The 229,683-nt window shown below is 67.2% G+C and carries 202 protein-coding genes; 103 read left to right on the forward strand and 99 right to left on the reverse strand.

Annotation, left to right across the window (positions count from 1 at the left end; all coding sequences use genetic code 11):
* Positions 1-129 precede the first annotated feature (129 nt).
* Complete coding sequence (locus tag PI990_RS16335) at positions 130-693, forward strand: GNAT family N-acetyltransferase (protein ID WP_271657750.1); 564 nt, start codon at positions 130-132, stop codon at positions 691-693.
* Between the two features lie 28 nt (positions 694-721).
* Here PI990_RS16335 and PI990_RS16340 read toward each other — a convergent pair whose 3' ends face one another.
* Positions 722-1,048: a hypothetical protein gene (locus PI990_RS16340; protein ID WP_271657751.1), complete on the reverse strand. Its 327-nt coding sequence runs from the start codon at positions 1,046-1,048 to the stop codon at positions 722-724.
* 222 nt (positions 1,049-1,270) lie between these two features.
* Between PI990_RS16340 and PI990_RS16345 the strand changes: the two genes are divergently transcribed.
* The 21 genes from PI990_RS16345 to PI990_RS16445 all read left to right on the forward strand — a co-directional run bounded on the left by PI990_RS16345 (position 1,271) and on the right by PI990_RS16445 (position 23,265).
* Positions 1,271-2,158 (forward strand): formate/nitrite transporter family protein, encoded by an 888-nt coding sequence (locus PI990_RS16345; RefSeq protein WP_271657752.1) that lies wholly within the window; start codon positions 1,271-1,273, stop codon positions 2,156-2,158.
* A gap of 80 nt (positions 2,159-2,238) precedes the next feature.
* On the forward strand, positions 2,239-2,739 hold the full coding sequence (locus PI990_RS16350) for a VOC family protein (protein WP_271657753.1): 501 nt from the start codon (positions 2,239-2,241) through the stop codon (positions 2,737-2,739).
* A gap of 175 nt (positions 2,740-2,914) precedes the next feature.
* On the forward strand, positions 2,915-3,394 hold the full coding sequence (locus PI990_RS16355; RefSeq protein ID WP_371877160.1) for an RNA polymerase sigma factor: 480 nt from the start codon (positions 2,915-2,917) through the stop codon (positions 3,392-3,394).
* Complete coding sequence (locus tag PI990_RS16360; RefSeq protein ID WP_271657754.1) at positions 3,391-4,413, forward strand: FecR family protein; 1,023 nt, start codon at positions 3,391-3,393, stop codon at positions 4,411-4,413. Before PI990_RS16355 ends, PI990_RS16360 begins: the two co-directional genes overlap by 4 nt.
* Before the next feature lie 534 nt (positions 4,414-4,947).
* Entirely contained in the window at positions 4,948-7,563 is a 2,616-nt protein-coding gene (locus tag PI990_RS16365; RefSeq protein WP_271657755.1) for a TonB-dependent receptor, read from the forward strand.
* Between the two features lie 138 nt (positions 7,564-7,701).
* A complete protein-coding gene (locus PI990_RS16370) occupies positions 7,702-8,289 on the forward strand; it encodes a biliverdin-producing heme oxygenase (protein WP_184490492.1) in 588 nt (195 codons plus the stop codon).
* Positions 8,270-8,701: a YbaN family protein gene (locus PI990_RS16375; RefSeq protein WP_442969281.1), complete on the forward strand. Its 432-nt coding sequence runs from the start codon at positions 8,270-8,272 to the stop codon at positions 8,699-8,701. Before PI990_RS16370 ends, PI990_RS16375 begins: the two co-directional genes overlap by 20 nt.
* A gap of 321 nt (positions 8,702-9,022) precedes the next feature.
* Positions 9,023-9,769 (forward strand): substrate-binding periplasmic protein, encoded by a 747-nt coding sequence (locus tag PI990_RS16380; RefSeq protein ID WP_271657756.1) that lies wholly within the window; start codon positions 9,023-9,025, stop codon positions 9,767-9,769.
* Positions 9,770-9,958: 189 nt separating this feature from the next.
* Positions 9,959-11,782, forward strand: a complete 1,824-nt coding sequence (locus PI990_RS16385) for a PAS domain-containing sensor histidine kinase (RefSeq protein ID WP_271657757.1) — start codon at positions 9,959-9,961, stop codon at positions 11,780-11,782.
* The gene (locus PI990_RS16390) at positions 11,779-12,408 is read left to right on the forward strand and encodes a response regulator (protein WP_021217481.1); all 630 of its coding nucleotides are present in this window, start codon (positions 11,779-11,781) and stop codon (positions 12,406-12,408) included. Before PI990_RS16385 ends, PI990_RS16390 begins: the two co-directional genes overlap by 4 nt.
* Before the next feature lie 596 nt (positions 12,409-13,004).
* Complete coding sequence (locus tag PI990_RS16395) at positions 13,005-13,778, forward strand: methyl-accepting chemotaxis protein (RefSeq protein WP_442969339.1); 774 nt, start codon at positions 13,005-13,007, stop codon at positions 13,776-13,778.
* Positions 13,779-13,787: 9 nt separating this feature from the next.
* Positions 13,788-14,156: a response regulator gene (locus PI990_RS16400; protein ID WP_021217483.1), complete on the forward strand. Its 369-nt coding sequence runs from the start codon at positions 13,788-13,790 to the stop codon at positions 14,154-14,156.
* Between the two features lie 13 nt (positions 14,157-14,169).
* Complete coding sequence (locus PI990_RS16405; RefSeq protein WP_111264209.1) at positions 14,170-14,475, forward strand: STAS domain-containing protein; 306 nt, start codon at positions 14,170-14,172, stop codon at positions 14,473-14,475.
* Positions 14,475-16,637: a chemotaxis protein CheA gene (locus PI990_RS16410; protein WP_271657759.1), complete on the forward strand. Its 2,163-nt coding sequence runs from the start codon at positions 14,475-14,477 to the stop codon at positions 16,635-16,637. Before PI990_RS16405 ends, PI990_RS16410 begins: the two co-directional genes overlap by 1 nt.
* Positions 16,634-17,161 carry a chemotaxis protein CheW gene (locus PI990_RS16415; RefSeq protein ID WP_021217486.1) on the forward strand — a complete coding sequence of 176 codons (528 nt, stop codon included), beginning with the start codon at positions 16,634-16,636 and terminating at the stop codon, positions 17,159-17,161. The genes PI990_RS16410 and PI990_RS16415 overlap by 4 nt, the downstream gene beginning before the upstream one ends.
* A gap of 29 nt (positions 17,162-17,190) precedes the next feature.
* On the forward strand, positions 17,191-18,825 hold the full coding sequence (locus tag PI990_RS16420) for a methyl-accepting chemotaxis protein (RefSeq protein WP_271657760.1): 1,635 nt from the start codon (positions 17,191-17,193) through the stop codon (positions 18,823-18,825).
* Positions 18,826-18,880: 55 nt separating this feature from the next.
* The gene (locus PI990_RS16425) at positions 18,881-19,414 is read left to right on the forward strand and encodes a chemotaxis protein CheW (protein WP_271657761.1); all 534 of its coding nucleotides are present in this window, start codon (positions 18,881-18,883) and stop codon (positions 19,412-19,414) included.
* A gap of 13 nt (positions 19,415-19,427) precedes the next feature.
* A complete protein-coding gene (locus tag PI990_RS16430) occupies positions 19,428-20,237 on the forward strand; it encodes a CheR family methyltransferase (RefSeq protein ID WP_021217489.1) in 810 nt (269 codons plus the stop codon).
* A complete protein-coding gene (locus PI990_RS16435; protein ID WP_271657762.1) occupies positions 20,230-20,739 on the forward strand; it encodes a chemotaxis protein CheD in 510 nt (169 codons plus the stop codon). The genes PI990_RS16430 and PI990_RS16435 overlap by 8 nt, the downstream gene beginning before the upstream one ends.
* Positions 20,736-21,815 (forward strand): protein-glutamate methylesterase/protein-glutamine glutaminase, encoded by a 1,080-nt coding sequence (locus tag PI990_RS16440; protein WP_271657763.1) that lies wholly within the window; start codon positions 20,736-20,738, stop codon positions 21,813-21,815. The genes PI990_RS16435 and PI990_RS16440 overlap by 4 nt, the downstream gene beginning before the upstream one ends.
* A 124-nt stretch (positions 21,816-21,939) precedes the next feature.
* A complete protein-coding gene (locus PI990_RS16445) occupies positions 21,940-23,265 on the forward strand; it encodes a methyl-accepting chemotaxis protein (protein ID WP_271657764.1) in 1,326 nt (441 codons plus the stop codon).
* A 160-nt stretch (positions 23,266-23,425) separates the two neighbouring features.
* Here the strand turns inward: PI990_RS16445 and tagQ are convergent, their stop codons facing one another.
* The 12 genes from tagQ to tagH all read right to left on the reverse strand — a co-directional run bounded on the left by tagQ (position 23,426) and on the right by tagH (position 41,289).
* Positions 23,426-24,403: a type VI secretion system-associated lipoprotein TagQ gene (gene tagQ / locus PI990_RS16450; RefSeq protein ID WP_021217493.1), complete on the reverse strand. Its 978-nt coding sequence runs from the start codon at positions 24,401-24,403 to the stop codon at positions 23,426-23,428.
* Between the two features lie 227 nt (positions 24,404-24,630).
* Entirely contained in the window at positions 24,631-26,328 is a 1,698-nt protein-coding gene (locus PI990_RS16455; RefSeq protein ID WP_021217494.1) for a formylglycine-generating enzyme family protein, read from the reverse strand.
* Positions 26,321-27,523 carry an FtsX-like permease family protein gene (locus PI990_RS16460; protein ID WP_271657765.1) on the reverse strand — a complete coding sequence of 401 codons (1,203 nt, stop codon included), beginning with the start codon at positions 27,521-27,523 and terminating at the stop codon, positions 26,321-26,323. The genes PI990_RS16455 and PI990_RS16460 overlap by 8 nt, the downstream gene beginning before the upstream one ends.
* Entirely contained in the window at positions 27,523-28,239 is a 717-nt protein-coding gene (locus PI990_RS16465; RefSeq protein WP_184490496.1) for an ABC transporter ATP-binding protein, read from the reverse strand. Before PI990_RS16465 ends, PI990_RS16460 begins: the two co-directional genes overlap by 1 nt.
* Positions 28,239-31,379: a serine/threonine-protein kinase gene (locus PI990_RS16470; RefSeq protein WP_271657766.1), complete on the reverse strand. Its 3,141-nt coding sequence runs from the start codon at positions 31,377-31,379 to the stop codon at positions 28,239-28,241. The genes PI990_RS16465 and PI990_RS16470 overlap by 1 nt, the downstream gene beginning before the upstream one ends.
* A 19-nt stretch (positions 31,380-31,398) precedes the next feature.
* Entirely contained in the window at positions 31,399-32,127 is a 729-nt protein-coding gene (locus tag PI990_RS16475; protein WP_021217498.1) for a PP2C family protein-serine/threonine phosphatase, read from the reverse strand.
* Positions 32,127-32,822, reverse strand: coding sequence for a type VI secretion system-associated protein TagF (gene tagF, locus PI990_RS16480; protein ID WP_043247245.1), 696 nt, complete (start codon positions 32,820-32,822; stop codon positions 32,127-32,129). The genes PI990_RS16475 and tagF overlap by 1 nt, the downstream gene beginning before the upstream one ends.
* Positions 32,819-36,334, reverse strand: coding sequence for a type VI secretion system membrane subunit TssM (tssM, locus tag PI990_RS16485; protein WP_271657767.1), 3,516 nt, complete (start codon positions 36,332-36,334; stop codon positions 32,819-32,821). Before tssM ends, tagF begins: the two co-directional genes overlap by 4 nt.
* The gene (locus PI990_RS16490) at positions 36,331-37,695 is read right to left on the reverse strand and encodes a DotU family type VI secretion system protein (protein WP_271657768.1); all 1,365 of its coding nucleotides are present in this window, start codon (positions 37,693-37,695) and stop codon (positions 36,331-36,333) included. Before PI990_RS16490 ends, tssM begins: the two co-directional genes overlap by 4 nt.
* Before the next feature lie 6 nt (positions 37,696-37,701).
* Positions 37,702-39,036, reverse strand: a complete 1,335-nt coding sequence (gene tssK, locus PI990_RS16495) for a type VI secretion system baseplate subunit TssK (protein WP_031287027.1) — start codon at positions 39,034-39,036, stop codon at positions 37,702-37,704.
* Positions 39,037-39,053: 17 nt separating this feature from the next.
* On the reverse strand, positions 39,054-39,533 hold the full coding sequence (gene tssJ / locus PI990_RS16500) for a type VI secretion system lipoprotein TssJ (RefSeq protein ID WP_031287028.1): 480 nt from the start codon (positions 39,531-39,533) through the stop codon (positions 39,054-39,056).
* A gap of 70 nt (positions 39,534-39,603) precedes the next feature.
* Entirely contained in the window at positions 39,604-41,289 is a 1,686-nt protein-coding gene (gene tagH, locus PI990_RS16505) for a type VI secretion system-associated FHA domain protein TagH (protein ID WP_271657769.1), read from the reverse strand.
* Positions 41,290-41,692: 403 nt separating this feature from the next.
* Between tagH and tssA the strand changes: the two genes are divergently transcribed.
* The 10 genes from tssA to PI990_RS16555 all read left to right on the forward strand — a co-directional run bounded on the left by tssA (position 41,693) and on the right by PI990_RS16555 (position 54,647).
* Positions 41,693-42,727 (forward strand): type VI secretion system protein TssA, encoded by a 1,035-nt coding sequence (tssA, locus tag PI990_RS16510; protein WP_031287030.1) that lies wholly within the window; start codon positions 41,693-41,695, stop codon positions 42,725-42,727.
* A gap of 93 nt (positions 42,728-42,820) precedes the next feature.
* Positions 42,821-43,336 (forward strand): type VI secretion system contractile sheath small subunit, encoded by a 516-nt coding sequence (tssB, locus tag PI990_RS16515; RefSeq protein WP_021217506.1) that lies wholly within the window; start codon positions 42,821-42,823, stop codon positions 43,334-43,336.
* A 12-nt stretch (positions 43,337-43,348) separates the two neighbouring features.
* Positions 43,349-44,845, forward strand: a complete 1,497-nt coding sequence (gene tssC, locus PI990_RS16520) for a type VI secretion system contractile sheath large subunit (protein ID WP_021217507.1) — start codon at positions 43,349-43,351, stop codon at positions 44,843-44,845.
* Positions 44,846-44,918: 73 nt separating this feature from the next.
* Positions 44,919-45,407, forward strand: a complete 489-nt coding sequence (locus PI990_RS16525; RefSeq protein ID WP_031287032.1) for an Hcp family type VI secretion system effector — start codon at positions 44,919-44,921, stop codon at positions 45,405-45,407.
* Positions 45,408-45,636: 229 nt separating this feature from the next.
* A complete protein-coding gene (locus tag PI990_RS16530) occupies positions 45,637-46,422 on the forward strand; it encodes a type VI secretion system accessory protein TagJ (protein WP_271657770.1) in 786 nt (261 codons plus the stop codon).
* A 2-nt stretch (positions 46,423-46,424) separates the two neighbouring features.
* Positions 46,425-46,943, forward strand: coding sequence for a type VI secretion system baseplate subunit TssE (gene tssE, locus PI990_RS16535; protein ID WP_021217510.1), 519 nt, complete (start codon positions 46,425-46,427; stop codon positions 46,941-46,943).
* Positions 46,940-48,799 carry a type VI secretion system baseplate subunit TssF gene (gene tssF, locus PI990_RS16540; protein ID WP_184490503.1) on the forward strand — a complete coding sequence of 620 codons (1,860 nt, stop codon included), beginning with the start codon at positions 46,940-46,942 and terminating at the stop codon, positions 48,797-48,799. Before tssE ends, tssF begins: the two co-directional genes overlap by 4 nt.
* Complete coding sequence (gene tssG / locus PI990_RS16545) at positions 48,763-49,791, forward strand: type VI secretion system baseplate subunit TssG (RefSeq protein ID WP_021217512.1); 1,029 nt, start codon at positions 48,763-48,765, stop codon at positions 49,789-49,791. Before tssF ends, tssG begins: the two co-directional genes overlap by 37 nt.
* Positions 49,792-49,906: 115 nt before the next feature.
* Positions 49,907-52,606 (forward strand): type VI secretion system ATPase TssH, encoded by a 2,700-nt coding sequence (tssH, locus tag PI990_RS16550; protein ID WP_271657771.1) that lies wholly within the window; start codon positions 49,907-49,909, stop codon positions 52,604-52,606.
* Between the two features lie 127 nt (positions 52,607-52,733).
* Entirely contained in the window at positions 52,734-54,647 is a 1,914-nt protein-coding gene (locus PI990_RS16555; protein ID WP_442969340.1) for a type VI secretion system Vgr family protein, read from the forward strand.
* Between the two features lie 454 nt (positions 54,648-55,101).
* On the opposite strand, the gene PI990_RS16560 is transcribed toward PI990_RS16555, so the two are convergent.
* The 5 genes from PI990_RS16560 to PI990_RS16580 all read right to left on the reverse strand — a co-directional run bounded on the left by PI990_RS16560 (position 55,102) and on the right by PI990_RS16580 (position 58,311).
* A complete protein-coding gene (locus tag PI990_RS16560; protein ID WP_021217445.1) occupies positions 55,102-55,635 on the reverse strand; it encodes a hypothetical protein in 534 nt (177 codons plus the stop codon).
* The gene (locus PI990_RS16565; RefSeq protein WP_265168698.1) at positions 55,632-56,930 is read right to left on the reverse strand and encodes a PAAR domain-containing protein; all 1,299 of its coding nucleotides are present in this window, start codon (positions 56,928-56,930) and stop codon (positions 55,632-55,634) included. Before PI990_RS16565 ends, PI990_RS16560 begins: the two co-directional genes overlap by 4 nt.
* A gap of 46 nt (positions 56,931-56,976) precedes the next feature.
* A complete protein-coding gene (locus PI990_RS16570) occupies positions 56,977-57,411 on the reverse strand; it encodes a DcrB-related protein (protein ID WP_184492199.1) in 435 nt (144 codons plus the stop codon).
* Positions 57,412-57,619: 208 nt separating this feature from the next.
* Positions 57,620-57,883 (reverse strand): hypothetical protein, encoded by a 264-nt coding sequence (locus tag PI990_RS16575; protein WP_021217448.1) that lies wholly within the window; start codon positions 57,881-57,883, stop codon positions 57,620-57,622.
* Complete coding sequence (locus PI990_RS16580) at positions 57,883-58,311, reverse strand: guanosine-3',5'-bis(diphosphate) 3'-pyrophosphohydrolase (RefSeq protein ID WP_021217449.1); 429 nt, start codon at positions 58,309-58,311, stop codon at positions 57,883-57,885. Before PI990_RS16580 ends, PI990_RS16575 begins: the two co-directional genes overlap by 1 nt.
* Positions 58,312-58,694: 383 nt before the next feature.
* On the opposite strand from PI990_RS16580, the gene PI990_RS16585 reads away from it, so the two are divergent.
* Genes PI990_RS16585 through PI990_RS16615 form a run of 7 tightly spaced genes read left to right on the forward strand, consistent with a single transcriptional unit; the run spans position 58,695 to position 66,838 of the window.
* A complete protein-coding gene (locus PI990_RS16585) occupies positions 58,695-60,920 on the forward strand; it encodes a type VI secretion system Vgr family protein (RefSeq protein ID WP_271657773.1) in 2,226 nt (741 codons plus the stop codon).
* A gap of 28 nt (positions 60,921-60,948) precedes the next feature.
* A complete protein-coding gene (locus PI990_RS16590; protein WP_021217654.1) occupies positions 60,949-61,395 on the forward strand; it encodes a DUF6484 domain-containing protein in 447 nt (148 codons plus the stop codon).
* Between the two features lie 13 nt (positions 61,396-61,408).
* Complete coding sequence (locus PI990_RS16595; protein WP_043245418.1) at positions 61,409-62,509, forward strand: DUF2169 family type VI secretion system accessory protein; 1,101 nt, start codon at positions 61,409-61,411, stop codon at positions 62,507-62,509.
* Entirely contained in the window at positions 62,509-63,546 is a 1,038-nt protein-coding gene (locus PI990_RS16600) for a hypothetical protein (RefSeq protein WP_184492196.1), read from the forward strand. The genes PI990_RS16595 and PI990_RS16600 overlap by 1 nt, the downstream gene beginning before the upstream one ends.
* The gene (locus PI990_RS16605; protein WP_184492195.1) at positions 63,546-64,637 is read left to right on the forward strand and encodes a PAAR-like domain-containing protein; all 1,092 of its coding nucleotides are present in this window, start codon (positions 63,546-63,548) and stop codon (positions 64,635-64,637) included. The genes PI990_RS16600 and PI990_RS16605 overlap by 1 nt, the downstream gene beginning before the upstream one ends.
* 17 nt (positions 64,638-64,654) lie before the next feature.
* On the forward strand, positions 64,655-65,548 hold the full coding sequence (locus PI990_RS16610; protein WP_184492194.1) for a hypothetical protein: 894 nt from the start codon (positions 64,655-64,657) through the stop codon (positions 65,546-65,548).
* Positions 65,549-65,593: 45 nt separating this feature from the next.
* A complete protein-coding gene (locus PI990_RS16615; protein WP_271657774.1) occupies positions 65,594-66,838 on the forward strand; it encodes a TIGR02270 family protein in 1,245 nt (414 codons plus the stop codon).
* A 12-nt stretch (positions 66,839-66,850) separates the two neighbouring features.
* Here PI990_RS16615 and PI990_RS16620 read toward each other — a convergent pair whose 3' ends face one another.
* Both PI990_RS16620 and quiC read right to left on the reverse strand, forming a co-directional pair.
* Positions 66,851-67,519, reverse strand: coding sequence for a TetR family transcriptional regulator (locus PI990_RS16620; protein WP_021217660.1), 669 nt, complete (start codon positions 67,517-67,519; stop codon positions 66,851-66,853).
* Positions 67,520-67,598: 79 nt separating this feature from the next.
* On the reverse strand, positions 67,599-69,509 hold the full coding sequence (quiC, locus tag PI990_RS16625; protein ID WP_271657775.1) for a 3-dehydroshikimate dehydratase QuiC: 1,911 nt from the start codon (positions 69,507-69,509) through the stop codon (positions 67,599-67,601).
* A 580-nt stretch (positions 69,510-70,089) separates the two neighbouring features.
* Here quiC and PI990_RS16630 point away from each other — a divergent pair.
* Positions 70,090-71,466, forward strand: a complete 1,377-nt coding sequence (locus PI990_RS16630) for an MFS transporter (protein WP_271657776.1) — start codon at positions 70,090-70,092, stop codon at positions 71,464-71,466.
* Between the two features lie 117 nt (positions 71,467-71,583).
* Positions 71,584-72,846 (forward strand): OprD family porin, encoded by a 1,263-nt coding sequence (locus PI990_RS16635; protein ID WP_271657777.1) that lies wholly within the window; start codon positions 71,584-71,586, stop codon positions 72,844-72,846.
* Between the two features lie 187 nt (positions 72,847-73,033).
* On the opposite strand, the gene PI990_RS16640 is transcribed toward PI990_RS16635, so the two are convergent.
* From PI990_RS16640 to PI990_RS16710, 15 genes are all read right to left on the reverse strand, one after another.
* Complete coding sequence (locus tag PI990_RS16640) at positions 73,034-73,978, reverse strand: transposase (RefSeq protein ID WP_271657778.1); 945 nt, start codon at positions 73,976-73,978, stop codon at positions 73,034-73,036.
* 584 nt (positions 73,979-74,562) lie between these two features.
* The gene (pcaC, locus tag PI990_RS16645; protein ID WP_271657779.1) at positions 74,563-74,958 is read right to left on the reverse strand and encodes a 4-carboxymuconolactone decarboxylase; all 396 of its coding nucleotides are present in this window, start codon (positions 74,956-74,958) and stop codon (positions 74,563-74,565) included.
* Between the two features lie 27 nt (positions 74,959-74,985).
* Positions 74,986-75,774 (reverse strand): 3-oxoadipate enol-lactonase, encoded by a 789-nt coding sequence (gene pcaD, locus PI990_RS16650; RefSeq protein ID WP_271657780.1) that lies wholly within the window; start codon positions 75,772-75,774, stop codon positions 74,986-74,988.
* A 10-nt stretch (positions 75,775-75,784) separates the two neighbouring features.
* Positions 75,785-77,095, reverse strand: a complete 1,311-nt coding sequence (locus PI990_RS16655; RefSeq protein ID WP_271661311.1) for a 3-carboxy-cis,cis-muconate cycloisomerase — start codon at positions 77,093-77,095, stop codon at positions 75,785-75,787.
* 325 nt (positions 77,096-77,420) lie between these two features.
* Positions 77,421-78,626 (reverse strand): 3-oxoadipyl-CoA thiolase, encoded by a 1,206-nt coding sequence (gene pcaF / locus PI990_RS16660; protein WP_271657781.1) that lies wholly within the window; start codon positions 78,624-78,626, stop codon positions 77,421-77,423.
* Positions 78,623-79,417 carry a CoA-transferase subunit beta gene (locus tag PI990_RS16665; RefSeq protein ID WP_271657782.1) on the reverse strand — a complete coding sequence of 265 codons (795 nt, stop codon included), beginning with the start codon at positions 79,415-79,417 and terminating at the stop codon, positions 78,623-78,625. Before PI990_RS16665 ends, pcaF begins: the two co-directional genes overlap by 4 nt.
* A complete protein-coding gene (locus PI990_RS16670; protein WP_271657783.1) occupies positions 79,414-80,265 on the reverse strand; it encodes a CoA transferase subunit A in 852 nt (283 codons plus the stop codon). Before PI990_RS16670 ends, PI990_RS16665 begins: the two co-directional genes overlap by 4 nt.
* A 186-nt stretch (positions 80,266-80,451) precedes the next feature.
* Complete coding sequence (locus PI990_RS16675; protein WP_271657784.1) at positions 80,452-81,696, reverse strand: OprD family porin; 1,245 nt, start codon at positions 81,694-81,696, stop codon at positions 80,452-80,454.
* Between the two features lie 104 nt (positions 81,697-81,800).
* A complete protein-coding gene (locus tag PI990_RS16680) occupies positions 81,801-83,021 on the reverse strand; it encodes a benzoate/H(+) symporter BenE family transporter (protein WP_271661312.1) in 1,221 nt (406 codons plus the stop codon).
* Positions 83,022-83,105: 84 nt separating this feature from the next.
* On the reverse strand, positions 83,106-84,434 hold the full coding sequence (locus PI990_RS16685) for an MFS transporter (protein ID WP_271657785.1): 1,329 nt from the start codon (positions 84,432-84,434) through the stop codon (positions 83,106-83,108).
* Between the two features lie 61 nt (positions 84,435-84,495).
* Positions 84,496-85,269: a 1,6-dihydroxycyclohexa-2,4-diene-1-carboxylate dehydrogenase gene (locus PI990_RS16690; RefSeq protein WP_271657786.1), complete on the reverse strand. Its 774-nt coding sequence runs from the start codon at positions 85,267-85,269 to the stop codon at positions 84,496-84,498.
* A gap of 53 nt (positions 85,270-85,322) precedes the next feature.
* Entirely contained in the window at positions 85,323-86,336 is a 1,014-nt protein-coding gene (benC, locus tag PI990_RS16695; RefSeq protein WP_271657787.1) for a benzoate 1,2-dioxygenase electron transfer component BenC, read from the reverse strand.
* A gap of 45 nt (positions 86,337-86,381) precedes the next feature.
* Entirely contained in the window at positions 86,382-86,870 is a 489-nt protein-coding gene (benB, locus tag PI990_RS16700; RefSeq protein ID WP_021217576.1) for a benzoate 1,2-dioxygenase small subunit, read from the reverse strand.
* Positions 86,867-88,225 carry a benzoate 1,2-dioxygenase large subunit gene (benA, locus tag PI990_RS16705; RefSeq protein WP_184492181.1) on the reverse strand — a complete coding sequence of 453 codons (1,359 nt, stop codon included), beginning with the start codon at positions 88,223-88,225 and terminating at the stop codon, positions 86,867-86,869. Before benA ends, benB begins: the two co-directional genes overlap by 4 nt.
* A 407-nt stretch (positions 88,226-88,632) precedes the next feature.
* A complete protein-coding gene (locus PI990_RS16710; RefSeq protein ID WP_271657788.1) occupies positions 88,633-89,592 on the reverse strand; it encodes an AraC family transcriptional regulator in 960 nt (319 codons plus the stop codon).
* 406 nt (positions 89,593-89,998) lie between these two features.
* Between PI990_RS16710 and PI990_RS16715 the strand changes: the two genes are divergently transcribed.
* Both PI990_RS16715 and PI990_RS16720 read left to right on the forward strand, forming a co-directional pair.
* Positions 89,999-101,107 (forward strand): LysM peptidoglycan-binding domain-containing protein, encoded by an 11,109-nt coding sequence (locus PI990_RS16715; protein WP_271657789.1) that lies wholly within the window; start codon positions 89,999-90,001, stop codon positions 101,105-101,107.
* Positions 101,094-101,372 (forward strand): hypothetical protein, encoded by a 279-nt coding sequence (locus tag PI990_RS16720; protein ID WP_271657790.1) that lies wholly within the window; start codon positions 101,094-101,096, stop codon positions 101,370-101,372. The genes PI990_RS16715 and PI990_RS16720 overlap by 14 nt, the downstream gene beginning before the upstream one ends.
* 414 nt (positions 101,373-101,786) lie before the next feature.
* On the opposite strand, the gene PI990_RS16725 is transcribed toward PI990_RS16720, so the two are convergent.
* The 11 genes from PI990_RS16725 to PI990_RS16775 all read right to left on the reverse strand — a co-directional run bounded on the left by PI990_RS16725 (position 101,787) and on the right by PI990_RS16775 (position 114,690).
* A complete protein-coding gene (locus tag PI990_RS16725; RefSeq protein WP_271657791.1) occupies positions 101,787-103,136 on the reverse strand; it encodes an MFS transporter in 1,350 nt (449 codons plus the stop codon).
* Between the two features lie 336 nt (positions 103,137-103,472).
* Positions 103,473-104,315: an IclR family transcriptional regulator domain-containing protein gene (locus PI990_RS16730; RefSeq protein ID WP_021220998.1), complete on the reverse strand. Its 843-nt coding sequence runs from the start codon at positions 104,313-104,315 to the stop codon at positions 103,473-103,475.
* A 94-nt stretch (positions 104,316-104,409) separates the two neighbouring features.
* Positions 104,410-105,507 (reverse strand): cell division protein ZapE, encoded by a 1,098-nt coding sequence (gene zapE, locus PI990_RS16735; protein ID WP_271657792.1) that lies wholly within the window; start codon positions 105,505-105,507, stop codon positions 104,410-104,412.
* Positions 105,497-106,102 (reverse strand): protocatechuate 3,4-dioxygenase subunit alpha, encoded by a 606-nt coding sequence (pcaG, locus tag PI990_RS16740; RefSeq protein WP_271657793.1) that lies wholly within the window; start codon positions 106,100-106,102, stop codon positions 105,497-105,499. The genes zapE and pcaG overlap by 11 nt, the downstream gene beginning before the upstream one ends.
* Positions 106,103-106,114: 12 nt before the next feature.
* Positions 106,115-106,834, reverse strand: a complete 720-nt coding sequence (gene pcaH / locus PI990_RS16745; protein ID WP_271657794.1) for a protocatechuate 3,4-dioxygenase subunit beta — start codon at positions 106,832-106,834, stop codon at positions 106,115-106,117.
* A 117-nt stretch (positions 106,835-106,951) separates the two neighbouring features.
* A complete protein-coding gene (gene pcaQ, locus PI990_RS16750) occupies positions 106,952-107,881 on the reverse strand; it encodes a pca operon transcription factor PcaQ (RefSeq protein WP_021221002.1) in 930 nt (309 codons plus the stop codon).
* Between the two features lie 244 nt (positions 107,882-108,125).
* Positions 108,126-109,616 (reverse strand): aldehyde dehydrogenase family protein, encoded by a 1,491-nt coding sequence (locus PI990_RS16755; protein WP_271657795.1) that lies wholly within the window; start codon positions 109,614-109,616, stop codon positions 108,126-108,128.
* Positions 109,617-109,650: 34 nt separating this feature from the next.
* Positions 109,651-110,052 (reverse strand): c-type cytochrome, encoded by a 402-nt coding sequence (locus PI990_RS16760; RefSeq protein ID WP_271657796.1) that lies wholly within the window; start codon positions 110,050-110,052, stop codon positions 109,651-109,653.
* 250 nt (positions 110,053-110,302) lie between these two features.
* The gene (locus PI990_RS16765) at positions 110,303-112,369 is read right to left on the reverse strand and encodes an LTA synthase family protein (protein ID WP_271657797.1); all 2,067 of its coding nucleotides are present in this window, start codon (positions 112,367-112,369) and stop codon (positions 110,303-110,305) included.
* A 129-nt stretch (positions 112,370-112,498) separates the two neighbouring features.
* Positions 112,499-113,074: a class I SAM-dependent methyltransferase gene (locus PI990_RS16770; protein WP_271657798.1), complete on the reverse strand. Its 576-nt coding sequence runs from the start codon at positions 113,072-113,074 to the stop codon at positions 112,499-112,501.
* Positions 113,074-114,690 (reverse strand): phosphoethanolamine transferase, encoded by a 1,617-nt coding sequence (locus tag PI990_RS16775; protein WP_271657799.1) that lies wholly within the window; start codon positions 114,688-114,690, stop codon positions 113,074-113,076. Before PI990_RS16775 ends, PI990_RS16770 begins: the two co-directional genes overlap by 1 nt.
* Before the next feature lie 224 nt (positions 114,691-114,914).
* On the opposite strand from PI990_RS16775, the gene PI990_RS16780 reads away from it, so the two are divergent.
* The 4 genes from PI990_RS16780 to PI990_RS16795 all read left to right on the forward strand — a co-directional run bounded on the left by PI990_RS16780 (position 114,915) and on the right by PI990_RS16795 (position 119,369).
* The gene (locus PI990_RS16780; protein ID WP_271657800.1) at positions 114,915-115,421 is read left to right on the forward strand and encodes a sigma-70 family RNA polymerase sigma factor; all 507 of its coding nucleotides are present in this window, start codon (positions 114,915-114,917) and stop codon (positions 115,419-115,421) included.
* The gene (locus tag PI990_RS16785) at positions 115,421-116,386 is read left to right on the forward strand and encodes a FecR domain-containing protein (RefSeq protein ID WP_442969282.1); all 966 of its coding nucleotides are present in this window, start codon (positions 115,421-115,423) and stop codon (positions 116,384-116,386) included. Before PI990_RS16780 ends, PI990_RS16785 begins: the two co-directional genes overlap by 1 nt.
* Before the next feature lie 203 nt (positions 116,387-116,589).
* Positions 116,590-119,055 carry a TonB-dependent receptor gene (locus tag PI990_RS16790; protein ID WP_271657801.1) on the forward strand — a complete coding sequence of 822 codons (2,466 nt, stop codon included), beginning with the start codon at positions 116,590-116,592 and terminating at the stop codon, positions 119,053-119,055.
* 80 nt (positions 119,056-119,135) lie between these two features.
* On the forward strand, positions 119,136-119,369 hold the full coding sequence (locus PI990_RS16795) for an integrase (RefSeq protein WP_043245068.1): 234 nt from the start codon (positions 119,136-119,138) through the stop codon (positions 119,367-119,369).
* Positions 119,370-119,874: 505 nt separating this feature from the next.
* Here the strand turns inward: PI990_RS16795 and PI990_RS16800 are convergent.
* The gene (locus tag PI990_RS16800) at positions 119,875-120,579 is read right to left on the reverse strand and encodes a lipoate--protein ligase family protein (RefSeq protein ID WP_271657802.1); all 705 of its coding nucleotides are present in this window, start codon (positions 120,577-120,579) and stop codon (positions 119,875-119,877) included.
* Positions 120,580-120,903: 324 nt separating this feature from the next.
* Between PI990_RS16800 and PI990_RS16805 the strand changes: the two genes are divergently transcribed.
* A complete protein-coding gene (locus PI990_RS16805; RefSeq protein ID WP_271657803.1) occupies positions 120,904-122,088 on the forward strand; it encodes an HPP family protein in 1,185 nt (394 codons plus the stop codon).
* A gap of 45 nt (positions 122,089-122,133) precedes the next feature.
* Here the strand turns inward: PI990_RS16805 and PI990_RS16810 are convergent, their stop codons facing one another.
* Entirely contained in the window at positions 122,134-122,997 is an 864-nt protein-coding gene (locus PI990_RS16810; protein WP_021221014.1) for a LysR family transcriptional regulator, read from the reverse strand.
* 310 nt (positions 122,998-123,307) lie between these two features.
* Here PI990_RS16810 and PI990_RS16815 point away from each other — a divergent pair, with 310 nt between their 5' ends.
* On the forward strand, positions 123,308-123,835 hold the full coding sequence (locus tag PI990_RS16815; RefSeq protein ID WP_271657804.1) for a fimbrial protein: 528 nt from the start codon (positions 123,308-123,310) through the stop codon (positions 123,833-123,835).
* Between the two features lie 110 nt (positions 123,836-123,945).
* Here the strand turns inward: PI990_RS16815 and PI990_RS16820 are convergent, their stop codons facing one another.
* A complete protein-coding gene (locus PI990_RS16820) occupies positions 123,946-124,257 on the reverse strand; it encodes a hypothetical protein (RefSeq protein ID WP_021221016.1) in 312 nt (103 codons plus the stop codon).
* An 84-nt stretch (positions 124,258-124,341) separates the two neighbouring features.
* On the opposite strand from PI990_RS16820, the gene soxR reads away from it, so the two are divergent.
* The 3 genes from soxR to PI990_RS16835 all read left to right on the forward strand — a co-directional run bounded on the left by soxR (position 124,342) and on the right by PI990_RS16835 (position 126,255).
* Positions 124,342-124,815, forward strand: a complete 474-nt coding sequence (gene soxR, locus PI990_RS16825; RefSeq protein WP_021221017.1) for a redox-sensitive transcriptional activator SoxR — start codon at positions 124,342-124,344, stop codon at positions 124,813-124,815.
* A gap of 140 nt (positions 124,816-124,955) precedes the next feature.
* On the forward strand, positions 124,956-125,396 hold the full coding sequence (aroQ, locus tag PI990_RS16830; protein WP_184489987.1) for a type II 3-dehydroquinate dehydratase: 441 nt from the start codon (positions 124,956-124,958) through the stop codon (positions 125,394-125,396).
* A 4-nt stretch (positions 125,397-125,400) separates the two neighbouring features.
* Complete coding sequence (locus tag PI990_RS16835; RefSeq protein WP_271657805.1) at positions 125,401-126,255, forward strand: shikimate dehydrogenase; 855 nt, start codon at positions 125,401-125,403, stop codon at positions 126,253-126,255.
* Here the strand turns inward: PI990_RS16835 and PI990_RS16840 are convergent, their stop codons facing one another.
* The 5 genes from PI990_RS16840 to PI990_RS16860 all read right to left on the reverse strand — a co-directional run bounded on the left by PI990_RS16840 (position 126,256) and on the right by PI990_RS16860 (position 130,320).
* On the reverse strand, positions 126,256-126,693 hold the full coding sequence (locus tag PI990_RS16840) for a YybH family protein (protein ID WP_271657806.1): 438 nt from the start codon (positions 126,691-126,693) through the stop codon (positions 126,256-126,258). It abuts the gene before it with no gap.
* A 66-nt stretch (positions 126,694-126,759) separates the two neighbouring features.
* Positions 126,760-127,992 carry an RNA polymerase sigma factor gene (locus PI990_RS16845; protein WP_271657807.1) on the reverse strand — a complete coding sequence of 411 codons (1,233 nt, stop codon included), beginning with the start codon at positions 127,990-127,992 and terminating at the stop codon, positions 126,760-126,762.
* A complete protein-coding gene (locus PI990_RS16850) occupies positions 127,992-128,741 on the reverse strand; it encodes a DUF899 domain-containing protein (protein WP_271657808.1) in 750 nt (249 codons plus the stop codon). Before PI990_RS16850 ends, PI990_RS16845 begins: the two co-directional genes overlap by 1 nt.
* A gap of 18 nt (positions 128,742-128,759) precedes the next feature.
* A complete protein-coding gene (locus PI990_RS16855; protein ID WP_021221023.1) occupies positions 128,760-129,116 on the reverse strand; it encodes a YciI family protein in 357 nt (118 codons plus the stop codon).
* A gap of 196 nt (positions 129,117-129,312) precedes the next feature.
* A complete protein-coding gene (locus PI990_RS16860) occupies positions 129,313-130,320 on the reverse strand; it encodes a methyltransferase (protein WP_271657809.1) in 1,008 nt (335 codons plus the stop codon).
* A gap of 148 nt (positions 130,321-130,468) precedes the next feature.
* Between PI990_RS16860 and PI990_RS16865 the strand changes: the two genes are divergently transcribed.
* The gene (locus PI990_RS16865; RefSeq protein ID WP_271657810.1) at positions 130,469-131,440 is read left to right on the forward strand and encodes a helix-turn-helix transcriptional regulator; all 972 of its coding nucleotides are present in this window, start codon (positions 130,469-130,471) and stop codon (positions 131,438-131,440) included.
* 263 nt (positions 131,441-131,703) lie between these two features.
* Here PI990_RS16865 and PI990_RS16870 read toward each other — a convergent pair whose 3' ends face one another.
* The 3 genes from PI990_RS16870 to PI990_RS16880 all read right to left on the reverse strand — a co-directional run bounded on the left by PI990_RS16870 (position 131,704) and on the right by PI990_RS16880 (position 133,172).
* Entirely contained in the window at positions 131,704-132,066 is a 363-nt protein-coding gene (locus PI990_RS16870; protein ID WP_271657811.1) for a hypothetical protein, read from the reverse strand.
* Positions 132,067-132,181: 115 nt separating this feature from the next.
* Entirely contained in the window at positions 132,182-132,517 is a 336-nt protein-coding gene (locus PI990_RS16875) for a DUF2388 domain-containing protein (protein ID WP_271657812.1), read from the reverse strand.
* Positions 132,518-132,593: 76 nt separating this feature from the next.
* A complete protein-coding gene (locus tag PI990_RS16880; protein WP_271657813.1) occupies positions 132,594-133,172 on the reverse strand; it encodes a cupin domain-containing protein in 579 nt (192 codons plus the stop codon).
* Positions 133,173-133,553: 381 nt separating this feature from the next.
* Here PI990_RS16880 and PI990_RS16885 point away from each other — a divergent pair, with 381 nt between their 5' ends.
* The 7 genes from PI990_RS16885 (at position 133,554) to PI990_RS16915 (ending at position 139,736) form a co-directional block, all read left to right on the forward strand.
* Complete coding sequence (locus tag PI990_RS16885; protein WP_271657814.1) at positions 133,554-134,387, forward strand: STAS domain-containing protein; 834 nt, start codon at positions 133,554-133,556, stop codon at positions 134,385-134,387.
* 12 nt (positions 134,388-134,399) lie between these two features.
* Complete coding sequence (locus tag PI990_RS16890; RefSeq protein ID WP_021221030.1) at positions 134,400-134,825, forward strand: STAS domain-containing protein; 426 nt, start codon at positions 134,400-134,402, stop codon at positions 134,823-134,825.
* Positions 134,785-135,183 (forward strand): anti-sigma regulatory factor, encoded by a 399-nt coding sequence (locus PI990_RS16895; RefSeq protein ID WP_021221031.1) that lies wholly within the window; start codon positions 134,785-134,787, stop codon positions 135,181-135,183. The genes PI990_RS16890 and PI990_RS16895 overlap by 41 nt, the downstream gene beginning before the upstream one ends.
* Positions 135,174-136,157 carry an ATP-binding protein gene (locus tag PI990_RS16900; RefSeq protein WP_031288319.1) on the forward strand — a complete coding sequence of 328 codons (984 nt, stop codon included), beginning with the start codon at positions 135,174-135,176 and terminating at the stop codon, positions 136,155-136,157. Before PI990_RS16895 ends, PI990_RS16900 begins: the two co-directional genes overlap by 10 nt.
* Positions 136,150-137,907 carry an ATP-binding protein gene (locus PI990_RS16905; protein ID WP_271657815.1) on the forward strand — a complete coding sequence of 586 codons (1,758 nt, stop codon included), beginning with the start codon at positions 136,150-136,152 and terminating at the stop codon, positions 137,905-137,907. Before PI990_RS16900 ends, PI990_RS16905 begins: the two co-directional genes overlap by 8 nt.
* Entirely contained in the window at positions 137,897-139,012 is a 1,116-nt protein-coding gene (locus PI990_RS16910; protein ID WP_271657816.1) for an ATP-binding response regulator, read from the forward strand. Before PI990_RS16905 ends, PI990_RS16910 begins: the two co-directional genes overlap by 11 nt.
* 262 nt (positions 139,013-139,274) lie before the next feature.
* Positions 139,275-139,736 (forward strand): hypothetical protein, encoded by a 462-nt coding sequence (locus PI990_RS16915; RefSeq protein WP_021221035.1) that lies wholly within the window; start codon positions 139,275-139,277, stop codon positions 139,734-139,736.
* Between the two features lie 204 nt (positions 139,737-139,940).
* Here PI990_RS16915 and PI990_RS16920 read toward each other — a convergent pair whose 3' ends face one another.
* The 6 genes from PI990_RS16920 to PI990_RS16945 form a co-directional block, all read right to left on the reverse strand.
* On the reverse strand, positions 139,941-141,068 hold the full coding sequence (locus PI990_RS16920; protein WP_271657817.1) for an acyl-CoA dehydrogenase family protein: 1,128 nt from the start codon (positions 141,066-141,068) through the stop codon (positions 139,941-139,943).
* A gap of 11 nt (positions 141,069-141,079) precedes the next feature.
* Positions 141,080-142,273 (reverse strand): acetyl-CoA C-acyltransferase, encoded by a 1,194-nt coding sequence (locus tag PI990_RS16925; RefSeq protein WP_271657818.1) that lies wholly within the window; start codon positions 142,271-142,273, stop codon positions 141,080-141,082.
* Between the two features lie 10 nt (positions 142,274-142,283).
* Positions 142,284-143,051: a 3-hydroxyacyl-CoA dehydrogenase gene (locus PI990_RS16930; protein WP_271657819.1), complete on the reverse strand. Its 768-nt coding sequence runs from the start codon at positions 143,049-143,051 to the stop codon at positions 142,284-142,286.
* 19 nt (positions 143,052-143,070) lie between these two features.
* Complete coding sequence (locus PI990_RS16935) at positions 143,071-144,708, reverse strand: acyl-CoA synthetase (protein ID WP_271657820.1); 1,638 nt, start codon at positions 144,706-144,708, stop codon at positions 143,071-143,073.
* A 118-nt stretch (positions 144,709-144,826) separates the two neighbouring features.
* Positions 144,827-145,861 carry an AraC family transcriptional regulator gene (locus PI990_RS16940; protein WP_271657821.1) on the reverse strand — a complete coding sequence of 345 codons (1,035 nt, stop codon included), beginning with the start codon at positions 145,859-145,861 and terminating at the stop codon, positions 144,827-144,829.
* A gap of 136 nt (positions 145,862-145,997) precedes the next feature.
* Positions 145,998-146,354 carry a VOC family protein gene (locus PI990_RS16945; RefSeq protein ID WP_271657822.1) on the reverse strand — a complete coding sequence of 119 codons (357 nt, stop codon included), beginning with the start codon at positions 146,352-146,354 and terminating at the stop codon, positions 145,998-146,000.
* 195 nt (positions 146,355-146,549) lie between these two features.
* On the opposite strand from PI990_RS16945, the gene PI990_RS16950 reads away from it, so the two are divergent.
* On the forward strand, positions 146,550-148,355 hold the full coding sequence (locus PI990_RS16950; RefSeq protein WP_021221044.1) for a monovalent cation:proton antiporter-2 (CPA2) family protein: 1,806 nt from the start codon (positions 146,550-146,552) through the stop codon (positions 148,353-148,355).
* 18 nt (positions 148,356-148,373) lie between these two features.
* Here PI990_RS16950 and PI990_RS16955 read toward each other — a convergent pair whose 3' ends face one another.
* Positions 148,374-149,294, reverse strand: coding sequence for a pyridoxal-phosphate dependent enzyme (locus PI990_RS16955; RefSeq protein ID WP_271657823.1), 921 nt, complete (start codon positions 149,292-149,294; stop codon positions 148,374-148,376).
* 152 nt (positions 149,295-149,446) lie between these two features.
* Here PI990_RS16955 and PI990_RS16960 point away from each other — a divergent pair, with 152 nt between their 5' ends.
* Together PI990_RS16960 and PI990_RS16965 are read left to right on the forward strand one after the other, a co-directional pair.
* Complete coding sequence (locus PI990_RS16960; protein ID WP_184489965.1) at positions 149,447-149,764, forward strand: hypothetical protein; 318 nt, start codon at positions 149,447-149,449, stop codon at positions 149,762-149,764.
* 123 nt (positions 149,765-149,887) lie between these two features.
* On the forward strand, positions 149,888-152,074 hold the full coding sequence (locus PI990_RS16965) for a putative bifunctional diguanylate cyclase/phosphodiesterase (RefSeq protein WP_271657824.1): 2,187 nt from the start codon (positions 149,888-149,890) through the stop codon (positions 152,072-152,074).
* Positions 152,075-152,149: 75 nt separating this feature from the next.
* Here PI990_RS16965 and PI990_RS16970 read toward each other — a convergent pair whose 3' ends face one another.
* The 4 genes from PI990_RS16970 to PI990_RS16985 all read right to left on the reverse strand — a co-directional run bounded on the left by PI990_RS16970 (position 152,150) and on the right by PI990_RS16985 (position 155,850).
* Positions 152,150-152,353, reverse strand: a complete 204-nt coding sequence (locus PI990_RS16970; protein WP_184489963.1) for a hypothetical protein — start codon at positions 152,351-152,353, stop codon at positions 152,150-152,152.
* Between the two features lie 323 nt (positions 152,354-152,676).
* Entirely contained in the window at positions 152,677-153,894 is a 1,218-nt protein-coding gene (locus PI990_RS16975) for an MFS transporter (RefSeq protein WP_271657825.1), read from the reverse strand.
* A 112-nt stretch (positions 153,895-154,006) separates the two neighbouring features.
* Positions 154,007-154,900 (reverse strand): LysR family transcriptional regulator, encoded by an 894-nt coding sequence (locus PI990_RS16980; protein WP_271657826.1) that lies wholly within the window; start codon positions 154,898-154,900, stop codon positions 154,007-154,009.
* An 86-nt stretch (positions 154,901-154,986) separates the two neighbouring features.
* Positions 154,987-155,850 carry a sterol desaturase family protein gene (locus PI990_RS16985; RefSeq protein ID WP_271657827.1) on the reverse strand — a complete coding sequence of 288 codons (864 nt, stop codon included), beginning with the start codon at positions 155,848-155,850 and terminating at the stop codon, positions 154,987-154,989.
* A 67-nt stretch (positions 155,851-155,917) separates the two neighbouring features.
* Between PI990_RS16985 and PI990_RS16990 the strand changes: the two genes are divergently transcribed.
* Positions 155,918-156,874, forward strand: coding sequence for an AraC family transcriptional regulator ligand-binding domain-containing protein (locus PI990_RS16990; RefSeq protein ID WP_271657828.1), 957 nt, complete (start codon positions 155,918-155,920; stop codon positions 156,872-156,874).
* Between the two features lie 54 nt (positions 156,875-156,928).
* On the opposite strand, the gene PI990_RS16995 is transcribed toward PI990_RS16990, so the two are convergent.
* Complete coding sequence (locus PI990_RS16995) at positions 156,929-157,579, reverse strand: helix-turn-helix transcriptional regulator (RefSeq protein WP_271657829.1); 651 nt, start codon at positions 157,577-157,579, stop codon at positions 156,929-156,931.
* A 231-nt stretch (positions 157,580-157,810) separates the two neighbouring features.
* On the opposite strand from PI990_RS16995, the gene PI990_RS17000 reads away from it, so the two are divergent.
* On the forward strand, positions 157,811-158,278 hold the full coding sequence (locus PI990_RS17000; protein WP_265168743.1) for a protein activator: 468 nt from the start codon (positions 157,811-157,813) through the stop codon (positions 158,276-158,278).
* A 113-nt stretch (positions 158,279-158,391) separates the two neighbouring features.
* Positions 158,392-159,021, forward strand: coding sequence for a LysE family translocator (locus PI990_RS17005; protein WP_271657830.1), 630 nt, complete (start codon positions 158,392-158,394; stop codon positions 159,019-159,021).
* A gap of 180 nt (positions 159,022-159,201) precedes the next feature.
* Here the strand turns inward: PI990_RS17005 and PI990_RS17010 are convergent, their stop codons facing one another.
* Positions 159,202-160,404: an NAD(P)/FAD-dependent oxidoreductase gene (locus PI990_RS17010; RefSeq protein ID WP_184489955.1), complete on the reverse strand. Its 1,203-nt coding sequence runs from the start codon at positions 160,402-160,404 to the stop codon at positions 159,202-159,204.
* 359 nt (positions 160,405-160,763) lie between these two features.
* On the opposite strand from PI990_RS17010, the gene PI990_RS17015 reads away from it, so the two are divergent.
* Positions 160,764-161,312 carry an RrF2 family transcriptional regulator gene (locus tag PI990_RS17015; protein ID WP_271657831.1) on the forward strand — a complete coding sequence of 183 codons (549 nt, stop codon included), beginning with the start codon at positions 160,764-160,766 and terminating at the stop codon, positions 161,310-161,312.
* A 12-nt stretch (positions 161,313-161,324) separates the two neighbouring features.
* Here PI990_RS17015 and PI990_RS17020 read toward each other — a convergent pair whose 3' ends face one another.
* The 5 genes from PI990_RS17020 to PI990_RS17040 all read right to left on the reverse strand — a co-directional run bounded on the left by PI990_RS17020 (position 161,325) and on the right by PI990_RS17040 (position 167,960).
* Entirely contained in the window at positions 161,325-163,688 is a 2,364-nt protein-coding gene (locus PI990_RS17020) for a DNA polymerase II (protein WP_271657832.1), read from the reverse strand.
* 71 nt (positions 163,689-163,759) lie between these two features.
* Positions 163,760-164,071, reverse strand: coding sequence for a DUF2845 domain-containing protein (locus PI990_RS17025; protein WP_271657833.1), 312 nt, complete (start codon positions 164,069-164,071; stop codon positions 163,760-163,762).
* Positions 164,072-164,091: 20 nt separating this feature from the next.
* Positions 164,092-164,913 carry a class I SAM-dependent methyltransferase gene (locus tag PI990_RS17030; protein ID WP_271657834.1) on the reverse strand — a complete coding sequence of 274 codons (822 nt, stop codon included), beginning with the start codon at positions 164,911-164,913 and terminating at the stop codon, positions 164,092-164,094.
* A 42-nt stretch (positions 164,914-164,955) separates the two neighbouring features.
* A complete protein-coding gene (gene mltA / locus PI990_RS17035; protein ID WP_271657835.1) occupies positions 164,956-166,113 on the reverse strand; it encodes a murein transglycosylase A in 1,158 nt (385 codons plus the stop codon).
* A gap of 311 nt (positions 166,114-166,424) precedes the next feature.
* Positions 166,425-167,960 (reverse strand): nucleobase:cation symporter-2 family protein, encoded by a 1,536-nt coding sequence (locus PI990_RS17040; RefSeq protein ID WP_021221062.1) that lies wholly within the window; start codon positions 167,958-167,960, stop codon positions 166,425-166,427.
* Between the two features lie 299 nt (positions 167,961-168,259).
* Between PI990_RS17040 and PI990_RS17045 the strand changes: the two genes are divergently transcribed.
* Entirely contained in the window at positions 168,260-168,526 is a 267-nt protein-coding gene (locus PI990_RS17045) for a hypothetical protein (RefSeq protein ID WP_021221063.1), read from the forward strand.
* A gap of 240 nt (positions 168,527-168,766) precedes the next feature.
* The gene (locus PI990_RS17050) at positions 168,767-168,997 is read left to right on the forward strand and encodes a hypothetical protein (protein WP_148304300.1); all 231 of its coding nucleotides are present in this window, start codon (positions 168,767-168,769) and stop codon (positions 168,995-168,997) included.
* 6 nt (positions 168,998-169,003) lie between these two features.
* On the opposite strand, the gene PI990_RS17055 is transcribed toward PI990_RS17050, so the two are convergent.
* Complete coding sequence (locus PI990_RS17055) at positions 169,004-169,237, reverse strand: hypothetical protein (RefSeq protein WP_021221065.1); 234 nt, start codon at positions 169,235-169,237, stop codon at positions 169,004-169,006.
* Between the two features lie 423 nt (positions 169,238-169,660).
* On the opposite strand from PI990_RS17055, the gene PI990_RS17060 reads away from it, so the two are divergent.
* The gene (locus PI990_RS17060; RefSeq protein WP_021221066.1) at positions 169,661-169,927 is read left to right on the forward strand and encodes a hypothetical protein; all 267 of its coding nucleotides are present in this window, start codon (positions 169,661-169,663) and stop codon (positions 169,925-169,927) included.
* 18 nt (positions 169,928-169,945) lie between these two features.
* On the opposite strand, the gene metC is transcribed toward PI990_RS17060, so the two are convergent.
* A complete protein-coding gene (gene metC / locus PI990_RS17065) occupies positions 169,946-171,127 on the reverse strand; it encodes a cystathionine beta-lyase (RefSeq protein ID WP_043244344.1) in 1,182 nt (393 codons plus the stop codon).
* Positions 171,128-171,724: 597 nt separating this feature from the next.
* Here metC and PI990_RS17070 point away from each other — a divergent pair.
* Entirely contained in the window at positions 171,725-171,916 is a 192-nt protein-coding gene (locus tag PI990_RS17070; protein ID WP_271657836.1) for a hypothetical protein, read from the forward strand.
* A 22-nt stretch (positions 171,917-171,938) separates the two neighbouring features.
* Here the strand turns inward: PI990_RS17070 and PI990_RS17075 are convergent, their stop codons facing one another.
* Both PI990_RS17075 and PI990_RS17080 read right to left on the reverse strand, forming a co-directional pair.
* Positions 171,939-172,883, reverse strand: coding sequence for a p-hydroxyphenylacetate 3-hydroxylase reductase component (locus PI990_RS17075; RefSeq protein ID WP_021221069.1), 945 nt, complete (start codon positions 172,881-172,883; stop codon positions 171,939-171,941).
* Between the two features lie 68 nt (positions 172,884-172,951).
* The gene (locus PI990_RS17080) at positions 172,952-174,124 is read right to left on the reverse strand and encodes a p-hydroxyphenylacetate 3-hydroxylase oxygenase component (protein WP_271657837.1); all 1,173 of its coding nucleotides are present in this window, start codon (positions 174,122-174,124) and stop codon (positions 172,952-172,954) included.
* A gap of 277 nt (positions 174,125-174,401) precedes the next feature.
* On the opposite strand from PI990_RS17080, the gene PI990_RS17085 reads away from it, so the two are divergent.
* Positions 174,402-175,610 (forward strand): MFS transporter, encoded by a 1,209-nt coding sequence (locus tag PI990_RS17085; protein WP_271657838.1) that lies wholly within the window; start codon positions 174,402-174,404, stop codon positions 175,608-175,610.
* A 15-nt stretch (positions 175,611-175,625) separates the two neighbouring features.
* Here PI990_RS17085 and PI990_RS17090 read toward each other — a convergent pair whose 3' ends face one another.
* The 4 genes from PI990_RS17090 to PI990_RS17105 form a co-directional block, all read right to left on the reverse strand.
* Positions 175,626-176,795 carry a Bcr/CflA family multidrug efflux MFS transporter gene (locus PI990_RS17090; protein ID WP_271657839.1) on the reverse strand — a complete coding sequence of 390 codons (1,170 nt, stop codon included), beginning with the start codon at positions 176,793-176,795 and terminating at the stop codon, positions 175,626-175,628.
* A gap of 91 nt (positions 176,796-176,886) precedes the next feature.
* Positions 176,887-178,209 (reverse strand): TRAP transporter large permease, encoded by a 1,323-nt coding sequence (locus PI990_RS17095; RefSeq protein ID WP_271657840.1) that lies wholly within the window; start codon positions 178,207-178,209, stop codon positions 176,887-176,889.
* Complete coding sequence (locus PI990_RS17100; RefSeq protein WP_265168754.1) at positions 178,206-178,739, reverse strand: TRAP transporter small permease; 534 nt, start codon at positions 178,737-178,739, stop codon at positions 178,206-178,208. Before PI990_RS17100 ends, PI990_RS17095 begins: the two co-directional genes overlap by 4 nt.
* Before the next feature lie 4 nt (positions 178,740-178,743).
* Positions 178,744-179,763, reverse strand: a complete 1,020-nt coding sequence (locus tag PI990_RS17105) for a TRAP transporter substrate-binding protein (protein ID WP_184489941.1) — start codon at positions 179,761-179,763, stop codon at positions 178,744-178,746.
* Between the two features lie 339 nt (positions 179,764-180,102).
* Here PI990_RS17105 and PI990_RS17110 point away from each other — a divergent pair, with 339 nt between their 5' ends.
* A complete protein-coding gene (locus tag PI990_RS17110; protein ID WP_271657841.1) occupies positions 180,103-181,359 on the forward strand; it encodes an OprD family porin in 1,257 nt (418 codons plus the stop codon).
* Positions 181,360-181,692: 333 nt separating this feature from the next.
* Here PI990_RS17110 and hpaA read toward each other — a convergent pair whose 3' ends face one another.
* The gene (gene hpaA, locus PI990_RS17115) at positions 181,693-182,586 is read right to left on the reverse strand and encodes a 4-hydroxyphenylacetate catabolism regulatory protein HpaA (protein ID WP_021221077.1); all 894 of its coding nucleotides are present in this window, start codon (positions 182,584-182,586) and stop codon (positions 181,693-181,695) included.
* Between the two features lie 25 nt (positions 182,587-182,611).
* A complete protein-coding gene (gene hpaR, locus PI990_RS17120; protein WP_021221078.1) occupies positions 182,612-183,034 on the reverse strand; it encodes a homoprotocatechuate degradation operon regulator HpaR in 423 nt (140 codons plus the stop codon).
* Between the two features lie 305 nt (positions 183,035-183,339).
* On the opposite strand from hpaR (PI990_RS17120), the gene PI990_RS17125 reads away from it, so the two are divergent.
* The 9 genes from PI990_RS17125 to PI990_RS17165 all read left to right on the forward strand — a co-directional run bounded on the left by PI990_RS17125 (position 183,340) and on the right by PI990_RS17165 (position 192,398).
* Complete coding sequence (locus PI990_RS17125; RefSeq protein WP_021221079.1) at positions 183,340-183,999, forward strand: fumarylacetoacetate hydrolase family protein; 660 nt, start codon at positions 183,340-183,342, stop codon at positions 183,997-183,999.
* A gap of 10 nt (positions 184,000-184,009) precedes the next feature.
* On the forward strand, positions 184,010-184,783 hold the full coding sequence (locus tag PI990_RS17130; RefSeq protein WP_021221080.1) for a fumarylacetoacetate hydrolase family protein: 774 nt from the start codon (positions 184,010-184,012) through the stop codon (positions 184,781-184,783).
* A gap of 2 nt (positions 184,784-184,785) precedes the next feature.
* Positions 184,786-186,246, forward strand: coding sequence for a 5-carboxymethyl-2-hydroxymuconate semialdehyde dehydrogenase (hpaE, locus tag PI990_RS17135; RefSeq protein WP_271657842.1), 1,461 nt, complete (start codon positions 184,786-184,788; stop codon positions 186,244-186,246).
* A 120-nt stretch (positions 186,247-186,366) separates the two neighbouring features.
* The gene (gene hpaD, locus PI990_RS17140; protein WP_021221082.1) at positions 186,367-187,290 is read left to right on the forward strand and encodes a 3,4-dihydroxyphenylacetate 2,3-dioxygenase; all 924 of its coding nucleotides are present in this window, start codon (positions 186,367-186,369) and stop codon (positions 187,288-187,290) included.
* A gap of 100 nt (positions 187,291-187,390) precedes the next feature.
* Positions 187,391-187,783, forward strand: a complete 393-nt coding sequence (locus PI990_RS17145) for a 5-carboxymethyl-2-hydroxymuconate Delta-isomerase (protein WP_184489934.1) — start codon at positions 187,391-187,393, stop codon at positions 187,781-187,783.
* Positions 187,784-187,834: 51 nt separating this feature from the next.
* Positions 187,835-189,139: an MFS transporter gene (locus PI990_RS17150; protein ID WP_271657843.1), complete on the forward strand. Its 1,305-nt coding sequence runs from the start codon at positions 187,835-187,837 to the stop codon at positions 189,137-189,139.
* A gap of 12 nt (positions 189,140-189,151) precedes the next feature.
* Complete coding sequence (gene hpaH, locus PI990_RS17155) at positions 189,152-189,955, forward strand: 2-oxo-hept-4-ene-1,7-dioate hydratase (RefSeq protein ID WP_271657844.1); 804 nt, start codon at positions 189,152-189,154, stop codon at positions 189,953-189,955.
* A 96-nt stretch (positions 189,956-190,051) separates the two neighbouring features.
* A complete protein-coding gene (hpaI, locus tag PI990_RS17160) occupies positions 190,052-190,855 on the forward strand; it encodes a 4-hydroxy-2-oxoheptanedioate aldolase (protein ID WP_271657845.1) in 804 nt (267 codons plus the stop codon).
* An 88-nt stretch (positions 190,856-190,943) separates the two neighbouring features.
* The gene (locus PI990_RS17165) at positions 190,944-192,398 is read left to right on the forward strand and encodes an NAD-dependent succinate-semialdehyde dehydrogenase (RefSeq protein ID WP_271657846.1); all 1,455 of its coding nucleotides are present in this window, start codon (positions 190,944-190,946) and stop codon (positions 192,396-192,398) included.
* Between the two features lie 295 nt (positions 192,399-192,693).
* Here the strand turns inward: PI990_RS17165 and hpaR (PI990_RS17170) are convergent, their stop codons facing one another.
* Together hpaR (PI990_RS17170) and PI990_RS17175 are read right to left on the reverse strand one after the other, a co-directional pair.
* The gene (gene hpaR / locus PI990_RS17170; RefSeq protein WP_271657847.1) at positions 192,694-193,116 is read right to left on the reverse strand and encodes a homoprotocatechuate degradation operon regulator HpaR; all 423 of its coding nucleotides are present in this window, start codon (positions 193,114-193,116) and stop codon (positions 192,694-192,696) included.
* Positions 193,117-193,170: 54 nt separating this feature from the next.
* Positions 193,171-194,232 (reverse strand): extracellular solute-binding protein, encoded by a 1,062-nt coding sequence (locus PI990_RS17175; RefSeq protein ID WP_271657848.1) that lies wholly within the window; start codon positions 194,230-194,232, stop codon positions 193,171-193,173.
* A gap of 232 nt (positions 194,233-194,464) precedes the next feature.
* Between PI990_RS17175 and PI990_RS17180 the strand changes: the two genes are divergently transcribed.
* The 4 genes from PI990_RS17180 (at position 194,465) to PI990_RS17195 (ending at position 197,643) form a co-directional block, all read left to right on the forward strand.
* Positions 194,465-194,908, forward strand: coding sequence for a GlcG/HbpS family heme-binding protein (locus tag PI990_RS17180; protein WP_271657849.1), 444 nt, complete (start codon positions 194,465-194,467; stop codon positions 194,906-194,908).
* A 120-nt stretch (positions 194,909-195,028) separates the two neighbouring features.
* Positions 195,029-196,327 (forward strand): NAD(P)/FAD-dependent oxidoreductase, encoded by a 1,299-nt coding sequence (locus PI990_RS17185; protein WP_184489926.1) that lies wholly within the window; start codon positions 195,029-195,031, stop codon positions 196,325-196,327.
* A gap of 192 nt (positions 196,328-196,519) precedes the next feature.
* Entirely contained in the window at positions 196,520-196,885 is a 366-nt protein-coding gene (locus PI990_RS17190; RefSeq protein WP_111264605.1) for a cupin domain-containing protein, read from the forward strand.
* A gap of 98 nt (positions 196,886-196,983) precedes the next feature.
* Entirely contained in the window at positions 196,984-197,643 is a 660-nt protein-coding gene (locus PI990_RS17195; protein ID WP_271657850.1) for a helix-turn-helix transcriptional regulator, read from the forward strand.
* A gap of 9 nt (positions 197,644-197,652) precedes the next feature.
* Here PI990_RS17195 and PI990_RS17200 read toward each other — a convergent pair whose 3' ends face one another.
* The 3 genes from PI990_RS17200 to PI990_RS17210 form a co-directional block, all read right to left on the reverse strand.
* Positions 197,653-198,561: a helix-turn-helix transcriptional regulator gene (locus tag PI990_RS17200; protein WP_184489923.1), complete on the reverse strand. Its 909-nt coding sequence runs from the start codon at positions 198,559-198,561 to the stop codon at positions 197,653-197,655.
* A gap of 998 nt (positions 198,562-199,559) precedes the next feature.
* On the reverse strand, positions 199,560-200,336 hold the full coding sequence (locus PI990_RS17205; protein ID WP_057387602.1) for an SDR family NAD(P)-dependent oxidoreductase: 777 nt from the start codon (positions 200,334-200,336) through the stop codon (positions 199,560-199,562).
* Between the two features lie 92 nt (positions 200,337-200,428).
* Complete coding sequence (locus PI990_RS17210; RefSeq protein WP_021221097.1) at positions 200,429-201,946, reverse strand: amino acid permease; 1,518 nt, start codon at positions 201,944-201,946, stop codon at positions 200,429-200,431.
* Between the two features lie 290 nt (positions 201,947-202,236).
* Between PI990_RS17210 and PI990_RS17215 the strand changes: the two genes are divergently transcribed.
* From PI990_RS17215 to PI990_RS17245, 7 genes are all read left to right on the forward strand, one after another.
* Positions 202,237-203,058, forward strand: coding sequence for a molybdenum cofactor biosynthesis F family protein (locus PI990_RS17215; protein WP_271657851.1), 822 nt, complete (start codon positions 202,237-202,239; stop codon positions 203,056-203,058).
* Complete coding sequence (locus tag PI990_RS17220; RefSeq protein WP_271657852.1) at positions 203,051-203,845, forward strand: SDR family NAD(P)-dependent oxidoreductase; 795 nt, start codon at positions 203,051-203,053, stop codon at positions 203,843-203,845. The genes PI990_RS17215 and PI990_RS17220 overlap by 8 nt, the downstream gene beginning before the upstream one ends.
* Positions 203,842-204,615: an SDR family oxidoreductase gene (locus tag PI990_RS17225; RefSeq protein WP_271657853.1), complete on the forward strand. Its 774-nt coding sequence runs from the start codon at positions 203,842-203,844 to the stop codon at positions 204,613-204,615. The genes PI990_RS17220 and PI990_RS17225 overlap by 4 nt, the downstream gene beginning before the upstream one ends.
* A 187-nt stretch (positions 204,616-204,802) precedes the next feature.
* Entirely contained in the window at positions 204,803-205,786 is a 984-nt protein-coding gene (locus PI990_RS17230) for a response regulator transcription factor (protein ID WP_271657854.1), read from the forward strand.
* Positions 205,787-205,869: 83 nt separating this feature from the next.
* Positions 205,870-206,739 carry a transporter gene (locus tag PI990_RS17235; RefSeq protein ID WP_271657855.1) on the forward strand — a complete coding sequence of 290 codons (870 nt, stop codon included), beginning with the start codon at positions 205,870-205,872 and terminating at the stop codon, positions 206,737-206,739.
* On the forward strand, positions 206,729-207,928 hold the full coding sequence (locus tag PI990_RS17240; protein ID WP_442969283.1) for an MFS transporter: 1,200 nt from the start codon (positions 206,729-206,731) through the stop codon (positions 207,926-207,928). The genes PI990_RS17235 and PI990_RS17240 overlap by 11 nt, the downstream gene beginning before the upstream one ends.
* Positions 207,925-209,034 (forward strand): class II histone deacetylase, encoded by a 1,110-nt coding sequence (locus tag PI990_RS17245; RefSeq protein ID WP_271657857.1) that lies wholly within the window; start codon positions 207,925-207,927, stop codon positions 209,032-209,034. The genes PI990_RS17240 and PI990_RS17245 overlap by 4 nt, the downstream gene beginning before the upstream one ends.
* Before the next feature lie 20 nt (positions 209,035-209,054).
* On the opposite strand, the gene feaR is transcribed toward PI990_RS17245, so the two are convergent.
* Entirely contained in the window at positions 209,055-210,008 is a 954-nt protein-coding gene (feaR, locus tag PI990_RS17250; RefSeq protein WP_043246592.1) for a transcriptional regulator FeaR, read from the reverse strand.
* A 339-nt stretch (positions 210,009-210,347) separates the two neighbouring features.
* Between feaR and PI990_RS17255 the strand changes: the two genes are divergently transcribed.
* Together PI990_RS17255 and PI990_RS17260 are read left to right on the forward strand one after the other, a co-directional pair.
* Complete coding sequence (locus PI990_RS17255) at positions 210,348-210,602, forward strand: type II toxin-antitoxin system RelE family toxin (RefSeq protein ID WP_271657858.1); 255 nt, start codon at positions 210,348-210,350, stop codon at positions 210,600-210,602.
* Complete coding sequence (locus PI990_RS17260; RefSeq protein ID WP_184489912.1) at positions 210,586-210,912, forward strand: helix-turn-helix domain-containing protein; 327 nt, start codon at positions 210,586-210,588, stop codon at positions 210,910-210,912. Before PI990_RS17255 ends, PI990_RS17260 begins: the two co-directional genes overlap by 17 nt.
* A 53-nt stretch (positions 210,913-210,965) precedes the next feature.
* On the opposite strand, the gene PI990_RS17265 is transcribed toward PI990_RS17260, so the two are convergent.
* Complete coding sequence (locus PI990_RS17265) at positions 210,966-211,139, reverse strand: hypothetical protein (protein WP_184489911.1); 174 nt, start codon at positions 211,137-211,139, stop codon at positions 210,966-210,968.
* Between the two features lie 133 nt (positions 211,140-211,272).
* Here PI990_RS17265 and PI990_RS17270 point away from each other — a divergent pair, with 133 nt between their 5' ends.
* The gene (locus tag PI990_RS17270) at positions 211,273-212,238 is read left to right on the forward strand and encodes an ATPase (protein WP_271657859.1); all 966 of its coding nucleotides are present in this window, start codon (positions 211,273-211,275) and stop codon (positions 212,236-212,238) included.
* 6 nt (positions 212,239-212,244) lie between these two features.
* Here PI990_RS17270 and PI990_RS17275 read toward each other — a convergent pair whose 3' ends face one another.
* On the reverse strand, positions 212,245-212,826 hold the full coding sequence (locus PI990_RS17275) for a DUF3156 family protein (RefSeq protein ID WP_184489909.1): 582 nt from the start codon (positions 212,824-212,826) through the stop codon (positions 212,245-212,247).
* Positions 212,807-214,306, reverse strand: coding sequence for an APC family permease (locus tag PI990_RS17280; protein WP_184489908.1), 1,500 nt, complete (start codon positions 214,304-214,306; stop codon positions 212,807-212,809). Before PI990_RS17280 ends, PI990_RS17275 begins: the two co-directional genes overlap by 20 nt.
* 344 nt (positions 214,307-214,650) lie before the next feature.
* Here PI990_RS17280 and PI990_RS17285 point away from each other — a divergent pair, with 344 nt between their 5' ends.
* Both PI990_RS17285 and PI990_RS17290 read left to right on the forward strand, forming a co-directional pair.
* Entirely contained in the window at positions 214,651-215,979 is a 1,329-nt protein-coding gene (locus tag PI990_RS17285) for an alginate export family protein (protein ID WP_265168771.1), read from the forward strand.
* Positions 215,980-216,480: 501 nt separating this feature from the next.
* Positions 216,481-217,977 (forward strand): aldehyde dehydrogenase family protein, encoded by a 1,497-nt coding sequence (locus tag PI990_RS17290; RefSeq protein ID WP_271657860.1) that lies wholly within the window; start codon positions 216,481-216,483, stop codon positions 217,975-217,977.
* Positions 217,978-218,026: 49 nt separating this feature from the next.
* On the opposite strand, the gene PI990_RS17295 is transcribed toward PI990_RS17290, so the two are convergent.
* The gene (locus PI990_RS17295) at positions 218,027-219,706 is read right to left on the reverse strand and encodes a hypothetical protein (protein ID WP_271657861.1); all 1,680 of its coding nucleotides are present in this window, start codon (positions 219,704-219,706) and stop codon (positions 218,027-218,029) included.
* Positions 219,707-219,982: 276 nt separating this feature from the next.
* Between PI990_RS17295 and PI990_RS17300 the strand changes: the two genes are divergently transcribed.
* A complete protein-coding gene (locus PI990_RS17300; RefSeq protein ID WP_271657862.1) occupies positions 219,983-222,046 on the forward strand; it encodes a TerD family protein in 2,064 nt (687 codons plus the stop codon).
* Positions 222,047-222,064: 18 nt separating this feature from the next.
* Here PI990_RS17300 and PI990_RS17305 read toward each other — a convergent pair whose 3' ends face one another.
* The 3 genes from PI990_RS17305 to PI990_RS17315 all read right to left on the reverse strand — a co-directional run bounded on the left by PI990_RS17305 (position 222,065) and on the right by PI990_RS17315 (position 224,766).
* Positions 222,065-222,760, reverse strand: coding sequence for a hypothetical protein (locus PI990_RS17305; RefSeq protein ID WP_271657863.1), 696 nt, complete (start codon positions 222,758-222,760; stop codon positions 222,065-222,067).
* Positions 222,757-223,671: a hypothetical protein gene (locus tag PI990_RS17310; RefSeq protein WP_271657864.1), complete on the reverse strand. Its 915-nt coding sequence runs from the start codon at positions 223,669-223,671 to the stop codon at positions 222,757-222,759. The genes PI990_RS17305 and PI990_RS17310 overlap by 4 nt, the downstream gene beginning before the upstream one ends.
* A gap of 90 nt (positions 223,672-223,761) precedes the next feature.
* Positions 223,762-224,766, reverse strand: a complete 1,005-nt coding sequence (locus tag PI990_RS17315) for a TerC family protein (protein ID WP_021221116.1) — start codon at positions 224,764-224,766, stop codon at positions 223,762-223,764.
* Between the two features lie 356 nt (positions 224,767-225,122).
* Here PI990_RS17315 and PI990_RS17320 point away from each other — a divergent pair, with 356 nt between their 5' ends.
* Both PI990_RS17320 and PI990_RS17325 read left to right on the forward strand, forming a co-directional pair.
* Positions 225,123-225,713 carry a YopT-type cysteine protease domain-containing protein gene (locus PI990_RS17320; protein ID WP_271657865.1) on the forward strand — a complete coding sequence of 197 codons (591 nt, stop codon included), beginning with the start codon at positions 225,123-225,125 and terminating at the stop codon, positions 225,711-225,713.
* A gap of 81 nt (positions 225,714-225,794) precedes the next feature.
* Positions 225,795-226,160, forward strand: a complete 366-nt coding sequence (locus PI990_RS17325) for a hypothetical protein (protein ID WP_271657866.1) — start codon at positions 225,795-225,797, stop codon at positions 226,158-226,160.
* A gap of 6 nt (positions 226,161-226,166) precedes the next feature.
* On the opposite strand, the gene PI990_RS17330 is transcribed toward PI990_RS17325, so the two are convergent.
* Complete coding sequence (locus tag PI990_RS17330; protein ID WP_271657867.1) at positions 226,167-227,069, reverse strand: hydrogen peroxide-inducible genes activator; 903 nt, start codon at positions 227,067-227,069, stop codon at positions 226,167-226,169.
* Between the two features lie 267 nt (positions 227,070-227,336).
* On the opposite strand from PI990_RS17330, the gene katB reads away from it, so the two are divergent.
* Complete coding sequence (gene katB / locus PI990_RS17335; protein WP_442969341.1) at positions 227,337-228,800, forward strand: catalase KatB; 1,464 nt, start codon at positions 227,337-227,339, stop codon at positions 228,798-228,800.
* Between the two features lie 49 nt (positions 228,801-228,849).
* Entirely contained in the window at positions 228,850-229,380 is a 531-nt protein-coding gene (locus tag PI990_RS17340; protein WP_271657869.1) for an ankyrin repeat domain-containing protein, read from the forward strand.
* Positions 229,381-229,683 lie beyond the last annotated feature (303 nt).

The raw sequence follows: 229,683 nt of genomic DNA on the forward strand, positions 1-229,683 counted from the left end.
CCTGCGACAACCCGGCGCAGGGCACCGTCCAATGCATGTTGACTTCGATCAATCAAAGGTCCCGCCAGAAGGGTAAACAGGAGCCATAGGCGCAATGCGCCGCCCCTTTTCCCTTACCTGGAGACAGCCATGTCCGCACTCAACTCCGCCCTCGCCGCCAAGCCGCTGCACCCGACGCCGCGAGGCGATTACTGGATCGAGCCCCTGGAAGACGGCACCTATGTGCTCATCCGGCCCTTGCGCGAAGAGGATCGCGAGCGCGAACGCGCCTTCATCAACCGCCTGTCACCGGAGGCCCGTCATAACCGCTTCCTCGGCGAGTTCCGCGAAGTGGCCCCGCCGCTGCTCAACCAGCTCATGGATGTCGACGACAAGGACCGCGTCGCCCTGGTGGCCCTGGCCCATGTGGACGGCGAACTGCTGGAAGTCGGCATCAGCCGCTACGCCAAGGTCGGCGAGCTCGGCCAGTGCGAGTTCGCCGTCACCGTGGCCGATGAATGGCTGCGCCGCGGCCTCGGCAGCATCCTCTTCGAACACCTGGCGGACAGCGCCCGGCGCAACGGCTTCCGCCAGCTCTACTCCATCGACTCGGCGAGTAACGCCGGCATGCGCGGCCTGGCCCGCAAGCTCGGCCTGCAGCGTCGCCGCGATGCCGAAGACCCGACCCAGGTGATCCACCGCCTGGACCTGTAACCCCGACCCACCCTCGCGAGCAGGCCCCTCAGCGGGCCTGCCGTCCCGGCGGCACACCGTGGCCCGCGCCTGCCAATGCAGCGAAGCGTGGTTCCGCCAGGCGCGCCGACCAACCCAGCCAGCTTGCCGATGATCCGGCGCCCGTGCGTGCCACCCTCAGCTGCACGTGGATATGCCCCACCATGCAGACGCTCATGCCATCCATGTTGAAATAGGTGCACGCCTGCTGGGTGTTCTCGCAGCCGGCCGATCTGTCCTGGTAAACGGGCTCGCCCTGCTCCGCCGCATGGAACGCCAGGTCGGTAATCAGCCCGGTGCGTTCGGTGCCGCTGCGCTTGCTCAGGTCCCATCCCATCTTCTTTCGTTGCCCTGAAAGCCGAAGGCCTGGTAGCGAACTGCCGACGTGACCGCAGCCCTCGCCAAGGGCGGCCGCGCCTCGCTGTGGTCGCCAGGCCTTCCGGCGTAGCGACTTGGTCATGAAAGAGTAGCCAGCCCTCGTGAGCTGACAAGCAGCAAGCGGCGAACTTCCCGGGCGTTCCGACGATCAACCGATACGCCAATCACCAGCGGAGTCGCCATGAACCAGGCCAAAGACGGCAAGACACCGGGGTTGTCCGCCCGGGAGAAACAGGACGTCAACGAAAACCAGCCACCCCGGGCCGCCGTCCTTCACGAGATCATCCGCACCCAGGGCGACCAGGAGCTGGAGCGCAACGCCGCTGCGCTCTGGTGGTCGGCCCTGGCCGCCGGGCTGACCATGGGCCTGTCGCTGATGGCCATGGGGCTGTTCAACGCGCGCCTGCCCGCTGGCGAGGCGAGCAAGGTGATCGCCAGTCTCGGCTACTCCGCGGGCTTCCTCGCGGTGATCCTGGCGCGCCAGCAACTGTTCACCGAGAACACCCTCACCGCCGTGCTGCCGGTGATGAGCAAACCCACCCTGAACAACGTCGGGCGCCTGCTGCGCCTGTGGAGCGTGGTGCTCGCCGGCAACCTGGCCGGCACCCTGCTGGTGGCCTGGGTGATGCTGCGCCTGCCGATCTTCGATGCCGCCACCGATGCCGCCTTCCTCGACATCGGCCGCAAGGTGATGGAGAACGACGTCAACCAGATGTTCGCCAAGGGCATCGTCTCCGGCTGGATGATCGCCACCATGGTCTGGATGATCCCCTCCCAGGAAAGCGCCAAGCTGTGGATCATCCTCCTCATCACCTACCTGATGGCCCTGGGCGACTTCACCCACATCGTGGTCGGCTCGGCCGAGGTCTCCTACCTGGTGTTCGCCGGCCATCTGGACTGGAGTGCGTTCTGGCTGACCTTCGCCGGCCCCACCCTGGCCGGCAACATCGTCGGTGGCAGCCTGATCTTCGCCCTGATCAGCCACGCCCAGGTGCGCAGCGACGGCGACAGCCCCCGGCCCACCCGGGATACCGAGCCCGCGCCCCGGCGCAAGGCCACCCGCCGCTGAACGGTTGTCGATCCGCCGCCACGCCAGACGACCATGAGCATGCCGGCTATCCTCGAACCGGCCCGCACTGGAGAACCGCCATGCCCATCCGCCCGCGCATCACCCCCTGCCTGTGGTTCGACGATCAGGCCGAAGCCGCCGTCGATTTCTACATCGGCATCTTCCCCGACTCGCGGATCACCGCCGTCACCCGCTACGGCGAGGCCGGCAAGGAAATCCACGGCCGCCCCGCCGGCAGCGTGCTGACCCTCGCCTTCGAGCTGGACGGCCAGGCCTTCACCGCCCTCAACGGCGGCCCGCTGTTCCAGTTCAACGAAGCCCTCTCGCTGCAGGTGGATTGCCGCGACCAGGCCGAGGTCGACCACTACTGGAACGCACTGGGTGCCTGCGGCCCGGTGGAAGCCCAGCAATGCGGCTGGCTCAAGGACAGGTTCGGGCTGTCCTGGCAGATCGTGCCCCAGGTACTGCCCGCCATGCTGCAGGCGCCGGACGCGGTGAAATCCCAACGCGCCTTCCAGGCCATGCTGGGCATGAAGAAGCTGGATATCGCCGCCCTGCAGCAGGCCTTCGACGGCCGCTGAGCGGAGCGAACGGCGCCTGGAGCCCCACGGGACGGGGCCTCCAGGCGATGGCGAGGGTGCGGGACGCGATCGCTAGCCGGCACCAATAAAACTGATTATCATTTGCGCCATTTTCCAGTGGCCGGATGCTGCAGTGACCTCCTCCAACCTCGACAGCGTATTCCTCGCCCAGCGCATGCCCCTGCTGCGTACCCTGGCCAGGATGGTGAAGAACCCCAGCGTCGCCGAGGACCTGGTGCAGGAGACCTACCTGCGCGTCGCCCGCACCCTGGCCGAACGCCCCATCGACCACCTCGAACCCTTCCTCTTCCAGACCGGCCGCAACCTGGCCCTCGACCACCTGCGGCACATGCGCATGCAATCGCGCACGCTGATGGACGATGTGCCCGACGACGTCATCCAGGCCGTTGCTGCACCCATCTCCTCGGCCGAGGACGGGCTCCACGCGGAGAAGCTCCTGCAGCGCCTGGGCAGCACCCTGTCCCAGCTGACCCAGCGCCAGCAGCGCATCTTCATCCTCAGCCGCCTGCACGGGCATGGCTACGCGGAGATCGCCGAAGAGCTGGATGTGTCGCCCAGCACGGTGCAAAAGGAACTCAAGCTGATCATGGCGATCTGCATGAACCTGCTCAGCCGCCTGGATCCGCCGACATGAAGGACTTCCGCTCGGCCTCGGGTTCGACAAGAATAGACGCCCCCGAATCCGAGGTAGGCGCCGTGCCCCAGCCCGATCCCGTTCCGCCCGCAGCCGGCCCCGGTGCCGACGACGCGCGCCTGGGCGAAGCGCTGGACTGGCTGATCCTCCTCGACAGCGCCGACGCCGAATGCCGGGCCCGCTTCGAGGCCTGGATGGCCGCCTCGCCGGACAATGCCCTGGCCTTCCGCCTGGCCCAGAGCCTCTGGCAATCGCCGCTGCTCACCGCCGCCGCCGCTCGCCTCGACCGTGAACACAAGCGCCCGGTCCGCCGCGCCCTGCTCAAGCCCCTGGCCGCAGCCGCCGTGCTGCTCCTGGCGGTGGGCGTGGGCCTGCAGAGCGACCTGCTGCTGCGCCTGCGCGCCGACCACCTCACCGAGGTCGGCCAGCGCCAGAACCTGGAGCTCGCCGACGGCTCGCGCATCCTGCTCAACACCGACACCGCCTTCTCCAGCCGCATCGATGACCAGCAGCGCAGTGCCCGCCTCTACCAGGGCGAGGCCTACTTCGACGTCGCCCACGACCGCAGCCGCCCCTTCGAGGTGGACGCCGGCCCGGTGCAGGTCTCGGTGCGCGGCACCGCCTTCGCCGTGCGCTACCTGGGTGACGAGGCCGAAGTCAGCGTCGAGCGCGGCGAAGTCGACCTGCGCTCGCGGGAAGACAACGCCCGCGTCAGCCTCAGCGCCGGCGACAGCATCCGCATCGGGCCTGCCGGCTTCGGTGACCGCCGCCACGGCCAGGCCGACCAGTTGGCCTGGGTCAAGGGCCGCCTGGTGTTCGAAGACTGCCCCATGCGTGAAGTGCTGGCCGAGCTGCGCCGCTACTACCCGGGCTGGATCATCAGCACCGACGAGCGCCTGGGCGAGCGCACCGTCACCGGCAACTACCGCCTGGACGATCCCCTGGGCGTGGTGCGCTCCCTCGCCCACATCACCTCGACCAAGCTCCACGAATTCCCTGCCCTGGTCATCCTCGACTGAATGGGTGGGCCGGTTCAGCCGCGCCCACCCCACTCGCTGCATGAGGGCGATTAACCGGGCGTAGGGTGGACCGCGCTTCATCGGTCCACCTTCCGGGCTCGCCGGTCACTCCGTTGGTTGATGAAAAGAGCGTCATCCACCCTACGCGCCATGAGTTCGAGTTCACCAGGGCGCAGCCCTGTACCGGTTCGGAGGCCTCCCGTTCGCGGGGGCGCAGGTGCATGAGGACGACTGACCGGGCGTAGGGTGGACCGCGCTTCACCGGTCCACCATTCGGGCTCGCCGGTCACTCCGCTGGTGGATGAAAAGAGCGTCATCCACCCTACGCAGCCATGAGTTCGAGTTCATCAGGGCGCAGCCCTGTTGCCGGTTCGGAGGCCTCGCCCGACACGCGCCGACGGGCCTTGTCACCCCCCGTCGGAATAACCCCGACATTATTTTTACGCGATTGCATTTTCTCGTTCGTCTCGTCAAAAGCCAATGACACTGATTCGCATTAGAAATGCGATTAACGGACAGAAGAGAGCCGCTCCCATGACCACCCGCTCAAACCGCCCCACCCTGCTGTCCGCCCCCACCGGCGTGTCGCTGCTGGCCCTGTCGATCGCCCTGGGCAGCCTGCCCTTCGGCATCACCCAGGCCGCCGAAACCGGTGTCGCGCCGATCCAGCTGGCCAGCCAGGGCGGTTACAGCTTCGCCATCGCCCGCCAGCCCCTGGTGGAAGCGCTCAACGCCTTCAGCGCCGTGAGCGGCTGGCAGGTCGGCCTCTCTTCCGATCTCGCCGCTGGCGTGCAGTCCCCCGGCGTCAATGGCCGCCTGCCGGCCGAACAGGCCCTGCAGCGCCTGCTGGCAGGCACCGGCCTGGAATACCGCGCCGTCGGCGAGCGCAGCGTGGTGCTGGTACGCACCCCGGCCAAGGGCCTGGCCATGGAGCTGAACCCCACCACCGTGACCGCAACCCGCCACGAGCAGAGCGCCAGCACCGTGCCGGTCACCGTCAGCGTGAAGAGCCGCGAACAGCTGGACCGCAAGAACGTCAACAACATCCGCGACCTGGTGCGTGACGAGCCGGGCGTCTCCGTCGGCGGTGCCGGCCAGCGCGCCGGCACCAGCGGCTACAACATCCGTGGCATCGACGGTGACCGCGTACTGACCCAGATCGACGGCGTCGAAGTGCCAGCCAGCTTCTTCTACGGCCCCTACGCCCAGACCCACCGCAACTACGTGGACCCGGAAATCGTCAAGCGCGTGGAAATCCTCCGCGGCCCGGCCTCGGCCCTCTACGGCAGCAACGCCATCGGCGGCGCGGTGAGCTACTTCACCCTGGATGCCGACGACATCATCAAGCCCGGCCGCGATGTCGGTGCCCGCCTGAAGACCGGCTACAGCTCCGCCGACGACAGCTGGCTCAACTCGGCCACCGTCGCCGGCCGCCACGAGCAGTTCGACGCCCTGCTGCACCTGTCCCAGCGCAACGGCCACGAGACCGAATCCTTCGGCGGCCACGGCGGCACCGGCCTGGACCGCACCGAAGCCAACCCGGAAGACGTGCGTTCAACCAACGTCCTGGCCAAGCTGGGCTGGAACTACAACGACACCGACCGCCTGCAACTGACCTACGAGAAGTACAAGGACGATCGCGACACCAACCAGCTCAGCGCCGTCGGCGGCCCCTTCAACGCCCCGACCATCGGCGTGGGCTCGGACTACTACAAGTCGCGCAGCGGCAACGACACCATCACCCGCGAGCGCTTCGGCCTGGAACACACCGTCGCCCTCGACAGCCTGCTGGCCGACAACCTGAAGTGGAGCCTGAACTACCAGATCGCCAAGACCGATCAGAGCACCCAGGAACGCTACGCTCCCAGCTTCGGTGGTTCGGTGTTCCGTGACGTGATGCGCTACCGCGACACCTACTACAAGGACCGTCTGTGGGTGATCGATGCGCAACTGGACAAGGCCTTCAGCCTGGGCGACACCGAGCACCTGCTGACCTACGGCCTCAACCTCAAGCACCAGGAAGTCACCGGCCTGCGCAGCGGCACCGCCTTCTGCTACGCCTCGGTCGGCAGCTGCACCAACCGCGTCGGCCAGGTCAGCCCCACCGCCAGTGACAGCCTGCCCCCGCAGAGCGATTTCCCCGATCCCACCGTCAAGACCTACGCCCTGTTCGCCCAGGATGAAATCCGCTGGAACCAGTGGACCTTTCTCCCCGGCCTGCGCTATGACCGCACCGACCTCGAGCCCGAGTTGACCCCGGACTACCTGCGCACCCTCGGTACCAGCAGCTTCCGCCCGAGTGACGAAACCAAGCACTGGCAGCGTGTATCGCCGAAGTTCGGCGTGACCTACGCCTTCGACGACACCTACACCTGGTTCGGCCAGTACGCCGAAGGCTTCCGTACCCCCAACGCCAAGGAAATGTACGGCCGCTTCGAGAACACCTCGCTGGGCTACATCGTCGAACCCAACCCGGACCTGGAGCCGGAGAAGAGCCGCAGCCTGGAAACCGGCCTGCGTGGCAACTTCGAAGGCGGCAGCTTCGACGTGGCGGTGTTCTACAACCGCTACCGCGACTTCCTCGACAACGATGCCGTCGGCCGCAGCGGCAGCCTGACCGTGTTCCAGAGCAAGAACATCGGCCGTGCCAGCATCCGCGGCATGGAGGTCAAGGGCCGCCTGGACCTGGAACATTTCGGTGCCTTCCCGGGCCTCTACACCCAGGGTTCCATCGCCTATGCCCGTGGCCGCAACGACGAAACCGGCCAGCCGCTGAACAGCATCAACCCGCTGACCGGCGTATTCGGCCTGGGCTACGAGCAGGACGCCTTCGGCACCCAACTGAGCTGGACCCTGGTCAAGCGCAAGACGCGCATCGACGAAGACAACTTCAACGCCCCGGATGGCAGCCCCAGCCAGTTCGCCACCCCGGGCTTCGGCATGCTCGACCTGACCGGCTACTACAAGCTGACCGACGACCTCACCGTCAACGCCGGCCTCTACAACCTGACCGACAAGAAGTACTGGCTGTGGGATGACGTGCGCGGCTACGACGGCGTCGGCGAAGCCGGCGTGACCGCCCCGGCCAACCTCGACCGCCTGACCCAACCGGGCCGCAACTTCTCCGTCAACCTCGTCTGGGACATCTGATCGCCGCCGGCAAGGCCTCCCTACCCGCTTCGGCGTGATGGGGAGGCCGCCAGGCGCGACACCCCCTTGCGGGCATTTTTTACGCGATGGACAGGCTCGTTCGTCTCGTCAACAGAAGCCAATTTTCAGGATGACTCCATGACCAGCACCCTCCGTTCCCAACGCATCAACCAGATCACCCACGCGCCCCACGCCGAGCTGGACCAGGCGGTGAAAGCCAACGACCCCTTCGCCAACCGCGAGAACTTCTCCCGCTTCGTGGTCGCCCAGTACCTGTTCCAGGCCGAGCTGCAGAGCCTGTACCAGGACGCCGCGCTGGTGGAAGTCTTCCCCGACCTGCCCGCCCGCTGCCGTGCCGAGCAGGCGCGCCTGGACCTGGCCGACCTGGACACCGACGTACCCGCCCCGGTCGCCGGCGCCGTGCAGAACCCCAGCTTCGCCGAAGCCCTGGGCTGGCTGTTCGTTTCCGAAGGCTCCAAGCTCGGCGCCGCCTTCCTGATCAAGCGCGTCGCCGCACTGGGCCTGACCGAAGAAGTCGGTGCCCGTCACCTGGGTGAGCCCGCTGGCGGCCGCGCCGAAGGCTGGAAGAGCTTCACCCGCACCCTCGACGGCCTGGAACTGAGCGCCGAACAGGAAGCCGATGTGGACAAGGGCGCCCTCGCCGCCTTCAACCGCTTCCGTGAGCTGCTGCAACACGCCTACGCCAGTGCCGACACCCCCGCCTGAGTCCCTGGCCGGCGACCTCCCGGTCGCCGCGCCCGCTCCATCGCGCTCGCGCATCAGCCGCCTGCTGTTCGCCCTGCTGGCCTACACCAGCCTGGGCGTCGGCATGGTCGGCCTGGTGCTGCCGGGCCTGCCCACCACCGAATTCGTCCTGCTCGCCGCCTGGGCCGCATCGAAGAGTTCGCCGCGCCTGGCCCACTGGCTGGACAACCACCGCCTGTTCGGCCCCATCCTCAAGAACTGGCGCAACGGCCGCGCCATCGCCCGCCGTGCCAAGCTCGCCGCCAGCGCCTCGATGCTCCTGGCCCTGGTCATCATGCTCATCAGTCTGCCCCACGGCGCCTGGCTCTACCTGGTCATGGCCGGCATGCTGCTCGGCAACCTGTGGATCTGGTCGCGCCCGGACCGACGCTGACCCCTCTCCGCGTGGTTCCATAGCCGTCATCGTCGATTCGCACACGGCCTCCCCCCTCAGCCACGGGGCTGAGCCAGCAGGCGCGGTTTAAGGTCGGGCGCCGATCATCCCTGCAGCCCGCCTGGCGACAGCAGCCGCCCCGGGGTACGACGCACCAGCACGGGCTCGGGTGAAACCCGCATGGCTTCGTGCCCACTCCCACCGCGTTGCCTGGCGAAGACGCCCCCTACGAGAGTCGAGTTGCGCCCCTGCGGTTTCGGCACCACAGTTCAGGCATGCGGGCCCCTCGACGGGCACGGACAATAAATAGAAGAACCTCCCATGCGATTGCTTTCTGCCTTCCTGATCCTGCTGCTCCCGGTGCTGGCACAGGCCGACACCCTGCGTGTGGACCTGCGCGACCGCCCGCCCGAGATGTGGAGCATCGACGGGCGCCCCACCGGCCCCCTGGTCAAGGTGCTGGAAGTGGCCGCCGAGCGTGCCGGGCTGCAACTGGAGTGGCGCTATGCGCCGTTCGCCCGCAGCCTGGCGGACCTGCGTGAAGGGCGCATCGACGTGGTGCCTCGGGTGCTGCCCGACCCGGAGCGCGACCACTACCTGCACTACCTGCCGAGCATCGGCACCCAGGACAAGCAGATACTCTTCACCATCCGCCCCACCCAACGGGTGGAGCGTTACGAGGACCTGGCGCCCCTGCGCATCGGCGTCAAGCGCAGCACCCTGTACTTCCCGCGTTTCGACGCCGACAAGGCTCTGCACAAGCAGCCGGCGGTGGACGACGACATCCTGGTGCGGATGTTCCGCGCCGGTCGCATCGACACCATCGCCGTCCTGGACAAGGCCGCCATCGACACGGCCTTTGAAAACATCCGTTTCAGCGACTACACCTACGCCGGGATGCGCGAACCGATCCGCGTCGAAAACCGTTTCGCCGTCTCGAAGAAGCTCTACGAAAGCGACCGCGCGGCGATCTACGATCGCCTCGGTCGCGAACTGGAGGCCATGCGCCGCAATGGCGAGGTGGTGTCCATCTACCGCGAGCAAGGCGTCGAGCCCCCCACCCCCTGACCCCCACCGCGCCCGATGCACGCCGCCCCCGGCCGCGAGGTGGGGCCCCGGGTGCGGCCATCTGCCCCCTGCATGCCCCGGAGCGCACCCCGTCACTGCAGCGTCAATGACGGGCCTGAGCAAAAATCTGCCGGCATTTCGCCACTGATCCATACTCCGTCAGTCGCATCGCACGTGATCGGGGGAGTCATGGGCCAAAGCGCTGGGGGAGAGATCTTTCGTCGGGCATTCGAGTCGTCGTCGGTGGGGCTGGCCCTGCTGGAACTGGACGGTACCGTCCGCCACGTCAACCGAGCCTCGGAGGAACTGCTCGGGCGCTCCCGGCAGACCCTGATCGGCACGCCCCTGGACAGCCTGCTGCACCCCAGGGATCGCCAGGCACTGGGCGAGGCCCTTGACCGGGCACGTCGCCAGCACGACGACCTGTCCTGCGGCGAGATGCGCTTCATCACCGCGTCCGGCGAGCATCGCTGGCTGCACCTGGGCTTGAGCATGGTCGAGGACGGTCGCAGCCAGCCCACCCATTACCTGGTGCGCCTGCAACCCCTTGCCGGGCACCGGGAGCGGGCCGAGCAGACGCACCTGCTGAGCTTCGCCCTGGACTACACCGCCGATGGCGTCCTGCTGCTCGATGGCGAGCAGAACATCCGCTACCTGAACGAAGCCGCCTGCCAACTGATCGGCCAGCCGCGCCAACACCTCGTCGGGCAGCCGCTGGCACCGGTGCTGGCCCTGCTGACGCAGCAGTTCGCCGAACTGTTCGCCCGGGAGGATGGCCTGCAGGAAGCGTTGGACACCCAGCGCGTGCTCAGTTGCGAGCTGCACGTCCCGGGGGAAGATTTCCCCCGCTATGTGACGATGCAGTTCAACCGCTTCCGCTACGACCAGCGCCCCTACAGCCTCGTGCTGATGCACGACTTCACCGAGCGGCGGCGCATCGCCAACGCCCTGTTGCGCAACGAGCGGCAATTCCGCGCGCTGATCGAGAACACGCCCGACGCCATAGGCCGGCTGACCCCCGACTTCCGCCTGCTCTACGCCAACCCGGCCCTGGAAGCCCTGTGCCGCCTGCCTCTGGTGGAGGCCCGTGGCCGACCGGCACGGGAAGTCTTCGGCGACAACTCCCAGGTCGACATCATGGGCGACCTGGTGCGCGAGGTCGCCGCCACCGGCGAGTCCATGGAAGAGGAACTGATCCACGGCATCGACGGCCCCAGCGACCAGCAGATCCACTACCTCATGCAACTGGTGCCGGAGCGCAACGCCGAGGGCGAAGTGACCAGCGTCATCTCGGTGGCCCGCGACATCAGCGGCATCCGCAAGGCGGAACGCCGCCTGGCCGCCAGCAACCGCCAGCTGCGCGAGCTGTCCAGCCGCCGGGAAAGCGCCCGCGAAGAGGAGCGCAAGCTGATCGCCCGGGAGATCCACGACGAACTGGGCCAGCACCTCACCGCCCTGCGCATGGGCATTTCCCTTCTGCGCCTGAAGTACGGCGAGCAGGCCGCGGGGCTCGGTGAGGACGTGGAGCGGCTCATGGCCCTGTGCGACCGCACCATCGGCGTGGTGCGCTTCATCGCCACCAGCCTGCGTCCGGCGGCGTTGAACATGGGGCTCTACCCGGCCCTGGAATGGCTGATCGACGAATTCCGCAGCCACCACACACAGATCACCCTCGAGCTGGTGGCCCACAGCGGCGCACCGGCCCTGGACGACAGCCAGGCCACCACCGCCTTCCGCATCGTCCAGGAAGCGCTGACCAACATCGCTCGCCATTCCGGTGCCAGCCGGGCGGTGGTCAGCCTGGAGCAGGTCGATGACCGCTACGTGCTGGACATCACCGACAACGGCCACGGCTTCGACCCGGCCAAGGTCGGCAAGCGTTCCCTGGGCCTGGCCGGCATGCGCGAGCGCGGCACCAGCCTGGGGGGCGAAGTGGTGATCTTCAGCCACCCCGGCCAGGGCACCACGGTGCAGGCCACCTTCCCCATCAACGAGCCTACGGAGACGGCATGACCCGCATCCTCATCGCCGACGACCACGCCATCATGCGCGGCGGCCTCAAGCAACTCATCGAGTTCGACACCCGCCTGCAGGTGGCGGCCGAAGCGGAGAACGGCGCCCAGGTGCTGGAGCAGTTGCGGTTGGGCGAGTTCGACCTGCTGCTGCTGGACATGAGCATGCCCGGCCTCAGCGGCGAGGACCTGATCAGCCGCGTGCACGGCCGCTACCCGCGCCTGCCGATCCTGGTGCTGAGCATGCACAACGAGGCGCAGATCGCCCAACGTGCCCTGCGCGCCGGCGCCAGCGGCTACCTGACCAAGGACCACAACCCGGAGACCCTGCTCGCTGCCATCCACCGGGTGGCCGATGGGGGGCGTTACCTGGACCCGCGCATCGCCGAACAGCTCGCCTTCGCCAGCAGCAGCCCCACGGACGATGCCGCCGCCCAGCTCTCCGACCGCGAGTTCCAGATCCTCCGCCTGCTGGCCCAGGGCCTCAGCGTCAACCAGATCGCCGACCAGCTGGTGATCAGCAACAAGACCGTCAGCACCCACAAGACCCGGCTGATGGAGAAGATGGGCTTCACCTGCAACGCCGACATCATCAAATACGCCATGACCCACGGCCTGACGGCCTGACGGCCTGAGCCACGGGTCGCCATTCGATAAGGGCCGCGGCGCGACGCAGCCCCTCGGGAAATCCCTACAAAAAAGCAGGATGTCCCGATGCCATCACCGGGATAGGACGATAGGGCCGCGCAGGCCCCGCGCTCATGCTGGACACACCCCCGCAACGTATCGCCGCTGCGGGCCCCGTGTCCTCAAGGAGCGCGACCGTGACCAGCCCGACCCACACTTCCAGCGTCCCCTGGCTGCCCATCGCCCTCTGCGGCGCCAGTTGCGCGCTGCTGTTCTGGACGGCCAGCCAGTTCCCCTCCCCGGCCTGGGCCCTGGCGGCCGTGGCGCCCACGCTGCTGCTCTGGGTCGTCCTTGCCCACCGTGGCGGCGCCCACGAACAGGCACTCAAGCAGGCCCGCGACGAGGCCCTGGCCGAAGGTACCCGGCTCGAGGCCGAGCGCCACGTGCAGGGCCTGCCGGAGCTGTGCGTCAGCATCGCGCCGATCTGGTCGGCGCAGATCGAATCCGCCCGCCACCAGACCCAGACCGCCATCGAAGCCCTCTCCGAGCGCTTCGCCCGCCTCGCCGGCCGCATCAGCGAGGCCGTCTCCAGCGGCATGCAGGCCGACAGCGATGCCCTGGTCACCCTGCTGGCCCAGAGCGAAGTGGAGCTCGAAGACATCGTCAGCCAGCTGCGCCTGGCGCTCTCCAGCAAGGAGAGCCTGCTGCAGGAGGTGGAGCGGCTGAACAGCTACACCGCCCAGCTGCGCACCATGGCCAAGGAAGTGGGCGACGTGGCCAAGCAGACCAACCTGCTGGCCCTCAACGCCGCCATCGAAGCCGCCCGCGCCGGTGAAGCCGGTCGCGGTTTCGCCGTGGTCGCCGACGAGGTGCGCAAGCTCTCCACCCTCTCCGAGGAAACCGGCAAGCGCATCGGCGACACCATCGAGACCGTCAGCGGCGCCATCGAGCGCACCCTGGAGGTCTCCAACGAACACGCCACCCGCGACGCCGGAACCCTGGAAAACGCCAGCCAGGTGATCCGCCAGGTGATCGCCCAGTTCCGCTCCGGCGCTACCCGACTGGTGGAGCACGGCAACGCCCTGCGCAACGACAACGCCGTAGTCGGCGAGGAAATCTCCGAGGTGCTGGTCGCCCTGCAGTTCCAGGACCGGGTCAGCCAGATGCTCGGCCACATGCGCGACGACATCGGCCGCCTGGCCCAGCACCTGGAGCAGGACGACGCCCGCCACGTGGACGCCCGCTCCTGGCTCGACGAACTCTCCAGCACCTACACCACCCCCGAACAGCATGCCATCCACCACGGCCGCCAGAGCGGCTCGGGCAGCGCGGGCGCCAGCCATTCCGCTTCCGACATCACCTTCTTCTGAGGACCCATCATGGCCAAGACCATTCTCATCGTCGACGACTCCGCCTCCATCCGCCAGGTGGTGGGCATGACCTTGAAAACCGCCGGCTACGACGTGCTCGAAGGCGTCGACGGCAAGGACGCGCTGACCCAGCTCGACGGGCGCAAGGTCCACCTGATCATCAGCGACGTGAACATGCCGAACATGGACGGCATCACCTTCCTGAAGAACGTCAAGCAGCTGGCGGCCTACAAGTTCACCCCCGTGATCATGCTCACCACCGAGGCCGGCGACGCCAAGAAAGCCGAAGGCCAGGCCGCCGGGGCCAAGGCCTGGGTGGTCAAGCCCTTCCAGCCGGCGCAGATGCTCACCGCCGTCTCCAAACTGATCCTGCCCTGACCGGGAGACCGCCATGAGCACCCTTGAATCCCTCGATGGCAGCCGCCGCCTGGCCCTGGACAGCGCGCTGACCATCTACACCGCCGCCGACACCAAGCTGCTGCTGGCCAACGCCCTGCAAGGGGCCGTGGACCTGCACCTGGACCTCAGTGCCATCGAGGAAGTGGATTGCGCCGGCCTGCAGCTGCTGCTGGCAGCCTGCCAGGAAGCCCGCCGCCAGCACGTCCACCTCAGCCTCGAAGGGGCCAGCCCGGCCATGACCGAGATCCTGCAACTGAGTGGCCTGCGTGACCTGCTCCCCATCGGAGGGCTGCACTGATGAACCTCGACAGCGTGATCGGCACCTTCATCGCCGAAAGCCGGGAGCTGCTGCAGCAGATGGAAGACGCCCTGCTGCAGATCGAGCAATCCCCGGAAGACCCCGAACTGATCAACGCCATCTTCCGCGCCGCCCACACCATCAAGGGGTCCTCCGGGCTGTTCGGCTTCGACTCCATCGTCGCCTTCACCCACGTGGCCGAAAGCGTGCTGGACCGCGTCCGTGCCGGCGAGCTGCCGTTCAGTGCCGACCTCAGCGCCCTGATGCTGCTGGTGGGCGACCACCTGGCCGGCCTGGTGGACCACCTCGCCGAGGGCCGCGACCTGGCCGAGCTGCCGGAGGTCATGGGCATCCACGAGGCCGAACTGGTGCAACGCCTCAGCCAGTACCTGAACGACACCCCGGCCGCCGCTACCGAAGCGCCCTCCGAATGTGCAGCCGCGCCCCGCGATGGCGTCGCCAGCCAGCACTGGCACCTGTCCCTGCGCTTCGGTGCCGACAGCCTGCGCGACGGCATGGACCCGGTCTCATTCCTGCGCTACCTGGCGACCTTCGGCGACCTGCTGCACACCGAGCCGGTGCTCGATCACCTGCCCAGCTTCGACGCCCTCGACCCCGAAGCCTGCTACCTGGGCCTGGAAGTGGCCTTCACCACCGAAGCCGACCCGGCGGTGATCGAAGGCGCCTTCGACTTCGTCCGCGAAGAGGGCCGCATCCGCATCCTGCCGCCCGGCGCCCCCTTCGCCCGCTACGCCGAGCTGCTGGCCGAACAGGCCGACGAAGGCGACGCCCAGCGCCAGCGCCTGCTGCGTTGCGGCACCCTGAGCGAGGCCGAACTGGCCAGCCTCGATACCCCGCAGGCCAACGAAGCCCAGGCCGATTCCAGCCCCGAGGCACCGGCCGCCGCCGAACCGGGCGAGACCGCCGCAGTCGGCAAGGCCCTCAAGGAAACCGCCCGCGCCAGCGGCGAGGCCAACCTGATCCGCGTCGACGCCGGCAAGTTGGACCAACTGATCAACCTGGTGGGCGAGCTGATCATCGCCGGCGCCAACACCCGCATGCTCGCCCAGGGCTGTGGCCTGGTGAACATGAGCGAGTCCGCCGAAAGCCTCTCGCGCCTGGTGGAGGAAGTCCGCGACTCCGCCCTGACCCTGCGCATGGTGCAAATCGGCGCCACCTTCAACCGCTTCCAGCGGGTGGTGCGCGACGTCTCCAAGGAGCTGGGCAAGGACATCGTCCTGCACATCAGCGGTGGCGACACCGAGCTGGACAAGACGGTGGTGGAGAAGATCGGCGATCCCCTCACCCACCTGGTGCGCAACGCCATGGACCACGGCATCGAGCCGGCCGAGCAGCGTCGTGCCAGCGGCAAGCCCCTGCAGGGCGTAGTGCGCCTGAACGCCTACCACGAAGCCGGCGGCATCGTCATCGAAGTGAGCGATGACGGCGGCGGCCTCAACCCCGAGAAGATCCTCGCCAAGGCCGTACAGCGCGGCCTGATCACCGAAGGCCAGCAGCTCTCGGACAAGGACACCTTCAACCTGATCTTCGAGCCCGGCTTCTCCACCGCCGAGCAGATCAGCAACCTCTCCGGCCGCGGTGTCGGCATGGACGTGGTCAAGCGCAACATCACCGCCCTGCGCGGCACGGTGGAGCTGGACAGCCGACTGGGCGCCGGCACCTGCGTACGCATCCGCCTGCCGCTGACCCTGGCCATCATCGACGGTTTCCTGATCGGCGTCGGCAGCTCCAGCTACGTGGTGCCCCTGGACATGGTGGAGGAATGCATCGAGCTGCCCAGCAGCGACCTGGACGACCTCGACCAGCTGGACCTGCGCGGCGACGTGCTGCCCTTCATCCGCCTGCGCAACCTGTTCGAGGAAGCCAGCCTGCGGCCCCGCCGAGAGAACGTGGTGGTGGTCAGCTACGCCGGGGTCCGCGCCGGCCTGGTGGTGGACCAGCTCCACGGCGAGTTCCAGACCGTCATCAAGCCCCTCGGCAAGGTGTTCGGCCAGGTCCCGTCGCTCTCCGGCTTCACCATCCTCGGCAGCGGCGCGGTGGCGCTGATCCTCGACATCCCCGGCCTGCTCGCCCAGTTCGCACAGCCTGGTCGCCCTGGCGCCAGCGGCACCGCCCTCAGCCAACGGAGTAGCCTGCAATGAGTACCGCCAGCCTGCCCCTGCCGGAATTCGTCGACGACGAGCAACGCCAGTACCTGACCTTCCGGGTCGGCCGCGACCTGTTCGGCGTTGCCACCCGCTACGTGCGGGAAATCCTCGAGTTCCACGCCATCACCCAGGTGCCGATGATGCCGCCGCTGGTGCGCGGGGTGATCAACCTGCGCGGCGCCGTGGTGCCGATCATCGACCTCGCCGAGCGCTTCGGCCTCGGCAGCACCGAACTGGGCACCCGCACCTGCATCGTCATCGTCGAGCTGCAGGACGGTGACGAGGCCCAGCTGATGGGCGCCCTGGTGGACGCCGTCACCGCCGTCGCCGAGATCGAGCCGCGCGCCCTGCGCCAGGCCCCCGCCTTCGGCAGCCGCGTACCCCCGGAATACATCGAAGACCTCGCCCGTGTGGACGAACGCTTCCTCACCCTGCTGCGCATGGAGCAGGTGCTGAACGTCGACCAGATCGCCGCGCTGGCTGGCCAGCGCAACACCCCCCGACTGTCCCTCGTCTGATTGCGCAGACGCGCACAGGAGTCCTGAAAATGACCATCAGCAAGAAAATGATCCTCCTGGTGATGTCCGCCCTGATCGGCATCCTCCTGCTCTCCGGGATCGCCTATCAGCAACTGAACCAGGTCTACACCGCCGCCAACTTCGCCAACGTCAACTCAGTGCCGAGCATCGTGGCCCTGAACAAGCTGCGCAACGCGGTGAATATCCAGATCCAGCACGTCTATGCCCACATCCTGACGACTGATGACAAGGCCATGGCTGAGGTCGACGCAACCATCAAAGCCAACCAGGTCGATGTGATGGCAGCCATCGACGATTACGAGAAAACCATCGTCGATGCGGAAGACCAGCAGCTGTTCGATGCGGATCGCAAGATCATCTCCGAGTTCCTCCACAAGGCAGACTCTGTACTGCTGCTATCGCGCGCTAACCAGAACGATGAAGCTCGTGACGCCATGATCGCGCTCCAGAGCGATGTCATCGAACCGCTGCGTAATGCGCTCAACAAGCACCGTGACTACAACATCCGCATGGCCACCGAAGGCGGCCAGCGTGCCGAAGCGACCCGCCAGCAAGCCACTCTGATTTCCATCGTGGTCTCTGCCATCACCCTGTTGGTGATCGGCCTGATCGGCGGCCTGGTCACCCGCAACCTGCTGCGCCAGCTGGGTGGCGAACCGGCCTACGCCGTGGACGTGGTCAGCCGTATCGCCGCCGGCGACCTGACCGCCACCGTCGAGACCAAGCCCGGCGACACCGGCAGCATGCTGGCGGCCATCAAGACCATGGTGGAGAAACTCAGCCAGATCATCGGCGAGGTGCGCAGCAACGCCGACTCGCTGACCAGCGCCTCGGAGCAGATTTCCGCCACCGCCCAGAGCATGAGCCAGGGCGCTTCCGAACAAGCGGCCTCGGTGGAAGAAACCAGCGCCTCGATGGAGCAGATGTCCGCCTCCATCGCGCAGAACACCGAGAACGCCAAGGTCACCGACGGCATGGCCGGCAAGGCCGCCCGTGAAGCCGACGAAGGCGGCCAGGCCGTGCGCGACACCGTGGCGGCCATGAAGACCATCGCCGAGAAGATCGGCATCGTCGACGACATCGCCTACCAGACCAACCTGCTGGCCCTCAACGCCGCCATCGAGGCCGCCCGCGCCGGCGAACACGGCAAGGGCTTCGCGGTGGTGGCCGCCGAGGTGCGCAAGCTGGCCGAACGCAGCCAGGTGGCCGCTCTGGAGATCAGCGAAGTGGCCAAGAGCAGCGTCTCCCTAGCCGAGCGGGCCGGCACCCTGCTGGACCAGATGGTGCCCTCCATCGCCAAGACCTCCGACCTGGTGCAGGAGATCGCCGCCGCCTCGGAAGAGCAGACCACCGGCGTCAGCCAGATCAACACCGCGATGAACCAGCTCAGCGAGATCACCCAGCAGTCCGCCTCCTCCGCCGAGGAGCTGGCCGCCACCGCCGAGGAGATGAGCGGCCAGGCCGAGCAACTGCAGCAGCTGATGGACTTCTTCAAGGTCGCCAGCGCCGGCAAGGCCGGTCGTGACGCCAGTGCCAAGGGCAAGGCCGGTGCGGCCCGCAAGGCCTCCCTCAGGGTGGTGGAGGACCGCGACGACGCCTTCGACGACGCAGTGCCGGCCGGCTTCGTCCGCTTCCAGCACTGACCCGACCTTTCGATACCGTGACCGGGGCACCTGCCGGTGCCCCCAGGAGCGAAGCATGTCCAGCGTCTTCAGCCGCCCCGGCGACGCCGCCCAGCCGGATGCGCCCCAGCAGTACCTGACCTTCACCCTGGCCGACGAAGTGTTCGCCGTCGGCACCCGCAGCGTGCGCGAGATCATCGAGTACGGCCACCTGACCCCGGTGCCGATGATGCCGCCCTGCGTGCTGGGGGTGATCAACCTGCGCGGTGGCGTGGTGCCGATCATGGACCTGCACCAGCGCCTCGGCGCCGGGAACACCGCCATCAGCCGGCGCAGCTGCATCGTCATCCTTGAGGTGGAACGCGACGACCTGCGCCAGGTGATGGGCATCCTCGTCGAGGCGGTCAACGCCGTGATCGAGATCGGCACACAGGACATCGAACCGGCCCCGCGCTTCGGCGCCCGCATCCGCACCGACTTCATCCACGGCATGGCCAAGCTCGACGGCCGCCTGGTGGTGCTGCTGGACATCGGCCAGGTGCTATCCCTGGACGATCTGCAGCGCCTGGCCGACGTCGGCACCACCGCCGACCTGCAACAGTCGGCCTGAGCGGGAGCCCACCATGACCGATCTCAGCCTCTCCAACCGCGAGTTCCAGCAGTTCCGCGGGATGATCCACGAGATCGCCGGCATCGCCATGTCGGAAGCCAAGCGCCAGCTCATCGCCGGCCGGCTCAGCAAGCGCCTGCGCCATTTCGGCCTGGGCTGCTACGGCGACTACTACCAGTTGCTGATGAAGGACAAGAGTGAGTTGCAGATCGCCGTCGACCTGCTGACCACCAACGAGACCTACTTCTTCCGCGAGCCCAAGCACTTCGAATTCCTGCGCGAGAAGCTGGGCACCGAGCTGCGCAGCGGCAGCGGCCCGCTGCGCATCTGGAGTGCCGCCTGCTCCAGCGGCGAGGAGCCCTACACCCTGGCCCTGCTGCTGGCTGACGCCGTCGCCGCCCGCCCCTGGGAAATCCTCGCCTCGGACATCAGCACGCGCATCCTCGACAAGGCCCGGGCCGGGCTCTACCCGCTGGAAGACGCCGAAGGCATCCCCGGCAACCTGCGCCAGCGCTTCTGCCTGCGGGGCACCGGGCGCAACGAAGGGCTGTTCACCCTGGACCCGGCCCTCAAGCGCCGCGTGCAGTTCCGCCAGATCAACCTCAACAACGCGCTGCCGGACGTGGGCGTGTTCGACGTGATCTTCCTGCGCAACGTGATGATCTACTTCGATGCCGACACCAAGCGCCAGGTGGTGCAGCGCCTCTGCGCACGCCTGCGCCCAGGCGGCTATTTCCTGGTCAGTCATTCGGAAAGCCTCAACGGCATCAGCGACGAGCTGCAATCGGTACGCCCGTCGATCTACCGGAGGCCCCATGCGTAAGCCCCAGGGCGTCATCGAGGTGTTCCTGCAGCCGGGCGAGTTGTATTTCGGCGACCGCTACACCCGCTTGCGCACCCTGCTGGGCTCCTGCGTCTCCATCGTGCTCTGGCACCGCGAGGCGCTGCTGGGTGGCATGTGCCACTACATGCTGCCCACCTGTCGCCACCCGGGCCGCGAACCGGACGGGCGCTACGCCGACGAAGCCTTGCACCAGCTGCTGCAGGAGATCCGCGACAGCGACACCCGCGCCACGGACTACCGGGTCAGCCTGTTCGGCGGTGGCAACATGTTCGGCAGCCGCGAGCGCCGGCACATCGGCCACAAGAACGTCGAGGCCGGCCTGGCCCTGCTGGCCGCCCACGGGCTCGCCTGCCACGCCCGCCACGTCGGCGGCGAGGGCTACCGCAACCTGATCTTCGACGTGTGGAGCGGCAACGTCGCGCTCCGCCACCCCAACCCGCAACAACTTGCCAGTCGGCGCTACGAGGCCTGCTCGCCATGAACAAGATCAAGGTGATGATCGTCGACGACTCCGCCGTCGTTCGGCAGGTACTGACCGGCAGCCTGTCCGGCCACAGTGGCATCGAGGTGATCGGGGCCGCCGCCGACCCGCTGTTCGCCCTGGAACGGATGAACCGCAACTGGCCGGACGTGATCGTGCTGGACGTGGAGATGCCACGCATGGACGGCATCTCCTTCCTGAAGAAGCTGATGGCCGAACGGCCCACGCCGGTGGTGATCTGCTCGACCCTGACCGAGAAAGGCGCCGCCACCACCATGGAGGCCCTGGCCGCCGGTGCCGTGGCCATCGTCACCAAGCCCCAGGGCAACCTGCGCCAGTTCCTCATCGAGGCCACCGAGGAGCTGGTGGGGGCCATCAAGGCCGCGTCACAGGCGCGCCTCAAGCGCTTGCCCGGCGCCCCCGCGTCCGCCACGCCGGCCGTGGCGCCCAAGCTCAGCGCCGACGCCATCCTGCCGGCCGGCGGGCCGGCCGCCATGACCCGCACCACCGAGCGCATCGTCGCCCTGGGCACCTCCACCGGCGGCACCCAGGCCCTGGAATACGTGCTCACTGCCCTGCCCCGGGTCTGCCCGGGGATCGTCATCGTCCAGCACATGCCGGAAAAATTCACCGCTGCCTTCGCCGCACGGCTGGACGGCCTCTGCCAGATCGAGGTGCGCGAGGCGCGCCACGGCGACCGGGTGATTCCCGGCCGCGCACTGATTGCCCCCGGTGGCCGCCACATGCTGCTCAAGCGCAACGGCGCGCAGTACGTGGTGGACATCGTCGACGGGCCACCGGTGTCCCGCCACAAGCCCTCGGTGGACGTGCTGTTCCGCTCCACGGCCCGCGCCGCCGGCGCCAACGCCACCGGAATCATCATGACCGGCATGGGCGATGACGGTGCCCGAGGCCTGCGGGAAATGTACGAAGCCGGCGCCTACACTTTGGGGCAGGACGAGGCAACCTGCGTGGTCTACGGCATGCCCAAGGAAGCCCGCAAGCTGGACGCGGTGCGACGGGAAATCCCCCTGGAGCAGATCCCGGCCCAGATCCTGAGGGGCGACCGCCCCTGAGTTCGTGGCCCGGCGACGTGCAGTCGGCGACTTCCCCACTCGGTCGCCGGTGCCGCTGGGCCCTTTTGAATCCGGGTGTGCGTGTAGCCCCCACACGCCCGACGCCACCTTGGAGCGACGTGAAATGATCCTGTTCAGTGCAGCCCTGAAAAACGAACTGGCCAGGTGCCAGGATGAACTGGCCACAGCACAGGCCCTGCGCGACGCGCTGGACCGCTCCCAGGCCATCATCGAGTTCCTGCCCGACGGCACCATCGTCGCGGCCAACGACAACTTCCTGCGCACCATGGGCTACCGCCTGGACGAGATCTCCGGCCGGCACCACCGCCTGTTCTGCGAACCTACGCTGGCCGAAAGCGCCGAATACCGGCGCTTCTGGCAGCGACTGGCCCAGGGCGAATTCATCCGCGAGCGTTTCCTGCGGCTGGACAAGCAGGGGCACGATGTGTGGCTGGAGGCCACCTACAACCCGGTACGCGACGCCAGCGGGCGGGTCACCAAGGTGATCAAGCTGGCCACCGACATCAGCGCCAACCTCCTGCACGAACATGAGGAGGACGCGATCATCAATGCCCTCAACCGCTCCATGGCGGTCATCGAATTCAACCCGGCCGGCGAAGTGGTCACCGCCAACGAGAACTTCCTCGCGGTGACGGGTTACCGCACGCAGGATGTCGTCGGCAAGCACCATCGGATCTTCTGTTCGAGGGAGGAAGCCGGCAACCCCGGCTACCAGCAGTTCTGGCAGCGCCTGAACCGGGGCGAGTACATCAGCGGTCGCTTCGAACGGCGTAATAGCCAAGGTGGCGTCATCTGGCTGGAGGCCAGCTACAACCCGGTCTTCGACACCCGCGGCAAGCTGTACAAGATCGTCAAGTTCGCCTCCGACATCACCACCGAGGTGCTCGAGCAGCAGGCCGAGTCCGAAGCGGCCCACGTGGCGTACGAGACCGCTCAGCAGACCGACGCCGAGGCCCAGGGTGGCGCAGAAGTGGTCAATCGCACCGTGGCGCTGGTCCAGGGCATCGCCGGGGAGCTGAACCATGCCGCCGAGCGCATCGGCGCCGTGAGCCAGCAGTCCGACGTAATCAACAGCATCGTGCAGTCCATCCGTGGCATCGCCGACCAGACCAACCTGCTGGCCCTCAACGCCGCCATCGAAGCGGCGCGCGCCGGGGAGCAAGGCCGCGGCTTCGCGGTGGTGGCGGACGAGGTGCGCAACCTCGCGGCACGCACCGCACGGGCCACCGAGGAGATTGTCGAGGTGGTCAAGCGCAACCATGAGCTGGCCCAGGAAGCCGTCGGCAGCATGCGCGAGAGCTGCGAGAAGGTGGACCAGGGTGTACGCCTGGCCAACGAGGCGGGCCGGGCCATCCAGAGCATCCAGGAGGGGGCCCAGCGGGTCGTGGACACCATCCAGCGCTTCACCCGCACGCTGCGGGGCCACTGAGCAGGCCCGGCCCCCCCGGCACGGTCCAGGGGCCACCCGGCGGCACGCAGCACCGCTCTCGGGTACGAGGTGAAAACAGGAAGGGCTGTCGCTGGAAGGCAATCACCCGCCCAGGCGGGCGGGTGATGGAGGTGGCGGGCTGGAGGGGCCTGCCGAGGGGTCAGGCCTTGGAGGCGCAGCTGGCCGGGGCCCAGTCACCCATGTCGGGGCTGTTGCACACATCGCTGACCATGGTCTGGCCACGGCTGGCGACTTTCTGGCTTTCGGCGCGCTTGGCTTCGGCCTGTTGCAGGGTGCGCTCGGTGCTCACCGCTTCCTTCGGCACGGCCTTGGCAGTGGCGGTGGTCTTCTTCGGCGGCGTGGTGGTCTTGGACGTGGTGGTCTTGGTGTTGGTCTTGGTCGTGGTCTTGGTGGTAGCCGGGGTGACCGGCGTCTCGGCGGCGACGACCTGGCTCACGTCCTTGCGCTCGACACCGACGGTCTGCAGGTCTTTCTCGTAGGCCTGGGTGTAGGTATTGATGTTCTCGCCGGCACGGCCGTCGACGGCCGCCATCAGGGCGTTGGTTTCGTTCAGCCCGCTGACGATCTCGGCCAGGCGCAGGCGGCCTTCGGTCTCGCTGACGGTCTTGGCCTTGCGCGAGGCCTGCAGCGAGGCGAACTCGCGCTGGTAGCAGTTCTGCGCGGCGCTGGCGTACTGGATGCTGCGGTCGATCTCGCCGCTGCTGCGATCGATGTCGCTGGCGTAGGAGGCAATGCGCGCGTTGTCGTCGGCGATCTGCTGCTGACGGGCGCTGTAGTAACCCGCTGCACCACCCACCAGGGCACCACCCGCTGCGCCGATCAGCGCGTTGCGGCCGGCGTGGTCACCGCCGGAGAGGCCGCCCGCCAGGGCGCCGATCACGCCGCCGGCGATGGCGCCGGTGGCGACCGACTGGGTCATCGCCTGGTCGGAGGCGCGCAGCTGGCTGACCGGCTGGTAGCACTGCGGGTAGTACTCGGCCTTGGTGCTGGCCGCGACCTTGGAGCTGGGGGAGCCCATACCGGCGCAGCCGGTGAGCAGCACGCTGGTGCAGGTGACGGCGGTGAACAGTGCGGTGCGTACTGCGGAAAATGCGGGAATGTTACGTGGGGTTGCCATGGTCGATGCTCTCGTTCTTGAGTTTGTCTAACAAGCCGCTGAGAAGCTATCTGCGTTGCCATCGCAGCGTTGAAAACAGTCTCGAAATGCTCATCTACAGCTCGTAGACTCCGCTTTCTCACCTGCTTTCGCCTTGCGCTGGCGGCCTCGCTTACGCTTCTCAGTGGCTTGCCAATCCATTAAGGCTTCACGGAAGCCACCTAAAACGCCGTCCTTGTAGCGCGGCCTCAGGGGCCGAGCAGTTCTTTCAGAATCGCTTCCGGGTCCGCCCTGCGCTGCTGACGATACTCGCCCACATGCTTGACGAAAAGCGTGGCGCGCGTCACGAGACTCTTGCCCAGCACCGGGTTGCGATTGAGTTCTTCTTTGGTCCGCTGGAACTGCGCCTGGATCACCGCATCGGTATAGCGAGTACCGGTCGCCAGGTTGTCAATATAGATCGCAACGGCGCCGTCGAGTGCCGTCTTGCCGTTGGCCATCGCACTCTCGTAGAGCTTGACCGAGGCTTCGTCCTTGGCGGTCTTCGCCTGGTCACGGCTCTTCTTCAGGTTGGTCAGGCGGATGTTGTAGTTGTTGATGGTCTCGGCCACCAGGGCGGCAGACTGGATCAGGTTGCCCGCCGCCTCTTCGCGCTGCTTGGCGATCAGCGAAATGTTGCGCTTGAGCTCCTCGTTGACCAGCGCCAGGCGCCCTTGCAACTCGGTATCGGTGCTGCCGGCGATGATGCTGTCGAGCAGTTGGGTCGGGTCCTGGTCGTCGGCGATCTCATCGGTGAGCGAGGAGGCGCGGCCCTCGGCCTTCCACTGCTCGAACAGGTCCTTGTAGCGCGAGCGCGGCGCCGACAGCGCGCCGATGGCGACGCGGAAGCCGGTGGTCTCGTTCTGCTGCTCGGTGCCGTCGGCGGCGAACAGCGGGTACTCGCGGCGCATGCCGGTGAACAGGGTCATCTCCCCTTCCAGGTAGTTGCCGCCCTTGACCACGAAGCCGCCGTAGGTGCCCTGCCGACGCCCGGCATGCACCAGCTGGAAGGATTCCTGGACCATCTCGGCGGCGTTGCCGATGACATCGAACAGGCCGATGGGGTTGGGCTTCTTCAAGCCGATGGGCAGCAGGCGCGCGGCCTGGCCGGTGCCACCGGCGACCTGGTTGTACACCGCCCAGTCGCCCAGCGGGCCGTCACCCTCGGCGCCTTCCTGCTTGCGCGGGAACAGCCGTGCTTCCAGCTCCTGGCGGCTCACCGCATGGGCGCCACGGGCGGCGAACTCCCATTCCACTTCGGTGGGCAGGCGCACGAAACCGACGCCGCCGTCCTCGGCCTTGCTGCCACGCCCGCTGATGGGCAGCAGGTCGCGGTGGTTCTTCAGCAGCCAGGCGCTGTACACCGCGCCAAAGCGCTCGGCCTCGAAGCGCGACAGCTTGACCTTGGGCAGGCGCGAAGCCATGCCCGCCGGTGCCGGCTCGCAGGCCGGCGCCTCACCCTGGCCGGCCAGGGAGGCCGCCTGGGCCATCACCAGGTCGTACTGGCGCTGGGTCACCTCGTACTTGCCGACGAAGTACAGCATCGGCTTCAGCGGCGTGCCCTTCTCCGGCTTCGGCAGGCTGCCGGAAAGCTTGGCCTGCCAGTCCTTGGACAGGTCCGACAGGGTGAACTGGCCGTTGATGTAGTCGCGGCGATAACCGGAGATGAACGACTGCTGGTAGCCGGTCTCGCTCTCGCTGAAGGGGTAGCCGAGGCTCACTTCACGGTCGTCCAGGGTGCCCTTGGCCAGCACGTAGACGTAGCGGAAGACCATCTCGCCGTCGCAGGGCAGCGGCAGGCTGACGTCGTCCGGCAGCGGCTTGGGGTTGTACAGCGGGTCCGGGTCGGCGTGCGCCGAGGCCACCGCCAGGGACAGTGAGAATGCGACTGTCAGCAACTTAAACATCACGTAATCCTTCCGAAGCTTCGATTCGGGCCGCACGCCAGCCACCGGTGGCCGCAGCCAATGCGCTGCAGGCCAGGGTCGCCAGCAACGCCAGCAGGTAATGGGAGAACAGCAGGCGGCAGGCGGATTCGCCCGCCGCCGACTGGAACAATTGGTTGAGCCCGGTCTCGGCGGCGAGGTACAGCACGCCCGCCAGGGCCAGGCTGAAGGTGCCGGTGTAGAGCGCCTGCAGCACCACGAAGCCGACCAGTGCGGCGGTGGAGAAGCCCAGCAGGCGCAGCACCGAGAGTTCGCGGCGCTTGCGCTCCACCGCTGCCAGGGTGCTGGCGGCCATGGCGGCGAAGGCACCGGCCAGGGCCAGCCCGGCGATGATCCAGAACACCAGGGTGAGGTTGCGGCTCAATGAACGCACCTGGGCGATGGCTTCGGCCTGGGTGGCGACTTCCTGGTCGTGTTCGGCGAAGTGCAGGCGCAGGGTCTCCACGGCATCGAGGTCGCGGGCATAGAGGCGGAAGCCGGGGTAGACCCGCGCCCGTGTGCCGGCGGCTTCGCGGCCCGGCCAGCCGAAGCGCTCCACGGCCAGGCCGTCGCGGTAGTCCTCCACCGCTTCCAGCAGGTCCAGGCGGGCGAACAGGGCCTGGCGCTGGAAGACTTCCAGGGGCAGCACCGCCTTCACCTTCACGCGGGTGCGCTGGTATTCGGGCGTGCCGGAAACCGAGCGACCGAAGGCAGCGGTGAGTTCGTCGCCCACCTTCACGCCCAGGCGCTCGGCGGCGCGCTGGCTGAGCACCACCTCGCCGCTGCCCCGGGGCAGCTGCTCGGCTGGCACCAGCGGGTCGCCTTCGGCGGTGGGCACCATCTCCACGGTCAGTGGCTGGCTGCCGCCGTCGGCGTGCAGGTCGACGGTGGCGGCGATCTGCCGGGTACGCGGCACCACGAAGGCCACTTCGGGGCGCGCGGCCAGCGCGGCGATGCTGTCGAGGTTGTAGCGGGCGCCGCCCAGGGGAATCACCTCGCGCACGGCGGGATCGCGCTCCAGGCGTTCGGTCAGGGTACTGACCAGGCCGTGCTTGAGGCCGAAGAGCACCAGCAGCGGAGCCACCACGGCCACCAGCGCGAGCACCGCACAGGCCGAGAGCCGCGCCTCGTTGCGGTAGTCGTGCCAGGCCAGCGTGGCGAGCAGCCCCTTGCGCATCAGCCGGCCTCCGCCAGGGTGGCGGTGACGCCGCCGTCGACGCCGCGTTGCAGCGCCAGGGGCAAGGGGGTCAGGCCGGCGCGGGCGGCCAGGGCCTGGTCGTGGGTCGCCACCACCAGGCACAGGTCGTGGGCGCGGGCCTGTTCCACCAGCAGCTGCATCACCCGCTCGGCGTTGATGGGGTCGAGGGACGCGGTGGGCTCATCGGCCAGCAGCAGGCGCGGGCGGTGGGCCAGGGCACGGGCGATGCCGACGCGCTGGCGTTGCCCCACCGAGAGTGCCGATGGGCGCTTGCCGAGCTGGTCGGCGATTTCCAGGTGGGTCGCCAGGTGGCGCACCGTGTCGTCGTCGGGCATGCCCAGCAACGCACGGGACAGGCCGATGTTGCCGGCCACATCGAGATAACCCAGCAGCCCACCGGTCTGCAGCACGTAGCCGATGCCACGGCCGCGCAGGGCCGCCAGTTCGTCGTTGCGACCCTGCCGCCAGAGCGCGGTGACATCGCGCACGCGGCCGTCCAGCTCGCATTCCATCACCCCGCCGGCATCCGGCGAGAGGATCAGTGCGAGCAGGTCGAGCACCGTGCTCTTGCCACTGCCGCTGGGGCCGACCAGGGCCAGGCGTTGCCCGGCGCGCAGGTCCAGCCTGGGGATTTCCAGGCTGTAGCGCTGGGCGCCCTGCCCCCGCGTCTTGCGCAGGTCGCGAAGCCTGAGCATCAGGGCAGCGTCGACAGCGGCACGCGGTAGAGGGCGTCACCGGGCGCCGCGTCGCCGAAGCGCACCCAGTTGGCGGTGTCGTTGTGGAAGGTTTCGTAGAGGCGGATCTTCGAGTCCAGCTCGTCGATGAAGTCCTCCTGCTCGGCCACCGACAGCGACAGCCACAGGTCCTGGTTCATGTTCAGCGACTTGCTGCGGTACGGCAGCCCTTCCAGGTACTCGCCGAGGATGCCGCTCTGCGCCAGGTTGCTGCCACGGGCCAGTTTCGAGGGGTCGCGGGCCATGTGTGCACTGGCGCTGGCGATCTCCTGGAAGAAGTCCTTGGGCGAGCTCTGGGTGCGGCGCGCGGCGTCGACGATCACCTTCAGCGACTGCTGCAGGTCGTTGAGCTGCAGCTTGGTCAGCAGCACGCAGACCTGGAAGGCCGGCAGCTGCGGGTTGGTCAGGTCGCGATCGGAGGTCCAGGCGGTCACCAGCTGCGGCGCACGGGCCTGGGACTTGTGGCCGAGGAAGTCCATGTGCATGGCGTAGCCGATGGCGGCGGTCTTGGCGGCGATGCTGTTGCCCGCCACCGGCGCCTCCAGCGGTGCGTCGCTGCGCACCTTGTGCACCAGGTCGGCGAAGACGCTGCCGATCTCGCCGATGCTGTCGCCGAACTTCTTCACGTCGCCGCCGGCCACCGGGATGTACAGGTCGCCGATCTGCGGGTTGGCATCGGCGGTGAGGCTGCGGTACTGCTGCTCGGCGAAGCCGTGGTTCTTCTTGCCGGCGTCGGTCTTCAGGTGCAGGGCGTAGATCTTGATCTGCTTGCGCAGCGCCGCCTCGCGCACCTCGGCCTCGTTCATCTGGGTACGGCCCAGGGGGTCGTTCTTGCGGATCGCGCCGGCATCGCTGACCAGCAGGATCAGGCGCCCGCCGTAGCCGCTCCAGTCCATGCCGTCGACCGCTTCCATGACACCGGCGAAGGCATCCTCGTTGAAGTCGTGGCTGGAGACGTTGGTGGCCTTGACCTGTTGCGCCAGTTGCAGGAACTGGTCCGGATTGCGTCCCTCGTCCAGGCTCACCAGGGTCTTGGCGGTGTACTCCAGGCCCGGCGTCTTGTCGGTGTTGCTGCGGAAACCGACCATGCCGAAGCTGACGCTGTCCAGCTCGCCCCGGGCGGCGATCTGGTTGTGCAACTCGTGCACCACGTCGCGCACGCGGTCGATGTAGGGCTGCATGGACACCGAGGTGTCCACCACCAGCACGATGGCGGTACGGAAGGCATCGGTCTTCGCCGCCGGCGCGCTGCCCTCGCCCTTCACCTGGGGCGTGTCGCCCGGGTCGATGGAGGCGACGTTGAGCAGCTGCACCGGCTGGCCGCTGGCGTCGAAGCTTTCGCGGGAATCGAAGATCGGCAGCAGGTAGAACTGGTCCTGGGGGATGGCGCTGGCGGCCGGCTCGATGGCGACGATCTCGGGGTCGCTGCTGTCGCCGAACTGGGCCTGGTGCACGGCGTTGCGTGCCTTGTTGGAATCGGCGAGGAACAGCTCGACCTGGTCCGGGTCACGCAGGAACATCACCGGCGAGCGGCCGGAACGTTCGGTGAACTTCAGCACCAGGCTCTGCTTCCAGTCGCTGAGCTTGTCCAGGGGCAGCCAGCCATCGCGGTGGCCATCGCTGGAGGCGCCCACTTCCACCCAGGGCGTGCCGCCCACGACCTTGCGCGCGTACACGTAGAACACCGAGAACGCCGGCACCGGCGCGCCGTCGGCCTGGGCGCCGGCGGCGCTGGCAAAGCGCGCACCGGGCTTGCTCAGCACGCGCTCGAAGAGGGTTTTCTTGCCGGCCATGATCAACGGCCGGCTGCCGCCGTCCTGGTTGCCCACGGGCTTGGAGTCAGTGCTGGAACCGCTGTCTGCCGGCTTGTCGCCTTCGCCGCCGGTGGTGCCGCTGGCACCGCCATCGACCTGGCCAGCGTCGACCTGGGCCGTTTCGGGCTTGGCCGGCGACTGGTTCAGCCACCAGTAGGCACCGCCGCCGATGCCGGCGAGGCCGAGCACGGCCAGGCCGGCGGCAGCGATCAGCGGTGCGCGATTGGGGCCACTGGACGGCTGGGCGGCAGCGGCGCTGAGTTCGGTGTCCAGCACCGAGGCGCGCTTGCCCTTCTTGGGCGGCGTGGCCGGGGGTGTCGCCGGCGGCGGCACCTGGGTCGGCGGCGCGGGGGCGTCGAGGGGCGGCATGGTCACCGAGACCGGGGTCAGCCCGGTCATGCCGCTGCCGGTCTGCGCGGCGGGCGGCGTCGGCGGCAGGCCGAGGGGGCGGAACTGGGTGGCGCCGTCGTCGTCCGCCGGGGCTGCTGCGGGCAGCGTCGGCAGGCGGTCGAGGGCGGCGATCAGCGCGGCGGCGTCCGGGTAGCGGTCCTTGGGGTCCTTGGCCAACAGGCGGGTGAGGATCTCCTGGTAGCGACCCTGGGCGATGGGCAGCTCCGGCAGCGGCTCGGTGAGGTGCGCCAGGGCGGTGGACAGCGAGTCGGAGCCGACATAGGGCAGCTTGCCGGTGAGGATTTCATAGAGCACCACGCCCAGGGCGTAGAGGTCGGCGCGGCCGTCGATTTCCAGGCCGCGCGCCTGCTCGGGGCTCATGTAGCTGGGGGTGCCGACGGCGAAGCCGGCCTGGGTGAACTGGGTGCGGTCGTCCAGCGCCTTGGCGATGCCGAAGTCCGAGAGCACCGCGCCGCCGTCGGCGCGGAACAGGATGTTGGCCGGCTTGACGTCACGGTGCACCAGGCCCTGGGCGTGGGCGTAGCCCAGCGCGGAGGCGATCTGGCGCAGCCAGACCAGGCCCTGCTCGGGGCTGAGGCCGGCGTTGATGCGCTCCTTCAGCGTGCCGTTGGGCAGGTACTCCATGGCCATGTAGTACAGGCTGCCGACGTTGCCGATGTCGTGGATGGTGACGGTGTGCGGATGCGACAGCCGCGCCAGGGTCTTGCCCTCGCGCAGGAAGCGCTCGCAGAAGCTGGCGTCGGCGGCGAGCGCCGCGGCCATCACCTTCAGCGCGACCTTGCGCTCCAGCGAACGCTGGGTGGCCAGGTAGACCACGGCCATCGCGCCGTCGCCCAGCTCGCGCTCGATTTCATACCCCGGAATTTCTATGTCCATGCTGGTCTTTTTTTCTTTTTCAGGATGCTTTGACGACTACCGCCGTGATGTTGTCCGGCGCGCCCCGGGTCAAGCCCAGATGCACCAGGCTGCGGACCACCTGATAGGGGTCCTCGTGGCCCAGCACTTCACACAGTTCGTGGTCTTCGGCGGTCTTGTTCAGACCGTCGCTGCACAGCAGGAAGCTGTCGCCGGGCAGCACCACGAACCTCGTTTCTTCTACGTCCAGGTCATCCTGGACCCCCACCGCACGGGTGACGATGTTGGCCATGGGATGCACCTTCGCCTCGGCCTCGCTGAGCAGGTGGCTGTCCACCAGTTCCTGCACGTAGCTGTGGTCGCGGCTGATGGGTTCCAGCTTGCCCTCGCGCAGGCGATAAAGGCGGCTGTCACCGGCCCACAGGCAGGTGCCCTCGCTGCCCCGCGCGGCCAGCAGCACCACCGTGCTGCCCATGGTGCTCACCCCGCGATGCTGGGTCTCCGCACGGACCAGGGTGTTGACGTGTATCAGCGCCGCGCGCAAGGCGTCGACATAGGCATCGAGCCCGTCGCCGTATTGCACGCCGCGAAGGGTATCGACGATCAGGTTGCTGACGTAGTCACCGGCGGCGTGGCCGCCCATGCCGTCGGCGACCACCCAGAGGCCGTTGTCGCCGGCATCCAGGCAGGCGTCTTCATTGACCTGGCGGACCATGCCGACGTGGCTGTGGCTGGCCGAGCGGTATTGCGCAACCGGAGGCAGTGGCATCACAGGCTCCCGAAATCGATCTGCCCGATGCCGGCGGGCTGCTCTACGGCGCCCTCGCCCACCAGGAAGCGGCTGAAATACCGCGTCGGCGGCAAGCCCTGGAATCTCACCAGCTCGGCCGCGACACGCTCTGAACCATGCCCCCACCAGAAACTGCAGCCGTCGCTGGCGATCTGCGCCAGTACCGCCTGTCGCGACTCGCCGCCCTGCACCGCGTAACGCAACGCCCCCACCTCGCTGAGGCGCGCGTCATGGCGCGTGGTCACCAGCGGCGAGCCGAGCCCCTGCACCCCGGCTTCGAACGCGTCGAAATCCGCCTCCGGCTCCAGGGTGGATAGCAGCAAGGCTTCGGCACGGTCGAACCAGTCATCGGCGCCGCCGACGATAGCGCCGAGGTTGGTGCGCTCGTCCAGCAGCACGGCGATGGCCAGCGGGAAGTAGCGGCCGACCCGGTCGATGCTGGGCATCACCACGCCGACCACGGCGTCCCCGCCCAGCAGGTTGGGCGCGATCGCGAACCGCCACAGCGGGCTGACCAGGTAGGCGTCGAGCCAGGCAGCGCCCAGCTCGGCCTGGCTCTGCGCCATGCCGGCGGCCAGCCATTGGTCCCAGGCCTCGATGAAGGCCGGTGGCAGGCCGCGATGGATGAAGTCGCCGCGGCCAGCGAGCTTGCCGTAGAAGCCCGCCGTCGTCATAGGCGCTCCGGCAGGCCGAAGCCGCTGACCACACGGCTGCGGAACGGGTTGAAGGCACTGCTGGCGCGCAGCTCGCTGGAGATGCTGGCGTTGTCCACGCGCATGCGCAGGGTGAAGCGGTCCGGCGCGTTGCCCTGGGTCAGGTCCGACTGGTCGAGCAGGCGGAACCAGGCCCAGGGGCCTTCCATGGTGATGGCCGAACGGCCGCTGGAGGACGGCGGCGAGATGGTCAGGCGCACCACGCCCAGGCTGTTGGGGCTCGGCCACTGCATGGCCACCGGCCGGCTGGGGCCGTGGTCATAGCTGAACTGCTGGCCGTCCAGGTCGAGCTGGAACTGGTCGATGGCAGCGTCCATGGCCACCGCCTTCAGCTCGAAGCGCACCATGGGCGTGGTGTTGCCGGAGCGGAAGAAGGCATCGCGGATCTGCGCGGCACGCTGGAAGGTGCCCAGCACGCCGGAACCGATGCCGAGCTTCTCCGCCGCGCCCGGCTGCCAGCGCCAGGTGGTGGCGGAGGTGTCGACGTAGGGCTGCAAGTACTTGCGGAAGTAGCTGTCCATCACCCCGCCGACGCCGAAGAAGGCGCCGAAGTCGTCCAGGGTGGCGTCGCGGGTGCTGTTGCGGTCCAGCGGGTAGCGGCCGGCCAGGGACTGGCGGTAGACGTTGACCACTTCGGCCGTCCAGGCGGCGTTCAGCTGGTTGCGGATGCCGCCCATCATGGTGCTGGTGGTGGCGCTGACCACGGACTTGACCAGCCCCTGGACCAGCGGCGGCTGGCGCTCGGCACCGAGGCTGACGCGCTGGGCGGCGGCCTGGGCCTGGTTCTTCGCTTCACCCAGCAGGGCGTCGCCGCTGGCACCGCTCATGGCGCTGATCTGCACATAGAGGGCGTTCATGTCCGCCAGCAGGCCGTCGATGGCCGCCGGTTCGTTGTCGTTCTTGGCCACCAGGCTGTTGAGCTCGGCGAAGTGCGCGGTGATCGGGTCCTCGCTCGGTGCCTGCTGCTGTTGCGGGGCGTCGTCGCCCTGCCCCACCAGGGAGCCGAGGCGATCCTTGAGCTTGCCGACGGTGTCGCTGGTGCCCTTGAGCTTCTCGGCGGCCAGGCGTTCTTCCTTCTGCAGGTCGGTCTCCTTGGCCACCGCTTCGAGCAGCTTCTTCAGCGGCGACTGCGGGCCGGAGAGCACGCGCAGCACGTCGGCGGCCTGGGCGGTGCTGGTGATGGCGACGAAGTCGATATCGGCCAGCAGTGCATCCCATTGGCGCAGGTAGTCCTGGAAGTACAGCTGGCGCACTTCCAGGGCCAGGCTGGCGGCGTCCTGGGTGTCGTCCATGGTGCGACCGAGTACCCATTGCTCCTCGGCCAGGGTGCCGGACTGGCTCAGGCTGGAGACCATGAACACTTCGCGGTAGCCACGCTGGGTGAAGAAGCCCGACAGCGGGTCGTTGAGCGGCTTGCCGCTCTTGCGCGAGAACACCAGGGCGGCGTCGCGGCCGGCGGCTTCGCTGATGCGGAAGTCCGGCAGGCCCTGGGGCAGCTTCTGGCGCTTGACGCGGTCGTACACGCGCTGGGCGATGGACAGCTGCTGCAGCTGGCGACGGGTGTCCTGCACCAGGTTGTCGTCCAGGCGCACCGCTGGCGGCGCACGGTCGTAGAGCGCGGCCAGGTGCTCGTTGAGCGCCTGGCGCTGTTCGGGCACCAGGTCGCGCGGCAGGCTGCGGTCCCAGTCCAGCGCCACCCAGGCCTTGATGAAGTCGCCGTCGTAGTGTTCCGGGTCGGCGAGCATCAGGTAGGCCTTCAGGCCCTCGTAGAGGAAGTCCGAGGAGCCGCCGCTGCGCAGCTGTTCCTCGATGCGGGCCATGACCCGCGGCGCCATCACCGCGATCAGCAGCTTGCGGTACACGCTGGCGCCTTCGGCACCGAGCATGTCGCCCTGGTAGAGGCCGTAGCCTTCCGCCCAGCTCGGCGCATCGCCGGACACGTTGCGGATGGCATTGAGCAGCGGCAGCACCGCGAGCACGTCGCGTTGTGCCGGGCTGAGGCCCTGGAGTTCACCGTGCAGCGGCTTGACCCGGCCGTCGACGGCAGCGATGTAGCTGCGGTTGGCACTGAAGCTGGCGAACCAGATGGCGGCGATGCCCAGGACCAGGATCGCCGTCGCGGCGAGCACGCCACGGGCCATCCATTTGCGCTGGCGCTCGACCTTGGGGTTGGCCCCCACCAGGCCGCGCTCGCCGAAGGCCACTTCGCGGAACAGGCGCTCGATGAAGTAGCTGCGCCCGGTGCCGGTCTGGCGGGCCAGGTGCTGGCGGTCGAGGTTCATGCTCTGCGCCATGGCGCCGATCAGGCGGTCGATGGGGCTGCCTTCCTGGGTGCCGCTGGTGAAGTAGACGCCACGCAGCAGCGCGCGCTCTTCATAGGGGTTGGGCTTGAACACGCCGTCGAGGAAGGTGGACAGCGCATCGCGCAGGGCCGCGAACTGCTGCGGGAAGCCGTAGATCAGGTCGCGCCGCGCGGGGTCGCGTTCCTGTTGCAGACGTTCCACCAGGCGGTCGTTGAGGCGCTGCTCGAGCAGGGCGAACTCGTTGCCGAACACCGACAGCGGGCCCTCGGCGCTCTTGCCGTCGTCGAGGGCGAAGGTCATGCCCCAGACCTGGGCGCGGTCTTCCTTGCTCAGCGAGTCGAAGAACTCCATGAAACCCGGCACCAGGTCGAGCTTGGTGAGCATCACGTAGACGGGGAAGCGCACGCCGAGCTGGGCGTAGAGCTCCTGCACCCGGGCGCGGATGGCGCGGGCGTGGGCGGCACGCTCGGTTTCGCTGCCCAGCAACAGGTCGGACAGGCTGATGGCCACGAAGGCACCGTCGATGGGGCGGCGCTTGCGCTGGTTCTTCAAAAGGTCGAGGAAGCCCAGCCAGGCGGCCTTGTCCACCTGGGCGTGGCTGTCCTGGGTGGTGTAGCGGCCGGCGGTGTCGAGCAGCACAGCCTCGTCGGTGAACCACCAGTCGCAGTTGCGGGTGCCGCCGACGCCACGGATGGCGCCGCTGCCCATCTGTTCGGCGAGCGGGAAGTTGAGGCCGGAGTTGACCAGCGCGGTGGTCTTGCCGGAACCCGGCGGGCCGATGATCACGTACCAGGGCAGCTCATAGAGGTTGCGCCGCTCGTTGCCGCCGAGCTTGGCGCGCTTGAGCAGGACCAGGGCCTCGTCCATGCGCTGCTTGAGGGTGGCCAGCTCTTCGCTGGTGGCCACGCTGGCGGCATCGGGGGCCACGGCGACCAGGCCCTGCATCACCTTGGCGGCGTTGCGCCGCGCCTGGATGACGCGCAGCACGCGCCAGCCGATCCACACGGCGAACAGCAGGCCGATGAGCACCCAGCGCACGGTGGCCGAAGCCAGGGGCTCGACGTCGCCGATGGCGATCAGCGGGCCGACGAACCAGATCACCAGGCTGAGGGCGATCAGGCCCAGCACCGGTATCACCCAGCGGGCGAGGAAACTGAAAAACGCCTTCACTCGACGCCCTCCGCAAAGACTGTGATCTCCACCCGACGGTTGCGCGAACGGCCGTCGGCGGTGTCATTGGATGCGACCGGCTCGGTGTCGCTGCGACCCTCGGCGCGGAAGCGCTCGGGTTGGCCGCTCTTGGCCGCGAGCACGTCCATCACCTGCTGGGCGCGGTCCTGGGACAGCTTCCAGTTGGACGGGTAGCGCAGCGTGGCGATGGGCCGGTTGTCGCTGTGGCCGGTGACCAGCACATTGCCCTTCACCTTGCGGATCGCCTCGGCGATGCGCAGCAGCAGGGGCTGGAAGTCGTCGGCGATGGTGGCGCTGCCGGAGGCGAACAGCTGGTCGCCACGGATGGTCACCACCGAACGGTCGACGGCGTCTTCCACCGCGACCTTCTGCTGGCGGATCTCCTCGGCGAGGAAGCCGGCCAGGCGCGGGCGCTCGACGATCTTCGGCTGTTGCGGCGGGCGGTCGATGGTCTGCACCGGGACGTCGCCCAGGGCATGCAGGTTCTTGAACACCGGCTCGGCTTCGGCGGCCAGCTTCAGGCGCATGCCGAACAGCAGCGCCAGGAGCAGCGCGGCGCCGATGGCCACGGCCACCCAGGGCGGCAGGAACTGGCGCAGGCGATCACGCGCCACCACCAGGCCGCGCCAGTGCGGTGACAGTTCGCGTTCGATCTCGCCGTGGGTGCTGCGGATGGTGCCGGCCACACGCTCGCGCAGGGCCTCGAGCTGGCTGCGGCCATCGTTCATCACCCGGTAGCGGCCTTCGAAACCCAGGCTGATGCACAGGTACAGGAGCTCCAGCAGGTTGAGGCGCTGGCGCGGGTTCTGCAGGCAATGGTCGAGCAGCTGGAAGACCTTCTCGCCACCCCAGGCTTCGTTGTGCAGGGTGATCAGCAGGCTCTGCTTGCTCCAGTCGCTGCCACTGCCCCAGGGGGTGCTGAGCACGGCTTCGTCCAGCGCAGTGCAGAGCACGTAGCGGCTGAGCATCACCTCGTCCTGGGCGATGCCGGCGGCACGGGCCTTTTCTTCGAACTGGCGCAGGTAGCCCAGCAGTTGCGCGCGCAGGCTGGCGGGCATCGGGTGGGCGATGGTGTTGCGCAGGCGGGTGAGCAAGGCCAGCATCGGCCCGGCGGCGGCTTCCAGCGGGTTGAGGCCCTGGCCACGCGCGGTGAGCATCGGGCCGGTGGGCGCCGGGCCCGCAGGCGGCGGCGTGGGCGCGTCGTAGCGCGGCGCGGCCGGGTCCGGGGCGCGGCCACCGGGGCGCGGCATGATCATGGTGCGGTCGTTGTTGCCGTTACCGTTGCCGCCGCTGCCACCACCGGCGGGCGGCCCGCCGAAGGGATCGTCGATTGGATGCATCGCGAATTAACTCCGGATGGCCCAGAAGGCCAGGTTCAGGCCAGGGAACTGGCCAGCGATGTGGAAGGCGAAGCCGCCGGAATGCACCAGTTGCTTCCAGTGGTCGCTGCCGCGGTCGAGTTCGAAGTAGGTGCTGCCCGCGTGGTACGGGATCTGCCGCGGTGCCACCGGCATCGGCAGCAGCGCGATACCCGGCAGCTGCAGGTTGACCAGGTCGCGGATGTGCTCCACGGAGCCGATCTTGGCCTGCTGCGGAAAGCGCGAACGCAGCGACTCGCCGGGCACGTCGGCACGCACCACGAGGATGAACGCCGAGTTGTCCAGCAGGCTCTTGTCCGCGAGCATCGCCACGTGCACGCCGTAGGCTTTCTCGATGATGGGGATCGGCACGGCGCGGCTGTCGATGACCATCGACAGGGCCTGGCGCAGGGCGAGCATCACCGGGGCGAAGGTGGTGGCCAGGTCGTCGTGCTCATAGGCCGGGAATTCCGCCGGGCGACGGCCGCTGGCGGAGAAGGTGGAGAACTCGCCGGCCAGGCTCACCGCCTCGCGGTAGAACCATTCCGGGTGCAACGGGGTGATGTTGGCCAGGTGCGAAACCAGGGGTTCGGCGCGATTGACCAGTTGCAGCAGGAGGAAGTCGGCGATCTCCGAAGCGCCACCGGCACCGGAAGCGACCACGCGGCCGGCCAGGGCCTCGCCACGTTGGTGCAGCAGGCCCAGCAGTTCGCTGCGGAAGGCCGCCAGGGGCTGCGAGGCGGTCACATCCAGCAGCGGCGGAATGTAGCTTTCGTCCAGCGCCAGGGAGCGGTCGGCGCGTTTTTCCACCACCCGCACCACGCCTACGGCGGCGTATTCGCCGAGGCCGTCACGCGCGGTGAGCAGGCGCAGGGCGCGGCCACCGATGGACACGGGGGCGCGGCTTTCAAAGGGGGCGTTGTCGTCGCGCACTTCGCGCACCGCGCTCTGGTAGCGGGCGCCACCCAGGGCCTCGCCCTCCTCCACCGTGTCGCGGGCACCGGCGCGCTTGAGCGGCAGGGCCAGGTAGATGATGCCGTCACGCAGGCTGTCCTCGACGTCCAGCGGCACCGGGGCCACATCGTCGCCGGGGATGTCGAAAGGGGTGCCGTCGGGCAGCACGCCACGAGCCGAGACGATGGCCAGCTTGCCCTGGGTGAGCAGCGCCTCGTCGATCTTCAGTTCGGAGAAACCCCAGCCGCCGGCTTGCAGTGCTCGGCAGCGGCCTTCCACCAGGGACTCCAGGTAGCGGTCGTGCTGCTGGAAATGCTGCGGGCGCAGGAACATCCCCTCAGACCAGACCACTCGGTTGTTCCAGGACATGGACGAACTCTCCGTTTCTATTTGGCCGGCTCGGCGATGGGAGCCGGCGAGACGCTGATGGCGTGGGCGCCGAATTTCACGCTGTAGGCGCTTGTCTGGTTCAGTGGCACGGTGATCACGTCACGCCAGACCGCGCTGTCGAGCTCGCGGTAGCCGACGACGATGCCGAACTGGCGGGTGGCGTCGTCCAGCTTGCGCTCCTGCATCTGCTTGTCGCCGGGCTTGACCAGCAACTCGTCCTGGGCGACCAGGTCGGTGGACAGGGTGGCCTGCGACTGCTCCACCAGGGAGAAGTAGTCGGCACGGTTGAAGGCGGTGGCGCTCTTGAGCTCGAACACCCGCACGCGCACGGGTGCGCCCTGCCCGCCCGGACCCGGGTTGACGTCGCTGGAGGCTTCGATATGCAGCTGCACCACGGTGGGCGGTGGTGGCGGCGGTGGCTCGGAAGCACATGCGCCCAGAAGCGCTACTACGGCTACCAGTAGAATCCTTGGCATTTCGATTCGTCCTCAATGACTGCTGTTGATCCGCGGGGCCGACTGCCTGGCACCCAAGGGGTTGCGGGGGTCAATGCCCGCGAAGTCTGGCGCTGTGCTCCTCGTAGGCGCGGCTGAATTCGCGCCCGAAAAGGTCCTGGAAATCGTCCTCGGCCTCCCGCGAGATGCTCGCGTAGAGGTCGGTGAACAACTCCCAGTATTGCGACTGCCGGGAACCCGGCAGCAAGGCCGAAAGCCCCGAGGGCTTGTTCAGCCGCGCTTCCAGCACCGAGGGCTCGAAGCGTTTGAGAATGTGCTTGATGGCCGCCTGCACGCCGGCCATCACCGCCAGCTGATGGGCCTTGAGGTCGTCGAAGCTTTCGCCCACGGCCTGGTCCGGCGGCATGAACGCGGCGTTGCCGTGGCGCAACAGGAGCAACAGGGCCTCGTCGACGTTGGGGGCGAATTTGAGCGGGTTGTTCTCCACCGGTCGGATCATGGTCTGCGCCATGCGGAACTCGCCCTTGAGACTGGAGCGCGCGCGCAGCACATCCACCAGGCCTTCCACCATCAGACGATAGCTGCGACCGATGGCTTCCATCTGCGCGGCGGCTTCGGCGCGGTCGATGCGCAGCTGGCCAAGGCCGGCGCCACGCAGGAAGGCATCCATCAGTGCACCGTCGTCGCCGCTCGGTGCAGGTGCATGGGCCGGCGCCTGAGTGGCCGGGGAGGACACCGCGGCGGCGTGGGTGGCCTGGGCAGTGGGCGTCAGCGCAGGCGGTGCCGGAACCGGTGCGGGCGTGGCAACGGCAGGCACCGGGATCGCCGCTGGCGCCATTTCGATGGCGGGCGGCATCGGTGCGATGGTCTGCTGGGCAATGGGCTGCGGATCAGGGATGGGCGTCGGAATCGAGGTCGCCGCGGAGTCGTGGCCAAGCGGCGGATTGCTGAAGAAGTCCGCCGGCAGCTCGACGGCTACCGGGGCCGGTTCCAGCGGTGCCGCCGCCGTGGGCATCGGCACCGGAACGGCCGGCGCGTGCTGGGGCGCAGGGCTGGTAAGGCCGAGGTCGGCGAAGGGGTCCCAGTCGGCGGGGATCGCCGGTGCGGCGCCTGCTGGCTCGGCGAAGGCGGCAGGTGCACTCACGGGCGGCACCGGCGTCGGCTCGTAACTGGGGATCGGCGTCGGCGGGCGGAAGTCATGACGCTCGGCGGGCACGTGATCGGGAATCGACGGTGCGGCAGCCGGTGGCGGGTTGAGGAAGTCGAACAGGTCGGGCTTGGTGTCCAGCGGGGAACCGCCACCCTGGATATGGGCCATGGAAGCCGGCGGCGGCGCCATCGGCTCGGGAATCGAAGGCGTGGAGGTCTGCCGGCTCATCAGCGCATCGAAGCTGCTGAAGGGGTCGCCGCCCCCGCTCATCGGCGCGGCGCTGGCGGGCTGCATGTTCATGCTCATGCCCTGCACCTGAACGAGGATCTCGTACTCGCCGAGCTTGAGGATTTCGCCATCCAGCAGCGGCTCGCTGTTACCGCGACGCAGGCGCACGCCCGACTGCGCGAGCATCACGCCGTTGGTGCTGGTGTCGGTCAGGTAGTAGGTGCCGTCGCGGAACTGGATGGTGCAATGCTGGCTGGAAACGAGGCGCTCGGGATCGGGCAACACCCAATCGTTATCGGCACTGCGGCCAATCCTCAGCTCACCACGATCAAGCTCCACCTCGGGACGTTGTCCTGGCGTCAGCTTGTGATAACTGGTGATGGTCAAACGCAGTGGCATTGCGACTCCTTGCACTTCTCACTGTGGACGCGAGCACCGAGTCCCTTCGATGCCGTGCAACTTCGATCCGGTCCCTGTTCTGCACGTGGCCCTTGGCCATACACCCATCGTATAGACGAACGGAAAATATGCATGGCTTTAGCCGAAATATCTTAGATCGAAAAAAGACAAAAATGACAGCTGAAAGAGGCTAGCGTGGACTGGTGCACATCTGTCGTTTGTGCTCTGGGATTGTCTTGACAAGGGCGAAATACGACCCCAAGAATGGAAAAGAGTTGCAGCGGGTGAAGCCATGAAATTGGCGTCATCGGAACGTTGATCCAAAGGACTGTGATCAGGCCGTACGTTCACTCTGAATACTGCTCGCCTTTACCTCTGAGGCCTGACAAGGAGAACACCCACCGTGGTGGATGTGTCGCGTTTGCTATCCCCTGTTTCCGCTGATTCGCCTTGCGGCGACGACCTCGAATACGACGCTGCGTATCTCGAACTGGAACGTATTGCCCAAGGGCAACCCGAGCGCCAGATGGGCGACTCCGTACTCCCCGCCGAGCCCCCTGTCTGGCGTGATGTCCGCGAGCTTTCCAGTGAGCTGCTGCAACGCAGCAAAGACCTGCGCATCGCCAACTATTTCCTGCAGAGCACCCTCGCCCTCGAAGGGCTGCCGGGTCTCGCCCAGGGCCTGATCCTGGTGCGCGAGCTGCTGACCCAATACTGGGACGGCCTGTACCCGCAGCTCGACGCCGACGATGACAACGACCCCACCTTCCGCATCAACGCCCTCACCGGGCTGGCGGCGGAACCGGTGATCCAGCTGCTGCGCGAAAGCAGCCTGACCAGCTCGCGGGCCTTTGGCTCGGTGAGCCTGCGTGCCGCCCTCAACGCCCTCGACCTGCAGCGCTTCCCCAGTGAAACGCTGACCCCCGAGCAGTTGCAGGGCGCCTTCCGCGACAGCGATGAAGCGCTGCTCGCCAGCACCCGCAACGCCCTGACCGATGCCCAGTCCGCGCTGGCCACCATCGAGTCGACCCTTTCCGATCGCGTGGGCTCGGCCCAGAGCGCCGACCTCGGCGCCCTCAAGCAGTTGCTGCGCCACGCCCTGCAGATCCACAAGGACCAGGCCCCCGGCGACGACGCCGTAGCCGATGAGCCGGCGGCCGGTGACGACACCGCCAGCGACGCCGGCAGCACCGGCAGCGCACCGAGCGCCCGCGCCACGCCGCGCATCTCCGGCGAGGTGACCAACCGCGACGACGTACTCAAGACCCTGGATCGCATCCTCGAGTACTACGCGCGCCAGGAGCCATCGAGCCCGGTGCCGATCCTGCTCAAGCGTGCGAAGACCCTGGTCACGGCCGATTTCGCGGCGATCGTGCGCAACCTGATCCCGGATGGGATGTCCCAGTTCGAGAATTTGCGGGGCCCCGAGTCCGAATAGTGCAGGGCACGTTCGAAGCGGGTTCACGCATCCGTTACCGGCTAGCTGCCGATGACGCCAATACAGCCGCACAGGCAGCGAAGGAGGAGCACCATGGGTAGCACCAGCAGTCAGAAATTCATCGCACGCAACCGCGCGCCCCGCGTCCAGATCGAGTACGACGTGGAACTCTACGGCGCCGAGAAGAAGGTGCAGTTGCCCTTCGTCATGGGCGTCATGGCCGACCTCGCCGGCAAACCGGCCGAACCCCTGGCCGCCGTTGCGGACCGCAAGTTCCTGGAGATCGACGTCGACAACTTCGACTCGCGCCTCAAGGCCATGAAGCCGCGCGTCGCCTTCAACGTGCCCAACGCCCTGACCGGCGACGGCAACCTGTCCCTGGACATCACCTTCGAGAGCATGGACGACTTCAGCCCCGCCGCCGTGGCGCGCAAGGTCGACTCGCTGAACCAGCTGCTCGAAGCCCGCACCCAGCTCGCCAACCTGCTGACCTACATGGACGGCAAGACCGGCGCTGAAGAGCTGATCATGAAAGCGATCAAGGACCCGGCCCTGCTGCAGGCCCTGGCCAGCGCGCCGAAGCCGCAAGACAACGAGCCGCAAGCTTAAGAGGACACCCAGATGGCCGAATTGATGACCGACGCTGCGCCCCAGGGCGGCGAAGCGACCGAGCAGACCAGCGAGTTCGCCTCGCTGCTGCTGCAGGAATTCAAACCCAAGACCGAGCGCGCCCGCGAAGCGGTGGAAACCGCCGTGCGCACCCTAGCCGAGCATGCCCTGGCACAGACCAGCCTGATCTCCAACGATGCGATCAAGTCGATCGAATCCATCATCGCTGCGATCGACGCCAAGCTCACCGAGCAGGTCAACCTGATCATGCACCACCCGGATTTCCAGCAACTGGAAAGCGCCTGGCGTGGCCTGCATTACCTGGTGAACAACACCGAGACCGACGAGCAGCTGAAGATCCGCGTGCTGAACATTTCCAAGGGCGAGCTGCACAAGACCCTGAAGAAATTCAAAGGCACCGCCTGGGACCAGAGCCCGATCTTCAAGAAGCTCTACGAAGAGGAATACGGCCAGTTCGGTGGCGAGCCCTACGGCTGCCTGCTGGGCGACTACTACTTCGACCAATCGCCGCCGGACGTGGAGCTGCTGGGCGAGATCGCCAAGGTCTCCGCCGCCATGCACGCGCCGTTCATCTCCGCCGCCTCCCCCACCGTGATGGGCATGGGTTCCTGGCAGGAGCTGTCCAACCCGCGTGACCTGACCAAGATCTTCACCACCCCGGAATACGCCGGCTGGCGCTCGCTGCGCGAGTCCGACGACGCGCGCTACATCGGCCTGACCATGCCGCGCTTCCTGGCCCGCCAACCCTACGGTGCCAAGACCGACCCGGTGGAAGAGTTCGCCTTCGAGGAAGACACCGCCGGTGCCGACAGCGCCAAGTACACCTGGGCCAACTCGGCCTACGCCATGGCGGTGAACATCAACCGTTCGTTCAAGCTCTACGGCTGGTGCTCGCGCATCCGTGGCGTGGAGTCCGGTGGTGAAGTGCCGAACCTGCCGGCGCACACCTTCCCCACCGACGACGGTGGCGTGGACATGAAGTGCCCGACCGAGATCGCCATCTCCGACCGCCGCGAGGCCGAGCTGGCGAAGAACGGTTTCATGCCGCTGCTGCACAAGAAGAACACCGACCTGGCGGCCTTCATCGGCGCCCAGTCCCTGCAGAAGCCGGCCGAATACGACGACCCGGACGCCACCGCCAACGCCAACCTGGCGGCGCGCCTGCCGTACCTGTTCGCCACCTGCCGCTTCGCGCACTACCTCAAGTGCATCGTTCGCGACAAGATCGGCTCGTTCAAGGAGAAGGACGACATGCAGCGCTGGCTGCAGGACTGGATCCTCAACTACGTCGATGGCGATCCCGCTCACTCCACCGAAACCACCAAGGCGCAGCACCCGCTGGCAGCCGCTGAAGTGGTGGTCGAGGAGATCGAGGGCAACCCGGGCTATTACAGCTCGAAGTTCTACCTGCGCCCGCACTACCAGCTCGAAGGGCTGACCGTGTCGCTGCGCCTGGTATCCAAGCTGCCTTCGGCCAAGGGGGCCTGAGGCGCGTCACTTTAAGCGCCCGCCAGGTGGCGGGCGTCTCTGACAAAGTGGCGAAAGCCACGAAGGAGGAATGATGGCTGTAGATATGTTCATCAAGATCGGCGACGTCGAAGGCGAGTCCGCCGACAAGAGCCACGGCAAGGAAATCGACGTGCTGGCCTGGAGCTGGGGCATGTCCCAATCCGGCAACATGCACCAGGGTGGTGGCGGCGGCGCCGGCAAGGTAAGCGTGCAGGACCTGTCGCTGACCAAGTACGTCGACAAGTCCAGCCCCAACCTGATGATGGCCTGCTCCAGCGGTAAGCATTACCCGGAAGCCAAGCTGACCATCCGCAAAGCGGGCGGCGAGTCGCCGGTCGAGTACCTGATCATCACCATGAGCGAAGTGCTGATCTCCTCCGTGAGCACCGGCGGTAGCGGTGGTGAGGATCGCCTGACCGAAAACATCAGCCTGAACTTCGCCCAGGTGAAGGTCGACTACCAGCCGCAGAAAGCCGACGGCGCCAAAGATGGCGGCCCGGTCAAATACGGCTGGAACATCCGCGAGAATGTCAAGATCTGATGCTCTCTCATCCGGGCCTGCGCAAGCGGGCCCGGATGCGTTTCAAGCCACCCTCCCCCGGACCGACCATGGCCAGACCCTTGCCCGATTCCCACGCAGCGGCCTCCCCTCCGCCGGTCGACCTTCGTGACGCTGCCCACTGCCGCCTGCCCCAGGCCGCAGTGGAGAGCGCCACCTCGAGCCACACCCCCCATTCCCTTCGCGCAGCCCGGCTGCAGGCAGGACGACCATGACCGCCGAAGAACTACTGCGCACAGGACGCGCCGACGAAGCCCTGAAGTCCTTGCAGGACCAGGTGCGTGCCCAACCTTCCAACGCCGAGCTGCGGGTGTTCCTGTTCCAGCTGCTGGCGGTGCTCGGCCAATGGAGCCGCGCGCAGAACCAGTTGAAAGTCGCCGGCGAGCTGGATGCCAGCACCCTGGCCATGGTGCAGACCTACCGCACCGCCCTGGAATGCGAAGCCCTGCGCGCCGAAGTCTTCGCCGGCCGCCTCACCCCCGTGGTGCTGGGCGAGCCCGCCGAATGGGTGGCGCCGCTGATCCAGGCCCTCAAGCATGACGCCGAGGGCCAGCACGAAGCCGCCCAGGCCCTGCGCGACCAGGCCTTCGAAGCCGCCCCCGCCGTCGCCGGCACCCTCAACGACCAGCCGTTCGAGTGGTTCGCCGACGCCGACCCGCGCCTGGGCCCGGTGCTCGAACTCATCGTCAACGGCCGCTACGTGTGGCTGCCGATGCACAACATCCAGAGCCTGGTGACCGAGGCGCCCACCGACCTGCGCGACCTGGTCTGGCTGCCGGTGGAAGTCACCCTGGTCAACGGCGGCGCCACAGTGGGCCTGATCCCCAGCCGCTACCCGGGCAGCCAGGACGACGCCGACGGCGCCATCCGCCTGAGCCGCAAGACCGACTTCCTCGACGACGGCCGCCCCATCGGCCAGCGCCTGTTCGTCACCGACCAGGGCGACACAGCGCTGTTCGAACTGCGCACCCTCGCCTTCGGGCAGCCGGAGGCCTGAGCATGGCCGAGCTGACGCTGCAGGAACGTCTGCAACCCTCCCTTCTGGACCGGTTGACCGACGAGGACCCGAGCAACGCCAAGGAGAGCGTCGACAAGCGCGTGCTCTCCCTGACCCAGCTCAAGGCGTCCGTCCTGCGCGACCTGGCTTGGCTGTTCAACACCATCGCGCCGCTCGACAGCGAGACCTCCAGCGAGATCCAGGCCGGCAACTCGGTGGTCAACTACGGCCTGCCGCCGCTGGCCGGGCACACCGCCTCCAGCGTCGACGTGCAGGCCATCGAGGCCCTGCTCACCGAGACCATCGCCGACTACGAGCCGCGCATCATCCGATCCACCTTGCGCGTGCGCGCCCAGCTGGCAGCCGACCAGATGAACCACAACGCCCTGTCCTTCGAGATCGAAGGCGACCTGTGGGCCGAACCCGTGCCCCTGCGCATGCTCCTCACCACCGACCTGGACCTGGAGACCGGCCACGTGCAGATCGTCCCCGCCGACCACCTGCGGAAGCGCAACAAATGAACCCGCGCATGCTCGAGTACTACAACCAGGAGCTGCAGCACATCCGCGAAAGCGCGGCGGAATTCGCCGGCGAGTACCCGAAGATCGCCAGCCGCCTGACCCTCTCCGGCATCGACTGCGCCGACCCCTATGTCGAGCGCCTGCTGGAAGGCTTCGCCTACCTCACCGCGCGGGTGCAGCTCAAACTCGACGCCGAGTACCCGACTTTTACCCACAACCTGCTGGAGATCGCCTACCCGCACTACCTGGCACCGACCCCGTCGATGACCGTGGTGCAGCTGCAGGCCGATCCCAACGAAGGCTCCCTGGCCAGCGGCTTCACCGTGGAGCGCAACGCCTCCCTGCGCGGCCTGCTGGGCACCGACGAACAGACCGCCTGCGAGTACCGCACCTCTCAGCCGGTGACCCTGTGGCCGCTGGAAGTGGCCAAGGTGGAATACTTCGGCAACCCCGCCTCGGTGCTCGGCCGCCTCGCCGCCTCCGAGCCCAGCGCCAAGGCCGCACTGCGCCTGCGCCTGCGCACCGGTGCCGGGCTGCCCTTCAGCGCCCTGCCCCTGGAAAGCCTGTCGTTCTACCTGCACGGCGCCGACGAACAACCCTTCCGCCTCTACGAGCAGCTGCTGGGCAATGCCTGCGCGGTGTTCGTCCAGGCCCCCGGTGGCGACTGGGTCGAGCGCCTGCCGCCGGAAAGCCTGCGCCCGCGCGGCTTCGACGACGAGGACGCGGTGCTGCCGGTGGTGCCCCGCGCCTTCCAGGGCTACCGCCTGCTGCAGGAATACTTCGCCCTGCCCAACCGCTTCCTGTTCATCGACGTGGCCAACCTGCGCCGCCCGGTGCAGCGCTGCGCCGGCCAGGAGCTGGACGTCATCGTGCTGTTCAACCGCATCGACCAGAGCCTGGAAGGCAGCATCGGCACCGAGCAGTTCAAGCTGTTCTGCACCCCGGCGGTGAACCTGTTCCCCCGGCGCGCCGATCGCATCCATCTGAGCGACCGCGTGCACGAGCACCAGGTGATCGTCGACCGCACCCGCCCGCTGGATTTCGAGGTGCATTCGCTCACCGAGGTCAGCGGCCACGGCGCCGGCCCGGAGCAACCCTTCCAGCCCTTCTATGCCGTGCGCGACCCGTCCCGCTATGGCCGCGAGCAGGCCTGGTACACGGTGCGCCGCGAGCCCCGCGTGCTGTCCAGCAAGCAACGCCGCAAGGGCCCGCGCTCCACCTACATCGGCAGCGAGACCTTCATCTCCCTGGTGGACGCCAACCAGGCGCCCTACCGCCACGACCTGCGCCAGCTGGGCATCGGCGCGCTGTGCACCAACCGTGACCTGCCGCTGTTCATGCCGGTGGGCAACGGCCGCAGCGATTTCACCCTGGAAGACAGCGCCCCGGTGGTGTCCGTGCGCTGCCTGGCTGGGCCGAGCCGCCCCCGTGTGAGCCGCGCCCATGACGCCAGCGCCTGGCGCCTGATCAGCCAGCTGTCGCTCAACTACCTGTCGCTGAGCCAGGAAGGCCAGGGCGCCGCCGCCCTGCGCGAACTGCTGCGCCTGTATGGCGACCCCACCGACTCGGCGCTGCAGATGCAGATCGAAGGCCTGCGCCAGGTCACCAGCAAGCCCTGCACGCGGCGCCTGCCGATGCCGGGGCCCATCGTCTTCGGCCGCGGCCTGGAGATCGGCCTGGAGTTCGACGAGAACGCCTTCCGCGGCACCGGGGTCTTCCTCCTGGGCGCGGTGCTGGAACGTTTCCTGACACGCTATGTGTCGATCAACAGCTTCACCGAAACGGTGATGCGGACCACTGAACGGGGCGAGGTGATGCGATGGCGGGCGAAGCCCGGACGCCGTCCGAATCTGTGAACACCCTCGCGGCCATGGAGACCGCGCCCTGGAACTACGATTTCTTCCAGGCGCTGCGCCGCATCGAGTGCGAATTCCCCGAGCGCCCGCGCCTGGGGCATTCCGTGCGCCTGGCCGACGACCCGCTGCGCCTGGGGCAGAAACCCGATTGCGGCTTCGCCCCCTCGACCCTGGCCAGCGTCGAGCACAACCCCGACGGCACGCCGCGCATCGAGCAGTACTTCTTCGGCCTCACCGGCCCCAACGGTCCGCTGCCGCTGCACCTGACCGAATACGCCCGTGAGCGCCAGCGCAACAACGCCGACGCCACCTTCAAGCGCTTCCTCGACGTCTTCAACCATCGCCTGCTGACCCTGTTCTACCGCGCCTGGGCCGAAGCCCGGCCGACCGTGAGCCAGGACCGCCCCGGCGACGACTACTGGTCGCCGCGCCTCGGCGCCCTCTCCGGCCGCGGTATGCAAAGCCTGATGGGCCAGGGGCCGATCGACGACGCCGCGCGCTATTACTTCACCGGCCACCTGGCGGCACAGACCCGCTACCCGGACGGCCTGCGCACCATACTCGCTGAGTTCTTCGGCGTGCCCGTGGCCATCGAGGAGTACGTCGGCCAGTGGCTGGAGCTCCCCGAGTACAGCCGCCTGGGCGCCCAGGCCAGCACCCTGGGCGTCGACCTGTGCCTGGGCACCCACGTGTGGGACCGCCAGCACAAGTTCCGCATCCGCATAGGCCCGCTGGGCCTCTCGCAGTACCAGCGCTTCCTCCCCGGTGGCGAGCTGTTCCATGAGCTGGCCGCCTGGGTCGCCGAGTACCTGGGCGAGGAGCTGGACTGGGACAGCAACCTGGTGCTGGAACGTGACGAAGTGCCGCCCATGACCCTGGGCGGCGGCGACCGGCTGGGTTTCAACACCTGGCTGGGCAAGCCCGAAGGCGACGCCGACGACCTGCTGCTGGCGGTGAGCCACCTGAACCACGGTGCGGAGGCGCGCGCCTGAGTGCACGCCACCGCGACCCGCCGATAGAAAACAACACGAAGCGCATGGAGTGCTTCAGACAGGACCAACCACACGGCCATCACAGCAAGCGTGCCGTCAGGAAAAGGAGAGCAAGATGAGCGAAATCAGTCGTGCCAAGCTGTTCGGAAAGCTGAACAGCCTCGCCTACAAGGCGATCGAAGCGGCCACGGTGTTCTGCAAGCTGCGTGGCAACCCCTATGTCGAGCTGGTGCACTGGTTCCACCAGGTCCTGCAGCTGCAGGATTCCGACCTGCACCAGATCATCCGCCAGTTCAACATCGAACCCGGGCGCCTGGCCAAGGACATCACCGAGGCGCTGGATCGCCTACCCCGTGGCTCGACCTCGATCACCGACCTGTCCTCCCACGTCGAGGAAGCGGTGGAGCGCGGCTGGGTCTACGGCAGCCTGATGTTCGGTGAGAGCCAGGTGCGCACCGCCTACCTGGTGGTCGGCATCCTCAAGACGCCGAGCCTGCGCCACGCGCTGACCTCCATTTCCCGCGAGTTCGACAAGATCAAGGTGGAAACCCTGATCGAGCGCTTCGACGAGATCGTCGGCAGCTCCCCGGAAAACGCCCTGACCGCCACCGACGGCTTCAACGCCGGCGCTGCCCCGGGCGAGGCCAGCGGTGCCATGGCCCCCTCCGCCATGGGCAAGCAGGAAGCGCTGAAGCGCTTCACTGTCGACCTCACCGAGCAGGCCCGCAGCGGCAAGCTGGACCCCATCGTCGGCCGTGACGACGAGATCCGCCAACTGGTGGACATCCTCATGCGTCGCCGCCAGAACAACCCGATCCTCACCGGCGAGGCCGGCGTGGGCAAAACCGCCGTGGTGGAAGGCTTCGCCCTGCGCATCGTCGCCGGCGACGTGCCGCCCTCGCTGAAGGACGTCGAACTTCGCGCCCTGGACGTGGGCCTGCTGCAGGCCGGCGCCAGCATGAAGGGCGAGTTCGAACAGCGCCTGCGCCAGGTGATCGAGGACGTACAGAGCTCGCCCAAGCCGATCATCCTGTTCATCGACGAAGCCCACACCCTGGTCGGTGCCGGTGGCGCCGCCGGCACGGGCGATGCCGCCAACCTGCTCAAGCCGGCCCTGGCGCGCGGCACCCTGCGCACCGTCGCGGCCACCACCTGGGCCGAGTACAAGAAACACATCGAGAAGGACCCCGCCCTCACCCGCCGCTTCCAGGTGGTGCAGGTGGACGAGCCCTCCGAGCACCGCGCCATCCTGATGATGCGCGGCGTCGCCTCGACCATGGAGAAGCACCACCAGGTGCAGATCCTCGACGAAGCGCTGGAGGCGGCGGTCAAGCTCTCCCATCGCTACATTCCCGCACGCCAGCTGCCGGACAAGTCCGTGAGCCTGCTGGACACCGCCTGCGCCCGCGTCGCCATCAGCCTGCACGCCGTGCCGGCCGAGGTGGACGACAGCCGCCGCCGCATCGAGGCGCTGGAGACCGAGCTGGCCATCATCGGCCGCGAGCACGCCATCGGCGTCGCCATCGGCAGCCGTCGCACCGACGTGGAGAACGCGCTGGTCGAGGAACGCGCCCGCCTGGCCGGGCTGGAAGAGCGCTGGAACGAAGAGAAGGCCCTGGTCGACGAGCTGCTGGCCACCCGCGCCAGCCTGCGTGCCGCCGCCGAACCGGTGGACGGTACCAGCCGCGAAGGTGGCGCCAATGCGCCGAGCCTGAGCGAGGACGAGCTCAATGGCCTGCGCGCCAAGCTGGCCGACCTGCAACAGCGCCTGAGCACGCTGCAGGGCGAGAACCCGCTGATCCTGCCGACCGTGGACTACCAGGCCGTGGCCTCGGTGGTCGCCGACTGGACCGGCATCCCCGTGGGCCGCATGGCGCGCAACGAGATCGAGACCGTGCTCAACCTGGGCACCCACCTGAAGAAGCGCATCATCGGCCAGGACCATGCCCTGGAAATGATCGCCAAGCGCATCCAGACCTCCCGCGCGGGGCTCGACAACCCGAGCAAGCCGATCGGCGTGTTCATGCTCGCGGGCACCTCGGGCGTCGGCAAGACCGAAACCGCGCTGGCCCTGGCCGAAGCCATGTACGGCGGTGAGCAGAACGTCATCACCATCAACATGAGCGAGTTCCAGGAAGCGCACACCGTCTCCACCCTCAAGGGTGCCCCGCCCGGCTACATCGGCTACGGCGAGGGCGGCGTGCTGACCGAGGCGGTACGGCGCAAGCCCTACAGCGTGGTGCTGCTGGACGAGGTGGAGAAGGCCCACCCGGACGTGCACGAGATCTTCTTCCAGGTGTTCGACAAGGGCGTGATGGAAGACGGCGAAGGCCGGGTGATCGACTTCAAGAACACCCTGATCCTGCTCACCACCAACGCCGGCACCGACCTGATCGCCAGCCTGTGCAACGACCCCGAGCTGATGCCCGAACCCGAAGGCATCGCCAAGTCGCTGCGTGAGCCGCTGCTGAAGATCTTCCCGCCGGCCCTGCTCGGCCGCCTGGTGACCATCCCCTACTACCCGCTGACCGACGAGATGCTGAAGAGCATCACCCGCCTGCAGCTGGGCCGCATCAAGAAGCGCGTGGAGGGCTCGCACAAGGTGCCCTTCGACTTCGACGACAAGGTGGTGGACCTGGTGGTTTCCCGCTGCACCGAAACCGAGAGCGGCGGTCGCCAGATCGACGCCATCCTCACCAACAGCATGCTGCCGGACCTCTCCCGCGAGTTCCTCGGCCGCATGCTGGAAGGCCGCAAGGTCGAGAAGGTGACGGTGGGCGCCGAGAACGGCGAGTTCACCTACAGCTTCGATTGAAGCGATGCGGCGCGCCCCCACGACGGGGTGCGCCGCCTGAATGTGGAAGGTTCCGGCGCGTCGGAACCCGGTAGTGACGCGTACAGCGCTAAGGACGTGTGGGATGGCGATTTCGCAACGGGCACGCATGGCCAAGGTCAGCAGCCCGCTGGGCGGCGATGCATTGCTGCTGGACAGGCTGGATGGCCATGAGGAGCTGGGACGGCTCTTCGACTACGAGCTGAACCTGATCTCGGAAGATCACTCGATCCAGCTCGATGCCCTGCTGGGCAAGCCCATGGGCGTTTCCCTGGAGCTGCCCGACGGCAGCCAGCGCTACTTCCATGGCATCGCCAGCCGCTGCAGCCAGACCGCCGGCAGCGGCCAGTTCGCCGGCTACCACGTGAGCCTCAAGCCCTGGCTCTGGTTGCTGTCGCGCACCTCCGACTGCCGCATCTTCCAGAACAAGACGGTGCCGGACATCATCAAGCAGGTGTTCCGCGACCTGGGCTTCTCCGACTTCGAGGACGCCCTCACCCGCTCGTATACCGAGTGGGAATACTGCGTCCAGTACCGCGAGACCAGCTTCGAGTTCGTCAGCCGCCTGATGGAACAGGAAGGCATCTACTACTACTTCCGCCACGAGCAATCGCGCCACGTGCTGGTGCTCTCCGATGCCTATGGCGCCCACGCGCCGGTGGCGGGCTATGGCACGGTGCCCTTCTACCCGCTCGCGGACCAGATGCGCGAGCGTGACCACATCTACGACTGGTACCTGGCCCGCGAGGTGCAGCCGGGTTCGCTGTCCCTCAACGACTACGACTTCCAGCGTCCCAGCGCCCACCTGCAGGTGCGCTCCGCCGTCAGCCGTGCCCACAGCAACGCCGAGCTTCCGCTGTACGACTACCCCGGCGAATACACCCAGAGCCAGGATGGCGAGCAGTACGCGCGCAACCGCATCGAGGCGATCCAGACCCAGTACGAGCGCGTGCAGCTGCGCACCAACGCGCGCGGCCTGGGCTCCGGGCACCTGTTCAAGATGACCGGCTACCCGCGCGCCGACCAGAACCGCGAGTACCTGATCGTCGGCGCCCGCTACCAGGTCAGCCAGGAGAGCTACGAGAGCGGCTCCGCCGGCGGCCCGCTGCAGTTCGAAAGCGCCCTGGACTGCATCGAGGCGCGCCAGCCCTTCCGCCCGATGCCCACCACCATCAAGCCCATCGTCCAGGGACCGCAGACGGCCATGGTCGTCGGCCCCAAGGGCGAGGAAATCTGGACCGACCAGTACGGCCGGGTGAAGGTGCACTTCTATTGGGACCGGCATGACCAGTCCAACGAGAACAGCTCCTGCTGGATCCGCGTATCCCAGGCCTGGGCCGGCAAGAACTGGGGCTCGGTGCAGATCCCGCGCATCGGCCAGGAAGTCATCGTCAGCTTCCTCGAAGGCGACCCCGACCGCCCGATCATCACCGGCCGCGTGTACAACGCCGAGCAGACCGTGCCCTACGAGTTGCCCGCCAACGCCACCCAGAGCGGCACCAAGAGCCGTTCCAGCAAGGGCGGCACGCCGGCGAACTTCAACGAGATCCGCATGGAGGACAAGAAGGGCGCCGAGCAGCTGTACATCCATGCCGAACGCAACCAGGACATCGCCGTCGAGCACGACGAATCCCACTGGGTCGGCCACAACCGCACCAAGAGCGTGGACAACGACGAGCTGGCACGCATCGGCCAGGACCGCACCCGCGCGGTGAAGCGCAACGACACCCTGATGGTGGGCGGCGCCAAGACCGACAGCGTGAGCACCCAGTACCTGATCGAGGCCGGCGCGCAGATTCGCCTGGTGTGCGGCAAGAGCGTGCTGGAGTTCAACGCCAGCGGCGAGATCAACATCTCCGGCACCGCCTTCAACCTCTACACCAGCGGCAACACCGCCATCGACACCGGCAGCCGCCTCGACCTCAACTCCGGGGTCGCCAGCGAAGTGCCGAACAAGGGCAAGGGCATCAAGGGCACCATCGACGCCATGGTCAAGGCGCTGTTCCCACCGCCCAAGGCCTGATCGCCCTGCCCGGCCGCCGGCTGATCACCCATGCCCCGCCGCGGTGGACCCCGCTCCATCGGTCCACCTTGCGTGCTCGCCGGCCGCTCCGCTGGTGGATGAAAAAGCGCCATCCACCCTACACACCGGTTGGCACCGTGGTTCGGGTTGGGCGCGGTGCCGTAGGTTGGCGCCGAGCGCAGCGAGGCCCAACACCGCCATGTCCGGTCTCGCGGCGGGCTCTCCCTGTGGGAGCGGCTTCAGCCGCGAAAGGTCTGCAGCCGGCACAGGGCGGCGAGTCGCCGGGTATTCCATCGCGAATGAATTCGCTCCCACGAGGCGGGCGACGGTGCTTGCTGCAAGATCGCCTGGTGGATGAAAAGAGCGTCATCCACGAAGGTGTCACGGCACGGCGCCTGGGTTGGGAATTGGTGTAGGGGCGAATTCATTCGCCCACGGGCAACGGCGTCGCTCGTCAGGCGTTGGCCGGCACGAAGTCCGGGCCGCCGAGCTTGTCGCGCACGGTCACGGCGGTGCGCAGCAGCGGGGTCCACATGCCGTCGGGGCTGTTCCAGGCGGCGCCGGCCCAGCGGGTGTCGGCCTGCAGGGCGGCCTTGTTGGCTTCCAGCTGGCGTTGCAGGGCTATCGCCACGCCGTTCATGTCCACCTCGAACAGCTCGCCATAGGGCCCTTCGGGCTGGGCACGTTTCTTCGCCAGGCAGAAGCGGTAGTACCAGACCCAGTCGTGGGCCAGGTAGATGGCGCGGTTGCGGTCCGGGTAGGTGGCCAGGATCTTCAGCAGCGCCGCGACGAAGCGCTGGGGGAAGGCCGGGTCGCGGGTTTCGCGCCAGTACGGCACCACCAGCTGGTCGAAGGCGGCCACCACGTTCTGCGGTTCGTCGTTGTCGCTGCGCGCTTCGAGGAAGTAGAACGGCTCGCCCACCAGGAAGCGGTCCAGTTCATCGTTGGCGAGGGCGAGGAGCAGGACGTTGTCCAGTTTCTGATTCATTGGATTCTCACGACGTCGTGGGCCGACTTCAGTACGTTGATGTCGTTTCCGTGGCTGATGGCGACATTATCCAGCACCGCTTCGCGCATGCCACCCGGGTGCGTCAAGCCGCCGGGGCGCCAGAGGGAGTTCACCCCGCCTTCGTTGCCGGTGGGCATCAATACCTTGGGGTTCTCCACCTTGAGCATGTAGATCTCCTTGCCCGCCAGGGAGCCGGGATCATAGCCGAGCGCCGATTCCAGCACGGAGACATCGCCGGTCTTCTTGTACTGGGCCACCACCGAGGACAGGTCGGAGTCGGCCATGACGAACTTGTTGGGGTTGAACGCGGCGTATTTCGGGTTGGCGATATCGTCCGCCGTGAACAGGAAGGCGCCGCCTTCGTCCTTGAAGGTCTTCAGGTGCTTGTCGATGTAGGGCTGCTCCAGGTAGTCGCCCGGTGGCGGCCGCGAGCCCTTGGGAATACCCATGATGTCCGCCTCGGTGACGCCGGCCTTGTAGGCGGGCGTACGCGTGGTCGGTGCCGGCTTGCCCAGGCGCGCCATCTTCGGCCCCAGGCCGAGCATGGCCATGCCGGCCACGCCCTGCAGCAGGTCGCGGTAGCCGGGGCCGAGGCGGTCGCCCAGGTCACCCAGCAGCTCCATGCCGCCATAGATGGCACCGCCGATCAGCACGGTGGCCGCCAGGGCGGCCAGGCCGGCCATGGCCGCCACCACCAGGCCGACGCCCAGGGCAGCCAGGCCCAGGGCTTCGAGGCCGCTGTGCATCCAGCCTTCGATATCCAGCACGAAGGCGACCCGCTCGGTGGGGCCGCCGATGAAGGTGTTCTCGCTGCCGCTCTTGATGTGCGCGCCGCAGACCATCTTGCTGGTGATGCGCGCGGCCGGCTTGCCGTTGATGTAGACGGTGGCGCTGCCCTCGGCGATGGTCACCTCGAAGGGCCAGATGGGGTGGTTGCAGGGCAAGCCGCTGCAGGAGGACGAGGCGTCATCCCCGGCGCGCATGGCGGCGCGGATGTTGATGAAGACGTTCGGGCTGCCCCGTATCAACACCCCCGTGGTGGGTTCGGGGAGGTTGAAGATAGTGTTCAGGCCCTTGAGGATCTGGAACATCGACAGGCCGCCCGCAGCGATGGAGCCGGCCATCACCGCCAGGGCCACGCCGCCGGTGGCCGCCGTGGCGGCGATCACCGCCGCACCGATCAGCGCACCCGCCACCGCGCCGGCGACCATGGCCGCCACGCCGAAACCGTGGGCTATCTCATCACCGAGCCGTGCTGCTGCCTGTGCATCCATGGGTTACGTCTACATCCTTGTTGCGGGGCGCCTCGCGGCGCTCGGTTCAGGCCGCCGGGGGCAGCGGCTTGAAGGTCTGCATCGCCTGCTTCCAGGCCGGCTCGTGGTACGGCAGGTCCTGGGGCGTGGTGGTGAGGGTGGCGATCAGCACCGTGGCGCTGAGTTCGATGAACACCTGGCGCAGCATCAGCTGGCGGCCTTCGCGCTGCCAGGTGTAATCCAGCAGCACGGCGGGCGAGCCCTGGATGTTGATGTCCCATTGCTTGATCAGGGCGAAGCCCGGCAACTGCTGGCGCGCATTGGAAAGCTGCTGCTCGATGTAGTCGGCGAACACGCCATCGCCCTTGCTGGGGTCGCGGCTGATGACGAAGCTGGCTTCCTTGGCGGGGCCCGTTGCGGGCAGCTTGAAGATGTTGATGCTCTGGTCCTGCCAGGAGTCCGGAATATCCAGATCCGCCTCGTGGAGTCGGTAGAGAGTCACTGCTGAAGGCCTTCCCTAGTCTGTATCGCGCATGAGCGGGTCGCCGAATACCTCGCCGCGACCCGGGGTGCGGGTTCGACAACCGGTGAGGCGAAAAATTTTCGGGGAACGCGAAACAAACATCAAGGAGCAAGGCCGCTGGATATGCCCCAGGTCTCGATTTATCTGTGTGGGGAGCGACCCTGTCGGGTTTCACCCGACCTACAGGTCAGCCTGGAATCCCCCGGTCGGCGCCGGGAGGCTCCAGCAGCAGGTGATCCATGAGCCGTGCCCGGCATTGCTCGACGAAGGGCAATGCGCTGTCGAGGTCGCGGCCATAGCGCTCGAAATCCTCGACGCTGATGGCGTAGCGCTCCTCGTAATCCACCAGGCGATTGCTCACGGGGATAGCCAGGTAATGGCGGCCGCTGCCCTCCTCCACGCCAATGGCGAAACGCCCGGCGCGGCTCACCGCCACATCACGCCAGGCCATCAGCCCTCTTGCTCCAACACCTGCAACGCCCTGTGGTACTTGGCGACCCGCGCCAGGTCCTTGTCGTCCAGGTGCGGCAGGCGCGAGACGTCGAGGTTGTCGCGGATGTCGGCGAGCTTTACCCGGCGGGCCAGCGGGTTGGGGCGGATGCGCTCGATGAAGGCCTCGTAGCCTTCGCCTTCGCGCTTGCTCAGGCAGTCGATGGCGGCCAGCACCGGTTCGGGGATGCCGAGGGCGCGCAGGTCGTCGAGGCCGACGTCGCCGTCTTCCACCACGTCGTGGAGCACGGCGACCATCTGCGACTCGGCATCGTCGAAGCGCAGCATCAGGCGCAGGGGGTGGAGGATATAGGCCTTGCCGGCCTTGTCGCGCTGGCCGGCGTGCACACGGCAGGCCAGGGCGATGGCACGTTCGAGGGTGTCGTTCATGGAGGGCTCCGGGGTTCGGGCAGGTGGCGAGCATAGCACCCGGCCCCTGTCTCCCCTCGCCCGCCCCGTTGCCATGAATGTGAACCCCGTCTTGAAGTGGAGCGCGCATCGGGCACTCGAAGAACGGGCGTCTGGACAGCGGAGCCGCTCTGCACTACAACAATCGCCGGCGAGACTCTGCCGCATGATCGGCACCGTTGTTTCTCGCCACCCCCGAATGGATTCGCGGATTTCGGAAAAAGCGCCCGGGACGAGCGTCGTCTGCTAATACTTCGACCAAGGTTTCCCCGGAAATCCCGGCCTGCCCGCCCCGCGTCGATACCCTGACGTCGGCCCGTTGGCGGTTCGCTCCGATCCCCAGTGGTATACGAGGCAAGGACAGCATGGCAATCACACAACAGGCCCGCATGGCCAAGGTCAGCAGCCCGCTGGGGCCCAACGTGCTGGTCCTGGACCGGCTCGACGGCCACGAGGAGCTCGGCCGGCTCTTCGACTACGAACTGACCCTGGTTTCGGAAAACTACTCGATCAAGCTGGATGCCCTGCTGGGCAAGCCCATGGGCGTTTCCCTGGAACTGCCCGACGGCAGCCAGCGCTACTTCCACGGCATCGCCTGCCGCTGCAGCCAGACTTCCGGCACCGGCCAGTTCGCCGGCTACCAGATCAGCCTGCGCCCCTGGTTCTGGCTGCTCTCGCGCACCTCCGATTGCCGCATCTTCCAGAACAAGACGGTGCCGGACATCATCAAGCAGGTGTTCCGCGACCTCGGCTTCTCCGACTTCGAAGACTCGCTGTCACGCTCCTACCGCGAGTGGGAATACTGCGTGCAGTACCGCGAGACCAGCTTCGAATTCGTCAGCCGCCTGATGGAACAGGAAGGCATCTACTACTACTTCCGCCATGAGAAAGAGCGCCACGTGCTGGTGCTCTCCGATGCCTATGGCGCGCACAAGACGGTGGCCGACTACGCCTCGGTGCCCTTCTACCCGCTCGAAGACCAGATGCGCGAGCGCGACCACATCTATGAGTGGTACCTGGCCCGTGAGGTGCAACCCGGTTCCCTGGCGCTCAACGACTATGACTTCCAGCGCCCCAGCGCGCGGCTGGAAGTGCGCTCCACCGTGAGCCGCCCCCACAGCAACGCCGAACACCCGTTGTACGACTACCCGGGCGAGTACGTGCAGAGCAAGGACGGCGAGCAGTACGCGCGCAACCGCATCGAAGCCATCCAGACCCAGTACGAGCGCGTGCAACTGCGTACCAACGCCCGCGGCCTGGGCTGCGGTCACCTGTTCAAGATGACCGGCTACCCCCGCGACGACCAGAACCGCGAGTACCTGATCGTCGGCGCGCGCTATTCGGTCAGCCAGGAAAGCTACGAAAGCGGCTCCGCCGGCGGCGTGCTGCAGTTCGAAAGCGCCCTCGACTGCATCGAGGCCTCCCAGGCCTTCCGCCCCATGCCCACCACCATCAAGCCCATCGTCCAGGGCCCGCAGACCGCCATGGTCGTCGGCCCCAAGGGCGAGGAAATCTGGACCGACCAGTACGGCCGGGTGAAGGTGCACTTCTATTGGGACCGCCACGACCAGTCCAACGAGAACAGCTCCTGCTGGATGCGCGTCTCCCAGGCCTGGGCCGGCAAGAACTGGGGCCATATCCAGATTCCGCGCATCGGCCAGGAAGTGATCGTCAGCTTCCTCGAAGGCGACCCCGACCGGCCGATCATCACCGGCCGCGTGTACAACGCCGAACAGACCGTGCCCTACGAGCTGCCCGCCAACGCCACCCAGAGCGGCACCAAGAGCCGCTCGAGCAAGGGCGGCACGCCGGCGAACTTCAACGAGATCCGCATGGAGGACAAGAAGGGCGAAGAGCAGCTCTTCATCCACGCGGAGAAGAACCAGGACATCGAGGTCGAGAACGACGAGACCCACTGGGTCGGCCATGACCGCACCAAGACCATCGACCACGACGAAACGGTGCACGTGAAGCACGACCGCACCGAGACCGTGGACAACAACGAGACCATCACCATCGGCGTCGACCGCACCGAGAAGGTCGGCAACAACGAGAAGATCACCATCGGCGTCAACCGCACCGAGGACGTCGGCAGCAACGAGACCATCACCATCGGTGCCAACCGCACCGAGAAGGTCGGCAGCAACGAGAACATCACCATCGGCAGCAACCGTACCGAGAGCGTGGGCAGCAACGAGAACATCACCATCGGCAGCAACCGCACCGAGAGCGTGGGCAGCAACGAGAACATCACCATCGGCGCCGACCGCACCGAAAGCGTGGGTGCCAACGAGCAGGTGGACATCGGAAGCAACCAGACCACCAGCATCGGCAAGAATGAGTCGCGCAGCATCGGCCAGAACCGCAGCACCGACGTCGGCCAGAACGACAGCGTCGACATCGGCAAGAGCTTCTCGCTCAACGCCGGCGACTCCATCAGCCTGGTCACCGGTTCCGCCAGCATCACCATGAAGAAGGACGGCACCATCGTCATCCGTGGCAAGAACATCACCATCGACGGCTCCGGCGCGATCAACATCAAGGCCAGCAGCAACGTCGTGGTCAAGGGTCAGAAGATCCTGCAGAACTGAGCCCGCGCTCGGTCAGGGAGTACAGAGCATGACAGTCCAGATCCACACCCCCGCCGCCACCCGCCTCGACGGCGTGGTGATCGGCATCCTCCTCGACGTGCCCGAGGCCTCCAGCCCGGTGGTGGCCTTCCCCGGCTGCCCGTCGGAGACCGGCATCGCCGCGACCACCACCACCGTGCTCGCCCGCGAGGACATCGGCACCCAGGTGGCGCTGATGTTCGTCGGTGGCGACCCGGCCCAGCCCCTGGTGATCGGCCGCATCCAGCGCCTGCCGGAAACCCGCAAGGAACCGGCGGTGGCGCATATCGACGGCGAGCGCCTGGAGTTCTCCGCCGAGCGCGAGATCGTCCTGCGCTGCGGCAAGGCCAGCATCACCCTCACCCGCGAAGGCAAGGTGCTGATCAAGGGCGCCTACCTCTCCAGCCGCTCCTCCGGGGTCAACCGCATCAAGGGCGGTTCGGTGCAGATCAACTGACAGAGCCGCGCACATGGAATTGCTCAACGCCACCCGCCTGATGGCCGCCTACACCCAAGGCCTGGCCCCCGACGGGCGCGAATCCCTGGTGGTGGTCGCCAAGGGCACCTTCGACCTGCCGCTGGACGGCAGCGAAGCGCGTCTGGCCGACGTCCAGCGCCCACTGCTGATGGCCGACGAATACGTCGGCGAGCCCGGCCTCTCGGCGCCACGCCAGGAAATGGACTTCGCCCCGCTCAAACCCTTCTGCGACGTGCTGGTGATGGGCAAGGCCCACGCCCCCAACGGCCGCCCCGCCACCCAGATCACCGCCGGCATCCGCGTCGGCCGGGTCAGCAAGGCCTTCAGCGTGCTCGGCCCGCGCCAGTGGCAGCCCGGCATGCTCGGCGCCAGCCCCGGCGTGCCGCAGCCCTTCCTGGAACAGGACATCGGCTACGCCCACGCCTTCGGCGGCAGCCGCGCCATGGCCGACCGCCCGGACTTCGCCGAAACCTACCTGCCCAACCCGGCCGGCACCGGCTGGTACCCGAAGAGCGCCGGCACCGCCGAGATCGTCGGCATGCCCATGCCCAACACCGAAGCCCTGGGCCAGCCCATCGACGGCCCCCACGGCGATTTCACCCCCATGGCCCTCGGCCCCATCGGCCGCCACTGGCCGCCGCGCATCGGCTACGCCGGCACCTACGACGACGCCTGGCTGGCCGACCACTTCCCCTTCCTGCCACCGGACTTCGACCCCCGCTACTACCAGGCCGCCCCGCCGGACCAGCAGACCGAGCACCTGCAAGGGGGCGAGGACGTGCTGCTGCTCAACCTGACCAAGCAGGAACGCGCCGGCTTCAAGGTGCCGAGGATGCAGGTGCCGGTGACCTTCTTCCTGAAGAAGGGTGGCCACGAGACGCTGCAGGCGGTGATCGACACGCTGGTGGTGGACACCGATGCCGGCAAGGTCGAGATCACCTGGCGCGCGAGCCGGGCGTTGAGGAGGAACATGTTCGAGGTGGAGCAGTTGCTGGTCGGCTCACGTTCCCGTGCATGGTGGCGGGCACGGGAGCTTGGCAAGACCTACTACCCGTCCTTGGACATGCTGCGACGCAAGGAAATCAACCCGTGATGCAGGCACTCAGTATCAAGGGCGTGGGGATGGTCACGGCCGTCGGCCATGACGCCCTGTCCACCTGTGCAGCGATACGCTGCGCCATCGACAACTTCCAGGACACCCGTTTCCTCGACAAGGGCGGCGAGTGGCTGGTCGGCTCCAGCGTGCAGCTCGAAGAGGCCTGGCGCGGCCAGACCAAGCTGGTGAAGATGGCGGCCAGGGCCGTTGCCGAAGCGATCGCCTCTACGCCTGGCCTCGATCCCGCGAAGACCCCGTTGCTGCTCTGCATCGCCGAAGAAGACAGGCCCGCCCGACTCGCCGACCTCGGCCCGCGCCTGATTCGCGGCATCCAGAAAGAGCTGGGGGTGGAGTTCCATGCCGATTCGAGCTTCATCGCCCGCGGCCGTGTCGGTGCGGCGGTGGGGCTGCTCAATGCGCGCAAGCTGATTCATGAACTCGGCCACCGCCATGTGCTCATCGCGGGCGTCGACTCGTTTCTCAACGCCCCGGTCATGGAGGCCTATGAGCGCCGTGATCGCCTGCTCACCAGCCTCAACTCGAACGGTTTCATCCCCGGAGAAGGCGCCGCGGCGGTGAGCCTCTGCGCCCCGGTCGCGGAAGACCAACCGCAGCTGGTCTGCACGGGCCTGGGCTTCGGCATGGAGCCGGCCACCGTCGAGTCGCTCGACATCCCCCTGCGCGCGGATGGCCTCACCCAGGCCTTGCGCGCCGCACTGCAGGAAGCCGGTTCCCGCATGGAGTCCTACGACTACCGCCTCACCGATCTCTCGGGAGAGCAGTACTACTTCAAGGAAGCGTCCCTCGCGCTCAGCCGCAACCTTCGGGTACGCAAGGAGTTCTTCGACCTCTGGCATCCCGCCGACTGCATCGGTGAATGCGGCGCGGCGATAGGCCCGGCGATGCTGGCGCTGGCGTACTCCGCCAGCCGCAAGGGCTACAGCCCCGGCAACAACATCCTCTGCCACCTGGGCAACGACGCCGGCCAGCGCGCGGTCGCCCTGTTGAGCTATCAACGCGTGAGGGCTGCCTGATGGCCAACCAGGTCTACGCGAACAACATGGAGGTCTCGTGCAAGGCGGCCGACGGCAAGTCCGTGGCCTGCTTCCCCGACGTCTGCTTCACGCCTCCGCAGGCCCCTCCCACCCCCACCGGCGTGCCCATCCCCTACCCCAACACCGGGATGGCCAAGGACACCACCAACGGCACCCGGACCATCAAGATCTCCGGCCAGGAAGTGATGCTCAAGAACAAGAGCTACTTCAAGACCAGCTACGGCGACGAGGCGGGTTGCGCCCCCAAGAAGGGCGTGGTCACCAGCAAGATCAAGGGCAAGGTCTACTTCACCGCCTGGTCGATGAACGTGAAGTTCGAAAGCCTCAACGTCGTGAGGATGATGGACCTGACCACCCACAACCATGCGTCCTTCCCCGGCAACACGCCCACCTGGCCCTACATCGACGAGGTGGCCACGGGAACGCCGGGCAAGGGCTGCGAGGAGGAGCGCGAGAACGTCAAGCAAAAGTGCTCCGGGGACCATGACAAGGACTGCAAGGACGACGCCTGCCAGAACGCCAAGAAATGCATGCTGGTGCCCTACACCGCACGCTCGACGGAAAACCAGAAGGGCTGCTGCGAAGGCGAGACCCCGCACCACCTCGTGGAAGTCCACTGCTTCACCGAGGCCGGCGGCAGGAAGGAGAAGACCCGCCTGAGCGGCTTCAGCGCATACGACGACACGCGTGCGCCCTGCGTGTGCGTCACGGGGTCACGCTATACGGAGACCCACGGCAACATGCACGCCATCCAGAACACGGCCGAGAAAGGCTACATGGTGTCGGAGAGCGCCGGCGGCGCCCGGTCGCAGATGGGCGGCAAGGACAACACCTGGAACTACGGCGCCGCGAAGAAGACCGGAATCTTCGCCCACCAGAAGACCTTCCCCACCTCCGGCAAGGATGGCAAGCCCTGCAGCGAAGGCTGCCTGGAAGCCCAGCTCGACAACTACCACAAGCAGGTCGGCGTGAAGAACAACGATACGCCGCTACGCGCGGACCGTTCGCCGCTCAAGGACGAGCAGAAGGAATGGGGCGCCAAGCAGCTCGAATCGATGGATGACGATTGAAGAGTGATGTGAACAACATGAATGACGGAAACGTAACCTTTGCCAGGTGTTCGATAGTCAGGCGTGACCTGGTATTCATCAGCGCCCAGGTCACCGAGCTGAACGAACGCAACGTCGATCACACCAAGGTGCTGCGCTGGAAGGACGGTGCCTTCGTGCACTTCATGATCGACTGGGCCACCACCGCGATCAGCGCGACGACGCCCCCCCTGACCCTGCTGTCGATGGGGCTCGATGGCGACATCCATGTCTTCCAGGGCTCCAACAGGACCACCGAACGCATCGTGGGACCGGGCGATTTCGGCCCACTGCGCGACATGCGCCTGATCGCCGGTACGCACTATGCCGCGGGCATGCAACGCCAGGTCTACCGGCGCAACGACGACGGCAGCTGGCAATCCATCGCCGACGCCATCCTCAACCGCGAGGGCATCAAGGGCTTCAACGCCATCGACGGCTTCACGCCGAACGAGCTGTACACCGTCGGCATGGATGGCGAGATCTGGATATTCGACGGCCAGCGCTGGCAGGCCCTAGAAAGCCCGACCTCCGTCGCGCTGCAGGCCGTGCACTGCAGCGAAGATGGCACGGCCTATATCGTCGGCCAGGCCGGCGTCGTGCTGTTCGGTCGAGGGGACCAATGGGACTTCATCGACTTGAGCGACTTCAGCGAAGACCTGTGGGGGGTGCAGACCTTCGACGGGACCCTGTTCGTCGCGTCCTCCAAGGGCGTCTACCGGATCATCGACGGCGAGCTGAAGAAAGCCGATATCGGCTCGGTCGGCACCGGCTCGGCGTCCTACCTCACCAAAGGTGACGGCGTGCTCTGGTCCGTTGGCAACCGGCACCTCGCCTATACCGCCGACGGCGAAAACTGGACGGTCGTGGATTATGACGATGCCAGCTACTGATACGCCCTTCGCCTTTTTCCCGGTGCTGCCCAGTGCGGTGTGCCCATGAACCAGCCTGTCTTGCGCGTCCTCGACCAGCACGCCGAAGAGGCCGGCTTCCTCGCCGGCCTGCGCGACTACGCCGTGCGCGCGCCGCACTACGACCTCAAGCACCTGGGCACCCTGGATGGCCGCATCGAGGCGCACCTGGACGGGCTGCTGATCGCCGGGCTCAAGGGCCTGGACCTGCTGCTCAAGGGGCTGCATCCGCTGGCCACGGGCGAGGTGTTCGCCGCCACCGCGCTGGCCTTCATGGCCGGCAACGGCCCGGCGCTGTCCACCCTCGCCGAGCACCTGCGCAAGGCGCCGGACGGCGAGCGGGCCTTCACCGCGGCCCTTGGCTGGCTGGAGTGGGACAAGGTCGAACCCTGGACCGAGCGCCTGCTTTCATCCCAGGAGCCGCTGTTCCGCCGCCTGGGCCTGGCCGCCTGCGGCATGCACCGCCGCGACCCGGGCCCGGCGCTGATCGCCGGGCTCTCCCACGCCGACCCCGGCGTGCTGGCCCGTGCCGCGCGCACCGCCGGCGAACTGCGCCGGCGCGACCTGATGCAAGCCATCCGTGCCCATCGCCTGCACGCCGACGAGGCGGTGCGCTTCTGGGCCAACTGGGCAACGGTGCAGATGGGTGACGAAGAGGCCCTGGGCCCCCTGCGCCTGCTGGCCGAACGACAAGGCATGTTCCGCCTGCGGGCCCTCAACGCCCTGCTCTGCTGGCAACCCCGCGAGGCCAGCATCGCCTGGCTGCGCGGGCTGATGCAGAGCCCGCAGCATCGACGCCTGGTGATCCAGGCCACCGGCCTGTTCGGTGACCCGGTGACGGTGCCCTGGCTGATCCAGCAGATGGGCGACCTGCCCCATGCCCGCGTGGCCGGCGAAGCCTTCACCCTGATCACCGGGGCGGACCTGGCCGAGCTGGACCTGGAGCTGAAGGTCTACCCCGACTACGACGCCGGCCCCACAGACGACCCCGAAGACCCGAACGTGGACATGGACCCGGACACCGACCTGGCCTGGCCGGACCCGGCACGGGTGGAAGCCTGGTGGCAGGCCAACCAGGAGCGCTTCACCAAGGGCGCCGGCTACCTGCTGGGCCAGCCCCTGAGCGAGGCCCGCTGCCTGGAGGTACTGAAGACCGGCTACCAGCGCCAGCGCGTCGCCGCTGCCTGCGCCCTCGCCCGCTACATTCCCACCCGCCCGCTGTTCCCCACCAGCGCCCCGGCCGTGCGCCAGCGCCAGTTACTGGGCAACTGACCCCGCCGGGGGTCAGGCCTGGAGAAAGCGCAGGATCGATTCGACGATCATGTCCCGGTGGCGCGCCTTCACCTCGGCCTCGTTGAGGTCGATGGCGAAGATCGCGCCCAGGGTGTGGCGGTTGGAGACGCGGTAGAAGCAGAACGACGACATCAGCAGGTGCACGTCCATCGCCTGCACGCCGGTGCGGAAGGCGCCCGCAGCCACGCCACGGCGGAGGATGTCGTCGAGGCTGGCGAGGATGGTGACGTTGAGCGAGCCGATGGCATCGGACTCGCGGATGTACTGCCCGTGCTGGATGTTCTCGATGCTGACGATGCGCACGAAGTCGACGTTGCGGTCGTGGTGGTCGAAGGTGAACTCGACCAGGCGGCGGATCGCCTCGCGCGGTTCCAGTTCCGCCAGGTGCAGCTGCGCCTCGGTGTGGCGGATGTCGCCGTAGAGCTTCTCCAGCACGCGCAGGTAGAGCTGCTCCTTGCTCTCGAAGTAGTAGTAGATCATCCGCTTGGAGGTCTGGGTGCGCTCGGCGATGGCATCGACCCGGGCACCGGAGAGGCCCTGCTGGACGAATTCGACGATGGCCGCCTGGAGGATGTTCTCGCGGGTCTTCTCCGGGTTGTTCTTGCGGCTCTTGCGGGGTGTTTCGACAGGCTCGTCGGGCAGGTCAGCAGTAAGGGTCATAACGGACTCAGGCCAAATGCATACCGGCCGGATTATGGGCCGGTCGCCCCGTCGAAGGAAGCGCCGGCCCGCCCATCGGCTAGAGCTTCGCCTGGCGTGCGGCACCACTGCGCGCCTTGGCCATCGCCGCCAGGCGCACCGCCACGTTGGCCGCGCCGTAGCCGGCATAGCCGCCCTTGCGCTGCAGCAATTCGAAGAAGAAGCGCCCCTCGAACGGCTCGGTGTAGACGTGGAACAGTTCGCCGCCCTGGGCGTCGCGGTCGTAGAGCACGTTGTAGTAAGCCAGCTCGCTGAGGAACTCGTCGTCGAAGTCGAAGCGCGCGGCCAGGTCGTCGTAGTAGTTGAGCGGGATGTCCAGCAGCGGCACGCCGGCGTCCTTGGCGCGGGCGATCTCGGCGAACAGGTCGTCGCAGGCGAAGGCGATGTGGTGCACACCCGAGCCCCGGTAGCTGGACAGCGCGTGGGAGATGGCGGTGTTGCGGTTCTCCGAGATGTTCAGTGGCAGGCGCACGCTGCCGCAGCGGCTGCGCAGGGCGCGGCTCTTCACCAGGCCGTAGGGGTCGGGCAGCACCACCTCGTCGTCGGCCTCGAAATCCAGCAGGCCCTTGTAGAACAACACCCAGCTGTCGAGGCTGTCGGCCGGCAGCGCCATGGCCATGTGGTCGATGCGCGTGAGGCTGCCGCTGGGCTGTGCGGTGGCGTCGAGGCGGAAGTCGCTGTCGTAGATGGTCTGCCCCGGCGCGGAGGGTTCCACCAGGTAGATCAGGCTGCCATCCGGCGCGCGCACGGCGGGGATTTCCCGCTCGTTGGGGCCGACCAGGCCGCGATAGGGCTGCCCGCGATAGGCCCGCGCCCGCTCCAAGGCCGAGGCGCTGTCGCCCACGCGCAGGGCGGTGGCGCAGAGGGACGGGCCGTGGGCCTCGAAGAAGCCGTGGGCGAAGGAATAAGGTTCGGCGTTGAGGACGATGTTGATATCGCCCTGGCGCAGCAGGCTCACGTCCTTGGAGCGGTGCTGCCCGGCGCGGGCGAAGCCCAGGCGCTCCAGCCAGGTGGCCAGGCGCGCGCCCTGCTCGCCGTCGACGGCGAATTCGAGGAACTCCACGCCGTCGTAGCGGCCGGCCGGCGGCGGGGCGAACAGCAGGTCGAGGTCGGCGGGCGGCGTCGGGTCCTGGCGCAGCAGGTCGCGGGTCTTCTCCTCCAGGTACAGCAGCGAGCGCAGGCCGTCGGCGGCATTGGCCCGGGGCGGTGCGGCGCGGAAACCGTCGTTGAAGATTTCCAGGGACAGCGGGCCGCGATAACCGCTGCGCAGGATGGGCGCGAGGAAGCCCGGCAGGTCGAACTCGCCCTGACCCGGGAAGCAGCGGAAGTGGCGGCTCCACTCCAGCACGTCCATGGCCAGGATCGGCGCGTCGGCCATCTGCACGAAGAAGATCTTCTCGCCGGGGATGGCGGCGATGGCCCGGGGGTCGCCCTTGAGCGACAGGGTGTGGAAGCTGTCGAGGATCACGCCCACGGCCGGGTGGTCGGCCTGGCGCACCAGGTTCCAGACCTGCTGCCAGGTGTTGACGTGGCGGCCCCAGGCCAGGGCCTCGTAGCCGATGCGCAGGCCGCGCGCGCCGGCGTGCTCGCCGAGCAGGCGCAGGTCGTCCACCAGGGTGCGCTCATCGCCCAGGGAATCGGCGGCGACGTTGCTGCACACCAGCACCAGGTCGGTGCCCAGGTCCTGCATCAGGTCGAACTTGCGTTCGGCGCGGTCGAGGTTCTTCTGCAAGCGGTCGCGGCGGCAGCCCTCGAAGTCGCGGAACGGCTGGAACAGGGTGATGGCGAGCCCGAGGTCGGCGCACAGCTGGCGCACTTCACGGGGGCTGCCGGCGTAGTAGAGAAGGTCGTTCTCGAAGATCTCCACACCGTCGAAACCGGCGGCGGCGATGGCTTCGAGCTTTTCCGGCAGGGTGCCGCTCAACGAGACGGTGGCAATCGAACGCTGCATGCTTCAGCTCCTGATCGAGGGCGCCGGCTCTGCGGTCGGCGGCAGGGGTGGTCGCCGCGATTCCCGACCCGCAGTCGGAGGATTTTGCGCGGCAGCCGTAGCGCAATCGATTATTCGTAGCTAAAGTCCGCCCAGCAATTGAAATGTACGAACTGGTTAGTTTTGTGTTCGATTACCGAACAGAAGGCCGGTTATCGAATTGACGGTATTTCGCTCACTGCGCAACCATCTTCACCACATTGCAACCCGCCGTCGGCACAGCCTGCTGAAAACACCACGGCAAAACGCAATCGGAACCCAGCGTCACCACATAACAATTTCAAGAATCGGGTAAATGCTCATGCTCACGCCAAGCCGCCTCACCGCACTCCCCCCTCCCCCCAGCCATGCCGTGCCCCGACACCCGGGCGCGAACGGCCTAGCCATCCCCGGCAGCACTCCCTGAACCAGATCGGTCAACCCGGTACGTGCCCCTAGGGCACCGCCAGTCCGGCCAAGCCTGCGTGCACCTCATTCGACCCGGCACAATACCGGTCGAGCCCGCTTGCCCGGCGTACAGACAAGAACAACGGAGACAACGATGGCTACTCCCTCAAGCTCCCAAGCCAAGAAAGCAACTGCCAGCGGGTGGATAGGCTCCGCCCTCGAGTACTACGACTTCTTCATCTACGCCCAGGCAGCGGCGCTGATCTTCCCGCAGATCTTCTTCCCCTCCACCGACCCGAAGATCGCCATCGTCGCCTCGTTGGCCACCTACGGCGTCGGCTACCTGGCGCGCCCCATCGGCGCCTTCGTGCTCGGCCACTGGGGCGACACCCGCGGCCGCAAGAACGTGTTGCTGCTGTGCATGTTCCTCATGGGCATCTCCACCATGGCCGTGGGCCTGCTGCCCACCTACCACGACATCGGCATCCTCGCGCCGGTGCTGCTGGTGGTGCTGCGCCTGATCCAGGGCTTCGCCGTGGCCGGGGAAATCTCCGGGGCCAGCTCGATGATCATGGAGCACGCGCCCTTCGGCCGGCGCGGCTACTACGCCAGCTTTACCCTGCAGGGCGTGCAGGCCGGCCAGGTGATGGCCGCCGCGGTGTTCCTGCCGCTGGCCTACTTCATGCCCAGCGACGCCTTCAATGAATGGGGTTGGCGCATTCCCTTCCTGCTCAGCGCCTTCGTGCTGGTGGCTGGCTACATCATCCGCCGCGAAGTCCACGAGACCCCGGCCTTCGTCAACGAGGAGGCACAACAGAAGGTCGCCAAATCGCCGGTCACCGAAGCCTTCCGCCACAGCTGGAAGAACATGATCCTGGTCACCTTCATGGCGCTGATGAACGTCATCCCGGTGGTGGCCACCATCTTCGGCGCCGCCTACGCGGTGCAGCCGGCCTACGGCATCGGCTTCGACAAGAGCGTCTACCTGTGGATTCCGGTGGTGGGCAACATCGTCGCGGTGCTGGTCATCCCCTTCGTCGGCAACCTCTCCGACAGGATCGGCCGCCGCCCGACCATGATCACCGGCGCCCTGGGCTCCGGCCTGCTGGCCTTCGCCTACCTCTACGCCATCAGCATCCAGAACGTGCCCCTGGCCTTCTGCATGTCGATCCTCATGTGGGGCATGGTCTACCAGGGCTACAACGCGGTGTTCCCGAGCTTCTACCCGGAGCTGTTCCAGACCCGCTACCGCGTCTCGGCCATGGCCATCTCGCAGAACATCGGCACCATGTTCACCGCCATGCTGCCGGCGCTGTTCGCCGCCGTCGCCCCGCCCGGCTCGGACAACGTCCCGGTGATCGTCGGCAGCCTGGCCTTCGCCATCACCTGCATCTGCGCCCTCGCCGCCTACCTGGCGCCCGAGACCTACCGCCTGGGCATGGCAGACCTCGGCAAGCCCGACGCCAAGCCCATGGACAAGACCCAGTACGACAGCAGCCGCGAAAACAGCCTGCGCGTCGCCAGCCACTGACGCCCCCGGGGCTCCTCCGGGGCCCCGCACTCACCTGCACCACTCAACGCCTTTCGCGCCACGGCGCGAGATGGCTTCGCCATGCCTGAAAACAACAAGCAAAGAGGCACGATCACCATGCAACAGCCGCATCGCAACCGCCTTTCCCACGCCCGCCTGCCGCTGGCCGTCGCCTTGGCCCTAAGCGCCGGCGCCGTGTCTGCCGCGCCCGGCTTAGTCGAGGACGCCACGGCCACCCTGACGGCGCGCAACTTCTACATGAACCGCAATTTCGTCGGCGACACCACCCAGGCCCAGGCCGAGGAATGGACCCAGAGCTTCATCCTCGACGCCCGCTCCGGCTTCACCCAGGGGCCGGTGGGTTTCGGTGTCGACGTGCTCGGCCTGTATTCCCTCAAGCTCGACGGGGGCAAAGGCACCCGGGGCACCCAGCTGCTGCCGGTGCATGACGATGGCCGCCCCGCCGACGACTTCGGCCGCCTCGGCGTGGCCGGCAAGATGCGCCTGTCGAAGACCGAACTGAAGGTCGGCGAGTGGATGCCGGTGCTGCCCATCCTGCGTTCCGACGACGGCCGCTCCCTGCCGCAGACCTTCGAAGGCGCCCAGCTGACCTCCAAGGAGTTCGACGGCCTGACCCTCTACGCCGGCCAGTTCCGCGGCAACAGCCCGCGCAACGACGCCAGCATGGAAGACATGTCCCTCAACGGCCGCGCGGCCTTCACCTCGGACCGCTTCGACTTCGCCGGTGGCGAATACGCCTTCAACGAAGGCCGCACCCTGCTCGGCGCCTGGCACGCCCGACTGGAGGACATCTACCAGCAGAACTACCTGCAACTGACCCACAGCCAGCCCATCGGCGACTGGACCCTGGGCGCCAACATCGGCTGGTTCAACGGCAAGGAAGACGGCAGCGCCCTGGCCGGCGACCTGGACAACCGCACCTGGTCCGGCCTGTTCTCGGCGAAGATCGGCGGCAACACCTTCTACCTCGGCCTGCAGAAGGTCAGCGGCGATGACGCCTGGATGCGCGTCAACGGCACCAGCGGCGGCACCCTGGCCAACGACAGCTACAACTCCAGCTACGAGAACGCCAAGGAGAAGTCCTGGCAGCTGCGCCACGACTACAACTTCGTCGCCCTCGGCATCCCCGGCCTGACCCTGATGAACCGCTACATCCACGGCTCCAACGTGCACACCGGCAGCGTCACCGACGGCAAGGAATGGGGCCGCGAAAGCGAACTCGCCTACGTGGTGCAGTCCGGCACCTTCAAGAGCCTGGCGGTGAAATGGCGCAACTCCAGCCAGCGCCGCGACTGGGGCAACACCAACAGCTTCGACGAGAACCGCCTGATCGTCAGCTACCCCTTCTCGCTGCTCTGAATCCCCGCTTCATCCTCGTAGCTGCAGCCCCTCGCCCGTCCTTGTGACGGGCTTTTTTCCTCGATGGGGACGAGGACAACGCGGCTGATTCGACGATTCGTAGGGCGGGTGAAACCCGCGAGCCTCCTTGCAAAACCGCCGGGTTGCACCCGACCTACGGACGACTCGTCCCGTGGGAGATTCTATGTCAACCAGCCGTAGCGTCCCGGTGTCGGTACGGCTGTTGGCTGGTCATCAGGGCAAAAGCGATTCTGGCCAGTTTCCGGGCGAGGATCGTTAGGGCCTCGGTCTTCTTCAAACCCCGCTGCAAATAAGCTTGATAGCGTTCCTTCCAGGCGGCTGTGCGACTGGCGGCCATGGCGGCGTTATGCAGTAGCCGTCGTATCTCCGGATCCCCCTGCTTGGTCAGCTTGCGCCGGCCGATGTAGCGCCCCGATTCCCTGACCCGGACATCCAGCCCGAGAAAGGCGATGAACGCATCGCTACTGCGGAAGGTGCCCCGTAGGAAGGCCAGGTTCAGCGCGGCAGCGGTGATCGGGCCAACCCCTTCGATCTCCTGGCAACGTTGTGCCTGCGCGCTCAAACCGGCCTCTTTCAGCGTGGATTGCAGCGCTGCGTTAAGCGTCCGCTCCAGGTCTTTCATCTGCTGCAGGACGGGCTTCAATGCCTCCGCCAATTGGCGATCCTGGGCGAAGCTCAGGCGCAGAGCCGTCGTTACTCGCACCAGGGTGGCGCGACGGTGCAACAGGGCCTGCAGCTTGCGGTACAGGCGGCTCGGCGGCGCCCAGGGGTGCAACTGCTTCTGTTCATGAGCCAGGTAGCGGGCCAGCAGACGGGCATCGCTCAGGTCGTTCTTGACCCGGCCACCGATGCCTTTGCGGTAGTTGCTCAGGCGGTAACCATCGATCACGTAGACCCTGTGGCCACGTTTGTGCGCCAGCGTGGCGACGGCAACGTGGTAGGTGTTGGTGGCTTCGATGGCCAGGCTGCAACCTGCAGGCAGGCTCTTGAGCCAGGTGGCGATAGCGTGCGGTTCATTGATGAGCTCTCTGGCTTGCTCCAGATCTGCTCGATACAGACTCAGACTGTCTTTGGCGACATCGATACCGATTACGGTGCTCTGCATTGTCATGACGAACTCCCAGGGCCAAGATGGAATGACCTGTCGGGGGCTCACGATGGCGCAGGCTTGCAGATATGGTCGGTCTCGGGGGCGGACCTGAGCCGATGGATTCCTTATCGGCGCTTGCAGTGAGGTGAGGAGCGGGAGAAATCTCCCACGGTCTGGCTTGCAGAAGCGATTTCGCTCCCTCCGCCCCCCGACAGGTTCCACCCTAGGACATACAAGCGAATTCATTCGCGATGGAGTGCCCGGCCATCCGCAGCCAGGTGCCGGCGGAAGGTCTTTCGCGGCTGAAGCCGCTCCCACAGGGGACGCCCGCAGCGAGGCCGAACCTCGCACCGTTGGGCCTCGCTGCGCTCGGCGCCAACCTACGGCGCCGTGCCCAACCCGAACCACGGCGCTAACCGATGTGTAGGGTGGATGACGCTCTTTTCATCCACCAAGGGGAGTGGCCGGGAAGCACGGTGTCGGGCAGCCCTGCGGTCTGCTTGGCGAATGAATTCGCCTCTACAGGTGCCATGGGCGGGATACGCCGCACACACAAAAACGCCGCCCGGATGCGGGGTCCGGGCGGCGTTTGTGTGGCTCGCGGGTCAGTCTTGCAGCGATTCCACGCCCAGCTCGTCCCACACCGATTCGGCCAGGTGGAAGGTGGCATTGGCAGCGGGAATGCCGCAGTAGATGGCGCTCTGCATGATCACTTCCTTGATCTCGTCGCGGGTCACGCCGTTGTTCTTCGCCGCGCGCAGGTGCAGGCGCAGCTCGCCCTCGCGGTTCATGCCGATGAGCATGGCGATGGTCACCAGGCTGCGGGTGTGGCGCGGCAGGCCCGGGCGCGTCCAGATATCCCCCCAGGCGTGGCGGGTGATCATCTCCTGGAACTCTTCGTTGAAGGGCGTGAGGTTCTGCTGGCTGCGGTCGACATGGGCATCGCCCAGCACCGCACGGCGCACCTGCATGCCGGCCTCGTAGCGTTCTTTCTCGTCCATCGGTGGCTCCTCGCTAACCCTGGGCCTTCAGGCGATCAGGAAGTCCAGCACCCGGCGGGTGAAGGCCTCGCCGGCCTGGACGTTGGACAGGTGCGCGGCATGGAACTCCACAAGCTCCGCGCCAGCAATGTGCGCCTGCAGGAAGCGGCCGTGCTCGGGCGTGGTCACCGCATCGCCGCTGCCGCAAACGATCAGTGTCGGCGCGCGGATGGCGCCCAGTTGTTCGCGGAAATCGGCATCGCGCACCGCCGCGCAGTTGGCGGCGTAACCCTGGGGCGAGGTCTGCGCCAGCATGGCGACGATGGGCTCCACCTTGGCCGGTTGCGCCTCGGCGAAGTCCGCGGTGAACCAGCGGGCGATGGAAGCGTCACGCAGGGCCGCCATGGCCGCCTGGCCGTCGCGCAGCACCGTCTCGATGCGCGGGTTCCACACATCCGGGCTGCCGATCTTCGCAGCGGTGTTGCACAGCACCAGGCGCTGGATGCGCTCCGGCGCATGGATCCCCAGCCACTGGCCGATCAGCCCACCCATGGACAGGCCGCAGAACGACGCCTGGGCGATATCCAGCGCATCCAGCAGGGCCAGCACGTCACGGCCGTTCTGCTCGATGCTGTAGGGGCCTTCGGTCACCAGCGATGCACCATGGCCACGGGTGTCATAGCGCAGCACGCGGAAATGCTCGGTGAAGGCCGGGATCTGCGCGTCCCACATATGCAGGTCGGTGCCCAGGGAGTTGCTGAGCACCAGCACCGGCGCACCGGCCGGGCCTTCGAGGAGGTAGTTCAGGTCGCCATCGGCGAGTCGTACGGCAGGCATGCAAAGGCTCCTAACGCGAAAAATTCTGATGCTCGGCCACGGCGCGGTCGACCCAGCGACGCGCCTGCCCGAGGTAATGGGCCGGGTCGAGCAGGCGGTCCAGCTCGTCGGCGGAAAGTTGCACGGTGACCTCGGGGTTGGCGCCGAGCACGGCACGCAGGTGTGCGCCCTCCTTCACCGCCTGACGGCAGCATTGCTCAACCAGGTGGTGGGCGGCGTCACGGCCGATGCGCTGGGCCAGGGCGATGCTCACCGCCTCGGCCAGCACCAGCCCCTGGGTCAGGTCCAGGTTGTGGCGCATGCGCGCGGCATCCACCTCCAGGCCCGGCACCACCAGCAGCGCCTGCTGCAGGGCGCCGGACACCAGGCAGCAGAGCTCCGGCAGGGTTTCCCATTCGGCGTGCCACAGGCCCAGGCTGCGCTCGTGTTCCTGGGGCATGGCGGCCAGCAGGGTCGCCACCAGGCCCGGTGCGCGGGTGGCGGCGCCGATAAGCACGGCGGCGCTCACCGGGTTGCGCTTGTGCGGCATGGTGGACGAGCCGCCCTTGCCCGGCGCGGCGGGCTCGAAGACTTCGCCCGCCTCGGTCTGCATCAGCAAGCTGAGGTCGCGCCCCAGTTTGCCCAGGCTGCCGGCGACCAGCCCCAGTAGGCTGGCGAACTCCACCAGGCGGTCACGCTGGGTGTGCCAGGGCTGCTCGGGCAGGGTCAGGTCCAGTTCCTCCGCCAGGGCGCCGGCCACGGCGAAGGCCTTGTCGCCCAGCGCCGCGAGGCTGCCGGAGGCGCCGCCGAACTGCAGGCACAGTAGGCGCGGTTTCAGCTCGGCCAGGCGCTGGCGGTGACGGGTCACCGCGCCCAGCCAGCCGGCGATCTTCATGCCCAGGGTCACGGGCGTGGCGTGCTGCAGCCAGGTGCGCCCGGCCAGCGGCGTGTCGGCATGCAGGCGGGCCTGGCTGGCGAGTGCATCAGCCAGGGTGGCGAGGTCGTTTTCCAGCAACACGATGGCAGCACGCAGCTGCAGTACCAGGCCACTGTCCATGGCGTCCTGGCTGGTGGCGCCCAGGTGCACATGGCGTTCGGCGGCTGCGTCGCTGGTGGCGATGCGCCTGCCCAGCGCCTTGACCAGCGGGATCGCCGAATTGCCAGCGCTGCCGATGGCCACGGCCAGGGCGGAGAAATCATAGAGCTCGGCCTTGCAGGCCGCCTCGATGGCCGCCACCGCCTCGGCGGGAATCACCCCGACACGGGCCTCGGCGCGGGCCAGCGCGGCCTCGAAATCCAGCATGCCCTGCACCCGGCCGTGGTCGCAGAAGATCGCGCGCATGGCCGGCGCGGTGAAGTAGGCATCGAAGAGTTGGTTGCTCGGGCTGTTCAAGCCAGTGCTCCGGAAATCAGGAAGGTGAATCGTTTTATAGCAGCCGGCCCGTCACGACCAGCCTTTACGCACTTCGCCTGGCACATCAGGCGTAGCGAGCTCAAACCGCTTCGTCGGATGAGTCATGGTGGGCTGAAGCCCACCCTACGACTGCATCACGCCGCCAGCCGTAGGATGGGTAGAGCGGAGCGAAACCCATTACGCGCCTCGCAGCTCCACGGAACGTCCCTACAGCTGCGCCGCGCACAGCAGGCATAGCGAGCGCAGTAGCCTGTCACACCCTCTCTATGACGAGTGCGAGCCCTTGCCCTACCCCCACGCACATGGTGGCGAGGCCAAGCTTGCCGCCGGACTTCTCCAACTGGTGCAGCGCGGTCTGCACCAGGCGTGCGCCGCTGGCGCCCAGGGGGTGGCCGAGGGCGATGGCGCCGCCGTTGGGGTTAACCCGGGCGTCGTCGTCGGCGAGGCCGAGGTCACGGGTGACTGCCAGCCCTTGGGCGGCGAAGGCTTCGTTGAGCTCGATGACATCGAACTGGTCGATGCCCAGGTTGAGGCGCTCCAGCAGCTTGCGCACCGCCGGCACCGGGCCGATGCCCATGACACGGGGTGCCACGCCGGCACTGGCCATGCCCAGCACCCTGGCGCGCGGGGTCAGGCCGTGTTTCTTCACCGCCTCGGCGCTGGCGAGGATCAGTGCCACGGCGCCGTCGTTGACGCCCGAGGCGTTGCCGGCAGTGACGGTCTTGCCTTCGCCGTTGACCGGCTTCAGCTTGGCCAGGGCCTCCAGGGTGGTGTCCGGGCGCAGGTGCTCGTCCTGGTCGATCACCGTGTCGCCCTTCTTGCCCTTGATCACCACCGGGACGATCTCCTCGGCGAAGAAGCCCGCCGCCTGGGCCGCACCGGCGCGCTGCTGGCTGCGCAGGGCGAAGGCGTCCTGGTCCTCGCGGCTGACCTGATGGTCGTCGGCAACGTTGTCGGCGGTCTGCGGCATGGCATCGACGCCGTATTGCGCCTTCATCAGCGGGTTGATGAAGCGCCAGCCGATGGTGGTGTCTTCGATCTTCTGGCTGCGGCCAAAGGCGCTGTCGGCCTTGCCCATCACATAGGGCGCGCGGGACATGGATTCGACGCCGCCGGCCAGGGCCAGCTCCATCTCCCCGGCAGCGATGGCGCGGAAGGCAGTGCCCACCGCGTCCATGCCCGAGGCGCAGAGGCGGTTGAGGGTGACGCCGGGAACGCTTTCCGGCAGGCCCGCCAGCAGCAGCGCCATGCGCGCGACGTTGCGGTTGTCCTCGCCGGCCTGGTTGGCGCAGCCGAGGAAGACTTCGTCGACTTCGTCCCAGCGCACCTGCGGGTTGCGCTCGATCAGCGCCTTGAGCGGGATGGCCGCCAGGTCGTCGGCACGTACCGACGCCAGCCCACCGCCGAAGCGACCGATGGGCGTGCGCACGGCATCGCAGATGAATACGTCGCGGCTCACTCCTCACCTCCCTGCTGGCCGTGGGCGGCGGCGGTACGGGCCTCCAGGGCGCGCAGCGCGGCCAGCTCCTCGGCATTGGGGGCGAGGGTTTCGCTGACGCTGTCGGCGAAGCGGATCGGCCAGCCGGTGGCCTCGACCACCTGCTCGCGGGTCACCCCCGGATGCAGCGAGGTGACGATGAATTCGTGGGTGCCGGCTTCCGGCTCCATGATGCACAGGTCGGTGATGATGCCCACCGGGCCCTTGCCGGGCAGGCCCAGGCGCTGGCGCGAGTCGCCGCCTTCGCCATGGCCGACCGAAGTGACGAAGGCCAGCTTGTCGACGAAGGTGCGGTGGGACTGCTTGAGGATGATCAGTACTTCCTTGGCGGAGCCGGCGATCTCCGGCGCGCCACCGGCACCGGGCAGGCGCACCTTGGGCTTGTGGTAGTCGCCGATCACGGTGGTGTTGATGTTGCCGAAGCGGTCGACCTGGGCGGCGCCGAGGAAGCCGACGTCGATGCGCCCGCCCTGCAGCCAGTAGCGGAAGATCTCGCCGGTGGGCACCACGGTGTCGGCGGTCTCGGCCAGCTCGCCGTCACCGATGGACAGCGGCAGCACCGTGGGCTTGGCACCGATGGGGCCGGATTCGTAGATCAGCACCACGTCCGGGGACGAGGTCAGGCGCGCCAGGTTGGCGGCCTTGGACGGCAGGCCGATGCCGACGAAGCAGACCGCGCCGTTCTTCAGGCGGCGGGCGGCGGCGACGGTCATCATTTCATTGGTGCTGTAGCCAGTGGATTGGGCGCTCATTGCTTGGCCTCCGCAATTTTCTGCTGGAACTGGGCGAAGTCCTCGGTGCCACGGATGTATTCGTCGATCCAGGCGCTGAAGGTCTCGCGGTCGCGGGCGATGGGGTCCCAGGCCTGGTAGAAGCGGTTGTCGCGCTCGTAGTAGCCGTGGGCGTAGGACGGATGCGCGCCGCCGGGCACGTGGCAGACGGCGGTCAGTGCCCAGGTGGGCAGCACGCAGGCGTTCATCGGGGCGTTGAGGTCGTCGACAATCTCTTCCACCGTGACGATGCAGCGCTTGGCCGCCAGGGCCGCTTCCTTCTGCACGCCGAGGATGCCCCAGAGCAGCACGTTGCCCTTGCGGTCGGCCTTCTGCGCGTGGATCACGGTCACGTCCGGACGCACCGAGGGCACGGCCGCCAGCACTTCGCCGGTGAAGGGGCAGGTCACGCTCTTGATCAGCGGGTTGACCTTGGGCAGGTCGGAGCCGGCATAGGCGCGCAGCACCGCGAACGGCAGCCCGGAGGCGCCGGCCACATAGGCGTTGGCCAGGTCGGCGTGGCTGTGTTCCTCGATCTCCAGCTCGCGGGGCCAGCCCTTCTCCACCGCGTCACGCAGGCGGTGCAGCGAGCCCACGCCCGGGTTGCCGCCCCAGGAGAACACCAGCTTCTTCGCGCAACCGGCACCGATCAGCAGGTCGTAGACCAGGTCGGGCGTCATGCGCACCAGGGTCAGGTCGCGCTTGTTCTGGCGGATCAGCTCGTGGGAAGCGGCCGTGGGAATCAGGTGGGTGAAGCCTTCGAGGGCGACGGTGTCGCCGTCGTTGACGAAGCGCTCGACCGCTTCGCGCAGGGAGATGATTTCAGCCATGTCGATCTCGTTTTGTTATCCAGGGCGGAAGGTTCGCCGGGTGAGGGAAAGCTACCCCCGGCCCGGCCGTGGAACAATCCGATAATCGACTATCCGTTCGATAATCGAACATTTACGTACCTTGCTAAGGATTTTCCCGCCTCGATGGCCACGACGCCTTCCGGGCGCCGATGGCCGTGTCGCGACTTAAAGGAGCGTCCAGGTGTAACTGAGGATCAGCCGGTTCTCGTCGATATCGGTGCGGTAGTTGGAGCGCGCGACGACGTTGCGCACGCGGATGCCCAAGCCCTTGAGGCTGCCGCTCTGCACCGCGTAGGCGATGTCCAGGTCGCGCTCCCAATCTTTGCCCTCGTAGCCCTGGCCGGTGTCGACGTTGTCCCCGGTGATGTAGCGCAGGGTGCTGGTCAAGCCCGGCAGCCCGAGGCCGGCGAAGTCGTAGTCGTAACGGGCCTGCCAGGAGCGCTCGTCGGCGTAGGCGAACTCGAAGGTGGGCACTTCGTTGCCCAGGGGCGTGATGTTGGCGAACACCCGGGGAAACGAACTGTCGCCGAACATCGCCTGGTAGCCGACATGCCAGGTGTGGCTGCCCCGCCTGGCCGAGAACAGTGAGAAGAAGGCCTGGTTGTCGATGGCGCCGATCAGTTGCTTGCCGTCTTCGCTGGCGTCGTAGTAGCCGAGGTTGGCGCTGAGCACCCAGTCGCCCACCGGCTGGCTGTGCTTGAGTCCGAGAAAGCGCTGGTCGTAGATGTCCTCCAGTTGGGCGTACCAGGCGCTGGCCGTGGTGCGATTGGCGTTGAAGGCGTAGTCGGCCCCGGCGTAGTTGAAGGCATCGCTGCTGGCCTGGCGCTGCGGCTTGTGGCCGAGCATGGCCTGCATCGTGTCGTCGCCGGCCTCGTTGCGCAGGCTGGTGGTGAGCAGCCGGCCGCCCTGCAGGGTGAGCCCGGCGATCTCGCTGGAGCTGATGCTCGCCCCCTGGTAGCTGGGCGGCAGCAGGCGGATGTCGCTGAAGGCGAGCACCGGCAGGTTGGGCTGCAGTTCGCCGAGCCTCAGTTCGGTCTTCGAATAGCGCAGCTTCAAGGTGGCGCCCAGGCGGCTGTAGTCATCCGCCGCCTCGCCGTCTTCCTGCACGGGCAGCAGCCCGGTGTTGACCCGCCCTCGCCCGCTGTCGAGCTTGAGCCCGAGCAGGCCGATGGCATCCACCCCCACGCCCAGCGGCCCTTCGCTGTAGCCGGATCTGAAGGTGAGGATGAAACCCTGGGCCCACTCCTGGGCCCGGGATTGCTCGGTGCCGCGGATATCCGAGAAGTCACGGCTGAACCAGTAGTTGCGGGCCTGCAGGGTGGCGCTGGAATCCTCGATGAAACCGGCCTGGGCGTTGGCGCCGGCCAGGGCCACGAGGCCCGCGGAAAGCATGCTTGCAGTCTTGTTCATGGTGTCACTCTTGTTTTTATGGGGACGAGACAGCCCCTCGCCACGGGCACGGTGTGATGGCGGACCGTGCTCGCGGCTTGCACGCAAGGGGCGATGGGGGTGGATCAGTTATCCGTGGGCAGTGCCGCTCGGGTCTCTGTGCAACGGGCCTGTGGCTCGCGCCGGCGCACGCCCAGCAGCAGGTGCGCAGCCAGGCCGAAGATCAGCCCCCAGAAGGCCGCCGACAGCCCGAGCAGGGACATGCCGGACGCCGTGACCAGGAAGGTGATCAGCGCCGCTTCGCGGTCCTCCGGCACCGCCATGGACCCGGCCAGCGCACCGGCGATAGCGGCGAACAGCGCCAACCCGGCCAAGGCCGCGACCAGCTCCCGGGGGAAGGCGCTGAACAGCGACACCAGGGTGGCGCCGAAGATGCCCAGCAGCAGGTAGAACAGGCCGCCGACCACGCCGGCCACGTAGCGCCGGCCCGGGTCCTCGTGGGACTCGCGGCCGCTGCAGATGGCGGCGGTGATGGCCGCCAGGTTGAGGCCGTGGCAACCGAAGGGGGCCAGCAGCAAGGTGCCCAGTGCGCTGCTGGCGATGATCGGGCTGGCGGGCGTGCCGTAGCCGTCGTTGCGCAGCACGGCGATGCCCGGCACGAACTGCCCGGTCAGCGCCACCATCACCAGCGGCAGGGCGATGTTCAGCGTGGCGTGCCAGCTGAATTCGGGGGTGATCCACACCGGGGTGGCGAAGCCGATCACCAGGGCCGAGGCGTTCATCTCCCCGGTCGCCAGGGCGATGCTGCAGCCAGTCACCAGCACCGCCATCACCGCATAGCGCGGCAGCAGCCGCTTGCCCAGCAGGTAGGCGGCGAACATCGCCAGCACCAGCAGCGGTTTCTCCTTCACCGAGACGAACAGCTGGGTGCCGAAGCTGAAGAGGATGCCGGCCAGCATCGCGGCGGAAATCGCCGCGGGCAGCCGGCCGATGATGCGATCGAAGGCACCGGACAGCCCCACCAGCAGGATGAGCAGGCTGGAGAGCAGGTACGCGCCCACTGCCTGGTTGAGGCTGACGCCCGGCAGCGAGGCCACCAGCAGCGCCGAGCCGGGCGCGGACCAGGCGATCACCAGCGGCACCTTGAAGCGCAGGCTGAGGACGATGCCCAGCACGCCGCTGCCGATGGAGATGGCCCAGACCCAGGACGACAGCACCGCGTCGGGCAGGTTCGCGGCCTTGGCCGCCTGGAAGATGATCACCAGCGGCCCGGCATAGGAAATGACCGTGGCGATGAAGCCTGCCACGGCCGCTGACAGCGAGAAATCACGGATCAGGGTGCGCAGGAAGGTTGCCTGTCGCGTGGCCATGGCCAGCTCTCCTGTTAGTCTTTCCGGGTCAGGCGGGGCGTCGCCGACGCCCCGCGCGCTTCAGAGCCTGGCGCCCGCCAATGGAGCAGCCTGGGGCGCCCGCAGCGAGACGAAGCACATGGCCAATGCGGCGATGGCGCCGGGGATGGCGAAGGCCATGAAGTTCAGCTGCAGCGGCAGGTTGATGCCCAGCAGCGCACCGCCCAGCAACGGCCCGACAATGGCGCCGTTGCGGCCGATGCCGGAGGCCCAGCCAAGGCCGGTGGAGCGGATGGCCAAACCGTAGAACTGCGCCGCCGTGGCGTACAGGAGAATCTGCGTGCCGATGGTGGTGGCGCCGGCGATGCCGATCAGCAGGTAGAGCAGCGGTGTCGGGCTCTTGAAGCCGAGCAGGCTGATGGACAGCGCCGCGACGATGAAGAAGGCCGCCACCACCCGGGGCAGGTTGAAGCGATCACCGAGGAAGCCGCCGGCGATGGCGCCGAACATGCCACCCAGGTTCAGCGCCAGCAGGAAGGACAGGCTCGAACCCAGGCTGTAGCCGGCGTTGGCCATCAGCTTCGGCAGCCAGGAGCTGAGCGCGTAGACCATCAGCAGGCAGCAGAAGAAGGCGATCCACAGCATCAGCGTGCGCAGGGCGCGCCCTTCGCGGAACAACTCCAGCACCGGTGCGCCCTGGGCCTTCACCTCCACCAGCTCGAGCAGGTCGTCATCGCGCAGCTCCCGCTGCGGGTCGACCTTGCGCAGGATGGCCCGCGCCTGTTCGGTGCGGCCCTGGCGCAGCAGGAAGCCGACGGACTCGGGCAGGTACCAGAGGATCAGCGGTAGCAACAGCAGCGGCACCGCGGCGGCGAAGAACATCGCCTCCCAGCCGAAACGCGGCAGCATGTAGATGCCGACGCCGGCGGAGAGCATGCCGCCCAGGGAATAGCCGCTGAACATGATGGCGACCAGGGTGCTGCGCAGCCGTTTCGGCGCGTACTCGTTCATCAGCGCCACCACGTTGGGCATCAACCCGCCGATGCCCAGCCCGGCCATGAAGCGGCAGATGCCGAACTCGGTGGGGTTGCGCGCCAGGCCGTTGAGCACGGTGAAACCGGAGAACAGCACGAAGCAGATGGCGATGCCGCGCTTGCGCCCGATGCGGTCGGCCAGGGGGCCGAAGAACAGCGCCCCGAACATCATGCCGAACAGCGCGTAGCTGCCCAGGGCGCCCGCTTCCAGGGGCGTCAGCCCCCACTCCTTCATCAGTACCGGCAAGACCACGCCGTAGATGAACAGGTCATAGCCGTCGAAGATCAGCAGCAGGGCACACCAGCCCATCACCATCCAGTGGAAGGGCGTGAAGCGCGCGTCGTCGATGATCGCGTGTACGTCGAGTTTTCGCATGGCATTCGTCTCTTGTTCTTGTTGTCGAGAAAGCGTTGCGGGTGGAACCGCGGCTCGGGTTTCAGCCCAGGTCGCCACCGCCTACCGGCAGGGTCACGCCGGTGATGTAGGAGGCTTCATCGGAAGCCAGGAAAAGGATCGCGCCGGCCTGTTCGTCGATGCTGCCGTAGCGTTTCATCAGGCTGCTGTCGAGGGTCTGGTCGACGATCTGCTGGTACCAGATATTCTCCTGAGCGCTCTGCTCCGCCGTGTTGCGCGGGATACGCCGGGGCGGTGCCTCGGTGCCACCGGGCGCGGTGGCGTTGACGCGGATGCCGCGCCCGGCGTTCTCGAAGGCCAGGCAGGCGGTGAGCGCGTTGACGCCGCCCTTGGCCGCGCCATAGGGCACGCGGTTGAGGCTGCGGGTGGCGATGGAGGAAACGTTGACGATGGCCCCTGCGCCCCGCTCCAGCATGTAGGGCAGCGCCGCGTGGCAGCACCAGAGCGTGGGGAACAGCGAGCGCCGCACCTCGGCCTCGATCTCGTGCACTTCGTAGTGCTCGAACGGCTTGGCCCAGAGGGTGCCGCCGACGTTGTTGACCAGCACATCGAGGCGCCCGAAGCGTGCCACCGCCGCCGCCATCACCCGGCTGCATTCGGCGTATTGCTCGAGGTCGGCGGTCAGCGCCAGCACACGGCCTTCCCCCAGCCGTTCGCGCAGCTCGAAGACCAGCTCGGAGCGGTCCACCACCACCAGGCGGGCGCCCTCTTCCACCAGGCGTTCGGCCACACGGCGGCCGATGCCCTGCGCCGCGCCGGTGACCAGCGCGACCTTGTCGTTGAATCTGTTGCTCATGACGGTCCTCTGCCGTTGCCGGCCACCAGGAGGTTCACGGGTTGGAGTGGTACTCAGGCGGCGCTGGCGGCGAACTTCTCGTAGTAGAAATTCGCCGGCTGCACGCCCTGCTCGCGGATGAACCGGCTGACCGCCTCCACCATCGGCGGCGGGCCGCAGAGGTAGATGTCGACGTCGCCGTCGTTGAGGTGGCGCGGTTCGATGTGCTGGGTGACGTAGCCCTTGTGCGGGTAGCCGCTCTCGGGGTTGGCCACGCAGGCGCTGAAACTGAAGTTGGGGATGCGCGCGGCGAAGGCCTCCAGGCGATCCAGCTCCACCAGGTCGAAGTCGTTGGTCACGCCGTAGATCAGGTGCAGGGGGTGTTCGCTGCCCTGCTCGGCGACCTTCTCCAGCATCGCGGTGAAGGGCGCCAAGCCGGTGCCACCGGCCAGCAACAGCAGCGGCCGGCGGATGTCGCGCAGGTAGAAGCTGCCCAGCGGCCCCACCAGGCTCATGCTGTCGCCGGCCTTGGCCAGCCCGGTGAGGAAGCTGCTCATCAGGCCGCCAGGCACGTTGCGGATCAGGAAGCTGACCTCGCCGTCCTTCGGCAACGAGCTGAAGGAGTAGGCACGGGACTGCTCGCTGCCCGGCACCCTGAGGTTGACGTACTGCCCCGGCAGGAAGGCCATGCGGCTCAGGGACTCGCCCTTGATCGACAGCGAGATGGTGCTGTCGGACAGCTGGCGCACGGCGCTGATGGCCGCGTCGAAGCTGGCCTGCTGGGTCTTGCACAGCGCGGACGAAGCCGGCACCCGCACCACGCAATCGCTGGCCGCGCGCATCTGGCAGGTGAGCACATAGCCCTGCTCGGCCTCCTCCGCGCTCAGGGCGTCGTCGATGTAGTCCTGGCCCAGGTCGTAGCGGCCCGCCTCGGCGAAGCACTTGCAGGTGCCGCAGGCGCCGTCGCGGCAATCCAGCGGGATGTTGATGCCCTGGCGATAGGCCGCGTCGGCCACGGTCTCGTCGGGGCTGGCGTCGATGAAACGGGTGACGCCGTCTTCAAAGGTCAATGCGATGTGATGAGTCATGTCGGGCTCCACGGAGCGCGGCCTCATGCTGGCCGGGCCGGGTATTCAGATGTGGTAGATGTCGATGACCTGGCGCACGTAGTCGTTCTTCAGGACCACCTTCTTGGCCTTGATCAGCGGCTGCTCGCCGCGCACGTCGAGGCTGTAGAAACTGGTGCCGAAGTAGCTGTCCACGGTCTTGTAGCGGTAGCTCAGGGTGTGCCAGTTGAAGCGCACCCGGCACTCGCCGGCGGCCTGGTCGAGGAGCTCGATGTTGCTGATGTTGTGGGAGGTGCGGGTGTCCGGCATGGTCGCGCTGGAGCGGTCGGTCTTGATGCGGAACACGCGGTCCTCCAGGCCGCCCCGGTTGCCGTACCAGATCAGCGAGATCTCGGTCTGCGGGTTCTCGGTCAATTCGTCGCGGTCGTCCCAGGCCGGCATCCAGAAGCTGGCATCGGCGGCATAGAGCTCCAGCCAGCTGTCCCAGTCCTTGTCGTCCAGGTAGCGCGCCTCGCGGTAGAGGAAGTCGCGCACGGCGTCATGGGAGATGCTCATTGCACGGCCTCCACGGGAATCAGTCGCTGCTCGGCCGCAGCGGCCTCGAGCAGGGTTGCCTGCCAGTACTTGTGCTGCAGCACGAACAGGCCCTCGTCCTCGGTGCGCACGCCGGACAGCAGCGGGTGCAGGTCGATCTCGCGGGCCGCCTCGTCGGCGCCTTCCACCCAGTGCGCGGCGCCGCGCGACATGTCGTTCCAGCCACGGTTGCCCTGGTAGCCGAGCTGGCAGGAGCGGAACTCCTCCAGGTCGTCCGGGGTGGCCATGCCGCTGACGTTGAAGAAGTCCTCGTACTGGCGGATGCGCCTGGCGCGCGCCTCGGCGCTCTCACCCCGTGGCGCGATGCAGTAGATGGTGATTTCCGTCTGGTTGACGGAGAGGGGTCGGGCGATGCGGATCTGCGAGCTGAACTGGTCCATCAGGTAGACGTTGGGGTACAGGCAGAGGTTGCGCGAGTTCTCGATCATCCAGTCGGCACGAGCACGGCCGAAGTCCCGGGCCAGCTCGTCGCGGCGCTCGTAGAGGGGGCGGTCCTCGGGGTTGGCCCAGCGCGTCCAGAGCAGCAGGTGGCCCTTGTCGAAGGAGTAGAAGCCACCGCCGTTCTTGGCCCAGCTGCCGGCGCTCATGGTCCTGATCTCCTCCCCCGCCTCGCGCTGCTTGCGCTGGTTCTGGGTGGCGGCGTAGTTCCAGTGCACGGAGCTGACGTGGTAGCCATCGGCGCCGTTCTCGGCGGTCAGCTTCCAGTTGCCTTCGTAGATGTAGCTGCTGGAGCCACGTAGCACTTCCAGGCCCTCGGGGGACTGGTCGACGATCATGTCGATGATCTTCGCCGACTCGCCCAGGTGCTCGGCCAGCGGCACCACGTCCGGGTTGAGGCTGCCGAAAAGGAAGCCACGGTAGGACTCGAAGCGGGCGACGCGGGTCAGGTCGTGGGAGCCTTCGCAGTTGAAGCTCGCCGGGTAGCCCGCCTCGGCCGGGTCCTTGACCTTGAGCAGCTTGCCGCTGTTGTTGAAGGTCCAGCCGTGGAAGGGACAGGTGTAGGACGCGCGGTTGCCGCTCTTGTGCCGGCACAGCTGCGCACCGCGATGGCTGCAGGCATTGAGGAAAGCGTTGAGCTCCCCGTCCTTGTTGCGCGCGATGAAGACCGGCTGGCGCCCCATGGTCAGGGTGAGGTAGTCGTTCTTCTCGGGAATCTGGCTCTCGTGGGCGAGGTACAGCCAGTTGCCTTCGAAGATGTGCTTTATCTCCAGTTCGAACAGACGCGGATCGGTGAACATCTCCCGCTTGCAGCGGTAGACGCCCTTCTCCTTGTCTTCCTCTAGCAGCGAATGCAGGAACTCGAATCCCAGGGACATGGCCAGGGCCTCCATTGTTATTGTTCAGGCAGGCTCAGGTTAGGGAGACGCGGGCAACGGCAATATCCGCTTTGTGCAGATCGCTATCCGTTTTGTGCAGAGGGGTTACGGGTTGTTGCGGATAGCGGGCATGGCGGCCGCTTCAAGGCACAGATGCGCTGTTTGTAGGGGCGAATTCATTCGCCAAGCAGGCCGCAGGACTGCCCCGGCCCAGAGCCCCATGCAGCACCGCCAAGGTGGAGGTAAAGAGCGACCTCCACCCTACCCGTAGGCTGGCGCCGAGCGCAGCGAGGCCCAACGCATCGATGTCGGGCCCAGCACAGAGCCCGACATTCGCGAATGAATTCGCTCCTACGATCGTTGACCTGTAAACACCTGCCACAGCATAGGGCTGCCCACGACAGGCACTACAAACCGCGCCGCTTCAAGGTATCCGACGGCAACTCGCCGAACTGCGCCTTGTAGCTCTCGGAAAAGCGCCCCAGGTGCAGGAAGCCGTAATCCAGGGCCAGTTCGGTGACATTGCGCACGCAGCAGTCCGGATCGCTGAGGCAGGCATGGATGCGCTCGAGCTTCTTCTGGCGGATGTAGTGCCTGGGCGTGGTACCGGCGTGACGCTCGAACAGGGCGTAGAGCGAGCGCAGGCTCATCTGCGCCTGGGCGGCCAACTCCTCGCTGGTGATGTCCTGCTTGAGGTTGCGCTCGATGTGGTCGGCGATGCGCTCGAAGGACGCCGCCTGGGAACCGAGCTGCTCACGACTGACGTTGGTGTGCATCAGGGTGAGCATCTTGCTGGCGACGATCTGGGTGTAGTGGTCCTGCACCCGCAGCAAGGGGTCGCTGCTTTCCGCCTCCTGGCAGACCATGGCCAGCAGGTTGATGAAGCCGTCCAGCTCCAACAGGCGATAGCGGTTCTGCAGGAAGCGCACGCCGTCGCCCGGGCGCAGCCAGCGCTGCTCGTCGCAGACGGCCTCCATGAGCGCCACCGGCATCTTGAGGATGAACTTCTCGCAATCGTCGGAATAGGTCAGGTCGACCGGGTCGTCGGGGTTGATCAGCAGCAGCTCGCCCGGCGCCAGGTAGTGCTCCTGGCGATGCCCGCGCCACAGGCAATTGCCCCGTAGCAGCACCTGCAGGTGGTAGATGGTCTCCAGGGCCGGAGAGGTGACCCGCACGCTGCCGCCATAGCTGATACGGCACAGGTCCAGGCTGGCGAACTTGCGGTGATTGAGGCTGGCTTCGGACCGCCCCACGGTGGGCAGACGGATATCGTGGGAGCCGACATGCTGGTTGACGTAACCCGACACCGCATAAGGGTCGGCACGCTCAAACACCATGCTGCGCTCGCTCAGCAGGCAATTTTCCATGTCCAACGCACTCTTGTTGTTATTTACGGAGCCACAGTGACCGGCAAGGTATCCCCGCGCTCGCGAACCAAGCAATTCGTTGGCGGAATATCTGTTCGATTATCGGACGCAGCAGTAGCTTTAATGAGGCAGACCTAACGCTGGCGGAGTCAGGGCTAGCCGCTACCTTTCGCCCTCTACTGGAAAGTTCATACCTGACGAACGGTCTCGCGCCCTCAAGGACGCGCAATTCAGACCAAAACCCTTGCAGATTCCGAACTCAGTAAGGCTTGTCGCAGGTATTTATTTTTCATTTCCCCCTAAACAAATCCGCGAATCTCGGAATAGAGCTCCCCAGAGGCGCACACATTTACCGTGCGCGATGAATTTCGGGCCGCACTTTCGGCCCTCAAGGGGATGCAAGGACATGGTTGCAATCGTTGCCGGCAATGGACTGGGTCTGTTCAACGCATCGCTGAACTCGTTGGGTGGGGCCGCTGGCGGGGGCCTGGGCCAGGCGGGAGGGCAGGCGCTGGTCAATGCCAGCAACGGCAACCTGGTGCTGCGTTTTACCGATGAGCAGCTGTCGGCGATGGGGCTGGACCTGTTCCACACCCGCACCTACAACGCCCAGGGCGGCCTCAACGATGGCGATGCCGATGGCTGGCGCTGGGAGGGCGAGCGGCGCCTGGTGCTGAGCGGCACGCTCAATGGCGCGGGCAGCACGCTGACGCGTACCACGGGCGATGGGCACGAGACGGTGTATGCCTGGAACGGCAGCCGCTACCAGTCGAGCGAGGGTGATGGCGCGCACGATTCGGTGGTGTGGGATGCCGCGGCCAGCGAGTGGGTGTGGACGGAGGGTTCGAGCCGGGCGGTGGAGCGCTACGAGGGGGCGTCGGGGCGGCTGGTGTCGTTGACCGATCGTTCCGGGGTGGTGACCCGCTATGGCTATGACGCCAGTGGCCGGCTGAGCAGCGTGCGGGATGCGAGTTCGGGGCAGGAGCTGGTGCTGAGCTACAACGCCGCCGGCAAGTTGCAGCGTCTGGACACACGCAGCGCGACTGGTGGTGCGCTGACCCAGCAGGTGTATTACGGCTATGACGGGCTGGGCCGGCTGGTGAGCGTGAGCACGGACCTGACGCCGAGCGACAACAGCATTGCCGATGGCAAGGTCTACACCACGACCTATGGCTATGACGGGGACAGTTTCCGCGTTGCCAGCGTGAGCCAGAGCGACGGTACGACGGCGAGCTTCACCTATGTGCTGGTGGGGGGCGAGTACCGGGTGCGCACGGTGACCGATGCGTCGGGCACGATGACCTTCAGCTACGACACGGCGAACCGCCGCACCGACGTGAGCAACGGCCTGGGCCAGCTGTGGAGCTATTACTACGACGCCCAGGGGCAGATGGTGCAGGTGCAGACGCCGGCGGTGAATGGCCAGCGCCTGTCGACCTCCTACCTGTACGACGCCGAGGGCAACCTGACGCGGGTGACCGATGGCCTGGGCAATTCGGTGAGTTACCGGTACGACGCCAATGGCAACCGCATCCACGAGCGCGACACCCTCGGCAACACGGTTACGCGCCAGTACGACGGCAACAACCAGTTGCTGAGCGAGACGCGCTACAGCGTGCCGGCGACCTGGAGCGGCGCGAACGGGACCTGGACCGAGCCGCCGGCTTCGGCGGCGCAGGTGACGCGCTACATACTCGATGCCAATGGCCGGCCGCGCTACGTGGTGAGTGCCGGCGGCAGCGTCACCGGCTACGAGTACAACGCGGCGGGGCTGCTCACGCAGGAGGTCAGCTACACCGACGCGCGCTATGACCTGAGCGGCCTGGCGCCGGAGCAGATGATTGCGGGGGCGGCGTTCGACAGCTGGATCGCGGCACGCGACAAGACCCGTTCGACGCTGACCGAGCTGACCTACGACTACCGGGGCAACCTGAGCAAGCGCACGAGCTACGGCACGGTGGATGCGGCGGGGGTGGGGGTGATCGATGCCTCGACCGTGATCCTCGAGTACATCTACAGCGAGCATGGCCAGTTGCTGCAGAGCCTGGTGACGCGAGGGGCTGACCGGGCCCGCCAGAGCACCCTGAGCTCGACGGTGTACGACGGCCTGGGCCGGGCGGTCAGCCAGGTGGATGCCAGCGGTACGCGCACGATGGTGTACGACGGGGTCAACCGGCGGGTGTCGGTGACCAATGGCGCCGGACTGACGGTGACCCAGAGTTATGACACGGCGGGCCGCCTGCTCGGCCTGACGCAGACGGCGGCGGGCGAGGCGACGCGCACGACCCTGTACGTGTATGACGCAGCGGGTCGCCAGGTGATGGTGCAGGACCCCACGGCGGTGCGCAGCTACACCTTCTACGACGAGGCCGGGCGGGTCAGCGCGCGGGTCGATGGCACGGGCGCGGTGGTCGAGTACGTGTATGACGCGGCGGGCCAGCGCACCCAGGAGAAGCGCTACGCCACCCTGGTGGACACCAGCACCTGGTTCAATGGCACGACGGTGATCAAGACCCTGGTCGGCGAGATCCGCCCGGGGAACTCGGCGGCGGACCGGACGAGCACCTTCCTCTACGATGCCAGCGGCCGCTTGAGCAGCAGCACCGATGCGAAGGGCACGGTCACCACCTACAGCTACGATGGCCGTAGCCAGTTAGTCCAGGAGCAGACGGGTGAGCGGGTGACCCGTTACTTCTATGACAGCGAAGGTCGGCAGGTGGGCAGGCTGGATGCCGAAGGCTACCTGAGCGAGTCGGTGTATGACGCCGGTGGGCGTTTGATCCAGAAGATCCGCTACGGCCAGGCGACGACCGAGGCGCTGCGCGCCAACGGTACCCTGGCGCAGCTGCGCCCGGGTGCGGGCGAAAACCTGGAGAGCTGGTACTTCTACGATGCGGCGGGCCGCCAGGTCGGCAGCATCGACGAGCAGCAGTTCGTCACCGAGGTGGTGTACGACGAGGCCAGCAACCTGCAGCGCACGATCCGCTACGGCACCATCTACCACGGTGCGGCGGTGACCACGTCGACGAGCTTTGCCGATGTACGTGCCGTGGCGGCGGCCAACGGCGTGCAGCAGACCAGCACCGTGGCCTACGACGACCTGGGCCGGGTGAGCCAGCGCACCGCCACCGATGGCACCCGCACCACCTTCGAGTACGACGTGGCCGGGCGCCTGGTGCGCGAGGTACAGGCCCGCGGCACGAGCGATGAGCGCACCCTGAACAGCCGTTACAACGCCTTTGGCGAGGTGATCGGCAAGCTGCTGGGCAAGGCCTCGACGCGGATCAAGGAGGGGATGACAGAGGCCGAGGTGACGGCGATCTACGCCCAGTACGGGCTGGCCTACCGGTACGACGCGGCGGGACGGGTGGCCAGCGTCACCGACCAGGAGGGCAACCGCACGCTGTCCTACTACGACGCAGCCGGACGCCTGACCCAGGTGATCAACGCCCTGGGCGAGGTCAGCGAGACGCAGTACAACGCCTTCGGCGAGGTCAGTGAGCGCACGGACTTCAGTGCACGGCTGGCGAGCGGCGATGTGAGCGGCCTGAGCGGCGGCCTGCTGGGCACGCCGGTGAAGGCCCTGGTGCAGGCGATCCGCAATGCCGCGGTCGACAACCGCCGCACTTATGGCTACGACAAGCAGGGCCGCCTGACCAGCAGCACCGATGCCCTGGGCTACCTGACCGGCTATGGCTACAACGCCTACGGCGAGCAGACCTCGATCACCCGTACCCTGGCCAGCGGCGTCACGGTCAGCGAGAGCCTGAGCTACAACCGGCGCGGCGAGCTGATCGGCCGCATCGAGGACGTCGGCGGCCTGGCGCGCAGCACCGCCACGGCCTACGACGCCTTTGGCCGGGTGATCAGCCGCACCGACGGGCGTGGCCTGGTGAGCACCCTCAGCTACGACAGCAAGGGTCGGCGGATCGTCAGCCGCGACCCGCTGAACCAGGCGCGCATCGTCGACTACGACGCCTTCGGGCGGGTGATCCAGGAGATCGACGGGCTCAACCGCCTGACCAGTTATGCCTATGACGACAACACCCGCACCCTGACGGTGACCACCCCGGACGGGGTGAGCATCAGCACGGTGAAGGACCGCCACGGCCAGACCCTGAGCGTCACCGACGGCCTGGGCAAGACCACCCGCTACATCTACGACCGCGATGGCCGGGAGACCCGCGTCACCGACGGCCTGGAGCGCAGCACCAACCGCACCTACGACGCCGCCGGGCGGCTGCTGACGGTGACCGATGCCCTGGGCCGGGTGACCCGCTACGGCTACGACGCCGCCGGCCGGGTGGTGACCCGCACCGACGCCAACAATGGGGTGACCCGTTACGCCTTCGACGGCCAGGGCCGCCAGGTGCGGGTGACCCAGGCCGAAGGCCTGGCCGAGCAGCGCATCACCGACTACGCCTATGACCGCAAGGGCCAGACCCTGGTGGTGACCCAGGACCCCAACGGCCTGAAGCTGACCACCACCTACAGCTACGACGGCGTGGGCCGGCAGGTGCAGGTGGCACGCGGCACCGTGGCCAGCCCCAACCAGCAGGTGGTGCTCTACGTCTACGACAAGCTGGGCCGGCGCACCGCCGAGCGCCAGGACCCCAACGGCCTGAACCTCACCACCCAGTACCGCTACAACGGCAACGACCAGGTGACCCGCAAGATCGACGCGGGGGGCAACAGCACCTGGTACATCTACGACAATGCCGGCCGCCTGTGGCACACGATCGACGCCTTGGGCGGGGTGACCCGCACCGTCTACGACGCCGCCGGGCAGATCACCCGCATCCGCCGTTTTGCCACGCCGCTGGCCGCCAGCGTGCTGGCCGGTCATGGCGATGAAGTGAGCAGCGTGACCGTCGTGGCCAACGCCGCCGCCGACACCTTCACCGACTTCGTCTACGATGCCGCCGGGCGCCAGCGCTACAGCATCGATGCCCTCGGCCAGGTCACCGAGACCCGCTACGACAACGCCGGGCGGGTCACCGACAGCCTGCGCTACGACAAACCCATTCCGGTCAAGCCGCCCTACACCGAGGCGGCGGTCGCCGCCGCCCTGGCCAGCGCCGGGGCCCAGGCCCGCACCACCCACTCGGTGTACGACGCTGCCGGGCAACTGCTCAGCGTCACCGACGCCGCCGGGCGCACCGAATCCTATGGCTACGACGCCGTGGGCAACCGCACCCGCCTGACCAACAAGAACGGCGACGTCTGGACCTACACCTACGACAGGCTCAACCGCCTGACCGAGGAAATCACCCCGGCGGTGAACGTCGCCACGATCGACGCCACGGGCACCGTCAGCAGCCAGAGCCGCCTGCTGGTCACCCGCATGACCTACGACGCCCTGGGCAACGTCAGCAGCCGCACCGTCGGCCGCCTGCGCAGCAGCCTGCAGGCCGACCCGGCGCAGGACGACCTGAGCCAGGCCCGCACCACCGCCTACGGCTACGACGCCGTCGGCCACCAGGTGCGCATCACCTCCCCCGGCTGGTACAACAAGACCACCGGCGCCTACCAGGCCGCCAGCGACGGCACCGCCAACACCTTCCAGGTCACCACCGAAGTCACCTACGACGCCCTCGGCAATGCCGTGCGCAACCGCGTGCGCGTGGGCAACAGCGGCAATGCCGCCAGCGACTACGTCGACAGCTACAAGGTCTACGACGGCCTCGGCCGCCTGACTCATGACATCGACGCCCTCAAGGGCGTCACCGCCTACGCCTACGACGCCCTCGGCAACCGCACCAGCACCCGTCGCTACGCCAACGGCCTGACCGCCGCCGTACCGGCGGCCGGCTACTACCTGGCCGGCGACATCACCGCCACCAGCCTGGTGGCCAACCCCGCCCAGGACCGCACCCTGACCACCCGCTACGACGCCCTCGGGCGCAAGGTCGCGGTGCAACAGGACGCCGTCAGCCTCTACGTCTTCAACGGCAGCGTCGCCGGCGCCACCAGCCTCAGCGCCTCGCCCACCACCCTCTACAGCTACGACACCTTCGGCAACCTGGTGCGCGAGACCCAGATCGCCCGCGACGCCAATGGCACCACCGTGCTCACCGGCGCCAGCACCGTGCATTACTACGACGTGGCCGGCCAGCGCATCGGCAGCGTCGACGCCCTCGGCCACTACACGCGCATGGAATACAACGCCCTCGGCCAGCTCAGCCGCCAGGTCGAATACGCCACCGCCCTGGCCAGCTGGAGCGAAGCCGCCCTGCCGGCGGCCCCCAGCGCCAGCGCCAACGACCGCAGCACCCGCTACGCCTACGACGGCATGGGCCGGGTGACCCAGGTCACCCAGGAAAACGTGCGCTACTGGCAGCAGAGCATCAACGCCCAGACCAACGCCGTCAGCGCCAGCCTGGTCACCGGCGACCTGCTGGTCAGCCAGATCAGCTACGACGGCCTCGGCAACACCCGCACCGTCACCGACGCCGCCGGCAACGTCGCCACCACCGACTACAACGCCCTCGGCCAGGTCAGCAAGGTCACCGAACCGGCCCGCGCCACCGCCCGCGCCGGCGCCGTCGACCCCTTCGCCAGCGGCGCCGTCATCGCCTCGCCCACCACCACCTACCAGGTCAACGCCTTTGGCCAGGTGATCAGCGAAACCCGCAGCGCCGGTGCCCAGCAGGCCGGCCTCAGCCAGACCACCCGCACCCGCTTCGACGCCGCCGGCTACGAAGTGCAAAGCATCGATGCCGGCGGCTCCGCGCAGAGCTACAAGGTCGACGTCGCCGGCCGCCGCCTCGAGGAAAGCCGCCAGACCAGCGTCACCCTCAGTGCCTGGACCGTCAACGGCGCCGCCCTGACCCGCACCCAGACCATACGCCGCAGCTACAGCTACGACGCCCTCGGTCAGCAGCTCTCCACCAGCGACGCCTACACCGCTGCCGACAACACCCAGAAGAGCACCACCAACAGCGCCCTCTACAACCGCTTCGGCGAAGTCACCCAGCAGTTGCTCAACGGCAACCTGCAGACCCGCTACGCCTACGACCAGGTCGGCCGCGTCATCGAGCAGCAGAACGCCCAGGGCATCACCCGCGTCGACTACGACCTCGGCGGTCGCGCCAGCCGCAGCAACCAGATCGGCGACGCCGCCGTCAGCACCGACGACCGCATCACCTACACCCGCTACGACCTGCTCGGCCGCGCCCTCGAACAGCACCTGCCGGCCTTCGAGGCCAACCTCAACGCCGACACCCTCAACAACGTCAACCTCACCCTGGCCACCCCCATCATCCGCCAGGCCTACGACCGCTGGAACAACGTCCTCAGCCGCACCGACGCCCGCGGCTACGTCACCACCTACAGCTACGACCACAACAACAAACAGCTCAGCGAAACCCTCCCCGTCACCGACATCCTGCGCGAGAACGGCACCAGCTACCGCGCCAGCCTCATCCACGAGAAGCGCTACGACGCCCTCGGCCAGCTGATCCAGGAAGTCGACCTGGTGGGGCCCTACACCGGCATGCCCACCAGCACCGAACTGCGCATCCGCCAGCACGTCTACAACCAGGCCGGTGAACTCGTCCGCGACATCGACGCCCTCGGCTACTCGCGCACCTACCGCGTCGACGCCCACGGCAACCGCGTCGCCACCCAGGACGCCCTCGGCACCGTGCTGGTGGAAAGCTACGACGCCATGGACCGCCAGCTCACCCACGGCATCATCCGCAATGGCGCCCAGGTCATCCTGCAGACCAACCAGTACGACCAGGCCGGCCGCCTCGTCGGCGAAATCACCGGTGCCACCGCCCTCGAGGAAACCCTCACCAGCATCGCCAACGCCGACTGGAGCTCCACCACCACGGGCGTGGCCGGCACCGTGCGCTACACCCTCTTCGACGAGCGCGGCAACATCGTGCGCACCCGCAATGAATCGAAGATCGAGAAGCGCTACGAGTACAGCGAGGCCAACCGCAAGACGAAGGAAATCGACGGTCTCAACAACACGCTGACCTGGACCTATAACGAGGCGGATTTTGGGAGGTTGACGGAGAGGAAGGATCTAGCAGGGAGGCTTTTTAACTACACCTATAATTTATTTGGCCAAGTAGTTCTGGAGAAGGGAACCGATGCTTATTACACACCCACAGAGTTATTTGGAGGCTTCTACCTATCCCAAAGTAATATTTACGATTATTACTCCAACGGCACCATAAAAAGCATTGACTATCGACCAGCATTAGCTTTTGAAGGGGATTATGAATCAAGAATTTCAAAATATGAATATGACATTTCTGGAAAAATGGTCAGAGAGCTAGAAATAGGGAAAAGCATAAATAACCTGGTCTTTTATATAAACATAGACGCAGCAAGCGAAAAAAGATTTGCCTTTGACGAAGCCCAACGCCTTACAAAAGCAAGTTCCCCAAATGGGACTGCGATATCTAGCTATGGCGTTGTAAGCAACCTCGCAAAAATGGATTTGCTTCAATACTCCTACGATGAATACGGCAATCGCAGAAGATCCTATATGGACACTACGAACCAGTCAGGGAGCCGAGCAATTATCGACAGCTGGTTCAAATACGACCTTGAAGGGAGAGTGACAATTGGCGACGGCTATTTAGAAAATGGAAAAATACTAGCCGGCAAAATAAACTCAAAAGAAAAAGGATACATCAACTCCTATGACATCCTCGGAAGAATAAAGACCACCGAAAAATGGTCTCAGACAAACAGCTCAAATGAAATATACTCAAAACTCGAGCATGCTTACAACAGCTTAAATCAAATAGAAGCCACCACCAGCAGAAAGCTCACAAAAACTCTAAATGCCGATGCTCTCCAAGCCTCGCTCAGCCAGACCGAGGCCATACTAGAAAACACAAACAGCTATGACAATCAAGGAGACAAATCCAGGCAGACACTCTACACATCAGGAGTCGCATCATCAGCTACAGACTACAAATACCGCGGAGACAAAACTCAACTATCTCAATTCTCTTACAAGATAGTTAACGGTGAGCAACTGGCATCTCAAGCCAACTACTTCGCAGAAGCAGGAATGATTGATGCCGCTGGAAATCAACGAAAATATCGATATGTTGTCTACAATACCAATGGAAGCAGCATTAACCATACGGGGGAATACAGTAAAATATACTCCCTTTTCTCCAGCTACAAAGAGTCCTATACAACCGCAACATGGAGCCTCCCAGGTTCCCCTGGAATTTCAGCATACAGTTACCATGGTAATGGTGAGCTGTACTACATAGGGTATGACACCCCAAGCTATGAGTGGCGAGTTTTCTCTACAAACAGAGAAGGCCAACTTACCTCACGACAAGAACGAAATGGCTCGACGCAAAGCTATATCTATTATCAAGGCTCGTTGCTGGCCACGATCGGCAATGCCAGTTCTCCTGAAATAAACAGCGCCTTGAACCCAATATCTCCCGAATACCCCGCCCGCACCCCTAGCAACTATGTAGTAAACAGCGGCGACACTCTTGAGCGTATCGCTCAAAGTGTTTGGGGCGACTCTCGGATGTGGTACCTGATTGCAGACGCTAACGGGTTGGATCCTAGTAAACCCTTGATAGCTGGTTCCAATCTAAGCATTCCAAACGTTGTGAGCAGCACTCATAACGACGCTTCAACATTCAAACCCTATAACGCCGCCGAGATCATTGGTGACACTACTCCGAGCCCTCAACTCCCGCCACCGCCACCAAAGCCTAAGAAGAAAAAATGCAGTGGCGTAGCCAGCATCGCCATGGTGGTTGTAGCCGTGGTTGCAACTATCTATACAGCAGGAGCTGCTGCCAGTGCTTTTGCAGTTGCAGGCTCAGCCGCCTCCGCAGGAGGCGCGGCAGTTGGTGCCGGTGTGATGGTCGGCGGAACTGCCGCAACCGCAGGTTTATCCACTGGAGCCTTGATAGGTTCTGCAGCAATAGGCGCTGCAGTCGGTAGCGCGGCTTCACAGCTAGCAGGTATGGCCATGGGAGTGGTCGACAGCTTCTCCTGGAAACAAGTCGCTGTCGGCGGTTTGACCGCTGGTTTTACGGCAGGCCTGGGAACAGTGGTAAGTACGAGCCCAACCGTTGCCAATATCGCTTCATCACTCGGAAAAGCGGCTCCTGCCGTTGGTTATGCCTCTCAGGGAGCAGCCGCCTATTTGATCAGCCAAGCCTCCAGTCGAATAGTAGGCTTGGAAACTCGCTTCAGCTGGCGTGATATGGCTGCGTCGAGCTTGGGTACCATGGCAGGCGGTGCAGTTAGTGGCAGCGGCTTGGGCAGTAGCATTCTTCGGGGGCAGATAAGTGCACAAACCAGCGCCCTTGTTCGAGACAAGTGGCTTGGTGGTGATACACCTGACTATGCAAAAATTGCGCTGGATGCTTTTGGAAACTCCCTGGCTAACTACCTGGCAAGACAACTTGGCAGGGCAGATGAAGAGCGCCAAGTAACCTATGCTTCCAACCCCAAATATATCGGCATGCTGGCTTCAAATTTCAATGGTAAACCCGAAGGATATGAGCCAGCTTCGTTGACGCTAATGCCGCAACTCGTTACAGCGAGAGCCCCTGGGTTTGAAGTAGAAAATCCAAGCGACTCAATCGAGCCGATCAGTTGGATCGAAGGTATGTCCGAATTTACATGGTATGGACAGCTGGCTGCTGGGGCGACTGATTTCATTGAGTCTGTACCGCAGACCGTTGCAGGGTTGAAATCTGAAATAATAAATCAGAACAAAGATGCGCTTCTATATGGCTACAATTATGCTTCCAACGCATTATCTGGGCGTCAGGATGCTTATGATCCATCGAGCGCATTATTCAGAAGCATTGAAGAAAAAGGACTTACGGCGACAGGACTATCCATTGCAGGTGGTGTTGTACAAGGCGCAATCAGCCCTCTCAAGGCGTTTTTCAGCTATAAGCAGGACTACCGAGAAATCGGGTATAGCCTGGCTGAAATGGCGGCAGGGTATGGTGCCGGCAAAGTCATCGGTCGCTTCTCGTATACTAGGGCGACCGGCACTGCAAGCCTTCATGCAACTGAGCATCTCTGGCGCAGGAATCCAGATGGAGCAAGAACCATCACCGAAGCAGAGAATATTGCAGAGAAGCATGGGGTTGATCTGCTTGATGAGATAAGATTTGTCCCTGTTGCGGATGAGCTTTTGGACGCACTAGGCAAGGATGTATTTGCTCATTATGGTGACTTTGAATCTATACAACTGAATGCCAGGATTAGCTGGAAGGCCCAACCTGGGGCACGCTCGCTACTCGACAAAGATGGGCTAATAACTGTTCGCATCAGAGAGTCAGTACTGGAGAGTGATCGAGCCATAGTTGCAATTCTTGCGCATGAAATATATGAAATTAACGCACTTCGTTCAGTATTGGCTCAAAAAGGATCAATAACTGCCGCCGAATATAAGCGCAGTATCGAACCCGGGTACAGAGACAACCTTCACTGGAAAGCTGTGGATCACGGGGACAAATTAGTTAGGAGAATGATAGATGAAGGACACTAAAATTATCAGACTAATCGAGGAGGTACTTCGGCTTCACCGCGAGGGGTTTAGTAGCGAGGAGTCGGTCGCGACTGATCTGATCATTGTCATTGCGAGATATGGCAGCCAGGAAAATTTCGATGCACTTCCCGACTGGGCTAAGGATGAAGTGAAGAAAAAACTAGACAATTATAGGAAAACTGGAATATGGACAAGCCTCTCAAACGCGGGACTTAAAGACCTATCAAATTTTGCAGATATATTCATGAAAAAAATAAAATTATAAAATCTAGATTGCCCCGCCATCGATGCATAAGACCTCTTAATATAGGGAATCTTGAATATTAGGGTATCGAAAGAATGGTCTCAACAAGACCATAGAACGCTACCTCTCAACCCGGGCGCAGAATGGGGCGCTAGTCTTTTCAGCGCCCCCTCAGGACTCCTGATCTGCCTGCTCACAGATATCGCTAACAACCAATTGCTGATGTAGTGATGCATTGAGCGCTGGCTTCAGTAGAGCGATGCTCGTCTCTACAAGCTGACTCATCTAACTTCCCTGACTCCGGTATTTACCTCACTGACCAGGTTTGCAAGGTTAATGCCCTCCCTCCGCCATGCCTTGCACGTCATGCTCGGTCCCGTAGAGACCGAGCATTGCTATCACGCGATATCAAAGATGCTGCCCAAACAGGTCCTCTCACGTCGCATCCGCATGGCTCACCAACCCCTTGATCACCACCGCCGCCGTGGCGATGGCGGCGGGGACCACCAGCGCGGTGAGCACCTGTTCGAAGTTCCAGCCCAGGCCCAGCAGCGTGGCACCGATCCAGGCACCGAGGATGGCGCCGAAGCGGCCGATGCCGAGCATCCAGGACACGCCCGTGGCGCGGCCCTGGGTGGGGTAGAAGCGTGCGGCGAGGGATGGCATCGCCGATTGCGCGCCGTTGATGCACATGCCGGCGAGCAGCACCAGGGTCGCCAGCAGGGTGACCTGGCCCAGGCTCTGGCCGACGAAGTAGGCGAAGACGCCCGCCAGCAGGTAGAACACGCCGATGACCTTGTGCGGGTTGAATTTGTCCATCGCCCAGCCCACGCCCACGGCGCTGAGCACGCCGCCGAACTGGAACAGCGCGCCGATGAAGGCGGCCTGCTCCATGCTCGCGCCGCTGTCGCGCATCAGGGTCGGCAGCCAGCTGGTGAGCAGGTAGACGATCACCAGGCCCATGAAGTAGGTCAGCCACAGCAGCAGGGTACCGGCGCTGTAGGTGCCGGCGAAGACCACCTTGAGCACGTTGCGGCTCTGCACCGTCTTCTGTTCCGGCACGCTGAAGTCCGTGGCCACGGCCACTTCCGCCGGGGCGATGGGGGCCAGCACCTGGCGCACCTTGTCGGCACCGCGATTGCGCACCACCAGGTAGCGGGCGGATTCCGGCAGCCAGACCACCAGCACCACCGCCAGCAGCAGCGGCAGCACGCCGCCGAGCAGCAGCAGGCTGTGCCAGCCGAAGGCCGGGATCATCTTCGCGGAGACGAAGCCGCCCGAAGCCATGCCGAGGTTGAAGCCGCAGAACATGCTGGTCACCAGCAGCGACTTGAGCCGCTCCGGCGTGTATTCGGAGAGCAGCGTGGTGGCGTTGGGCATCGCCGCGCCCAGGCCCAGGCCGGTGAGCAGGCGCAGGGCGAGCAACTGGTCGATGTTGCTGCTGAAGGCCGACAGCAGGCTGAACAGGCCGAAGAGAAACACCGCCACCACCAGCACGATCTTGCGGCCGAAGCGGTCGGCCAGCGGGCCGGAGCCCAGAGCGCCGAAGACCATGCCGATCAGCGCGGCGCTCATCACCGGGCCGAGGCTGGCGCGGTCGATGCCCCACTCCTGGGTCAGGGCCGGGGCGATGAAGCCCATGGCGGCGGTGTCGAGGCCGTCGAGGAAGACGATGAGGAAGCACAGCAGCACGATCCGCCATTGGTAGCGGGAGAGCGGCTGGGCATTGATGAAGGATTGGACGTCGAGGGTACCGGCGGCCGGTAGCTGTGCAGGTCGGGTCATGTAGGAAGTTCCTGTGAAGGCGTCTTCGCGCGGCGCGGGTCGATGGGTTCGACCTCTAAGCCGGACTGCGCGAATGAGACAGGAATGAGCGTGCCCGGCAGGCGAACCCCTGCGGCGTGCGACGACGGAGCGCTTGCGCGCTGCGGGTGGCTGCTGGCCATGGCTGACTCTCATTGTTTTTATGGCGCCGCATCGTGTCGTGCGGCCCGGCAAACACTACGGAGAGGCCCGGGGCAGTTCAATTCGATAATCGACTATGCGTGCGCTTATCGAACGCTTTGCAAGCGGCGCTGCGCGTGGATGTCGGAGCGACATCCACGCCGTGTGGGAATGCCCTTACTGGAACAGCCGTGCGCTGAGTTCCTTGCTGGCCTCCAGCAGCACTGGCAGGAAGCGCGTCTCCAGTTCCTGGCGGGTGACGCGCCCGGCGTGGGTGCCGACGTTGAGGGCGGCGAGCACCTGGCCGGCGGAATCCTTCAGCGGCACCGCCACCGAGCGCAGGCCGACTTCCAGTTCCTGGTCGATGATCACCCAGCCCTGGGTGCGGATCTCCGCGACGCTCGCGCGCAGCCCCTCGGGCGTGTGCACGGTGCGGCTGGTCTTGATCTGCAGGTCGGCGTGCTCGATGTACTCCTCCAGCGCCGCGTCATCCAGCGCGGCGAGAAGGATGCGGCCCATGGAGGTGCAATAGGCCGGCAGGCGGCTGCCGACGCTGAGGTCCACCGATATCAACCGCTGCGGCGTGGCCGAGCGGGCGATGTAGAGGATCTCGTCGCCCTCCAGGGTGGCCATGGAGCAGGCCTCGTGCAGCTGCTCGCTGAGGCGGTCGAGGATCGGCTGCGCGGTGACCGCCAGGGGCGTCGACGACAGGTAGGCGTGGCCGAGGGTGAGCACCTTGGGCAGCAGCGAGTAGGTGCGCCCGTCGGTGGTCACGTAACCGAGGCTCATCAGCGTGTGCAGGCAGCGGCGCACGGCGGCGCGGGGGATCTCGGTGCGGTGGCTGATCTGGGCGATGGTCAGGTGGCGCTTGCGCTCCTGGAAGGCGTGGATCACGGCCAGGCCGCGGGCCAGGGAGGTCATGAAGTTGGGGTCGCCGGTGAAGGCTTCGATGCGCTTGGCCGGCGAGGCGATGATGGGCGGCGCCAGGGGCGGCAGGGGGACGCGTTGTTCGTCGCTCATTGTTGTTGTCCTTGGCGGTCACGGCGAGAGTCGGGCGATTATCGAAGCGGTGGGCGGTTATCGCAATTGTCGGCACGCCCTCGCAAATACGGGACTACTGGGCAGCGTCCAGCTTCACGCTGCGCAGCTGTTTCATGCGGCTCAGGGTGCGGGCGAAATCCACCGCATTGCCGCCTTCGGCCAGTTGCTCCAGCGCCACGGCGGAGAACAGCCGCAGGTGCAGCCCGCGGTCGTAGGCGATGTCGATGAAGTTGAGGAAGCGCTGGCTGACGTCCTGGGGGTGATCGCCGAGGCGGTCCAACCCGCCCACCGCCATATGCGGGAAGTGCTCGATCAGCCACAGGTAGTCGCTGGCCGAACGCGGCGTGGCGAACAGCTCGTGGAAGTCCAGCCAGGCGCGGTCGCCTTTCAGGGCATGCACCCGCAGCGGGTGGTGATTGACCTCCAGCACCTGGTTCAGCAAGGCGCCCTCCCCCAGCCCCAAGGCACGGCGGATCGACGCGCCGCCATCATCCGGCTCGGGCCAGCAGTAATCGCCCCAGGCTTCCAGCTCGGTGCTGTGCTGGCGGTAGTCCTGCCCCGCATCCAGGGAAACCACGTCGAAGCGTTTCTCGATCAGCTGGATGGCCGGGCGGAAGCGCTCACGGTACAGCGGGTTGGGGCACAGCTTGTCGGGGCTGTAGTTGGAGGTGCAGACCAGGCCCACGCCCTCCTCCACCAGCACCTTGAGCAGGCGCCCGAGCAGCATGGCGTCACCGATGTCGTGTACGTGGAATTCGTCGAAGCACAGCAGGCGCGTCTGCAGGGCGATCTCTTCGGCCACGCGCGCCAGGGGGTCGGCCTGGCCGCTGAAGGCGAGCATGCGCACCTGCAGCTCCTGCAGGAAGGCGTGGAAGTGCACCCGACGCTTGGCCTGCACCGGCGCCGCGGCGAAGAAGGCGTCCATCACGAAGCTCTTGCCACGGCCGACGCCACCCCACAGGTAGACGCCCGCCACCGGCCGGCGGAACCAGCCATGACGGGCGGCCAGGTGCTTGCCCAGCCAGTCGCCGAGGTGCTCGATGGCCGCCTGCTGCGCGCTGTCGGCACGGTAGCCCCGCGCCTCCAGTACGCCATTGAAGTGCCGCCGAACGCGGTCGAGGACCGCTTCGGCGGGCTGACCCGCCTCGTGAATCTGCGCGTTAGAAGTCAAAGAAGACCGTTTCCCCTTCCCCCTGGATGCGGATATCAAAGCGGTAAGCGAGCCTGCCGTCCACCTCGCAGCGCTTGGCGACCAGGGTTTCGCGTCGCTGCGGCTGCTCGATCAGGTCGAGCACCGGGCACCGGGCGTTGGCGTCGGCCTCGTCGTCGAAGTACAGGCGCGTCTGCAGCTGGATGTTGATGCCCCGGGCGAACAGCGCGACGTTGATGTGCGGCGCCATCGGCACCCCGGCGGCGTTGTGCACCACGCCGGGCTTGATGGTTTTCAGCGTCCATTCGCCGGCATCGAAGGTGGTGGCGGTGCGGCCGAAGCCGTTGAAGGGCTTTTCCAGGTCGAAGGCGCTGTCGTAGCGGCCTTCATGGTCGGCCTGCCAGAACTCGAGAAAAGAGTCGCGCACCAGGTGGCCGTTGCCGTCATGGACGTGACCGATGAGCAGGATGTGCTCGCCGGGGGCGCCGGGCTTGGCCATCTCGTTCCAGATTTCCTGGTCGCGGCTCGGGTTGCCGGCGGCGGCGAGCGCCAGGCCGATGTGCACGTAGGGGCCGGCGGTTTGCGACGGGGTTTCCGGCAGCAATTGAATGGGCATGCGCGCAGCTCCTCAGCGGTTTTCGAAGTGGGTCCGGCGCTGGCCGCGCAGGACGATGTCGAAGCGGTAGGCCAGGCAATCCATGGGGTTGGCGGCGTTCATGTCGAGCTTGGCGATCAGGCTCTGCACCGCCTCGGGGTTGGCGATGGATTTGACGATGGGGCACATGGGGATCAGCGGGTCACCCTCGAAATACAGCTGGGTGATCAGCCGGGTGGCGATCGACGGGCCGCTGATGGAGAAGTGGATATGCGCCGGGCGCCAGTCATTGGGGCCGTTGCGCCATGGATAGGGGCCGGGCTTGATGGTGCGGAAGCTGTAGTAGCCCTCGCTGTCGGTCAGCGCGCGGCCGACCCCGCCGAAGTTCGGATCCAGCGGCGCCAGGTAGCGGTCGTTCTTGTGGCGGTAGCGACCGCCGGCGTTGGCCTGCCACATCTCCACCAGGGTGTGGGGGATCGGCTTGCCGTACTGATCGCAGACGCGCCCGGCGACGATGATGCGCTCGCCGATGGGCAGGCCGCCGTGGTCGAAGTTGAGCAGCAGGTCGTTGTCGAAGCGCCCTAGCTTCAGGTGCGAGAAATCCGGGCCGCTGGTTTCGGAAACCGATTGCGGGATGCTCACCAGCGCCTGGCGCGGGGAACGGGGAATGGAGGTCTTGTAGTCAGGCGTCAGGGCTTTGGGGTGCCAGTTGCGGTCACGAATGACGAAGCGGCTCTGTTCCGCATCGGACATGTCGATCTCCTTCTTATTGGATTTATGGAGGCTGCGGGGCAGCAGGCTGTGGCGGAGTGTCGCGCCTCGCTGGCGGCGGCAAAACTGAAATAACGCCGCCCATCCATAACCAATCAGTTAAGGATATTGCCCTTCGCGGTACGACTGCCCCAGCTCCCGCAACACCTCCACGCACCAGTGCGCCGCCAGGGGCAGCGGCAGCGCGGCGTTGCTGCAGATACCCACCGAACCGCCCGGCTCCTGGATGCCCAGTTGCAGCTCCACCAGCTCGCCCCGGCGCAGGTCCAGCTGCACCGCGTCGGTGGGGGCGATCCAGATCGCCTCGCTGGTCTGCACGTAGCGCCGGCTCAAGGCCACGGACAGGGTTTCCAAACGCTGGCGCGGCGGGTTGATGCCGCATTGCACGAAGAAGGCATCGGCGTACTTGCGGATGGTGGTCCCGGCCAGCGGCAGCACCAGCGGGTAATCCTGCAGCCGCTCCCGTGCCGGCGGCCCCGCCAGCAGGGGGTGGCCTGGGCGCACCACCAGGGTCATCGATTCGCTGTACAGGTGCTCGAACAGCAGGCCCTGGATCTGCGGGCTGTCGGTCATGCGCCCCACCACCAGGTCCAGCTCGCCCACGTGCAGCTGCGACAGCAGGTAGGCACTGGGGCCGGTCACCACGCTGGCCACCAGGGTCGGGTGGCGTGCGTGAAGGCGGCGCACCACCTCGGGCACCAGCAAGCTCTCCACCGTGGACAGCACGCCCAGGCGCAGGGTGGCGGATTCATGCTCGCCACTGCGCAGGCTGTCCACGCCATCGCGCAGCGCCTGCACGCAGGGGCCGGCGTAACGCATGAAGGCGACGCCCGCCTCGGTAAGGGTGACGCCGCTCTTGCTGCGCGCGAACAGGCTGGCGCCGAGCAGATCCTCCAGCTCCTTGAGGGTCTTGGAAATGGCCGGCTGGCTCACCGCCAGCTTGTCCGCCGCCCGTGCCAGGGTGCCCTGGCGCGCCACTTCGAGAAAGCACACCAGGTGGCGGAACTTGATGCGGGTGTCGATATTCACGGCAGGCGCCCGGTCAGGGAAATGCCGGAAGCCTAGCCTTGATTCCGGGCCAGGCCAACAGATTTGGTTATGACCGGGGACCGAGTTCGCGTCGCGTAGGTCGGGTGAAACCCGACAACCCTGCACAAGGCATTTGTGGGTTTCACCCGCCCTACGAACGAGCCGTCGACACAGGCGAGGAATGACTCCACCCCATAAAAAAACAGGCCCGAAGGCCTGTGAATTAGGAGGGTGTCGCACTTGCTCAGTGGGCGATGCACACCGATTTCAGCTCGGTGTAGGCCTCGATGACGGTGCGGCCGAATTCACGGCCCATGCCCGATTGCTTGACGCCGCCGAACGGCATGTTGGGGTCCAGCAGCACGTGGGCGTTGACCCACACGGTGCCCGCTTCGATGCGCGGCACCAGGTTCATCGCCTTGGTCAGGTCGTTGGTCCAGAGGCTGGCGGCCAGGCCGTACTCGCTGTCGTTGGCCATGGCGATGGCGCTCTCCTCGTCGTCGAAGGGAATCACCGACAGCACCGGGCCGAACACCTCCTCGCGGGAGACGGTCATGGAGTGGTCGACATCGGCCAGCACCGTGGGGCGCACGTAGAAGCCTTCGCTGTCCACCGGCGTGCCTCCGGTGACCACCCGGGCACCCTCGCTGCGGGCCAGCTCGATATGGCGCAGCACGCCCTGCTGCTGCTTGCGCGACACCAGCGGGTTGATGGCTGCCGTGCAGTCCATGCCGGCACCGATGCTCATGCCGGACACGGCGGCGGCCAGCTTCTCGACGAACTCGTCGTAGCGCGAGCGCTGCACATAGAAGCGCGACGCCGCAGCGCAGACCTGGCCCTGGTTGAGCAGGCCGCCGAGCAGCGCGCCGCCGATGGCTTTGTCGATGTCCGCGTCGGCGAGGATGATCATCGGGTTCTTGCCGCCCAGCTCCAGGGCGAAGCGGGTCATGTTGCGCACCGCCACCGCGCCGACGCTCTTGCCCACGGCGGTGGAACCGGTGAAGGACACCTTGTTGATCAGCGGGTGCGAGGCCAGGCCGTTGCCCACGGTGGCGCCGCCCCCAGTCACCAGGTTGAACACGCCCGGCGGGATGCCCGCCTCCAGCGCCAGTTCGGCCAGGCGCAGCGCGGTGAGCGGCGTCTCGGTGGCCGGCTTGATCACCACCGTGCAGCCGCAGGCCAGCGCCGGCATCAGTTTCCAGGTGGTGATCATCAGCGGGAAGTTCCAGGGCACGATGCCGGCCACCACGCCCACCGGCTCGCGACGGGCGAAGGCGGTGAAGCGCGCGCCTTCGGGCAGCGGGATGGACACGTCCAGGGTCTGGCCCTCGATCTTGGTCGCCCAGCCGGCCATGTAGCGCATGAACTCCACCGTGGCGCTGACATCGAGCATCCGCGCCATGTTGATGGACTTGCCCTGGCTCAGGGTTTCCAGTTGCGCCAGTTCCTCGCCGTGCTCCTCCACCAGCGCGGTGAAGCGCAGCAGGATGCGTTCGCGGTCGGCCGGGCGCAGGCCCGACCAGACGCCGGCCTTGAAGGCGCGGTGGGCCGATTGCACGGCACGGTCCAGCAGCGCGTCGTCGGCTTCCGCCACATCGGCGATCACCTCGCCGGTGGCCGGGTTCAGCACCGGGGTGGAAGCGCCTTCGGGCACCACCCACTGGCCGTCGATGAAGCAGCCGTGGCGGCGTTGCAGGAAGGCCGCGACCTGCGGCAGTACGTCAACCTTGCTCATGTTCTTTCCTCGTTCATGGGAGTTCCGGGGCGCCTCAGTGCGGCTGGGCGAGGAAGCAGGCGATGGCCTGGCGATCCGTCGCGTCGGCCAGGCCGGCATAGGGCATGTAGGTGCCGGGCACCTGGGCCTGCGGCTGGGCGATGAAGGCTTGCAGGCTGTCCTGCTGCCAGGGCTGGGCGCGGGCCTTCATCGCCTGGGAATAGGCGAAGCCGGGCTGGCTGCCGGCGGCGCGGCCGATCACCCCGGCCAGGTTCGGCCCCATGCCCGGCGCGGCACCTTTGCTGGCGGCGTGGCACACCGAGCATTCGGCGGCGAAGGCATTGGCGCCCCGCTCCACCCCGGCCTGGCCGCAATCGGCGAGAACCGGCAGGGCCGGCAGCAGGAACAGCAGTGACGCGGCAGCGAGGAACGGGCGGATCTTGTTGTTAGGCAGCATGCAACGAACCTTGATGACCTGGGCCACCCGGCGGACACCGGGGCGCCCTGCGGGAAATGCCACCCTCGAAGCCCTCCCGCAAAGGGAGCGGCCACTGGGGTGGCGGTCAGTCGATTCTTACCGCTCGGCAGAGCCCGGGGTTTTTCCTGCATGCCAGACGTATTGGCAGTTCTGCCAGCGCCCGCTCCGCGAGGAACAGGGCGCCGTTAAGGGAAGGGATGCACCCCGGAGCGGCTCCGGGGCGGCGGGGTCACTTGGCGTCGACGACGCCCGTGGTGTTGCCCAGCAGGCTCTTGGTGGCCACCTGGAGGAAGGCTTCGAGGCGACGGCTCATGGTTTGTACCGCCTCCGGGTCCTCGACGCGGGTCGCGCCCTGCTCGCTGTTGAGGTGGTAGTCGTAGAGCAGCGGGTCGCCACCACGCGGCTGCACCAGGATGCGCCCGTCGGCCACCATGGCCACGGTCTGGTCGCTGCCCGAAGGCTTGATCACGCCGAAGCCCTTGTCTTCCGGCGCCAGGCTCAGCAAGTCGCGGCCCCAGCACTGGTGGCGGGTCTCGCCGCCGAGGCGGCCCATGATGGTGGGCACCACATCCACCTGGGTACCGACCACATCGGTGCGCGCGCCGAACTTCTCCTGGAGGCCGGGGGCGATCAGCAACAGCGGCACGTTGAAGCGGTACAGGTCGATGTCGGTGAGCTGCTCGGGGGTGCCGAAGCCGTGGTCGCCGACTATCACGAACAGGGTGTCCTTGTAGTACGGCGACTGCTTGGCCTTCTCGAAGAACTGCCCCAGCGCCCAGTCGGAATAGCGCATGGCGGTGAGGTGCTGGTCCAGCGAGCCGAAGCCGGTGACCGGCTCCACCGGCAGCTGCTCCGGCAAGGCGTAGGGGGTGTGGTTGGAGAGGGTCTGCAACAGCGCATAGAAGGGCTTACTGCCGTAGTTGTCCTTCAGCTCCTGGGCGGCGCGGTCGAACATGTCCTGGTCGGAAACGCCCCAGGTCGGGTCCGAGACCACCGGGTTCACGAAGTCATTGCGGCCAACGAAGTTGCGCATGCCCTGGTTGCCGAAGAAGCCCAGCTGGTTGTCCCAGCCGAAATCACCGTTGTAGACGTACAGGTCGTCGTACTGGCGGGCGCTGAGCAATTGCGGCAGGCCGGAGAACTTGTGGGTGCCCTCCTGCTGCTCCATCAGGTACTCGAAGCCCGGCAGGTTGGGGAAGCAGGCCATGGTGGCGAACATGCCCTGGTGGGTGTGGGTGCCATTGGAGAAGAAGCGGGTGAACAGCAGCCCCTCCTTGCTCAGGCGGTCGAAGTTGGGGGTGATGTCGCCCTTGCCGCCGAGGGCGCCGACGTAGTGTCCGGCCAGGCTCTCCATAAGGATGACCACCACGTTGCGCACCGGCAGGCTGCCATCGGCATTGGGCGTGAGCAGGCGGCGCACGGCGGCACTGCCCTCGTCTACCAGTTGGTCCTGCGGGGTCAGCAGCATGTCGCGGACCACATCCTGCGCCTCGCCTTCCGGCAGGCTGGCCTTCCACTGGTTGTCACGGGTTTCGGAGAAGCGCGCCTGGGCAGCGTTCATCAGCATCAGCGTGCCGTTGAGGCCGAGCTGGTTGGCGAAGGCCGAGTCGGTGGTGTTGGCGTCACCCCAGCGCAGCGGCGGGCCCTGGCGCAGGGTGCCACGGGCGGCGACCACGGCGAGTACCAGCACCAGGCCGAAGACCCCGGCACGCAGGTACCAGGGGGCGATGGCGGCGCGGCCGCTGCCCTCGCCCGCCCGCGCCTCGCCACGGGGGCGATGCACCCTGCTCAGCCACTGGAACAGCTTGAACAGCAGCCAGGTGGCGATGGCCCAGGCCAGCAGGTAGCGCACCACCGGGAAGCCGTACCAGAGCATGCTCAGTACCGTTTTCGGGTCCTGGCTCATGTACTGGAACACCAGGCTGTTCAGGCGCTGGTGGAATTCACGGTAGAAATCCAGCTCCAGCAGGCCGAAGAACAGGGTGACGCTGGCGAAGCCGGTCAGCCACACCAGGTGCAGGCGGCGCGCGGCCATGGCACCGGCGAAGGGAATGGACAGCAGCAACGGCGCCAGGGCGTAGATGGTCAGGCGCAGGTCGAAGCGGAAGCCGTTGAAGAAGGCCTCGACGAAGGTGGCGGCCGGGGTGGCGCCGATCAACTCGCGGTTGTAGACCAGCAAGGCCCCCCGCAGCAGGGTGTACATCACCAGGAACACCAGGCCACACGACAGGGTGAAGGCCAGGTGGCTGCCCAGGGTCGGGCGGTAGGCGCCCAGCGGGTTGCGGGTTCTACTCATGTATCGGAGTCCATCCAATTGGAAAGGAAATGCGAACTGCCGGGCACCCGTAACGGGATGCCGGAGAGGCGCGATGATAGTGCTTAGGTGACGCAAAGGGGAAAGGTTCAGCTGTAACCGGTTTTTCCATCACCCGTCCTTGCGCAGGACGTAGGTACGCACCATCGCCCAGCCGGGCAGGAAGTCCTGGTGCGAGAGGATCTGCAGGCCCAGTTGGCGGAACTCGTCCTCCAGCACGTCACGGCGCAACGGCGGCACGCTGGCACCCTCGCCCCGGTGGCGCCGCCAGTGCCAGGCCTCCAGGTTGCCGTCCACCGGCAGTGAGAGGATCAGCGTGTCGCGGGTCACCCGGCGCAGCTCGCGCAGGGCCATCAGGCGTTGCTCGGGGCTCAGGCGGCTCAGCGACTGCAGGCAGAGGATGCTGTCCACCGCATTCTCCGGCAGCTGGATGGCCAGCACCGAGGTCTGGAAGCCACGCACGCGCTCCACCAAGGGGCCGCTGCGGGCGGCCAGGGCACGGTCGAGCACGTCCCGCGAGGGGTCGGCGGCGAGGATGAAGCGGTTCGGGTGCTCGGCCAGCAGCGCCCAGGAGCGCCCCAGGCCGCATGGCAGGTCGAGCACCAGGTTGGGCTCGCCGGCGGCCTTGAGCGCGCGCCGGGCGATCTGCCGCTGGCGCCAGCGCCCGAACCAGGGGGCCAGGGTCATCAGGACGCCGACCTCCGGCAGGGTGCGAAGAGGTCCAGGTCGCGCTGGTATTCGCCGGTCTCGATCTGCAGCAGCCCGAGCATGGAGTGGAACAGGTTGTCCTGGCTCACCGGCTTGTCGCGCTGGCTGCCGAGGCAGGCGTTGTCCAGGCCGAAGTCCTTCTGGTAGCCCTCGGAGAACCAGGTCAGCAGGCCCACGTGCTTCTGCTCGTCCGGTGCCATGGCGTAGGGCGTGCCGTGCAGGTAGAGGTTGTATTCGCCGAGGGATTCGCCGTGATCGGAGAGGTAGATCATCGCCGTGTCGACACGGTCCTGGTTCTTGCGCAGCAGGTCGATCAGGCTCGACAGCAGGTAGTCGGTGTAGACCAGGGTGTTGTCGTAGGCATTGATGATGCTCTCCCGCGAGCAGTCGCTCAGCGTCGCGCTGCGGCACACCGGGGTGAAGCGCTCGAAGGCCGCCGGGTAGCGCTTGTAGTAGGCCGGGCCGTGGCTGCCCATCTGGTGCAGCACCAGCACGCTGTCATCCTTGAGGGTGTCGATGTAGCCCTGCAGCCCATCGAGGAGGATGGCGTCGTGGCATTCACCGCCGGCGCACAGGCTGGGGTCCTTGGCGTTGCCCATGTCCTCGAAGGCCACGCGGTCGCAGGTGCCCTTGCAGCCGGACTGGTTGTCGCGCCAGCGCACCGCCAGGCCGGCGTGCTTGAGCACGTCCAGCAGCCCTTCCTGGGATTTGGCGCGGGCGTAGCTGTAGTCGCTGCGGGGCATGTTGGAGAACATGCAGGGCACCGACACGGCGGTTTCGGTGCCGCAGGAGCGCATCTGGGTGAAGGCGGTCAGGCCCTGCTGCTTCGCCAGCAGCGGCGTGGTGTCGCGGCCGTAGCCCAGCAGCCCGAGGTTGGCGGCACGGGCGCTCTCCCCCACCACCAGCACCGTCAGGGACTTGCGCGCATGGCCCTGCCAGGCGGGCGCACGGCGGGCATCGGTACCGATGGCACGCAGGGGCTCGTCCGCCGTGGCGAAGTGGGTGCGCAGGTAGCTGAACGAAGCCCCCAGGTAGTTGCTCGGCACCACCATCAGGCGCAGCTCGTGGTGATTGCGGAACAGCGAGGCCAGTGCCTGGTAGTTGCTCAACGCGATGGCGCCCAGGGCCAGCAGGCAGGCCGCGGTCACCAGCAGCTTGCTCAGCAGCTCGCGCAGCAGCGGGCGATGGCCGATCTGCAGGTGCCACAGCAAGCCGGCCGGTAGCACACCGAACAGCAGCAGGAAACCGGCGAACTTCAGGGTCAGCAGGTCGCGCACCTCGCTGACGTTGGTCTCGGCGACGTTGCGCAGCATCTCGATGTCCACCACCACGCCGTACTGGGTCATGAAATACAACACCCCGGCGCTGCCCAGCAGCACCAGCGTCAGCAGCGGCTTGAACACCCAGCGGAAGGAAAACAGCGTCAGCACCAGGTTGAAGATCAGCACCACCAGCACGCCGAAGACCACGCGCAGCCAGGGGTCGGGCACGATCTGCGCGACATGGCGCCACAGCGGCAGGTTGTAAAAAAGCAGCAGCGCGACGCTGACCAGCAGGGTCAGGGCTTCGGGGCGCAACCGGAGGTTCTTCAGCATGGACGGGGCTCGACCGGCCCTGCAGGGGTTGCAGGAGACGGCTCGCAGCCTAGGTAGGGGGCAGTCAAGAATTCGTGAAAAAAACCTCGTGGAAACGTCGCCGCCAGCGCCCAGGGGCCGCGACGGCCAGCAGCGGCGATTGCCAGCTTTCAGGACGCGAATATAGAATGAGATCAATTCTTATCTACATCCAGGGCGGGCCGCCCTGACGGACGCAGTAGCCCATGTCGGCAGCCGATCAGCCCCTCAACCGCCAGATCCACACCCTCTACAACGACCACCACGGCTGGCTCCACGCCTGGCTCAGCCGGCGCCTGGGCAACGCCTGGGATGCGGCGGACCTGGCCCACGACACCTTCCTGCGCCTGCTGGGCCGCCAGGTCGGGCGTGATTTCGGCAGCGAACCCCGCGCCCTGCTCACCCATATCGCCAAGGGCCTGGTGATCGACCGCTGGCGGCGCCAGGACATCGAACAGGCCTACCTGGAAAGCATCGCCCACCTGCCCGAGCCCGAAGCGCCCTCCCCCGAGACCCGGCTGCTGATCCTGGAAACCCTGTGCCGCATCGAGGCGCTGCTCGCCGACATGCCCGAGAAGACCCGCCAGGCCTTCCTCCTGTCCCAGCTCGAAGGCCTGGGCTACGCCGAGATCGCCACGCGCCTGGGCGTGTCCCTGGCCAGCGTCAAGCGCTACATGCGCGACGCCTTCCTCGCCTGCCTGAGCGCAGCCTGATGAACCGCATCGACCCGCAGATCCTCGGCGAGGCCGCCGACTGGCTGGTGCACCTGCACTCTGGCAGTGCCACCGAGGACGACCACCGCGCCATCCAACTGTGGCGCAGCCGCAGCCCGCAACATGCCCAGGCCTGGGCCCGCGCCGAAAGCATCCTCGGTGATTTCCGCAATCTGCCCGGCAGCCTGGCGCTACAGACCCTGGACAACGCCAAGCGCAAGGGCATCGGGCGCCGCCAGGCCATCGCCCGCCTGGGCATGCTGCTGCTCGCCGCGCCGGTCGCCTGGGCGGCCTGGCGCCAACTGCCCTGGCAGGACTGGAGCGCCGATCTGCGCACCGCCACCGGTGAACAGAAGGACCTGCACCTGCCCGATGGCACCCGCCTGCAACTCAATACCGCCAGTGCCCTGGACGTCGCCTTCGACGCCACCCGCCGGCGCCTGCGCCTGTTCAGCGGCGAGGTGCTGATCACCACCGCCAAGGACCCGTCCCCCACGCCGCGGCCGTTCCTGGTGGAAACGCCCCAGGGCATCGCCCAGGCGCTGGGCACCCGCTTCAGCCTGCGCCTCGACGGCGAGCGTTGCCGGGTCGCGGTGATGGAAGGCGCCGTGCGCATCAGCAACAGCGGGCGCAGCGACTCGCAGGTGATCGAGGCGGGCCGACAAGCCGCCTTCGACCGCGACCGCGTGCTGCCGAGCACCGCGCTGGACCCGGCCGCCACCGCCTGGGAGACCGGCATGTTGCTGGCCCAGGACATGCGCCTGGCCGACCTGGTGGATGAACTCGGCCGCTATCGCCCCGGCGTGCTGCGCTGCCACCCGCACATTGCCGATATCCGCGTCTCCGGTGCCTTCCCGCTGCGCGACACCGATGCCAGCCTGCGCCTGCTGCAAGACACCCTGCCAATCGCCCTCAGCAGCCTGACCCGCTATTGGGTGACGCTGGAGCCGGCGACGCCCGCCTGACCCCACCGCCACCCGGCGGTAATCCCCCGGACGCAACGCCCTGCGACAGGACCGCAGGCCGCTTCACCTCACGGATCGAAACCCCAGGGAAACGGGGCCCCACGGCCTCGCGGATTTATTTTCGCGGTGCCCTGACACCTTTTTCGATTTCGTCCGGTGTGGTGGATGAACCCCTTTCATCCAAGCGTCGACAGGAAAGCAGCATGACTTCGTGGTCGCCCCAGCAGCGTCGCTCCGCCACCCAACCGGCTCCGGCCCGTATTCCGTTGCACGCCCTGAGCCTGGCCATCGGCCTCGCCCTGTGCGCCGCACCGTTCGCCCAGCCGGCCCAGGCCGAGGACGCCACGCAACAGGCCGCCGCGCGCCAGTACGCCATCGCCCCCGGGCCACTGGGCCATGTGCTGGCCCGCTTCGCCGCCCAGGCCGGCGTGCCGCTGTCCTTCCGGCAAGGCCTGCTCGATGACCAGCAAAGCCCCGGCCTGCAAGGCAGCTACGGCGTGCAGGACGGCTTCGCCACCCTGCTGGCCGGCAGCGGCTACCAGCTGGCCAGCAGCGGCAACGGCTACACCCTGGTGCCGGCCGCCACCGGTGCGGGCCTGGAGCTGGGTGCCACCACCATCAATGACAGTGCGCTGCGGGGTGACGGCCTGCCGGAAAGCTACGCTGGCGGCCAGGTGGCGCGCGGCGCGCGCATCGGCATGCTGGGCAACCAGGACATGCAGGACGTGCCCTTCAGCTTCTCCAGCTACACCCGCGAGCTGATCGAGAACCGCCAGGCGCAGAACATCGGCGACGTGCTGCGCAGCGACCCGGCGGTGCGTCAGTCCTATGGCTTCGGCAACTTCTCCCAGGTGTTCGTGATCCGCGGCTTCGCCCTGTTCAGCGACGACATTTCCTTCAACGGCCTGTACGGCGTGCTGCCCCGGCAGATCATCGCCACCGAATCGGTGGAGCGCGTCGAGGTGTTCAAGGGCCCCAGCGCCTTCCTCAACGGCGTGTCCCCCGGCGGCAGCGGCATCGGCGGCAATATCAACGTGGTGCCCAAGCGCGCCGAGGACGCGCCCACCCGCCGCCTGACCCTGGATTACGCCAGCGACGACCGCGTCGGCGGCCACTTCGACTTCGGCCAGCGCTTCGGCGAGGACAACCGCATCGGCGTGCGGGTCAACATGGCCAAGCGTGACGGCGAGACGGCGGTGGACGACGAGCATCAGCACTTCAGCCTGTTCAGCGTCGGCCTCGACTACCGGGGCGACCGCCTACGCCTGTCCGGCGACATCGGCTACCAGAAGCAGCGCATCAACGACGGCCGCTCGGTGGTCTACCTGGTCACACCGCCGACCTCGAACCTAACAAAAGTCCCCAAGGTGCCGGATGCCAACCACAGCTACTCCCAGCCCTGGGCCTGGTCGCAGCTGGAGGATACCTACGGCATGCTCAACGCCGAGTACGACCTCAACGACAGCTGGAGCAGCTACCTGGCGGTCGGCAGCAAGTACACCCGCGAGAACGGCGTGTATTCCTCCCTTTATGTCAGCGCACCGGATGGCACCGGGCGTGTCGGTCGCCTGTACGCACCGCGTGATGAGGAAAGCAACAGCGTCAGCAGCGGCCTGCGCGGCCATTTCGACACCGGCGCGGTGAGCCACCAGGTGAACCTCGGGCTGTCCGGCAACTGGCGGGAATACCGCAGCGCCAACCAGTCCACCAGCGCCGGGAATCGCCTGCCAGGGAATCTCTACGACCCCTTCCCCAGCCCGGAGCCGACGCCGACTCGTAACGGCGACCTTCATCACCCCGGCAAGACGGGCTCCAGCAAGGCGCGCAGCGTGGCGGTGTCCGACACCCTGGGCTTCTTCGATGACCGCACCCTGCTGACCCTGGGCATCCGCCGCCAGTCGATCGCCACCGATGGCTGGTCCACCGCAGGTGTGCGCACGTCCAACTACGACGACTCGATCACCACCCCGGTCGTGGGCCTGGTGTTCAAGGCCACCGATTCCATTTCCCTCTACGCCAACCGTATCGAAGGCCTGGCCCCGGGACCGATCGCCCCGAGCACCGCGAGCAACTCCGGGCAGATGTTCGCGCCCTATCGCACCAAGCAGATCGAAGCCGGCATCAAGCTCGACCAGGGAACCTTCGGCGCACAGCTCGGCGTCTACCGCATCGAGCAGCCCCAGGGCCTGACCAGCGGTGGCGTCTACAGCGTGGACGCCCAGCAACGTAACCGGGGCCTCGAATTCAGCGTCTTCGGCGAGCCGCTCACGGGCCTGCGCCTGCTGGCCGGTGGCACGCTGATGGACACCGAACTGTCGGGAACCGCCGGGGGTGCCAACGACGGTAACCGCGCCGTCGGCGTGCCGCAGTTCCAGTACAACCTCAGCGCCGACTGGGATGTGCCCGGCGTGAATGGACTGGCGGTCAACGCCCTGCTGCAACACACCGGCGGCCAGTACTACGACTCGGGCAACACCCTGAGCATCCCCGCCTGGACCCGCGTCGACCTGGGCGCGCGCTACGCCTTCAAGCTGGACGAGCGCGACATCACCCTGCGCGCCGGGCTGGAGAACGTGGCCAACGAGGACTACTGGGAATCCGCCTACGGCGGCTACCTGACCCAGGGCGCGCCGCGCACCCTCAAGGTCTCGGCCACCCTCGACTTCTAGGTCGACACGACCGGCGGCTGAACCGGGCCACCCGCTCCTTGTCAGAAGGTCAGCACGATCACTGACAAGGAGTTCCCGACGTGGCCCTCATCGACTGCCCCGAATGCAACCGCGCCATCTCCGATCAGGCCCCCAACTGCCCGCAATGCGGCTACCCGATGAAGGGCGGCGCCAACCCGCGCCTGCTCTCGGAGAAGAACATCGGCCAGGTGGCCGGCGTCGCAGGCGTCTGGCTCGCCGCGCCCTGGCTGGCCCGTACCCTGGTCGCCGTGACGCTCATCATCGCCGGCACCCTTGCCTACATCTATCGCTGAACCGGAAAGCGGCACGCCCATGTGGGCGAACTCATTGGCTTCGTCTGCGTTTGCTGCTGTGGTTTTAAAGCAAGCGGTGCTTTCCGGGCACCCAACGGTTCTGCCGGCTCCGCCGCATGGGTTTCGCTTCGCTCTACACCATCCTACGAAAGCCTGTGCGTACCACGTGGCGATGCGCTGGACGAAGAAAGGTGGGGCAGCCGCCAACGCCCCTCCAGGAGGCCGAACGCAGTCGTTGCGCCGGGGGACGAGCGGCATGGATGCCGCGAGAGGCGCGCCAGGCCATGGATGGCCCATCGCGCCGGCCCCCAGAGCAACGATGGAGTGAGGGAACCTCGGCGAAGCCGGGGCCGGATGATGGGGCAAGCCCTTTTGGTTACTTTTCTGGCGATTGAGAAAAGTGACTCGCCCGGGTGGGCGAAACCAGAAGCACCAACAAAGCTCGGCAATCAGCTGGACTCAATTCTTCTAGCAACACTTTGAGCTTCCCGGGCTGAAGCCCGGGCTACAGGTCGCTGTCGATTCCGGCGGCTTCGAGCATCCGCTGGTAATACCCGGCGAGCTGCCCACTGGCATCCCAGGCATCGGCGCGGCATTCCTCCAGGGCGATATGGCTGCCGGCGCGGCAGCGGATGTCCAGGCCGCACTCGCGGTAGAAGGTGTTGACCACCTCCACCATGGCCTCGCGCTGGTTGCCCATGAGGATGGCGCCGTGGGCCAGCACCACGTGGCGGCCGTCGCGTTGCCGGCGGCGCCAGCGCTGGGCGGTGCCCACCAGCTTGCGGCCCTGCAGGTTGACGTTGAAGCGGCCATCGCAGAAGGCACCCTCCACCTCGCCCAGCCCAGGTTCCAGGTCCAATCCGCTGAGCCAATCGCACAGGGGCTGGCACAGCCGCCTATAGGCGGTCTCGATGCGCGTCAGTTCGTTTTCTTCCCGGGGCACCGCATAGGCCAGAGCGACGTTGAGCACCGCCGATGATTGCGGCACCGGCTCACCCCCGGTGTCGCGCAGGGCGATGGGCCAGCCTAACTCCAGGCAGGCCTGCCGGGCGCTCTCGTAGGCTGGCAGGCGGCTCATGCGCCGGGGCATCACCAGCGCCGCATGCAGGGGGCGCCACAACAGCAGGCCGCTGTCGCGCTGCCCGTCATAGACCTGGTCCAGCAGTTGCCGCTCCGCGTCCAGCCCCCCACCCACCGTGTGTCGCTGCATGCTTTCACCACCGCCTCGAATACCTGGAGGGTGCCGATGCTACGCCGGCCCCCGACCCTTGCCCAGACGGCGGCCGGCGCCCTTGATGCAAATAAATTGCTGCAAATGAGCAATATTATTCATTGGCGACATAGCTGATGCCGCCCGTAGGATGCCCACCATCTCGCCGCCCGGCCACGCCGGCTGCGGTAACGATCGCCCCCCCTTGCTCCTGTTCCATGTCCAAGGATGGCACCCCTCCCGCGCACGCAGTGGGACTCCTGCAGGGCCCTTAAGGGGCCCTTTTTTATCGCCCCGAACGACTGAAAAGCGAACGAGACCCCGATGCACGAGAACCCGGACGCCCTCTGGCAGCGCTGGCGCAAACGCCTGTCCCCCGCCCCACGTACCGCTCACCCCGGGGAATGGCTGCGTGCCGCACTGGGCGCCTGCCTGGGCCTGGCGCTGTGCTGCATCGCCTGCGGCCATGTGTTCGGCACCGAGATCACCCTGCGCCTGGCCGGCCCGCTCGGCGCCAGCTCGCTGCTGGTGTTCGCCGTCGCCTCCAGCCCGCTGGCGCAACCCTGGTCGGTGGTGATGGGTAACCTGGTGGCGGCCCTGGTGGGCACGGCGGCGGGCCTGTGGATCGACCACTCCATACTGGCCGCCACGCTGGGCCTGGCCCTGACCGTGCTGGCCATGTACGCCCTGCGCTGCCTGCACCCGCCGGGCACCGCGCTAGCCGTATCGGTGGCCCTGGGCGGCCCCGCGTTCGAGGCCCAGGGCTTTGCCGTCGCCTGGCCGGTGCTGCTCGGCTCCGCCCTGCTGGTGGCGGTCGCCCTCGCCTATAACCGCGTCACCCGCAGCGCCCTGAGCACCGCCCCGAGCCAGGCCCGCAGCGGCCAGCACCTGACCGCCGACCCGCTGCCCAGCGAGCGCGGCGTGTTCTCCGATGAAGACCTGGACCAGGCCCTGGAAGAGTTCGGCGAGTTCGTCGACATCACCCGCGACGACCTGGAACGCCTGCTGCGCCAGACCGAGCGCAACGCCCTGCGCCGCAGCGTGGGCCAGGTGACGGCGGAGCAGATCATGTCCCGCGACCTGCTCACCGCCACCCCGCAGACCACCCGCGAGCAGGCCTGGAAGCTGTTCGAGAAGCACCACATCAAGGCCCTGCCCGTGCTCGACGAACAGAAGCAGTTGGTGGGCATCGTCACCCCCGGCGACCTGTTCCGCCACGCCCAGGAAGACACCCCCGGCTCGCTGTTCGGCCGCCTGCGCCACCGCCCGGCGCCACGCCTGGGCGAGCTGATGACCCGCGCGGTGCGCTGCGTGAAGCGCGATACCGATATCGGCGTGCTGGTCTCGATGCTCTCCGACCAGGGCCTGCACTGCCTGCCGGTGCTGGGGGATGACGACACGCTGGTGGGCCTGGTGACCCAGAGCGACCTGATCGGCGGGCTCTACCGCTATTGGCTCAAGGACCTGACCGCCCGTGCTCCGGCCCCAACGCTGAAAGTCGCCAGCTGACGCCCCGTAGCCCGGGCTTCAGCCCGGGAAGGCCCCTCACTGGGCTCAGAGCGTGGCTTCCCAGCGCTGCGACCAGTCGATGTCCTCGCCCACCACATCGCGCAGCACGGCGATGGCCTGCTGCAGCAGCGGCGAATCCTTGTCGCGGGAATAGACCAGGTAGGTCGGGTAGGTGAATTCCGGCGCGCGCTCCACGCGTTCCAGCTGGCCGCTGTCCAGGTAGCTCTGCACCACGCGGGTACGGAAGTAGCCCGAACCGCCGTGCTGGAGGATGAACTGCAGCGCCAGCGGTCCGAGGTTCACCGTGACCGCAGCGCGGGCCTTGTCCGGCAGCGCGGCGTCGTGCTGCTGGCGGAAGGTCGGGCCCCAGTCCACCTGCACATAGGGCTCGGGGTTGGCGGTGGAGCGGATCAGGATGAGTTTTTCCTCCAGCAGCTGCTCCACCTGCATGCCCGGCCAGTACTCCGGCTGGTAGACCAGTGCGGCATCCAGCAGGCCCAGCTCCAGCTGCTTCTGCAACTGCTGCCCGGGCGCGACCTCGACGCGCACCGCATGGGAGGGAATGCGTTCGCGCAGGCGGCTCATCCAGCCCAGCAGCAAGGGGTTGCTCAGGCTCTGTTCGCCGCCAATGGCGAGCAGGTCGCGGTAGCCCTTGGGCAGCGGCAGGTCACGTCGCGCGGCTTCCCAGGTCTGCACCAGTTGCGTGGCGTGGCCGACGAACACCTCGCCTTCGGCCGTCAGCCTCGCACCGGCGCGGTTGCGCACGAAGAGCTTGCAGCCCAACTGGTTCTCCAGGTTCTGCACCCGAGCGGTGATCGCCGTCTGGGTCACGTGCAGGCGCTCGGCGGCAGCGACGAAGCTGCCGCTACGAACGATTTCGAGGAAGGTGCGCGCCAGGTCGATATCCAAGGTACTGACTCGTTGATAAAGAGGGAGATTTTAGCAAGAGCCACCCAACGATTATCAGGTCGGAACCCGCCGAACGGACACGGAGGCAAACTCCTCGGAACTAGCCTGCTGACGGGGCGACTATTCCTACAACCCACATGGATTACGGACTCCATTCGACCTGGAAAGCCCTCGTTATCATTGCGCTCGCTCTGCTGAATGCGATCCAGCTCTCATTATCGAGGCTGCAGCGCGATTCGGTTCTGGTTCCGACTCTCGAGGTCAACCTTTAATCCGGCGCGTGGAGCCAGGCGCCATCAAGGAGAGATAAATGAAGAAGTTCCTCACCACCAGCGCAGCACTGGTCGGTTTTGGCCTGAGCAGCCTGGCTCTGGCAGTCGACGGCACCATCACCATCAAGGGCGAGGTCTCCAGCAAAACCTGCAGCATCAACAGCTCCACGCTGAACCAGACCGTACAGTTGCCGGTGGTTTCCCAGAGCAGCCTCGCAGCTGGTGAGAACGCCGGCTTCAAGCCTTTCGGGATCATGCTCTCCAGTTGCACCGACGGCTCCAAGGTAAAGGCGAACTTCGAGGTCGGCCCGAACGTCAACCCAGCCAACGGCGCCCTGAAGAACGAGCTCAGCGGCGCCGACGCCTCCAACGTCGCCGTACAGCTGTTCAACAAGGACCAGCAGCCCATCAACCTACTCAACGGCACCAACAACCTCGAAGAGATCAGCGATGCAGGCGGCAACGCCTTACTGGGTTTCTTCGCGGCCTACCTGGCTCCGACCGGTGAAGGCGTGAAGCCGGGCCAGGTCAGCACCAGCGTCACCTACACCATGAGCTACGAGTAACACCCCCGACTCGCCCGGCACTGCCGGGCGAGTCATTCATGCGACACCCCGCCCCAACCTCCTCGTTATTCCAACCTCCCCACACCTTCACCGAGCTGCCGGACCAGCCGTCATGCCTCCTCGGGTGCATCGAAGCGCACCGCCTTGGCCCCGTAGCGCCAGATCGCCTCACCCAGCAGGCGCGCGCTGCAGGAGTCGCCGTCCAGGGCCGCCTGCGCCGCATCGGCCGAAGCCCAGCGGCTGCGCTGGATCAGCCAGCGGCCATCGGCGCTCGTCTCCAGGCTGGTGGACAGCAGCCCCACCTGGGCTTTCAGGCAGGCGGCCAGGCGCACACCCAGGTCCTCCACCAGCGCCGGTAGGCAGGCCGGGTCGGCCGCGAAATGAATGGATGAGACGACGCCCTGCAAATGCTCGTTGGTCATGCCGAAACTCCTTCTACCGTTGTGCAATGCTGGCGGCGAGGGTAAAACCTCAACTTAACTTGAGGTCAAGAGGAAATGGCACGCATGCCCAAGGTGACGGCGAGCAACATCGGTAAGGCGCTGACGGTGGGCCAGGTGGCCGAACGCAGCGGGGTAGCGGTGTCCACCCTGCACTTCTACGAAGCCAAGGGACTGATCAGCAGCACCCGCAATGCCGGCAACCAGCGCCGCTATCCACGGGAGGTGCTGCGGCGGGTGGCGGTGATCAAGGTGGCCCAGCGCCTGGGCATCCCCCTGGCGTCCATCCACGCGGCGCTGATGACCCTGCCGGAAGGTCGCACGCCCACCGCCGCCGACTGGCATGCGCTCTCGGCGCGCTGGAAGGCGGAGCTGGACGAACGCATCCGTCGCCTCACCCAGTTGCGCGACCAACTCGACGGCTGCATCGGCTGCGGCTGCCTGACCATGGAGGTCTGCCCCCTGCGCAACCCCGGCGATGAACTCTCGGACCTGGGCAGCGGGCCGGTGCTGCTGGACACGGGCGACGCCGTCGAGTGACCGATTATCGAACGAAACAACCTAGGGCAAACCCACCGCCCACCCGCCATCGATTGATTAAATTAACCAGTTAGTACATTTTTCATTGCAACGCTCCCCGTGCATTCGGGAGGGTTCATAACAATGGAGAAATGTCCGCGATGTCCCCCACCCTGCTGGTCCTCAACGGCCCCAACCTGAACATGCTCGGCACCCGCGAGCCCGCCAACTACGGCCACGAAACCCTCGCCGATATCGAGCGGCTGTGCTGCGAAACGGGCGCTGCGCTGGGCCTTGAGGTCGAATGCCGCCAGACCAACCACGAAGGCCAGTTGATCGACTGGATCCACCAGGCGCGCGGCCGCTGCGCCGGCATCCTGATCAATCCCGGTGCCTGGACCCACACCTCGGTCGCCATCCGCGACGCCCTGGTGGCCAGCGAGCTGCCGGTGGTCGAGGTGCACCTCTCCAACGTTCACAAGCGCGAGGAATTCCGCCAGCACTCCTTCGTCTCCGCCATCGCCGTCGGGGTCATCTGCGGCCTGGGCAGCGACGGCTACCGCGCCGGCGTGCAGCATTTCGCCAAGCGGCTCGCGGGGTGAGGCCATGACTGCACATGCAAGCGTTCTCGCCGGCCTGATCGGTTCCGGCATCCAGGCCTCGCGCACCCCTGCCCTGCACGAGCACGAAGGCGATGCCCAAGGCCTGCGCTACCTCTACCGGCTAATCGACCTCGACCCGCTCCAGCTCGATGTCAGCGCCCTGCCCCAGCTGCTGGAAGCCGCCGAGCGCACCGGCTTCACCGGGCTCAACATCACCTTCCCCTGCAAGCAGGCGATCATCCCGCTGCTCGACGAGCTCTCCCCCGAGGCACGCGGCATCGGCGCGGTGAACACCGTGGTGCTGCGTGGCGGTCGACGCGTCGGCCACAACACCGACTGCCTGGGCTTCGCCGAAGGCTTCCGCCGTGGCCTGGGTGATGTCGCCCGTGGCCGCGTGGTGCAGATGGGGGCTGGTGGTGCCGGCGCTGCGGTGGCCCATGCGCTGCTGGCCGAAGGCGTCGGCACGCTGGTGATATTCGATGTCGACGCCGGGCGCGCCCAGAGTCTGGCGGACAACCTCAACCAGCACTTCGGCGCCGGCCGTGCCCACGCGGGCAAGGACCTGCCCGGCGCCCTGGCGACGGCGGACGGCCTGGTCAACACCACGCCCATGGGCATGGCCAAGCTGCCCGGCACACCGGTACCGACCGAGTTGCTACGGCCCGCCCTGTGGGTGGCCGAGATCGTCTACTTCCCCCTGGAAACCCAGCTGCTCAAGGACGCCCGCGCCCTCGGCTGCCGCACCCTGGACGGCGGCACCATGGCGGTATTCCAGGCGGTGAAGGCCTTCGAGCTATTCAGCGGCGCCGAGGCGGACGCCCAGCGCATGCTCGAACACTTCCGCAGCCTCGGCGCCTGATCAGGGCTGCAGGTCGAACAGTGCCTGGCCACTCTCCATGTCGAAGGGCGCGGAGAAGTGGTCATGGACGATGCGCCACTTAGCGCCGCTGCGCTGGTAGCCGCAGCTGACGCGCATGTAGCCCTGCTGTTCGACCCCTTCGGCGTTGGTGCCGCCGCACAGGCAGAGGAAGTGGGCGAAGCCGACATCGCAACTGGCGCGGATCTTCACCTGCTGCGGGTCGAAGATCGAATGTCCCTGGCACATCTCCATGCAGTAGCCCCAATGCGCGCCATAGGCCTCACGGCCGACGAACTGCAGCTGGAGGATGGCGTCATAGGCCACCACCTCCTCGGCATAGAAACCGACGATGCGCTTCACGTCCTTGCTGCGTACCGCCTCGGCCCAATCGGCCAGCAGGGCCTGGATCTCGGCGACGGCCTGTTCATTGCTGCTCATGCTGTTTCTCCTTCGTGGTCCAACCCTGAAAAACCCTAGCCCGGGCTTGAGCCCGGGCAATCCGCATCACTGCTCCAGTTCCGCCAGGCGCCGCTCGATGAAGCGCCGTTCGGTGTCCTGGCGGGTCAGCCCCAGCGCCACCCGGTAGGCCGCGCGGGCCTCGTCGCGGCGGCCGAGGCGGCGGTAGAGATCGGCGCGGGCCGAGTGCGCCAGTTGGTAGTCGCGCAGCTCGCCGCGTTCGAGGATGGCCTCGATCAGCACCAGCCCGGCTTCCGGCCCCTGGTGCATGGCCACCGCCACCGCGCGGTTGAGTTCGATCACCGGCGAGCCGATGCCGCGCTGCAACACGCCGTAGAGCGCGACGATCTGCGCCCAGTCGGTGGCCTCGGGCGTGGCGGCGCTGGCGTGCACGGCGGAGATGGCCGCCTGCAGCGTGTACATGCCGATGCGCCGCGACGCCAGGGCGCGCTCCACCAGAGCGCAGCCCTCGTCGATCTGCTGGCGGTTCCACAGCGCACGGTCCTGGTCCTCCAGCAACACCAGCTCGCCATCCACTCCGGTGCGGGCCTGGCGCCGCGAATCGTGCAGCAGCATCAGCGCCAGCAGCCCCATGACTTCCGAATCCGGCAGCAGCTCCAGCAGCAGGCGCCCCAGGCGGATGGCCTCGGCCGAAAGGTCGGCGCGGGTCAGCGAGTCCCCGGAGGTGGCCGAGTAGCCCTCGTTGAACACCAGGTAGATGACCCGCAGCACGTTATCCAGGCGCTCCGGCAGCTCGGCCATGGCCGGCACCTGGTAGGGAATGCGCGCATCGCGGATCTTCGCCTTGGCGCGGACGATGCGCTGGGCGATGGTCGACGGCGTGGCGAGAAAGGCCCGGGCGATCTCCTCGGTCTTCAGGTCGCACACCTCGCGCAGGGTCAGCGGCACCTGGGCGTCCGCCGGCAGCGCCGGGTGGCAGCAGGTGAAGATCAGGCGCAGGCGGTCGTCTTCCACATCCTCGATCTCCTCGGGCTCGTCACGCTCCAGCTCGATGATCAACTGCGCCTGGCGCGCATCGAAACGGGCGCGCCGGCGCAAGGCGTCAATGGCCTTGAAGCGCCCCGCCGACACCAGCCAGGCGCGCGGGTTGGCCGGCACGCCGTCGACCGGCCACTGCTCGACGGCGGCGATGAAGGCGTCGTGCAACGCCTCCTCCGCCAGTTCGAAATCCCCCAGCAGGCGGATCAGCGTCGCCAGCACCCGGCGTGACTCCTCGCGGTAGACCGCTTCCACCCGCTGGCGGGCCTGGGTCACCTCCATCAATCGCCCCCGGCCTTGGCCGAGCAGCAGTCGTGGCGCGGGCCGGCGCCTTCGTAGCGGTCGTGGTGGCGCACCCAGTCCATGATCTCGTCCTCGTCGCGCCCCTTGGGCAGCAGGTCGAGAACGTTGTAGGTGCCCACCAGCATGTCCAGCCCGCGCGCGTAGGTGGAATAGGTGTGGAAAACCTCCCCCGAGGGCAGGCGGAAGAACACGCTGAGCCCGGGCATCTCCTCGCCGGGGTCGCGGCTGGTGTCGTAGTTGTAGCGGGCGGTGCCGGCGGCGATCGCCTCGGGCGTGGCGCTGACGCCGAAGTCGGCGTTGAACGCGCAGCCGTGGGACGACACCCATTTGAACGCCCAGCCCATGCGCCGCTTGAAGTCCTGGAACTCCTGCCAGGGCGCGGGGGAGACGGCCACCAGGCTGACGTCGTGATGGGCCAGGTGCAGGTTGGCGCCGTCGAAATGGTCGGCGAGGAAGGAGCAACCGTCGCAGCCCTCCTTCCACCCCGGCCCGAACATGAAGTGGTAGACCACCAGGGTGCTGCGGCCCGCGAACAGCTGCTCCAGCGTCTCCTGCCCCGTGGGGCCCTCGAAGCGGTAGGCATCGCTCACCCGCTCCCAGGGCAGGTCACGGCGTGCGGCGCTGAGCTCGTCACGCAGGCGGTTGAATGCCTTCTCCTTGCGCAGCAGCTCCTTGCGGGCGTCCAGCCACTGTTCGTGGCTGACCACGGGATGGGATTCGATCTTCATCGGGGGTTCCTCCGTTGTTCAGAGCCTGGGCAGTTCCTTGATCGGGCGGATCTCGATGCAGCCCAGGCGGGCCGGCGGGATCTTCGACGCGATCTGGATCGCCTCGTTGAGGTCCTTGGCATCGATCAGGTAGAAGCCGCCTAGTTGCTCGCGGGTCTCGGCGAAGGGGCCGTCGGTGATCGACAGCTTGTCGCCCTGCAGGCGCAGCGTGGTGGCGGTCGCGGTGGATTGCAGCGCCTCGGCGGCGATGTACTGGCCGCTGCGTTGCAGGCGCTGCTCGTATTCCATGCAGTGGCCGACGATGGATTCGAAGCGCTCGGCGGGCATGGAATCGAGCACGGTCTCGTCGAAGTAGATCAGGCACAGGTACTTCATCATTCGCTCCTTGTTGTGGGGCTTGCATCCATAGTCGAGCGGCAGCGGGCCGGATCGACAGGCCCGCTGAAAAAAAGTCGTCCAAGCATAGACAGTGATAGTCCGTCCGCCCTTGGCCGGCTCTTCGACCGATTGGTGCTAAGGCGCCCGCTGCTGGGAACGGGCGCCTATAACGCGCCCCATGCCATCGGCCCGGCTAGCGTCGCCGGGCGATCTGCACCGTTACCGGTGCCAGGGGGAAGGTCACCGCCGGCAGCTGCTCGATCACCTCGAAGCCCACTGCTTCCAGCGCCGTGACCAGCTCCCCCGACAGCGGCAGGTAACGGCCCTGCATGCGCAGCCCCAGGTAATAGGGCAGCACCCGCGCCGCATCGGCCGCCTGCCCCGGCACCTCGGCGTGGGCGCAGACCAGGGTGCCGCCCGGGCGCAGCGCCCGATAAATCTTCGCCAGCGCGGCGGGCGGGTCCGGCATGAAGTGCAACACCGACGAGCACCAGACCAAGTCATAGCCGCTACCGAGGTCGTCGTGCAGCAGATCGCCGCCCAGCGCCTCCAGCCTGCCGCCGAGCCCTGCAGCGCTGATGTTCTCCCGGGCCACGGCGGCTGAGTCCGGCAAATCGAACACCACGCCATGCAACTGCGGGTTGGCGCGGGCCAGGGCGATGGCCACCAGGCCGGGGCCGCCACCCAGGTCGAGCAGCCGCGGCGCGCCGGTGAAAGCCTCCAGGCGCTGGATCAGGGCCAGTGCGGTGTCGACGGTCACCGCCCGCTGTTCCTGGGCGATCTGCACCCGCGCCGCCTCGGCCCAGCCGCCCGGTGGCGGTCCGGCGGGCACCTCGCCGGCAAGCCGGCCTTCCAGTTGCGCACCCAGCGCCCGCAAGGTGCGCAGGCGGAACAGCAATGCATCGCCGCAGTAGCGCGGCGCTTGCGGGTGCAGGTAGCAGGCGGCTACTGCTGTATTGCGGTAGGCGCCCTCGCCCACTTCCGGCCGCGACAGCAGACCCATGCTCCACAGCTGGTCCAGCAGCGCCCGCGTGGGCGATGCCTGCCAGCGCTGGGCTGCGGCGACGGCCGCTGCGTCTAGCGGCTGCTCCAATGTGGCGAACAGCCCGTGCTCCAGCGCCACCCGCAAGGCGTCGGCCCGCACGCTCGCCAGCAAGCTGTCCCAGCAGTCCTGCAAGGGGTGTATCGATAGGGTTTCCATGGGTGCCTCTCCTCTGTACCGCCGTGCTGGGCGGCGCCCGGCGTTCATGGAGATGCTAGGGATTATCGAGAATGAGTATCATCCAGAGAACTATGGGAAACGGATCGATATCCATGGAATCCGCAGCGCGGCCAACGGAGGCAGGCAGATGACAACGGCACAGGGCAGCACAAGGAGCCAGCGGATCAGCCCCGCGCAGCTGGAGTCGGGCCCCACGCCGCACCCTGGCGGCCAGCGCATCCGCCTGCCCGCCGCATTCGGCGACTGCCGCACGGAGCGCCTGTCGCTGGACGATGGCCTGGCGCTGGTGAGCACGCGCTACCTGCCCAACCGACCGCTGGTGGAGGAATCCATCAACCCGCACCCGGAGCCCATGCTGGTGATCACCTTCGGCCTGCGCGGCCGCTCCGGCTACCTGGGGCGCGACGGTTCGGCGCTGGCCTTCGACGCCGGGCGCACCACGGTCAGCCGCTTCCACGGCGGCAGCGGCGAACGCCGCTACGACGCGGCGCAGGAAGTTTCGCAACTGCGCCTGCTGGCGGACCGCCGCCTGCTCACCCGCTACCTGGGAGCCGAGCGTGTTGGGCAGTTGCTGGGCGATGGCGGCGTGCGCCAGTTGGCCGGTAGCCCCACCGCCCCGGCCAGCACAGCCCATGTCAACGCCCTGGCCCTCGCCCTGGAACAACCAACGGGCGGCCCGCTGCAGATGCACATCCACGCGCTCAGCCTGCTGGCCATGCAACTGGAGGCGCTGGCAACCCCGCCACCCAGCCCGACCGCACGCTTGAGCCAGGCGGACATCGAGCGGCTGCACCAGACCCGCGAACTGATGCAGGCGCAGCTGGGCCAGCCGCTGACCGTCGCCTACCTCTGTGCGGCCGTAGGGCTCAACGCGTTCAAGCTCAAGCAAGGCTTCCACCACTGCTTCGCCACCACCCCCCATCGCCTGCTGCTGGAAATGCGCATGCACAAGGCCCACCTGCTGCTGGAGTCCGGCTGCCAGGTGGCCCAGGCGGCCTGGCAGGTGGGCTATCGCCACCCGAACAATTTCAGCGCGGCCTTCACCGCCTTCTTCGGCAAATCCCCCAAGACCGTATTCGGCAAACGCCGGCCGGGTTGAGGGCCATCGAGGCGTACCCGAGCCTGGCTGCGTTGGGCCTCGCTGCGCTCGGCGCCAACCTACGTCACCGCGCTGCTGTAGGTCGGGTGCAACCCGACATGGGCGGTGCAAGGTTTCGCGGGTTTCACCCCGCCCCACGGATGCCAAACCTGTAGGGGCCAATTCATTCGCCAAGCGATGCGTAGCATCGCCGCACCATCACCGTTTCCACGCCATCCAGAAACAAAAAGACCCCGCCTAAGCGGGGCCTGTTTCCTCCTCGATCACCAGCGACGCGGGCCGCCGCCGTGCCAGTGGCGCGGCGGGCCGTAGTAAGGGCCGGGGCCATAGTAGACGGGTTGGGCGACCACCGCCGGCTGGTAGTACACCGGTCGTGCCGGGTAGTAATAGACCGGCGGGGGCGGCGGCGGCGGAGGCGCATAGACGACCGGAGGCGGTGCCACGTACACCGGGGCGGGCTGCACATAGACCGGGGCCGGGCGCGACGCGACGATGGCACCGCCGACAACGGCCCCCACGACCGCCCCGATCACGGCCGGGCCGGCATCATGCCCGTGGGCCGAAGCCTGGCCGGCCAGGGCGGCGGCTCCCAGCAACAGGGCAACCTGGGGCAAACGACGAAACATGACTCCTCCTGTACCCGGTGAAGGAATGGACCGGGACACAGGATCAGACAACGGCGCGGAATCGCCGCTCACTGGCGCTGGGTAAAGGTTGTGTAAGGCTGACCGATGGTTGGCGTCAGGGCCTCGCCACGATGGCCTGGGCCCAGGCCATGTCGGGGGTGGCCGAGCCGTCGCGCAGCAGCCCCAGGGCCTGCTCCAGGTGCGGCCCACGGATGACCCCGGCGGACGCGACGAAGGCCAGGGCATCCTCGCGGGCGCGGCTCAGCTTGAGCTGCTTCTCGTCACTGCTGAGGTCGGTGGTGGCGATGATGCTGATCATCGGCGAGACCAGAGTCATGGAGAACGCCGCCTCGAAGGCGTTGGCCGGTTGCTTGCCGCCCGGTGGCGGCTCGGCGGCCTGCACCTGGGCAGCCAGCAGCACGGGCAACAGGGCCAGGGGCCTGGTCAGCATGGGGTCCTTCCTCGGTCGCGGCGCTCAGGGCGATGGCCGAGGGTGCACCGACGGCGACAGCCGATCAAGCCGGGCGTCAGGCCACGCGCCACGCCTGGGTCAGCACACCGTCGCGCCCGGTCAGCGGGTCGGCCACCGGGGTCGGCACCTGGGCGATGCGCCGCACCGAGGCCAGGTAGCGATCGGTGCCCGCGCGCTGGATGTCATAGGCCTCCTGCCCGCGCGGATAGGCCCCCACCACCAGGAAGTCCTCGCTGGCTTCCAGGCAGCAGTGCCCGGTGCCTGCCGGCAACACCAGCACGTCCCCGGCGCGCACGGTGATTTCCCGTCCGTTCTCGCCACCGAGCATCAACCGTGCGCTGCCGGTGGCGACACCCAAGGCCTCGTGGGCACTGGCGTGGTAGTGGTGGTAGTCGAACACCCCGTCGCGCCACAGAGGTGCCCAGCGATGGGCGGCGAAGCGCTTCTCGAAGGCTTCGGCACGGTCCACCTGCCCCAGCAGCACGGCGCGATAGAGCAGTACGGGGAAGCGGCTGTTGGGCGTGCGTCCATCGCCCTCGAAGAACAGCAGCTCGGGCTCGGCGTGTCCCACCCGGGCGGCAACGTAGGCGCGGCGTGCAGGCTCGGTGGCGAAACGGGTCAGGCTGGCTGGCATCTCTCGGTCCTCCGACTCGGTGCTATATGGACGTTGGAAACACCGCCTACGCCGGTGGTTCCCCCGAACCGACCGGGCGGTCACGTTCAACGGGGCGTCACGCCGTTCGCGCGCGGGCGGTGCCGCCCTGCGAATCGCGCCGATGAGGCGCCCGGAATCGTGGGCTGCAGCACGCTTCATCCATCTTCTTGTCGCACCAAATGGCGTCGCTGCGTTCCTATTGCCGAAGCCCGTTGCGGCTGTGCGCGACGGAGGCCCGAAACGCCAGTAGACTCCGCCGCTTCGTGCTCCGTTTACCCGTGCGCCTCGCTAGTGTTGGGCACTTTTTCGTGGTCGAAAACCGAACCGCTCTTCAACGAGCCATCCGACAGGGAGATAACAATGTCCACCGCCGTTCTAGCCGATCTGTTGAAGCAAAACGAAAAGCCGATCCTTGACGAGTGGATGGCCGCCCAGCGCAGCGCCGGCATCCGCTCCGACCTGATCGACGACCGCACCGTGCAGGAGAACTCCCGGGAGCTGCTCAAGGCCCTGACCGCCGCCATCGCCGAGGGCGGTGAAGACTTCCAGGCAGCAGCCTGGAAGCCGGTGCGCTCGCTGCTGGAGCGCCTGTCGCAGGCCCAGAGCCGCCAAGGCTTCACCCCGTCGGAAACCGCCACCTTCGTGCTCTCCCTCAAGGAGCCGCTGTTCCAGCGCATCCAGGACCGCGGGGAGAACGCCATCGAGCTGATCTGGACCACCACGCGCCTGCTCGACAAGCTCGGCCTGTACAGCATGCAAGCCTTCATGGCCGGCCGTGAAACGGTGATCCGCGAGCAGCAGGAAAGCATGCTGGAACTCTCCACCCCCGTGGTGCAGCTGTGGAAAGGCGTGCTGGCCATCCCGCTGATCGGCTCCCTGGACAGCAACCGTACCCAGGTGGTGATGGAAGCGCTGCTGCAGAAGATCGTCGAGACCGAGTCCGACATCGCCATCATCGACATCACCGGCGTGCCCACCGTCGACACCATGGTCGCCCAGCACCTGCTCAAGACCATCACCGCCGCCAAGCTGATGGGCGCCAAGTGCATCATCAGCGGCATCCGCCCGCAGATCGCCGCCACCATCGTCCACCTCGGCGTCGAGCTGGGTGACGTGATGACCAAGGCATCCCTGGCCGACGCCTTCCAGCTGGCGCTCAAGGAACTGAACGTCCGCCTGGTCGGCGGCCGCTAAGGGGAACGCACCATGGTGGACAGAATCCCGATCCTGAAGATGGGCAAATACCTCATGCTGACCATCCAGGTGGACATGCATGACCAGCTCGCCCTGGACCTCCAGGAAGACCTCACCGAACAGATCGTGCGGCACAAGGCCAAGGGCGTACTGATCGATATCTCCTCCCTGGAAATCGTCGACTCCTTCATCGGCCGAATGCTTTCCCACATCGCCAACGTTTCCCGCATCCTCGACGCCAAGGTCATTGTCGTCGGCATGCAGCCCGCCGTGGCCATCACCCTGGTGGAGCTGGGCCTCTCGCTGGAGGGCATCGCCACTGCGCTGAATGTCGAGAAAGGCATGCGCTGGCTGGAAAAAACCGTGGCTGACGACGACCTGATCCTGGAGCAAGAGCGTGACGAAGACCGAAACGCTTCCGCTGAAGCAGGAGACTGACATCGTCGTCATCCGCCAACGCGTGCGCAAAGCCGCTGAGGAAGCCAGGCTCGGCCTGATATCCCAGACCAAGGTGGTGACGGCCGCCAGCGAGATCGCACGTAACGCCCTGATCTACGGTGGCGGTGGCGAATGCGTGATCGAGAGCTGCCTGCGCGACGGCCGCGCGGCGGTGCGCCTGAGCATCAGCGACCAGGGCCCCGGCATCGCCGACCTGGAGCGCGCCATGGTGGATGGCTACACCTCCGGCGGCGGGCTCGGCCTGGGCCTCAGCGGTGCGCGGCGCCTGGTGGACGAGTTCGCCATCGACACCCGTCCCGGCGAAGGCACGCGGGTGGAGCTGTGGAAATGGAAATGATCCCCAGCTGCCACCTGCTGCTCGAGGTGTCCGACAGCGCCCATGTGGATGCCGTGCGCCGCACCGTGGTGCGCCACGCCAGCCAGCTGACCGGCGATGAAACCCTGCTCGGTCGCCTCACCGTGGTGGTGCAGGAAATGGCCCGCAACCTGATCAACCACGCCGGCCAGGGCGAGCTGCTGTTCCGCTGCGACGAAGCCGGCCTCGAAGTCACCGCAGTGGACCGTGGTCCCGGCATGACCAACGTGGCCCAGTGCCTGAGCGACAACTACTCCACCACCGGCACCATGGGCGCCGGCCTCGGTGCCATCCAGCGCATGTCCGATGGCTTCGACCTGTTCTCCCAGCCGGGTCTCGGTACCGTGGTGCAGGCCCGCTTCCACCTGGGCCAGCGCCCGGCCGCTGGCGCCCTGCAGGTGGGCGCCGTGTGCACGCCCTACCCCGGCGAGACCCTCAGCGGCGACGCCTGGGCCGTGCTCGGCAACCGCGTGCTGGTCTGCGACGGCCTGGGTCATGGCCATGCCGCCAGCACTGCCAGCCAGAAGGCGCGCGAGGTGTTTCTCGGCCATGACCCGCACATCCCCCTGCAGGCACTGATGGAGCAGTTGCACCGCGCCTTGATGTCCACCCGGGGCGGTGCCGCTGCCATCGCCGAGGTCCAGCCCGCGCAACGCCAGGTGCAGTTCTGCGGCATCGGCAACATCGCCGGCAGCCTGCTCACCGACAAGGCCCGCAGCATGGCATCGAGCAATGGAACGGTCGGCTACCGCATCGGTCGTATCCATACCTTCAGTTATCCCTGGGATGACAGCTCGATCATGATCCTCGCCTCGGACGGCATCAGCACCAAACTCGACCTCAACGCCTATCCTGGCCTGCGCGTTCGTCACCCGGGGGTGATCGCCGCGCTCATCCACCGCGATCACAAGCGCCTCAACGACGATGCGACAGTGGTAGTGGTGAAGAATGGCTAGCGACAAACGCCGCATCACCAGTGTCAGCATCATCAACGAAGTGGACGTGGTCAGCTGCCGCCAGAGCGCCAAGCAGATCGCCGCCTGGCTGGGGCTTTCGCCCCTGGAACAGATCCGCCTGGCCACCTCGGTCTCCGAGCTGGCACGCAACGTCTATCAATACGCCGGCAGCGGGGTGTTCAACTTCGACCTGCGCCTCGACAACCGTGGCCTGGTCAAGGGCATCTGCTTCGATGCGCTGGACAAGGGCGGCGGCATCCCTCACATCGACCGCATCCTCGATGGCAGCTACGTGTCGCCCACCGGCATGGGCGTCGGCCTGCGCGGGGCCCAGCGGTTGATGGACGAGTTCCAGATCGACACCTCGCCCAGCGGCACCCACATCCGCGCCTGCAAGACCGTGCACCCGCCCCGGCCCCTGCCGGACGAGCATTCGATCCAGCAGATCCGCCGCCAGCTGCAAGCCGAAGGCGCCGCCGACCCCTACGTGGAGCTCCAGGTGCGCGGCTCCGAACTGCTGCTGACCACCGCCGAACTGCAGGGCAAGCAGCAGGAGCTGGAAGCCACCAACCTCGAGCTGGAAAACACCAACAAGGGCGTGGTGGCGCTCTATTCGGAGCTGGAGAAGGCCTCCTCCGAGCTGAAGGATGCCAGCGAGGCGCGCAGCCGCTTCTTCTCCAACATGACCCACGAATTCCGTACGCCGATCAACATCATCGAGAACATCTCCAAGCTGTTGCTCAGTGGCGTGGACGGCACCCTCAACACCGAGCAGCACAAGCAGATGCGCTTCATCGCCGACGCTGCGAGTGACCTGTCGCAGCTGGTCAACGAACTGCTGGACCTGGCCGAGACCGAGTCCGGGCGCATGGAAGTGGTACCCGAGCGCTTCCAGCTGAGCGACTTCCTCGACCAGTTGCGCCAGTTCACCGGCGCCCTGGCCATGCGCTACCCGGAGCTGACCTGGGAGATTGCCGAGCCCGCCTTCGACCTGCCCCTGGATACGGACCGCAACCGCCTGTTCCAGATCATGCGCAACCTGATCAGCAACGCCTTCAAGTACACCCCCAGGGGCAGCGTCACGTTGCGCTGCTTCCAGCCCGACGAAGACAACCTGGAGTTCGTCGTGGAAGACACCGGCCTCGGCATCTCGGTGGAAAACCAGTCGCGCATCTTCGAAGAGTTCGCCCGCATCCGCGCACCCGGCATGCAGGTCCACGGCAACGGCCTGGGCCTGCCCCTGGCGCTGCGCCTGGCCAACCTGCTCAAGGGCGACATCCACCTCAGCAGCGAGCCGGGGCGCGGCAGCCGCTTCCACGCCTTGGTGGCGCGCGAGTACAACCAGCGCCAGCCGGTGCTGGCCAGCCTGGCCGGCACCACCATCCTGGTCATCGACGACAGCCCGGCCGACCGCTACCTGATCAGCCACCTGCTGCAGCCCTACGAGCCGGTGATCATCGAGGCCGAGAACGCCAGCTCCAGCATCGACAAGCTGCATGCCGTGCGCCCGGACATCATCATCCTCGACCTCGACCTGCCGGACATTTCCGGCGAGGACCTGCTGGAAAGCATGGACTGGAGCATGCACTCACGGGTGCTGGTCAACACCGCCAAGCAGATGAATGACGACGAACGCGCCCTCCTCGGCAGCCGCTGCCAGGCGATCCTCAACAAGTCCCATCCCAACCATGCCGAGACGCTCCTGCACCATGTGCAGCGCCTGGCAGGGAGATATCACGATGCGAACTAGGCGAATCCTCATCATCGACGACATGGATGCCAATCGTTACGTGCTGCGCAAGATCCTCGGCGCCGAGCCCCACTACGAGGTGCTCGAAGCCGCCAACGGCGCCGACGGCCTGGCGCACCTGGAAAGCGGCGTGGACCTGGTGATCCTCGACATCAACCTGCCGGACATGAGCGGCTTCGAGCTGATCCAGAAGGCCGAGCAGCGGCTCGGCCACGGCAAGCTGCCGGCGATCATCAACATCTCCGCCACCTTCATGAGCGGCAAGGACAAGGCGATGGGGCTCAACACCGGTGCCCGCGCCTATCTGACCCACCCGATCAACCCCGACGAAATGCTCGCCACCATCGCCAGCTTGATGAAATCGGATATCAAGCTCGAACACGTCGAGAAGCAGCGCGAGGTGGCGGAGGCGCAAAGCGAGCACCTGCGGGCGGAGAAGATCATGCTCGAGCGCTTCATGCGCTCCTTCAGCCACGACCTGCGCTCGCCCCTGGCCGCCGCCGTGATGGTGGCCGGGCTGATGCAGAAGAACCCCGCGCGACGCACCGAAGAGATGATCACCCTGCTGGAGGACAACCTCCGGCGCATCGACAAGATGGTCGCCAACATCCTCGACATCTCCCATGTCAGCATGGGCGGCGGCATCCGCCTGATCGGTGAGCAGATGCCCCTGGCCCACTTGCTGGAGGAAGCCGTGGCCAACCTGCGCCTGCAGGTGGAGAACCCGCTCGACCTCCAGGCAGAGGGCGCGGACCAGATGGTGTTCTGGGACAAGCTGGCCTTCTTGCGCATCTTCGACAACCTGGTGCTCAACGCCGCCAAACATGGCGATGCGGGCACGCCAATCGAAGTGTCGCAGCACATGGAAAATGACCAGGTGGTGTTCGAGGTCAGCAACCTGGGCGCCTTCCCCGAGGACGTGCTGACCAACCTCGCCACCCCGTATTTCATTTCCACCAAGAGCGAAACCAAGAGCTGGGGCCTGGGCCTGCCCATCGTCAAGGCACTCTGCGAGAGCTATGGCGGCGGCGTCTCCTTCGCCAACCAGGACGGCTACGCACGCGTGCGCCTGAGCCTGCCGGCGGCCCTGGTCAGCCCCGCCTGAGCCCGCGAGGGGCGCCGACCCGGCCCCCTCGTTGCTTCCCCCGCACGTTCCCGCTTTCTCACATTCGAGAAAGACCCCGCCTACCGCGTATCATTCTTGAGCCCCTACAAAGCCCCTCGCTAGAGTCCTGAGCTCATGGCCCCGCCATGATCGTCGCTCACCCGGCACGCCGGGAAATCCACCTGTCGCGAGGACCTTGCCATGCACCCTGTACCACCCGCAGCAGCCTCACATCGTCTCGCCCGACACGAGGACAAGCGCCGTGCCTGACATCCGGTACTTTCCCCGCCCGCACTTCGACGTACTCACGCGCGATGCCCGCGCCCCGCATCTCGACCTGTTCGAAGCCCCTACCCAGGCCTCGGCCAGCGCACACGACAGTGAGGAGATACACGTGATGGAAGACCCCTTGCAGTTCCCCCGGCTCGAAGACTTCTCCGAGTACGTACTCGATGTTCGCCCCGACTCGCCCTGCGCCAGTTGCTACGCGCTGGGCAACTACCGCCTGGTGCAGGCCACGCACCTGATCCAGCGCATCCGCGACGAGTCCGACTACTGCGAGTACAGCCACAGGGCCGTGCGCCAGGAGAAACTGCTCTCCGGCCTGGAAGCCCTGCTGCTTGACGCCTACCTGATGTTCCGGCGCTCCGGCCTGGCCGAGCCGGAGGAACGGCGAGGCGAGCCGCCCTACGATTGCGGGGAAGAACACCCCGCCTACCGCTGAACCCGGGAGGCCTTCGGGCCTCCCTCCCGCCGTTTCGTTTGAGCCTGGAAAGCCACGCCATCAGGACATGGTCCATCGGTTCTGCCTGCGAAGATTCAAACCGAGGACGGATGAACACGTGCCGTAGGCTGTGCCGTGCGCAGCGCCGCACGGTGCTTCCGGCGAACTCCAGGTGCGCGCAGCACACCCTACGTCCGGGCGCCCTTACAGGCTCCGCGCGATGACCATGCGCTGCACGTCGCTGGTGCCTTCGTAGATCTGGCACACGCGCACGTCGCGGTAGATGCGCTCCACCGGGAAGTCCTTCAGGTAGCCGTAGCCGCCCAGCGTCTGGATCGCCGCCGAGCAGACCTTCTCGGCCATTTCCGAGGCGAACAGCTTGGCCATGGACGCCTCGGTCAGGCAGGGCAGCCCCGCCTCCCGCAGCGCCGCGGCGTGGTGCACCATCTGCCGCGCCACGGCGATCTGCGTAGCCATGTCGGCCAGGCGGAAGGCCACCGCCTGGTGCTCGATGATCGGCTTGCCGAAGGTGCGGCGCTCGTGGCTGTAGTCGCGCGCCGCTTCGAAGGCCGCCCGGGCCATGCCCACCGATTGCGCAGCGATGCCGATGCGCCCGCCCTCCAGGTTGGACAGGGCGATGCGGTAGCCCTCGCCCTCCCCGCCCAGGCGCAGGCTGGCCGGGATGCGCACCCCGTCGAGCTGGATCTGGCAGGTATCGGAGGCATGCTGGCCGAGCTTCTCCTCCACTCGCAGCACCTGGTAGCCGGGCGTGTCGGTGGGCACGATGAAGGCGCTGATGCCCTTCTTGCCGGCGGCAGGGTCGGTCACCGCGAAGACGATGACCATCCCCGCGTGGCTGCCCGAGGTGATGAACTGCTTGGCACCGTCCAGCACGTAGTGGTCGCCATCACGGCGCGCGCGGGTGCGCAGGTCGCTGGCGTCGGAACCGGCCTGGGGCTCGGTAAGGGCGAAGGCGCCGATCATCGAGCCTTCGGCCAGCGGGCGCAGGAAGCGGCGCTTCTGCGCCTCGTCGCCGAACTTGAGAATCGGCATGCAGCCCACCGAGTTGTGCACGCTCATGATGGTGGAGCAGGCACCGTCGCCGGCGGCGATCTCCTCCAGAGCCATGGCATAGGCCAGGTGCCCGGTGGCGGCACCGCCCCACTCCTCCGGCACCAGCATGCCGAGGAAGCCCAGCTGGGCCATCTCGCGCAGGGCTTCGCCGGGGAAGCGGTGTTCGCGGTCCCAGTCGGCGGCGAAGGGTTTCAGCCGCTCCTGGGCGAACTGGCGGGCGACGTCACGTATCTGCAGGTCTTGTTCGGACGGAATCATCGGGTTCTCCTTCAGTCCAGGCGCTCGATGGCCACGGCCGTGGCTTCGCCGCCGCCAATGCACACCGAGGCTACGCCACGCTTGAGGCCGTACTGGCTCAGCGCGCCCAGCAGGGTCACCAGCACCCGCGCACCGGATGCGCCGATGGGGTGGCCCAGGGCGCAGGCGCCGCCGTGCACGTTGAGGCGTTCATGGGCGATGCCCAGGTCACGCATGGCCACCATGGGCACCACGGCGAAGGCCTCGTTGATCTCGAACAGGTCCACATCGCCGAGGTTCCAGCCGGTGCGTGCCAGCAGGCGCTGGATCGAGCCCACCGGCGCGGTGGTGAACAGCCCCGGCGCCTGGGCGAAGGACGCATGGCCGGCGATCCGCGCCAGGGGCGTGAGGCCGCGCTTCTCCGCCTCCGACAGGCGCATCAGCAGCAGCGCTGCCGCGCCATCGGAAATCGAGCTGGAGTTGGCCGCGGTTACGCTGCCGCCCTCACGGAACGCCGGCTTCAGGGTGGGAATCTTGTCCAGGCGCGCCTTTGGCGGCTGCTCATCGGCCTCGATGCTGCGCAGCTCACGCCCGGCCCATGCCTGCACCGCCACCGTCTCGGCAGCGAAGCGGCCTTCGGTCAGGGCCTTCTGCGCACGGGTGAGGGATTCGATGGCGAAGGCGTCCTGCTGCTCGCGGGTGAAGCCGTAGGACTGGGCGCAATCCTCGGCGAAGGTGCCCATCAGGCGGCCCTTGTCGTAGGCGTCCTCCAGGCCGTCGAGGAACATGTGGTCGAGTACCTTGCCATGGCCCATGCGGTAGCCGGAACGCGCGCGCTCCAGCAGGTAGGGCGCGTTGGACATGCTCTCCATGCCGCCCGCTATCACCACATCGGCGCTGCCGGCCGCCAGCAGGTCATGCCCAAGCATCGCCGCCTTCATGCCGGAGCCGCACATCTTGTTCACCGTCGAGCACACAACGCCCTGGGGCAGCCCGGCACCCAGTGCCGCCTGGCGCGCGGGAGCCTGGCCCTGGCCGGCCTGTAGTACGCAGCCCATCAGCACCTCGTCCACCGCGTCGGCGGCCAGGCCGGCGCGCGCCAGGGCAGCGGCGATGGCGGCGGCGCCCAGTTCGGCAGCGGTCATCTCGCGCAGGTCACCGAGGAAGCCGCCCATGGGCGTGCGGGCGGCACTGACTATGACGATGGGGTCGATCTTCGCGTTCATGACGGGCTCCTTATTTCGCGGCCATGCGCAGCGCGCCATCCAGGCGGATGACCTCGCCGTTGAGCATGGGGTTGCCGATGATGTGGGCGGCCAGGGCGGCGTACTCGTCCGGGCGCCCCAGGCGCGGCGGGAAGGGCACGTCGGCGGCCAGGGAATCGCGCACCTCCTGGGGCATGCCGGCCATCATCGGCGTCTCGAAGATGCCGGGGGCGATGCACATCACGCGGATGCCGGAGCGCGCCAGGTCCCGCGCCAGCGGCAGGGTCATGGCGGCGACGCCGCCCTTGGAGGCGGAATAGGCGGCCTGGCCCATCTGCCCGTCGAAGGCGGCCACCGAGGCGGTGTTGATCGCCACCCCACGCTCGCCCTCCTCGTTCGGCTCGTTGCCGGCCATGGCTTCGGCGGCCAGGCGCAGCATGTTGAAGCTGCCGATCAGGTTGACCTCCACCACCCGGCGGAAGCTCTCCAGCCCGTGTACGCCCTTGCGCCCCAGCACCTTCTCGGCGGGGGCGATGCCGGCGCAGTTGACCAGGCCGTGCAGCGCGCCGAAGGCTTCGATTGCGGCGGCAACGGCCGCCTGGGCTTCGTCTTCACGGGTGATGTCGGCGCGCTGGAAGCGGGCCTTGTCACCCAGTTCGGCGGCGCGGGCGGCACCGGCTTCGGCGTTGATGTCCACCAGCAGCACCCGGGCGCCTTGCAGCAGCAGGGTGCGGGCGGTGGCCAGGCCGAGGCCGGAGCCGCCACCGGTGATCAGGAAGGTTCTGTTTTCTATCTGCACGTCTAGGGCTCCTTGGTGGTCAGTGGGCGGCACGCGCCTGGGCGCTGGCGATTTCCTGGTTGCGCAACAGGAAGCGCTGGATCTTGCCGCTGGGTGTCTTGGGCAGTTCCGCGACGAACTCGATCTCACGGGGGTAGGCATGGGCGGACAGGCGCTTGCGCACGTGCTGCTGCAGGGCCTCCGCCAGGCCGGCATCAGCGGCATGGCCGGGCTTGAGCACGACGAAGGCCTTGACCAGCTCGGTGCGCTCCGGGCACGGCTTGCCGATGACCGCCGCCTCGACCACGGCCGGGTGCTCGATCAGCGCGCTCTCCACATCGAAGGGCCCGACCCGGTAGCCGGAAGTGGTGATCACATCGTCCGAGCGGCCGACGAAGGCGATGCTGCCGTCCGCGCTCAGCTCCACGGTGTCGCCGCTCAGGTAGTAGTCGCCGACGAACGCCTTGGTGGTGCCGCCCAGGTAGCCGGGGAACCAGAACAGCGGCGAGCGGGCGCGGTCGATGGCGAGGATGCCCGGCTGCCCCGCCGGCAACTCGCGATGGGCGTCATCCAGCACCACCACGCGGTGGCCGGGCACGGCGAAACCGGCGGCGCCGATGCGCACCGGGTGCGCCAGCTCGTGGTGGTTGCACAGCACCATGCCCAACTCGGTCTGGCCGTAATGGTCGTGGATGGGGGTGCCCAGGCCCTCGCCGAACCAGCGGATCACCTCCGGGGTCAGCGGCTCGCCAGCACTGCTCACCGCGCGCAGCCGGCCCTTGAGCTCGGGCTCCACCTGCTCCCGCGCCGCCAGCAGCAGGCGGAAGGCCGTGGGCGAGCCGGCCAGGTTGGTGATACCCAGCTCACGGATGATCCGGCAGGTGCTTTCGACGCTGAAGCCACCCTCGTAAAAGGTGGTGGCGTGGCCCAGGGCCAGGGGGCCGGTCACTGCGTAGTAAAGCCCGTAGGCCCAGCCCGGGTCGGCCAGGTTCCAGAAGCGGTCGTCCTCGCGCAGGCCCACCGCATCGCGCATGTAGCCGACGAAGGCGAGGATCGCCCGCAGCGGCACCTGCAGCGCCTTGGGCAGCCCGGTGGTGCCCGAGGTGCACATCAGCAGGAACGGATCATCGGCACGGCGCAGCACCGGCTCGAAATCGTCGTCGTGCTGTGCCAGGGCATTCCAGAAGGCGCAGCCAGCCGGCTCGCTGCCACCGACCGTGAGGATCGCCGGCACCTGGGCCACTTCATCCAGCTTGGCGCGGTTGGCGGCGTCCACCACCACCAGGCGCGATTGGCCGCATTGCAGGCGGTGCTCGATGGCCTTGGGGCCGAAGGCGGTGAACAAGGGCTGGTAGACAGCGCCGATGCGCCAGGTGCCGAGGATGGTGACCAGCAACTCGGGCGTGCGCGGCAGCAGGCCGGAGACGCAATCCCCCGGGCCGATGCCCTGTTCGCGCAGGTAATGGGCGAAGCGTGCGCTGGCCTCCTTCAGCCGGGTGAAGGTCCAGTCCTCGCGGCGGCCGTCACGGCCTTCCCAGACCAGTGCCACGCGCCCCGGTTCGGCGTGGCGGTCACAACATTCGATGCAGGCGTTGAGGGCGTCCGACGTGCCCGCCAGGGTGCCGGCGAAAGCGTCGGCAAGGTCGAATCGGCGTGCAGCCTCGTGGTAGTCGCGCATGGACGGTGACTCCGCATTGTTCTTGTAGTGAGCGGAATCTTCGGACCGGCGTTGCCCAGGGGCAATGTCGAATGGCGCCAACCTGGGCGAGCGCTTTTGACAACGGCCAGTGGCCAGCTCAGCCCGACGGCGGGCTCGGCTGCATCAGCTCGCGGTACTGGCCGGGCGTGGTGCCGGTCCATTTGCGGAAGGCCTTGTAAAAGGCGCTGGCGTCGGCGAAGCCCAGCTCGAAGGCCAGTTCGGCGAAATTGCCCTCGCCGCTGTCCAGGCGGGCGATGGCCAGGTCGCGGCGCACCTGGTCCTTGAGCGCCTGGTAGGACTGGTCTTCCAGGGCCAGCTTGCGACGCAGGGTCGAAGGCGCCATGTAGAAGTGGCTGGAGAGCGCCTCCAGGTCCGGCCAGCGCTCGGGACGCAGGCTGCGCAGGTAGGCGCGGATGCGCGCCGCCAGGCTTTGCGGGTCGCGGTAACGCACCAGGATGTTGGCCGGCGCACCGCCGAGGAAGCGCTTGAGTTCGCGCTCGCCACGGCGCACCGGCAATTCCAGGCAGTCGGCATTGAACAGCAGGCGCGTGCGCGGCCGGCCGAAGCGCAGGTTGTCGCTGAACATCACCCGGTAGTCCTCGATGTAGTCCGGCGCCGCGCAACGCAGGTCGATGGCGAGGATGGGGATGCGCCGCCCGGCCAGCCAGCAGGCCAGGCCGTGGACGATCATCCACAGGGTGAAATAGGCGAAGGCGCGCTGGGACTCGCCCGGAGCCTCCTCCAGCACGATCTCCGCCATGCCGCCCTGGCGCACCAGGCGCGGCGACAAGCCATCGAACACCAGGCCGAGGAAGCCGAGGATGCCCTCCAGCGCATCCCCCAGGCTGGCTTCCTTCAAGGCCGCGCGGGCCATGAAGGCGAAGCTGCCGGACTTCATCCGCCGCGGGTTCATGCCGAAGAACTCATCGTCCATCCGCTGTGCCAGGCCCAGCCAGAGCCGCGCGTATTGCTGCGTGGAGACCCGCCCATAGGGCCGCTCCAGCGCCTCGGCGGCGATCTCGGCGTGCAGCAGCAGCGGCTGCGCATCAAGGCCACGGGCACGCAGCTCCTGCAGGGCCTCGCGGACCAGCTGGACGGAAATGGTGCCTTTTTCGGTGAGGGTGCCGGTCATGGTTCCCTGGCGCGTGCAGTGGGGAGGCCGATTGTAGAGCGATCACGTCGAGGCGCGCAGCCCGGATGTAGCCCGGGCTTCAGCCCGGGGGGCACTACACCCGCCCGAGCCCCCGCATCCGTGCAAACGCGGCCCGCTACAGGTGCTCCAGCACATTCAGCAGGCGCCCCGCCGGGTCCCGCACGAAGAAGCGCCGCATGCCCCAGGGCTCATCGCTCAGCGGGTAGGCGATCTCGGCGCCCAGGGCCTCGGCCCGGCGGTGCACCTCTGCCACATCGTCCACCTCGACCGAGAGCTCCGGCACCGGCGTGCCCGAGCCGCCTTCGCTGGCCAGGCCCAGCTGCGGGCGCATGCGCACGTCCTCCGGGGAGGCCAGGGTGACGATCCAGCCGTGGTCCATCACCACATCGAGGTCCAGCAGGCGGCGGTAGAAATCCGCCAGCGCGGCGGGATCGGGGGTGGCGAAATTGGCGACCAGGCGCAGCACCTTCATGGCATCGGGCTCCTTGTTGAAGACCGCAGCAGCATAGCCGTTCGCCGGGCCGGAGCCGCCCGCCCCTCGGGTGCTGCGCAGGTCCGCGCCAACCGGACACAGGGCCGCACCGTGACAGCGACGGCCCCCACCCCCTATCCTTGCGCCCTCTGCCGCTCCGTCGGATCTTTCGTAAGTCAGCCCAAGGAAATTCCCATGCCCCATGAAGGCAGCCCGTTGCAGGTCGCCGTGGTCTTCCTGCTCGCCGCCGTCCTTGCCGTGCCTCTCGCCAAGCGCCTGCAACTGGGGGCCGTGCTCGGCTACCTGCTGGCCGGCGTGCTGATCGGTCCCTCCGTCCTGCGCCTGGTCAGCGACCCGCAGAACGTCGCCCACCTGTCCGAACTGGGCGTGGTGCTGCTGCTCTTCATCATCGGCCTGGAGCTCTCGCCCCGGCGCCTCTGGGTGATGCGGCGCTCGGTGTTCGGCGTCGGCCTGGCCCAGGTGCTGCTCACCGGCGCGCTGATCGCCGGCATCGCCTACCTGGCCTTCGCCCGTTCCTGGCAGAGCGCCGTGGTGCTGGGCCTGGGCCTGGCGCTCTCCTCCACCGCCTTCGGCCTGCAGATACTCGCCGAGCGCAAGGAGCTGACCAGCCCCCACGGTCGCCTGGCCTTCGCCATCCTGCTGTTCCAGGACATCGCGGCCATCCCGCTGATCGCCCTGATCCCGCTGCTCAGCGGTGCCACCGCCGCCCGCGACGACGGCGGCCAGCTGGCCCACCTTGCCGAGGTGGTCGGCAGCATCGGCCTGGTGGTGATCGGTGGCCGCTTCCTGCTGCGCCCGGTGTTCCGCATCGTCGCCCGCACCGGCCTGCAGGAGGTGTCCACCGCCACCGCGCTGCTGGTGGTGATCGGCACCGCCTGGCTGATGGAGCTGGCGGGCATTTCCATGGCCTTGGGGGCCTTCCTCGCCGGCCTGCTGCTGGCGGACTCGGAATACCGCCACGAGCTGGAAGCCCAGATCGAGCCGTTCAAGGGCCTGCTGCTGGGGCTGTTCTTCATCAGCGTGGGCATGAGCGCCGACCTCAGCCTGCTGCTGGGCCAACCGCTGCTGGTGCTGGGCCTCACTGCGCTGCTGATCGGCCTCAAGTTCCCGGTGCTGTTCCTGGTGGGCCGCAGCGCCGGTGGCCTCACCCGCGAGAGCGCCCTGCGCCTGGGCGTGGTGCTGGCCGCCGGTGGTGAATTCGCCTTCGTGGTGTTCAAGATGGCCCGCGACCAGGGCCTGTTCGATGCGCAGCTGCATGGCTTCCTGGTGCTGGCCATCACCCTGTCCATGGCGCTGACGCCGCTGCTGATCCTCGCCATCAACCGCGTGTTCAAGGCCAAGCCCGCGCCGGTGAACGTGCCGCCGGAATACGAGAAGATCGAAAGCGACTCACCCCGCGTGGTGATCGCCGGCACCGGCCGCATGGGCCAGATCGTCGCCCGGGTGTTGCGCGCCCAGCGCGTGCCCTTCCTGGCCCTGGACACCTCGGTGGAAACCATCGAGCTGTCCCGCAGCCTGGGCCGCATGCCGATCTTCTATGGCGACCCGCTGCGCCCGGAGATCCTCCGCGCGGCCAAGGTCGACAAGGCCGAGTTCTTCATCATCGCCACCGACGACCCGGTGACCAACCTGAAGACCACCGAGCTGGTGCGCCGCCTCTACCCGCACCTGAAGATCATTTCCCGCGCCCGGGACCGCCAGCATGTGCACCAGTTGCTCGACCTCGGCGCCCTGCCGGTGCGCGAGACCTTCTATTCCAGCCTGGAGATGAGCCGCCAGGTGCTCATCGGCATGGGCCTGGACGAGGAGCAGGCCAATGCACGCATCCGCCGCTTCCAACGCCACGACGAGGAAGTGCTGGCGGCCCAGCACAAGGTCCATGGCGACGCCGCTGCAGTGATGCAGACCGCCCGCGAAGCCCGTGCCGAGCTGGAAACCCTGTTCGACGCCGACCGCATCGAGGACCAGGGCGTCAAGTAAGCACCCAACCGCTCGGCCTCAGGGCTGGGCGGCCTTCCAGGCGCTTATCTGTTCCAGCGTGGCGGTGACCCCGCCACACACCACCACCATCACCCGCCCATGGACCCGCAGCACCTCGTTCCCGGCATAGGCCAGGGCCAACGCCGCGCCACAGGCCGGCTCGACGAGGATGCGCTGCTCATCGAGGAAGCGCTCGCAGGCCTCCAGCGCCGCCCGGTCACTCACCACCTGCGCCTGCACCGGGTGGCTGCGCCCCAGGGCGAAGGCCCGCTCGCACACCTGCCTGGCGCCGAGCGAGGTGGCCACGCTGTCGATGCGCTCCAGTTCGATCCGCCGCCCCGCTTCCAGCGCCCGGGCGAAGGACGCCGCGCCCGTGGTTTCGGCGGTGATCACCGGCACGGTATTCCAGCCGTTGCGCTGCAAGCCCTCCACCACTCCGCTGAACAAGCCACCACCGCCCACCGAGAGCAGTACCGCGTCCGGGCGAAAACCGCTGGCGGCCACCTCGTCCACCAGGCTCGCATGGCCCTGCCAGAGCAGCGGGTCATCGAAGGGGTGGATGAAGGCATCGGTCGCGCCCAGCATCGATTGCGCCAGGGCATTGGCCTCGTGCCAGGCGGCGCCGTGGACGATCACCTCGGCGCCCTCCTGGCGGATCAGCGCCTTGGCGCGCTCGGTGGTGGTTTCCGGCACCACCACCGTGACCGGGATCGACAGGCAGCGCCCGGCATAGGCCACGGCGATACCCGCGTTGCCACCGGAGGACGAGATGAAGCGCCGCTTGCCCTGCCGTGCATGGGCCTCGCAGGCGGCACCGATGCCGCGCAACTTGAACGAGCCCGACGGCTGCAGGGCCTCCAGCTTCAGCCACACCTCGGTACCGGCGGCGAGGCTGAGGGGGCGGGAATGGATAAACGGGGTCTGGATATGCAGGGTCATCTCGGGCTCGCACGGCATTCTCGGGCCGCCAGTTTCGGCCGACCACGGCCGGGGCGTCTTGTATGTTCTTGCAGCGGGACAGCGGCACGTCAAATTCCTTGAGCAACCCACGAGCGCCACGGTCTACCCGTTAACGCCAACAGGACGCTCGCATGCACAAGACGCCCGACCATTCCCACCTCGCCGGCCTGGAACTGGCCAGGCAACTGTTCGACACCGGCCCGCTCGAAGACCTGACGCAACGGCTCGACCTGGCGATCGCCCAGGCCCGCGCGGCGCAGCCTGCGGAGGGCGACGGCATCTACGAGCTGGAGCGCATCGCCAGCCAGCTGGAAGCCGGCGGGGCCATCGACCCGCCGCCGGTGTTCAGCGCAAGGCTCGACGCACCGGTGCGCCAGGGCACCTCCGTGGCGCTGATGCTGGTCCACCGACGCCTGGCGAAGTTGCGCGAGCAGCCCCCCGAAGGTTGAAGCAGAGAGATCCGCCGCCTGGAAACCGTCCGTCCGCTCGTGTGCGTCCACCGCCGGCAGGGCGTAAGGCGCATCTATCCTTAGTGCGTTGCAACAGGGAGAAATCATCGACAGGAGGTTGCCATGCGCTGTCCCTCGCAGTTGCCGAACGAAGCCGAACGCCTGCGTGCCCTCGTCGACTACGGTCTCGACGACGAACGCATGGTCCCCAGCCTGGACCCCGTGGTGCGCATCGCCGCACGCATGTTCAACATGCCTGTGGCCGCGGTGAACATGATCGGCAGCGACCACGTGTTCTTCGCCGCCAGCACCGGCGTCGGCAAGGTGGACATGGACCGCGACGTGTCCTTCTGCGCCCATGCCATCACCCAGGACCAGGTCATGGTGGTGCCGGATGCCACCCAGGACGACCGCTTCCACGACAACCCCCTCGTGCTGGGCCCCACCAACCTGCGCTTCTACGCCGGAGTGCCGCTGCTCTCCGCCGAGGGCTTGCCCCTGGGCGCGCTGTGCATCATCGACGACCAGCCCCACCAGGACTTCTCCGAAGAAGACCGCGAGCGCCTGCGGGAGCTGGCGCGCATGGCCACCGACCGCCTGGAGCTGCGCCGCATCGAAGTGAGCGCCGAGCGCAAGCGCCCGGCCTTCGAGAGCTACGCCGGCCACTCCGACACCCCGGTGCTCTGGTTCGACCACCGGGGCCATATCCTCGCCTGGAACCCCGCCGCCGCCGACCTGCTGGGCTACGCCCCCGAGGAAGGCGCCGGGCTGCCGGTGGAGGCGCTGCTGGCCGTGGCCGAGCGCCCGTCCTTCCTGGCGCTGATCCGCCGTGCCGTGACCGCCGGCTACCTGGCCGACCTGAGCACGCCCACCACCCTCAAGGGCCTGCACAAGGACGGCAGCGAATTCGACCTGGGCCTGTCGCTGTTCTCCTGGAGCGAAAAGGGCTACCCGCGCTTCGAGGCGGTGCTCAGCGACAACAGCCAGCGCCGACAGGAAGAGGCCGAGCTGCGCCGCCTGGCCACCTTCGACGCCCTTACCGGCCTGGCCAACCGCGGCTGCTTCTACCGCCGTGCCGAAGAGGCGCTGCTGGCGGCCGAGCCGGTGACGGTGCTGATGATCGACCTGGACGGTTTCAAGGACGTCAACGACACCCTGGGCCACCTGATCGGCGACGGCATCCTGCGGGAAGTGGCGAACCGCCTGGCCGCCATTGCCGGCCCCAGCGACCTGGTGGCGCGCATCGGCGGCGACGAGTTCGCCCTGCTGCTCACCGGCATCACCCAGCCCGAATCCGCGCTGCTGGTGGCGCAAAACGCCATCAGCGACATCGCCCAGCCGATCCTGGTGGACGGCCACGAAGTGCGGGTCGCGGCCAGCTGCGGCCTGGCCCTGGCGCCCCTGCACGCCCTGGAAGCACTGGAGCTGGTGGGTGACGCCGACCTGGCGCTGTTCAAGGCCAAGGGCGTCGGCCGCAGCCAGGTGGCCGCCTTCACCCCCGAACTGCGCATGGAGGCGGTGAGCCGCCATTTACACGCCATGGAGCTGCACCGTGCAGTGGAGAACCGCGAGTTCGTGCTCTTCTACCAACCCCAGGTGCGCCTCAGCGACGGTTCCCTACGGGGCGCCGAAGCCTTGATCCGCTGGCAGCACCCCGAGCGCGGGCTGCTGCCGCCTGCGGCCTTCCTGCCGGCCCTGGAGGGCGGCCCGCTGGCGGCCAGCGTGGGCAGTTGGATACTCGACGAGGCCTGCGCGCAGCTGGCCTTCTGGCGCAACAACGGCGCCGAGGACATACGCATGGGCGTGAACCTGTTCAGCGCCCAGTTCCGCGTCGGCGACCTGGTGACCGAGGTGCTGGAGGCCCTGGCCCGCTATGGCCTGCCACCGGAGTCCCTGGAGCTGGAAGTCACCGAGAACATCGTGCTGGACAACGACGACATCGTGCTGGAAACCCTGCAGCGCCTGCGGGCCCACGGCGTCGGCATCGCCTTCGACGACTTCGGCACCGGCTACGCCTCGCTGATCCTGCTCAAAACCTACCCCCTGAGCCGGATCAAGATCGACCGCTCCTTCGTCCAGGGCATCCTGGAGTCACGCCGGGACGCCTCGGTGGTCCGCGCCATCCTCGACATGGCCCGCAGCTTCGACCTGGAGACCATCGCCGAGGGCATCGAAAGCGAAGCCCAGCGCGCTCGTCTCAAGCTGGAGCGCTGCGGCGAGGGCCAGGGCTACCTGTTCTCCCGGCCGATGTCCGCCCAGGCCTTCACCGAGGCGTACAACATCCGCCTGCCGGTGCGCACCGCCAGCTAGCCTGGCGCCGGACCGGCCCAGAAACGATGAAGGGCGCCTCGAGGCGCCCTTCTGCATCCATGGAACTCGATGGAATCAATGCCACCAGCGCGGCAGGCCCTTGCGCTGCTCTTCGCTGCTGTTGCCACGGTCGACCTGGGTTTCGCTGACGGAAGCGCGGTCGCTGGCGGCGTCCTTGAAGGCACGTTCGATGCTGGAATGATGGTCGGCGGCGCTGACGCTGAAGGCGCTGCTGGCGACGACGGCGGCAAGCAGGGTGGCGGTGAAGTAGCGGCTCATGATGGATTCTCCTGTGGGGATGGGTGAGTGATTCGACGGGGCCAGTGTCGCGTCGCCGCCCCGCCCGGAGAAACGCAATCGGTCACTAGTGGATATCAGCGAAATCGATTGCGCCCATCCCGGCCCGGTGCCGGCGTCAGGTCTTTCGCGGCTGAAGCCGCTCCTACAAGGGCGTATACGCAGCCACGAAGTCGACCGGTGCGTAGGGTGGATGGCGCTCTTTTCATCCACCAGGCGGTGCCACAGGGGGCACCGAGCCCGGGCAGCCCTGTGGCCCGCTGGGCGAATGAATTCGCCCCTACAGGTGCCGCCCAAACAGGCCGTTATCCCGCCTGCACCTGGCTCCGCGTGGCCAGGCGGGTGTGCAGGCCGAAGGCGACCAGGGCCAGCAGCGGCAGCGCGGCACCAAGGGCGGCGATGGCCTGCCAGCCGCCCTGCTCGTACAGCAGGCTGGCGATGGACGAACCGACGGCGCCACCGATGAAGATGCTGGTCATGTACAGCGCATTCAGCCGGCCACGACTGGCGGCATCCAGGGCGTAGACCTCGCGCTGGCCGAGCACCATGTTCATCTGCACGGCGAAATCCAGCAGTACGCCGGTCAGCGCCAGGCCGACCACGCCCCAGGGCAGGCCGAACAGGGCCGGGAGGAAACTGAGGATGGCCAGCAGCATGGCGCAGCGCGACATGCTCCGGGTGTGCCCCGCATCGGCCAGGCGCCCGGCGATGGGGGCGGCCACCGCACCGATGGCGCCGACCAGGGCGAACAGCGCGATCTGCGACTGGGACAGCCCATGGGTGCGGGCCAGCTCCACCGGCACGGCGGTCCAGAACAGGCTGAAGGTGCCGAACATCAGCGCCTGGTACAGCGAGCGCTGGCGCAGCACCGGCTCGCGGCGGAACAGGTGCCAGAGCGAAGCCAGCAACTGGCCGTAGCTGGCGCGGTGGTCGGGGCGCCGGCTGGGCAGCGCCATGGCCATTACCAGGGCGATCAGCAGCATCAGCCCGGCAGCGCCGAAGAACACCGCGCGCCAGCCGAAGTGGTCCGCCACAACGCTGGACAGCGGCCGCGCCAGGAGGATACCCAGCAGCAGCCCGCCCATGATCCCGCCGACTACCCGGCCCCGGGATTCCTCGGGCGCCAGGTGCGCGGCCAGGGGTATCAGCATCTGCACCGAGACCGAGCTGAAGCCGATCAGGGCCGAGACCAGCAACAGGACGGCGGGCGCGTCGGCCAGGGCCATGCCCACCAGGGCGAGGACGCTGACGCCGAGGGTGGCGAGCATCAGCCGGCGGTTCTCCAGCAGGTCCGCCAGGGGCACCAGGAAGAACAGCCCGACGGCATAGCCGACCTGGGTCAGGGAGACGATCAGGCTGGCGCCGTGGGTGGAGATGCCGACATCGGGGGCGATCAGCTCGATGATCGGCTGGGCGTAGTAGATGTTGGCGACGATGGCGCCGCAGCAGAAGGCGAAGAGCAGCACCAGGCCCCGGCTGAGCGCCTGGGGGGCATGGGTGGCGAAATGGCTGGCAGGGTTCATCCAACGGTCCTCAGGGTGTAACGGTTCGAGGCGCCTATCCTGGGCAAGGTCGCGGGTGGAGGGAATCCGCCCGGGGCGCAAAGCGGCTTTGCCTTTTGCGCAATGCCAGCCGCTAGAGCAAGCCGCCGACGAACTCGATGAACGCCGCGACCCGCCGCGAACCCCGCTGGCTGGGCAGGTAGAGCGCGGTGATCACCGCGCTGGTGTCGTCCGGGTTGACCAGGTGCTCGGGGAACAGCGGCAGCAGGCGGCCGGCAGCGATATCTGTGTCCACCAGCCAATCCGGCAACAGCGCCACCGCCGACCCGGCCAGCGCCACGTCGCGCAGCACCTCGACGTTGTTGCTGCGCATGCGCCCACGCACCGGTACGCGGACTTCGCCATCCTCGCCGCTGAAGGTCCAGACCTGGCGGGCCGCACCGTAGTTGAAGCGCAGGCAGTCGTGCTCGGCCAGGTCCAGCGGCTGCCCGGGCGTGCCGTGCTCCGCCAGGTAGGCCGGGCTGGCCACCACATGGCGCCGGAACTGCCCCAGGCTGCGGGCGACCACGCCATCCATAGGCGCCGCCGCACCGAGGCGGATGGACAGGTCCACCCGCTCGCCGAGCAGGTCGACGATCTCGTCGGTCAGGGTGATATCCAGTTCCAGGCGCGGGTAACGGCGCAGCAGCTCACCGATCCTGGGCGAGATCAGGCAGCGGCCGAAGGCGCTGGGAAGCGAAACCCGCAGCGGCCCGCTGGGTTCCTCGCCGCCGTCCATCACCGAGGCATCGGCCTCGGCCACGTACTCCAGCACCTGGCGCGAACTCTGGTAATAGGCGGCACCGGCCTCGGTGACCGTCACCTGGCGCGTGGAGCGGTTGAGCAGCACCGTGCCCAGCTCCTGCTCCAGGGCATCGACCATGCGCGTGACCGAGGAGGTGGCCAGGCCCAGGCGCCGTGCGGCTGCCGAGAAGCCCTTGGCGTCCACGGCGGCGACGAACATCTTCAGGGCCAGCAGCTTGTCCATGGGCGCTCCGGGGAATGGAAAAGCCCGGCACAAGGGCCGGGCTGGGGATCGGCGGATGATACCTGGCGCCGCTCCAGGCTTCACCGTCAACCGGCAGCTTTACCCGCCTCCTCGGCCGGAGCCGTCTCCGGCTCCGGTGCGCGCTCGCGCACCACAGGCCAGAACAGCTCGTGCTGCCAGCTCACCGGGCGCAGGTGCTCGATGCCGTAGCGCTCGGGGCGGCGGCGGGTGATCTTCGCCGTGCCGAACAGCACATCCCAGAAGAACAGCAGGTTGCCGTAGTTGCCCTTGTAGTGGGTCACGCCGTCGTCGGCGCTGAGGCCGTGGTGGGCCGAGTGGGTGGAGGGCGTGGAGATGGTCCGTTCCAGCAGCCACATCAGCGGGCGCAGGGGGCGGATGCGGTAGAGCCTGTCGTCCCAGGGCACGCTGCTGTGGGCGCCGAAGATCACGCACATCTTGAGGATCAGGTAGACGTAGTAGACCGGCGCCAGCCCCATGTGGATGAGCATCCCGCTCAACCACAGGCCCGGCATCAGCAGGTAGTAGAAGCTGTTGTTGCGGTAGACGATGCGGATGCTCATGTAGGGCGCCGAGTGGTGTGCCCGGTGCAGGGCATAGAGCAGCGGCACGCGGTGGGCCAGGCGGTGCCAGGCGTACTGGGTGAGGTCATCGAACACCAGGAACAGCGCGAACCCCGCCAGCCAGGGCAGGCCGGCCAGGCTGCCTTTCGCCTCGGGCACGAAGTGGTCCAGCAGCCTGGCGCTGAGGGTCATCACCAGGGGGAAGGTGAAGCCCAGCAGCAGGCTGGAGCCGATGATCTCGATCAGCGCGTCACGGCGCCGACCCTCGGGTTGACGGAAGCAGGCACAGGCTATTTCCAGCAGGATGAACCCCAGGAAGATGGCGGCGACTATCAGCGTGGGGTTATTGGCGAGCGTTGTTGTATTCATGGCAATCTCGTTCCGGCCCGACAGGGGCATTGCCCAGCCATAAGAAACCAGGACACCCGCCCGACCTATGCGAGAAGAGGACAGAAACATCCGAATCGAGGCCAAGTCGCCGGTCCGGCGCTTCCATCGCGGCGCCATGGGCCAGGTGCTGGAGCGTTACCTCGATGCACAGTCCCGTGGCCCTCAACGCGACTACCAGTTGGTGGAGCTGGAGCAGCTCTGGGCGGATGCCGCGCGCCACGACCCCGCCATCGGCCTGCACCTGTTCGCCCGGTTCACCTCGCGGGACCTGCACGTGCTTACCCAGCTGTGCCTGTATTGCGTCGATGTCGCCCAGGCCGTCGCCTGCTGGGCGCGCTATGCACCGCTGGCCTCGGACATGGAGAACCTGGCGCTGGTGGAAGACACCGGTGGCGTCGCCGTGGAGCTGCGCATCGACGCGCCCGAGGGCCTGGCCCGCTATGTGGTCGAGCACTACAACGTGATGGCGCTGACCCAGCTGCGCCGGGGCACAGGCGTCGAAGTGACACCGGCACGGGCCTGCTTCACCTACCCCCGCCCCGCCTATCACGCCGAATACCGGGCCTGGTTCGGCGATGACCTGCAGTTCGGCTGCGACCACAACCGCCTGTACTTCGCCCCGGCCACCCTCAGCCTGCCGATGCAGGGACACAACCCCGGCATGCTCGACCTGCTGACCAGCGAACTCGACCGCCGCCTGGCCCGCCAGCACCAGCTCAGCGGCTGGGCCGCCCGTGTCGCCAGCGGGGTGCGCCGCAGCCTGGCGCGGGGTGAGGCGCCGAGCCTGGAGAACCAGGCCGAAGCCCTGCACCAGAGCCCGCGCACCCTGCGCCGGCGCCTGGAGGAGCAGGGCCTGACCTTCCGCCAGTTGCTCGACCTGGTACGTGGCGAACTGGAACAGCACCTGGAGTTGCAGGGCCTGGGCCGCGCGGAGATCGCCGAACAGCTCGGCTACGCCGACCTGGCCGCCTACCAGCACGCCCGCAAGCGCTGGCGCGACTAAGGCTAGCCCGGGCTTTAGGGCCGTAGCCCAGGCTTCAGCCCGGGAGTATGAAAGTCATCGTGCGCTGATGCGGTAGACGCAGCGGGAGGCATTGGCCAGCAGGTGCTGCTCGCGGACCACCTCGGCCTCCTCGCCCACCACTTCCTGGAACAGTTGCAGCTCGGAGCGGCAGAAGCCCTGGCAGCTCCGTGCCGCCACACAGATGGGGCAGTGGTCCTCGATCAGCAGCCAATCCTCGCCATCGCGCTCCACCCGTGCCATGTAGCCCTCGGTCGAGCGCACCGCCGCCAGCTGCTCCAAGCGCCTGGGCAGGCTGCGGCTGCTGCAGGCCTGGCGATAGACCGCGCGGGACTCCGCCTCGCGCTGGCAGATCAGGCGGTCCAGCCCCTCTTCGCCGAACAGCTGGCGCACCGAGCCGATCAACTGCACCGTGAGCTGCGCGTGGGTATCCGGGAAACGGGCGTAACCGGCATCGGTGAGCACCCAGTTCTGCCTCGGCCGCCCGGCACCGGATGCCGGCTCCTGACGCCCCTCCACCCACCCTGCGGCCACCAGCTTCTGCACCTGCTGGCGCGCCGCTTCCGGCGTCATCTCCAGGGCCTGGGCCAGGGCGGCGGTGGACACCGGACCCCGGGTCTTGATCAGCAGCAGGGTGCGATCGCCGGTGGAGGCAGCGGTGTCGGTGATAGGGTCGGAGGTGGTCAAGGCGCGGTCCGGATATCCAAGCGAATGGTTGCATATTAGAGAGCCGCCCGAAGCGCGTCGAGCGGGGATCGCCCTGCGCCCTGGGTAACTTCTTCCCATGGGCCAGGCGGGTGATCCGGCCACGCCATCCTTTGGCTGGCTGGGCAGCGTCTTGGATGGGTCTAGCCTGCGCCTACCGCCCCGGGCCAAGGACAGCCACCGGGCATTCGCACGCTGACAAGGAACGACACGATGAACCCCTACAAAGCCGCCCTGAAGATACTGGCCCTGCTCGGCCTGGCCATCTGGTCCCTGGTCTCCTCCGCCTTCACCCCGGGCGGCGCCTTCACCGCCACCGGCCCCTTCAGCGTGAAGTACAACCCGGTGCTGCCGGCGGTCACCTGCACGCTCACGGTGCACGGGGTCGCCAACCCCGGCGGTGGAGCCTCCGTGACGGCCGCCACCCTGACCGGCAGCAACCCGCTCTGCGCGAACATTGCCCCGCAAGGCCTGCCCTGGCCCTGGCAACCGACCAGCGTCACGACCGTGAATGTCAGCAATATGGGCATCAAGATCGGCACCGTGACCTGCAGCGCCGCAACGCTGGCCACCACCTGGAGCAACGCCAGCAACAGCCTGTCGGCGACCAGCCTGCCCTGGGGCAGTTGCACGCTGCAGAGCCTGACCCTGGTGACCACGCCGGCGCTCACCCTGCCCTGACTGACACCGGGTGTGCCATGAAAAAACCGCGCAGCTGTAGCGGGTGATGCCGGCGACGGCCCGGTAGTGTTGCGCGACCGGCCGCACCCGCGGCCCTCGCCAGGACCGCTGCCATGCTCGACCTCGACACCTTCGTCATCTTCACCTGTGCGGTGGCGCTGCTGTTGATCTCGCCGGGGCCGAACATGGCCTTCGTCATCAGCCACGGGGTTTCCTGCGGCTGGCGCGGTGGCCTGGCGGCGGCGCTGGGCATCAGCCTGGCGGATGCGACCCTGACCCTGCTCACCGCCGCCGGCATCACCGGCCTGGTGGCGGCCTGGCCACCCTCCTTCGACATCATCCGCCTGGCCGGGGCCCTCTACCTGCTGTGGATGGCCTGGAAGACCCTGCGCAGCAGCGCCACCGCCGGCGCCACAGGCGTCGCGCCGCTGCCGCTGCGGGCGGTGCTGATGCGCGCCACCCTCAACAGCCTGCTCAACCCCAAGGCGCTGCTGTTCTTCATCGTCTTCCTGCCACAGTTCGTGGTGCCCGAGCGCGGCCCCATCGCCGAGCAGCTCCTGCTGCTGGGCGCCCTGCTCACCCTGTTGGCCTTCCTCTTCCATGCCGCCCTGGGGCTGGTCGGTGGCTCCATGGGGCGCCGCCTCAAGGGTCGTGGCCGCTTCGCCAGCCTGCAGAAATGGGGCCTGGCCAGCCTGTTCGGCGCCCTCGCCCTGCGCCTGTTGGTGATGCAGCGGCCGGCCTGAACCATAGCGCCAGATTTTCAGGCCCGTAGGTTGGCGCCGAGCGTGCGAGGCCCAACGGTGCGCCGTGGAGGTCCGCTGCGTTGGGCTTCGTGCCTCAGCTCAACCTACGAGGCACGAATTCTGCGGCAATAAAAAGCCCCGCCGGTCCTGCGACAGTCGGGGCTGGGGTGACGCCGTGGCTTATGCGACGACCGGGATCGCCGGGTCGGCGGCGGCCAGGGCTTCGGCGCGGTTGGCGGCCGGCGGGTAGATCCACACGCTGTTGATCTGGGTCTTCAGCTGCTTGCCCTCCTCACGCACCAGCTTGACCTGGCGGTCCCAGCCTTCGGTGAACACCGCGCCCCAGGCGCCCAGGTCCAGGCAGGTGACGTACTTGGGCTGGCTGTAGGGGATCGGCTCGACGCCGAGCAGGTTGGCCGCGACGTTGTTGCCGGCCGAGCGGCCCAGGGCGATGGCGTGCTGGCAGGACATCAGGGCGAAGTTGCCCAGGTCGTCGGAGGCGGCGTAGGCCACGTCACCGGTGGCGAAGACGTCGTCCTGGCCGATCACCTTGAGGTTGCGGTCCACGTGCAGGCGGCCCTGGGCGTCACGCTCGGCGGGGATCTGTTCGGTCAGCGAGCTGGCACGCACGCCCACGGTCCAGACCACGGTGCTGGCCTCGATGCGACGGCCGTCGGCGAGGGTCACGCCGCCTTCGTCCACCGAGGCGACACTGGCGTCCAGGCACCATTCGATGCCCAGCTCTTCCGAGGCTTCGACGATCTGCGCACGCGGGCCGTCGCCCAGGGCGGCGCCGATGCGCGCGCCACGGTCGACCACCACCACCCGCACTTCGGCGTCGGCACCCAGCGCTTCACGCAGGCGCGCCGGCATTTCGGCAGCGGTTTCGATGCCGGTGAAGCCGCCACCGGCGACCACCACCGTGTTGCGCGCCTTGGAGGCCGGCAGCGCGCCCAGCGAGCGGATGTGTTCTTCCAGGCGCACGGCCTCTTCGATCTGGTCGACGTCGAAGGCGTGCTCGACACCCGCCATCTTCGGCCGTACCACGCTGCTGCCGGTGGCCAGTACCAGGCGGTCGTAGGCCAGCTCGGCCGGAGCGCCCTGCTCGTCGCGATAGGCCACGCGCTTGCCTGCCACATCGATGCGGTCCACCACGCCCTTGACGAAGTTCACGCCAACGGCGGCGAACAGCTCGCCCAGCGGAGCCTTCATGCGGTGCACGCCGGCTTCGTAGAAACGCGGACGCACGCGCAGTTCGGCCTGGGGCGCGAGGACACTGACCTCGACATCGGTGCGGCCATGGATGTCCAGCAGGCGCGTGGCACTGAGGGCGCTCCACATGCCACCGAAGCCAGCGCCGACGATCAGGATGCGTTGTTTCATGTTCGTATCTCCAAAGAGGTAAGGGTCGTGTTCGGTTCGAATAGGGACGGGGCTACGAGTGGCGCCAACTGCATGTCCGGGTACTGCTGCTCGTGTGGCGCCATCAGCCGCTCACATCTACGACTATATTGATCGTAGTTTATGGCGACAAGTATTTTTTCTTTGCCCTCCACTGCTTCGCTCGCCATGCTGCTGGCTGCACCGCTCAAGGGCGCACCTTTCTGCAGCCTCCAAGGCACTGAACAACAGTGTTGGAGCGGACGGACGGCAGCCCCGCCCATCGCCGAAGCCGCAGCGGGCCTTGAGATGCATGGGAACAGATCGCAGAATATATGCGACACAAACAGTCGGAGTTATGAATGTCTCTTTACAGCGCAGGGGTCGAGTACGGCATCCACTGCCTGCTCTTTCTCGTGGACGAACGCGGTGACAGCCGCGAAGCCAGCGTGCGCGACATGGCCGAACTGCAGGGGGTACCCCAGGAGTACCTGGCGAAGGTGTTCACCAAGCTGGCCAAGGCCGGGTTGGTGGCCGCGACCGAAGGCGTGCGCGGCGGCTTCCGCCTGGCCCGCCCCTCGGACGAGATCACCGTGCTGGATATCGTCCGCGCCATCGATGGGCACAAGTCGATCTTCGAATGCCGGGATATCCGCGGGCGCTGCGCCCTGTTCGAAGGTTCGCCGCCGGACTGGGCGCTGGAAGGCACCTGCTCCATCCATGCGGTGATGCTGACGGCGCAGAAGCGCATGGAAGAGGCGCTGGCCCAGCAGACCATCCTCGACATTTCCCGCCGCGTGGGCCGCAAGGTGCCGGCGGAATTCGGCGCCCAGATCGCCGAGTGGATGGACGAGCGCCAGCAGAACCGCACCGGCGGCGAGTCGATCCCCCTGGTCAACCTGCCCGACTGAGCCGGCGCCGGCTCAGAACAGGTCGAGCTGGCCGTCGACCAGCTTGCTGAAGTCGCCCTGGACGAAGGGCAGGATGGCATCCGCCACCGGTTGCAGCTGGCGGGTGACGTAGTGGTCGTAGTCGATGGGCGCGCGGCGGTTCTCCAGGGGCTCGGGCCCGGCGACGGTGATCAGGTAGCTGATCCAGCCGCCGTTCTGGTACTGACGCGGGCGCCCCTGGCTTTGGTTGTAGTCATCGGCCAGGCGCGCGGCACGCACATGGGGCGGGACGTTGCGCTCGTAGTCGTCCAGCCGCCGGCGCAAGCGCTTGCGGTAGATCAGCAGCTCGTCCAGCTCGCCGGCCAGGGTGCGGCGCACGTAGTCGCGCACATAGTCCTGGTAGGGCTGGCGGTTGAAGATGCGCAAATACAGCTCCTGCTGGAAGCGCTGGGCCAGCGGCGACCAGTCGGTGCGCACCGTTTCCAGCCCCTTGAAGACCATCTCCTCGCTGCCGTCGGCACGCGTCACCAGCCCGGCGTAGCGCTTCTTGCTGCCCTCCTCCGCGCCCCGCACCGTGGGCATCAGGAAGCGGCTGTAGTGGGTTTCATACTGCAGTTCCAGCGCGCTTTCCAGGCCGTATTCCTGCTGCAGGTGCTCGCGCCACCACTGGTTGACCCGCTGCACCAGCGACCGGCCGATGGCGGCCGCCTCCTGCTCGCCATGGGCGCGGCCGAGCCAGACGAAGGTGGAGTCGGTGTCGCCGTAGATCACCTGGTGCCCCTGCGCCTCGATCAGCGCGCGGGTGCGGCGCATGATCTCGTGGCCGCGCAGGGTGATGGACGAGGCCAGGCGCGGGTCGAAGAAGCGGCAGCCGCTGGAGCCGAGCACGCCGTAGAAGGCGTTCATGATGATCTTCAGTGCCTGGGACAGCGGCTGGTTGTGCTCGCGCTTGGCCGTCTCGCGCCCCTGCCACACCCGCTCGACGATGGCCGGCAGGCAGTGCCGCGTGCGTGAGAAACGTGCCTCGCGGAAGCCCGGTACCGAGTGTTCGTCATCGGGCTGGCGCAGGCCTTCCACCAGCCCCACCGGGTCGATGAGGAAGGTGCGGATGATCGAGGGGTACAGGCTCTTGTAGTCCAGCACCAGCACCGACTCGTACAGGCCGGGGCGCGAATCCATGACGAAGCCGCCCGGGCTGGCCTCGGGCATGCGTTCGCCCTGGTTGGGCGCGACGAAGCCCTGGCGGTGCATCAGCGGGATGTACAGGTGGCAGAAGGCGGCCACCGAGCCGCCGCTGCGGTCGGCGGGCAGGCCGGTGACCGTGGCCCGTTCGAGAAGGAAGGTGAGCAGCTCGGTCTTCTCGAAGATGCGCGTCACCAGCTCGCAGTCCTTGAGGTTGTAGCGCGCCAGGGCGGGCTTGTCCTCGGCGAACATGCGGTTGATCTCGTCCATGCGCTGGTAGGGGGTGTCGATGGCCTTGCCTTCGCCGAGCAGGGTCTGGGCGACGCTCTCCAGGCTGAACGAGGGGAAGCTCCAGGTGGCCGAGCGCAGCGCCTCGATGCCGTCGATGATCAGCCGCCCCGGCGCTTCGGCGAAGTAGTGGTTGTTGCGGCTGCCGTGCTCGCGCCAGCCCATGGCCTCGCCGCCACGCCCCAGGCGCAGGGGCACCTTAAGGCGCTTGGCGTGCTCGTTGAGCACGCGCAGGTCGAACTGCACCAGGTTCCAGCCGATGATGGCGTCCGGGTCGTGCTCCACCAGCCACTGGTTGAGGCGTTCGAGCAGTTGCGCGCGGTCGTCGCAGTACTCCAGGTCGAAGTCCACCTCGCGGGCATCGCCGTTGGCCGGGCCGAGCATGTACACCTGGCGCTGGCCGCAGCCTTCCAGGGCGATGGAGTAGAGCTCGCCGTGGAAGGTGGTCTCGATGTCCAGGGACACCAGGCGCAGGCGCGGACGGTAGTCGGGCGCCGGCTTCATCTGCCCGTCCAGCAATGCGCCCTCGGTATCGGGCGTGCCGCCGAAGAGCACCGGGGCGGTGATGAAGCGCTCCATCAGGTAGCGCTCGGGCGGGCGGATATCGGCCTCGAAGACGTCGACACCGGCCTGGCGCAGGCTCTTGTCCAGGCCGATCAGTTGCCGGTGCTGCTGGCAATAGAGGCCGAGCACCGGGCGGTGGCGGAAATCGCAGAGCCCCAGGGGCCGCAGTTCGACGCCACGCTCGTTCTTCAGCAGCGCTTCGGCGCGCTCGCGCTGCTCGGCGGGGAGGAAGGCCACGGAGGTCTGCGGCGCCAGGCGCAGGTAGCGGGGGCCCTCATCGGTCGCCAGCCAGAAGCCCACTTCCGTGCCCGCGGGCGTATCGCGCCAGTGCCGGGTCAGGACGAAGCCCTGCTGTAGTTCCACCTTGCGACCTCGAGGAAAGATTCAGGGGCGCGATTCTACGTGGCCCGGGCGGCTCGTGCCCGCCCGATCGGCTAGTCGCGGGTGCTCCTGACTTCCTTCAGCTTGCCTTCGATGAAGTGCAGCTCGCGGGTCATGCCGTTGCGCGGGCCGTAGGTCCAGATGTCCACGGTCACCGCGTTGAGCTTGGGTACGCCGTTGTTGCGCAGGGCCGGCAGCGTGCGCACGCGCTTGTCCGGCTCGCCGCACTTGCGCAGCACCTCCTCCAGGCTGTCTTCCTGCAACACCAGGCCCTTGCTGCAACGCAGGGTCAGGGCCTGGGCCGGCGCGCACCAGGCCGCGATGAGCAGCAAGGCGAGCAATGCACGGGGGATGAAAAGCTTCATGGGTCGTCCTCCAGCGCTCATCAGCGCTTGATCGCCTGCAACGTATAGCTCAGGGGCAGGCGCCAGGGCGCCTCGTCCAGGCGCCATTCGCCATCGGCGTGCTGGCTCATGCGCCCGGGCAGCGCGTTCCAGGGCAGGCTCTGGTGCTCTTCCAGGGCGGTGATCTGCATGCCGTGACCGAGCAAGGCGGTGATGATCTCGCCCAGGCCGTGGTTCCAGATATGGGTGACGGTGGCGGTGAGCGTGTCGGGGGACTCCACGTAGGTGGTGTCGCATTCCCAGACCAGCGGCTCGGCCCGTTCGAAGTAAGGCAGGTCGACATGGAGGGTGTCCTCCCGCTCCTCGTCTATCGCCCACATCATCGGATGGCCCTCGCGAATGAACAGGCGCCCGCCCGGCTTCAACAGCGAGGCCACGACGCGGGCCCAGCGCTCGATGCTGGGCAGCCAGCAGAGCGCGCCGATACCGGTGTAGACGAGGTCGAAGGCGCCGGGTTCCAGCACCTGGTCGGCGTCGTACACGTCCGACTCCAACCATTCCAGCGGCGTGCCGCACCGCTCGGCCAGGGAGCGGGCCTCGGCGATGGATTGCGGCGAGAAATCCAGCCCGCACATCTGCGCGCCGAGCCGGCTCAGGGACAGGGTGTCGGTGCCGATGTGGCACTGCAGGTGCACGCCGCGCAGGCCGCGGATATCGCCGAGGCGCGGCAGGTCGAAGCGCACCACCTCGGAGAGGTGCTGCGGGTCGGCGGCGAAGGCCGCCGCGTCATAGCCGCGCGAGGTGGCGTGAAGCACGGCGCGCTGGTCCCAGTTGGCCTTGTTCAGGTGGATGTAGTCGCTCATGGAAATCTCCTTTTCCTGCGGATAGTCGAGTACCGCCCAGGTTCAGGGCGTTTCGGGCGGCGCCATGCCCTTGGGCCAGAGCATCCAGATGCGCCCTTCCTGCTTCATGTTGCCAGCCAGCTCGCCGGCCTCGTGGCCGGTGCCCCAGAACAGGTCCGCGCGCACTTCGCCGACGATGGCGCCGCCGGTGTCCTGGGCCGCCACCGGGCGTACCACTGGAGCGCCGTCCGGGCGGGTGGTGGAAAGCCAGAGCAGGCTGCCGAGGGGGATCACCTTGCGGTCGATGGCCACGCTGTAGCCGGCGGTGAGGGGCACGTTGAGGGAGCCTCGGGGGCCTTCGTTGCTGTCCGGGCGGGCACTGAAGAACACATAGCTGGGGTTGCTGGCCAGCAGCTCATCGACCCGGCCGGGGTTGGCGACGGCCCAGTCACGGATGCGGCCCATGCTCACCTCCTCCTTCTGCAGCAGCCCCTGTTCCACCAGCCAGCGGCCAACGGGGCGATAGGGGTGGCCGTTCTGGTCGGCGTAGCCGATGCGCAGTTGGCGGCCATCGTCCAGCTGGATGCGCCCGGAGCCCTGGATCTGCAGGAACTGCAGGTCCATCGGGTCGTTGAGCCAGGCCAGCACCGGCGCCTTGACGCCCTCGCCACGAATGGCGGCGGCATCGTCGTAGGGCTTGAGCACCCGGCCTTCCAGGCGGCCACGCAGGCGCTTGCCCTTGAGTTCGGGGTAGATCTCGTCAAGGGCGACGACGATCAGGTCGTCCGGTACGCCATAGACCGGCACCTGCCCCTGTTCGGTGCGCTGCAGGTGGCCGGGGTAGACCGGCTCGTAGTAGCCGGTGATCAGGCCGTGCTCGCCCTTCTCCGCCGAACGCAGGCTATAGGGCTGCAGGTTGGCACCGAGGAAGGCGCGGACGGCGCTGGCTTCCATGGGCACCGGCGCCGCGGCGGCACAGGTGGCGGACCAGACCGGGTCCTTGGCCAGGCGAGTGCAGGCCGAGCGCCAGGCGGCGAAGCCGTTGAGCAGTTCCTGGTCGGCCGTGGCGGGCACCTGGCTCCAGTCGACGGCGAGGTAGGTGGTGGCCTTGACCGGCAGCTGGGGCTTCTCGGGCTCGCCCTGGTCGCAACCTGACAGCAGCGCAGCAAGGGGAAGGAGGCAGAAAAGGGTTCGGCGCCAGTGGCGGAAAGCTGGGGACACGCGGGGAATTCCTGGGCAGTGGTGGCGAAGCGCGTAGCTTGGTGAAGGCAAAAGCCCAGGTCAAACGCAACGGCCCGGGCAGCGGTAACAAAGCGTTATCAGAGATTGCAGGAAGGCCCCGGGGTTCCCTGCGCCCTCCTTCCAACGCAATTTTCGGGGTGACACGCGGGGGCGTTGCCTGTGGGCGCGGATTCATCCGCGATGGGCGTGCTCGGGCTGGGTCTTTTCGCGAATGAATTCGCTCCCACTGTGCCCCCCGCAAACGAAAGACCCGGCCACTGGGGCCGGGTCCGGTTCATTGCGGGGGTGCGTCAATGCACCGCGTCCGCCTGGCTTCGCGTCGGCCGTGGGGCCGGGCTGCCGTGGTGGTCGTCATCGTCGGCCAACGGCACCTCGTTACCTTCGGCGTCGTACAGCTTGCCGTTCTGGAAGTAATCGCCATCGTTCAGCGCGGCGATGTCGGTGTAGCGCAGGCTGCGTTCGTGGCCGGCGGAGATCACCGAAGGCTGGTCGGGGTTACCGGCGGTGAACTGGTTGAACACCAGGTTCAGCAGGATGGCCATGATTGCCGCCGAGCTGATGCCGGAATGGAAGATGGTTTCGAACCAGGCGGGGAAGTGCTCGTAGAAGCTCGGTGCGGCGATCGGGATCATGCCGAAGCCGAGGGAGGTGGAGACGATGATCAGATTCATGTTGTTGCGGTAGTCGACCTTGGCCAGGGTGCGGATGCCGCTGGCGGCGACGGTGCCGAACAGCACGATGCCGGCGCCCCCAAGTACCGAGGTCGGCACGGCAGCGACCACGCGCCCCATCACCGGCAGCAAGCCCAGGGTGACCAGGATCAGGCCACCGGTGGCCACCACGTAGCGGCTCTTCACACCGGTGACGGCGACCAGGCCGACGTTCTGGGCGAAGGCGCTCTGGGTGAAGGAACCGAACAGCGGCGCCAGCACGCTGGACAGCATGTCGGCGCGCAGGCCGTTGCCGAGGCGCTTGGAGTCGACCTTGGTGCCGATGATCTCGCCCACGGCGAGGATATCGGCCGAGGTTTCCACCAGGGTCACCAGGATCACGATGCACATCGACAGGATGGCGGCCACGTGGAAGGTCGGCATGCCGAAGTGCAGCAGCGACGGCATCGCCACGATCGGGCCTTCAGCGACCTTGGAGAAATCGGTCAGGCCCAGGGCCATGGCGATCAGGGTACCAAGGACCATGGCCAGGAGGATCGACAGGCGCGAGATGGTGGAGCTGCCGATCTTGCTCAGCAGCAGCACGATGCCCAGGGTCATGGCGGCCAGGCCGATGTTGGTCATGCTGCCGAAGTCCGGGGACTGGCTGTTACCGCCCATGGCCCAGCGTGCGGCCACCGGCATCAGCGTCAGGCCGATGGTGGTGATCACCACCCCCGTGACCAGGGGCGGGAAGAACTTGGTGACGCGGGAGAAGATGGGGGTGATCAACAGGCCGATCAGTGAGGCGGCCATCACCGCGCCCAGCACCGACTGGATGCCGCCCTCGCCGTTGTTGCTGCCGAGGATGGCGATCATGGTGGCGACGCCGGCGAAGGACACGCCCTGGACGAGGGGCAGCTGACAGCCGAAGAACGGCAGGCCGAGGGTCTGGAGGAGGGTTGCGAGGCCGCCAGCGAACAACGAGGCGGCGATCAACAGACCGATTTCGGAAGGGCTTAGCCCTGCCGCCTGGCCGAGGATCAGCGGGACGGCGACTATGCCGCCATACATCGTCAGGACATGCTGCAATCCGTAGGCGAGGTTGGCGCCGATGCCAAGGTTCTCGTCTTCCGGACGTGATGCGACGGACGTAGCTTCGGATAGCTTGTTCATGAGGAGGTCCACTCACTTCTTGTCGTTGTTGTGGGCGCACTGTAAACAAAAGTGTCTGCATATATCCAGAGGGTTGTATACAAAAAATACACTAGTGAATTCCTCATTTCCTGACCAAGTGGTCATAGCCCTGTATCCATGCGGGTTGCGGCCTGAAGGCAGCAAAAGCGGACGTGACGGACGGCACTTTTCGAGTCGTGGCACGGCTCACACTGACAGTGTTTACAGCGACTGAATTTCGCCTACGCTGATGCCGTGACCAGGTGGTCAGCCCAACCGCATTCAAGGAGGAAACGCGCATGCCGCTCGCCATGGCCGATATCGGCAAACTCTTCACCCTCTACATGCCCGCCTACATGTGCGAGGCGACTCGCATGGACAACGGCACGGTCTCGCTGCAATTCACCCGCCGTACCGATCTGGACGTCATCACCATCCACGGCATGACCCAGGCCGAGCTGTCGTCGCCGCTGTCCATCCGGCAGCTGAGCAAGGTGCTGAGCGAGGAATTCGCCATCGCCATCGCCAACCGCCGCAGCTTTCGACCCCGCGCCCTGAGCGCGTGACCCCAGCGGCACGCCCGGGCAACCACCCGGGCGCGCCGTCGCAATCCGCATCCTTCCGCCCTCCTCGACCCGCGCTGCACGCAACCGGAACCCGCACGCCCCTGCATCGCTCCAATCTGCGGTCGCCGCCGGCATTCGCCGTTGCGACGAAAGATCGGCTTCGCACTGGCGCAGGCCCCGGTTTCCGCTGCACTATCGCAACGGGAGAAAGAGCCAGGTTCGCCAACAAGGAAGGCTGCAATGCATTACTTCGATATCCAGTACAAGCTCAGGGGCGCACCAAGAAGCCTTCGTGTGCGCCACACGGAAAAGGAAATGGGCCTGGAGCTGGCCCTCGCGCACATCATTGCCGAGCACCGCGGGCAGCTGGAGGTGGACCGCAGCCTGGGCGGCTCCTCCTTCGAGAACAAGGTGCTCGCCTCCCAGGAGATCGGCGTCTCCGGCGTCACCACCCACCGGGTGGACGGCTAGCCCGGATCAGGCCGAGATCAACGGCCAACGGTCCTGGATGAATTCGCAGCCCAGCGGCGGCTGCCCGATCACCACATAGACCCGGCGCTCCCGCTCGGTCTCCAGCAGCACGCCTTGCAGGCACTGGCTCGCCACCAGGTCGAACCAGTGCGGCTGCTGCGCCCGGTCCTTCTCCATGTAGCGCTGCACGGCGATCTTCACCGCCTGTGGGCGATAGGGCTCCCAGGCTTCCAGGGTCATGCAGTTCTCCCGCGCCCAGCCACTGGCGGGCAAGGCCCCCGGCTGCCGTGGCCGGCGCCCCCAGGGAACCCACTCGATGGAGCCATCGGGCCGCACCACGGGCAGTTCCGCCCTGGGGCTAAGGAAGTACACCCGCCTCGCCCTGCCGCTCTCCGTAAAACGACCCGCCACCTCGACGCCTCCGCACATGACGACCCCCGAACCCTGGCTACCGATAGGAAAATCGACCGTTAAAAACGACTTCCGCTGCATGGCGTGACATGCCTTTCGTCGCCAAGTGCCGCCACTGCTCAAGGGCGCGGGTTGCAGCAGATTGCTAGCATTGCCAGCGCGGCGCGTTCTGCTAGGTTTGCCACTTCTGATATCAGGGGGTCATCGGTACGCCAGTGCACCGATGCAGTGCGATCGAGTCCGCAGACGCTTATGGAATGGTTGATCAGTTACCGGTTCAAGGGTGAACCCCGGCACATGAAGATGAACACCCGGGACATCCCCAACATCAAGGCCATAGGCTTCTCCATCTACACCCTCGAGTTCCCGGGCGAGAAACGGCCGTCCCGCTCCAGCGAAGCGATCCAGGATTGGCTCGCCGACTGCAACATCGAAGTCACCGACGTGCGCCTGCTACGGCGCACGGGCGGCGCCGAGGCACCCTACAGCCAGCTGCTGCCCGGGCGCGACTCTTCCTGACCGCCCACCCGCAGCGCCTCAGCCAGCCGCGGCCAGGCGGGCGAAACCACGGGCCAGGTCGCCCTTGAGGTCGTCCATGTCTTCCAGGCCGATCTGCAGGCGCAAGGCGAAGCCTTCGGCCTCCCAGCGGGTGGCGGTGCGGTAGGTGCTGCAATCGAAGGGGATCACCAGGCTTTCGTAGCCGCCCCAGGAGAAGCCCATGCTGAAGATCGACAGGTTGTCGAGCATCGCCGCCAGGCCATCGCGGGTGTAGCCCGGCGCCAGGACGATGGAGAACAGCCCTGACGAGCCCTTGAAGTCGCGCTTCCAGTGGGCATGGCCGGGGCAGCTCTCGAAGGCCGGGTGCAGCACGCGGGACACCTCCGGGCGCTCGCTCAGCCAGCGGGCCATCTCCAGGCCACGCCGCTCCGCTTCCTTGAGCCGCAGGAACAGCGTGCGCATGCCGCGCAGCGCCTGCACGCAGTCTTCCGCGCCGGGCAGCATCGACATGGCGTCGTAGGTGGCGCGCAGGGCCGGCCAGCAAGCCTCGTTGGCGGTGACCAGCCCCAGCAGGATGTCCGAATGCCCGCCCAGGTACTTGGTGCCCGCCTCCACCGTCAGGTCGATGCCGTGGTCATGGCCACGGAAGAAGATCGGCGTCGCCCAGGTGTTGTCGAGGATGGTCTTCACCCCATGCCGACGCGCCACCTCCACCAGGGCCGGGATGTCCTGCACCTCGAAGCTCTGCGAGCCGGGCGCCTCCAGGAACAGGGTGGTGGTGTTCGGGCCGATTAGGCGCTCGATATCGGCGCCGATCATCGGGTCGTAGTAGGTGGTGGTCACGCCGTAGCGGGCGAGCATCTGGTTGCAGAAATTGCGCGTGGGCCGGTAGACGCTGTCGGGGATCAGGATGTGATCGCCCGCCTTGGTGGTGCTGAACAGCGCCAGCGCCACGGCCCCCAGGCCCGAGGTGGACAGCACGGTGCCCTTGGCGCCGGTGAGCTGGGTCCAGGCGTCCTCCAGGTGGGCGATGGTCGGCGAACCGGCCGTGCCGTAGGAGAAGCGGCTGCGCCGGGCTTCGATGTCATCCAGCGTCTTGTAGATGATGGTCGAGCCCTTGTAGAGCGGCGCGTTGACGAAGCCGAACTGCTCCGCCGGGTCGCGGCCGAGCATGGTGAGCTGGGTGCTGATACTGAATGCTGGGATATCGTCTTTGTTCATTGCGAGGCGGACCAGGGATCGTCGAAGCAAGCGATGCTACCTGAAGCCTGCCCGTGGTTCACGAAGGCTTCCCATCAGCGACTGGCTTTAACGCCCAGGGCCAATACCACGTTAGAGCGCGGCTTTGCTTTTGCTCCCCTGGCGGAGGGCGCAATCAGACCTCGGAGCATGCAGCCGCCGCTCACTTCGCGCGTAGGGTGTGCTGCGCGCACCTGGAACTCGCCGGAAGCACCGTGCGGCGGTGCGCACGGCACACCCTACGATCCTGTCGGGTCCTCCGCTTGAATCCTCGCAGGCAGAGCCGATGACTCATGACCACACCCTGAGGACGTGATCTCCCACGCTCGAATGAAAACGTCACAAGCGCGACATGAAACCGTCATCCAATCCCACGATCATGGCCCTGCATCCAACGGCAGATGGATGCATGCAGAATGCTTCTGATTGGCAGGCCCATATGGGTAATACCGACCTCTTGCAGGTCGGTTTTTTTTGCGCCGGGAAATCTGTTGCAGGCCATTGCCAAGCCGGCCCGCTGCAACTTCACGGCAACATTCACCCCCCAGACTGCGCGCAGTTTTCCCCGAGGTCCTACCCGTGACACGCGCCACACGAGATTTCCGCAAGAACCTGGAACGCTTCGCCATCCACAACGAGGACGCCGCCATCGCCGTGATGCGCGCCGCCGACCGTATCGGCGACGAGTCCCTGCGCCAGCAGCTGTTCGACGTCATCCAACGCATGAACCAGGACGCCCTGGACCTGCGCGCCATGCGGGACGCCGTCTAGGCCTCCCGCACGGCATTCCGCCTCAGGCCTCGCCCAGTCGGGCGACCGCCCGCAGCATCTCCTTGAAGGTGGCCAGCTGCTCCTGGCTGAAGCGGGCGAAGACGCGCTCCTGCTGGCGCTCGGCGATCTCCCAGAGGGTTTCCGCCTGGTCCATGCCTGCGGGCGTCAGGCTGCAGCCCTGGGCATCGCCGCTGAGCATGCCCTTGCGGGTCAGGGTGTCCACCGCCGCTTCGATCTCCCGCGTCGGCATGTTCACCAGTTGCTGCAGGGCGGCCATGCCCAGGCTCGCATCCTTCTCCAGCACCATCAGCATGCGCGCCTCGCTGGTGCGCAGCCCGGTGGACAGCTGCCGGGGCTGGTAGTCCTCCTGGTAGCCGCGCACGGCCTGGGTCATCAGGTAATAGAGGTTGTCGTTGAGGCGCCCCTGGAAGGCGGTGCGGGTGGCGGCCTCGTCCTTCTTCAACAGGCGCGGGTGTGGCAGTACCGTCGAATAGGCGCCCTGGTGATAGAGCAGCGGTGCCCGGCCGAGGTCATCGAAGGCGACGACCTTGCCGATCAGAATCCAGTGGTCGCCACCGTCCAGCTCCTGGTACTTCTCGCACTGGAAGCGCGCCGCGCATTCCTCCAGCAGCGGCGCACCACCGGCGCCCTCCTCCACGCGCAGGCCGGCGAAGCGGTCGTCGCTGGGGCGGGCGAACTGGTTGGAAATGTCGATCTGGTCGGCGGCCAGCACGTTCACCGCGAAGTGCCCGGCGCGGGCGAAGACCTCGTGGCTGGTGGCGCGCTTGTCGATGCTCCAGAGCACCAGCGGCGGGTCCAGCGACACCGAGTTGAAGCTGTTGGCGGTCATGCCCACGCGGCGGCCATCGGCGGCGGCGGTCATGACGGTCACGCCGGTGGCAAAGTTACCCAGGGCACGGCGGAAGGCACGCGGGTCGAAGCCCGCTTCATTGTTCTGTTGGGTCATGGCGATTCCTCGCAACCGGGCCCGCGCCCGGTTGGCAGGTGAGCGAACGGAGTGTGGCGCGGAGCAGGTCAGACCATGCTCGGGTCGGGCTCGAGGCCCATCAGCTCGCGGCCGAGTATCTGCGCGCAGACGTCGTAGTCGGTGTACGCGTGGGCGCCGGTCATGTGCGAGTCGCGGAACAGCCGCTGCATCTCGTTGGCGTCGAACCAGGCGGTGCCGCCGGCGGCCTCGAACAGGCGGTCCACGGCCTGGATGCACATCTTCACCGCGTAGGCCTGGTTGGTGCGCCAGAAGGCCAGGGTCGGGCGATCCGGGTACTGGTGGCGCTCGGCGTGTTCGGCATGCTCCTGCCAGGTCTTCTCCAGGAAGGCACGGGCGGCAGCCACCTGGTGGGTGGATTCGGCCAGGCGCATCAATGCCGGGGTGGCGGTGCCGACGCTGACACCGGTGTAGGCACGCACGCGGTTCTTCGTCTTCTCGGCGAAGGCCACCAGCATGCGCTCGGCAACACCCAGGCTGATGGCGGCGAAGCCGCTGGCGAAGTACGGGCGGTAAGGGGCGTAGAAGATCTTGCTGTCCGGGTACAGGCCGAAGCCGGCGGAGCGGCCTTCCATCATGTCCTTGGCCGCCTCGATGCGGTGATCGGGGATGAACACGTCCTTGAGGATCAGCGTCTTGGTGCCACTGCTGCGCATGCCGGCGACGTACCAGTCGTCACGTATCGCGTAATCCGCACGGGGCACCACGCCGAAGCAATAGACCGGCGGCTCGCCCTCGCCCGCCGGGCGGCGGAAGCCGACGATGGCCCATTCGGCGTGGTCGCAGCCGCTGCTCCAGCCCAGCTCGCCGTTGAGGATGATGCCGCCCTCGACGTTCTCGGCCTTGCCGAAGGGCGCGATGCTGCTGCTCGCGGTGGCGTCGCGGTTCTCGCCCCACACCTCGTCCTGCAGGCGCTTGGAGAACATCGCCATCTGGTGGCTGTGGGTGCACAGCAGGCTGAAGGCCCAGGCGGTGCCGCCACAGGCGCCGGCCAGGGCCACCACGCAGTCGGCGAACTCCGGGAGGGAGATTTCCAGGCCACCGTAGGCCTTGGGCTGGAAGGCGCGGTGCATGCCGATGCCCTTGAGCAGGGCGATGTTCTCGGCGGGCACCATGCGCTCCTGCTCCGCACGGGCGGCATTGGCGGCGATGGCAGGCAGGATGGCGCGGAGGTCTTCGAGCAGAGGATTTGGCTTTTTCATGCGGATACCCGGTCTATTTATTGTTAGTCGCCACCGGTTGGGCCAGCCCTCGCCGCGTGGGGCGAAGAGGCTGATTCCGGTGACCTGGGGCCTATTATGAAGAGGTGAACGATGGCTAGACATGCACGAACCGGATACTCGATTGCACTTTCCATGGCGAAAATGCGTTCTCCGGAGAAATCCCCGGCGGGGAACGCTTAATGTGTTAACGATCCGCCTTTTGCTTTAGCATTCACCCCCGAGAAACCCACCCCCAGCCCAGCCCGAACGCCCGCCGATGCCTCAGCTGCCCAACGCCCTGCGCGCCTTGCGCCATCGCAACTTCCGCCTGTATTTCAGCGGTCATTGCATTTCCACCCTGGGCACCTGGATCCAGCAGGTGGCGCTGGCCTGGCTGATCTACCGGCTCACCGGCTCCGCCGCGCTGCTCGGCATCACCACCTGCGTCGCCCTGCTGCCGCAATTGCTGGTCGGCCCCTTCGCCGGCGCCTGGATCGACCGCCACGACAAGCGCCGCCTGCTGATCGCCGTCGAGGGCCTGCTCGGCCTGCAGGCCCTGGCGCTGGCCGGGCTCACCGCCAGCGGCCTGATCACCCCGGCGCTGCTGGTGGCCATGGCCGCCCTGCTCGGCGTGCTCAACGCGGTGGACACGCCACTGCGCCAATCGCTGCTAAGCCGCTTCGTCGACGACAAGGCCGACCTGCCCAATGCACTGGCCCTCAACGCCATGCTCTTCACCCTGTCGCGCTTCATCGGCCCGCCCCTGGCCGGCCTGCTGCTGGGGCTGGTTGGCGAGGCGGTGTGCTTCGCCCTGAACGCCGCCTCCTACCTGGCGCTGATGGCCGGGCTGCTGTGGGTGCGCATGGCGCCGACGCCACGGGCCATCGGCACCTTCCGCAATGTGTTCGGCGAGGGGCTGGACTACGCGCGCCGCGACCCGAAGATCCGCCTGATGATCCTCAGCGTGCTGGCCCTCAACCTCACCGCCTCCAGCTACGTGGTACTGCTGCCGGTGTTCGCCAAGGACATCTTCGGCGGCGACGCCACTACCCTCGGCTGGCTCTGGGGCGCAGCCGGGCTGGGTTCGCTGCTGTCGACCATCGTCCTGGCCAACCACGGCGGCGGCAGCGCCCTGTCGCGGCTGATCCTGCTCTCCTCCTGCGCCTGCGGCCTGGCCATGCTGGCCTTCGCCTGGAGCACCCAGCTGCCGTTGTCGCTGGCGGCCATGGCGGTGCTCGGCTTCGGCATCTCCTGCAGCAACGTCGGCACCAACATCATCCTGCAGAGCAGCGCGCCGGAGGCCCTGCGCGGCCGCGTCGTGGCGCTCTACACCTCGACCCGCTTCGGCTTCGACGCCCTCGGCGGCCTCTGCGCCGGCCTGCTCGCCTCGCACCTCGGCGCCCCGCCGGTGCTGGCACTGGGGGGCGCATTGCTGCTCGCCTACTGCCTGTGGCTGGCGAACCATCAGCGCCAGGTCGCGGCCTAGGCGACACCGCGCCCCTCAGCGCCGGGCAAACAGCGCCGCCACCAGGCAACAGGCGCCACAGCCAGCCATCACCAGCGCCATGGGCAGCGCCGTGCCGTCATGCAGGCCGCCCACCAGCGCGCTGGCCGCGGTGCCCAGGCCGAACTGGGTAGCCACCGCCAACCCTGCCGCCGCGCCGGCACGCTCGGGGAACTCGGCGAGCAGCGAGGCCAGGCAGTTGGCCCCGAGCATGCCGGTGACGCTGACGTAGAGCGCCACGCACACCACGATCGCCACCAGGCCACCCAGCCCCAGGCCCACCAGCAGCGCCAGGGTCAGCCCCGCCGTAGCCGCCACCAGGGCACCGAGAAACAGCAGCCGGCGCGGCCCCAGGCGCCCGACCAGCCGCGCATTGAGCGTGGTCGCCAGGATGATCCCGGCGATATTCAGGCCGAACAGCCAGCCATAGCCCTGGGGCGAAACCCCGAAGTGGCCGATGTAGACGAAGGGTGAGGCGGTGATGAAGGCGAACATCCCGGCGAAGCCGCTGCCCATGCAGAAGATGTAGCCCAGCGCGCGGGGCCGTAGCGCCAGGTGCCCGTAGGCGAGGAAGGCCGCCCCCAGCGAGCGGCTGCGCGCCTGGTGTGGATGGCTCTCGGGCACCTTCAGCGCCACCAGGGCCAGGCACAGGCCGGAGAAGGCCATCAGCAGCAGGAACAGCGAGCGCCAGCCGGCGAGCAGCATCAGGTAGCCGCCCAGCAACGGCGCCACCAGGGTGGCGAGCATGGTCACCAGGTGCATCAGCGACAGCACCCGAGCGGCGTCCCCCAGGGGAAACAGGTCGCGCACGATGGTCCGCGCCAGCACCGAGGCAGCCGCACCGCCCAGGGCCTGCAACAGGCGCCAGGCCAGCAGCTGCTCGACCTCGGCGGCCAGCGCACAACCCAGGCTGGCGATCAGGTACAGGGCGATGCCGCCCAGCAGCAAGGGCCGCCGACCGAAGCGATCCGACAACGGCCCGTAGAGCAACATGCCGAGGCACAGCCCGGCGAGGAACAGGCCGATGCTCATCTGCACCTGCGCCTCCGAAGCCGCCAGGTCGCTGGCGATCAGCGGCAGGCTCGGCAGGTACATGTCGATGGACAGCGGCCCGAAGGCCACCAGGGCGGCGAGCAGCAGGATCAGGCGCTTGGGGTGGGCGATCATGGGTGGGTTCCTGGGCGTTCGATGGACGAGAGGCCGGGTATGGCGGGCGAAAAAAGGCCGCCCGCAGGCGGCCAGGTGCAGCGAGGGACGATCAGAGGCTCAGCAGCCACAGGCTCAGGCCCGGGAAGGCCACCAGCAGCACGATGCGGGCGAGGTCCGAGCAGAGGAACGGCACGATGCCCTTGGCGGTCTCGCCGTAGGACACGTTGCCGGCGGCCCGCTGGACGATGAACAGGTTCATCCCCAGGGGCGGGTGGATCAGGCCGATCTCCACCACCATCAAGGCGAGGATGCCGAACCAGATGGACTTGTCGGAGTCGCTCAGGCCGAAGAAATCCAGGCCCATGATCATCGGATAGAAGATCGGGATGGTCAGCAGGATCATCGCCAGGGAATCCATCACACAGCCCAGCGCCAGGTAGAGGCCGAGGATGATCACCAGCACCAGCATCGGTGCCAGGCCGCTGCCGATCACCCAGGCGGCCAGCTCGCCGGGCATCTGGGTCAGCGCCAGGCCGGAGTTGAGCAGATCGGCACCCAGCAGCACGAGGAAGATCATCGCCGAGGTTTCCGCCGTGCCCAGCAGGCTGGCGCGCATGCCCTTCCAGCGCATGCCGCCCTGGGTGAAGGCGAGGACGCCGCAGGCCGCCGCGCCGATGGAGGCCGCCTCGGTGGGGTTGGCCCAGCCACCGTAGATGCCGACGATCACCACCAGGAAGACGCCGACCACCGGCAGTACGTTGACCAGCGCCTTGCCCCGCTCGGCCAACGAGGCCTTGGGCGAGACGGTGGCCTGGGATTCGTCCCGCGACACCATGATCCGCAGCACCAGCAGGTAGCCGATGATGGCGATCACCCCCGGCACCACGGCAGCGACGAACAGCTTGGCGATGGATTCCTGGGTCAGAACGGCATAGATGATCAGCGGCACCGACGGCGGGATCAGGATGCCCAGGGTGCCCCCCGCAGCCACCGTGGCCGTGGCCAGGCGCCCGGAATAGTTGTGCCGGCGCAGCTCCGGCAGCGCCACGTGGCTCATGGTGGCCGCGGTGGCCAGGGACGAGCCGCAGATGGCGCCGAAGCCCGCGCAGGCACCGATGGCGGACATGCCCATGCCGCCCTTCCAGTGGCCGATGAAGGCCGAGGCGCAACGGAAGATCGAGCGCGACAGCCCGCCATGGGTGGCGAACTGGCCCATCATCACGAACAGCGGGATCACCGCCAGGTCGTAGTTGGACAGGCGCGAATAGGCCAGGTCGTTGAGGGTGAACAGCAGGCTCGACAGGTCGCCGTCGTTGACCGCCCAGAAACACGCCGCGCCACCGACCAGCATGGTCAGGCCGATGTGCACCCGCAGCAGCAACATGCTCATGGTGATCGCCAGCGCGATCAGCCCCAGGGCCAGGCCGCTCATGCTTCACCTCCCGCACCGCGCAGCACCTGGGCAACCCGGGCCAAGGCACAGATGCCTAGCAGCACCAGGCTCGGCACGATCAGCGCCAGCGGAATCCACAACGGGATCGACAGCAGCGTGGTGGCATCGCCGAACTCGCGGTTGTCGAGCATCTGCAGGCCGGTGCGCCAGGCCAGCAACCAGGCCACCGCGCAGCACAGCAGGTGGGCGAAGGCGTCCAGGCACAGGCGCACGCCGGCGGGCAGCCAGTTGGTCAGCGCATCCACGCGGATATGGGTGCCGCGCAGTTCGCACAGCGGCAGGAAGGCGGCGATGGCCACCGAGGCGCCCACCTCCATCAGCTCCATGTCGCCACGGATGGGCGTGGAGAACAGCTTGCGGCCGACGATGGACACCACCGACATGCCGACCAGCGCCAGCAGGATGGCACCGCCGGCCAGGGCGAAGCCGTGGGTGACGCGCAACAGGGCCTGGCGTACCAGGCCCCCCTGCTCGCCGGCTTCGATATCGAAATGCAGCGACTCCTTCATGGCCTCAGTGCCCCGAACCGGCCAGGGAGCGCACGGCCTCGACCAGCGCCTTGCCGTCCAGGCCCTTGCCGTCGGCCTCGCTGATCCAGTGCTGCACCGCGCTCTCGGACGCCTGGCGCATCTCGCCGTAGGCGGCCTGGTCCAGCACCACCAGGCCCTCGGCCGGGGTCGCGTCGTGGGCCTTGTCGGTGGCCACGTCCCAGGCGCTGGCGAAGCGTTCGGACAGCGCCTTGCCGCTGTTGCGCTCGATGATCGCCTGCAGGTCGGCCGGCAGGCTGTCGAACTTGCGCTGGTTCATCAGCAGGGTCAGCACCGTGTAGCCGAAAGCGGGCTGCCCGGCCGGCACGTCGCTGTGGTACTGGGTCACTTCGTCCAGCTTGGTCGCCGGCACCACCTCCCAGGCAGCCAGGGCGCCATCGACCACGCCCTTGGAGATCGCCTCGGTCATCTGCGCCGGCGGCATGCTCACCGGGGTCGCACCCAGGCTTTCCACGGTTTTCGCCGCGGTGCGGCTGGAGGCACGCAGCTTGAGGCCGGCGAGATCGGCCAGGCTGCGCACCGGCTTGCCACGGGTGTGCAGGCTCATGCCGCCGTCACCGTGCACCACCAGCACCTTGTAGCCCTTGAAGTCGTCGCGGGCGTAGCGCTCGTAGAAGTCCCAGATGATCGCGTTGCCGGCCTTGCCGCCCATGGGCAGCACGAAGGGCAGCTCCAGCGCCTCGACACGGGGGAACTTGCCGGCGGAATAGGCCGGGGCCGTCCAGACGATATCGGCCACGCCGTTGCGCGCCATGTCCGCCAGCTTGGCCGGCGTGCCGCCCAGCTGCATCGAGGGGTAGAGCTGGCACTTCAGGCGGTCGGCCGACTCCTGGCGCAGCTGTTCGCACCAGGGCTCGATGATGTTCGCCTGGGCATTGGAGGTGGACGGCAGGAAGTGGGCGACCTTCAGGGTGATGGTTTCGGCCTGGGCCGAGGCGGCGCCGAACAGCGCCGCGCAGAGGGCGGGAATTGCGAGGGATTTCATGGCGATAGCTCCGTCTTGTTGTTGTAGCCATGCGTGTGGGCGCTGGCGGCATTGGGAAGCGAATTACGTTAATACATTAATTTTTATCGCTTGCCTGTCAACAGAAAGAAGCCGAAACCAGGGACATACCAAAGGCTAAGGTTTTACTTTAAGAATTTTAAATCGTTATTTTTCATGTATTTATACAGATATATTCATGTCATATCTCATTAAAGGCCTGTCCAATCGCCATCCGGTCATATTGTTAATATTTTAATTAATGACTAGATTGCGCGTGCCATCGCAGCGGCCAGACCGTGGCGATAGGCTTCCGACACACCTTTCCTAGAGACAAGAACAATGACCAGGAAAATACGCTCCGCCCCCGTACTCACCTGCCTGCTGGCGAGCCTCGCCGGTACCGCCCACGCGGACCTCGTCAAGGACAGCAAGGCCAGCATCGAAGCGCGCAACATGTACATGAACCGCGACTTCCGCCAGAGCGGCGCCGCCCAGGCCAAGGCCGAGGAATGGGCCCAGGGCTTCACCGCGCGCTTCGAGTCCGGCTTCACCGAAGGCACCATCGGCGTCGGCCTGGACGCCATCGGCCAGGTGGCGATCAAGCTCGACTCGAGCCCCGACCGTCGCGGCACCGGCCTGCTGGCCTATGGCGCCCAGAGCCTGGAGCCCGAGGACAACTACAGCGAGCTGGGGCTGACCGCCAAGCTGCGCGCCTCGAAGAGCGTGCTGCGCATCGGCACCCTGCAGCCGCAGTTGCCGGTGGCGGCGTACAACGACGTGCGCCTGCTCTCCTCCACCTACGCCGGCGGCCTGCTCACCTCCCAGGAAGTGGACGGCCTGACCCTCAACCTGGGGCGGCTGGAGAAGATCAACCTGCGGGATTCGTCGAGCAACGACGAGATGAACTACGGCGGCGTGGAGAGCGCGCACCTGGACCTGCTCGGCGGCAGTTACGCCCTCAACCCGGCGCTAACCCTGAGCTACTACCACGCACAGATGCAGGATATCTATCGCCAGCACTACCTCGGCCTGGTGCACAACGCCACCCTCGGCGAGGGCGTCACCCTGAAGACCGACCTGCGCTACTTCGACACCGGCGAGGACGGCGAGCATCGCTACCGAAGCGCCGCGCGGGTGGACGGCGGGCGCATCGACAACCGCTTCTTCAACGGCATGGTCACCCTCGGCATGGGCGCCCACAAATTCGGCCTCGGTTACCAGAACCTCTCCGGCGACGGTGACTTCGCCTACCCGGGCCTGGACCCCTACTCGGTGAACCTGGTGACCTTCAACGTCTTCACCAAGGCCGAGACCGATGCCTGGCAGGCACGCTACGACTTCGACTTCGTCGCCCTCGGCGTGCCCGGCCTGACCTTCATGACCCGCTACGTCAGCGGCAAGCACGTGCAGACCGCCACCGTGCAGGACGGCCGCGAATGGGAGCGCGACACCGACCTGGTCTACACCTTCCAGGACGGCTCGCTCAAAGGCCTCAACATCCGCCTGCGCAACGCCACCTTCCGCTCCGGCGACGGCCTGCGCACCGATGTCGACGAAAACCGCCTGATCATCGGCTACACCCTGCCGCTGTTCTGATTGCCCCGTGGGGAATTGCGGCTCAGCGCACGCGGGTGGACCCCGCTTCATCGGTCCACCTTTCGTGCTCGGGGCCCGGAGCCGTGCCGTAGGTTGGCGCCGAGCGCAGCGAGGCCCAACGCAGCGATGTTCGGCCTGGCAACGTTGGGCTTCGTACCTCAGCCCAACCTACAAGAGCTCCGAATTTCCATGCGACTCCGCTGGTGATTCTCCTGTGGGAGCGGATTCATCCGCGAAGCTCTGTGCCATGACTCCCCGGGCTGAAGCCCGGGCTACGGTGCTCCATGCCCCTTGCAGCATGGGCTTCAGCCCGGGAACGGAGCCGGCACGAGCCTACCCGCCGTTACGCGCCCGGTACTCACCGGGCGTGATGCCGGCATGGCGGGAGAAGAAGCGGCTGAAGTAGGCCGGGTCCTTGAAGCCGAGCTGGTAGCAGATCTCGTTCACCGAACTGCCGGTGAACAGCAGCAGGCGGCGCGCCTCCTGCATCAACCGCTCGTGCACCAGGCGCTTGGACGGCAGGCCGGCGATGCGCCGGCAGATGTCGTTGAGCCGCGCCTCGGTGACGCCAATCTGCCCGGCGTACTCGGCCAGCGCCCAGTGCTGCGGGTAGTGCTCCTCGATCAGCGCATTGAAACGGTGGAAGAACTGCAGGTCATCACGCCGTGCCGGCTGTGCCTTGAGCGAGCGGGTGGACAGGCGCAGCAGGCTGATGAAGATCAGCCGCGTCAGCGCCTCCAGGCTTTCGCCCCGGCCGGAACGCTCGGTGCGGAACTCCTCGCCCAGGTAATCGAACAGCTGGTCGAGGCGCTGCACTTCGGCAGCGAAGCTGTCATCCAGCTCGTCGAAGGCCACGCACACCGCACCGATCTGCGGCCCGGCAGCCAACCCGAGCCCGGCCTCCAGCAACGGCCACACCAGTTGCTGGCGCACGGTCAGCACATGGCCATCGGCATCCGCCTCGGTGACGAAGGCATGGGGAATGGTCGGCGGGGTGAGGAAGAACAGCGGCCCCTGGCGGTGGTACTGCTGCTCGTCCAGGTAGACGCGCACCGAGCCGCTCTTCACGTAATGCACCTGGAAGAAGCGGTCGTGGCGGTGCACCGGCATGTTGCGGCCGAAGAAGTCGGCCAGCCGGCCCAGTTGCTCGTAGTGCACGTCGGCATCGGCGTAGCGCTGGTCGTAGACCTGGCCGATGTCGATGTTGGGGATCGGGGAAGACGCCATGGCCCGCAGCCTCACCCGATCTCTATCAGGGTTTTATTTGCTTGAGTTCGTTCAGCAGGCCCAGCAGCTGCTGCAGCTTCTCCTCGCCGAACTGCGCCTGGATCCGCTGGTAGTTGCTCTCCATGCCGTCGCTCATGGACACGAAGCACTGCTGCCCCACTTCGGTCAGCCCGACATAGACGCGGCGCTGGTCCTGCGGCGACTTCCAGCGGCGGACGATGCCGTCGCGCTCCATGCGCACCAGCACCCCGGTCATGCTCGGCTTGAGGATGCAGGCCTGGTGGGCCAGCTGGTGGCTCTCCATCTCGCCGTTCTGCCGCAGGATGCGGATCACCCGCCACTGCTGTTCGGTCAACCCGTGCTGGTTGAGCAGCGGGCGGAAGAATCCCATGGCCGCCTCGCGTGCCTGCAAGAGGGTCAGGGTCAGGGAAGGTCTGGGCGCTGCCATGTGTGCTCCGGATGAACGCGATGGCGGATTTAAGCAACAACCGATGGCACGACGCAAACCCTGCCAGCCGCCCCGCGCGCTTTGTCACACCCGGTCAAGCCCGTGGCAGGAATGGACAATCCGCCGGCCGCGCCGGGGTTTCTAATGGCTCAACGATCGAATCGTCCTTTGGTAGGGCTTGATCATCGTTAATATATTAATTATAAAGTTAGCATGTTAACGAAATGACTTCGGGTGCCGCTTCCCACCGTCAGCGCGCACCTTCTTTTATCCGGGGATGACCCCACTGCTTCAGGAGTGAACCCATGCGTCGCGCAACCAGCGAAGTCGCTACCGGCACCCTGTTCGGCGTCGCGCTGAACTACCAGGGCCTGCTCGAAAGCCGACTGGCCGAGTTCGACCAACCCCCTTACCAGAAGCCACCGGTCAAGCCGGTGCTGTTCATCAAGACCTCCAACACCCGCAATGGCGACGGCCAGCCGGTGCCCTACCCGCGTGACGTCGAACGCCTGCAGCCGGGCCCTGCCCTCGGCGTGGTGATCGGCCGCAACGCCAGCCGCGTCAGTGCCGAGAACGCCATGGCGCATGTCGCCGGCTACCTGGTGGTGAACGAATTCAGCCTGCCGGAAGACAGCTACTACCGCCCGGCGGTCAAGGCCAAGTGCCGCGACGGCTTCTGCCCCCTGGCCAGCGAAGTGGTGCCGGCCAGCGAGATCGCCGATCCGCACGCCCTGCCCCTGCGCCTCTTCGTCAACGGCGAACTGCGCCAGGAGAACAGCACCGCCAACCTGGTGCGCAGCATTCCCCAGCTGATCGCCGAGATCAGCGAGTTCATGACCCTGCACGAAGGCGACGTGCTGATCACCGGCACCCCCGAGGGCCGCGTCGACGTGCGCCCCGGCGATGAAGTGGTGGTGGAGATCGAAGGCCTCGGCCGGCTCACCAGCACGCTGGTCGCGGAATAAGGAGACGCAGATGAAACACGCACGCATCCGCCATCAGGGCGACATCCACGCGGTCACGGTCGAGGCCGGCAACGCCGTGCGCCTGGCCGACGGCCGCCTGCTCGCGGAAGACGCCGTCGAGTGGCTGCCCCCGGCCACCGGCGCCATGTTCGCCCTGGGCCTGAACTACGCCGACCATGCCGCCGAACTGGCCTTCAAGGCGCCCACCGAGCCGCTGGCCTTCATCAAGTCGCCGGGCACCTACACCGGCCACAACCAGGTCACCTGGCGCCCCGACAACGTCGCCTACATGCACTACGAGTGCGAGCTGGTGGCGGTGATCGGCAAGCCCGCGCGCAACGTCAAGCGCGAGGACGCCCTGCAGTACCTGGCCGGCTACACCGTCTGCAACGACTACGCCATCCGCGACTACCTGGAGAACTACTACCGGCCCAACCTGCGGGTGAAGAACCGCGATTGCACCACCCCGGTCGGCCCCTGGATCGTCGACGCCGCCGAGGTGCCCGACCCGTCGAAGCTCAAGCTGCGCACCTGGATCAACGGCGAGCTGAAGCAGGAAGGCACCACCGCCGACATGATCTTCGACATCCCCTACCTGATCGAATACTTCTCCAGCTTCATGACCCTGCAGCCGGGCGACATGATCGCCACCGGCACGCCGGAGGGCCTGGCCGACGTGGTGCCGGGCGATGAAGTGGTGGTGGAAGTGGAAGGCGTCGGCCGCCTGGTCAACCGCATCGTCAGCGAAGCCGAGTTCTTCGCGTCCCGTAACAACGAGGTTTGAACATGATCAAGCACTGGATCGATGGCCGCGAGGTCGAAAGCAAAGACGTCTTCACCAACTACAACCCCGCCACAGGCGAAGCCATCGGTGAAGTGGCCAGCGGTGGCGCCGAAGAGATCGCCGCTGCCGTCGCCGCCGCCAAGGACGCCTTCCCCAAGTGGGCCAACACCCCGGCCAAGGAACGCGCCAAGCTGATGCGCAAGCTGGGCGAGCTGATCGACCAGAACGTGCCGCAGCTGGCCGAGCTGGAAACCCTGGACACCGGCCTGCCGATTCACCAGACGAAGAACGTGCTGATCCCCCGCGCCTCGCACAACTTCGACTTCTTCGCCGAGGTCTGCACCCGCATGGACGGCCACAGCTACCCGGTGGACGACCAGATGCTCAACTACACCCTCTACCAGCCGGTAGGCGTGTGCGGCCTGGTGTCGCCGTGGAACGTGCCGTTCATGACCGCCACCTGGAAGACCGCGCCCTGCCTGGCCCTGGGCAACACCGCGGTGCTGAAGATGAGCGAGCTGTCGCCGCTGACCGCCAACGAACTGGGCCGCCTGGCCCTGGAAGCCGGCATTCCCAAGGGCGTGCTCAACGTGGTGCAGGGCTACGGCGCCACCGCCGGCGACGCCCTGGTCCGTCACCCGGACGTGCGCGCCATCTCCTTCACCGGCGGCACCGCCACCGGGCGCAAGATCATGCAGACCGCCGGCCTGAAGAAGTACTCCATGGAACTGGGCGGCAAGAGCCCGGTGCTGATCTTCGATGACGCCGACCTCGACCGCGCCCTCGACGCCGCGCTGTTCACCATCTTCTCGCTCAACGGCGAGCGCTGCACCGCCGGCAGCCGCATCTTCATCCAGGAAACCGTCTACGACCGCTTCGTCGCCGAGTTCGCCGCCCGCGCCAAGCGCCTGATCGTCGGCGACCCGCAGGACCCGAAGACCCAGGTCGGCTCGATGATCACCCAGGCCCACTACGACAAGGTCACCGGCTACATCCGCATCGGCATGGAAGAAGGCGCCACCCTGCTGGCCGGCGGCCTCGATCGCCCGGCGGGCCTGCCGGCGCACCTGGCCAAGGGGCAGTTCATCCAGCCCACGGTGTTCGCCGACGTCGACAACCGCATGCGCATCGCCCAGGAAGAGATCTTCGGCCCGGTGGTCTGCCTGATCCGCTTCAAGGACGAGGCCGAAGCGCTGCAACTGGCCAACGACACCGAATACGGCCTGGCCTCCTACATCTGGACCCAGGACATCGGCAAGGCCCACCGCCTGGCCCGTGGCATCGAGGCCGGCATGGTCTTCATCAACAGCCAGAACGTGCGTGACCTGCGCCAGCCCTTCGGCGGCGTGAAGGGCTCGGGCACCGGCCGCGAAGGCGGCGAATACAGCTTCGAAGTGTTCGCCGAGATCAAGAACGTCTGCATTTCCATGGGCAGCCACCACATCCCTCGCTGGGGATTGTGAGGCGCCGCGCCCCTTCTCGCCTTCGAGGAAGGGGCGCAGGATAACGATTACCGAGCGTGCACCGACAATCACAATGAACCCTGAAGGCCCGGCGGCGGGCCTTCCACTCGGAGAACGACCATGGGCAAACTCGCTCTGGCTGCCAAGATCACCCACGTTCCATCCATGTACATCAGCGAGCTCGAAGGCCCGCGCAAGGGCTTCCGCAAGGCGGCCATCGACGGCCATATCGAGATCGGCCGGCGCTGCCGCGAGCTGGGCGTGGACACCCTGGTGGTGTTCGACACCCACTGGCTGGTGAACGCCAACTACCACGTCAACTGCGGCAAGCACTTCCAGGGGCTGTACACCAGCAACGAGCTGCCGCACTTCATCGCCAACATGGAGTACGGCTTCCCCGGCAACCCCGAGCTGGGCCACCTGCTGGCCGCGGAATGCAACCGCTACGGCGTGGAGACCATGGCCCACGACGCCACCACCCTGGCGCCCGAGTACGGCACCCTGGTGCCCATGCGCTACATGAACACCGACCAGCACTTCAAGGTGATCTCGGTCTCCGCCCTGTGCACCTCCCACTACCTCAACGACAGCGCCCGCCTCGGCTGGGCCATGCGCAAGGCGGTGGAAGAGCACTACGACGGCACCGTGGCCTTCCTCGCCAGCGGCTCGCTGTCCCATCGTTTCGCCCAGAACGGCCAGGCCCCGGAGTTCGCCACCAAGATCTGGAGCCCCTTCCTCGAAACCCTCGACCAGCGCGTGATCCAGATGTGGGAAGGCGCCGAGTGGGAGGAGTTCTGCGGCATGCTCCCCGAGTACGCGGCCAAGGGCCACGGCGAAGGCTTCATGCACGACACCGCGATGCTGCTCGGCGCCCTCGGCTGGTCGAAGTACGACGGCCACGCCGAAGTCATCACCCCCTACTTCGCCGCATCCGGCACCGGCCAGCTCAACGCCGTGTTCCCGGTCACCCCGCAGGACGGCTCGACCATCCCGCAACCGCAAGCCTCCAACCCGGCCGGCGTCGCTTCCGCCAGCCGCCTGTAGCACCCGTGGTGGCGGGCCCCACGCTCGCCGCCACGCCCCCTGAACGCCACGCCAGCCGGTGGCGGATGCGCAACCGCCATCCGCACCAGAGGAGGACCGCATGCCCCATTTCATCGCCGAATACACCGACAACATCGAACGCGAGGCCGACCTGCCCGGCCTGTTCGAAAAGGTCCACGCCTGCCTGGGCGACTCCGGCGTCTTCCCCCTCGGCGGCATCCGCAGCCGCGCGGTGCGCCTGGACACCTGGCGCATGGCCGACGGCAAGCACGACTACGCCTTCGTCCACATGAGCCTCAAGGTCGGCGCCGGGCGTGACCTGGAAACCCGCCGCCAGGTCGCCGATGCGCTGTTCGAGGTGATCAAGGCGCACTTCGCCGAACTCCAGGCCTCGCGCCTGCTGGCCCTGTCCTTCGAACTCACCGAGCTGCACCCGGAGCTCAACTACAAGCACAACAACGTCCACGCGTTCCTCAAGGGGCAGGCGGGCTGAGCACCGCCCCACCCCCGACCCGTCATTGGCAACTCCAAGAAGTACAAGACCATGAGCCAAGCGAAATCCCTGCCCCTGTCCCACGCCAGCGCCGACGACCTGACCTTCCGTCGCATCGGCTGGCGCCTGATGCCCCTGCTGCTGACCTGCTACCTGTTCGCCCACCTGGACCGCATCAACATCGGCTTCGCCAAGCTGCAGATGAGCGCCGACCTGCAGTTCAGCGACACCGTCTACGGCCTCGGCGCCGGCCTGTTCTTCATCGCCTACGCGCTGTTCGGCCTGCCCAGCAACATCGCCCTGGAGCGGGTCGGCCCGCGCCGCTGGATCGCCTTCCTCATGGTCACCTGGGGGCTGATGTCCACCGGCATGCTGCTGGTGGAAAGCGCCACCGGCTTCTACACCCTGCGCTTCCTCCTGGGCGTGGCCGAGGCCGGCTTCTTCCCCGGCATCCTGGTCTACCTCAACCGCTGGTTCCCGGCCCAGCGTCGCGGCCAGATGATCGCCCTGTTCGCCATCGCCGTACCCATGGCCGGCGTCATCGGCGGCCCGCTGTCGGGCAGCATCCTCGACGGCTTCCACGACTTCATGGGCCTGCGCGGCTGGCAATGGATGTTCCTCATCGAAGGCCTGCCGGTGGTGCTGCTCGGCCTGCTGGTGTGGCGCGCCCTGCCCGACGGCTTCGAGCAGGTCGCCTGGCTCGACGCGCAGCAGAAGGACAGCCTGCGCCAGCAGATGGCCGGCGAAGAGCGCGGCAAGACCATCACCTCGTTCAGCGGCATCTTCCGCGACCGCAACGTCTGGCTGCTGGTGGCGATCTACTTCGCAGTGATGCTGGCGGTGAACACCATCGCCTTCTGGATGCCCGCGCTGATCCACGGCGCCGGCATCGCCCAGGACCGCAACGTCGGCCTGCTCAGCGCCATCCCCTACCTCGCCGGCTGCTTCTTCATGGTCGCCCTCGGGCGTTCCTCGGACCGCCTGCGCGAGCGCCGCTGGCACCTCTGCGTGCCCCTGCTCATGGCCGCCAGCGGCCTGGTGCTGGCCGGCCTGTTCCCCGACCGCGTGCTGCCGGTGATGACCGGCCTGCTCATCGCCGGGATGGGCGCCAGCGCCGCCCTGCCGATGTTCTGGCAGCTGCCGCCGGCCTTCCTCTCGGTGCGGGTGCAGGCCGCCGGCATCGCCCTGGTCAGTTCCTTCGGCAGCATCGCCGCCTTCCTCGCGCCCTACCTGATCGGCTGGATGCGCGACACCACCCACAGCGCCAGTCTCGCCCTGTTCCTGCTGGCCTTCCTCATCGCCCTCGGCGGCCTGCTGGTGCTGCGCACCCCGGCCGCCCTGGTCAACCCACGCTAAGAGAGACTCACCATGCTCGACGCCAGCATCATCCAGCAATCCGCCGCCCGCCTCGACGCCGCCGAGCGCTCGCGCCAGCAGGTGCGCCAGTTCTCCCTGGACCACCCCGAGATCACCATCGAGGACGCCTACGCCATCCAGCGCGCCTGGGTCGAGCAGAAGATCCGTGACGGCCGCAAGCTGGTGGGCCACAAGATCGGCCTCACCTCCCGCGCCATGCAGGTGTCCTCCAACATCACCGAGCCGGACTACGGCGCGCTGCTGGACAACATGTTCTTCGACGAAGGCAGCGACATCCCCTTCGAGCGCTTCATCGTCCCTCGCGTGGAAGTGGAACTGGCCTTCGTCCTCGGCAAGCCCCTGCGCGGGCCGAACTGCACCCTGTTCGACGTGCTCGACGCCACCGAGTGGGTGATCCCCGCCCTGGAGATCATCGACGCGCGCATCCAGCAGGTGGACCCGGACACCAAGGCCACCCGCAAGGTCTTCGACACCATCTCCGACAACGCCGCCAACGCCGGCGTGGTCATGGGCGGCCGCGCCATCCGCCCCACCGAGCTGGACCTGCGGCGCATCCCGGCGATCCTCTACCGCAATGGCGTGATCGAGGAATCCGGCGTCTCCGCCGCCGTGCTCAACCACCCGGCCAAGGGCGTCGCCTGGCTGGCCAACAAGCTGGCCCCCTACGACATCACCCTGGAAGCCGGGCAGATCATCCTCGGCGGCTCCTTCACCCGCCCGGTGGCCGCCAACCCCGGCGACACCTTCCACGTCGACTACGACCAACTGGGTTCGATTGCCTGTCGGTTTGTCTGAAATCCAGCTGCAAGCGGCAAGCTACAAGCGGCAAGGCGTGCCCTCCTCTTGCGGCTTGCAGCTTGAAACTTGCCGCTCTCCGAAGGAGCACTTCCCATGCCCACCCTCATCAACACCTTCAAACAACGCCTCCTGGCCGGCGACGCACAGATCGGCCTATGGCTCGGCCTGGCTGATCCTTATTGCGCGGAGCTGGCCGCCAATGCCGGCTTCGACTGGCTGCTGATCGACGGCGAGCATGCGCCCAACGACCTGCGCAGCCTGCTCGGCCAGTTGCAGGCGGTGGCGCCCTACCCGTCGCAGCCGATCATCCGCCCGCCCATCGGCGACCCGGTGCTGATCAAGCAGCTGCTGGACATCGGCGCGCAGACCCTGCTGGTGCCCATGGTGGATTCCGCCGCCCAGGCCGCCGAGCTGGTGCGCGCCATGCGCTACCCGCCGTCCGGCATCCGGGGCGTCGGCAGCGCCCTGGCCCGCGCCTCGCGCTGGAACAGCGTGCCCGGTTACCTGGACCAGGCCGACGAGCAGATGTGCCTGCTGGTGCAGATCGAAAACCTCGACGGTCTCGCCGCGCTCGATGCCATCGCCGCCACCGAGGGCGTCGACGGCGTGTTCATCGGCCCGGCCGACCTTTCCGCCGCCATGGGCCATCGCGGCAATCCCGGGCATCCAGAGGTGCAGGCCGCCATCGAGGACGCCATCGCCCGCATCCGCCGCGCCGGCAAGGCCGCCGGCATCCTCAGCGCCGACGAGACCCTGGCCCGCCGCTACCTGGAACTGGGCTGCGCCTTCGTCGCCGTCGGCGTCGACACCAGCCTGCTGATGAAGTCCCTGCAGGCCCTCGCCGGCCGCTTCAAGGGCGCGCCGGCCCCGCAATACAGCGTCGGCAGCGTCTACTGAGCCGAACACCCTCACCCTCTTACAGCCCGCCCCGGCCCTGCTCGCAGGGCCGGGAACGGGCATGGACCGTCCGAAACAAGGCAGACCGATGAAACTCAACGACCTCAACCTGCTGCGCGAACAGGCCTACGTGAACGGCCAATGGATCGAAGCCGACGACGAAGGCCGCTTCAGCGTGACCAACCCGGCCAACGGCGAGCTGATCGCCGAAGTCGCCTCCCTCGGCCGCGCCGAAACCGCCCGCGCCATCGACGCCGCCCAGGCCGCCCTGCCCGCCTGGCGCGCCCGCACCGCCAAGGAGCGCAGCAACATCCTGCGCACCTGGTACGAACTGATCATGGCCAACCAGGAAGACCTGGCCCGCCTGCTCAGCTGGGAACAGGGCAAGCCCCTGGCCGAAAGCCGTGGCGAGATCGCCTACGGCGCCAGCTTCATCGAATGGTTCGCCGAGGAAGCCAAGCGCGTGTACGGCGACGTCATCCCCCACGACAAGCCCGGCCGCCGGCTGGTGGTGATCAAGCAGGCCATAGGCGTGGTCGCCGCCATCACCCCCTGGAACTTCCCCAACGCCATGATCACCCGCAAGGTCGGCCCGGCCCTCGCCGCCGGCTGCACCGTGGTGCTCAAACCCGCTTCGGAGACGCCCCTGTCCGCCCTCGCCCTGGCCGAATTGGGCGAGCGCGCCGGCCTTCCCGCCGGGGTGCTGAACATCGTCACCGGCACCCGCTCGCGGGAGATCGGCGGCGAGCTCACCGGCAACCCGAAGGTGCAAAAGCTCTCCTTCACCGGCTCCACCGGCATCGGCAAGCTGCTGATGGCGCAATGCGCCGAAACCATCAAGAAGGTCAGCCTGGAACTGGGCGGCAACGCCCCCTTCATCGTCTTCGACGACGCCGACCTCGACGCCGCCGTGCAGGGCGCCCTGGGCTCCAAGTTCCGCAACAGCGGGCAGACCTGCGTCTGCACCAACCGCCTGCTGGTGCAGAGCGGCGTGCACGACGAGTTCGCCCGGCGCCTGGTGGCCGCGGTCAACGCCCTCAAGGTCGCCCCGGCGGAGGAGGACGGCGCCCAGCAGGGTCCGCTGATCAACGCCAAGGCCGTGGAAAAGATCGAGGAACACATCGCCGACGCCCTCGCCAAGGGCGCCACCCTCCTCGCCGGTGGCAAGCGCCACGCCCTGGGCGGCAGCTTCTTCGAGCCCACGGTACTGGGGGATGTGACCGCCGAGATGCGGGTGGCCCGCGATGAAACCTTCGGCCCGCTCGCACCGATCTTCCGCTTCGACACCGAGGAACAAGCCATCGCCCTGGCCAACGACACCGAATTCGGCCTCGCCTCCTACCTCTACACCCGCGACCTCGGCCGCGCCTGGCGCGTCAGCGAAGCCCTGGAATACGGCATGGTCGGCGTCAACGAAGGCCTCATCTCCACCGAAGTCGCCCCCTTCGGCGGCATCAAGCAATCCGGCCTCGGCCGCGAAGGCTCGAAGTACGGCATCGACGACTACATCGAACAGAAATACATGTGCCTCGGCATCGCCTGAAGCCCATTGGTGGGCTGAAGCCCACCCTACTGGAATGCCCCACCCCACCGGGCAGCACCCCGTGGGAGCGAATTCATTGGCGATGCTTTTCGCGGTTGAAACCGCTCCCACAATCCCCCCAAAACGCCGCGCAATCCTGTAGGGGCGACTTCAGTCGCCAAGCGGTGCGCAGCGCCGCCATAGGTTCGCGAGCAAAGCTCGCTTCTACGGGCGTGCAATTGGGAAGGGGTATAGCAACGCCCAGCTCCGCTGCGTTGGGCTTCGTACCTCAGCCCAACCTACACAGCTCACTGCCTCAAGGCTTGATGCCCTTCAGCTCCTGCAACAGCTCCAGCAGTTCCTGCAGCTTCTCCTCGCCCAGTTGCACCTGGATGGATTGGTAGCCCCGCTCCATCTCCTGGCTCATGGACTGGAAGCAGGCCTCGCCCTGTTCGGTCAGGGCCAGGAGGATGCGGCGCTGATCTTCGGCGACCTTGCGTCGGCGGACCATGCCGTCGCGCTCCAGGCGGGCGAGCACGCCGCTCATACTGGGTTTGAGGATGCAGGCCAGGCGCGCGAGCTTGTGGCTTTCCATCTCGCCTTGCTGGCGGAGGATGCGGATGACCCGCCACTGCTGCTCGGTGAGCCCGTGGAGGTTGAGCTGGGGGCGGAAGAAACGCATGGCCGACTCACGGGCCTGCAGCAGGGTGAGGGTCAGGGAAGCACGGGTATTGGGCATGGCTTGGGCAGTGTCAAAAATTAGTTCACAGTTTAACGAATGGCGCTTTCCGCGTCATGGTGAACGGCTCGCCTTGAGTTTCGCCCAGAAGGCGTCCAGGGCCGTTTTCTGCTCCTGGTTGAGCCGTTCGAGCACGTACAGGCGCCGGCGCTCGTCGCTTTTCAGCACCTGCATGGGGCGCTCCTTGGCCAGCTCAGCCAACTCGGGGGTATCGGCGGCCAGGGGCGAGTAGAACTGGCTGGCGCGGGCATCGGCCAGGGCGTTGCGTGGCTCCAGCAGGTAGTCGATGAAGCGGTAGGCCAGGTCCGGATGCTCGGCATTGGCGGGGATCGCCAGGCTGTCGATGAAGACCATCGCGCCCTCGTCGGGAATCCGGTAGCTGAGCGCCGGGTTGCGCGCGGAGGCGGTCAGCGCATGGCCGACCCAGGCCATGGCCACGCACAGGCGGCCGTCGGCCAGGGCATCGATGTAGGTGTCGTTGTCCAGGTGCCGCGCCATGCGGGCGATGCCCAGCAGGGGCTGCAGGTTGCGCTCGACCTGCCGTGCGCCATAGCTCGACAGGCTGCGGCCCCGGTAGTTGAACCAGAGGGAGGCGGTCTCTTCCGGCGCGTCCAGCAGGCCGATGCCGCAACCGGCCAGTCGCGCGGCCTGGCGCTCGTCGAACAGCAGCCCCCAGCTATTGGGCAAGGGCCCGCCATAGCTGGCTTCGGCCAGCTTCGGGTTGACTACCAGCCCCACCGAGCCCCAGAGGTAGGGCACCGCATAGCGGTTGGCCGAATCGATGCCGGCGAGCATCGCCAGCAGGCCTACGTCGACGCTGGCGTAATGGCTGAGGCGCCCCGTGTCCAGGGGCGCCAGCTGGCCGTTGTGGATCAGCCGCGAGAGCTGGAAGTGCGACGGCACGACGATGTCGAAGGCCTGCTCGCGACCCAGGGCGGCGTCCAGTTCCTCGGCGGCGGTCATGGTCTGGTATTCGACCCGGATGCCGGTCTGCTTCTGGAAGTCCGCCAGCACCTGCGGCTCGATGTAGTTCTTCCAGTTGAGAACCCGCAACACCTCCTCGGCCCGGGCTTCCAGGGCCAGCAACAGCATCGCCAGGCAGGCCAGCAGTCTCATCGCGCAACTCCTTGCAGGGAATGGGGCCGGCACCTGCCGGGTGCGCCATTAGGAGCGAGGCGACGCCCACCCGTCATGTTCGAGGCTGCCAGCTTCTTGCTTGCCCGTGCCGGATTCGTCCAAGCGTGACCCCGTGCCCATTCGCCGCCCGGAAAAACCCGCGCCCGGGTCATTGCGGCCGGTCATTAACCTGTTCATGATCGAGCGATAAAAATACCTATAGGTCGCCCCCATGAACGCACTGCTGCGCACGCAGACTCACCTCGGCCTCGCCCTCGCCATGCAGGCGCTGCAGGCCGCCCTGGATGCCGCCGCCGAGCATGGTGCCCGGGTCAGCATCCAGGTGGTGGACGCCGCCGGCCTGCCGATCCACAGCGCGCACATGAACGGCGCCCCCGGCCCCAGCCGCGCCATCGCCCTGAACAAGGCCGTCACCGCCGCCGGCTTCGGCCTCGCCACCAGCGCCTGGCAGGAGCGCCTCGAGGGCTGCTCCGCCGCCGTGCGCCAGGGCCTGCCCCTGCAACCGGGGATGGCCCTGTTCGGTGGCGGCGAGCCCTTCCACCACCAGGGCCAGGTGATCGGCGCCATCGGCATTTCCGGTGCCTCGGAACGGCTCGACGGGCTCTGCGCCCGCGCGGCCGTGGAGCGCGTCGCAGAGCTGCTGGCGCCAGGTTGACCCGGCGCCTGTCACCCCGGGTCAAGGTGACGGGCAGTGAGGGACAAGACCGCAAGGGGCCGCACGCCCCTTAATAGTCGCCAGCAGAACGCATTCCACCCACCGTTTCAGGCTGCAGTCATGATCAATATCGAGACACCCACCTACTACACGGCCACCAAGAAGTACGACCTCTCCTTCCCCTCCCTGGAGGCGGACCTGGACGCAGACGTCGTCGTGATCGGCGGAGGGTTCTCCGGGATCAACACCGCGCTGGAACTGGCGGAACAGGGCATCACCAACATCGTCGTGCTGGAGGCCCGCTACCTGGGCTTCGGCGGCACCGGCCGCAACGGCGGGCAGATCATGGCCGGCATCGGCCACGACCTGGAGAAGATTCGCAACGACGTGGGCGAGGACGGCCTGCGGCAGATCTTCGAAATCAGCGACCTGGGCGCCGACATCATCAAGGGCCGCATCGCCAAGTACGGCATCGACGCCGACTTCTGCCACGGCTACGGCTACATGGGTTTCAACGGCCGCCAGGAGAAGACCCTGCGCGCCTGGGAGAAGGAGTTCAAATCCCTCGGCTCGCCCCACGAGATCCGCTTCCTCGGCGGCTCCGAGGTGAAGCAGATCATCGGCTCCGACGCCTACAGCAGCGCCCTGCTGCACATGGGCGGCGGCCACGTGCACTCCCTCAACCTGCTGCTGGGCGAGGCCAAGGCCCTGGCCAGCCACGGGGTGAAGATCTTCGAATACAGCCCGGCGCTGGAAGTGACCTACGGCGAGCGCATCACCGTGCGCACCGGCAAGGGCTCGGTACGCGCCGGCAAGCTGCTCTGGGCCTGCGACAGCTTCCTCAACAAGCTGGAGCCGGAGCTGCACAAGACCACCATCAACACCTACGCCTTCCAGATGATGACCGAGCCGCTCCCGGACGAGCTGATCCAGCGCATCAGCCCCATTCGCGGGGCCTACAGCGACATCCGCCCGGTCATCGACTACTACCGCGTGACCAACGAGAACCGCCTGCTGTTCGGTGCGGCGACGCCCTTCGTCGAGCACATCCCCGGCGATCTCAAGGCCTGGAACCGCAACCTGATGCTGAAGATCTTCCCCTACCTCAAGGACGTGAAGATCGACCTCGCCTGGGGCGGCCCCATGGCCTGCAGCCCCAACCTGTTCCCGCAGATCGGCACCCTGCCCGGCCGCCCCAACGCCTACTTCGTGCAGGGCTACTCCGGTTTCGGCGTCACCCCCAGCCACATCATCTGCAAGGTGCTGGCCGAAGGCATGAGCGAAGGCTCGTCGCGCTACGACCTGATCAGCTCGGTGCGGCGCATCAAGGTGGTCGGCAAGGACCATATCCGCCCGCTGCTGCTGACCGCCGGCAAGAGCTGGCACCAGGTTTCCGGCTACTGGAACGGCCGCCGCTAGCCGGGTTCGGCGCGGCTGCGCGTCGGCGGTACGGCGTTGGGATCGGCCTTGGAATGCTCATTCACGGGCGTGAACTCCGCTTCCGCGGCCGCTCCCGCCTTGTATCGCTCCAGCTCGCTCGTGCCAGAGGCGGCTCAGGGAAGACTCAAGACAACGCAACCCCACTTTTTCATCACTCGCAGGAGAACTGCCATGTCCCTCACCCCCATCAAGACCGGTATCACCCTCGCTGAACTGGATGCCTGGGGCACCGTCGCCGACCTGGGTTCGGAAATCCTCGAAGGCGAGGTCAAGGCCTTCGGCAAGATGACCGCCGGCGCTCCCACCGACCCGGTCAGCGCTGCCTATTTCGGCACCACCGGCGGCAAGTTCCGCATGGTCTACCCGTTCAACGAGCAGGCCACCGTGGTCACCGGCGAGGTGATCCTCACCGACGAATCCACCGGCCAGACCACCCGCTTCAAGGCCGGTGACAGCTGGTACGTCGCCAAGGGCACCCCGGTGCTCTGGGAAGTCCCCGGCGAGAGCTTCGTCAAGCACTACTACGCGGTGGCCTGACCTTTCCAGGTGCCTGCCCCACGGGGCAGGTTCGCGCCACTGGCAACCTCTGCGGCGATGGTCTGCACTGCCCTCACCGCCCACACGAGGGTTCCTCCATGACGCCATCCCCCGTCGAATTCGCCAGGCACTGCCTGAGCACCTTCACCCACTTCGTCCCCGCCTCCCTCGGTGCCTTCTACCTGATCGACGATCAGTTGCAGGCCCGCGACTTCCAGCTGCTGGGCATGCACCCGCAGATGCACGACGCCTACCTGCGCCACTACCGCCACTTCGACCCGCTGCAACCCGGCGCCTGCCTGGCCACCGGCCTGCCGGTGGTGCCCCTGCAAGCCGGCCAGGCCCGCCAGGGCGAGGCGCAGAACCGCGAATACCAGGGGTTCCTGCGCGCCCATGAGGTGATAGACGTCGTTGAAGTCATCGCCCAGGCCGGCGAGCGCCCCGTGGCCGGGCTGTCCCTGCTGCGTTGCAGCGGCATGCCGGCGTTCTCGGAGGAAGAGCTGGCCAGCCTGGCGGCCCTGCAGGGGATGATGGAAGCCGGTGTGCAGGCCCTGGTGCCCGCCGCCGAGCCGAAGCTGCAGGGCCTCACCCCGCGTGAACGGGAGATCGCCCTGCTGCTGCGCGAAGGCATCGGCAACAAGCAGCTCGCCCGCCACCTGGGCGTCGGCCTGCCTACGGTGAAGACCCACCTGCTCAACCTGTTCCGCAAGGTCGGTGCCAGCAGCCGCACCGAACTGGTGGCGATGCTGTTCCTCTGACGGCGCCCCTCAGCGCCCCGACTGCTGCACCAGGGTGGCGGGCACGGCGCCCGCCGGGGGCTCGCCCAGCTCGGTGCCCAGCAGGTGATTGACGAAGAGGTGGAACAGCTCCGACTGGCTGGAGATGCCCAGCTTGCTGTAGAGGTGCTTGCGGTGGTTCTTCACCGTGCCCTCGGCGATCTCCAGGTGCAGGGAGATGGACAGGCTGGAATGCCCCCGCAGGATCAACCCCACTATGGCCTGCTCGCGCGCGGTCAGGCGATCGGTGGCGAAGCCGGAGAAGGCCGCCGCCAGGTGCTCGGCGATGCTGCGCTCGGGCCGTGCCCCCAGCGGCTGGGCGGCGACCTTGGCGTAATGGCGCTGGAGAAAGGCCTCCAGCGCCGGCTGGCAGAGCCGCAGCGCGGCCACGTCCTGATCCGAGAACACCGGCGAGCCGTTGCAGCGCATCAACGAATAGGCCGCGTAGGTGCCGCCGGGCAGGGGCGAAAGAAACACGATCTCTTCCGCCAGGCTGCCCGAGGCCAGGGAAATGCACGGGTGCACGTCCGGCGAATTGAAATACTCGCCCTCGAAGAAGGCATCCGGCGCCAGCTCCGCCATGCGGTACAGGCCGGCGGGCCGGCCATGGGCGCAGGCGGTGTAGACCGGATCCAGCAGGTAGGTGCCGTTGACGTAGCGCTGCATTGCGCCGGGCTCGGGGATGCCGTGCAGGTTGTCGTGCAGCAGCGCGGGGCTGCCGCCGGCGGGGTAGACGAAGATGCAGCTCTGGTCGAAGGGCGCCAGGGCCTGCAACGCCTCGTCCAGGCGCTCGGCGAAGGCCGCCGTCTCCACGCTGGCGATCAGCTCGGGGCTGTGTGCGTGCCAGGCTTCCAGCACCTGCCAGCCCTGGGAATGGGAGAGTCCTGCTGCGTGCGCCATGCTTCACCTTCTTGTTGTCCGGCCGCCCCGCCCAGGTGCAGAAATGTGCCTTGGGGCGCGCGTTTCAGGGGTGTTTTCAAGAAAGCATTTTGCTTGCCACAACGCCCTCCGCGCCAGCGCTTTTCAGCGCGACCGTAGGGGCGAATTCATTGGCTCCGTCTGCGTTAAGTGTTGCTAAAGGATTTGAGCTCAGCTGATTGTCGAGTTCTGGTGATGTTTCTGGTTTCGCCCACCCGGGCGAGTCCCTTTTAACAATCGTCGGAATGCCGAACCACTTAAAAGGAACCAAAAGGGCTTGCCCCATCATCCGGCCCCGGCTTCGCCGGGGTTCCCTCACTCCATCGTCGTTACTCGCTACGCTCGCCCTTCGGGCCGCACTGAAGTGCGTTCGCCGCAAGCGTCGTCTGGGGGCCGGCGCGATGGGCCATCCATGGCCTGGCGCGCCTCTCGCGGCATCCATGCCGCTCGTCCCCCGGCGCAACGACTGCGTTCGGCCTCCTGGAGGGGCGTTGGCGGCTGCTCCAACTTTCTTCGCTCAAATCCACACATTGATGTGCGCACCAACCCAACGTGCACATAGCGGTGGCTTTCGTAGGATGGCGTAGAGCGAAGCGAAACCCATGCTGTGGCGGTGGCAGAAATCCTTTGGTGCCCGGAAAGCACCGTGCTTGAGCGCCTGCATTAAAACCACAACAGCTAACGCAGACAGAGCCAATTCATTCGCCCAGCGGTGCGCAGCACCGCCGTAGGTTGGTGCCAAGCGCAGCGCGGCCCAACGATGTAAGGTCAGGCCCCGCCACGTTGGGTTTCGTCCCTCAGCCCAACCTACACAGCGCAGTCCTGTAGGAACGAATTCATTCGCGATGCTTTTCGCGGCTGAAGCCGCTCCCACAACCCAACCCCAAAACGCCTCACCACCTGATACCCCACCGCTTACGCCCCCAATGAAAAAGCCCGACACAGTCACCTGCATCGGGCTCGTCCGGCTGCGTTCCCTGCTACACGGACGAAAAGCCGTTATCGACGAACAGATGGGCGCCGCTGACGAAGGAGGCATCGTCGGAGGCGAGGAACAGCGCGGCCCGCGCCACCTCCTCCGGCTCGCACAGGCGGCCCTGCTGGGCGGCGATGTCCGCCTCGCTGGCGTTGACGCCCATGGCCTGCAGGTCATGCAGCTCGCGCATGCCGTGGGCGGTGCGGATGAAGCCGGGCGCCACCGCGTTGCAGCGGATGCCGCGGTCGCGGAACTCCACGGCGATGGCCCGGGCGAACATCTGGCAAGCACCCTTGGTGGCGTTGTAGACCACCTCCCCCGGCGTGGCGTACTGGGCGGAGATGGACGAAGTACAGACGATGCTGCCCTTGCCCTTCGCCAGCATCTGCGGCAGCACGGCGCGGGTCATCAGGAACATGCTCTTGACGTTGACCGCCATCAGCCAGTCCCACTCCTCTTCCTGCACCTCCAGGAAGGGCTTCACGATCAGCGTGCCGGCGTGGTTGAACAGCACATCGGCCGGGCCCAGCGCGGCGAGGCTCGCCGCCACCGCCGCCTCCACCTGGTCGGCCTGGGACACATCGGCGCCCAGTCCGATGGCCCGACCACCCTCGGCCTCGATCTGCGCGGCCAGGGCGCGGGCGGCCTCGGCGTTGCGGTCGATGATGGCGACCGCCGCACCCTCGCGGGCGAACAGCCGGCTGGCCGCCTCGCCGCAGCCGCCGGCGCCCCCGCTGATGATCGCGACCTTGCCGTGCAGGCGTGGTTGGTTGGAAAGCATGGCAACTCCTGGTTCAAGGGTTCTGTGTAGAAGTGGCGGGGCACGAACCGGCCCCGCCACGTGGCGTGCATGGGGTTATCCGAGAGCGGGCTTCAGCGCGGGTGCCCCTCGCGGCCGCCACTGACGGCGAAGGCCTCTTCCGGCGACAGCACCAGGCGGTGACGGCGGTAGAAGGCGAAGTAGGCCATGCCGATCAGGTACCAGGCGGCGGCGCCCAGGGCGGCCCATTTGTAGAGCGGGTCGAGGAACTGGTAGATCAGCGTGATGGCCGAGATGCCGATCACCACCAGCGCGCCGAACACGCCGTAGGGGCTGCGATAGGGGCGCGGCAGGTCCGGGTGCAGGCGGCGCAGACGGATGAAGGCAATGCTCTGCAGGATGTAGGAGATCATCCCGGCGAACACGATCATGCTGACCATGATCCCGCCCATCAGCGCGTTGTTCTCGCGGCCGAAGCTGAACCAGAACACCAGCAGGATGCTCAGCGCCAGCAGCGAACCGGTCAGCAGGGCGACGTTGGGCGTCTTGTTCACCGGGTGGGTGACCGACAGCGCCGTGGGCAGGTAGCCGGCGCGGGACAGCGAGTAGATATTGCGCCCGGCGGCGAAGCTGCCCGCCAGGAAGGACGCCGCCAGGCCCAGCACCGCCACGGCCGAGAGCACCTTGCTCGCGGTGTGCCCGAAGATCTCGCGGAAGCCGTCCAGCAAAGGCTCGCCCGAGCTGCTCATGGCGAAGGCGCCACCGCCGATGGAGGCACTGAAGAACAGCACGCCCAAAGCCAGCACGGTGAGGATCAGGATGCCGAACACCAGCGCGCGCGGCACATGGCGGCTGGGGTCGTGGGACTCCTCGGCGGTCAGCGGCAGCTGCTCGATGGCGAGGAACATGTACACGCCGAAGGGCAGCGCGAGCATGATTCCGGTGAGGCCGAAGGGCAGCCAGGGCCCGTTGCCGCCGGCCACTTCCACCGGCGTGCCGGCGTCACCTGCGGCCAGGTTCAGGGCCTTGGCGGCGAAATCCACATGGGGGATGGCCGTGGCGAAGAAGAACACCAGCACACCGATGGCCGCCAGGGTGATCACCACCACCACGCGCATCGACACGCCCAGCCCACGCACAGAAAGCAGCAGCATGCAGGCGTAGCCCACCAGCCACCACAAGGGCTGCCACTCCGGCGCGGTGCCGAAGATCGCCGACAGGTAGGTACCCATGAAGAACATGTTGCCGGCGGGCGCCAGGATGAACTCGATGTTCTCCGCCAGCCCGGTGCTGAAGCCGCCCCATGGCCCCAGGGTGGTACGGGCGAAGGAATAGGCGCCGCCGGTATGGGGCAGCGCGGCGGACATCTCGCCGATGGACGAACACAGCAGCAGGTACATGAAGGCGATGATCACCGTGGCCGCCAGCATGCTGCCGAAGCCCTGGGCCAGGCCCAGGTTCCAGCCGGAATACTGCCCGGCGATCACCGCGCCCACACCCAGCACCAGCAGGGTGAAGAACCCCGCATGGCGCTGCAGCGTGCGCTGTTCGAAATAGCCGGCGGACACATCCTGGTAGCTCACGCCACCGCTGCCCGAGGCAGGCCGCCCCAGTGTGGTGCTCTCGTTCATCTCGCCCCTCCCCTTGTTCGGTTTGTTTTGTTGGGTATAGGGGGATGGTCGGGGCAAATGAGGGGGATGGGTATGTCCCTAAAGGGATATGAGGGGAGCAGCTGCAAGCCGCAAGTTGCAAGCTTCAAGTAAGAGCGGCAAGCACAAGCTTCCAGCGCCGACCTCTTGCGGCTTGTAGCTTGAAGCTTGCCGCTGTTGCGACGTGTCGCAGCTCCACCTTCCGGTTGATACCCCCAACCGCCCCATCTGGCGACCATTGAGTCCTCATCAACAAGCACGAGGACCGCTTCATGACCACCCAATCCGACTGGATCACCGTAGGCGCCCTGGCCGAGGGTTTTGCCCCGGAGGCCTTTATCCTGCCCAACCTGGCCGATCTCGACGGCAAGCGCTTCGACCTGCAGTTCGACAACGGCTGGAGCATCGCCCACGTGTTCGCCGATGGGCACCTGGACTGGGCGCTGGCCGACGGGTCTTCCAAGGGTCGTTCGCCCTATCGCGCCACGTCGGTTCGCCCGGGCATCTACCTGGTGGATTTCATCAAGGAGGAGTTCGGCCAGCAGTGGTCGGTGAGCCTGGTGCTGGATACCGGCGCCGCCGCCTTCACCGCCGTGCTCGGCCGCCTGCCCGATGCCGCCGCCACCCGCGAGGGCCTGTATGGCCGGGCGCTGGCCGGCAAGAGCCTGACCGGCGTCGAGGTGCAGTTCTTCCACGGCACCCTCGACCGCCCCTTCCAGCCGGGCGCCTGCCCCCACGCGCCGACCGCCGAGCTGGTGGGCCTGCGCAACCGCTACCGCTACAGCCCCACCGAGGTCTACGAGCACGTCTACCTCAACGAGAACTACTACAGCTGGCAGTGCCTGGCGGGCGTCGAGAAGGGGCTGTGCGACACCGACCGTTGCCACTACCTCAAGATCGCCGACGAGCTGTACCTGTTCGTCTGGCGCGAGAAGATCGTGCCCACCCTCGGCGTGGTGATGATCGACCTCAAGGCCCACCGCAGCGACGGCAAGATCTTCGGCTACGCCGACGGTGATTTCGGCGCCCTCTCCAACTTCCCCGTGTCCTCCCATTGCGACGTGCTCAACCGCACGGTGTATGGCGATGCATAAGCGCACGGTGGTGATCACCGGGGCCGGCACCGGCATCGGTGAAGCCTGCGCCCGGCGCCTGGGGCGCGAAGGCGCCAACCTGGTGCTGATCGGCCGCCGCGCCGAGCCCCTGCAACGGGTCGCCGCCGAGTGCGGCGGCCTGGTGCTGGTGGGCGATGCCGCCAGCAGCGCCGACTGGGCCGGCTTCGTCGCCGCCACCCACACGCGCTTCGGCGGTATCGACGCGCTGCTCGCCTGTGCCGGCGGCCACGGCCTGGGCAGCGCCACCGACACCAGCGACGACGCCTGGCAGGCGGCCATGCGCGGCAACCTCGACACCGCCTTCCACAGCGCCCGCGCCTGCCTGCCGTCGCTGCTGGAGCGGCGCGGCAGCATCGTCCTGCTGGGTTCCATCGCCTCCCTGGCGGCGGGCCCGGAGGTGTGCGGCTACACCACCGCCAAGCATGCGCTGCTGGGCCTCACCCGTTCGCTGGCGCGGGACTACGGACCCCAGGGCGTGCGGGTCAACTGCGTATGCCCCGGCTGGGTGCGCACGCCCATGGCCGACGAGGAAATGCAGCCGCTGATGCAGCACCACGGCGAGAGCCTCGACGCCGCCTACGCGCGGGTCACCGCCGAGGTACCCCTGCGCCGTCCGGCCCAGGCGGAGGAGATCGCCGCGCTGTGCCGCTTCCTGATCAGCGACGAGGCCTCCATCCTCACCGGCGCCACCCTGGTGGCCGACGGCGGCTCCAGCATCGTCGACGTGCCCACCCTCGCCTATGCGCGGCTTGGCGGTGCGTCATGAACCCCGCCTTCGATTTCGCCGGCCGCAGCGTGCTGGTCACCGGCGGCGCCCAGGGAATCGGCCGGGCCATCGTCGAAGGCTTCGTTGCCTGTGGGGCGCGGGTGCTGATCGTCGACCTGCAACAGGCCCCGGCGGAAGCCCTGGCGCAGTCGCTGCGCGACGCCGGCCGCGAGGTGCATGCGGCGGCCATCGACCTGGCGGACCGCGACGCCATCCTGCAGTTGCTCGGCGGCCTGCCCCGGCTCGATGTGCTGGTGCACAACGCCGGTTACTTCCCCTTGAGGCCGCTGCAGGAGATCGGCCCGGAGCTGCTCGAACGCACCCTGGCGGTGAACCTCGGCGCGCTGTTCTGGCTCACCCAGGGCGCCCTGCCGCTGTTCCGCCAGCAGGGGCGCGGCTGCGTGCTGGTCACCTCTTCGGTGACCGGGCCACGGGTGGCCTACCCGGGGCTCACCCACTACGCAGCGTCCAAGGCCGGGGTGAACGGTTTCATCCGCAATGCGGCACTGGAGCTGGCCGCCGAGGGCGTGCGCGTCAACGGGGTGGAACCGGGGATGATCCGCACCCCCGCCATGGGCAACCTGGGCGACGGGGAGCATGCCGCTGCCATCGCCCGGGGCGTGCCCCTGGGGCGCCTGGGGGAGCCTGGTGACATCGCCGCCGCCATGCTGTTCCTCGCCTCGGACCAGGCCTCCTACATCACCGGGCAGACCCTGGTGGTGGACGGCGGCGCCACGCTCCCGGAGACCCTCGCGGCCACCGGCGGCTGAATGCCGAAGGCCAGGGCCGGCGGGGGTCGACGGCCTATCCTGCATCTGTAGGATGGTGACCCCCGCCACCCTTGGCGATACTCGTTCCAGGCCCTGCCTCGTCGTACAGACACCGGCCACCCACTGATGACTGAGAGCCGCTCGCCGGCTCCGACAAAAACAACAAAGTCGCAGACAGGTACCTCCCATGAGCCAGATCGACGAACACCTCATCACCCCCCGCCGTTTCGCCGCCTTCAACGCCTGCGTGCTGGAGCTGCAACGACTGGCCCAGGAACAACCCCTCGCCCGTTTCCATCGCCACGCCCTGCAACGCCTGCAGGCGCTGCTGGCCTTCGACAAGGCCTGGTGGGGGCACGCGGCGATGGTCGCCGACCTGCCGGAGGAACACAGCTCCCAGGTGTTCGGCCTGCCCGCCAGCTACGTGGAGGACTGGCAGTCGATCCGCGAGCAGGACATCACCGTCGGCCTGGTGCAGTCGCAACCCGGGCGCTCGGTGATCGTCGACAGCCAGGCCGAAGACACCCCCGCCGGGCTGCGCTGGCTGGGGCGCAAGCACGGCTTCGGTGAATTCCTCTGCGTGATCCACATCGATCCGCAAACCCAGCTCAGCGTGCACCTGACGCTCTACCGCCGCCCGGGCGCGCCGCGCTTCGGCGAGGAGGAGCGCTTCCTCCTCGACCAGGTGATGCCGCACCTGGTGGCCGCCGAGGGTGCCAACCAGATCCGCGCCCTGGTGGCCCTGCGTGAAACCCTGGACGGGCCCAACACCCTGGCGCTGGCCGTGTGCGACCGCCAGCGCACCCTGCACTACGCCGAGCACGGCTTCGTCGAGCGCCTGCTGCTGGAGTGGCCACGCTGGAGCGGCCCGCGCCTGCCCGAGGCGGTGGACGCCGCCGGCTACCGGGGCCAGCACCTGCAGCTGGACGCCACCGAAGTCGGCGACCTGCTCCTGCTCAGCGCCCGCCTGCGCCCCGCCCTGGCGCAACTGAGCGCCCGGGAAACCGACGTCGCCGAACGCTTCGGCGGCGGTAGCACCTACAAGGAAATCGCCCGCGACCTGGGCCTGGCGCCGAACACCGTGCGCCATCACATCCGCAGCATCTACGACAAGCTCGGCATCAACGGCAAGGCGGGCATCGCCCACCTGCTGCACCACACCTCGAACTAAACCCACCCGCTCCCTCCACCTGCCCCGAAGACGGCGGGACGGGGAGCCTTTGCCTGCACCTACCCGCCAGAGGAACCCTGCACATGCACAGCCGCTACACGCTTCCGCTTGCCCTCGCCGCCGCCCTTGCCGCCTCCAGCGCCCAGGCCGCCGACCTCAATGCCCGCGACTTCGTCTCGGCACCGGTGGGCACCGTGCTCGGTGTCGGCTACCTGCCGCTGACCCGCGCCAACGACTACCACGGTGGGGGTGACAGCACCGGCAAGGCCGACCTCGCGGTCAACGCCTTCGCCTGGCGCCAGCTGATCTTCACCGACATCTGCGGCACCCTGTGCACCCCGCAGTTCATCGTCCCCTACGTGGACGTCGACATCCGTGCGCCAGGCGCCGCCAGCCGCAGCAGCGAACGCGGCCTGGGCGACCCGCAGGTGGGCGGCACGCTGTTCTTCATCAACGACCCGCAATCGCGCACCTACAGCGGCCTGCTGACCATGCTCACGGTGCCGGTGGGCGAGTACCACGGGCGCAACCCGGACGCCTCCCCCGGCGCCAACCGCTGGGCACTGCACCTCAACTACAACTACACCCAGGGCGTCGGCGAGAACTGGATCCTGGAGGCCAACCTCGAAGCCCAGGTCTATGGCAAGAACGACGACTACTTCGGCCAGGACCTGGAGCAGAAGCCGCTCTACCGCCTGCAGGCCTTCGCCTCCTACGACTTCACCCCCAGCACCTACGGCGCCCTGCGCCTGATCCACGCCGACGGCGGCGAACTGGAATTCAACGGCCGCACCCTCGACGACACCCACCAGCGCTACACCCAGCTCGGCTTCGAGGTGGGCCACTGGCTGGACCCGCGCAACCAGGTGCTGCTGGGCCTGACGCGCAACGTCGCCACCGAGAACGCCTTCGAGCAGAACAACCTGCTGCTGCGCTTCGTCCATGTCTTCTGAGGGCCACGCCATGACCACCGCCGTTTCCGCGGGGCTGCCCCGCACCCGCCTGCTGGCCATCGTGCTGTTCGCCGCCATCGTCCCCTGCGTGCTGATGGCCGCGCCGGCCATCGCCACCCAGTACGCCCTCCAGCTCGGCCTCGGCCCGGCGCAGATCGGCCAGCTGTTCTCCGCCGAGCTGGCCGCCATGAGCCTGGCCACCCTGCCCGCCTACCTCTGGCAGCCGCGCCTGGACTGGCGGCGGGTGGCACGCGGCGCGGCCCTGCTGTTCATCGTCGCCAACCTGGCGTCGGCCTGGGCGAGCGCCTTCCACCCGCTGATGGCCCTGCGCGTGGTCAGCGCCCTGGCCGGCGGCACGCTGATGGTGCTGTGCATCGCCAGCGCGGCGCAGAGCCAGGACCGCGACCGCGTATACGGGCTCTGGGTCATGGGCCAGCTGGTGCTCGGCGCCATCGGCCTGTGGCTGCTGCCGCCGCTGTTCGAGCGCTTCGGCCTGCAGGCGCTGTACCTCGGCCTGGCCCTGCTGATGCTGCTGTGCCTGCCGCTGGCGGGCAGCTTCCAGGGCATCACCCCGGCCACCCGCACACTTGAGCGGGTACCCGGTGGCATCGGCTGGCGCGCGTTGCTAGCGCTGTTCGCCGTACTGGCCTTCTACGTCGGCCTCAGCGGCGTGTGGACCTTCATCGGCAGCATCGCCGGCGCCGCAGCCATCGACCCGGCCAGCAGCGGGCGCATCCTCGCCGTCGCCACCCTGCTGGGCATCGCCGGTTCGGCCTGCGCCGCACTGATCGGCAAGCGCTGGCCGCGCGGGGCGATGCTGCTGCTCGGCTACGCCCTGATGACCGGTGCGGTGCTGCTCCTGCTCGACCAACCGGGCCTCGCGCGCTTCGCCACGGCGGCCCTGGTGTTCAAGTACACCTGGACCTTCGCCCTGCCCTTCATCCTCGCCTGCCTGGCCGACCTGGACCGCAACGGCAGGTTGATGAACACCACCAACCTGCTGATCGGCGGTGGCCTCGCCCTCGGCCCCGCCATCGCCGGCCCGCTGCTGGAAAGCAGCGTCGGCATGCGCGGCGTGCTGCTGCTCAGTGCCACCTGCCTGCTGCTGTCCTTCGCCGCACTCAGCCTCGCCCGCCTGCAAAGCGGCGCGCCGTCCCCTTCCCTCGACAACACCGGAGCCAATCCATGAGCCGCCGTACCGCCTTCTTCTCCGATGAACTCTGCTTCTGGCACAGCGCCGGCATGCACGCCCTGACCCTGCCCGTGGGCGGCTGGGTGCAACCGCCGGCCGCCACCGGCTTCGCCGAGTCCCCCGAAACCAAGCGCCGGCTGAAAAGCCTGCTGGATGTCTCCGGCCTGTCCCGCCAGTTGCTGCAACGCAGTGCGGAGCCGGCCACGGACGAGGACCTGCTGCGCGTCCACCCGGCCCACTACCTGCAACGCTTCAAGGCCCTGAGCGACGCCGGTGGCGGCGAGCTGGGCAGCGAGGCCCCCATCGGCCCCGGCAGTTACGAGATCGCCAAGCTCTCCGCCGGCCTGGCCATCGCCGCGGTCGACTGCGTCATTCGGGGCGAGGCGGACAACGCCTACTCGCTGTCGCGCCCGCCGGGCCACCACTGCCTCGCCGACCAGGCCATGGGCTTCTGCTTCCTCGCCAACATCGCCATCGCCATCGAGGCGGCCCGGGCGCGCCACGGCCTGCGACGGGTGGCGGTGATCGACTGGGACGTGCACCACGGCAACGGCACCCAGTCGATCTACGAGGAAGACGGCGAGGTGCTGACCGTTTCCCTGCACCAGGAGAACTGCTACCCGCCGGGCTACAGCGGCCTGGAGGATCGCGGGCGCGGCGCCGGCCTGGGCAGCAACATCAACATCCCCCTGCCGGCCGGCAGCGGCCACGACGCCTACCTGCAGGCCATGCGCCGTATCGTGCTGCCGGCACTGGAGCGCTTCCGCCCGGAGCTGATCGTGGTCGCCTGCGGCTACGACGCCAACGCCGTGGACCCGCTGGCGCGCATGATGCTGCACAGCGACTCGTTCCGCGGGATGACGGCGCTGCTGCGTGAAGCGGCGGAGGGGTTGTGCGGCGGGCGCCTGGTGCTGGTGCACGAAGGTGGCTACGCGGAAGCCTACGTGCCCTTCTGCGGGCTCGCGGTGATGGAGGAGTTGTCGGGGGTGCGTACCGCCGTGGAAGACCCGATGCTGGCCTTCATCCAGCTGCAGCAGCCCGGCGAGGCCTTCGCCGGTTTCCTGCATGACCAGGTGGAGCACCTGGCCACGCAACTGGGCTAGGAAGGTGAGTGGAGCCGCCGTCAGAAGCCGGCGGCGGCCTCCATCAACGCGCCGGCCCGGAAGTCCTTGGGCGAGCGCTCGAAGTGCTTCTTGAACGACCGGCTGAAATGCGCCGAATCGGTAAAGCCCCACTTGTAGGCGATCGAGGTGATGGACTCGCCCCGGAGGATGGGGTTGGCCAGGTCATCGGCGCTGCGCTGCAGGCGCGAGCGCTGGATGTAGCGGCAGACGCTGTCGCCCTGCTCCTCGAACAGCCGGTACAGGTGGCGGACCGAGATATCCAGGCGGTTGGCCAGGGCTAGCGGCGTGAGGTTGGGCTGGGACAGCGACTCGTCGATGATCTTCTGCACATAGCTGCGCAGGTTGGCGCCCTGCAGGGAATCGCAGTTGCCGGCTTCCACGCGATCCTGGCCCAGCGCCGGCTCCAGCAGGGAGATGAAGGCATTCTCCAGGGCCTCGATCTCGTCATCGTCCGAACCCGCCTGCTCGCGGCACAGCTGGTCCATCAGCAGGTGCAGCATCTTGCCGCTGGCACGGGTCGAGGAAATCTTGCCGAACTTGGCCTGCTTGGACTTGAACGCGCGCTCCACTGCCTCGCGCGGCAGGTGCAGGGAGGCATGGTCGATCAGGCCAAAGGGGGTGATCTCGCAGGCGCCCACCGAATCCATCAGCAGCAGCTCGCCCGGCGCCAGGTCGATGCTCACGCCGCCCTGCGCCACCCGGGAGAAGCCGCTGCGCTGGCTGATCAGGAAGCAATGGCGGTCGTCATCGCGATCGGCCTTGAGGGAGGAGCGGGAAATAAGCCCGGCATTGGTGCGCAGGTGCGCCATGGTGAGGCCGGAATGGCATTGCGCGGAGATCTCGCCGATGAACAGCGAACGGCTGGTAGCCAGTTGGGTTTCGAACCTGCCGCAGATGTTCTGCAGCGACTTTTGCCAGTCTTCCAGACCGCCACGGGCTTCTTGAGCACGCATACGAACCTCCGGAGTTATCTTGTTTTTGTTGCGAGATTGTTAACATGTTATCTATGCGAGCGCAACAAGGACTCGATGGCGTCCGAAGATGCAGTTTCGGTGCCAGCGGAGCGGTACGCCGACCATTCCTCGCCAATGGGCAGCATGCCCGGCTCAAGCGTGAGGGGTGTCATGCGTATCGCCTCGGCCCCGGGGCGTGAAGATGTGCATGACCCTGGGCGCCCTCAGCCAGGAAACAAAGCATCACCGCCCTTCGGAATCACCTGACACACGACTCGGCCAGCCGATTTACCAACATCACTAAAATACTTATATTACTTATCGCAGAGTGATAGAGGTATGAATGAGATTCGCTGGACACGGAAGGCCATCAAGCAACTCAGACGAACCGCCAGCATCGACCAGAAAAGAATCTACGACGCCGTCCAGGCACTGGCTTCCATGCCGGATGTGCAAAACGTCAAAGCCCTCGTCCACCATCCGTTCGGCTACCGGCTTCGGGTCGGCAGTTACCGAGTCATTTTCGATTGGGACGGCGCCATCCAGATTGTGAGTATTGAAGAGGTGAAGAAGCGTGATGAGCACACCTACTAACGTGCAGATCATCAATGACGCGAACGGCAAACCCGCCTTCGTCGTCATCCCCTATGCCGACTACATCGCCCAGCAGGGCCAAGACGGCCTGGTTCCCAACGAAGTCGTCGGCCATATGGTCAAGGATGGCCTCACCCCCATCGCCGCCTGGCGCCGACACCTGGGGCTTTCCCAGGCGGAAGTGGCCGCGCGCATCGGTATCAGCCAGCCGGCCTATGCCCAGCAGGAGCAGGCCGCCAAGCCACGCAAGGCCACCCGTGAGAAGGTCGCTGGCGCCCTCGGCATCGCGCCGCAGCTGCTGGACCTCTGAAACGAAAAGCCCCGGCACTCTGGCCGGGGCTTCTTTGGCGTTCTCGCCCTACCTCAGCGGGCCAGCACCGCCAGCACGATGACCAGCAATACGATGCCGCCGGCAATCACCAGGGCCTGGATGCCCGAGCGTTCCTTGCGGGCGCCCCGGGTCTTCTTCGGGTGATGGGTGCCCATGCCCGGCTTGAAGCCGGTGGCCCGGGGCCCTTTCAGTTTGTGCGATGCCATGACTCACTCCTTGTTGAATGCCGACATGCCGAGAACCTAACACCCGCCCGCCGCCCACTCCAAGCCCCCGTTTGCCGCCATCGCGCCAGCCTGCATAATCCCGCCTCATGCCCCCAGCCAGGGAACCGCCCGGATGCCCACCAAAGCCCCGATCACCCGTGCCTACTGCGTCCAGCTGGACGAGGTGCTGTCCATCGCCGAAGCGCGCCGGGCGTTCTTCTCCCTGCCCGAGCCGCGCAGCCGTTTCGACTTCCTCTGCTCCAGCGAGGCCTGCCGCACGTTGGGCACCAAGGTCACTGCGGCGAACTACGACAAGCAGCCGAACGAGACCTACAAGGCCGCGCACTTCCGCGAGAACCCGCACTCCAGCCACGCGCCCGACTGCGAATGGATGGCCGACGAGGAGGACGAGGACGCCGAAGGCAAGCTGCCCGGCGAGAGCGAGGCCGAAGCCCGGCAGCGCCACGCCCGGCGCAAGCTGCATGACTACATCGACGTATTCGAGCCCCCGGTCGAACGGGCCAGGCCCAGCGCCGACAAGCCCGACACGCCAACCGCCCCCGCGCGCAAGCCCACCGGCACTCCCGATGAAGCCCCGGCACCGCGCAACGAGAAGAAATCGGTCAACCAGCGCACCAGTAGCCTGGAGCGCCTGGTGGAGTGCTACCGGCAAGCGCGGCTGGAGCTTGGCAACGACGAGTTCAAGGCCATGCGCCTGCGCGTGGTGGGCGAAGGCGAGATGCCCCTGGGTGCGTACTTCAAGGCGATCAAGTACGCCAAGCTGGGCACTGCCAACCGGGTGCTGCAGGGCGGCGCGCTGCTGGTGGACCGCTACGGCAGCGGCTTCAAGCTGAAGTTCTACGACCGCATCGATAACAAGCCGGTGTTCCTCTACATCTCCAAGGAGCAGATGGACGCCTACCGCTTCAAGGGCTACCTGGATGGTTTGCTGAGGGAAGAGGTGGACTACTTCCGGGTCTTCGCCATGGGTGAGCTGGCGCTGTCCCCCAGCGGCAAGAGCCTGGACCTCAAGGTCGCCGACCTGCGCCAGCTGGTGCTGATCCCGGGAATCAAGAAGGCCCCCGCGACGGAGGCCTGAAGCCGCTCAAAAGCCCGCCAGCACCCGGGCCAGCGCCGGCAGCGCATTCAGCAGGTGGGCCTGCTGCGCGTCGTCGAGGCGGATGTAGCGACGGAACGCCGGCATGCGGTTGACCACCTCGCTGGCGCCCATGTGTTCCAGCAGCACCCGCCAGTGGCCCTCTTCACGCTCGATACGCAGGCGCTTGAAGTCCAGGGGCATCAGCGCGGCCCGCAAGGCCGGGTCACTCTCCAGCGCGGCAATCACGCCAGCCAGCTCGGCCGCCTCCCCGGCGCGCCGGGTGCAGGCCAGGCCCTGGCGGCGGATGGCGCCGGTGTGGCGCAGCTCCAGCTTCGCCACACCCTGCCCGCAGGACGGCACCTGCAGGCTGAACTCGGTGAGCACCAGGTGCATCAGCAGTTCCGACTGGGTGCGCTCGCGGGCCTCCACTTGCAGGCCACCTGCCAGGGTGAAGCGGCCCCGGCCCGGCTCCAGCGCCTCGAAACCGAGGCCGCCGAGGTTGCGCCGCACCAGGGCCAGGGTCGCCCCCGGCCGGTAGCCGGAGGGCGCGCGGGTGTTGCCGAAGAACTCACGCAGTGCGGGAAGCATGGCCATAGCTCTCGCTGGGGTGGATGCCCGGCTCATTGGCGAATTCCTTCTCCAGCACTTCCTCCACCGGCACCGGGCGGAACGGGTTGACCTTCTGCACCACCACCGTCCAGAACAGCGCGTAGGCGGCGGTCAGGCCGAGCATCACGGCGAAGGGGCCGTAGATGTCCTTGGGGTTCATGCCCGGCGGGGTGATGAACCACATGCCCAGCAGGATGCCGACGCTGGAGATGATCTGCGGCAGCGGGAAGAACGGCGACTTGTAGGCACGCGGCAGGTCCGGGCGGCGGATGCGCAGGATCACCACAGAGATCGTCACCAGCAGGTAGGCGGTGCTCCAGGCGCAGACGGCGGCCAGCACCAGGTGGAAGATGTTGTCGGTGTTGCCACCCAGCCAGGCAGCGTGCAGGCAGGGGATCAGCACCGCCACGGCGATGCACAGCAGCGGCGTCTTGTAGCGCGGGTGCAGGTAGGCGAAGACCTTCGGCAGCGCGCCGTCCACGGCCATGCCGTACATGATGCGCGGCACGCCGGCCATCAGGGTGTTGATGGTGGCGGCGCCGGCGAAGAGGAAGCCGATGCCGAGCCAGATCGGGCCGATATCGCCCATCACCTGCTGGGCGAACTGCGGGATGGCCATGGGCGTATCCAGCAGGTGCACGCCGGTGGCCTCGTCGAGCAGCACGTTCTCCACCTGGCGCTTCATCGCCGCGCCGTAGATGAACATGCAGGACGCCACGCCGAACAGCCCGAGCGCCATGGCACGGGGCATGGTCCGCGCGGAGTTGCGCAGGTCCGGCGCCAGGGGCGTGACGAACTCGCAACCGACGAACATGAACATCGCCATGCCCACCAGGGAGAGGATGGTCACCAGGTCGGTGCCCACCATCGAAGTGCCGAACCAGCCGTCCAGCTGCACGGCGGGCGCGGCGATCAGGCCGGCCACGCCGAACACCATCAGCGTCGTCCACATGCCGAAGGTGAGGATCACCTCGGCCTTGCCGAACACGCTGACACCGAAGCCGTTGAGGATGCCGAAGACGATGACGAAGCCCACCCCCAGCAGCCAGGAACCGCCGGCCGATTCGGCCAGGGTGTTGAGGTGCTCGAAGTTAACCAGGGCCATGACCCCGGCCAGGATGGTTTCCGCCGTGCCGGCGAACACATGCACGATCAGGTAGGCGGCGATGGTGCCGGTGATGGCGAAGAAGCGCCCCATGCCACAGGCGATGTAGTCGTAGACCGAGCCCGTGGTGGGCAGGATCGAGGCCGCCTCGGCGAAGGTGGTGGACTGCGCCAGCATCATCACCATGGCGATCAGCATGGCCACGGCGAAGGCGCTACCGCCGATGCCGAAGCCCATGGTGGCGGTAAGGATCACCGGGCTGGCCATGATCAGGCCGATGGTGCTGGCCAGCGCGGTGGGGAACCCCACCGAGCCTCGATTCAGGTGTGCGGTGAGCTTGGCGTTGATCGACATCGTCAGGGCCCTCGAATGCATTGTTCTTGTTTATCGTTATCCGGCCGGGGTGGCCGGTGCGGTCGTAGCCGCAGGTTCCCCACCACTGTGCGCCCGCCCTCCCTGGGCGTCTTGCCCCTGCCTGCCGCTGCTCTTGTTGCAGCCTGACATCCCCGCGCGCCGCTGCCTCCAGCCCTGGCCACCCCGGGCAAGCCGGCTGGCAGCCTCGAACAAGACTCGCCCCCACCACGCCCTCATTAATAGCCGTCGCCGCGCCGGGCGCCTCCGCGCTCCCCCGGGCGGCATGCCAACTCACGGGGCCCAGCCCCGGACGTACAACACAGAAGAATACGAGGGAGAGAACCATGAGGAAAACGCTCCGCTTGCAGCCGCTGGCCAGTGCCGTCGCCCTGGGCACCGCGCTGCTGGCCGCCATTCCGAACGTCGGCGCCTACGAACTCTACGCCGATGACGACAGCCACCTGAATGCCGACTTCCTCGCCGTCTACGGCTGGATGAACAGCCGCAAGAACTACGACGGCACCGCCGGCGGCTCCACCTGGACCGAAGGCTTCGTCAAATACGGCCTCAGCGGCGACCAGGGCCTGGCCGGCAACGGCACCGCCTACGGCGCGCTGAACTGGGTCAGCTCCGCCACCTGGCGCGATGGCGACCCGGGCGGCAACACCCTGGGCAACGAGCGCACCACCAAGATCGAGGAGGCCTACCTGGGCTGGCGCTCCGCCAACCTGTTCCCGGCCCTGGGCGAAGACGGCGTCGATGTCTCCTTCGGCCGCCAGGTGCTGAAGATCGGCACCGGTTTCCTCATCAACGACGACGGCCCCAACCTCGGCAACGGCCCGGCGGACGGCCACCTCAACCGTGGCGGTGCCTACTACAACGCCGCCCGCCACGCCTTCGACCGCACCGCCGTGCTGCGCCTGGGCGGCAAGGACGGCCTGCACGGCAGCGCCTTCTGGCTGAAGTCCGACAACCGCGCCCAGGCCGAAACCGAGCTGGCCGCCGGCACCCTGGAATACACCGCAGCCCCCGGCACCCTGGGGCTGACCTGGATCCACGGCCTCGACGTCACCGATGAATGGGCCAGCGACTTCCAGCAGCAGCGCGACGGCATGGACATCTACAGCCTGCGCGGCGAAGGCGATGCCGGCATCGAGAACGCCAGTTTCGGCTTCGAATACGCAGTGCAGGACAAGGACGCCGGCAACGAGCGCGCCTGGTACCTGGAGAGCGGCTACACCTTCGCCGACATCGCCTGGGCGCCCAAGCTGACCTACCGCTACAGCCGCTACTCCGAAGGCTGGGACAGCCTCTTCAACGGCTTCGCCAGCGGCTACGGCACCTGGTTCCAGGGCGAGGTGGCCTCCAACTACGCCGGCCCCTTCAACAGCAACACCGGCATCCATCATGTCGGCCTCAAGGCCAAGCCGCTGGAGAACCTGACCCTCGGCGTCCTCTACTTCGACTTCAACACCCTGCAGCGCCGCGACGCCCTCAACCTCGACGCCCGCGAGCTGGACATCTACCTGGAATGGGCGGTGACCGAGCACCTGCTGGTCAGCCCGCTGGTGGGCCTCTACCAGCCCGACCGCGACGCCAGCAACGGCGGCAACCAGGTGGGCGGCGACGGCACCAACGTCTACAGCCAGGTGACCATGGCCCTGGCCTTCTGATCCACCCGTTTTGAAGGGCCGGACCCGGCACGGATCGCCAGGCCGCCCTTCCTTTTCCACCCCCACACCCCACGCTCTCGCACACCCGTAGGATGGCGTAGAGCGAAGCGAAACCCATCGATCCGAGGCCCCATCACACACCGTGATCATCGGCCGCCCCGGCAGCATGGGTTTCGCACAGCTCTACCCACCCTACCCAAGCCTTCCCACCAAATCGCAGGCAAAAAAAACCGCCGATGACCAGAACGGCGGTAAAGCGTGGAGCACGGAGCAATCAATAACCGACGCCCAGCAAAGGCGACGGGATGACTATCCGCCCTTCCCCTTCTTACGGCTTGTCCGCTGCTGCCAGATCGTTGCGCCTGCGTGACAGGCCGCCTCACTGCACGCTGGGTCATGTTCGCGTGGCAGGCAGAGTCAAGCCCTGGCCAGGGCCCGACCCTAAGCTGGGGCACGCCCTACGCGGGCGAACCCTCCCGCTGCCCGAACCAGGAGCCGATCGTGTCCAATGCCCTGATCAACACCCTTCCCAGCGTCGACGCCTTCGTCGACCGCACCCACGCCTCGTTCATCGATGGCCAACAACACCAGCCCGCCCAGGGCATCCAGCGCGAGGTGCACAACCCCGCCAGCGGCGCGGCGCTCTCGCGCATCCTGCAGGCCGACGCGCCGCAGGTGGATGCCGTGGTCGCCTCCGCCCACCGCACCTTCCGCTCGGGCGTCTGGAGCGGCCTGGCCCCCGCCGAGCGTGAGCGTGTGCTGCTGCGCTTCGCCGACCTGGTGGAAGCCCACGGCGAGGAACTGGCGCAGCTGGAAACCCTCAACCAGGGCAAGTCCATCCACCTCGCCCGCGCGGTGGAGGTCGGCGCCTCGGTCAACTACATGCGCTACATGGCCGGCTGGGCCACCAAGATCGAAGGGCAGACGCTGGACGTGTCCATCCCCGTGCCGGCCCAGGCGCGCTTCAACGCCTACACCCGCCGCGAGCCGGCCGGGGTGATCGCCGGCATCGTGCCGTGGAACTTCCCGATGATGATCGCCCTGTGGAAGGTGATGCCGGCCCTGGCCTGCGGCTGCACCATCATCATCAAGCCGGCGGACGAAACCCCACTCACCGCCCTGCGCCTGGCCGAGCTGGCGATCCAGGCCGGCATCCCGGCGGGCGCCTTCAACGTGCTGGTCGGCGGTGCCGATGCCGGTGCCGCGCTGGTGGCCCACCCGCAGGTGAACAAGGTGTCCTTCACCGGCTCCACCGCCGTGGGCAAGCAGGTGGGCCGTGCGGCGCTGGACAACATGACCCGCTTCACCCTGGAGCTGGGCGGCAAGAACCCCATGCTGGTGCTCGCCGATGCCGATATCGAGCAGGCCGTGGCCGGCGCCATCGGCGGTGGCCTGCTCAACCAGGGTCAGGTCTGCGCCGCCGCCTCGCGCCTCTACGTGCACGCCAGCCGCTACCAGGACTTCGTCGAAGCCCTGACCAGCCAGGTGGCGCAATTGAAGGTCGGCGCCGGCATGGACCCGGACGCCCAGGTCAACGCCCTGGTCTCCCGCCGCCAGCAGGCCAGCGTGCTGCGCTACCTGGCCATCGCCCGCGAGGAAGGCGCGCAATTCTGCACCGGTGGCGGCCAGCCCGACCTGCCCGGCTACTTCGTGCAACCCACGGTGCTGGGCAAGGTCACCCAGGGGATGACCTCGGTGCGCGAGGAAATCTTCGGCCCGGTGCTCTCGGTGCTGCCCTTCAACGATGTCGACCAGGCCGTGGACATGCTCAACGACAGCCACTACGGGCTCACCGCGAGCATCTGGAGCAACGACCTGGGCCGGGTCATGGACCTGATCCCGCGCATCGAAGCCGGCACCGTCTGGGTCAACAACCACGTCCCGGTGGACCCCAACCTGCCCTTCGGCGGCTACAAGCAGTCCGGCATGGGCCGGGAGTTCGGCAAGGCCGCCATCGAAGGCTTCACCGAACTGAAGTCGGTGTGCATCACCTACTGATGCACCGCGCCATCGCCCGGCCCGCCATGGGCGGGGCGATGCACCTCGCCTATCCCCGCAGCAACCAGAACAGCGCGAACACCCAGCGCTGCCAGCCAGCGTCGGCCGACTTCAGCACCCCCGTGGCAACGCCGTAACGCCAGGCCCAGTGCAGCGCGCGCTTGAGGTCGCGCAACGGGCTTTGCCGGTTGCGGTAGACGTCGATCGCCAGCAGCCCCATGGCATCGACGTTCCCCGCCTCGGCCGCGCGCACCAGGTGCAGCTCCGCCGCCTCCCAGTCGATGGAGTCGGTGCGCAGCGCAAGCTCGCCGCAGAAACCGTGCATGAACGCCAGCACCCGCGGGTCGCCCTCCTCGGCGAAGCACTCCAGGTAGACCTCGGCGTGGTTCAACGCCTCCAGCCACAAGCGCTCCGCCGCTTCGGCATCCTCCTCGGCGTCGGCCTGTGCGGCCAGCAGCTCCACCAGCGCCTGAGTCGCCGGGCCATGGCCATCCGACGCGGCGGAGCGCCACGACACCCGCGCCGCCTCAGGGTCCGCCGGGCAGCCCAACCCATCGCGACGGCAGATGCCCAGCAGGTGCAGCCCCTCGGTATGCACCGCCTGGTTGCGCCCGCTCAGGAGCAGCAGCCGCTCCAGCGCAGCGAAAGCCCGTGCGCCGTCCACCGGCCCGGCGTCGGCATCCAGCCACAGGCGCGCCTGCAGCAACAGCAGCGCATAGACCTCGTCCAGCTGATGATCCAGCGCCTGCGCCCGCTCCACCCAGCCACGCGCCTGCAGCAGCTCATCCGTGCTGCCGGCCCTCTCGAAGGCCAGCTGCGCCAGCCGCAACCAGGCCGCCGCCGTGGGCTCGGCGGCCCCCTCCAGGCCACAGGCGCGCCGCGCCCAGTCCATGGCCTGGGCCGGGTCTTCGGCCAGACGGGACAGCGCCAGTGCCGCCGCGGGGTCGCCCGCCTGGTAACGGCGCGCCCACTCCCCAGGGGAAACGGGCGGCGGCGCCGGCTCGTCCAGTTCCAGCTCGTTTTCCGGCTCGTGTTCAGGGCCGGGGTCGAGCGCAATGTCGTGCTCATCGAGCCCGACCGGCAGTGGCTTGGCTTCGGCAGGCGCCTCCAGCTCGGCAAAAGGCACCTGCAACCCGGCGAAACCCTCGAGATGGGCCAGCGCCCGGAACCAGGGGTGGTCCAGCGTATCCAGGCCAAAGGCCCGCACCCACTCGTCGAGGTTCTCGTAATCCAGCACCAGGGTGATGTCATGCAGGTCGACCGTGCCCGCCTGCAACGCCTGCAGGCGCGTGTCGGCGTTCCACTTCCAGAAGCCGATGCGCGAGTCGGTGTTGGCGTCGAAGGGGCCGGAAACCGCATCCAGGTCGCCCTGCAGCCACAGCGCCTGCAAAGGCCCCTCGCTGGCTTCAGCGGCACGCTGCAGGAAGGCCGCCACCGCGTCCAGGCAAAGCCCGATGGCGGGCACGCGATTGTGCTGGGGGTGACGGCGGATATAGGCGTCGAACTGCGCCCAGTTGTCCTGCGCCGTTTCCAGCGACAGGCGCAGGCCATTGCCGGGCGTCTGCACCTCCACCTGCGCCGGCGTGATCGCCGGCACCACCTCGGCACCCGCCAGCAGCAGGCACCAGAGCGGCGACACGTACGCATCCGTCGCCAGGCAACGGGGCTCGATGCCCTCGCCACCCAGGTAGAGCCAGGCGGCGGAAGGCCGTTCCGATTCCATGTGCATCGCACGTTCCCGGTACAGCGGGCCCGGCCGATCCATGGCCCGCACAAAGGGGCCAATCATGGCGTGAAGCACGGGTGCTCACCAGCCGTGGCACAGAAGAAATCGCCACGATGCGAAAGCGTCGAGCGTTCGCCTGCAGACGGCGATTCATTTTTCCCGCCACCTGCAATATCCTCCACGCCGTGGCTATGGGCGTCCTTCCTTCTACCTCTGAAACTAGGGTGCCCGCTTCCCACCCGCCCACCTCACGGTGGGCTTTTCATTTCAGGAGCAGATGTGAACGGAATCTTCCTGCGCCGCTGCCGCAAGTTCGCGGTCAGCCCCGGTGAAGGCGGCGCCAGCCTGGCCCAGGTGGCCATGGTGCAAAAGGAAACCGAGCAGCTCGGTTTCGTGCTCTCCGAGGCCCTCGCCGAGCGCCTGCTGACCCTCTCGCCGGAGCAGCTCGCCCGGGTGCTGCGCGACCTGCGCCGCCACCTGGCCCCGATGACCGGCGCACACCGTGAACACCGCCCGCTGTTCCCCGATTTCCCAGCCGGCAGCCTGGCCCTGGACGAGGCGCAGCTGTACCAGCGCGCCGTCTATCACTACCTCACTCTGCAACGCCTGCGCCTGCAGGATCCGAGCCTGCCGGCGCCCCTGCTGCACCACCGCCAGCCGCTGGAGATCGACCTCGGCACCCAGGAAGAATTCGAGCGCCTCTGCACCCGTCTGGCCGCCTCGCGCACCTCGCTGTCGGCGGACGACAAGGCCGACCTGCAGTGGTTCGTGCGCCAGTACCGCGACAAGGTGCTGGACCTGCTGCCGGAAGAAATCCCCTTCAAGGAAAACCTCGCGCTGATCGCCGCCTGGCTGCTGCGCTTCGTCCCCGGCGAGCGCGCCGAGCGCTTCGTCGACCAACGCATCGGCACCGCCACCGATGTGTTGCGCCTGGCCGTGGCGCTCTGCGATGGCGATGTCTCCCTGGCCGAGTCCTGCCGCTTCAAGGGCTTCAAGCGTCGCGAACGGCGCCGGCTGCTGGCGCTGCTGGAAGCCTGCGGCGACCCCACCGAAGACATGCGCCGCTGGCCCGAACGCTGGAAGCGCCTCGGCGAAGGCCTGCACCCCGGCGACTACCGCAGCCAATGCCCGCGTACCTGGCAAGCCTTCCAGGTGTTGCGCGAGGGCCTGCCGTTCAGCGGCTTCAATGGCCAGGTGGAGCGGGACCTGGAAACCGGCCGGGTCGAGGCCGCCAGCCAGCGCCTGGCCACCCGCCCCGGCGAGATGGCCCGGCGCCTGGACCACCTGCTGCGCACCAGCCCGCAGCCGGATGCGGTGCTCAAGCAGTTCGCCGAGGTCGCCCAGCAGGTCGCCACGCCGGTGCTGTTGCAGGCCCTGGCGCAGTTCGAACATCGCGGTCACGCGCCCCTGCGCACCTTCTTCCCCAAGGGCGATGCCGCCCGTGCCTGGACGCTCCCGGATCGGCGCGCGCCCATCGCCCCCGAGCACCTGGCCGACGCCATCGCGCTGATCCGCGCCACCCTGGTGGCCCGCTTCGCCAGCCGCCCGCCGCTGGGCCGCTGCTACCTGGCACCGGAGCTGGCCGACCGGGTGGTGCCCCTGGCCCAGCGCTCGGCCTCGCGCTCGCTGCGTACCCTGGTGCGCGGCAGCCGCATGCCGCTGCCCGAGTCGCGTTACATCCGCCTGTTCCTCTGGTGGACCAACGGCCACAGCCGCACCGACATCGACCTGTCGACCGCCTTCTTCGATGGCGACTTCGTCTACCGCGACCTGGTGGCCTACTACAACCTGCACGGCTACGGCGGCCACCACAGCGGCGACATCGTCGACGCCCCGCAAGGCGCTGCCGAGTTCATCGACCTCGACCTGCAGCTACTGCGCGACAAGGGCCTGCGCTTCGTGGTGCCCTGCGTCAACAGCTACACCAACCAGCCTTATTGCGACCTGCCGGAATGCTTCGCCGGCTGGATGGCCCGCAGCGACGTGGACTCCGGCGAAGCCTTCGAGGCCCGCACCGTGGAAGACCGCCTCGACCTCTCCGCCAACCAGCAGACCTGCCTGCCCTTCATCATCGACCTGGAGCAGCGCTGCATCCTCTGGACGGATATCGGCCTGGGCGGCTACCCACGCTGGAACAACGTCGCCAACAACCTCAGCGGCATTTCGCTGATGCTGCGCGCCATGACCAGCCTCGCCGCCCCGGACCTGCACACCCTGTTCGCGCTGCATGCCGAGGCGCGCGGCAGCCGGGTGGAAAGGCCCGAGCAGGCCGATACGCTGTTCGGCCTGCGCGAGGGCATCACCCCGTTCGACACCGACCGCATCCGCGCCGAGTTCCTCTGAGCCCGGCGCGGGGCCGCTTCAACGCAACGATTCGAACTGCCCCGTGCCCTCGTTCCAGGCGAAGGCCACGCCCGCGCAGCGGTAGCGCTTGCCCACCCGCAACTGGGTGGCGCCCTGCTCCACCGCCAGCTGCACGGTTTCCACATCCTCGCTGCGGCAACCCGGCAGACTCAGGGTCTGCACGCGCTTGCCGGTCTTCTTCGCATACACCTCGATGGCCGACGCCGGGCCACCGTCCTTGGCCAGCGGCACCTGGAAGTAGAAGCGTTCGGTGGAAGCCGCCTGCAACACCGCCGTGGTCGCCCCCGGCCAGGCTTCGTCGGAGCGCAGCATGGCCACGTGCTTCATGTGGATGGGCAGGCGCTTGCCGGTGCGGTAGTCGGTCCAGGTGCCATTGAGGGTGGCATCGCGCTTGTAGTAGCCCGAGAAGAACACAAGGATGCGCGCAGCCGGCAGCCCGCCGGCGTCCAGCTCGTCCATGCCGATGCCGTTGTTGGGCTCGTTGTTGCTGAACACCGGTTTGAGGCGGATCGGCGTGCGGTAGCGGTCATAGAAATACACGCCGCGGATGACGCGGTTCTGCTGGAACGTCACCAGGGTGACCGCCTGCTTGCCGAGGGTGCCCTGGTAGACATCCACGGCGCCGGCCAGGCCGGGCCCACACAAGACCACGAGCAGCGCCAGGCGCAACCAGGAACGGAACAGGCGGCTCATTGGGCGGCCTCCCCGGCCGCTTCAGCCACCACCCGTTGCCCTGCGTCCAGGCGGTAGAAGCCTGCTTGGAAGGTGCCGGGCCGGAAGCGTTCGCCGCCTTCGGGGCGGTATTCGAAGCGCCCGCGCTGGTGGGCATCGGGGTACAGCGAGCCGCTGCCGGCCATCTCGGTCAGGCCCGCGTGCAGGGCGTAGCGGCCGGACGCCGGGTCGTACAGGTAGTACTGCACCGTGCCGCTGGTCAGGGCCTGGTCGCTCTCGCGGATGCGCTTGGGCACGAAGGAGAAGTCGACGAAATCGTCATCGTCCAGGTAGGCCAACCGCAGCGTGTCGGTGCCATAGAAGTAGGCATCCAGCCCCTCGATCACCTGCCGCGTCGCGCCGCTCGCCTTATCGGTGATGGTGATGCGGTCGAAGACCGGCACCGCGTCGTTGGCCACCTTGCGCGCATGCACGCGGAAGCTCATGCCCTGGCTGGTGCCCTGCTGCAGCAGATCGGCCTCGTAGACCGCCCGGGAGCCTTCGCGGAACACTTGCTTGCGCTCCAATTGCAGCACGCGCTCCTCGCGGGTGCGCAGGTCGATCCAGCGCCCGTGCAGCACCTGCTGGTCGAGGGCGAAGGGTTGGAACTCGATCGCCGCCGGCGGCAGTGGCGTGCCGTCGCGCAGGTTGATCAGCAGCGGCTCACTGGGGTCATAGGGCGTCGTTTCCAGGGTCAGGTGATCGGCCGCCGCCGAGGTTTCGACGAACCCGGCCATGCCGTCCCAGGCGCTGTCGAACTGGAGGATGACCTCCAGCTGCATATCCCCCGCCGTGCCGCGGTAAACCGTGCTGGGCAGGGTATGGGCGCTCGCCGTGGTGGCGACGAACAGGGCCGCCCACGAGGGCAGGTGCTTCCATGCTGAAAGGGCCACGCAGTGCTCCTTGCGAAAAAAGGAGCGCAGCCTAACAAAAAGCCCCCTCGGCGCGTCAGTGCGCGAGGGGGCGGGTGTGACGACGCGCCATCAGCTCGCGCGGTTTTCCTCGATGGGCTGCGGCGCCTGGCCACGGGTCTTGTACAGCGACAGCAGCACGCCGCCGACCAGCAGGCCCAGGGTCACGCTGAGGGAGATCACCGCCGGGATCTTGCCGATGATGCCCACCAGGAAGATCTTCGTGCCGATGAACACCAGCACCAGGGCCAGGGCGTACTTCAGGTAGGCGAAGCGGTGGATCAGCGCCGCCAGGGCGAAGTACAGGGCGCGCAGGCCGAGGATGGCGAAGATGTTCGAGGTGTAGACGATGAAGGGGTCCTGGGTGATGGCGAAGATCGCCGGCACGCTGTCGATGGCGAACACCAGGTCGGCGCACTCGATCATCACCAGGGCCAGGAACAGCGGCGTGGCCCAGAGCACGGTCTTGCCGGTGGCATCCGCCTGGCGCACGAAGAAGCGCTGCCCGTGCAGGCTATCGGTCACGCGCATGCGCCGGCGCAGGAACTTCACCAGCGCGTTGTTCTCCAGGTCCGGGTGGTCATCCACCTTGGAGAACAGCATCTTCACGCCGGTGATGGCCAGGAACACGCCGAACACGTAGAGGATCCAGCTGAACTCGTGGATCAGCGCCGCGCCCAGGCCGATCATCACGGCGCGCAGCACGATCACCCCCATGATTCCCCAGAACAGCACCTTGTGCTGGTACTCCCGGGGGATGGCCAGGAAGCTGAAGATCATCGCCATGAGGAACACGTTGTCCATCGACAACGATTTTTCGATGAGGAAGCCGGTGAGGTAATCCATGCTGGCGTCGCCGCCCTTCTGGAAGAACACCCAGAGCCCGAACAGCAGGCCGGCGGTGATGTAGCCGGCGGAGAGCAGCAGGCTTTCCTTGACGCCGATCTCGCGGTTATCGCGATGGAGCACGCCCAGGTCGAAGGCCAGCAGGGCGAACACCACGGCGAAGAAGACCAGCCACAGCCAGGTGGCGGTGCCGAGGAAGTCGGAAAACAGGAACGTATCTAGGGCGGTCATTGGAGCCCCTCCTTGCAGTCGAAGTTGTACAGACTGTGATTCCGACATCGCGGTATTAACCGCCAGAGGGGCCCGGCTTCACGGCAGATAAATTACAGAATCCCGGGGCAGGCGCTCAACGAGCGGGCTTTTGCAAAGTGTTTCCTGCGCGTCATGCGAAAGCCCCGCCCGTAACCGGGTGATCTTGACTGCGCACAGCCCTGCATGAAGGCTGGAATTGAGCATGAGGCCACCTCGTTGTCGTCCATTGACAGCACTCTGACGCTGGCTAGTCTCCATCGCCTCCGTTGTTGCACTCCCTCAGCCAACAGGCCAGAAAGCACAACGAACGCCCACCCCATGAACAAGGAAGTGTCATGACTATCGAACGCCACAAGGTCAGCCAGTCCACCGCCCTCGCCTACACCGGGAACGATGCCCGTGGCGTATGCCTCGAAGCCTGCCGCCGCTGGGTCAGGGCCGTTCTGGCGGGCCATCTGACGCCCGGTGAAACCATCTACGACATCATCGGCCCGGAGACCATCCAGGAACTGCTGGAGAGCCACAGGCAACGCAACAAGAAAAGCGACAACAACATGGAGGGATTCGGCCTGACGGTAACCAAGCGGGAAGGCGGCGGCCCCTTCAAGAAATTCACCGGGCTGCGCACGCGCCAGGATGTGATCGACCATGTACTGGCGGTCCCGGGCGCCTACATCTACGTGGTGGATGGCGCCGATGGCGGGCATGCCATGGCATTCAGCAGCCTCGACAGGGACCACGTGCTGTTCCTCGATCCCAATGTGGGCGAGTGGGAACTCATCAATGAAGACCAGGTGTCGATCCGCAGCTGGTGGAAGGACTTCTGGGCAGGCAAGGGGGCCGAATTCGAAGGCCTGGTCAGCTACAAGAAGGAGTACCACAAGGGCGGGCGCGAGCTCTGGCAGTACAAAGTCGTGACCCATTGACCCCCTGAAGCGCATCCCATCACCCGCCGCCCTCCCCGTGCTAGATTTCGCCACCATTGCAGCGAGGGCCGGGGAGGCGGCATGGCTGAGAACCCGGAAAGCCTCGCCGGGGACGCCGAGTGGCAGCTGGCGAACATCGGCTGCTGCGCCGACTGCAACCTCTGGCCTTCCTACCTCGATCACCTCGAGGCCTTCGTCGAAGGCTTCCCGCCACGGCGCCTGCCCCAGGCGCATGCACACCTGCAAGCACTGCGGGTCGCCTGCGAGAGCCTGGGCCACGGCGCCTACGCCACCCTGGACGGCAATAACTCCGACTTCCCGCAATGGGCGCCGCTGCGCACGGCAGCACGGGAGGCCCTGGCGCTGCTGGGCTGGCATGAGATAGAGGCAGACATGCCGGCGCTGGTGGAGGACTGCCGCGCGGCCCTGGAGAAGTGGCGGTCCTAGCGCGTCTCAAGCCTCTCCATTCGGCCCACGGGATACCGAGCACAGGCGCACCGAGTCGGCCAGCACGTCGATGGCGCGCGGCCTGGGGAAGCTGGCGCGCCAGGCGATGGCCACCTGGCGGAACGGCACCGGCGCGCTGAAGGGGCGGATGGCCACGGAGCCCGGCGAGTAGTGGTGGCCGCTCACCGCCGAATGGGGCAGCACCGAGACGCCGAGCCCGGAGGCGACCATGTGGCGGATGGTTTCCAGGGAGCTGGATTCCACGCTGGCACGCTGGGTGGCCGGGCACACCTCCAGCACCCGCTCGCGGAAGCAGTGGCCCTCCCCCAGGATCAGCAGTTCGGCATCCTCCAGCGCCTCGGCAGAAAGGCGCTGCTCGGCCGCCAGCGGGTGGTCGGCGGGCAGCAGCACGCAGAGGGCCTCGTCGTAGAGCACCTTGGTCAGCACGTCGGGCTCGGAGAACGGCAAGGCGATGATGATGGCGTCCAGCTCGCCTTCCCGCAGCCGCTCGCGCAGCACGTGGGTGAAGTTCTCTTCGATGTACAGCGGCATCTGCGGGGCCACGGTGTGCAGCTGGGGGATCAGGTGCGGGAGCAGGTAGGGCCCGATGGTGTAGATGGCGCCGACCCGCAGCGGCGAGGACAACTGGTTGCGCCCGGCGTGGGCCATTTCCAGCACGGCGTTGGCCTCGGCCAGCACCTTCTGCGCCTGCTCGATGATGCTTTCGCCGATGGGGGTGAGGTAGACGGCGCCCTTGCTGCGCTCGAAGAGCAGCACGCCGAGGTAGTCCTCCAGGCGCTTCATGCCCACGGAAAGGGTCGGTTGGCTGACGTGGCAACGCTCGGCGGCGCGGCCGAAATGCTGTTCCTGCGCCAGGGCAACGGCGTAGCGCAATTCGGTAAGGGTCATGGGTCGTCCTGCGTGCGAGCCGCTTGCGCGGCCTCCTGGTGAAGTCGGGGTGGGGCTTGTACCCGAGAACTCTAAGCAGGCGGCGCGCGTAGGACTTTTAATATTTCCTAATCGCCAGGCTGACCAAATCCTATTATCCGTCCCCTCCCGCGCTCCCTATGGTTCAGGCCGCAACACCCGAACCAGAGACATCAGGAGACGCAAATGTCCAGATTCCAACGCACCGCCCCCGGCCTGCTGGCGGCGGCATGCCTGTTCAATCTTTCCATGGCTGTGGGTGCACCACTGACCCGTGACAACGGCGCCCCCGTAGGCGACAACCAGAACTCTCAGACAGCCGGGCCGAATGGTTCCGTGCTGCTGCAGGACGTGCAGTTGATCCAGAAGCTGCAGCGCTTCGACCGCGAACGCATCCCCGAACGGGTGGTGCATGCCCGGGGCACCGGCGCCCACGGCGAGTTCGTCGCCTCGGCGGACATCGCCGACCTGACCATCGCCAAGGTCTTCCGCAATGGCGAGCGCACCCCGGTGTTCGTGCGCTTCTCCTCGGTGGTGCACGGCAACCACTCCCCCGAAACCCTGCGTGACCCGCGCGGCTTCGCCACCAAGTTCTACACCGCCGACGGCAACTGGGACCTGGTGGGCAACAACTTCCCCACCTTCTTCATCCGCGATGCCATCAAGTTCCCGGACATGGTCCACGCCTTCAAGCCGGACCCGCGCACCAACCTGGACGACGATTCGCGCCGCTTCGACTTCTTCTCCCACGTGCCGGAGTCCATCCGCACCCTCACCCTGCTCTACTCCAACGAAGGCACCCCGGCCGGCTACCGCTTCATGGACGGCAACGGCGTGCACGCCTACAAGCTGGTCAACGCCAAGGGCGAGACGCACTACGTGAAGTTCCACTGGAAGACCCTGCAGGGCATCCGCAACCTCGACCCGAAGGAAGTCGAGGTCGTCCAGGGCAAGGACTACAGCCACATGACCACCGACCTGGTGAACGCCATCGCCAAGGGTGACTACCCGAAGTGGGACCTGTACATCCAGGTGCTCGAGCCCAAGGACCTGGCGCGCTTCGAGTTCGACCCGCTGGACGCCACCAAGGTCTGGCCCGACGTGCCCGAGCGCAAGATCGGCCAGATGGTGCTCAACCGTAACGTCGACAACTTCTTCCAGGAAACCGAGCAGGTCGCCCTCGCGCCCTCCAACCTGGTGCCGGGCATCGAGCCCTCCGAAGACCGCCTGCTGCAGGGCCGCGTGTTCGCCTACGCCGACACCCAGCTCTACCGCGTGGGCACCAACGGCCTGTCGCTGCCGGTGAACAAGCCCCGTGGTGCGGTGAACAACGGCAACCAGGACGGCAGCATGAACGTCGGCCACACCAGCAGCGGCGTGAACTACGAGCCGAGCCGCCTGCAGCCCCGCGAAGCCACCGCCAGCGCCCGCTACGTCGAGACGCCCCTGCAGGGCAGCACCCAGCAGCGCGGCATCCAGCGCGAGCAGAACTTCAAGCAGGCCGGTGACCTGTACCGCTCCTACGGCAAGAAGGACCAACAGGACCTAGTCAACAGCTTCGGCCAGTCCCTCGCCGGCACCGACAGCGAGAGCAAGCACATCATGCTGTCCTTCCTCTACAAGGCCGATGCCGACTACGGCACCCGTGTCACCAAGGTGGCCGGTGGCGACCTGGCCAAGGTGAAAGCCCTGGCCGCCAAGCTCACCGACTGACCCACCCAACCCCGGCCCGCACACGCGGGCCGGCTTACGGAGGCCCGAGATGAAATACACACTTCTCACCCTGCTGCTCTGGGTCGGCCTGGCCCAGGCCGAGCCATCACCCGACCCGGCCGCCATCCAGGCCGAGCTGACCCAACGCTATTTCGACGCCGCGCGCGAAGGCCGGCTGGACGTCCTCCAGGCCTTCATCGACGCCGGTTACGACCTGAACACGCAAGACACCAAGGGCTACAGCGCCCTTATCCTCACCGCCTACCACGGCCACGCCGACGCGGTGGACGCCCTGCTCGCCGCCGGCGCCGATCCCTGCCTGCAGGACGGCCGGGGCAACACCGCGCTGATGGGCGCCATCTTCAAGGCCGAGCTGGGCATCGCCCGCCGCCTGATGAACGCCGCCTGCCCCACCGACCAGCGCAACGCCGCCGGGCAGACCGCCGCCATGTACGCCGCGCTGTTCCAGCGCACCCAACTGCTGGATCAGTTGCGCGAGCAAGGCGCCGACATGCAATTGAAGGACGCCCTCGGCAACGATGCCGAAAGCCTCGCGCGGGGGGAGATCCGTACCCGTTGAGGCGGGGTTCCCTGGAAGCCCGATCGCGAATGAATTCGCTCCTACAAGGGTGGGCTTCAGCCCACCAATTCCCGATGCACATGGCCGACCAAAACCCCTCGCCCCCTCCCCACGCAAACGCCTTTCCGGCATATCGACAAGCACGAAAAGTTCGGTTGCGCGGGGCTCTGTAGCGGCGCCCTTACAGGGCTTCCGGGCGCTCCGACAACCGGTCGCTCCGCACGGCCTGCGGGCGATGGGCGGCGCTATGCAGGGCCTGGCGCAGTCGCATACTCACCGGGCCATGCGCACGTGGTACGCATG

This window comes from Pseudomonas sp. TUM22785, from assembly GCF_028198105.1.
Taxonomy (GTDB): domain Bacteria; phylum Pseudomonadota; class Gammaproteobacteria; order Pseudomonadales; family Pseudomonadaceae; genus Metapseudomonas; species Metapseudomonas solani.

Bases quoted from the DNA above. Each gene is read 5' to 3' on its own strand.
- pcaH (WP_271657794.1), bottom strand. From the start codon at position 106,834: ATGTCCGATGCGGAACAGAGCCGCTTCGTCATTCGTGACCGCAACTGG.
- PI990_RS17215 (WP_271657851.1), top strand. From the start codon at position 202,237: ATGACCACCCAATCCGACTGGATCACCGTAGGCGCCCTGGCCGAGGGT.
- PI990_RS16530 (WP_271657770.1), top strand. From the start codon at position 45,637: ATGACCGCCGAAGAACTACTGCGCACAGGACGCGCCGACGAAGCCCTG.
- PI990_RS16890 (WP_021221030.1), top strand. From the start codon at position 134,400: ATGGTGGACAGAATCCCGATCCTGAAGATGGGCAAATACCTCATGCTG.
- PI990_RS17260 (WP_184489912.1), top strand. From the start codon at position 210,586: ATGAGCACACCTACTAACGTGCAGATCATCAATGACGCGAACGGCAAA.
- PI990_RS16860 (WP_271657809.1), bottom strand. From the start codon at position 130,320: ATGGAAACCCTATCGATACACCCCTTGCAGGACTGCTGGGACAGCTTG.
- PI990_RS16875 (WP_271657812.1), bottom strand. From the start codon at position 132,517: ATGCTGACCAGGCCCCTGGCCCTGTTGCCCGTGCTGCTGGCTGCCCAG.
- pcaC (WP_271657779.1), bottom strand. From the start codon at position 74,958: ATGGACGAGAAAGAACGCTACGAGGCCGGCATGCAGGTGCGCCGTGCG.
- PI990_RS16845 (WP_271657807.1), bottom strand. From the start codon at position 127,992: ATGGAGGTGACCCAGGCCCGCCAGCGGGTGGAAGCGGTCTACCGCGAG.
- tssG (WP_021217512.1), top strand. From the start codon at position 48,763: ATGGCGGGCGAAGCCCGGACGCCGTCCGAATCTGTGAACACCCTCGCG.
- PI990_RS17205 (WP_057387602.1), bottom strand. From the start codon at position 200,336: ATGCTTTCCAACCAACCACGCCTGCACGGCAAGGTCGCGATCATCAGC.
- PI990_RS16555 (WP_442969340.1), top strand. From the start codon at position 52,734: ATGGCCAAGGTCAGCAGCCCGCTGGGCGGCGATGCATTGCTGCTGGAC.
- PI990_RS17030 (WP_271657834.1), bottom strand. From the start codon at position 164,913: ATGAGCGACTACATCCACCTGAACAAGGCCAACTGGGACCAGCGCGCC.
- katB (WP_442969341.1), top strand. From the start codon at position 227,337: ATGGCTGTGGGTGCACCACTGACCCGTGACAACGGCGCCCCCGTAGGC.
- PI990_RS16455 (WP_021217494.1), bottom strand. From the start codon at position 26,328: ATGTTTAAGTTGCTGACAGTCGCATTCTCACTGTCCCTGGCGGTGGCC.
- PI990_RS16430 (WP_021217489.1), top strand. From the start codon at position 19,428: ATGACCGATCTCAGCCTCTCCAACCGCGAGTTCCAGCAGTTCCGCGGG.
- PI990_RS16815 (WP_271657804.1), top strand. From the start codon at position 123,308: ATGAAGAAGTTCCTCACCACCAGCGCAGCACTGGTCGGTTTTGGCCTG.
- PI990_RS16665 (WP_271657782.1), bottom strand. From the start codon at position 79,417: ATGAGCGCCCAATCCACTGGCTACAGCACCAATGAAATGATGACCGTC.
- benB (WP_021217576.1), bottom strand. From the start codon at position 86,870: ATGAGCATCTCCCATGACGCCGTGCGCGACTTCCTCTACCGCGAGGCG.
- PI990_RS16400 (WP_021217483.1), top strand. From the start codon at position 13,788: ATGGCCAAGACCATTCTCATCGTCGACGACTCCGCCTCCATCCGCCAG.
- PI990_RS16440 (WP_271657763.1), top strand. From the start codon at position 20,736: ATGAACAAGATCAAGGTGATGATCGTCGACGACTCCGCCGTCGTTCGG.
- PI990_RS17320 (WP_271657865.1), top strand. From the start codon at position 225,123: ATGACTATCGAACGCCACAAGGTCAGCCAGTCCACCGCCCTCGCCTAC.
- PI990_RS16835 (WP_271657805.1), top strand. From the start codon at position 125,401: ATGACTGCACATGCAAGCGTTCTCGCCGGCCTGATCGGTTCCGGCATC.
- PI990_RS17275 (WP_184489909.1), bottom strand. From the start codon at position 212,826: ATGCTTCCCGCACTGCGTGAGTTCTTCGGCAACACCCGCGCGCCCTCC.
- soxR (WP_021221017.1), top strand. From the start codon at position 124,342: ATGCCCAAGGTGACGGCGAGCAACATCGGTAAGGCGCTGACGGTGGGC.
- PI990_RS16380 (WP_271657756.1), top strand. From the start codon at position 9,023: ATGCGATTGCTTTCTGCCTTCCTGATCCTGCTGCTCCCGGTGCTGGCA.
- PI990_RS17085 (WP_271657838.1), top strand. From the start codon at position 174,402: ATGCCTCAGCTGCCCAACGCCCTGCGCGCCTTGCGCCATCGCAACTTC.
- PI990_RS17295 (WP_271657861.1), bottom strand. From the start codon at position 219,706: ATGCACATGGAATCGGAACGGCCTTCCGCCGCCTGGCTCTACCTGGGT.
- PI990_RS16560 (WP_021217445.1), bottom strand. From the start codon at position 55,635: ATGAATCAGAAACTGGACAACGTCCTGCTCCTCGCCCTCGCCAACGAT.
- PI990_RS16465 (WP_184490496.1), bottom strand. From the start codon at position 28,239: ATGCTCAGGCTTCGCGACCTGCGCAAGACGCGGGGGCAGGGCGCCCAG.
- PI990_RS16785 (WP_442969282.1), top strand. From the start codon at position 115,421: ATGAACCGCATCGACCCGCAGATCCTCGGCGAGGCCGCCGACTGGCTG.
- PI990_RS16585 (WP_271657773.1), top strand. From the start codon at position 58,695: ATGGCAATCACACAACAGGCCCGCATGGCCAAGGTCAGCAGCCCGCTG.
- PI990_RS16865 (WP_271657810.1), top strand. From the start codon at position 130,469: ATGACAACGGCACAGGGCAGCACAAGGAGCCAGCGGATCAGCCCCGCG.
- PI990_RS16435 (WP_271657762.1), top strand. From the start codon at position 20,230: ATGCGTAAGCCCCAGGGCGTCATCGAGGTGTTCCTGCAGCCGGGCGAG.
- PI990_RS16620 (WP_021217660.1), bottom strand. From the start codon at position 67,519: ATGACCCTTACTGCTGACCTGCCCGACGAGCCTGTCGAAACACCCCGC.
- metC (WP_043244344.1), bottom strand. From the start codon at position 171,127: ATGAACAAAGACGATATCCCAGCATTCAGTATCAGCACCCAGCTCACC.
- PI990_RS17195 (WP_271657850.1), top strand. From the start codon at position 196,984: ATGACGCCATCCCCCGTCGAATTCGCCAGGCACTGCCTGAGCACCTTC.
- PI990_RS16920 (WP_271657817.1), bottom strand. From the start codon at position 141,068: ATGATTCCGTCCGAACAAGACCTGCAGATACGTGACGTCGCCCGCCAG.
- PI990_RS16475 (WP_021217498.1), bottom strand. From the start codon at position 32,127: ATGCCACTGCCTCCGGTTGCGCAATACCGCTCGGCCAGCCACAGCCAC.
- PI990_RS16350 (WP_271657753.1), top strand. From the start codon at position 2,239: ATGCCCATCCGCCCGCGCATCACCCCCTGCCTGTGGTTCGACGATCAG.
- PI990_RS17010 (WP_184489955.1), bottom strand. From the start codon at position 160,404: ATGAAACAACGCATCCTGATCGTCGGCGCTGGCTTCGGTGGCATGTGG.
- PI990_RS16595 (WP_043245418.1), top strand. From the start codon at position 61,409: ATGGAATTGCTCAACGCCACCCGCCTGATGGCCGCCTACACCCAAGGC.
- PI990_RS17340 (WP_271657869.1), top strand. From the start codon at position 228,850: ATGAAATACACACTTCTCACCCTGCTGCTCTGGGTCGGCCTGGCCCAG.
- PI990_RS17150 (WP_271657843.1), top strand. From the start codon at position 187,835: ATGAGCCAAGCGAAATCCCTGCCCCTGTCCCACGCCAGCGCCGACGAC.
- PI990_RS16425 (WP_271657761.1), top strand. From the start codon at position 18,881: ATGTCCAGCGTCTTCAGCCGCCCCGGCGACGCCGCCCAGCCGGATGCG.
- PI990_RS16675 (WP_271657784.1), bottom strand. From the start codon at position 81,696: ATGAACAAGACTGCAAGCATGCTTTCCGCGGGCCTCGTGGCCCTGGCC.
- pcaD (WP_271657780.1), bottom strand. From the start codon at position 75,774: ATGCCTGCCGTACGACTCGCCGATGGCGACCTGAACTACCTCCTCGAA.
- PI990_RS16445 (WP_271657764.1), top strand. From the start codon at position 21,940: ATGATCCTGTTCAGTGCAGCCCTGAAAAACGAACTGGCCAGGTGCCAG.
- PI990_RS16885 (WP_271657814.1), top strand. From the start codon at position 133,554: ATGTCCACCGCCGTTCTAGCCGATCTGTTGAAGCAAAACGAAAAGCCG.
- tagF (WP_043247245.1), bottom strand. From the start codon at position 32,822: ATGACGACGGCGGGCTTCTACGGCAAGCTCGCTGGCCGCGGCGACTTC.
- PI990_RS16655 (WP_271661311.1), bottom strand. From the start codon at position 77,095: ATGCGCGCGATCTTCTGCGACCACGGCCGGGTGCAGGGCATGCTGGAT.
- PI990_RS16610 (WP_184492194.1), top strand. From the start codon at position 64,655: ATGAATGACGGAAACGTAACCTTTGCCAGGTGTTCGATAGTCAGGCGT.
- hpaR (WP_271657847.1), bottom strand. From the start codon at position 193,116: ATGCCCAATACCCGTGCTTCCCTGACCCTCACCCTGCTGCAGGCCCGT.
- PI990_RS17175 (WP_271657848.1), bottom strand. From the start codon at position 194,232: ATGAGACTGCTGGCCTGCCTGGCGATGCTGTTGCTGGCCCTGGAAGCC.
- tssK (WP_031287027.1), bottom strand. From the start codon at position 39,036: ATGTCCTGGAACAACCGAGTGGTCTGGTCTGAGGGGATGTTCCTGCGC.
- PI990_RS16370 (WP_184490492.1), top strand. From the start codon at position 7,702: ATGACCAGCACCCTCCGTTCCCAACGCATCAACCAGATCACCCACGCG.
- PI990_RS17235 (WP_271657855.1), top strand. From the start codon at position 205,870: ATGCACAGCCGCTACACGCTTCCGCTTGCCCTCGCCGCCGCCCTTGCC.
- tssH (WP_271657771.1), top strand. From the start codon at position 49,907: ATGAGCGAAATCAGTCGTGCCAAGCTGTTCGGAAAGCTGAACAGCCTC.
- PI990_RS17180 (WP_271657849.1), top strand. From the start codon at position 194,465: ATGAACGCACTGCTGCGCACGCAGACTCACCTCGGCCTCGCCCTCGCC.
- PI990_RS16975 (WP_271657825.1), bottom strand. From the start codon at position 153,894: ATGAACCCTGCCAGCCATTTCGCCACCCATGCCCCCCAGGCGCTCAGC.
- PI990_RS17190 (WP_111264605.1), top strand. From the start codon at position 196,520: ATGTCCCTCACCCCCATCAAGACCGGTATCACCCTCGCTGAACTGGAT.
- tssE (WP_021217510.1), top strand. From the start codon at position 46,425: ATGGCCGAGCTGACGCTGCAGGAACGTCTGCAACCCTCCCTTCTGGAC.
- PI990_RS16925 (WP_271657818.1), bottom strand. From the start codon at position 142,273: ATGAACGCGAAGATCGACCCCATCGTCATAGTCAGTGCCGCCCGCACG.
- PI990_RS17270 (WP_271657859.1), top strand. From the start codon at position 211,273: ATGCCCACCAAAGCCCCGATCACCCGTGCCTACTGCGTCCAGCTGGAC.
- PI990_RS16800 (WP_271657802.1), bottom strand. From the start codon at position 120,579: ATGCAGCGACACACGGTGGGTGGGGGGCTGGACGCGGAGCGGCAACTG.
- PI990_RS16880 (WP_271657813.1), bottom strand. From the start codon at position 133,172: ATGCCAGCCAGCCTGACCCGTTTCGCCACCGAGCCTGCACGCCGCGCC.
- tssJ (WP_031287028.1), bottom strand. From the start codon at position 39,533: ATGCCAAGGATTCTACTGGTAGCCGTAGTAGCGCTTCTGGGCGCATGT.
- PI990_RS16755 (WP_271657795.1), bottom strand. From the start codon at position 109,616: ATGAGCAAGGTTGACGTACTGCCGCAGGTCGCGGCCTTCCTGCAACGC.
- PI990_RS16855 (WP_021221023.1), bottom strand. From the start codon at position 129,116: ATGAAGTACCTGTGCCTGATCTACTTCGACGAGACCGTGCTCGATTCC.
- PI990_RS16760 (WP_271657796.1), bottom strand. From the start codon at position 110,052: ATGCTGCCTAACAACAAGATCCGCCCGTTCCTCGCTGCCGCGTCACTG.
- PI990_RS16955 (WP_271657823.1), bottom strand. From the start codon at position 149,294: ATGACCCTGCATATCCAGACCCCGTTTATCCATTCCCGCCCCCTCAGC.
- PI990_RS16990 (WP_271657828.1), top strand. From the start codon at position 155,918: ATGCGAGAAGAGGACAGAAACATCCGAATCGAGGCCAAGTCGCCGGTC.
- PI990_RS17145 (WP_184489934.1), top strand. From the start codon at position 187,391: ATGCCCCATTTCATCGCCGAATACACCGACAACATCGAACGCGAGGCC.
- pcaG (WP_271657793.1), bottom strand. From the start codon at position 106,102: ATGCCCATTCAATTGCTGCCGGAAACCCCGTCGCAAACCGCCGGCCCC.
- hpaE (WP_271657842.1), top strand. From the start codon at position 184,786: ATGATCAAGCACTGGATCGATGGCCGCGAGGTCGAAAGCAAAGACGTC.
- PI990_RS16905 (WP_271657815.1), top strand. From the start codon at position 136,150: ATGGCTAGCGACAAACGCCGCATCACCAGTGTCAGCATCATCAACGAA.
- hpaD (WP_021221082.1), top strand. From the start codon at position 186,367: ATGGGCAAACTCGCTCTGGCTGCCAAGATCACCCACGTTCCATCCATG.
- PI990_RS17200 (WP_184489923.1), bottom strand. From the start codon at position 198,561: ATGGCGCACGCAGCAGGACTCTCCCATTCCCAGGGCTGGCAGGTGCTG.
- PI990_RS16670 (WP_271657783.1), bottom strand. From the start codon at position 80,265: ATGGCTGAAATCATCTCCCTGCGCGAAGCGGTCGAGCGCTTCGTCAAC.
- tssF (WP_184490503.1), top strand. From the start codon at position 46,940: ATGAACCCGCGCATGCTCGAGTACTACAACCAGGAGCTGCAGCACATC.
- PI990_RS16355 (WP_371877160.1), top strand. From the start codon at position 2,915: ATGCCCCTGCTGCGTACCCTGGCCAGGATGGTGAAGAACCCCAGCGTC.
- PI990_RS17185 (WP_184489926.1), top strand. From the start codon at position 195,029: ATGATCAATATCGAGACACCCACCTACTACACGGCCACCAAGAAGTAC.
- PI990_RS17245 (WP_271657857.1), top strand. From the start codon at position 207,925: ATGAGCCGCCGTACCGCCTTCTTCTCCGATGAACTCTGCTTCTGGCAC.
- feaR (WP_043246592.1), bottom strand. From the start codon at position 210,008: ATGCGTGCTCAAGAAGCCCGTGGCGGTCTGGAAGACTGGCAAAAGTCG.
- quiC (WP_271657775.1), bottom strand. From the start codon at position 69,509: ATGCAGCGTTCGATTGCCACCGTCTCGTTGAGCGGCACCCTGCCGGAA.
- PI990_RS16390 (WP_021217481.1), top strand. From the start codon at position 11,779: ATGACCCGCATCCTCATCGCCGACGACCACGCCATCATGCGCGGCGGC.
- PI990_RS17130 (WP_021221080.1), top strand. From the start codon at position 184,010: ATGAAACACGCACGCATCCGCCATCAGGGCGACATCCACGCGGTCACG.
- PI990_RS16870 (WP_271657811.1), bottom strand. From the start codon at position 132,066: ATGTTTCGTCGTTTGCCCCAGGTTGCCCTGTTGCTGGGAGCCGCCGCC.
- PI990_RS16805 (WP_271657803.1), top strand. From the start codon at position 120,904: ATGCACGAGAACCCGGACGCCCTCTGGCAGCGCTGGCGCAAACGCCTG.
- PI990_RS16365 (WP_271657755.1), top strand. From the start codon at position 4,948: ATGACCACCCGCTCAAACCGCCCCACCCTGCTGTCCGCCCCCACCGGC.
- PI990_RS17280 (WP_184489908.1), bottom strand. From the start codon at position 214,306: ATGTCGATCAACGCCAAGCTCACCGCACACCTGAATCGAGGCTCGGTG.
- hpaH (WP_271657844.1), top strand. From the start codon at position 189,152: ATGCTCGACGCCAGCATCATCCAGCAATCCGCCGCCCGCCTCGACGCC.
- PI990_RS17015 (WP_271657831.1), top strand. From the start codon at position 160,764: ATGTCTCTTTACAGCGCAGGGGTCGAGTACGGCATCCACTGCCTGCTC.
- PI990_RS17105 (WP_184489941.1), bottom strand. From the start codon at position 179,763: ATGAAATCCCTCGCAATTCCCGCCCTCTGCGCGGCGCTGTTCGGCGCC.
- PI990_RS17075 (WP_021221069.1), bottom strand. From the start codon at position 172,883: ATGACCCAACAGAACAATGAAGCGGGCTTCGACCCGCGTGCCTTCCGC.
- PI990_RS16405 (WP_111264209.1), top strand. From the start codon at position 14,170: ATGAGCACCCTTGAATCCCTCGATGGCAGCCGCCGCCTGGCCCTGGAC.
- PI990_RS16630 (WP_271657776.1), top strand. From the start codon at position 70,090: ATGGCTACTCCCTCAAGCTCCCAAGCCAAGAAAGCAACTGCCAGCGGG.
- PI990_RS16770 (WP_271657798.1), bottom strand. From the start codon at position 113,074: ATGACCCTGGCCCCCTGGTTCGGGCGCTGGCGCCAGCGGCAGATCGCC.
- PI990_RS17255 (WP_271657858.1), top strand. From the start codon at position 210,348: ATGAATGAGATTCGCTGGACACGGAAGGCCATCAAGCAACTCAGACGA.
- PI990_RS16850 (WP_271657808.1), bottom strand. From the start codon at position 128,741: ATGAAGATCGAATCCCATCCCGTGGTCAGCCACGAACAGTGGCTGGAC.
- PI990_RS16720 (WP_271657790.1), top strand. From the start codon at position 101,094: ATGAAGGACACTAAAATTATCAGACTAATCGAGGAGGTACTTCGGCTT.
- PI990_RS16360 (WP_271657754.1), top strand. From the start codon at position 3,391: ATGAAGGACTTCCGCTCGGCCTCGGGTTCGACAAGAATAGACGCCCCC.
- hpaI (WP_271657845.1), top strand. From the start codon at position 190,052: ATGCCCACCCTCATCAACACCTTCAAACAACGCCTCCTGGCCGGCGAC.
- PI990_RS16730 (WP_021220998.1), bottom strand. From the start codon at position 104,315: ATGAGCGACGAACAACGCGTCCCCCTGCCGCCCCTGGCGCCGCCCATC.
- PI990_RS16910 (WP_271657816.1), top strand. From the start codon at position 137,897: ATGCGAACTAGGCGAATCCTCATCATCGACGACATGGATGCCAATCGT.
- PI990_RS17040 (WP_021221062.1), bottom strand. From the start codon at position 167,960: ATGAACAAGCTATCCGAAGCTACGTCCGTCGCATCACGTCCGGAAGAC.
- tagH (WP_271657769.1), bottom strand. From the start codon at position 41,289: ATGCCACTGCGTTTGACCATCACCAGTTATCACAAGCTGACGCCAGGA.
- benC (WP_271657787.1), bottom strand. From the start codon at position 86,336: ATGACTCATCACATCGCATTGACCTTTGAAGACGGCGTCACCCGTTTC.
- PI990_RS16900 (WP_031288319.1), top strand. From the start codon at position 135,174: ATGGAAATGATCCCCAGCTGCCACCTGCTGCTCGAGGTGTCCGACAGC.
- PI990_RS17165 (WP_271657846.1), top strand. From the start codon at position 190,944: ATGAAACTCAACGACCTCAACCTGCTGCGCGAACAGGCCTACGTGAAC.
- PI990_RS16460 (WP_271657765.1), bottom strand. From the start codon at position 27,523: ATGCGCAAGGGGCTGCTCGCCACGCTGGCCTGGCACGACTACCGCAAC.
- PI990_RS17285 (WP_265168771.1), top strand. From the start codon at position 214,651: ATGAGGAAAACGCTCCGCTTGCAGCCGCTGGCCAGTGCCGTCGCCCTG.
- PI990_RS17240 (WP_442969283.1), top strand. From the start codon at position 206,729: ATGTCTTCTGAGGGCCACGCCATGACCACCGCCGTTTCCGCGGGGCTG.
- PI990_RS17315 (WP_021221116.1), bottom strand. From the start codon at position 224,766: ATGACCGCCCTAGATACGTTCCTGTTTTCCGACTTCCTCGGCACCGCC.
- PI990_RS17055 (WP_021221065.1), bottom strand. From the start codon at position 169,237: ATGACCCTGGAAGCCTGGGAGCCCTATCGCCCACAGGCGGTGAAGATC.
- PI990_RS17330 (WP_271657867.1), bottom strand. From the start codon at position 227,069: ATGACCCTTACCGAATTGCGCTACGCCGTTGCCCTGGCGCAGGAACAG.
- PI990_RS17110 (WP_271657841.1), top strand. From the start codon at position 180,103: ATGACCAGGAAAATACGCTCCGCCCCCGTACTCACCTGCCTGCTGGCG.
- PI990_RS17305 (WP_271657863.1), bottom strand. From the start codon at position 222,760: ATGAGCCGCCTGTTCCGTTCCTGGTTGCGCCTGGCGCTGCTCGTGGTC.
- PI990_RS17225 (WP_271657853.1), top strand. From the start codon at position 203,842: ATGAACCCCGCCTTCGATTTCGCCGGCCGCAGCGTGCTGGTCACCGGC.
- PI990_RS17095 (WP_271657840.1), bottom strand. From the start codon at position 178,209: ATGAGCGGCCTGGCCCTGGGGCTGATCGCGCTGGCGATCACCATGAGC.
- PI990_RS16640 (WP_271657778.1), bottom strand. From the start codon at position 73,978: ATGACAATGCAGAGCACCGTAATCGGTATCGATGTCGCCAAAGACAGT.
- PI990_RS16820 (WP_021221016.1), bottom strand. From the start codon at position 124,257: ATGACCAACGAGCATTTGCAGGGCGTCGTCTCATCCATTCATTTCGCG.
- PI990_RS16385 (WP_271657757.1), top strand. From the start codon at position 9,959: ATGGGCCAAAGCGCTGGGGGAGAGATCTTTCGTCGGGCATTCGAGTCG.
- PI990_RS16765 (WP_271657797.1), bottom strand. From the start codon at position 112,369: ATGAGTAGAACCCGCAACCCGCTGGGCGCCTACCGCCCGACCCTGGGC.
- PI990_RS16340 (WP_271657751.1), bottom strand. From the start codon at position 1,048: ATGGGATGGGACCTGAGCAAGCGCAGCGGCACCGAACGCACCGGGCTG.
- PI990_RS17025 (WP_271657833.1), bottom strand. From the start codon at position 164,071: ATGAAGCTTTTCATCCCCCGTGCATTGCTCGCCTTGCTGCTCATCGCG.
- PI990_RS16710 (WP_271657788.1), bottom strand. From the start codon at position 89,592: ATGGAAAATTGCCTGCTGAGCGAGCGCAGCATGGTGTTTGAGCGTGCC.
- PI990_RS16615 (WP_271657774.1), top strand. From the start codon at position 65,594: ATGAACCAGCCTGTCTTGCGCGTCCTCGACCAGCACGCCGAAGAGGCC.
- PI990_RS16335 (WP_271657750.1), top strand. From the start codon at position 130: ATGTCCGCACTCAACTCCGCCCTCGCCGCCAAGCCGCTGCACCCGACG.
- tssB (WP_021217506.1), top strand. From the start codon at position 42,821: ATGGGTAGCACCAGCAGTCAGAAATTCATCGCACGCAACCGCGCGCCC.
- PI990_RS16985 (WP_271657827.1), bottom strand. From the start codon at position 155,850: ATGAATACAACAACGCTCGCCAATAACCCCACGCTGATAGTCGCCGCC.
- PI990_RS16345 (WP_271657752.1), top strand. From the start codon at position 1,271: ATGAACCAGGCCAAAGACGGCAAGACACCGGGGTTGTCCGCCCGGGAG.
- PI990_RS16590 (WP_021217654.1), top strand. From the start codon at position 60,949: ATGACAGTCCAGATCCACACCCCCGCCGCCACCCGCCTCGACGGCGTG.
- PI990_RS16790 (WP_271657801.1), top strand. From the start codon at position 116,590: ATGACTTCGTGGTCGCCCCAGCAGCGTCGCTCCGCCACCCAACCGGCT.
- PI990_RS16410 (WP_271657759.1), top strand. From the start codon at position 14,475: ATGAACCTCGACAGCGTGATCGGCACCTTCATCGCCGAAAGCCGGGAG.
- PI990_RS17005 (WP_271657830.1), top strand. From the start codon at position 158,392: ATGCTCGACCTCGACACCTTCGTCATCTTCACCTGTGCGGTGGCGCTG.
- PI990_RS16725 (WP_271657791.1), bottom strand. From the start codon at position 103,136: ATGACCCGACCTGCACAGCTACCGGCCGCCGGTACCCTCGACGTCCAA.
- PI990_RS16580 (WP_021217449.1), bottom strand. From the start codon at position 58,311: ATGAACGACACCCTCGAACGTGCCATCGCCCTGGCCTGCCGTGTGCAC.
- PI990_RS16780 (WP_271657800.1), top strand. From the start codon at position 114,915: ATGTCGGCAGCCGATCAGCCCCTCAACCGCCAGATCCACACCCTCTAC.
- PI990_RS16415 (WP_021217486.1), top strand. From the start codon at position 16,634: ATGAGTACCGCCAGCCTGCCCCTGCCGGAATTCGTCGACGACGAGCAA.
- PI990_RS17125 (WP_021221079.1), top strand. From the start codon at position 183,340: ATGCGTCGCGCAACCAGCGAAGTCGCTACCGGCACCCTGTTCGGCGTC.
- PI990_RS16685 (WP_271657785.1), bottom strand. From the start codon at position 84,434: ATGCGAAAACTCGACGTACACGCGATCATCGACGACGCGCGCTTCACG.
- PI990_RS16840 (WP_271657806.1), bottom strand. From the start codon at position 126,693: ATGAGCAGCAATGAACAGGCCGTCGCCGAGATCCAGGCCCTGCTGGCC.
- PI990_RS16940 (WP_271657821.1), bottom strand. From the start codon at position 145,861: ATGACCGGCACCCTCACCGAAAAAGGCACCATTTCCGTCCAGCTGGTC.
- PI990_RS16420 (WP_271657760.1), top strand. From the start codon at position 17,191: ATGACCATCAGCAAGAAAATGATCCTCCTGGTGATGTCCGCCCTGATC.
- PI990_RS16945 (WP_271657822.1), bottom strand. From the start codon at position 146,354: ATGAAGGTGCTGCGCCTGGTCGCCAATTTCGCCACCCCCGATCCCGCC.
- PI990_RS16565 (WP_265168698.1), bottom strand. From the start codon at position 56,930: ATGGATGCACAGGCAGCAGCACGGCTCGGTGATGAGATAGCCCACGGT.
- PI990_RS17210 (WP_021221097.1), bottom strand. From the start codon at position 201,946: ATGAACGAGAGCACCACACTGGGGCGGCCTGCCTCGGGCAGCGGTGGC.
- benA (WP_184492181.1), bottom strand. From the start codon at position 88,225: ATGTCCCTGGGATTCGAGTTCCTGCATTCGCTGCTAGAGGAAGACAAG.
- PI990_RS17060 (WP_021221066.1), top strand. From the start codon at position 169,661: ATGGAATGGTTGATCAGTTACCGGTTCAAGGGTGAACCCCGGCACATG.
- PI990_RS16395 (WP_442969339.1), top strand. From the start codon at position 13,005: ATGCAGGCCGACAGCGATGCCCTGGTCACCCTGCTGGCCCAGAGCGAA.
- PI990_RS17045 (WP_021221063.1), top strand. From the start codon at position 168,260: ATGCCGCTCGCCATGGCCGATATCGGCAAACTCTTCACCCTCTACATG.
- tagQ (WP_021217493.1), bottom strand. From the start codon at position 24,403: ATGGCAACCCCACGTAACATTCCCGCATTTTCCGCAGTACGCACCGCA.
- PI990_RS16715 (WP_271657789.1), top strand. From the start codon at position 89,999: ATGGTTGCAATCGTTGCCGGCAATGGACTGGGTCTGTTCAACGCATCG.
- PI990_RS16960 (WP_184489965.1), top strand. From the start codon at position 149,447: ATGCACAAGACGCCCGACCATTCCCACCTCGCCGGCCTGGAACTGGCC.
- PI990_RS16600 (WP_184492196.1), top strand. From the start codon at position 62,509: ATGCAGGCACTCAGTATCAAGGGCGTGGGGATGGTCACGGCCGTCGGC.
- PI990_RS17000 (WP_265168743.1), top strand. From the start codon at position 157,811: ATGAACCCCTACAAAGCCGCCCTGAAGATACTGGCCCTGCTCGGCCTG.
- PI990_RS16605 (WP_184492195.1), top strand. From the start codon at position 63,546: ATGGCCAACCAGGTCTACGCGAACAACATGGAGGTCTCGTGCAAGGCG.
- PI990_RS16575 (WP_021217448.1), bottom strand. From the start codon at position 57,883: ATGGCCTGGCGTGATGTGGCGGTGAGCCGCGCCGGGCGTTTCGCCATT.
- PI990_RS16525 (WP_031287032.1), top strand. From the start codon at position 44,919: ATGGCTGTAGATATGTTCATCAAGATCGGCGACGTCGAAGGCGAGTCC.
- PI990_RS16490 (WP_271657768.1), bottom strand. From the start codon at position 37,695: ATGCATCCAATCGACGATCCCTTCGGCGGGCCGCCCGCCGGTGGTGGC.
- aroQ (WP_184489987.1), top strand. From the start codon at position 124,956: ATGTCCCCCACCCTGCTGGTCCTCAACGGCCCCAACCTGAACATGCTC.
- PI990_RS17100 (WP_265168754.1), bottom strand. From the start codon at position 178,739: ATGAAGGAGTCGCTGCATTTCGATATCGAAGCCGGCGAGCAGGGGGGC.
- PI990_RS16970 (WP_184489963.1), bottom strand. From the start codon at position 152,353: ATGAGCCGCTACTTCACCGCCACCCTGCTTGCCGCCGTCGTCGCCAGC.
- PI990_RS16950 (WP_021221044.1), top strand. From the start codon at position 146,550: ATGCCCCATGAAGGCAGCCCGTTGCAGGTCGCCGTGGTCTTCCTGCTC.
- PI990_RS17230 (WP_271657854.1), top strand. From the start codon at position 204,803: ATGAGCCAGATCGACGAACACCTCATCACCCCCCGCCGTTTCGCCGCC.
- hpaR (WP_021221078.1), bottom strand. From the start codon at position 183,034: ATGGCAGCGCCCAGACCTTCCCTGACCCTGACCCTCTTGCAGGCACGC.
- PI990_RS17090 (WP_271657839.1), bottom strand. From the start codon at position 176,795: ATGATCGCCCACCCCAAGCGCCTGATCCTGCTGCTCGCCGCCCTGGTG.
- PI990_RS16635 (WP_271657777.1), top strand. From the start codon at position 71,584: ATGCAACAGCCGCATCGCAACCGCCTTTCCCACGCCCGCCTGCCGCTG.
- PI990_RS16935 (WP_271657820.1), bottom strand. From the start codon at position 144,708: ATGCGCGACTACCACGAGGCTGCACGCCGATTCGACCTTGCCGACGCT.
- PI990_RS16965 (WP_271657824.1), top strand. From the start codon at position 149,888: ATGCGCTGTCCCTCGCAGTTGCCGAACGAAGCCGAACGCCTGCGTGCC.
- PI990_RS16775 (WP_271657799.1), bottom strand. From the start codon at position 114,690: ATGCTGAAGAACCTCCGGTTGCGCCCCGAAGCCCTGACCCTGCTGGTC.
- PI990_RS16980 (WP_271657826.1), bottom strand. From the start codon at position 154,900: ATGGACAAGCTGCTGGCCCTGAAGATGTTCGTCGCCGCCGTGGACGCC.
- PI990_RS17265 (WP_184489911.1), bottom strand. From the start codon at position 211,139: ATGGCATCGCACAAACTGAAAGGGCCCCGGGCCACCGGCTTCAAGCCG.
- PI990_RS16690 (WP_271657786.1), bottom strand. From the start codon at position 85,269: ATGAGCAACAGATTCAACGACAAGGTCGCGCTGGTCACCGGCGCGGCG.
- PI990_RS16470 (WP_271657766.1), bottom strand. From the start codon at position 31,379: ATGGACATAGAAATTCCGGGGTATGAAATCGAGCGCGAGCTGGGCGAC.
- hpaA (WP_021221077.1), bottom strand. From the start codon at position 182,586: ATGGCGTCTTCCCCGATCCCCAACATCGACATCGGCCAGGTCTACGAC.
- PI990_RS17050 (WP_148304300.1), top strand. From the start codon at position 168,767: ATGCATTACTTCGATATCCAGTACAAGCTCAGGGGCGCACCAAGAAGC.
- PI990_RS17325 (WP_271657866.1), top strand. From the start codon at position 225,795: ATGGCTGAGAACCCGGAAAGCCTCGCCGGGGACGCCGAGTGGCAGCTG.
- PI990_RS17080 (WP_271657837.1), bottom strand. From the start codon at position 174,124: ATGAAAAAGCCAAATCCTCTGCTCGAAGACCTCCGCGCCATCCTGCCT.
- PI990_RS17220 (WP_271657852.1), top strand. From the start codon at position 203,051: ATGCATAAGCGCACGGTGGTGATCACCGGGGCCGGCACCGGCATCGGT.
- tssC (WP_021217507.1), top strand. From the start codon at position 43,349: ATGGCCGAATTGATGACCGACGCTGCGCCCCAGGGCGGCGAAGCGACC.